Origin of the sequence: Shinella sp. JR1-6 (assembly GCF_004284735.1) — a bacterium.
Lineage (GTDB): Bacteria > Pseudomonadota > Alphaproteobacteria > Rhizobiales > Rhizobiaceae > Shinella.
In genome coordinates this window covers 226068-448769 of the sequence record NZ_SHMI01000005.1, presented here as the reverse complement: position 1 = coordinate 448769, position 222702 = coordinate 226068, and the positions used below count along the sequence as shown (strand labels likewise).

At 64.3% G+C, this 222702-nt stretch carries 220 protein-coding genes, 7 tRNA genes and 1 riboswitch (2 of these 228 running past the window's edge); of the genes, 125 read left to right on the top strand and 102 right to left on the bottom strand.

The annotated features are described in order from the left end of the window. Positions 1-128, bottom strand: partial view of a tonB-system energizer ExbB gene (gene exbB / locus EXZ48_RS12130; protein ID WP_165909346.1) — the 5' portion only. The gene continues 892 nt to the left of window position 1, outside the view; the window shows 128 of its 1020 coding nt (coding positions 1-128); it begins with the start codon at positions 126-128; its stop codon lies beyond the left edge, outside the window. Between the two features lie 367 nt (positions 129-495). Between exbB and EXZ48_RS12125 the strand changes: the two genes are divergently transcribed. From EXZ48_RS12125 to exoR, 6 genes are all read left to right on the top strand, one after another. Beyond that, positions 496-1146, top strand: coding sequence for a protein-L-isoaspartate O-methyltransferase (locus tag EXZ48_RS12125; RefSeq protein WP_088016539.1), 651 nt, complete (start codon positions 496-498; stop codon positions 1144-1146). 258 nt (positions 1147-1404) lie between these two features. Then, complete coding sequence (locus EXZ48_RS12120; protein ID WP_023514824.1) at positions 1405-2802, top strand: TolC family outer membrane protein; 1398 nt, start codon at positions 1405-1407, stop codon at positions 2800-2802. A gap of 212 nt (positions 2803-3014) precedes the next feature. Further along, positions 3015-3779: a PopZ family protein gene (locus EXZ48_RS12115; protein ID WP_130516136.1), complete on the top strand. Its 765-nt coding sequence runs from the start codon at positions 3015-3017 to the stop codon at positions 3777-3779. Between the two features lie 139 nt (positions 3780-3918). Beyond that, positions 3919-6846: a valine--tRNA ligase gene (locus tag EXZ48_RS12110; RefSeq protein ID WP_023515115.1), complete on the top strand. Its 2928-nt coding sequence runs from the start codon at positions 3919-3921 to the stop codon at positions 6844-6846. 358 nt (positions 6847-7204) lie between these two features. Continuing rightward, positions 7205-8458, top strand: coding sequence for an OmpP1/FadL family transporter (locus EXZ48_RS12105; protein WP_023512144.1), 1254 nt, complete (start codon positions 7205-7207; stop codon positions 8456-8458). Positions 8459-8821: 363 nt separating this feature from the next. Further along, complete coding sequence (gene exoR, locus EXZ48_RS12100; RefSeq protein ID WP_037406752.1) at positions 8822-9625, top strand: exopolysaccharide production regulator ExoR; 804 nt, start codon at positions 8822-8824, stop codon at positions 9623-9625. 54 nt (positions 9626-9679) lie between these two features. Here exoR and xth read toward each other — a convergent pair whose 3' ends face one another. Together xth and erpA are read right to left on the bottom strand one after the other, a co-directional pair. Next, complete coding sequence (xth, locus tag EXZ48_RS12095; RefSeq protein WP_130516230.1) at positions 9680-10471, bottom strand: exodeoxyribonuclease III; 792 nt, start codon at positions 10469-10471, stop codon at positions 9680-9682. Between the two features lie 35 nt (positions 10472-10506). Next, positions 10507-10839 carry an iron-sulfur cluster insertion protein ErpA gene (gene erpA, locus EXZ48_RS12090; protein WP_023513989.1) on the bottom strand — a complete coding sequence of 111 codons (333 nt, stop codon included), beginning with the start codon at positions 10837-10839 and terminating at the stop codon, positions 10507-10509. A gap of 218 nt (positions 10840-11057) precedes the next feature. On the opposite strand from erpA, the gene EXZ48_RS12085 reads away from it, so the two are divergent. From EXZ48_RS12085 to EXZ48_RS12015, 15 genes are all read left to right on the top strand, one after another. Further along, positions 11058-12278: a deoxyguanosinetriphosphate triphosphohydrolase gene (locus EXZ48_RS12085; RefSeq protein ID WP_050743858.1), complete on the top strand. Its 1221-nt coding sequence runs from the start codon at positions 11058-11060 to the stop codon at positions 12276-12278. A 66-nt stretch (positions 12279-12344) separates the two neighbouring features. Next, a complete protein-coding gene (argS, locus tag EXZ48_RS12080) occupies positions 12345-14105 on the top strand; it encodes an arginine--tRNA ligase (RefSeq protein WP_130516134.1) in 1761 nt (586 codons plus the stop codon). Positions 14106-14168: 63 nt separating this feature from the next. Next, entirely contained in the window at positions 14169-17471 is a 3303-nt protein-coding gene (locus EXZ48_RS12075; protein ID WP_130516132.1) for an SPOR domain-containing protein, read from the top strand. A 125-nt stretch (positions 17472-17596) separates the two neighbouring features. Then, positions 17597-18616 (top strand): beta-N-acetylhexosaminidase, encoded by a 1020-nt coding sequence (gene nagZ / locus EXZ48_RS12070; RefSeq protein WP_023511860.1) that lies wholly within the window; start codon positions 17597-17599, stop codon positions 18614-18616. Positions 18617-18729: 113 nt separating this feature from the next. Beyond that, positions 18730-19539: a ScpA family protein gene (locus EXZ48_RS12065; protein WP_130516130.1), complete on the top strand. Its 810-nt coding sequence runs from the start codon at positions 18730-18732 to the stop codon at positions 19537-19539. Next, positions 19514-20245: an SMC-Scp complex subunit ScpB gene (gene scpB, locus EXZ48_RS12060; protein ID WP_023511862.1), complete on the top strand. Its 732-nt coding sequence runs from the start codon at positions 19514-19516 to the stop codon at positions 20243-20245. Before EXZ48_RS12065 ends, scpB begins: the two co-directional genes overlap by 26 nt. Positions 20246-20309: 64 nt before the next feature. Continuing rightward, a complete protein-coding gene (locus EXZ48_RS12055) occupies positions 20310-21413 on the top strand; it encodes an ABC transporter ATP-binding protein (protein WP_130516128.1) in 1104 nt (367 codons plus the stop codon). Between the two features lie 42 nt (positions 21414-21455). After that, positions 21456-21653, top strand: coding sequence for a twin-arginine translocase TatA/TatE family subunit (locus tag EXZ48_RS12050; protein WP_023511864.1), 198 nt, complete (start codon positions 21456-21458; stop codon positions 21651-21653). Between the two features lie 91 nt (positions 21654-21744). Beyond that, on the top strand, positions 21745-22356 hold the full coding sequence (gene tatB, locus EXZ48_RS12045) for a Sec-independent protein translocase protein TatB (RefSeq protein ID WP_130516126.1): 612 nt from the start codon (positions 21745-21747) through the stop codon (positions 22354-22356). Further along, positions 22353-23189: a twin-arginine translocase subunit TatC gene (gene tatC / locus EXZ48_RS12040; RefSeq protein WP_023511866.1), complete on the top strand. Its 837-nt coding sequence runs from the start codon at positions 22353-22355 to the stop codon at positions 23187-23189. The genes tatB and tatC overlap by 4 nt, the downstream gene beginning before the upstream one ends. Before the next feature lie 68 nt (positions 23190-23257). Continuing rightward, positions 23258-24541, top strand: a complete 1284-nt coding sequence (gene serS / locus EXZ48_RS12035; protein ID WP_130516124.1) for a serine--tRNA ligase — start codon at positions 23258-23260, stop codon at positions 24539-24541. Positions 24542-24560: 19 nt separating this feature from the next. Continuing rightward, on the top strand, positions 24561-25331 hold the full coding sequence (surE, locus tag EXZ48_RS12030; RefSeq protein ID WP_130516122.1) for a 5'/3'-nucleotidase SurE: 771 nt from the start codon (positions 24561-24563) through the stop codon (positions 25329-25331). After that, entirely contained in the window at positions 25328-25984 is a 657-nt protein-coding gene (locus EXZ48_RS12025) for a protein-L-isoaspartate(D-aspartate) O-methyltransferase (protein WP_023511869.1), read from the top strand. The genes surE and EXZ48_RS12025 overlap by 4 nt, the downstream gene beginning before the upstream one ends. Before the next feature lie 260 nt (positions 25985-26244). Beyond that, on the top strand, positions 26245-26874 hold the full coding sequence (locus tag EXZ48_RS12020; protein ID WP_130516120.1) for a biotin biosynthesis protein BioC: 630 nt from the start codon (positions 26245-26247) through the stop codon (positions 26872-26874). A 151-nt stretch (positions 26875-27025) separates the two neighbouring features. Beyond that, positions 27026-28606 (top strand): peptidoglycan DD-metalloendopeptidase family protein, encoded by a 1581-nt coding sequence (locus EXZ48_RS12015; protein ID WP_130516118.1) that lies wholly within the window; start codon positions 27026-27028, stop codon positions 28604-28606. A 63-nt stretch (positions 28607-28669) separates the two neighbouring features. Here the strand turns inward: EXZ48_RS12015 and ftrA are convergent, their stop codons facing one another. Further along, the gene (gene ftrA, locus EXZ48_RS12010) at positions 28670-29662 is read right to left on the bottom strand and encodes a transcriptional regulator FtrA (protein ID WP_207900397.1); all 993 of its coding nucleotides are present in this window, start codon (positions 29660-29662) and stop codon (positions 28670-28672) included. Positions 29663-29750: 88 nt separating this feature from the next. Between ftrA and EXZ48_RS12005 the strand changes: the two genes are divergently transcribed. From EXZ48_RS12005 to EXZ48_RS11995, 3 genes are read left to right on the top strand one after another with little or no spacing between them, the layout of a single operon-like run. After that, complete coding sequence (locus EXZ48_RS12005) at positions 29751-30182, top strand: rhodanese-like domain-containing protein (protein ID WP_130516113.1); 432 nt, start codon at positions 29751-29753, stop codon at positions 30180-30182. Further along, entirely contained in the window at positions 30179-30652 is a 474-nt protein-coding gene (locus tag EXZ48_RS12000) for a GNAT family N-acetyltransferase (protein ID WP_130516111.1), read from the top strand. The genes EXZ48_RS12005 and EXZ48_RS12000 overlap by 4 nt, the downstream gene beginning before the upstream one ends. Positions 30653-30688: 36 nt before the next feature. Then, complete coding sequence (locus tag EXZ48_RS11995) at positions 30689-30994, top strand: NIPSNAP family protein (protein ID WP_023511875.1); 306 nt, start codon at positions 30689-30691, stop codon at positions 30992-30994. A 39-nt stretch (positions 30995-31033) separates the two neighbouring features. Here the strand turns inward: EXZ48_RS11995 and EXZ48_RS11990 are convergent, their stop codons facing one another. Next, positions 31034-31903, bottom strand: coding sequence for an ATP-binding protein (locus EXZ48_RS11990; protein WP_037406753.1), 870 nt, complete (start codon positions 31901-31903; stop codon positions 31034-31036). Positions 31904-32086: 183 nt separating this feature from the next. Between EXZ48_RS11990 and yajC the strand changes: the two genes are divergently transcribed. The 5 genes from yajC (at position 32087) to EXZ48_RS11965 (ending at position 36861) form a co-directional block, all read left to right on the top strand. Next, positions 32087-32422 carry a preprotein translocase subunit YajC gene (yajC, locus tag EXZ48_RS11985; protein ID WP_023511877.1) on the top strand — a complete coding sequence of 112 codons (336 nt, stop codon included), beginning with the start codon at positions 32087-32089 and terminating at the stop codon, positions 32420-32422. A 90-nt stretch (positions 32423-32512) separates the two neighbouring features. Beyond that, positions 32513-35020, top strand: coding sequence for a protein translocase subunit SecD (gene secD, locus EXZ48_RS11980; RefSeq protein ID WP_130516109.1), 2508 nt, complete (start codon positions 32513-32515; stop codon positions 35018-35020). Then, entirely contained in the window at positions 35013-35399 is a 387-nt protein-coding gene (locus EXZ48_RS11975; protein ID WP_023511879.1) for an Mth938-like domain-containing protein, read from the top strand. Before secD ends, EXZ48_RS11975 begins: the two co-directional genes overlap by 8 nt. Before the next feature lie 8 nt (positions 35400-35407). Further along, positions 35408-36262 (top strand): phytoene/squalene synthase family protein, encoded by an 855-nt coding sequence (locus EXZ48_RS11970; RefSeq protein WP_165909335.1) that lies wholly within the window; start codon positions 35408-35410, stop codon positions 36260-36262. 146 nt (positions 36263-36408) lie between these two features. Next, entirely contained in the window at positions 36409-36861 is a 453-nt protein-coding gene (locus tag EXZ48_RS11965; protein WP_023511881.1) for a hypothetical protein, read from the top strand. A gap of 238 nt (positions 36862-37099) precedes the next feature. Here the strand turns inward: EXZ48_RS11965 and trmFO are convergent, their stop codons facing one another. From trmFO to EXZ48_RS11945, 3 genes are all read right to left on the bottom strand, one after another. After that, entirely contained in the window at positions 37100-38509 is a 1410-nt protein-coding gene (gene trmFO / locus EXZ48_RS11955; protein WP_130516105.1) for a methylenetetrahydrofolate--tRNA-(uracil(54)-C(5))-methyltransferase (FADH(2)-oxidizing) TrmFO, read from the bottom strand. Positions 38510-38652: 143 nt separating this feature from the next. Then, the gene (locus EXZ48_RS11950; RefSeq protein WP_023511883.1) at positions 38653-38796 is read right to left on the bottom strand and encodes a DUF1127 domain-containing protein; all 144 of its coding nucleotides are present in this window, start codon (positions 38794-38796) and stop codon (positions 38653-38655) included. Positions 38797-39141: 345 nt separating this feature from the next. Next, positions 39142-39285 (bottom strand): DUF1127 domain-containing protein, encoded by a 144-nt coding sequence (locus tag EXZ48_RS11945; RefSeq protein WP_024270460.1) that lies wholly within the window; start codon positions 39283-39285, stop codon positions 39142-39144. Between the two features lie 1102 nt (positions 39286-40387). On the opposite strand from EXZ48_RS11945, the gene EXZ48_RS11940 reads away from it, so the two are divergent. From EXZ48_RS11940 to tig, 4 genes are all read left to right on the top strand, one after another. Beyond that, a complete protein-coding gene (locus tag EXZ48_RS11940) occupies positions 40388-41491 on the top strand; it encodes a DUF2157 domain-containing protein (RefSeq protein WP_130516103.1) in 1104 nt (367 codons plus the stop codon). A 3-nt stretch (positions 41492-41494) separates the two neighbouring features. Further along, entirely contained in the window at positions 41495-42085 is a 591-nt protein-coding gene (locus EXZ48_RS11935; RefSeq protein ID WP_130516101.1) for a GDYXXLXY domain-containing protein, read from the top strand. Positions 42086-42211: 126 nt separating this feature from the next. Beyond that, positions 42212-42296 (top strand) — tRNA-Leu (locus EXZ48_RS11930). A 281-nt stretch (positions 42297-42577) separates the two neighbouring features. Beyond that, on the top strand, positions 42578-44053 hold the full coding sequence (tig, locus tag EXZ48_RS11925; RefSeq protein ID WP_130516099.1) for a trigger factor: 1476 nt from the start codon (positions 42578-42580) through the stop codon (positions 44051-44053). Between the two features lie 70 nt (positions 44054-44123). Here tig and EXZ48_RS11920 read toward each other — a convergent pair whose 3' ends face one another. From EXZ48_RS11920 to EXZ48_RS11890, 7 genes are all read right to left on the bottom strand, one after another. After that, on the bottom strand, positions 44124-44804 hold the full coding sequence (locus EXZ48_RS11920; protein WP_165909334.1) for a DUF2268 domain-containing putative Zn-dependent protease: 681 nt from the start codon (positions 44802-44804) through the stop codon (positions 44124-44126). Positions 44805-44874: 70 nt separating this feature from the next. Further along, the gene (locus EXZ48_RS11915) at positions 44875-45720 is read right to left on the bottom strand and encodes an endonuclease/exonuclease/phosphatase family protein (RefSeq protein WP_130516094.1); all 846 of its coding nucleotides are present in this window, start codon (positions 45718-45720) and stop codon (positions 44875-44877) included. 90 nt (positions 45721-45810) lie between these two features. Then, on the bottom strand, positions 45811-47217 hold the full coding sequence (sthA, locus tag EXZ48_RS11910; RefSeq protein ID WP_023511921.1) for a Si-specific NAD(P)(+) transhydrogenase: 1407 nt from the start codon (positions 47215-47217) through the stop codon (positions 45811-45813). A 183-nt stretch (positions 47218-47400) separates the two neighbouring features. Next, the gene (radC, locus tag EXZ48_RS11905) at positions 47401-48231 is read right to left on the bottom strand and encodes a DNA repair protein RadC (protein WP_082342399.1); all 831 of its coding nucleotides are present in this window, start codon (positions 48229-48231) and stop codon (positions 47401-47403) included. A gap of 7 nt (positions 48232-48238) precedes the next feature. Next, entirely contained in the window at positions 48239-49066 is an 828-nt protein-coding gene (gene map, locus EXZ48_RS11900; RefSeq protein ID WP_023511919.1) for a type I methionyl aminopeptidase, read from the bottom strand. Between the two features lie 30 nt (positions 49067-49096). Then, the gene (gene sfsA / locus EXZ48_RS11895) at positions 49097-49816 is read right to left on the bottom strand and encodes a DNA/RNA nuclease SfsA (RefSeq protein ID WP_130516092.1); all 720 of its coding nucleotides are present in this window, start codon (positions 49814-49816) and stop codon (positions 49097-49099) included. A 13-nt stretch (positions 49817-49829) separates the two neighbouring features. Continuing rightward, a complete protein-coding gene (locus tag EXZ48_RS11890) occupies positions 49830-51686 on the bottom strand; it encodes an alpha/beta hydrolase (RefSeq protein WP_023511917.1) in 1857 nt (618 codons plus the stop codon). A 125-nt stretch (positions 51687-51811) separates the two neighbouring features. On the opposite strand from EXZ48_RS11890, the gene EXZ48_RS11885 reads away from it, so the two are divergent. The 4 genes from EXZ48_RS11885 (at position 51812) to recJ (ending at position 57047) form a co-directional block, all read left to right on the top strand. Then, on the top strand, positions 51812-52156 hold the full coding sequence (locus EXZ48_RS11885) for an SHOCT domain-containing protein (protein ID WP_023511916.1): 345 nt from the start codon (positions 51812-51814) through the stop codon (positions 52154-52156). Between the two features lie 174 nt (positions 52157-52330). Beyond that, positions 52331-53551: an LL-diaminopimelate aminotransferase gene (locus EXZ48_RS11880; RefSeq protein ID WP_023511915.1), complete on the top strand. Its 1221-nt coding sequence runs from the start codon at positions 52331-52333 to the stop codon at positions 53549-53551. A 58-nt stretch (positions 53552-53609) separates the two neighbouring features. After that, positions 53610-54932 carry a homoserine dehydrogenase gene (locus EXZ48_RS11875; protein WP_023511914.1) on the top strand — a complete coding sequence of 441 codons (1323 nt, stop codon included), beginning with the start codon at positions 53610-53612 and terminating at the stop codon, positions 54930-54932. A gap of 312 nt (positions 54933-55244) precedes the next feature. Further along, positions 55245-57047 carry a single-stranded-DNA-specific exonuclease RecJ gene (recJ, locus tag EXZ48_RS11870; protein WP_165909345.1) on the top strand — a complete coding sequence of 601 codons (1803 nt, stop codon included), beginning with the start codon at positions 55245-55247 and terminating at the stop codon, positions 57045-57047. 32 nt (positions 57048-57079) lie between these two features. Here the strand turns inward: recJ and EXZ48_RS11865 are convergent. The 6 genes from EXZ48_RS11865 to EXZ48_RS11840 all read right to left on the bottom strand — a co-directional run bounded on the left by EXZ48_RS11865 (position 57080) and on the right by EXZ48_RS11840 (position 59102). Beyond that, positions 57080-57154, bottom strand: a tRNA-Glu gene (locus EXZ48_RS11865). 169 nt (positions 57155-57323) lie between these two features. After that, a tRNA-Arg gene (locus tag EXZ48_RS11860) sits at positions 57324-57400 on the bottom strand. A gap of 24 nt (positions 57401-57424) precedes the next feature. Further along, a complete protein-coding gene (locus tag EXZ48_RS11855) occupies positions 57425-57730 on the bottom strand; it encodes an ETC complex I subunit (protein WP_050743877.1) in 306 nt (101 codons plus the stop codon). 128 nt (positions 57731-57858) lie between these two features. Continuing rightward, positions 57859-57935 (bottom strand) — tRNA-Pro (locus EXZ48_RS11850). Positions 57936-58026: 91 nt separating this feature from the next. Next, positions 58027-58524, bottom strand: a complete 498-nt coding sequence (locus EXZ48_RS11845) for a DUF192 domain-containing protein (RefSeq protein ID WP_130516089.1) — start codon at positions 58522-58524, stop codon at positions 58027-58029. Beyond that, positions 58524-59102, bottom strand: coding sequence for a cold-shock protein (locus tag EXZ48_RS11840; RefSeq protein ID WP_130516087.1), 579 nt, complete (start codon positions 59100-59102; stop codon positions 58524-58526). The genes EXZ48_RS11845 and EXZ48_RS11840 overlap by 1 nt, the downstream gene beginning before the upstream one ends. A 195-nt stretch (positions 59103-59297) precedes the next feature. Between EXZ48_RS11840 and gloA the strand changes: the two genes are divergently transcribed. From gloA to EXZ48_RS11820, 4 genes are all read left to right on the top strand, one after another. Further along, positions 59298-59738, top strand: coding sequence for a lactoylglutathione lyase (gene gloA, locus EXZ48_RS11835; RefSeq protein WP_023516788.1), 441 nt, complete (start codon positions 59298-59300; stop codon positions 59736-59738). A gap of 339 nt (positions 59739-60077) precedes the next feature. Beyond that, positions 60078-61406 (top strand): YcbK family protein, encoded by a 1329-nt coding sequence (locus EXZ48_RS11830; protein ID WP_130516085.1) that lies wholly within the window; start codon positions 60078-60080, stop codon positions 61404-61406. Between the two features lie 138 nt (positions 61407-61544). After that, positions 61545-61619 (top strand) — tRNA-Glu (locus tag EXZ48_RS11825). 505 nt (positions 61620-62124) lie between these two features. Continuing rightward, positions 62125-62199 (top strand) — tRNA-Glu (locus tag EXZ48_RS11820). Positions 62200-62465: 266 nt separating this feature from the next. Here EXZ48_RS11820 and arsH read toward each other — a convergent pair. From arsH to EXZ48_RS11795, 6 genes are all read right to left on the bottom strand, one after another. Next, positions 62466-63194, bottom strand: a complete 729-nt coding sequence (gene arsH, locus EXZ48_RS11815; protein WP_130516082.1) for an arsenical resistance protein ArsH — start codon at positions 63192-63194, stop codon at positions 62466-62468. After that, positions 63169-63591, bottom strand: a complete 423-nt coding sequence (gene arsC / locus EXZ48_RS11810) for an arsenate reductase (glutaredoxin) (RefSeq protein WP_165909344.1) — start codon at positions 63589-63591, stop codon at positions 63169-63171. Before arsC ends, arsH begins: the two co-directional genes overlap by 26 nt. Before the next feature lie 2 nt (positions 63592-63593). After that, entirely contained in the window at positions 63594-64652 is a 1059-nt protein-coding gene (arsB, locus tag EXZ48_RS11805) for an ACR3 family arsenite efflux transporter (RefSeq protein ID WP_130516078.1), read from the bottom strand. Next, complete coding sequence (locus EXZ48_RS34840; protein ID WP_165909333.1) at positions 64639-64812, bottom strand: hypothetical protein; 174 nt, start codon at positions 64810-64812, stop codon at positions 64639-64641. Before EXZ48_RS34840 ends, arsB begins: the two co-directional genes overlap by 14 nt. Before the next feature lie 86 nt (positions 64813-64898). Beyond that, entirely contained in the window at positions 64899-65252 is a 354-nt protein-coding gene (locus EXZ48_RS11800) for a helix-turn-helix transcriptional regulator (RefSeq protein WP_130516076.1), read from the bottom strand. Positions 65253-65385: 133 nt separating this feature from the next. Then, a complete protein-coding gene (locus EXZ48_RS11795) occupies positions 65386-65826 on the bottom strand; it encodes a BA14K family protein (RefSeq protein WP_130516074.1) in 441 nt (146 codons plus the stop codon). A gap of 285 nt (positions 65827-66111) precedes the next feature. On the opposite strand from EXZ48_RS11795, the gene EXZ48_RS11790 reads away from it, so the two are divergent. After that, on the top strand, positions 66112-67086 hold the full coding sequence (locus EXZ48_RS11790) for a GlxA family transcriptional regulator (protein ID WP_130516072.1): 975 nt from the start codon (positions 66112-66114) through the stop codon (positions 67084-67086). 142 nt (positions 67087-67228) lie between these two features. Here the strand turns inward: EXZ48_RS11790 and EXZ48_RS11785 are convergent, their stop codons facing one another. From EXZ48_RS11785 to EXZ48_RS11775, 3 genes are all read right to left on the bottom strand, one after another. Then, the gene (locus EXZ48_RS11785) at positions 67229-67828 is read right to left on the bottom strand and encodes a transglutaminase-like cysteine peptidase (protein WP_130516070.1); all 600 of its coding nucleotides are present in this window, start codon (positions 67826-67828) and stop codon (positions 67229-67231) included. A gap of 483 nt (positions 67829-68311) precedes the next feature. After that, positions 68312-68923, bottom strand: coding sequence for a PilZ domain-containing protein (locus EXZ48_RS11780; protein ID WP_023516765.1), 612 nt, complete (start codon positions 68921-68923; stop codon positions 68312-68314). 145 nt (positions 68924-69068) lie between these two features. Beyond that, a complete protein-coding gene (locus EXZ48_RS11775) occupies positions 69069-69704 on the bottom strand; it encodes a PAS domain-containing protein (RefSeq protein WP_165909332.1) in 636 nt (211 codons plus the stop codon). Between the two features lie 293 nt (positions 69705-69997). Between EXZ48_RS11775 and EXZ48_RS11770 the strand changes: the two genes are divergently transcribed. Both EXZ48_RS11770 and EXZ48_RS11765 read left to right on the top strand, forming a co-directional pair. Continuing rightward, positions 69998-70738, top strand: coding sequence for a rhomboid family intramembrane serine protease (locus EXZ48_RS11770; protein ID WP_023516763.1), 741 nt, complete (start codon positions 69998-70000; stop codon positions 70736-70738). Positions 70739-70924: 186 nt separating this feature from the next. Next, positions 70925-71353, top strand: a complete 429-nt coding sequence (locus tag EXZ48_RS11765; protein WP_023516762.1) for a CBS domain-containing protein — start codon at positions 70925-70927, stop codon at positions 71351-71353. 78 nt (positions 71354-71431) lie between these two features. On the opposite strand, the gene EXZ48_RS11760 is transcribed toward EXZ48_RS11765, so the two are convergent. From EXZ48_RS11760 to folE, 3 genes are all read right to left on the bottom strand, one after another. Then, positions 71432-72394, bottom strand: coding sequence for a patatin-like phospholipase family protein (locus tag EXZ48_RS11760; protein WP_023516451.1), 963 nt, complete (start codon positions 72392-72394; stop codon positions 71432-71434). A 363-nt stretch (positions 72395-72757) separates the two neighbouring features. Next, positions 72758-73210 carry a phosphoribosyl-AMP cyclohydrolase gene (gene hisI / locus EXZ48_RS11755; RefSeq protein WP_050743887.1) on the bottom strand — a complete coding sequence of 151 codons (453 nt, stop codon included), beginning with the start codon at positions 73208-73210 and terminating at the stop codon, positions 72758-72760. 36 nt (positions 73211-73246) lie between these two features. Further along, a complete protein-coding gene (gene folE / locus EXZ48_RS11750; RefSeq protein WP_024270818.1) occupies positions 73247-73858 on the bottom strand; it encodes a GTP cyclohydrolase I FolE in 612 nt (203 codons plus the stop codon). Between the two features lie 393 nt (positions 73859-74251). On the opposite strand from folE, the gene EXZ48_RS11745 reads away from it, so the two are divergent. The 3 genes from EXZ48_RS11745 (at position 74252) to EXZ48_RS11735 (ending at position 75712) form a co-directional block, all read left to right on the top strand. After that, positions 74252-74698: an iron-sulfur cluster assembly scaffold protein gene (locus EXZ48_RS11745; protein WP_023517156.1), complete on the top strand. Its 447-nt coding sequence runs from the start codon at positions 74252-74254 to the stop codon at positions 74696-74698. A gap of 6 nt (positions 74699-74704) precedes the next feature. Further along, on the top strand, positions 74705-75070 hold the full coding sequence (gene yidD / locus EXZ48_RS11740; protein WP_130516066.1) for a membrane protein insertion efficiency factor YidD: 366 nt from the start codon (positions 74705-74707) through the stop codon (positions 75068-75070). Positions 75071-75184: 114 nt separating this feature from the next. Then, positions 75185-75712 (top strand): DUF1697 domain-containing protein, encoded by a 528-nt coding sequence (locus EXZ48_RS11735; RefSeq protein ID WP_130516064.1) that lies wholly within the window; start codon positions 75185-75187, stop codon positions 75710-75712. A gap of 2 nt (positions 75713-75714) precedes the next feature. Here EXZ48_RS11735 and EXZ48_RS11730 read toward each other — a convergent pair whose 3' ends face one another. Beyond that, positions 75715-76296 (bottom strand): isoprenylcysteine carboxylmethyltransferase family protein, encoded by a 582-nt coding sequence (locus tag EXZ48_RS11730; RefSeq protein ID WP_130516062.1) that lies wholly within the window; start codon positions 76294-76296, stop codon positions 75715-75717. A gap of 122 nt (positions 76297-76418) precedes the next feature. Continuing rightward, a complete protein-coding gene (locus tag EXZ48_RS11725; RefSeq protein WP_130516225.1) occupies positions 76419-77183 on the bottom strand; it encodes a pseudouridine synthase in 765 nt (254 codons plus the stop codon). A 262-nt stretch (positions 77184-77445) separates the two neighbouring features. Between EXZ48_RS11725 and prmB the strand changes: the two genes are divergently transcribed. Further along, positions 77446-78363, top strand: coding sequence for a 50S ribosomal protein L3 N(5)-glutamine methyltransferase (gene prmB / locus EXZ48_RS11720; protein WP_130516060.1), 918 nt, complete (start codon positions 77446-77448; stop codon positions 78361-78363). A 7-nt stretch (positions 78364-78370) separates the two neighbouring features. Here prmB and EXZ48_RS11715 read toward each other — a convergent pair whose 3' ends face one another. Next, a complete protein-coding gene (locus tag EXZ48_RS11715; protein WP_130516058.1) occupies positions 78371-78781 on the bottom strand; it encodes a hypothetical protein in 411 nt (136 codons plus the stop codon). Positions 78782-79388: 607 nt separating this feature from the next. On the opposite strand from EXZ48_RS11715, the gene EXZ48_RS11710 reads away from it, so the two are divergent. The 3 genes from EXZ48_RS11710 (at position 79389) to EXZ48_RS11700 (ending at position 83801) form a co-directional block, all read left to right on the top strand. After that, on the top strand, positions 79389-80768 hold the full coding sequence (locus tag EXZ48_RS11710; RefSeq protein WP_130516057.1) for an ATP-binding protein: 1380 nt from the start codon (positions 79389-79391) through the stop codon (positions 80766-80768). Positions 80769-80915: 147 nt separating this feature from the next. Then, positions 80916-82889, top strand: coding sequence for a threonine--tRNA ligase (thrS, locus tag EXZ48_RS11705; protein WP_130516055.1), 1974 nt, complete (start codon positions 80916-80918; stop codon positions 82887-82889). Between the two features lie 75 nt (positions 82890-82964). Continuing rightward, complete coding sequence (locus EXZ48_RS11700; RefSeq protein WP_130516053.1) at positions 82965-83801, top strand: lysophospholipid acyltransferase family protein; 837 nt, start codon at positions 82965-82967, stop codon at positions 83799-83801. Here EXZ48_RS11700 and EXZ48_RS11695 read toward each other — a convergent pair. Beyond that, on the bottom strand, positions 83798-84790 hold the full coding sequence (locus EXZ48_RS11695; protein WP_050743896.1) for a hypothetical protein: 993 nt from the start codon (positions 84788-84790) through the stop codon (positions 83798-83800). The two genes, EXZ48_RS11700 and EXZ48_RS11695, sit on opposite strands and share 4 nt — an antisense overlap. Before the next feature lie 100 nt (positions 84791-84890). Here EXZ48_RS11695 and EXZ48_RS11690 point away from each other — a divergent pair, with 100 nt between their 5' ends. Next, positions 84891-85475, top strand: a complete 585-nt coding sequence (locus EXZ48_RS11690) for a nitroreductase (protein WP_130516051.1) — start codon at positions 84891-84893, stop codon at positions 85473-85475. Between the two features lie 4 nt (positions 85476-85479). Then, the gene (locus tag EXZ48_RS11685; protein WP_130516223.1) at positions 85480-86088 is read left to right on the top strand and encodes a flavin reductase family protein; all 609 of its coding nucleotides are present in this window, start codon (positions 85480-85482) and stop codon (positions 86086-86088) included. Positions 86089-86098: 10 nt separating this feature from the next. Here EXZ48_RS11685 and EXZ48_RS11680 read toward each other — a convergent pair whose 3' ends face one another. Next, a complete protein-coding gene (locus EXZ48_RS11680; protein ID WP_130516049.1) occupies positions 86099-86737 on the bottom strand; it encodes a hypothetical protein in 639 nt (212 codons plus the stop codon). A 128-nt stretch (positions 86738-86865) separates the two neighbouring features. On the opposite strand from EXZ48_RS11680, the gene EXZ48_RS11675 reads away from it, so the two are divergent. Continuing rightward, positions 86866-87993: a DUF2336 domain-containing protein gene (locus EXZ48_RS11675; RefSeq protein ID WP_130516047.1), complete on the top strand. Its 1128-nt coding sequence runs from the start codon at positions 86866-86868 to the stop codon at positions 87991-87993. Between the two features lie 125 nt (positions 87994-88118). Here the strand turns inward: EXZ48_RS11675 and EXZ48_RS11670 are convergent, their stop codons facing one another. Together EXZ48_RS11670 and parE are read right to left on the bottom strand one after the other, a co-directional pair. Further along, positions 88119-88544: a hypothetical protein gene (locus EXZ48_RS11670; protein WP_050743900.1), complete on the bottom strand. Its 426-nt coding sequence runs from the start codon at positions 88542-88544 to the stop codon at positions 88119-88121. Between the two features lie 70 nt (positions 88545-88614). After that, complete coding sequence (gene parE, locus EXZ48_RS11665; RefSeq protein WP_130516045.1) at positions 88615-90672, bottom strand: DNA topoisomerase IV subunit B; 2058 nt, start codon at positions 90670-90672, stop codon at positions 88615-88617. Positions 90673-90960: 288 nt separating this feature from the next. On the opposite strand from parE, the gene EXZ48_RS11660 reads away from it, so the two are divergent. From EXZ48_RS11660 to EXZ48_RS11645, 4 genes are all read left to right on the top strand, one after another. Further along, positions 90961-91845, top strand: coding sequence for an alpha/beta hydrolase (locus EXZ48_RS11660; protein WP_130516043.1), 885 nt, complete (start codon positions 90961-90963; stop codon positions 91843-91845). A 53-nt stretch (positions 91846-91898) separates the two neighbouring features. After that, on the top strand, positions 91899-92669 hold the full coding sequence (tpiA, locus tag EXZ48_RS11655; protein ID WP_023514370.1) for a triose-phosphate isomerase: 771 nt from the start codon (positions 91899-91901) through the stop codon (positions 92667-92669). Between the two features lie 120 nt (positions 92670-92789). Next, positions 92790-93269: a preprotein translocase subunit SecG gene (gene secG / locus EXZ48_RS11650; protein ID WP_023514369.1), complete on the top strand. Its 480-nt coding sequence runs from the start codon at positions 92790-92792 to the stop codon at positions 93267-93269. A gap of 147 nt (positions 93270-93416) precedes the next feature. Next, complete coding sequence (locus EXZ48_RS11645; protein ID WP_037407662.1) at positions 93417-95045, top strand: CTP synthase; 1629 nt, start codon at positions 93417-93419, stop codon at positions 95043-95045. Positions 95046-95154: 109 nt separating this feature from the next. Here EXZ48_RS11645 and EXZ48_RS11640 read toward each other — a convergent pair whose 3' ends face one another. Beyond that, a complete protein-coding gene (locus EXZ48_RS11640; protein WP_130516041.1) occupies positions 95155-96378 on the bottom strand; it encodes an MFS transporter in 1224 nt (407 codons plus the stop codon). A gap of 119 nt (positions 96379-96497) precedes the next feature. On the opposite strand from EXZ48_RS11640, the gene EXZ48_RS11635 reads away from it, so the two are divergent. Continuing rightward, positions 96498-97088, top strand: coding sequence for a TetR/AcrR family transcriptional regulator (locus EXZ48_RS11635; RefSeq protein WP_130516039.1), 591 nt, complete (start codon positions 96498-96500; stop codon positions 97086-97088). Between the two features lie 7 nt (positions 97089-97095). On the opposite strand, the gene EXZ48_RS11630 is transcribed toward EXZ48_RS11635, so the two are convergent. Both EXZ48_RS11630 and EXZ48_RS11625 read right to left on the bottom strand, forming a co-directional pair. Further along, positions 97096-98247, bottom strand: coding sequence for a ceramide glucosyltransferase (locus EXZ48_RS11630; protein ID WP_130516037.1), 1152 nt, complete (start codon positions 98245-98247; stop codon positions 97096-97098). Positions 98248-98526: 279 nt separating this feature from the next. After that, the gene (locus EXZ48_RS11625) at positions 98527-99072 is read right to left on the bottom strand and encodes a cysteine hydrolase family protein (protein ID WP_050743904.1); all 546 of its coding nucleotides are present in this window, start codon (positions 99070-99072) and stop codon (positions 98527-98529) included. A 101-nt stretch (positions 99073-99173) separates the two neighbouring features. Here EXZ48_RS11625 and EXZ48_RS11620 point away from each other — a divergent pair, with 101 nt between their 5' ends. Further along, positions 99174-100133, top strand: coding sequence for a GlxA family transcriptional regulator (locus EXZ48_RS11620; RefSeq protein ID WP_130516035.1), 960 nt, complete (start codon positions 99174-99176; stop codon positions 100131-100133). A 1-nt stretch (position 100134) separates the two neighbouring features. Here EXZ48_RS11620 and EXZ48_RS11615 read toward each other — a convergent pair whose 3' ends face one another. The 3 genes from EXZ48_RS11615 to EXZ48_RS11605 all read right to left on the bottom strand — a co-directional run bounded on the left by EXZ48_RS11615 (position 100135) and on the right by EXZ48_RS11605 (position 103619). Further along, the gene (locus tag EXZ48_RS11615) at positions 100135-101538 is read right to left on the bottom strand and encodes a bifunctional serine/threonine-protein kinase/universal stress protein (RefSeq protein WP_130516033.1); all 1404 of its coding nucleotides are present in this window, start codon (positions 101536-101538) and stop codon (positions 100135-100137) included. Beyond that, on the bottom strand, positions 101538-102278 hold the full coding sequence (locus EXZ48_RS11610; RefSeq protein ID WP_130516031.1) for a metallophosphoesterase: 741 nt from the start codon (positions 102276-102278) through the stop codon (positions 101538-101540). The genes EXZ48_RS11615 and EXZ48_RS11610 overlap by 1 nt, the downstream gene beginning before the upstream one ends. 99 nt (positions 102279-102377) lie before the next feature. Next, a complete protein-coding gene (locus tag EXZ48_RS11605) occupies positions 102378-103619 on the bottom strand; it encodes an FAD-binding oxidoreductase (protein WP_130516221.1) in 1242 nt (413 codons plus the stop codon). A gap of 147 nt (positions 103620-103766) precedes the next feature. Here EXZ48_RS11605 and EXZ48_RS11600 point away from each other — a divergent pair, with 147 nt between their 5' ends. The 3 genes from EXZ48_RS11600 to eno all read left to right on the top strand — a co-directional run bounded on the left by EXZ48_RS11600 (position 103767) and on the right by eno (position 106906). Beyond that, a complete protein-coding gene (locus EXZ48_RS11600) occupies positions 103767-104660 on the top strand; it encodes a VOC family protein (RefSeq protein WP_130516029.1) in 894 nt (297 codons plus the stop codon). 1 nt (position 104661) lies between these two features. Next, positions 104662-105501, top strand: a complete 840-nt coding sequence (gene kdsA, locus EXZ48_RS11595; protein WP_130516027.1) for a 3-deoxy-8-phosphooctulonate synthase — start codon at positions 104662-104664, stop codon at positions 105499-105501. A gap of 130 nt (positions 105502-105631) precedes the next feature. Continuing rightward, complete coding sequence (eno, locus tag EXZ48_RS11590; RefSeq protein ID WP_023517438.1) at positions 105632-106906, top strand: phosphopyruvate hydratase; 1275 nt, start codon at positions 105632-105634, stop codon at positions 106904-106906. A 263-nt stretch (positions 106907-107169) separates the two neighbouring features. On the opposite strand, the gene EXZ48_RS11585 is transcribed toward eno, so the two are convergent. Both EXZ48_RS11585 and EXZ48_RS11580 read right to left on the bottom strand, forming a co-directional pair. After that, positions 107170-108096 carry a pseudouridine-5'-phosphate glycosidase gene (locus tag EXZ48_RS11585; protein ID WP_050743910.1) on the bottom strand — a complete coding sequence of 309 codons (927 nt, stop codon included), beginning with the start codon at positions 108094-108096 and terminating at the stop codon, positions 107170-107172. 34 nt (positions 108097-108130) lie between these two features. Next, positions 108131-109078: a carbohydrate kinase family protein gene (locus EXZ48_RS11580; RefSeq protein ID WP_130516026.1), complete on the bottom strand. Its 948-nt coding sequence runs from the start codon at positions 109076-109078 to the stop codon at positions 108131-108133. A gap of 234 nt (positions 109079-109312) precedes the next feature. Here EXZ48_RS11580 and recA point away from each other — a divergent pair, with 234 nt between their 5' ends. The 3 genes from recA to EXZ48_RS11565 all read left to right on the top strand — a co-directional run bounded on the left by recA (position 109313) and on the right by EXZ48_RS11565 (position 114715). Next, positions 109313-110401 (top strand): recombinase RecA, encoded by a 1089-nt coding sequence (recA, locus tag EXZ48_RS11575; RefSeq protein WP_023516798.1) that lies wholly within the window; start codon positions 109313-109315, stop codon positions 110399-110401. A 314-nt stretch (positions 110402-110715) separates the two neighbouring features. Beyond that, positions 110716-113376, top strand: coding sequence for an alanine--tRNA ligase (alaS, locus tag EXZ48_RS11570; RefSeq protein ID WP_130516024.1), 2661 nt, complete (start codon positions 110716-110718; stop codon positions 113374-113376). Between the two features lie 145 nt (positions 113377-113521). Then, positions 113522-114715: a GGDEF domain-containing protein gene (locus EXZ48_RS11565; RefSeq protein ID WP_050743913.1), complete on the top strand. Its 1194-nt coding sequence runs from the start codon at positions 113522-113524 to the stop codon at positions 114713-114715. A gap of 41 nt (positions 114716-114756) precedes the next feature. On the opposite strand, the gene EXZ48_RS11560 is transcribed toward EXZ48_RS11565, so the two are convergent. Further along, positions 114757-116436, bottom strand: a complete 1680-nt coding sequence (locus EXZ48_RS11560; protein WP_130516020.1) for a SulP family inorganic anion transporter — start codon at positions 116434-116436, stop codon at positions 114757-114759. Positions 116437-116617: 181 nt separating this feature from the next. On the opposite strand from EXZ48_RS11560, the gene EXZ48_RS11555 reads away from it, so the two are divergent. Next, positions 116618-117487 (top strand): GyrI-like domain-containing protein, encoded by an 870-nt coding sequence (locus EXZ48_RS11555; RefSeq protein WP_130516018.1) that lies wholly within the window; start codon positions 116618-116620, stop codon positions 117485-117487. Positions 117488-117640: 153 nt separating this feature from the next. Here EXZ48_RS11555 and EXZ48_RS11550 read toward each other — a convergent pair whose 3' ends face one another. Beyond that, entirely contained in the window at positions 117641-118279 is a 639-nt protein-coding gene (locus EXZ48_RS11550; protein WP_130516016.1) for a glutathione S-transferase family protein, read from the bottom strand. Between the two features lie 111 nt (positions 118280-118390). Next, positions 118391-119605 (bottom strand): NADP-dependent isocitrate dehydrogenase, encoded by a 1215-nt coding sequence (locus tag EXZ48_RS11545; RefSeq protein WP_023514528.1) that lies wholly within the window; start codon positions 119603-119605, stop codon positions 118391-118393. A gap of 214 nt (positions 119606-119819) precedes the next feature. Here EXZ48_RS11545 and EXZ48_RS11540 point away from each other — a divergent pair, with 214 nt between their 5' ends. The 4 genes from EXZ48_RS11540 (at position 119820) to EXZ48_RS11525 (ending at position 123870) form a co-directional block, all read left to right on the top strand. Then, positions 119820-120395 carry a hypothetical protein gene (locus EXZ48_RS11540; RefSeq protein ID WP_023514529.1) on the top strand — a complete coding sequence of 192 codons (576 nt, stop codon included), beginning with the start codon at positions 119820-119822 and terminating at the stop codon, positions 120393-120395. 174 nt (positions 120396-120569) lie between these two features. Continuing rightward, positions 120570-121403, top strand: coding sequence for an RNA methyltransferase (locus EXZ48_RS11535; protein ID WP_037408709.1), 834 nt, complete (start codon positions 120570-120572; stop codon positions 121401-121403). A gap of 73 nt (positions 121404-121476) precedes the next feature. Next, positions 121477-122238: a glutamate racemase gene (murI, locus tag EXZ48_RS11530; protein ID WP_037408711.1), complete on the top strand. Its 762-nt coding sequence runs from the start codon at positions 121477-121479 to the stop codon at positions 122236-122238. A gap of 120 nt (positions 122239-122358) precedes the next feature. Continuing rightward, a complete protein-coding gene (locus tag EXZ48_RS11525; protein WP_050743917.1) occupies positions 122359-123870 on the top strand; it encodes an ATP-binding protein in 1512 nt (503 codons plus the stop codon). Between the two features lie 3 nt (positions 123871-123873). On the opposite strand, the gene EXZ48_RS11520 is transcribed toward EXZ48_RS11525, so the two are convergent. Then, a complete protein-coding gene (locus tag EXZ48_RS11520) occupies positions 123874-124866 on the bottom strand; it encodes a TerC family protein (RefSeq protein ID WP_130516014.1) in 993 nt (330 codons plus the stop codon). Between the two features lie 334 nt (positions 124867-125200). On the opposite strand from EXZ48_RS11520, the gene rpsD reads away from it, so the two are divergent. The 4 genes from rpsD (at position 125201) to EXZ48_RS11500 (ending at position 128542) form a co-directional block, all read left to right on the top strand. Continuing rightward, positions 125201-125818: a 30S ribosomal protein S4 gene (gene rpsD, locus EXZ48_RS11515; protein WP_023516778.1), complete on the top strand. Its 618-nt coding sequence runs from the start codon at positions 125201-125203 to the stop codon at positions 125816-125818. Positions 125819-125891: 73 nt separating this feature from the next. Next, the gene (locus EXZ48_RS11510; RefSeq protein ID WP_023516779.1) at positions 125892-126821 is read left to right on the top strand and encodes a glutaminase; all 930 of its coding nucleotides are present in this window, start codon (positions 125892-125894) and stop codon (positions 126819-126821) included. Positions 126822-126852: 31 nt separating this feature from the next. Then, positions 126853-127734, top strand: coding sequence for a tRNA 2-thiocytidine(32) synthetase TtcA (ttcA, locus tag EXZ48_RS11505; protein WP_023516780.1), 882 nt, complete (start codon positions 126853-126855; stop codon positions 127732-127734). Next, a complete protein-coding gene (locus tag EXZ48_RS11500; RefSeq protein WP_023516781.1) occupies positions 127721-128542 on the top strand; it encodes an inositol monophosphatase in 822 nt (273 codons plus the stop codon). Before ttcA ends, EXZ48_RS11500 begins: the two co-directional genes overlap by 14 nt. Positions 128543-128671: 129 nt before the next feature. Here the strand turns inward: EXZ48_RS11500 and EXZ48_RS11495 are convergent, their stop codons facing one another. The 7 genes from EXZ48_RS11495 to EXZ48_RS11465 all read right to left on the bottom strand — a co-directional run bounded on the left by EXZ48_RS11495 (position 128672) and on the right by EXZ48_RS11465 (position 135197). Then, a complete protein-coding gene (locus EXZ48_RS11495; protein WP_050743919.1) occupies positions 128672-129877 on the bottom strand; it encodes a multidrug effflux MFS transporter in 1206 nt (401 codons plus the stop codon). 129 nt (positions 129878-130006) lie between these two features. Continuing rightward, the gene (gene grxD / locus EXZ48_RS11490; protein WP_023516233.1) at positions 130007-130342 is read right to left on the bottom strand and encodes a Grx4 family monothiol glutaredoxin; all 336 of its coding nucleotides are present in this window, start codon (positions 130340-130342) and stop codon (positions 130007-130009) included. 118 nt (positions 130343-130460) lie between these two features. Further along, a complete protein-coding gene (locus EXZ48_RS11485) occupies positions 130461-130904 on the bottom strand; it encodes a hypothetical protein (protein ID WP_130516012.1) in 444 nt (147 codons plus the stop codon). 9 nt (positions 130905-130913) lie between these two features. After that, entirely contained in the window at positions 130914-131177 is a 264-nt protein-coding gene (locus EXZ48_RS11480) for a hypothetical protein (protein WP_130516010.1), read from the bottom strand. 6 nt (positions 131178-131183) lie between these two features. Further along, positions 131184-131417 (bottom strand): BolA/IbaG family iron-sulfur metabolism protein, encoded by a 234-nt coding sequence (locus EXZ48_RS11475; RefSeq protein WP_023516235.1) that lies wholly within the window; start codon positions 131415-131417, stop codon positions 131184-131186. An 18-nt stretch (positions 131418-131435) separates the two neighbouring features. Continuing rightward, entirely contained in the window at positions 131436-133673 is a 2238-nt protein-coding gene (gene purL, locus EXZ48_RS11470) for a phosphoribosylformylglycinamidine synthase subunit PurL (RefSeq protein WP_050743920.1), read from the bottom strand. Between the two features lie 105 nt (positions 133674-133778). Continuing rightward, entirely contained in the window at positions 133779-135197 is a 1419-nt protein-coding gene (locus EXZ48_RS11465) for a PLP-dependent aminotransferase family protein (RefSeq protein ID WP_130516008.1), read from the bottom strand. A gap of 95 nt (positions 135198-135292) precedes the next feature. Between EXZ48_RS11465 and EXZ48_RS11460 the strand changes: the two genes are divergently transcribed. Beyond that, positions 135293-135508, top strand: a complete 216-nt coding sequence (locus EXZ48_RS11460) for a DUF1127 domain-containing protein (RefSeq protein WP_023516238.1) — start codon at positions 135293-135295, stop codon at positions 135506-135508. Positions 135509-135521: 13 nt separating this feature from the next. Here the strand turns inward: EXZ48_RS11460 and EXZ48_RS11455 are convergent, their stop codons facing one another. The 5 genes from EXZ48_RS11455 to purC form a co-directional block, all read right to left on the bottom strand. Further along, positions 135522-135914: a hypothetical protein gene (locus EXZ48_RS11455; protein WP_023516239.1), complete on the bottom strand. Its 393-nt coding sequence runs from the start codon at positions 135912-135914 to the stop codon at positions 135522-135524. A 175-nt stretch (positions 135915-136089) separates the two neighbouring features. Beyond that, a complete protein-coding gene (purQ, locus tag EXZ48_RS11450) occupies positions 136090-136761 on the bottom strand; it encodes a phosphoribosylformylglycinamidine synthase subunit PurQ (RefSeq protein ID WP_023516240.1) in 672 nt (223 codons plus the stop codon). Continuing rightward, on the bottom strand, positions 136758-137018 hold the full coding sequence (locus tag EXZ48_RS11445) for a hypothetical protein (RefSeq protein WP_245290436.1): 261 nt from the start codon (positions 137016-137018) through the stop codon (positions 136758-136760). The genes purQ and EXZ48_RS11445 overlap by 4 nt, the downstream gene beginning before the upstream one ends. A gap of 15 nt (positions 137019-137033) precedes the next feature. Next, complete coding sequence (purS, locus tag EXZ48_RS11440; protein WP_130516006.1) at positions 137034-137276, bottom strand: phosphoribosylformylglycinamidine synthase subunit PurS; 243 nt, start codon at positions 137274-137276, stop codon at positions 137034-137036. A 28-nt stretch (positions 137277-137304) separates the two neighbouring features. Continuing rightward, positions 137305-138069: a phosphoribosylaminoimidazolesuccinocarboxamide synthase gene (gene purC / locus EXZ48_RS11435; protein ID WP_024271230.1), complete on the bottom strand. Its 765-nt coding sequence runs from the start codon at positions 138067-138069 to the stop codon at positions 137305-137307. 226 nt (positions 138070-138295) lie between these two features. Here purC and EXZ48_RS11430 point away from each other — a divergent pair, with 226 nt between their 5' ends. Beyond that, entirely contained in the window at positions 138296-138616 is a 321-nt protein-coding gene (locus EXZ48_RS11430; RefSeq protein ID WP_023516477.1) for a DUF1476 domain-containing protein, read from the top strand. 67 nt (positions 138617-138683) lie between these two features. Here EXZ48_RS11430 and EXZ48_RS11425 read toward each other — a convergent pair whose 3' ends face one another. Further along, positions 138684-141272: a bifunctional diguanylate cyclase/phosphodiesterase gene (locus EXZ48_RS11425; RefSeq protein WP_130516004.1), complete on the bottom strand. Its 2589-nt coding sequence runs from the start codon at positions 141270-141272 to the stop codon at positions 138684-138686. A gap of 118 nt (positions 141273-141390) precedes the next feature. Further along, positions 141391-141951, bottom strand: coding sequence for an alpha/beta hydrolase (locus EXZ48_RS11420; RefSeq protein ID WP_023516479.1), 561 nt, complete (start codon positions 141949-141951; stop codon positions 141391-141393). Positions 141952-142120: 169 nt separating this feature from the next. Here EXZ48_RS11420 and EXZ48_RS11415 point away from each other — a divergent pair, with 169 nt between their 5' ends. Continuing rightward, on the top strand, positions 142121-142924 hold the full coding sequence (locus EXZ48_RS11415; RefSeq protein WP_130516002.1) for a DUF2189 domain-containing protein: 804 nt from the start codon (positions 142121-142123) through the stop codon (positions 142922-142924). Positions 142925-143022: 98 nt separating this feature from the next. Here EXZ48_RS11415 and EXZ48_RS11410 read toward each other — a convergent pair whose 3' ends face one another. The 7 genes from EXZ48_RS11410 to EXZ48_RS11380 form a co-directional block, all read right to left on the bottom strand. After that, positions 143023-143259: a hypothetical protein gene (locus tag EXZ48_RS11410; RefSeq protein WP_130515999.1), complete on the bottom strand. Its 237-nt coding sequence runs from the start codon at positions 143257-143259 to the stop codon at positions 143023-143025. 99 nt (positions 143260-143358) lie between these two features. Next, on the bottom strand, positions 143359-144666 hold the full coding sequence (gene purB, locus EXZ48_RS11405) for an adenylosuccinate lyase (RefSeq protein ID WP_130515997.1): 1308 nt from the start codon (positions 144664-144666) through the stop codon (positions 143359-143361). Between the two features lie 64 nt (positions 144667-144730). Then, positions 144731-145261 (bottom strand): hypothetical protein, encoded by a 531-nt coding sequence (locus EXZ48_RS11400; RefSeq protein WP_245462011.1) that lies wholly within the window; start codon positions 145259-145261, stop codon positions 144731-144733. A 2-nt stretch (positions 145262-145263) separates the two neighbouring features. Beyond that, entirely contained in the window at positions 145264-145998 is a 735-nt protein-coding gene (locus EXZ48_RS11395) for a DUF2259 domain-containing protein (protein WP_130515995.1), read from the bottom strand. Next, on the bottom strand, positions 145995-146672 hold the full coding sequence (gene rpe, locus EXZ48_RS11390) for a ribulose-phosphate 3-epimerase (protein WP_023516398.1): 678 nt from the start codon (positions 146670-146672) through the stop codon (positions 145995-145997). Before rpe ends, EXZ48_RS11395 begins: the two co-directional genes overlap by 4 nt. Positions 146673-146741: 69 nt before the next feature. Then, positions 146742-147746 carry a P1 family peptidase gene (locus tag EXZ48_RS11385; RefSeq protein ID WP_165909330.1) on the bottom strand — a complete coding sequence of 335 codons (1005 nt, stop codon included), beginning with the start codon at positions 147744-147746 and terminating at the stop codon, positions 146742-146744. Further along, a complete protein-coding gene (locus EXZ48_RS11380; RefSeq protein WP_130515993.1) occupies positions 147743-148819 on the bottom strand; it encodes an ABC transporter substrate-binding protein in 1077 nt (358 codons plus the stop codon). The genes EXZ48_RS11385 and EXZ48_RS11380 overlap by 4 nt, the downstream gene beginning before the upstream one ends. A gap of 187 nt (positions 148820-149006) precedes the next feature. Between EXZ48_RS11380 and EXZ48_RS11375 the strand changes: the two genes are divergently transcribed. From EXZ48_RS11375 to EXZ48_RS11340, 8 genes are all read left to right on the top strand, one after another. Then, the gene (locus EXZ48_RS11375) at positions 149007-149489 is read left to right on the top strand and encodes a flavin reductase family protein (RefSeq protein WP_081870678.1); all 483 of its coding nucleotides are present in this window, start codon (positions 149007-149009) and stop codon (positions 149487-149489) included. 78 nt (positions 149490-149567) lie between these two features. Next, positions 149568-150443: a MoxR family ATPase gene (locus EXZ48_RS11370; protein ID WP_165909342.1), complete on the top strand. Its 876-nt coding sequence runs from the start codon at positions 149568-149570 to the stop codon at positions 150441-150443. A gap of 3 nt (positions 150444-150446) precedes the next feature. After that, complete coding sequence (locus EXZ48_RS11365) at positions 150447-151685, top strand: VWA domain-containing protein (RefSeq protein WP_130515989.1); 1239 nt, start codon at positions 150447-150449, stop codon at positions 151683-151685. Between the two features lie 10 nt (positions 151686-151695). Next, complete coding sequence (locus EXZ48_RS11360) at positions 151696-152022, top strand: XdhC family protein (protein WP_023516916.1); 327 nt, start codon at positions 151696-151698, stop codon at positions 152020-152022. Then, positions 152022-152720 (top strand): XdhC family protein, encoded by a 699-nt coding sequence (locus EXZ48_RS11355; RefSeq protein WP_130515987.1) that lies wholly within the window; start codon positions 152022-152024, stop codon positions 152718-152720. The genes EXZ48_RS11360 and EXZ48_RS11355 overlap by 1 nt, the downstream gene beginning before the upstream one ends. Then, on the top strand, positions 152717-154327 hold the full coding sequence (locus tag EXZ48_RS11350; RefSeq protein ID WP_130515985.1) for an NTP transferase domain-containing protein: 1611 nt from the start codon (positions 152717-152719) through the stop codon (positions 154325-154327). Before EXZ48_RS11355 ends, EXZ48_RS11350 begins: the two co-directional genes overlap by 4 nt. Positions 154328-154330: 3 nt before the next feature. Further along, positions 154331-154648, top strand: coding sequence for a TfoX/Sxy family protein (locus EXZ48_RS11345; RefSeq protein WP_023514215.1), 318 nt, complete (start codon positions 154331-154333; stop codon positions 154646-154648). A 108-nt stretch (positions 154649-154756) separates the two neighbouring features. Further along, complete coding sequence (locus EXZ48_RS11340) at positions 154757-156871, top strand: TonB-dependent receptor domain-containing protein (protein ID WP_130515983.1); 2115 nt, start codon at positions 154757-154759, stop codon at positions 156869-156871. A gap of 30 nt (positions 156872-156901) precedes the next feature. Here the strand turns inward: EXZ48_RS11340 and EXZ48_RS11335 are convergent, their stop codons facing one another. The 5 genes from EXZ48_RS11335 to EXZ48_RS11315 all read right to left on the bottom strand — a co-directional run bounded on the left by EXZ48_RS11335 (position 156902) and on the right by EXZ48_RS11315 (position 161701). Further along, entirely contained in the window at positions 156902-157312 is a 411-nt protein-coding gene (locus EXZ48_RS11335; RefSeq protein ID WP_023514217.1) for an NUDIX domain-containing protein, read from the bottom strand. A gap of 9 nt (positions 157313-157321) precedes the next feature. Next, positions 157322-158809, bottom strand: a complete 1488-nt coding sequence (locus tag EXZ48_RS11330; RefSeq protein WP_130515981.1) for a DEAD/DEAH box helicase — start codon at positions 158807-158809, stop codon at positions 157322-157324. A 192-nt stretch (positions 158810-159001) separates the two neighbouring features. Beyond that, positions 159002-160288 carry a peptidoglycan DD-metalloendopeptidase family protein gene (locus tag EXZ48_RS11325; RefSeq protein ID WP_130515979.1) on the bottom strand — a complete coding sequence of 429 codons (1287 nt, stop codon included), beginning with the start codon at positions 160286-160288 and terminating at the stop codon, positions 159002-159004. Positions 160289-160383: 95 nt separating this feature from the next. Continuing rightward, positions 160384-161211 (bottom strand): ferritin-like domain-containing protein, encoded by an 828-nt coding sequence (locus EXZ48_RS11320; RefSeq protein ID WP_024271049.1) that lies wholly within the window; start codon positions 161209-161211, stop codon positions 160384-160386. Between the two features lie 22 nt (positions 161212-161233). Further along, on the bottom strand, positions 161234-161701 hold the full coding sequence (locus tag EXZ48_RS11315) for a peroxiredoxin (protein ID WP_024271050.1): 468 nt from the start codon (positions 161699-161701) through the stop codon (positions 161234-161236). 149 nt (positions 161702-161850) lie between these two features. Between EXZ48_RS11315 and EXZ48_RS11310 the strand changes: the two genes are divergently transcribed. Beyond that, positions 161851-165237: a DUF3971 domain-containing protein gene (locus tag EXZ48_RS11310; protein WP_130515978.1), complete on the top strand. Its 3387-nt coding sequence runs from the start codon at positions 161851-161853 to the stop codon at positions 165235-165237. Between the two features lie 48 nt (positions 165238-165285). Here EXZ48_RS11310 and tyrS read toward each other — a convergent pair whose 3' ends face one another. After that, positions 165286-166539: a tyrosine--tRNA ligase gene (gene tyrS / locus EXZ48_RS11305; protein WP_023516511.1), complete on the bottom strand. Its 1254-nt coding sequence runs from the start codon at positions 166537-166539 to the stop codon at positions 165286-165288. A 128-nt stretch (positions 166540-166667) separates the two neighbouring features. On the opposite strand from tyrS, the gene EXZ48_RS11300 reads away from it, so the two are divergent. Together EXZ48_RS11300 and EXZ48_RS11295 are read left to right on the top strand one after the other, a co-directional pair. Then, positions 166668-167801 carry an anhydro-N-acetylmuramic acid kinase gene (locus EXZ48_RS11300; protein ID WP_130515976.1) on the top strand — a complete coding sequence of 378 codons (1134 nt, stop codon included), beginning with the start codon at positions 166668-166670 and terminating at the stop codon, positions 167799-167801. 92 nt (positions 167802-167893) lie between these two features. Continuing rightward, the gene (locus EXZ48_RS11295; RefSeq protein ID WP_130515974.1) at positions 167894-169072 is read left to right on the top strand and encodes a diguanylate cyclase; all 1179 of its coding nucleotides are present in this window, start codon (positions 167894-167896) and stop codon (positions 169070-169072) included. A gap of 73 nt (positions 169073-169145) precedes the next feature. Here the strand turns inward: EXZ48_RS11295 and EXZ48_RS11290 are convergent, their stop codons facing one another. After that, positions 169146-169823, bottom strand: coding sequence for an alpha/beta hydrolase (locus EXZ48_RS11290; RefSeq protein ID WP_023516508.1), 678 nt, complete (start codon positions 169821-169823; stop codon positions 169146-169148). Positions 169824-170036: 213 nt separating this feature from the next. Here EXZ48_RS11290 and EXZ48_RS11285 point away from each other — a divergent pair, with 213 nt between their 5' ends. The 10 genes from EXZ48_RS11285 (at position 170037) to EXZ48_RS11245 (ending at position 179844) form a co-directional block, all read left to right on the top strand. After that, complete coding sequence (locus EXZ48_RS11285; RefSeq protein WP_130515972.1) at positions 170037-171194, top strand: cysteine desulfurase family protein; 1158 nt, start codon at positions 170037-170039, stop codon at positions 171192-171194. Positions 171195-171333: 139 nt separating this feature from the next. Beyond that, the gene (sufB, locus tag EXZ48_RS11280; RefSeq protein WP_023513112.1) at positions 171334-172803 is read left to right on the top strand and encodes a Fe-S cluster assembly protein SufB; all 1470 of its coding nucleotides are present in this window, start codon (positions 171334-171336) and stop codon (positions 172801-172803) included. A 115-nt stretch (positions 172804-172918) separates the two neighbouring features. Continuing rightward, positions 172919-173080 carry a hypothetical protein gene (locus EXZ48_RS34835; protein ID WP_023513111.1) on the top strand — a complete coding sequence of 54 codons (162 nt, stop codon included), beginning with the start codon at positions 172919-172921 and terminating at the stop codon, positions 173078-173080. A 48-nt stretch (positions 173081-173128) separates the two neighbouring features. Beyond that, positions 173129-173884 carry a Fe-S cluster assembly ATPase SufC gene (sufC, locus tag EXZ48_RS11275; protein ID WP_023513110.1) on the top strand — a complete coding sequence of 252 codons (756 nt, stop codon included), beginning with the start codon at positions 173129-173131 and terminating at the stop codon, positions 173882-173884. A 23-nt stretch (positions 173885-173907) separates the two neighbouring features. After that, positions 173908-175182 carry a Fe-S cluster assembly protein SufD gene (gene sufD, locus EXZ48_RS11270; protein WP_130515970.1) on the top strand — a complete coding sequence of 425 codons (1275 nt, stop codon included), beginning with the start codon at positions 173908-173910 and terminating at the stop codon, positions 175180-175182. Positions 175183-175306: 124 nt separating this feature from the next. Beyond that, positions 175307-176545, top strand: a complete 1239-nt coding sequence (locus EXZ48_RS11265; protein ID WP_130515968.1) for a cysteine desulfurase — start codon at positions 175307-175309, stop codon at positions 176543-176545. 11 nt (positions 176546-176556) lie between these two features. Next, a complete protein-coding gene (locus EXZ48_RS11260; RefSeq protein WP_023513107.1) occupies positions 176557-176937 on the top strand; it encodes an SUF system Fe-S cluster assembly protein in 381 nt (126 codons plus the stop codon). A gap of 130 nt (positions 176938-177067) precedes the next feature. Next, positions 177068-177460 (top strand): Fe-S cluster assembly scaffold SufA, encoded by a 393-nt coding sequence (gene sufA / locus EXZ48_RS11255; RefSeq protein WP_050743944.1) that lies wholly within the window; start codon positions 177068-177070, stop codon positions 177458-177460. A gap of 127 nt (positions 177461-177587) precedes the next feature. After that, a complete protein-coding gene (locus tag EXZ48_RS11250) occupies positions 177588-179453 on the top strand; it encodes an ATP-binding protein (RefSeq protein WP_130515966.1) in 1866 nt (621 codons plus the stop codon). Next, a complete protein-coding gene (locus tag EXZ48_RS11245; RefSeq protein WP_023513104.1) occupies positions 179437-179844 on the top strand; it encodes a response regulator in 408 nt (135 codons plus the stop codon). Before EXZ48_RS11250 ends, EXZ48_RS11245 begins: the two co-directional genes overlap by 17 nt. A gap of 86 nt (positions 179845-179930) precedes the next feature. On the opposite strand, the gene gcvP is transcribed toward EXZ48_RS11245, so the two are convergent. The 4 genes from gcvP to EXZ48_RS11225 form a co-directional block, all read right to left on the bottom strand. Beyond that, positions 179931-182801, bottom strand: coding sequence for an aminomethyl-transferring glycine dehydrogenase (gene gcvP / locus EXZ48_RS11240; RefSeq protein ID WP_024271052.1), 2871 nt, complete (start codon positions 182799-182801; stop codon positions 179931-179933). Beyond that, on the bottom strand, positions 182801-183163 hold the full coding sequence (gene gcvH, locus EXZ48_RS11235) for a glycine cleavage system protein GcvH (RefSeq protein ID WP_050743947.1): 363 nt from the start codon (positions 183161-183163) through the stop codon (positions 182801-182803). Before gcvH ends, gcvP begins: the two co-directional genes overlap by 1 nt. Positions 183164-183197: 34 nt before the next feature. Next, positions 183198-184337 (bottom strand): glycine cleavage system aminomethyltransferase GcvT, encoded by a 1140-nt coding sequence (gcvT, locus tag EXZ48_RS11230; RefSeq protein WP_130515964.1) that lies wholly within the window; start codon positions 184335-184337, stop codon positions 183198-183200. A gap of 158 nt (positions 184338-184495) precedes the next feature. Beyond that, positions 184496-184597: riboswitch (glycine riboswitch) on the bottom strand. Between the two features lie 153 nt (positions 184598-184750). Next, positions 184751-185038, bottom strand: coding sequence for a hypothetical protein (locus tag EXZ48_RS11225; protein WP_130515962.1), 288 nt, complete (start codon positions 185036-185038; stop codon positions 184751-184753). 211 nt (positions 185039-185249) lie between these two features. Here EXZ48_RS11225 and EXZ48_RS11220 point away from each other — a divergent pair, with 211 nt between their 5' ends. The 6 genes from EXZ48_RS11220 to EXZ48_RS11195 all read left to right on the top strand — a co-directional run bounded on the left by EXZ48_RS11220 (position 185250) and on the right by EXZ48_RS11195 (position 189176). After that, positions 185250-185486 carry an Lrp/AsnC ligand binding domain-containing protein gene (locus tag EXZ48_RS11220; protein ID WP_024271053.1) on the top strand — a complete coding sequence of 79 codons (237 nt, stop codon included), beginning with the start codon at positions 185250-185252 and terminating at the stop codon, positions 185484-185486. A gap of 57 nt (positions 185487-185543) precedes the next feature. Next, positions 185544-186536: an RluA family pseudouridine synthase gene (locus EXZ48_RS11215; protein WP_023515299.1), complete on the top strand. Its 993-nt coding sequence runs from the start codon at positions 185544-185546 to the stop codon at positions 186534-186536. Beyond that, a complete protein-coding gene (locus tag EXZ48_RS11210; RefSeq protein ID WP_023515300.1) occupies positions 186536-187201 on the top strand; it encodes an HAD-IA family hydrolase in 666 nt (221 codons plus the stop codon). The genes EXZ48_RS11215 and EXZ48_RS11210 overlap by 1 nt, the downstream gene beginning before the upstream one ends. Then, positions 187194-187979 carry an ATP12 family chaperone protein gene (locus tag EXZ48_RS11205; protein WP_023515301.1) on the top strand — a complete coding sequence of 262 codons (786 nt, stop codon included), beginning with the start codon at positions 187194-187196 and terminating at the stop codon, positions 187977-187979. Before EXZ48_RS11210 ends, EXZ48_RS11205 begins: the two co-directional genes overlap by 8 nt. A gap of 71 nt (positions 187980-188050) precedes the next feature. Continuing rightward, positions 188051-188701 (top strand): hypothetical protein, encoded by a 651-nt coding sequence (locus EXZ48_RS11200; RefSeq protein ID WP_130515960.1) that lies wholly within the window; start codon positions 188051-188053, stop codon positions 188699-188701. Between the two features lie 91 nt (positions 188702-188792). Then, positions 188793-189176, top strand: a complete 384-nt coding sequence (locus EXZ48_RS11195; RefSeq protein ID WP_023515303.1) for a DoxX family protein — start codon at positions 188793-188795, stop codon at positions 189174-189176. Here EXZ48_RS11195 and EXZ48_RS11190 read toward each other — a convergent pair. The 7 genes from EXZ48_RS11190 to EXZ48_RS35915 form a co-directional block, all read right to left on the bottom strand. Beyond that, on the bottom strand, positions 189173-189487 hold the full coding sequence (locus tag EXZ48_RS11190) for a multidrug efflux SMR transporter (RefSeq protein ID WP_023515304.1): 315 nt from the start codon (positions 189485-189487) through the stop codon (positions 189173-189175). The two genes, EXZ48_RS11195 and EXZ48_RS11190, sit on opposite strands and share 4 nt — an antisense overlap. Positions 189488-189640: 153 nt before the next feature. Continuing rightward, positions 189641-190474, bottom strand: a complete 834-nt coding sequence (gene fghA / locus EXZ48_RS11185) for an S-formylglutathione hydrolase (protein WP_050743954.1) — start codon at positions 190472-190474, stop codon at positions 189641-189643. Positions 190475-190492: 18 nt separating this feature from the next. Next, positions 190493-191137, bottom strand: coding sequence for a DUF1345 domain-containing protein (locus tag EXZ48_RS11180; protein ID WP_130515958.1), 645 nt, complete (start codon positions 191135-191137; stop codon positions 190493-190495). After that, a complete protein-coding gene (locus tag EXZ48_RS11175; protein WP_023515307.1) occupies positions 191134-191595 on the bottom strand; it encodes a YaiI/YqxD family protein in 462 nt (153 codons plus the stop codon). Before EXZ48_RS11175 ends, EXZ48_RS11180 begins: the two co-directional genes overlap by 4 nt. 40 nt (positions 191596-191635) lie before the next feature. Further along, positions 191636-192061: a GNAT family N-acetyltransferase gene (locus EXZ48_RS11170; protein ID WP_245290414.1), complete on the bottom strand. Its 426-nt coding sequence runs from the start codon at positions 192059-192061 to the stop codon at positions 191636-191638. A 35-nt stretch (positions 192062-192096) separates the two neighbouring features. After that, positions 192097-193224: an S-(hydroxymethyl)glutathione dehydrogenase/class III alcohol dehydrogenase gene (locus tag EXZ48_RS11165; RefSeq protein WP_023515309.1), complete on the bottom strand. Its 1128-nt coding sequence runs from the start codon at positions 193222-193224 to the stop codon at positions 192097-192099. 83 nt (positions 193225-193307) lie between these two features. Further along, positions 193308-193712, bottom strand: coding sequence for a helix-turn-helix domain-containing protein (locus tag EXZ48_RS35915; protein ID WP_023515310.1), 405 nt, complete (start codon positions 193710-193712; stop codon positions 193308-193310). A gap of 142 nt (positions 193713-193854) precedes the next feature. On the opposite strand from EXZ48_RS35915, the gene EXZ48_RS11155 reads away from it, so the two are divergent. Together EXZ48_RS11155 and EXZ48_RS11150 are read left to right on the top strand one after the other, a co-directional pair. Continuing rightward, the gene (locus EXZ48_RS11155) at positions 193855-194805 is read left to right on the top strand and encodes a DMT family transporter (RefSeq protein ID WP_023515311.1); all 951 of its coding nucleotides are present in this window, start codon (positions 193855-193857) and stop codon (positions 194803-194805) included. Between the two features lie 89 nt (positions 194806-194894). Continuing rightward, entirely contained in the window at positions 194895-196139 is a 1245-nt protein-coding gene (locus EXZ48_RS11150) for a hypothetical protein (protein ID WP_130515955.1), read from the top strand. Here EXZ48_RS11150 and lipB read toward each other — a convergent pair. Continuing rightward, complete coding sequence (gene lipB, locus EXZ48_RS11145; RefSeq protein WP_050744043.1) at positions 196112-196858, bottom strand: lipoyl(octanoyl) transferase LipB; 747 nt, start codon at positions 196856-196858, stop codon at positions 196112-196114. The two genes, EXZ48_RS11150 and lipB, sit on opposite strands and share 28 nt — an antisense overlap. 193 nt (positions 196859-197051) lie before the next feature. Here lipB and EXZ48_RS11140 point away from each other — a divergent pair. Together EXZ48_RS11140 and EXZ48_RS11135 are read left to right on the top strand one after the other, a co-directional pair. Next, a tRNA-Leu gene (locus EXZ48_RS11140) sits at positions 197052-197136 on the top strand. A 264-nt stretch (positions 197137-197400) separates the two neighbouring features. Then, positions 197401-198024 carry a hypothetical protein gene (locus EXZ48_RS11135; RefSeq protein WP_130515954.1) on the top strand — a complete coding sequence of 208 codons (624 nt, stop codon included), beginning with the start codon at positions 197401-197403 and terminating at the stop codon, positions 198022-198024. Positions 198025-198058: 34 nt separating this feature from the next. Here EXZ48_RS11135 and EXZ48_RS11130 read toward each other — a convergent pair whose 3' ends face one another. Then, a complete protein-coding gene (locus EXZ48_RS11130; protein WP_130515952.1) occupies positions 198059-198553 on the bottom strand; it encodes a peptide deformylase in 495 nt (164 codons plus the stop codon). A gap of 304 nt (positions 198554-198857) precedes the next feature. On the opposite strand from EXZ48_RS11130, the gene mgtE reads away from it, so the two are divergent. Next, entirely contained in the window at positions 198858-200288 is a 1431-nt protein-coding gene (gene mgtE, locus EXZ48_RS11125; protein ID WP_023514263.1) for a magnesium transporter, read from the top strand. Between the two features lie 118 nt (positions 200289-200406). After that, positions 200407-200793 (top strand): MerR family DNA-binding transcriptional regulator, encoded by a 387-nt coding sequence (locus EXZ48_RS11120; protein WP_023514262.1) that lies wholly within the window; start codon positions 200407-200409, stop codon positions 200791-200793. Between the two features lie 7 nt (positions 200794-200800). Here the strand turns inward: EXZ48_RS11120 and EXZ48_RS11115 are convergent, their stop codons facing one another. From EXZ48_RS11115 to EXZ48_RS11105, 3 genes are all read right to left on the bottom strand, one after another. Continuing rightward, positions 200801-201274: an isoprenylcysteine carboxylmethyltransferase family protein gene (locus tag EXZ48_RS11115; RefSeq protein ID WP_023514261.1), complete on the bottom strand. Its 474-nt coding sequence runs from the start codon at positions 201272-201274 to the stop codon at positions 200801-200803. A 4-nt stretch (positions 201275-201278) separates the two neighbouring features. Then, positions 201279-202316 carry a DUF1624 domain-containing protein gene (locus EXZ48_RS11110; RefSeq protein WP_245462007.1) on the bottom strand — a complete coding sequence of 346 codons (1038 nt, stop codon included), beginning with the start codon at positions 202314-202316 and terminating at the stop codon, positions 201279-201281. 76 nt (positions 202317-202392) lie between these two features. Then, the gene (locus EXZ48_RS11105) at positions 202393-203082 is read right to left on the bottom strand and encodes a DUF599 domain-containing protein (protein WP_023514259.1); all 690 of its coding nucleotides are present in this window, start codon (positions 203080-203082) and stop codon (positions 202393-202395) included. 577 nt (positions 203083-203659) lie between these two features. On the opposite strand from EXZ48_RS11105, the gene EXZ48_RS11100 reads away from it, so the two are divergent. The 3 genes from EXZ48_RS11100 (at position 203660) to EXZ48_RS11090 (ending at position 206693) form a co-directional block, all read left to right on the top strand. After that, positions 203660-205060 carry an L-serine ammonia-lyase gene (locus EXZ48_RS11100; protein WP_050743978.1) on the top strand — a complete coding sequence of 467 codons (1401 nt, stop codon included), beginning with the start codon at positions 203660-203662 and terminating at the stop codon, positions 205058-205060. Between the two features lie 76 nt (positions 205061-205136). Continuing rightward, positions 205137-205574, top strand: coding sequence for a DUF1489 family protein (locus EXZ48_RS11095; protein ID WP_130515949.1), 438 nt, complete (start codon positions 205137-205139; stop codon positions 205572-205574). A gap of 84 nt (positions 205575-205658) precedes the next feature. Beyond that, complete coding sequence (locus tag EXZ48_RS11090; RefSeq protein WP_130515947.1) at positions 205659-206693, top strand: alpha/beta fold hydrolase; 1035 nt, start codon at positions 205659-205661, stop codon at positions 206691-206693. Here the strand turns inward: EXZ48_RS11090 and EXZ48_RS11085 are convergent. The 4 genes from EXZ48_RS11085 to EXZ48_RS11070 all read right to left on the bottom strand — a co-directional run bounded on the left by EXZ48_RS11085 (position 206680) and on the right by EXZ48_RS11070 (position 210545). Beyond that, positions 206680-207639 carry an AraC family transcriptional regulator gene (locus EXZ48_RS11085; protein WP_245462006.1) on the bottom strand — a complete coding sequence of 320 codons (960 nt, stop codon included), beginning with the start codon at positions 207637-207639 and terminating at the stop codon, positions 206680-206682. The genes EXZ48_RS11090 and EXZ48_RS11085 overlap by 14 nt on opposite strands. Positions 207640-207756: 117 nt before the next feature. Next, complete coding sequence (locus EXZ48_RS11080) at positions 207757-208029, bottom strand: hypothetical protein (protein ID WP_023512288.1); 273 nt, start codon at positions 208027-208029, stop codon at positions 207757-207759. Between the two features lie 164 nt (positions 208030-208193). Beyond that, positions 208194-209570, bottom strand: a complete 1377-nt coding sequence (locus tag EXZ48_RS11075; RefSeq protein WP_371687651.1) for a D-alanyl-D-alanine carboxypeptidase — start codon at positions 209568-209570, stop codon at positions 208194-208196. Positions 209571-209780: 210 nt separating this feature from the next. Next, positions 209781-210545, bottom strand: coding sequence for a hypothetical protein (locus tag EXZ48_RS11070; RefSeq protein ID WP_130515942.1), 765 nt, complete (start codon positions 210543-210545; stop codon positions 209781-209783). 245 nt (positions 210546-210790) lie between these two features. Here EXZ48_RS11070 and EXZ48_RS11065 point away from each other — a divergent pair, with 245 nt between their 5' ends. The 9 genes from EXZ48_RS11065 to EXZ48_RS11025 all read left to right on the top strand — a co-directional run bounded on the left by EXZ48_RS11065 (position 210791) and on the right by EXZ48_RS11025 (position 219110). Beyond that, positions 210791-211006, top strand: coding sequence for a hypothetical protein (locus EXZ48_RS11065; RefSeq protein WP_023513634.1), 216 nt, complete (start codon positions 210791-210793; stop codon positions 211004-211006). A gap of 199 nt (positions 211007-211205) precedes the next feature. Continuing rightward, complete coding sequence (locus EXZ48_RS11060; protein WP_245462004.1) at positions 211206-212222, top strand: septal ring lytic transglycosylase RlpA family protein; 1017 nt, start codon at positions 211206-211208, stop codon at positions 212220-212222. Positions 212223-212292: 70 nt separating this feature from the next. Next, positions 212293-213456 carry a D-alanyl-D-alanine carboxypeptidase family protein gene (locus tag EXZ48_RS11055; protein WP_130515939.1) on the top strand — a complete coding sequence of 388 codons (1164 nt, stop codon included), beginning with the start codon at positions 212293-212295 and terminating at the stop codon, positions 213454-213456. A 124-nt stretch (positions 213457-213580) separates the two neighbouring features. Then, positions 213581-214264 (top strand): dTMP kinase, encoded by a 684-nt coding sequence (gene tmk, locus EXZ48_RS11050; protein ID WP_130515937.1) that lies wholly within the window; start codon positions 213581-213583, stop codon positions 214262-214264. Then, a complete protein-coding gene (locus tag EXZ48_RS11045; protein ID WP_130515935.1) occupies positions 214261-215292 on the top strand; it encodes a DNA polymerase III subunit delta' in 1032 nt (343 codons plus the stop codon). Before tmk ends, EXZ48_RS11045 begins: the two co-directional genes overlap by 4 nt. A gap of 82 nt (positions 215293-215374) precedes the next feature. Then, positions 215375-215836, top strand: a complete 462-nt coding sequence (locus EXZ48_RS11040; RefSeq protein WP_130515933.1) for a hypothetical protein — start codon at positions 215375-215377, stop codon at positions 215834-215836. A gap of 113 nt (positions 215837-215949) precedes the next feature. Then, on the top strand, positions 215950-217500 hold the full coding sequence (gene metG, locus EXZ48_RS11035; protein WP_023513640.1) for a methionine--tRNA ligase: 1551 nt from the start codon (positions 215950-215952) through the stop codon (positions 217498-217500). Next, positions 217501-218280 (top strand): TatD family hydrolase, encoded by a 780-nt coding sequence (locus EXZ48_RS11030; RefSeq protein ID WP_050743987.1) that lies wholly within the window; start codon positions 217501-217503, stop codon positions 218278-218280. 2 nt (positions 218281-218282) lie between these two features. Further along, positions 218283-219110: an MBL fold metallo-hydrolase gene (locus EXZ48_RS11025; RefSeq protein WP_023513642.1), complete on the top strand. Its 828-nt coding sequence runs from the start codon at positions 218283-218285 to the stop codon at positions 219108-219110. Here EXZ48_RS11025 and EXZ48_RS11020 read toward each other — a convergent pair. Beyond that, positions 219098-220042 (bottom strand): phosphoribosylaminoimidazolesuccinocarboxamide synthase, encoded by a 945-nt coding sequence (locus tag EXZ48_RS11020; RefSeq protein WP_081870686.1) that lies wholly within the window; start codon positions 220040-220042, stop codon positions 219098-219100. The genes EXZ48_RS11025 and EXZ48_RS11020 overlap by 13 nt on opposite strands. 404 nt (positions 220043-220446) lie before the next feature. Between EXZ48_RS11020 and EXZ48_RS11015 the strand changes: the two genes are divergently transcribed. Both EXZ48_RS11015 and EXZ48_RS11010 read left to right on the top strand, forming a co-directional pair. Next, on the top strand, positions 220447-220977 hold the full coding sequence (locus EXZ48_RS11015) for a GNAT family N-acetyltransferase (RefSeq protein ID WP_130515931.1): 531 nt from the start codon (positions 220447-220449) through the stop codon (positions 220975-220977). A 154-nt stretch (positions 220978-221131) separates the two neighbouring features. Beyond that, positions 221132-221548, top strand: a complete 417-nt coding sequence (locus EXZ48_RS11010; RefSeq protein WP_130515929.1) for a DUF4864 domain-containing protein — start codon at positions 221132-221134, stop codon at positions 221546-221548. Between the two features lie 31 nt (positions 221549-221579). Here EXZ48_RS11010 and tgt read toward each other — a convergent pair whose 3' ends face one another. Beyond that, on the bottom strand, positions 221580-222702 hold the 3' portion of the coding sequence (gene tgt, locus EXZ48_RS11005) for a tRNA guanosine(34) transglycosylase Tgt (RefSeq protein ID WP_023515788.1). Its footprint extends 8 nt past the window's final position; the window shows 1123 of its 1131 coding nt (coding positions 9-1131); its start codon lies off the right edge, out of view; it ends in the stop codon at positions 221580-221582.

Below are 222702 nucleotides of genomic sequence, written 5' to 3'. Positions count from 1 at the left end.
CCGCCCGTCGCCGCGCCGCCGGATTGTCCGGCTTCCGGCTGGCTGTCCGTCTGCGCAGAAGTACCCTGCGTCTGGCTCTGGGTTTCCTGGGTCTGGGCCAGGGCGGCCGGCGGGGTGGCGAGCGCCATCAGGATGATCGCGAATAGCAGTCGAGACCGTTTCAGCACGGCGTATTCCTCTTGCATGTCTCAATTTATACGGTGCCCGTCCGATAAACGGGCGCGGTGCGGACGCCAGGCGCCGCAAAAACCTGACTGCTCAATACGACATTATGGAGGGGGCAGGCAATAATATGTTGAGTAATTTATTCATGATAAACTGCGGAAAATCCTCGGTGTGGGCGGGACGGAACCGCAACGGCGCGGTTTTTGCGCGCAGACGATCGCCGCCTATGGACACCCGGCCCGAAACCGCTCTAAGAGAATTGCGACGCATCCGGCATCGCAACCGGGCCTTCGTGCCGCGGTCTGCCGCTTACTCACAGGGCTAGAGATGATTGACTACAAAGCAGCGCGCACGAAGATGGTGGACAACCAGATCCGTACGACGGACGTCACGGCGCATGAGGTGCTCGACGCCTTCCTGACCGTCGCGCGCGAAGAATTCGTGCCCGCGGCCGTCAAGCCGCTCGCCTATATCGACGACGATATCCAGATTGCCCCCGGCCGCTACCTGATGGAGCCGTCGCCGCTCGCCAAGCTGATCCAGCTGGCCGAGATCGCCAGCAGCGATGTCGTGCTGGAGGTCGGTTGCGGCACGGGCTACGCCTCGGCCGTGCTCTCGCTTCTCGGCAGCTCCGTCGTGGCGCTGGAAAGCGACGCGGCGCTGGCTGCGAGTGCGACGGAAACGCTCGCCCGCCTCGGTTATGACAATGTCGCCGTCGTCACCGGCGACCTTGAGACCGGTTACGCGCCGGAAGCGCCCTACGAGGTGATCTTCGTGCATGGCGCGGTCGAGTTCGTTCCGGAGGCGCTTTTCGCCCAGCTGCGCGATGGCGGACGCCTCGTCGTCGTCGAGGGTTACGGCAATGCCTCGCAGGCGCGTCTCTATATCAAGGAAGGCGGCCACGTCTCCGAACGCAACGTCTTCAACACCGCCGTCAAGCCGCTTCCGGGCTTCCGCAAGGCGAAGGAATTCGTCTTCTGAGCCAGCGCGGATATGCGCCGTTTCGACAGGCCCGTTTGTTGCACTTTCGCAACGGGCCTGTCCTATTGTCGTTACCAAATCCTTCCTGAAGGACCTGACGACTGTTCCCGAATGAACGAAGAGGCATTATCGCGGGCGAGGCGGAGCTGTCCGCGACCGGCCACCGATGCCGGATGAAATGCACCAGGCCTTCGTGTCGGTGAGAAGTGTGTAAAGGCGGCTCCCGCGACGGGCTGGCCAGGATCGGAGTTTCGTACTGTGTCCCTTCTTCGTCGAACTGCCCTTGCGCTCGCGCTCGCCACTGCCGTCAACGCCCTGCCGCAGGCAGCGCTTGCCGAAACACTGGCCGGCGCCATGGCCAAGGCCTACGAGAACAACCCCGACCTCAACGCCGCCCGCGCCGCGCTGCGCGCCATTGACGAGAACGTCACGATTGCCAAGGCCGGCATGCGGCCGCAAGTAAGGGGGGTGGCTGAAGTCGAAGGGACCCGCACGAACCTCGATGTCCGGCCGCCTCGCGGTCTCCTCGGGCAGGCCGGCCGCCAGACGGACTACGTCGCTTCCAGTTACGGTATCACGATCAGCCAGCAGGTTTTCGACGGCTTTCAGACGCTCAACCGTGTCCGGGCAGCGGAGGCGAACGTCCTGGCGAACCGCGAGTCGCTGCGCGCCCAGGAAATCTCCATCCTTCTCGCCGCGGTCGAAGCCTATTCGAACATTGCCCGCGACCAGCAGATCGTGTCGATCCGCAAGCAGAACATCGCCTTTCTCAAGGAGCAGGTCGCTGCCGCGAATGCGCGCCTGAACGTGGGCGAGGGCACGCGCACGGACGTCAGCCTGTCCGAGGCCGAGCTTGCCTCCGCCAAGGCGGAGCTTACCGCCGCCGTCTCCTCGCTCAAGCAGAGCGAAGCGGCCTATGTCCAGATCGTCGGCGAGACGCCAAAAGGCATCAAGCAGCCCTCGGCAGCCAAGAAGGCCATGCCGAATTCGCTGGACAATGCTGTGGCGACGGGCATGCGCGAGAACCCGAACATCATCGCGGCGATGCGCGGCGTCGATGCCGCCGGCTTCAATGTGAAGGAGGCCGAAGGCGCCATGTTGCCCGGCGTCTCCCTGCAGGGCAGCGTCTACAAGTCGGTCAATACGGTGGACGGCCCGGGTGACAGTCTTCAAGGCACTGTATCGGCCCGCCTTACCGTTCCGATCTATCAGGGCGGCGCTGAATACGGCCAGATCCGCCAGGCGAAGGAGCGGCTTGGGGAAAGCCAGCTGCAGGTCGATTCCGCGCGCATGGAGGTCCAGCGCACGATCGCCTCGGCGCATGCGCAATATGAGGCTGCCAATGCCTCCATCACGGCCATCCGGGTACAGATCGACGCGGCCAACCAGGCATTGAACGGTGTCGTCGAGGAGCGCAATGTCGGCCAGCGCACGACGCTGGACGTGCTGAATGCCCAGCAGAACGTGCTTGAAGCCCAGGAAGACCTTGCCGCCGTGCAGCGCAATGCCGTCGTCGCGAGCTATTCGCTGCTGGCTGCCACGGGCAGCCTGACGGTGCGCAGCCAGGGGCTGGAGGTCGCCGAATACCGCGCCGAGGTGCACTACGAAGCCGTCAAGGACAAGTGGTTCGGCCTGAGAACGGTCGACGGCAAGTAAGTCCTTTCCTTTACGACGAAACGGGCTCTCCTGCGACTGCGCGGGATGCGGTCGCGCGTCTTGCCCTTGGCAGGGCAAACAAATCTGTGCATCACTTGGAACACATGATTCGCGGCGATTTAGTTCGCCATCGAACTCGCCTAGGGTTTTCGTGATGTCCGGCAGGTCCCGTAGCGGCTGGCCAGGGGACGCCGCAGAGAACGGGGATAGAAATGGCTCAGCCAAATGTCGCGCGTGAACCGTCCATGGATGAAATCCTGGCGTCCATTCGCAAGATCATCGAGAACAACGAAGCCATGCCGGACCTTGCGGCCGATGCCGAGGACGATGGCGGCTTCGACATTACGACCGGGAGCGAGGATCGCGCCTTGCTCGATCATCCTGTTGTGGTCGAGCAGTTCCATGCCGAAGAACGGCATGCCGCCGCTGTTCAGCCGTTGCCGCGTGCCGAGCTGATGCAGGGTGGCCAGCCGGCCCTGTCGCTTGCCGATGTCGCCGCCCGGGTTCGTGCGGCCTCCGAGCGTCATGTCGCCAGCCGTGAGATGCCGGAGCCCGTTTCCGTCGAGCCGGTAGCGGCGCCGGTGCGGGAGGAAAACCCGATCGTGACCGCGCGCATGGCCGCCAATGCCGGGCGTGTCGCGCCGGCCTTCGAAGCCGTCGCAAAGGCCGAACCTGTCGCCGATGTGGTGGCGGCGCCTGCGGTCGATTTGGCCGTCGAGGAGCGCGCTGCCGAGCCGGCTGCTGCCGGCCGGGACGTCGCCGCGATCGTTTCGCCCGATGTCGGCGCGCGCGTGGCCCAGTCCTTTGGCGCGCTGGCGCAGGCGCTCGACGCCGGCCCGCGCCGCTCCTTCGACGAGATCGCCGAGGAGATGCTGCGCCCAATGCTGCAGGAATGGCTGGACGACAACCTGCCGACGCTCGTCGAGCGGCTGGTGCGCGAGGAGATCGAACGGGTGGCGCGCGGCCCGCGCCGCTGACCGACGCCACCAAATCTCCAAAAGATTGGTTTAAGCCGCGCCGGAGCCTCCGGGGCGGCTTTTCTTCTGATATTGTTGACTTCGCCCCGGCCATCCGGTTTAGAAAACGCAACCGACAAACAGCAGGCCACGCACGAAAATGCTTGAAAAAAACTATGATTCCGCAGCGGTCGAGCCGCGCATTGCCAAGGCATGGGAAGATGCGGACGCATTCCGCGCCGGCGAGGGCGCAAAGCCCGGCGCCGAGACCTTCACCATCGTGATCCCGCCGCCGAACGTGACGGGCTCGCTGCATATGGGCCACGCGCTCAACAACACCCTGCAGGACATCATGGTCCGCTTCGAGCGCATGCGCGGCAAGGACGTGCTGTGGCAGCCGGGCATGGACCATGCCGGCATCGCGACGCAGATGGTCGTCGAGCGCAAGCTCGCCGCCGAAAAGCTGCCGGGCCGGCGCGAGATGGGCCGCGAGGCCTTCGTCGAGAAAGTCTGGGAGTGGAAGGCGGAATCGGGCGGCCTGATCTTCAATCAGCTGAAGCGCCTCGGCGCCTCCTGCGACTGGTCGCGTGAGCGCTTCACCATGGACGAGGGCCTGTCCGATGCGGTCCTCGAGGTCTTCGTCTCGCTCTACAAGGAAGGCCTGATCTATCGCGGCAAGCGGCTGGTCAACTGGGACCCGAAATTCGAAACGGCGATTTCCGACCTGGAGGTCGAGAACAAGGAAGTCGACGGCCATATGTGGCACTTCAAGTACCCGCTCGCCGGCGGGGAAACCTACACCTATGTCGAGAAGGACGCCGACGGCAACGTCGTCTTCCAGGAAGAGCGCGACTACATTTCCATCGCGACCACGCGCCCGGAAACGATGCTGGGTGATGGCGCTGTCGCCGTGCATCCCTCCGACGAGCGTTATGCGCCGATCGTCGGCAAACTCTGCGAGATTCCGGTCGGCCCGAAGGCGCATCGCCGCCTCATCCCGATCATCACCGACGAATATCCGGAGCCCGATTTCGGTTCCGGCGCGGTCAAGATCACCGGGGCTCATGATTTCAACGACTACCAGGTCGCCCGTCGCAACAACATTCCGCTCTACCGCCTGATGGACACGCGCGCCGCCCTGCGCGCCGACGGCGAGCCCTATGCGTTCTACGCCGCGCAGGCGCTCGACATCGCAAAGACCGGCCACGTGCCGAACGAGGCCGAGGTCGACGACATCAACCTCGTTCCCGACGAGTATCGCGGCCTCGATCGTTATGAGGCCCGCAAGCGTATCGTCGATGCGATCAATGCCGAGGGGCTGGCGGTCACCGTCAAGGATGCCGAAGGCAACGACGTGCCCTTCGTCGAGAACAAGAAGGTCATGCAGCCGTTCGGCGACCGCTCCGGCGTCGTCATCGAGCCGATGCTGACCGACCAGTGGTTCGCCGACGCCGCGACACTGGCCAAACCCGCCATCGCCTCGGTTCGCGAGGGCCGCACCAATTTCGTGCCGAAGAACTGGGAAAAGACCTATTTCGACTGGATGGAAAACATCGAGCCGTGGTGCATCTCGCGCCAGCTCTGGTGGGGCCACCAGATCCCGGCCTGGTACGGTCCGGATGGGCAGGTCTTCGTCGAGAAGACCGAGGAAGAGGCGCTGCACGCCGCCATCCAGCACTACATCGCCCATGAAGGCCCCTGGAAGGCCTGGGTCGAGGAGAAGCTGGAGAACTTTGCGCCGGGCGATATCCTGACGCGCGACGAGGACGTGCTCGACACCTGGTTCTCGTCCGCCCTCTGGCCGTTCTCGACGCTCGGCTGGCCGGAACAGACGCCGGAACTGGCAAAATACTACCAGACCGACGTGCTCGTCACCGGCTTCGACATCATCTTCTTCTGGGTTGCCCGCATGATGATGATGGGCCTGCACCTGATGAAGGACGAATACGGCAACCCGATCGAGCCGTTCCACACCGTCTATGTCCACGCCCTGGTGCGCGACAAGAACGGGCAGAAGATGTCGAAGTCGAAAGGCAACGTCATCGATCCGCTCGAACTGATCGACGAATACGGCGCGGATGCGCTGCGCTTCACGCTGGCCATCATGGCCGCGCAGGGCCGCGACGTGAAGCTCGATCCGGCCCGCATCGCCGGCTACCGCAACTTCGGCACCAAGCTGTGGAACGCCACGCGCTTTGCCGAGATGAACGGCGTCGCGTCCGATCCGAAATTCGTGCCGGAAGCGGCCTCGCTGACGATCAATCGCTGGATCCTGACGGAACTCGCCCGTACGGCGCGGGACGTCACGGAGGCGATCGAGACCTATCGTTTCAATGACGCGGCGAGCACGCTCTACCGCTTCGTCTGGAACCAGTTCTGTGACTGGTATCTGGAGCTTCTAAAGCCGGTGTTCAGCGGCGAGGATGCGGCTGCCAAGGCGGAATCGCAGGCCTGCGCGGCCTATGTCCTGGAGGAGATCTACAAGCTCCTGCACCCGTTCATGCCTTTCATGACGGAAGAGCTCTGGGCGCATACGGCCGGCGAGGGCAAGACCCGCGACACGCTGGTCTGCCACGCCGAGTGGCCGTCGCCGGCCTATGGCGACGAGGCGGCGGCCGACGAGATCAACTGGCTGATCGACCTCGTTTCCGGCATCCGCTCGGTGCGCGCGGAAATGAACGTGCCGCCGAGTGCGACGGCCCCACTCGTCATGGTCGATGCCAATGCGATGACGAAGAAGCGCCTCGAAACGCACGATTCGGCCATCCGCCGCCTTGCCCGCGTCGAGCAGATCCGCCTGGAGGACACGGCGCCCAAGGGGGCCGCACAGATCGTCGTCGGTGAGGCGACCGCCTGCCTGCCGCTCGGCACGCTGATCGACCTGGCAGCCGAAAAGGCGCGCCTCGAAAAGGCGATCGAGAAGGCGAAGGCGGAAGCCACACGCATTCAGGCCAAGCTGTCGAACGAGAAGTTCGTCGCGAATGCCAAGCCTGACGTGGTGGAAGCCGAGCGCGAACGCTTCGCCGAACTGGAACAACAGCTCGCCAGCCTGGCGGTGGCGCTCGCCCGCGTTAGCGAAGCTGGCTGATTCCCCTCAGATTTATCTGGGAACGATGAAAACCGCGCCGGAATCTCCGGCGCGGTTTTCTATTCGCCGGTTATCCCGCAAAATTCCGACTGTCTCCCAAATGTAACAGGTCATTATCGCTATAGAAAAGATAACTCTTTATTAGCGGAAACGTCCCTACTGTTTGAAAAATCATTTCAGGCCGCTCAACTGCTGAGGGGCTTCATGAAAAGCTTACGTAATTTTTTGAATACCCACTGGAAGTTAGGGGCAAAAACTGGGGTTTGCCAATCTCGTGGTCCTCTTCGATAGTCGGGGTGGAGAGGCGGGACGCAGAGGCAGCTGCGATTTGCGCCGGCGTTGCGCAGGGGAGGATTGCATGAACCGGAAGAACATCAGCCTTGGAGGGATGACGGCGCTTGCCCTGCTGGCGGCGACATCCGCACAGGCGGGCGGCCTGGAGCGTGGCGGGTACAATATCGACCTGCTGTTCGATCCCTCGGACTACATCTTCGAATCGGCGGTGACCTTCGTCAATCCGCAGCGCGACATGAACAACGTCCGCGACAACATTCCCCTCGACGGCGACCTGAACGGCCTGCCGAACAACGGCATTCGCGATACGGAAAGCTACTGGGTGCCGCGCATCGGCTTCAAGGCGGCGATCACCGATTCCATCGACTGCATGGCCGATTATTCCCAGCCCTGGGGCGCGCATATCAATCCCGGCCGCAACTGGGCGGGGGCCAACGACAATGTCGAGACCAAGATCGAGAGCCATAACTACGCGGCGACCTGCTCCTACTCCTTCGACATGGGGCCGGGCCAGTTCCGTGTGATCGGCGGCGGCTTCTACCAGGAGGTCTCCGGCTTCAAGGATCGTCTCGTCTTCGCCATGCCCGAGGGCTCGCCGTTGAACGGCATGGGTCGTCTCAAGCTGGAGGGTGAGGGCTGGGGCTGGCGCGCCGGCATCGCCTACGAGATCGAGGAATATGCGCTGCGCACCAGCCTCGTCTACAACAGCGCGGTGAAGCTCGACGACATCACCGGCACCATGGACCTGCGCCAGGTTCCCGGCGCGGTTCTGCCGGGCTTTGCCGGCGTCAACACGCCGGTCTTCGGCTCCGCCGACATGCCCGATTCACTGGAGTTCAAGTTCCAGACGGGCATCGCGCCGGACTGGCTGGCCTTCGGCTCGATCAAGTGGACCGACTGGAGCCAGCTGCAGAGCCTGCCCTTCTGCCCGATCGCCACACGCGGTGTCGACTGCCGCACGAGCGGCCCGACGGAAGTGACTTCGCTCGATCTGCTCTATCGCGACGGCTGGACCGTTTCGGGCGGCGTCGGCCACAAGTTCAACGACAAGCTCAGCGGCGCCCTGAGCCTGACCTGGGACCGCGGCACGGGCACCGGCATCGGTGCGCATACCGACACCTGGACCGTCGGCACGGGCCTTTCCTACGCGGCAAACGAGAATGTCGAGTTCCGTCTGAGCGGCGCGCTGGGCATCCTGACGAGCGGCTCCTCCGGTCAGGTCGTCAAGGACGGCCGTACCTTCGGCCGCCGCGTCTCCTATGACTTCGACAATGACCTGGTGACGGCGATCTCCACGTCGCTGAAGATCAAGTTCTGATCTGGCGGACCAAAACGATCAGAATCGGGCCCGGTGTCATCACCGGGCCCTTTTTCTTGGTTAACACTTCGTTGCTTCACGGCAGGCTTGATGGGAAGAACACAGCGACGCCTGAAAATATGTGATGGAATCGCAACACTTTTTTTCCCAGAGTTTGCTACACCTTCAGGGAAGCGACGAAATGTCCATTTCCCGCCACAAACGGGGCGCAGCGATACGGACATGTAGACGCGTGGAACCGCGCCCAAGGAAACGATGAGCCAGCCGATGTCATTGCCGCCGGAGTTGCCGGAAAACCGCACGAAAGTCGTGCATTCCCGGTTTGGCGGAAGGAACAAGGTTCGGCGCGGAATTGTAGAAGTGATGCCGAAGTCCGAGTTGATGCCGATGAAAGTAATGGTATTGGGTCTTTGTCTCTCGCTCTCCTTTGGAGCGGCGTCTCAGGCTCTCGCATTCGATCCCCAATCCGGCGTCAGCAAGGAAAGCGGGCCCTTCGATCTCTTCAAGTTCGGTTTCTTCTCCTACAAGGAGGGGCGCAAGAGCGATGCCGTCGAGGCGTACCGCTATGCGGCCGAAAAGGGCCATACCGGCTCGCGCTGGGCGCTCGCCAACATGTATGCCGATGGTGACGGCGTACCGGAAAACGACCTCGAAGCCTTCAAGATGTACAGCGAGATCGCCCAGGCCGGCGTCGAGCCGGGCTCGGAAGACACCGGCTATTTTGCCAATGCGCTGATCGCGCTTGCCAGCTACTATCGTCGTGGCATTCCCGACAGCCCCGTCAAGATCGACATGACGCAGGCCCGCCAGCTCTATTTCCAGGCGGCTTCCGCCTTCGGCATTCCCGAGGCCCAGTTCCAGCTCGGCCGCATGATGCTCTCGGGCGAGGGCGGCAGCGTCAGTGTGCACCAGGCCAAGAAGTGGCTGAACCGCGCGCGCAACAATGGCCATGCCGGCGCCATGGGCCTGTTCGGCAACATCCTTTTCCAGGAAGGCCAGACGGCCCGCGGGCTTGCCTTCATGACCGCCGCGCTCGATCATTGCCCGCCGAAGGACTGCGGCTGGCTGCAGGCCACGCAGGAAGAAGCCTTCTCCGTCGCCAGCGAGGCTGATCGCCGCAAGGGCGTCGCACTGGCGCAAAGCATCCGGTTCAATCCGGAAGAATAGCTTTCAGGAAAATTTGAGGCCGGTTTCCGCCCGCAGGTCTGCGGGCCGGGCGTGTCAGGCCGCGTAATCCAGCACGGCCACCACAGGAACGTGGTCGGACGGCTTTTCCCAGTTGCGCACATGCTTCTCGACCGCGGTCGAGACGAGGCGATCGGAGGCTTCGGCCGACAGCATGAGGTGGTCGATGCGGATGCCGAAATTCTTCGGCCAGCAGCCACCCTGGTAATCCCAGAACGTATAATGCGGCACGGCGTCGGTCGAGGCGCGCACGGCATCCAGCAAACCGAGGTTTTCGAGACGCCGGAAGGCCTGGCGGGTGGGCGGTAGGTAGAGCGCGTCCCGCTGCCAGACCTTGACGTCCCAGCAGTCGTGCGGCTCTGGAATGACATTGTAGTCGCCGGCAAGGATCAGCGGTTCCTCCAGCGCCAGCCGGTCCTCGGCAAAGGCGATCAGCCGGTCCATCCAGGAAAGCTTATAGGGAAACTTGACGGGATCGTCCGCCGGGTTGCCGTTCGGCAGGTAGAGTGAGCAGAAACGGATGACGCCGCCTTCGACGGAGAAGACACCCTCGATGAAGCGGGACTGCTCGTCGCCGTCATCGCCGGGAAGGCCACGGTTCACCTCGTCGGGGCGGATCTTCGAGAGCAGGGCGACGCCGTTGAAGCCCTTCTGGCCATGCGTCTCGACGTGATAGCCGAGCGCTTCGATCTCACCGCGTGGAAATCCCTCGTCGACCGTCTTGATTTCCTGGAGCCCGACAATGTCGGGATTGGATTCCTTCAGCCATGCGACGAGATTGTCGATGCGCGCCCGCACGCCGTTGATGTTCCAGGTGGCAATCTTGATCGGCATGCGGGTTCCCGTCTTGGTTTTCTGAAAGGTCAGATCGAGAAGCTGGTGCCGCAGCCGCAGCTGGCGACGGCATTCGGATTCTTGATCTGGAAGGACTGGCCGAGCAGGTTATCGACGAAATCGATCTCGGACCCGTCCATGTAGACGAGGGAGAGTTGGTCGATCAGCACCTTCGCATTGTCGCGCTCGAGCACCATGTCATCGTCCTGCTGGTCCTCGACGAGGTCGAATTTGTAGGAGAAGCCGGAACAGCCGCCGCCTTCCACGGAGACGCGCAGCGCCTGCTTTTCGGGCGACGCAGTGAGGATCGACGCGATGCGCCGGACGGCGGCGTCGGAAATGGTAACGGACTTGTCGGTCATGTCTGCCTCCTGCCGGGGTCAAGATCCGGAGAGAATCGCTATCCTTCGAAGACGGCGCCTTTGCCGTCCCTGGCATCACCCGCTGCGGGCCGTCTTGTACAGGCTCTTGAAAAGGCTTGTATTTCAAGCTCGGCTTGCAGCCGGACTTGCCGCTGTGCACACTATAGGTATGAAGGCATTGCGGCCGCGTCAATGGGCGGCGTGAATGCAGGTGAAGAATGACGTTCGACAGACATGCGCTGGGTTTTGGCGCGGGGCAACGCGCCATCTATGCCTCCGACCCCTGGGCGACCCGTGGGCGGCTCCATCCCGAAGCCGAGAGCCCCACACGGTCGGACTTCCAGCGCGACCGTGACCGCATCGTGCACACCACCGCCTTCCGGCGTCTCAAGCACAAGACGCAGGTCTTCATTGCCGCTGATGGCGATCATTATCGCACGCGACTGACCCACACGATCGAGGTGGCGCAGATCGCCCGCGCGCTCGCCCGCGCCCTGAAGCTCGACGAGGATCTCGCCGAGGGCGTGGCGCTGGTGCATGATTTCGGCCACACGCCCTTCGGCCATACCGGCGAGGACGCCTTGCACGAGGTGCTTAAACCCTTCGGCGGTTTCGATCACAATGCCCAGTCGCTGCGCATCGTCACCAAGCTCGAGCGGCGCTATGCCGAGTTCGACGGGCTGAACCTGACCTGGGAAAGCCTCGAAGGCCTCGTCAAGCACAATGGTCCGCTGATCGGGCCGACCGGCGAGTGCACCCATGGCGAGGAGGTGCCGCGGCCGATCCTCGACTATTGCGCCATACACGACCTGGAGCTCGGGAGCTTCGCCAGCATGGAGGCGCAGGTCGCCGCAATCGCCGACGACATCGCCTACAACACCCACGACATCGACGACGGCCTGCGCTCGGGCTATCTCACGTTCGAGATGCTCGAGGACGTGCCGTTCCTCGCACGGCTGATGCGCGACGTGCGCGAGCGCTATCCGGATCTCGAGGCTTCGCGCTTCACCCACGAGATCATGCGCCGGCAGATCACCGCCATGGTCGAGGACGTGATCGGCTATGCGCAGCAGGCGATCCATGAGGAGCGGCCCGAGAGTGCAGAGGACGTGCGCAAGGCGCGCCGCTGCCTGGCGACCTTCTCCACCGAGATGGCGGTCACGGACAAGCAGATCAAGAAGCTCCTGTTCTCGCGCATCTACCGGCATCCGGAGGTGATGCGGGTGCGGGCGAACGCCGCTTCCATCCTCACGGACCTCTATCACGCTTACATGGACGACCCGCAGCTGATGCAGGGGCACTACTGGGTGGACCGCATCGCGACCATGCCGGAGACGGCGCGTGCCCGTCATGTCGGCGACTATCTTGCCGGCATGACCGACAACTACGCGGTCAACACCCATCGCCGGCTGTTTGACCATACCCCCGAATTGCGATAGTCAGCCGCCACCTGAACTTCTTCGCAGAAATGGCTCGAAACGGGCCGCTGCGTGCGGATGGATGAGATGAACCTTTTTACAGATTTCGATAGCAGAATCAAAAACGTAATCGAAGGACTTGAGATCGTCCGCGAGAAGCGCGCCGATCTCGACTTCAGTCGTATCGGCGTCGAGCCGCCGCGCGATGCGAGCCACGGCGACGTTGCGACCAATGCTGCGATGGTGCTGGCAAAGCCCCTCGGCCTCAATCCGCGGGTGCTGGCCGACCTTATCGTCGCCGAACTCAAGAAGGACCCGGAAGTCGCCGATGTCAGCGTCGCCGGCCCCGGTTTCATCAATGTGCGCCTCTCCGTACCCTACTGGCAGAAGCTGCTGGCCGCGATCGTCAAGACCGGCACCGACTATGGTCGCGGCTCTCTCGGGGCGGGCCGCAAGGTGAACGTCGAATACGTCTCCGCCAACCCGACGGGACCGATGCATGTCGGTCACTGCCGCGGCGCCGTGGTCGGCGACGCGCTGGCCAATCTGCTCGCTTTTGCCGGCTATGGCGTGACCAAGGAATATTACATCAACGATGCGGGCTCGCAGATCGACGTGCTCGCGCGTTCGGCCTTCCTGCGCTACCGCGAGGCGCTCGGCGAGACGATCGGCGACATCCCGTCGGGCCTCTATCCCGGCGACTATCTGGTTCCGGTCGGCGAAGCGCTGGCCGAGGAATTCGGCACGACGCTGCGCGCCATGCCGGAGCAACAGTGGATGCCCATCGTCAAGGACAAGACGATCGACGCGATGATGGTGATGATCCGCGAAGATCTCGCGGCCCTCAATGTCCGGCACGACGTCTTCTTCTCCGAACGCTCGCTGCATGCCGGCAACGGCGCGCCGATCCGCACGGCGATCAATGACCTGACCTTCAAGGGCCATGTCTACAAGGGCGTGCTCCCGCCGCCGAAGGGGCAATTGCCGGAAGACTGGGAAGATCGCGAGCAGACGCTCTTCCGCTCGACGGAAGTTGGCGACGATATCGATCGCCCGCTGATCAAGTCGGACGGATCCTATACCTATTTCGCCGCCGACGTTGCCTACTTCAAGGACAAGTTCGACCGCGGCTTCGACGAGATGATCTATGTGCTCGGCGCCGACCACGGCGGTTACGTCAAGCGCCTGGAGGCAGTTGCGCGCGCGGTCTCCGAGGGTAAGTCCAAGCTGACCGTGCTGCTCTGCCAGCTGGTCAAGCTGTTCCGCAACGGTGAGCCGGTGAAGATGTCGAAGCGCTCCGGCGACTTCGTAACGCTCCGCGACGTTGTCGACGAGGTCGGTCGCGATCCGGTGCGCTTCATGATGCTCTATCGCAAGAACAGCGAGCCGCTCGACTTCGATTTCGCCAAGGTGACGGAGCAGTCCAAGGACAATCCGGTGTTCTACGTGCAGTATGCCCATGCGCGCTGCATGTCGGTGTTCCGCCAGGCGGCTGAGGCGTTCCCGGATCTCGATGTTCCCGCGCTCGATTTCGCTTCCGCGATCGCGGGCAACATCGCCGATCCGAGCGAGTTGCAGCTTCTGGCGAAGCTCGCAGAATATCCGCGTGTCGTCGAGGGTGCTGCACTCGCGCACGAGCCGCACCGCATCGCGTTTTATCTCTATGATCTTGCCAGTTCATTCCACGCTCACTGGAATAAAGGCAAAGAGCAGCCGGAATTACGGTTTGTTAACGATAAAAATAGAGAATTGAGTATCGCCAGACTTGGGCTGGTGCACGCTGTCGCCTCTGTTCTTAAGTCGGGCCTGTCCATTACAGGCACGGCTGCACCGAACGAAATGCGGTAACGTCACCATTTGCCCACAATAAGCTGGCAAATGCGTATTTGTAGCTTGTGAGTGGGAAGCAGTATGGCAGACAAGAACTTCGCGCGAAGCGGAACCGCTGACACGGATCTCCTGGCGGACGACGATCCGCTGGCTGAGCTTGCCCGTCTCGTCGGCTACGAACCGCGTCCGGTCCAAGACGTCAGCAAGTCTTCCTCCGAGCCCGCCCAGGCGGTCCCGCGGATGGACAATCCCGTGCTCGCCCTCGAGGACGAGCTGATGCGCGCCTTCGAGCAATATGACACGCCGCGCCGCGAGAGCGTCCAGCCGGTCGTTGCCGCGCGCGCTACGCCACGCCATGTCGAGCCCGTCTTCGACAGGCCGGCACCGGTCGTGGAAGAGCGCGAAGCCATCCTCGACGCGGTGCCGACGCGTGACGTGGCACCGCGCGATGCCGTACATCACGAGCCCTCCTTCGAGGAGCAGTTCTTCGGCGCCGAGCCGTCCTTCGACGAGCAGCGCCCGGCGGAGATCCAGCAGCCGGTTGTCGCTGAAAGCGATGCCGGTCATGCGCTTCCGGTTGAAGAGCACGTGGCGGAGCTGCCCCGTGAGGAAGAGATCGTCGCGGATGCGGCGCCCGAGCTTGATTTCGATCCGGCCTTGCTGCTCGCCGACGAGCTTGAAACGGCCGTGCATGACGTTCCTGCCGTCGATGTCGAGCCGGTAATGCATGCCGGCCGCCAGTTCGTCGACCGGCTGGAGCCGCGCTTCGAGCCGCCCGTGCGCAGCGAACCGATTGTCGATACCCCGGTCGTTGCCAGCGCCGACGAGCGCCAGCCCGTCGTCCTTGGTTTCCAGCCCCTCGCGCCGGAGGAGAATCCGATCGACGAGATCGGCCTCGATCTTGAGCGCGAACTGGAGCTGTCGATCGGCGATGGTTTTGCCGATGACCTGCTCTCCGACATCCGCGCCGCCGATGTTGCGCAAGCCGGCCACGAGCCGACCCTCCAGGACTGGATGTCCGACGCGGCGAGCCGCCCCGTTTCCGAGCCGTTCCATGCGGAACCGGCCTATGCCCGAGACGAGCCGCATTTCGTTGCCGAAATGCCGTTCGAGACGCGGGAAGACCGTGCCCGCGCCGTGGCCGAAGCAGAGACGCAGTGGCAGGACGCCGAGCCCGCCCGCGATGCGGAACCCGACTACCGGCTGGAATCGGTCGAGCCCGGCCGCAACCACGATGCGGATTCCCTGTTGGCCGAGGTCGAGCGTTACCCTGTACCGGACAGCCGGCCTTCTCTGGAGGCGGCCACGCTTGCCGCCGCCTCGCTCGCGGCCGTGAGCACGACGCCGCGCAACAGCCTGGCAAACGTTTCCTCGATTTTCGGCCGCGCGACGCCGGTCGCGCAACGCCAGTCGAGTGTGGAGACGGCGCGCACCCCGATGGTCGAAACCGCGCGCGAGCCGGTGTTCGCGCCCGTTCAGAGCCCGGTGGCTGACGCCTATCGTGCGCCGGTTGTCGAAGCGCGCGCCGAGCCGGTTGCAAAGCCGACCCCGGTGGCCGTCGAGCCGGAGCTCGATATCGAGAACCTGGAATTCGATCTCTCCGACATCGACCTCGATCTCTCGGATTTTTCGCTCGACGAGGAGCCGGTGCGGCAGGAGGTCAAGACGCCGGAGGCGCGGCTTGAAACCCGTCCGCAGGCCCGTGTCGAGGCCGTAAGGCCCGTCGAGATGCAGACGCCGGTGCGCCGCGAGCCCGTCGTAGCGGTCCCCGTCTCGACCTATACTGCGCCGCAGCCCGTCATTCCGGAAATGGCCGATGGTGCGCTGCCCTTCGATCCGACGATGATCACCGAGACGGACGAGGGGGTTTCCCCGGTTACCGAACTCGACGTGCCGCAGCTTCCCGTCATCGAGAAGGAAAAGCCGCCGGCCTATCAGCCGGACTATGATTTCGACATCGACGCGGAAATGGCGCAGCTCTTCACCGAGCCGGCTGCCAAGGCGCGCAGCGAAGACCGCACCGCCGGCATTGCCGCCAGTGCGGTTGCCGCGGCCGTCGCCCAGCCGGCGGCGCAGATCAACGACGTCGACGATTTCGAACGCGCCCTGGAAGAGGACTTCCGTCGCTCGCTGAGCCAGCCCGAGCGCATGGCGATCCCCGTCGATCCCGGCCAGGCCAACACGCACTATGCCGGCGATGGCTACGACGACGAACAGTCCCGCCCGCGTCGCGGCCTGCTGATCGCGGCCTCCATCGCGGCCCTCCTCATGGTCGGCGGCGGTGGCGTCTATGCCTGGACGGCCTTTACCGGCGGCACGGCCGGTTCGGGCGAACCGCGCGTGATCCTCGCCGACAAGGAGCCGGTCAAGGTCGTGCCGGAGGAAAAAGGTGGCAAGACCGTGCCGAACCAGGACAAGGCGGTCTATGACCGTGTTGCCGGCGATACGGCCGCGACCCCGCAGCAGGACCAACTCGTCACCTCCACGGAAGAGCCCGTCGATGTCGTGCAGCGCACGCTGACGCCGGAAACCCTGCCGTTCGATGGTCCGGAAGACGGCGTCGAGGCGGTCATTGCCGCGGAAAACGAAAACCGTGTCCTGCCGGGTGTCGATGAACCGGAAACGGCCGCGTCCGAAGGCGGCAACAAGCCGCTCGTCTCGCCGCGCAAGGTCAAGACGATGATCGTCAAGCCGGACGGCACGCTCGTCGCCCGCGAAGAAACGGTCGGCGAGCCCGCGACGGAGGTTGCCGGTCTCGACGCCAAGGCGACCGCGACCACCGGCAGCGCCTCGGGCGAGGCCGCTGCCACGGCTAATGCGACGGTCGACACCAATGCCTCGCTCAGCGCCGAGCAGGCGGCCAGCGAAGGCCAGCCGCGTTCCGTGCTGGCGGAAGTCGCCAATGCCGAAGTCGACGACACGGCGCCGGTGCGCACGGTGAAGACGACGACGATCGGCGCCACGAGCGGTTCGACGGACGGCAATGCGCCGGTTCCGGGCACGCGTCCGATCGATCAGCCGGTCAACGTGGTCGGCACCGTCACCGAAAACGGCAATGTCTCTGGCACCCAGACCGCCGAGGCGACGCCGACGCAGACGCAGCAGACGGCCGAACAGACGCAGGTCGCAGCCGTCGCCCCCGGCAGCTACGTCATCCAGATCGCCTCGCTGCCCTCGGAAGCGGAAGCGCAGAAGAGCTACAACTCGCTCTCCTCGAAGTTCTCCTCCGTCATCGGTGGGCGCGGCGTGGACATCAAGAAGGCGGAAATCCCGAACAAGGGTACCTACTTCCGCGTCCGTATCCCGGCCGGCTCGCGCGAGGAGGCCAATTCGCTCTGCAGCCGCTATAAGAGCGCCGGCGGCAGCTGCCTCGTCACCCGCTGAGGAGACGCTGATTTTCTGGAGAGGCGCGGGCAGGGTCCGCGCCTCTTCGATTCCGACGGGCTGCTGCCGCAGGAGCCGGCAGGGCACTCCTTCGTTTTCTCCATCGAACCTTTAAGATTGCGGACATGAGCGAATCGAAATCCTTCCTTTCGGGCTGCAAGGGCCTGAGTCTGACCGCCGACGAGAAAGCCTTCTTCCGCAGCGAGCGGCCGTGGGGCTTCATCCTGTTCGGCCGCAACATCGGCGAGCCGGCGCAGGTGGCGGACCTGACCGCCGAGATGCGCGACTGCCTTGGCGGCGACGCGGATATCCCCGTGCTGATCGATCAGGAGGGCGGCCGCGTCCAGCGCATCAAGCCGCCACATGTGCAGCAGTATCCGAATGCCGCCGCGCTCGGTGCGATCTACCGCGCCGATGCGGAGAAGGGGCTGCGCGCCGCCTGGCTGATGTCGCGCCTGCATGCTTTCGATCTCCTCCGCCTCGGCATCAATGTCGATTGCCTGCCGGTGCTCGACGTCGCCGTGCCGGGCGTGCACGACGTCATCGGCAACCGTGCCTATGGACAGGAGCCCGAGATCGTCTCCGTGATGGGCAGGGCGGCTGCTGAAGGGCTCAAGGCCGGCGGCCTGCTGCCGATCATGAAACACATGCCGGGCCATGGCCGGACCATGGTCGATTCGCACCACGACCTGCCGGTCGTGCATGCCAGCCGCGCCGAGCTGGAGGCCTGCGATTTCGTGCCCTTCCGCCGCATGAACGACGAGCTGATGGCGATGTCCGCCCATATCGTCTTTACCGCCATCGATGCCGACAATCCGGCGACCACCTCGGCAAAGGTCGTCAGCGAGATCATCCGCGGCCATATGGGTTTCGACGGGCTTCTGATGTCCGACGACGTGTCGATGAACGCGCTGAAGGGCGATATTGCCGCAAGAAGCCGGGGAATCATTGCTGCCGGCCTCGACATGGTGTTGCATTGCCATGGCATCATGGAGGAAATGATCGCGGTGACCGAGAACGTACCGCCACTGACCGGCGACAGCCTGCGGCGGGCGAATGCGGTGCGTGCAGGCTTCCCGACGCCGGACGGGGCGGACGAGGCGGCGCTGCGCGAAGAGTTCAACGCCATGATCGCGGTGGCCTGAGAGCCGCCGCAAGCGGGCTCCCGCAGGCGCGGGCGCGCGGCACGATAAAGAGGGGCGACGTGCAGGGAACGGGGTCGAAGCCACCGAAGAAAGGGCGCGGCGCGCAGGCGCCGATGGCCGACCTGTGGCAGGACGCCGAGGCGCGGGGCCTCACCGAGGAGAGCCTCGTCGTCGATCTCGCCGGCTTCGAAGGCCCGCTCGACCTTCTGCTGCATCTCGCCCGCACGCAGAAGGTGGATCTTACCCGCATCTCCGTGCTGGCACTTGCCGAACAATATCTCGTCTTCATCGAGCGGGCGCGCAAGATCCGCATCGAGCTGGCCGCGGACTATCTCGTCATGGCGGCCTGGCTTGCCTATCTCAAGTCGCGCCTGCTCATTCCCAAGCAGGCGAAGGACGATGGCCCCTCCGGCGAGGAGATGGCGGCAAGCCTCGCCTTCCGCCTGAAGCGGCTTGAGGCGATGCGCGATGCGGCGACGCGGCTCATCAACCGCAACCGCCTCGGCCGCGACGTCTTTGCCCGCGGCATGCCGGAGCATATTCCGACCGAGCGGCGCTCGTCCTTCGAGGCTTCGCTCTACGACCTGCTCAACGCCTATTCGTCGCTGCGTCAGCGCCACGCGGTCACGCAGGTCACCATCGAGAAACGCACCGTCTGGTCGCTCTCCGATGCGCGCGAAATCCTGTCGCTGCTCGTCGGCGGCTTTGAAGACGACTGGGCGGCGCTCGACAGCTTCATCCTGCGCTACCTGCGCAACCCGACGGAGCGGACCACGGCGATCGCCAGCGCGTTTGCAGCGACGCTGGAGCTGGTGCGGGAAGGGCGCCTGGAGCTGCGCCAGGACGGTGCCTTCCAGCCGATCTACCTGCGCCGCGGACCCAAGCCCGAGGGCGACGATGACGGGGGCGACGGACGTGGCTGAGCCGGGGGACGACGCACCGCGCGATGCGGACGCCGGCACGATCGTCGATCCACGTCGACTGCACGAGGCAGCGCGCATTGCCGAGGCGCTGGTCTTCGCCTCCGCCGGACCGGTCTCGCAGGCCTATATCGCCGACAGGCTGCCGCGCGGCGTCGATGTGCTGCATGTCATGCGCGAGCTGAAGGCACTCTATGCAGGCCGCGGCGTCAACCTTGTGCAGCTCGATGACAGCTGGGCCTTCCGCACAGCCCCGGACCTCTCCTTCGTCATCCGGACGGAGGAGACGGAGGTGCGCAAATTGTCGCGCGCCGCGCTCGAGGTTCTGTCGATCATCGCTTACCATCAGCCCGTCACCCGCGCGGAGATCGAGGATATCCGAGGCGTACAGACCTCGAAGGGCACGCTCGACGTGCTGATGGAGGCCGGCTGGGTGCGGTTTCGCGGCCGCCGCCGCTCACCGGGCCGCCCGGTGACGTTCGGCACCACGCGTGATTTCCTCGATCATTTCGGCCTGGAGGACCTGCGCGACCTGCCGGGTCTTGAGGAACTGAAGGGCGCCGGCCTGCTGTCCGGCCGCATTCCGTCCAATTTCCAGGTGCCCATGCCGCTGCGCGAGGACGAGTTTGCGGACGATGAGGATCCGATCACCCAGCTGGATCTTGAAGAACTCGGTCTCTTGACACCGGGCGGAAAAGAAGACGAATAAACGAAGCTTATGACAGGACTGTACCGTCGGCGCCTGTGCCGGCGGCAGGGAAAGACTTCGGCACATGGTTTTGGACCCGTCAGGCTCCAACGGCAACGAGACGAGACGGGCATCGGCGGTCACCTTCGCGGCGCGCCTGTCCTTCGAGGATATCCACCACAGCTACCACAACAAGGAAACGATCCGCGGCATCTCGCTGACGGCGGAGCCCGGCGAGGTCCTGTGCCTGCTCGGTCCGTCCGGTTCCGGCAAGACGACGCTTTTGCGCATTGCCGCAGGCATCGAGGCGCAGACGGCCGGCCGCGTGCTTCTGAACGACCGTGAGGTTGCCGGTCCGACGGTCTTCCTGCCACCCGAGCGGCGCGGCGTGGGGCTGATGTTCCAGGATTTCGCGCTCTTCCCGCATATGTCCGTGCTCGACAATGTGCGCTTCGGCCTGACGGCGCTGCCGCGGGCAGAGGCGGAGGCAGAGGCGCAGGTCGCGCTCGAACGCGTCGGCCTCTCGCACTACGCCCAGAAGTTTCCACATGTTCTTTCGGGCGGCGAGCAGCAACGCGTGGCGCTCGCCCGGGCGCTTGCGCCGCGCCCTTCGGTGCTTCTGATGGACGAGCCGTTTTCCGGGCTTGATTCGCGCCTCAAGGACTCGATCCGCGCCGATACGCTGGCGATCCTGCGCCAGTCGCGCGCCAGCGCCATCGTGGTGACCCATGATGCGGAAGAGGCGATGCGCATGGGCGACCGCATCGCGTTGTTGAAGGATGGCCGGCTCGTGCAGGTGGGCACGGCGGAAGAGCTCTATCTCAATCCTAAAAATATCTTCGCTGCCGCTTTTTTCTCCGAAATCAACGAGTTTCCCGGCCGCGTGCACGGGGGCGTGGTCGAAACGCCGCTCGGTACTGTCGACGGCAAGCGTTTTTCCGACGGCCAGAAGGTCCATGTCGCGGTGCGCCTTTCCGGGCTGCGGGTGATGGAAACGGGCGGTGAAATCCCCGCACGCATATTGTCGCGGCGTTTTCTCGGGGTGGTGGAGCTGCTCGATCTCGCCGTGCCGGGCACAGATCGGCCGATCCGGGCGCGCGTCAGGGCCGATCAGTTGGCTTCCGGATTGCGCGACGTCACGCTTTCGGCTAACCACCGCGACATTCTAGTGTTTGAAAAAGACGGCTGAACGTCTTACATCGGGGTACGAGTTCGAAAGGGAGTCAAGAATATGGGTTCATTCAGCATCTGGCATTGGCTGATCGTTCTGGTGGTGGTGCTGCTGCTGTTCGGCCGCGGCAAGATTCCGGAATTGATGGGCGATGTTGCCAAGGGCATCAAGAACTTCAAGAAGGGCATGTCCGACGAGGAAGCCGCCGCTGCCGACAAGGCCAAGACCGTCGATCACAAGGCTGACGAGGTCAAGTGAGCGGCGTTGAACCTGGATTTGCCAGGTCAATCCGTGCAGCGTGACCTGGCGGCTGCGAGCGGTGGTTCGCAGCCCATGAGGACAGTACCCTATGCTTGATGTCGGCTGGACCGAAATACTCGTCATCGCGATCGTCCTGATCATCGTGGTCGGTCCGAAGGACCTGCCGCAGATGCTGCGCACGTTCGGCCGCATGATGTCGAAGATGCGCGGCATGGCGGGCGATTTCCGCCAGCAGTTCGACGAGGCGCTGCGCGAAGCGGACCTCGAGGACGTCAAGAAGACGATCGGCGAGGCGCAGAAGCTCAATCCGCTGAACACCATCCGCGAGGCGGTCAACCCGCTGCGCCAGATGGGCGACGACATCAAGGCTGATCTTCAGAAGACGACCAGCTCCGTCTCCTCGACGGCCCCTGCCGCAACGCCCGCGGAAGGCGTTGCCGGCAGCACGCCGGCCGAGGTGCCGAAGCCGGTTTCCGCCGAACCCGTCGCTGCCGTTCCGTTGAAAGCCGGACCGGTGAAGAAGACGGCGACAAGGAAACCCGCGGACGCGACGGACAAGGCGGCAAAGCCCCGCAAGGCGGCCGCGAAAGCCGAACCCGTCGCCAAGGCGGCTGAAAAGCCGGCCGCAAAGGCCTCCGCCGAAAAGAAGGCGGCGCCTGCCAAGGCCAAGACTGCAAAGACCAAGAAGGGCGACGCATGAGCGGCGATATGGAAGACAAGCCCCAGCCGCTCATGGAGCACCTGATCGAGCTTCGCCAGCGCCTTCTCTGGGCGGTCGGCGCGTTCTTCGTTGCCTTTCTCGTCTGTTTCTATTTTGCCAAGCAGCTGTTCAATCTGCTCGTCCTGCCCTTCAAATGGGCCGTGACATGGGCGGGGCTTTCGCACCGCAATGTCGAGCTGATCTACACGGCGCCGCAGGAATTCTTCTTCACGCAGATCAAGGTCGCCATGTTCGGCGCGCTGGTCATCGCGTTTCCGGTCATCGCCCAGCAGGTCTACAAGTTCGTCGCGCCCGGCCTCTACAAGAACGAGCGCGCCGCCTTCCTGCCGTTCCTGATCGCCTCGCCGATCCTTTTCCTCATCGGTGCGGCGCTCGTCTACTTCTTCTTCACGCCCATGGTCATGTGGTTCTTCCTGGCCATGGAGCAGGGCGGCGGCGAGGGAGAGGTGTCGATCCAGCTCCTGCCGAAGGTGTCGGAATATCTCAGCCTCATCATGTCGCTGATCTTCGCCTTTGGCCTCGTCTTCCAGCTTCCCGTGGTTTCCTCGCTGCTGGTGCGGGCCGGTTTCATCGATTCCCAGACGCTTGCCGACAAGCGCAAATACGCGATCGTCATCGCCTTCGTGGTCGCCGCCGTGCTGACGCCGCCCGATCCGGTTTCCCAGATCGGCCTTGCACTGCCGGCCATCCTTCTCTACGAGATTTCCATCTATACGGCCCGACTCATCGAACGGCAGCGGGCGAGCGCCTCGAACGCGCAGGATGCGGAGAACGAGGTCGTTGCGACGCCGGAAGAGGCCGACAAGGCCTGATCCCGGCGTCGTTGCACTGTGCTGCCGGGCGCGGGTGGGCCTCAATCCACGGAACGCCTGGAACGACAATGCTTGATATCAAATGGATCCGCGACAACGCCGCCGCTCTCGACGCCGCCCTGGCAAAGCGCGGCGCGAGCCCCCTGGCAAAGGCCCTCATCGATCTCGACGAGAGGCGCCGCAGCGTCATCCAGAAGGCGCAGGACATGCAGTCGCGCCGCAACGCCGCCTCCAAGGAGATCGGCGCGGCCATGGCGGCGAAGAACAGCGAGCTCGCCGAGAAGCTGAAGACCGAAGTCTCGGCCATCAAGGATCAGCTTCCCGCCGCCGAGGAAGAGGAGCGCCAGGTCACTGCCGAGCTCAACGACGCCCTGTCGCGCATCCCGAACATTCCGCTCGACGACGTGCCTGTCGGCACCGACGAGGCCGGCAATGTGGAAAAGCTGAAATGGGGTAGCAAGCCCGGCTGGAACCACAAGGCGCAGGAACACTACGAGATCGGCGAAGCCCTCGGCTACATGGATTTTGAAGCCGCAGCTAAGATCGCCGGCTCGCGCTTCACCGTGCTGAAGGGCCAGCTCGCACGCCTTGAGCGCGCCCTCGGCCAGTTCATGATCGATGTGCACACCGGCGAGCACGGCTATACGGAAGTGCATGCGCCGCTCCTCGTGCGCGACGATGCCATGTTCGGCACCGGCCAGTTGCCGAAGTTCTCCGAAGACCTGTTCCGTACCACGGACGGCCGCTGGCTGATCCCGACCGCGGAGGTCTCGCTCACCAACCTCGTGCGTGAGGAGATCGTCGATCAGGAAAAGCTGCCGCTGCGCTTCACCTCGCTGACGCCGTGCTTCCGTTCGGAAGCGGGCTCGGCCGGCCGCGACACGCGCGGCATGCTGCGCCAGCATCAGTTCATGAAGTGCGAGCTCGTGTCGATCACCGATGCGGAAAGCTCGATCGACGAGCACGAGCGCATGACGGCCTGCGCAGAAGAAATCCTGAAGCGCCTCGGCCTGCACTACCGCGTCATGACGCTCTGCACCGGCGACATGGGTTTTGGCGCCCGCAAGACCTATGACCTGGAAGTCTGGCTGCCCGGCCAGGATACGTTCCGCGAAATCTCGTCCGTTTCGGTCTGCGGTGATTTCCAGGCGCGGCGCATGAATGCGCGCTATCGCGGCAAGGACGACAAGGCGACGAAGTTCGTGCACACGCTGAACGGCTCGGGCACGGCGGTCGGCCGCGCGCTGATCGCCGTCATGGAAAACTACCTCAACGAGGACGGTTCGGTCACCGTGCCGGACGTGCTGCTGCCCTATATGGGCGGCCTGAAGAAGATCGAGAAGGCCGCCTGAGGCGGAAGGCGGAGATGACATGCGTATTCTTCTGACGAACGACGACGGCCTCCATGCCGAGGGCCTTGCTGCCCTCGAGCGGATTGCCCGCGAGCTGACGGATGACGTCTGGATCGTGGCGCCCGAGACGGACCAGAGCGGTCTTGCCCATTCGCTGACGCTTTCCGAGCCGCTGCGCCTGCGCAAGATCGACGAGAAGCGCTACGCGCTGCGCGGCACGCCGACCGACTGCGTCATCATGGGCGTGCGCGAAGTGCTCGACAGGAAGCCGGACCTCGTGCTGTCCGGCGTCAATGTCGGCGCCAACATGGCCGACGACGTCACCTATTCGGGCACGATCGCCGGCGCGATCGAGGGCACGCTGCAGGGCATCAAGTCCATGGCGCTGAGCCAGGCCTACAACCATGCCGGCGGCCGCGTCGTGCCGTGGGAAGTCGCCGAAAGCTTTGCGCCGAAGCTGATCCGCCAGCTGATGGACGTCGAGCTGCCGGACTGGACCTTCTTCAACGTCAATTTCCCGAACTGCGCGCCTGCGGACCTCAAGGGCGTCGAGGTCACCAGCCAGGGCAAGCTCGATTTCGGCCTGACGATCGACGAGCGCATGGACGGCCGCGGCTTCCCCTATTACTGGCTGCGCTTCGGTGAGCGGAAGGGCGATTTCCGCGCCGGAACGGACATCCACGCGGTGAAGAACCACAAGATCTCCGTAACACCGCTGAAGCTCGATCTCACGGACTACACGGTGCTGGATCGCGTGCAGCGCGCGCTCAACGGCGAGGATGCGGATTGAACACGGGACGGGTCATCGAGAAAGAGGGTTTTGCCGCGCTGGCGTTGCGCCTGCGCGGCCAGGGCATCAACAATCTCGACCTGTTGACCGCCGTCGAGCAAACGCCGCGCACGCTTTTCGTGCCGCCGCAGTTTGCCGGCGACGCCTATTCGCGGCGCATCCTGCCGCTCGACTGCGGGTCCTTCATGGAAGGGATCGACCTTTCCGTACGGCTCCTGCACCATCTGAACCTCAAGGCCGGCCAGCGCATCCTCGAGGTCGGCACTGGCTCCGGCTTCACCGCCGCCGTCATGGGGCGTCTGACGGAACGCGTGCTGACCGTCGATCGCTACCGGACGCTCGCCACCAATGCGCAGCAGTCGATCGAGAAGGCCGGCATCCGCAATGTCATCGTGCGACAGGCCGACGGCAGCAACGGCATGCCGGGTGAGGGGACCTTCGACCGCATCCTCGTCACCGCCGCCTTTCCCGCCCTGCCGCGCTTCTTCGCCGAACAGCTGGTGTCGGGCGGCATGCTGATCGCCCCCGTCACGGTCAGCGAAACCGAGTGTCGCATGCTGAAGCTGGTCAAGACCGGCAGCCGCTTCGATCGCGAGGACCTCTTCGAGGTGCCGTATCTGCCGATCGTTCCCCAGATGGCGCAGGCCCTCTGATCCCTTCCCAAAACCCGCTTTCTTTCGCTCGGCAAGCCGGCGCCGGCTGAGTCTTTCCGCATTTTTGGCGGAAAACCAACGCGCGCGGCGCGCGCGCCTGCGCGTTTCGCGCGAATTCCGAGCGTAAATACAGCGCGTTAACCTTTTGTTAACCAGCGCAAGCTTCGCGCAAGCTTCGGGGCGTAGGCCGGTGGCGAAGCAGAAACTTCCACGCAGGACGCCGGTTTTCCAAGGGTGCGGCCGTTCCGATGGAGAGGGAAATGCACGTCACGAACAGGATCGCCAGCAGCTCGACCAGCAACAGCCTCGCGTATCTCGCGACCAAGGCTGCCGGCAAGGTCGCCGAAGAAAGCGCCGAGGCCGGCTCGACCGCGCATCTGGCTGGCGGCAGCTATGATCCTTCCGCCCATGTCGGCCTTTCGGTCGATGCGCTTCTGGTCCTCAGCGTCGCCAGGGAAGAGACGGCTTACAGTCAGCCAGCGCTTACCGAGGCCGAGCGCGAGAACCTGGATACGGCGGCGCTGGAGCAGCGCGAACATGCGGCGTTCGGCCACTTCCTGGCGGAAGGCGACCGCAAGGCCTATTACCGTGCCTATATCGAATATTTCGACAGCATGCCCGTCGAGGACCAGCGCAGCGCCCGCTATGCCGGTACGCGCGAGCCTGCCGTCGCCGCGCTCCGCGCCATCGCCTACAATGAAAGCGCGCTCGACATGACGGCGCCCGACGCCGCTCTTGAGAACGTCGTGCCCACCGATGACAGGGCCACCCGGCGCGCGACCCCCATCTCCGCGATCTTCCAGCCGAGCCAGGCGGATTTCGAGAATGCTGCCCGTGTCGTCACCAGCCGTATCTCCCGCGCCGACACCATGTACGCGACCGGCTTTTGATCCGTTATCGTGGCCCTCTTGCCACGGTGCGGGCGCGCCATGGTTATCAATTCATCAAAAAAACAATGCGGATAGGCCCGCTTTAACCGGGCAGTAACTCTAACGCGCTTTAATCGGTCCACATCAAGTAGCGTACCGATTGGGTAGTCACATGCGTAAGAGTGTATCGCCGAGTTTTGCTAGGACCGCGACCCGCCTCGTGGTTGCCGCCTTGCTGGCCAGCGTCGCGACCGGGTGCAGCTCGGACGTGTCTCGTTTTGGCGGCCTCTTCTCATCCTCCGGCCAGGATAACATGACGACGAGCTCGGTCCCGCGCCGCACGCTCCTCGGCGGCAATCCGGTTCCCCGTGGCAATGTCGGCAACGGCCAGCAGTTCGCGACGGCCGACCAGCTGGGGTCGCGCGAGGAAGCGCTCAATCAGCCGTTCCCCGATCAGGGCGCCGTCTCCTACGATCCGATCAACACCGCGACCACTGGCGGTTCCGGCACGCGGCTGGCGACGACGCCGATGAGCGTCCAGCGCGGCGAGCTTGGCGATCCGACCGCCGGCGCCCGTCAGGCCGCCGAGCGTGAAGTCGCCCTCGGTCAGCAGATTCCGGAGCGCAAGGCGAAGGCGATCGTCGGGGATGCAGACACTCTGACGACGGCAACCGTCAACAAGGGCAAGGCCGGCTGGTCGACGGCGAACGCGCCGGTCGTCATGCTGCGCCAGGGCGAAAGCGTGAAGACGCTCGCCAACCGCTACGGCGTGCCGGAAAAGGAAATCCTCGCGGCCAACAACCTGAAGCGTGCATCCGACGCCGAGCCGGGCCAGAAGATCGTCATCCCGACCTTCAGCACCACGGCAAGCGCCGCCAAGGCCTCGACTGACAGCACGCTCAAGGTCGACAACAAGCTGCCGACGCCGGAGCGCAAGGGCGAGCAGAACGTCGCCATCCTGCCCACCACCTCCAGCCGTGAAAAGCTGAAGTCGGAAAGCGGCCAGACGAATTCGAACGTCGCCGATGCCGGTGAAGGCAAGGGCAAGGGGAGCTACGAAGTGAAGCCGGGCGATTCGCTCGCCAAGATCGCGCGCAGCAACGGCGTCTCCGTCGATGCGCTGAAGAAGGCGAACGGGCTCACCACCGCGTCGATCCGCATCGGCCAGAACCTGGCCATCCCGGCCGGCGGCAGCATGGCTGCGGCCGAGACGACGACCGACAAGACCGTGACCGCATCGGTTCCGGTCAAGAAGGAAAAGGCTGTCGAGACGGCGGAGAAGAAGCCGGAAGCCTACAAGGCGCCGGTGAAGACCGTTTCGGTCACCGAAGTGGCGGCGAAGTCCGACGTGACGGACGAAGCGCCTGAATCCACGGGCATCGGCAAGTATCGCTGGCCGGTGCGCGGCGCGGTCATCGCGGGCTACGGCGCGAATGTCGAAGGCAACCGCAACGACGGCATCGACATCTCGGTTCCCGAGGGCACGCCGATCAAGGCTGCCGAAAACGGTGTGGTCATCTATTCGGGTTCCAGCCTGAAGGAACTCGGCAACGCAGTTCTGGTGCGTCACGACGACGGCACCGTCACGGTCTATGGCCATGCCGGCGAGCTGAACGTCCAGCGCGGCCAGAAGATCCAGCGCGGCCAGACCGTCGCGACCTCGGGCATGAGCGGCAATGCCACCCGCCCGAAGGTGCACTTCGAGGTGCGCAAGAACGCCACCCCGGTCAACCCGATGACCTTCCTCGAATAGGGTCGGGCGAAACGGCACCGCGGAAACATCGAACGGACGGCTCTCCCAAGGGCCGTCCGTTTGCTATTGCGCGGCGCGATTGCCGAAGGCCTCGCGATAGGCGGCGGGCGTCGTCGAAAGGTGCAGGCGAAAATGGTGACGCAGCGTACCCGTTGTGCCGAAGCCGGCGAGCGCTGCGATCTCTTCGACCGAGGTGTTGGTTTCCTCCAGGAGGTCGCGCGCCTTGCCGAGGCGTTGGGCGAGCAGCCAGCGGGCAGGCGTCATACCGGTCGCAGCTTCGAAACGGCGGAGGAACGTGCGTTCGCTCATGCCGGTGCGGCGGGCGAGCGTCGCCACGGAATGATCCGCGCCGAGATTTTCCCTGATGTGGTCGAGCAGCGGGCCAAGCCGGCTTTTCTCGTGGGCGCGCGGCACAGCCTGCCGGATGAATTGGGCCTGGCCGCCGTCGCGATGCGCCGGCACGACCAAGCGCCGCGCCACCAGGTTGGCCGCCTCCGTACCAAAATCCCGACGGATGAGATGGAGGCAGAGATCGAGCCCCGCCGCTGTTCCTGCCGAGGTGAGGACGTCGCCCGCGTCGACGTAGAGCACGTCGGGACTGACGCCGATTTCCGGATGCCGTTCGGTGAGGGCGTCGGTATAGCGCCAATGCGTCGTCGCCGCCTTGCCGTCGAGCAGCCCCGCCGCAGCGAGCACGAAGGCGCCGGAGCAGAAGGAAAGAATGCGCGCACCGCGCGCATGGGCCGCCCGCAGCGCCTCGATCAGCGCCTTCGGTACAGGTGAATCGACCCCACGCCAGCCAGGTACCACGATTGTCCCGGCCTCCGCCAGCAGGTCCAGCCCGCCATCCACCTGGAAGCGCAGCCCGCCGGTGGCGCGCATCTCGCCTTCATCGACGCCCGCGACGGCAAAACGATACCAGTTCTCGCCCATTTCCGGCCGCGGCAGCGCAAAAATCTCGGTCGCGATGCCGAATTCGAAGGTGCAGAGCCGATCGTAGGCAAGCGCGACGACAAGGGGATTGGCGATCGGGCGAAGGAGACGCATGTTTGGCATGATCTTGATCCTATATGGCAATCCCGCCATCTGCAAGGTGCGCCGGAAACCGGCTAGAGATCTCTCATCGTCAGCAAGGAGAGAGACCATGAGCCATGTCACCGACTACGCGGCAGCCCCGTCCACCGTCGCGATCGAGCATTTCCTGAAGCGCCTTTCCGTCGAGACCGATTGTGCCGATGTCGCCGCAGCGCTGAAGTCGGGGGACCAGGATTTCGTGCTGCTGCATGTCGTCGGAACGCCGGAAGCCTATGCGCGGCGACATGTGCCGGGCGCGCTGCACCTGCCGCACCGGGAGATTTCCGTGGAACGCATGGCGGAGTGGCCCGAGGATACGCTGTTCGTCGCCTATTGCGCCGGTCCTCATTGCAACGGCGCGGACCAGGCAGCGCTGAAACTCGCGCGGCTCGGACGGCCGGTGAAGATCATGATCGGCGGCATCACCGGCTGGGCCGACGAGGGGCAGCCCTTCGCCGCCGGCGCCGCGCCGGGAAGCCTCCTTTCGGTCGCTGTCGAATGAGCGCCGTTGATATTGTCGTCCGGCCTTTCCAGCCGCAGGATATCGACGCCGTCTGGCGGTTGATGCGCGATCTTGCTACCTTCGAGGGTTATATCGACGCCTTCGCGGTCACGCCCGAGGATCTGCTGGCGTTTGGCTTCGGCCCTGCGCCAGCCTTCGGTGTGTTCGTCGCCCTCAAAGGAGAAACGATCGCCGGTATCGCCGTGCATTACCGCATCCCCTGGACCTTCGACCTGCGGCCCGTCGTGGTGCTGAAAGAGCTCTACGTCGCGGAGGGGTTTCGCGGCGCGGGCGTCGGACAGGCACTTTTCACGCAACTGCGCGCCCATGCGGCCGGGATCGGCGCTTCCGCCCTGCGCTGGACGGTGCTGCCGGGCAACGAGCCGGCCCGGCGCTTCTATGCTGCCGAGGGCGCAGCGCCGGATGCGGCATGGGAGCATTGGACACTCCCGCTACCAGGCCGAATCTGAGAAAGTCCCCGCAAAACAGAAAGACCGGAGGCCTTCTTGATCACCTGCTATCTCAGATATGTCATCGATCCGCACAAGTTGGCGGAGTTCGAAGAATATGCCCGTGCCTGGATCCCCATCGTCAACCGCATGGGCGGCACGCATCACGGCTATTTCCTGCCGAGCGAAGGGGCGAACAACATCGCGCTGGCGCTCTTCAGCTTTCCGAGCTTTGCCGCCTACGAGGACTACCGCACGCGTATGCTGACCGATCCCGAATGCGTCGCGGCTTTCGAGATGGACAAGCGCAACCGCAGCATCGTGAGCTACGAGCGAAGCTTCCTGCGCCCGGTGTTTTCCTGAGCAAGGAAAAAGCCGGCTCATTGCTGAGCCGGCTTTTCGTCATTTCGCCAGCGGTTTGCCCAGCCTGCCTGCAAGATCCTGGACATACTGCCAGGCGACGCGGCCGGAGCGCGAGCCGCGGGTGGTCGACCATTCCAGCGCCTCGGCATGCAACTGTTCTGACGGGATGTCGAGGTCGAAATGCCGGGCATAGCCGTCGATCATCTCGAGATATTCGGCCTGGCTGCACTTGTAGAAGCCGAGCCAGAGACCGAAACGGTCCGAGAGCGAAACCTTCTCCTCCACCGCCTCCGACGGATTGATCGCCGTCGACTGCTCGTTCTCCATCATGTCGCGCGGCAGGAGGTGCCGGCGGTTGGACGTGGCGTAGAGCAGCACATTGTCCGGACGCCCCTCGACGCCGCCGTCGAGTGCCGCCTTCAGCGACTTGTAGGACGTGTCGTCATGGTCGAAGGACAGGTCGTCACAGAAGATGATGATCGGGCAGGGCGCTTCCTTGAGAATATCCATCAGCGCCGGCAGCGTGGCGATGTCCTCGCGGTGCACTTCGACCAGCTTCAGCTTGCTGCCGGTTTCCTTTGCGGCAAGCGCATGGACGGATTTCACCAGCGATGACTTGCCCATGCCCCGCGCGCCCCAGAGCAGCACGTTGTTGGCTGGCAGGCCGCGGGCGAAACGCACGGTGTTGTCGACGAGGATGTCACGCACATGGTCGACGCCGCGGATGAGATCGATCTCGATGCGGTTCGGCCGCTTGACTGGCTGAAGGTGCTGGCGGGCCGGCGACCAGACGAAAACCTCGGCGGCGTTCCAGTCGTTGACGGCGGGGGCGGGGCCGGCGAGGCGTTCCAGCGCGGCGTTGATGCGGCCGATTTCGGCGAGCAAGAGCTTGACGTGATCTTCCTGCAATTTCTCTCTCCTCATGCGTCCCTGCCGGGTAGCATGCGGCGGCGGGTCGCGAAAAGGGGGAAAGCGCTTGAAAACAGGCCACTTCGCAAGGTCGTGTGTTGCATTCAAGGCCCGCTTGCCTATATTCCGGCAACCGAAACGGCCCTGGAGGCCGCACGAATTCAAGATTTCAAGGAGTAGTTGATGTTCATTACCGAGGCCTTCGCGCAGACGGCGGCACCCGGCGGTGCAGGCGGCGCAGACATTCTGATGTCGGTCCTGCCGTTCCTGCTGATCTTCGTGGTGATGTATTTCCTCATCATCCGTCCGCAGCGCGCTGCCATGAAGCGTCGCGATGAGCTTCTGAAGAACATCCGCCGCGGCGACCAGGTCGTTACCGGCGGCGGCATCGTCGGCAAGGTCACCAAGGTCGTCGACGACAACGAACTCGAAGTCGAGATCGCCGAAGGCATCAAGATCCGCGTCGTACGCAGCGGCGTCAGCGAAGTCCGCGTCAAGGGCGAACCCGTCAAGGAATAACTTGGCCTGCCGCCTGGCCGAGCGAATGTGCCCGGCCGGACGGCCCGACTGGTTTTCAGCCGGCGGCGTGCCGGATTAGTCGAGATCGCGATGCAGCAATCCGCCCGCTGGAAGACCTTTTCCCTCTGGCTCGTCCTTGCGGCGAGCCTTCTTGTTCTTCTGCCGAGCCTTTTGCCGGCACGGATGTCGGCCGGCCTTCCCGGCTGGCTGAGCGAGCGTCGCCTCGCCCCCGGCCTCGATCTTACCGGTGGCTCCCGCCTGGTGCTGGAAGTCTCGCGCAGCGATATCGCCGCCGAACGGCTGCGTGCCGGCGTCGAGACGATCGGCAACGCGCTTCGCGCCGCCCGCATTCCCTATAGCGATCTCAACGGCGCCGACGACACGATCGAGGTGACGGTCTCGGCCGCCGATCGCCGTGACGCGGCCCGCGCGGCGCTCGCCGGTCTCGATCTCGGCACGCTCAGCGAGCCGGAGGCCGGCCAGTTCCGCATCGTGCTTTCGGGCGAAGCGGTGGACAGCGCCGTCAGCGCGGCCTCGCTCGGGGCGGTCGATGCCGTGCGCCGCCGCGTCGAAAGCCTTGGCATTCCCTCGCTGCTCGTCGCCCGCGGCGACCGCGACCGGATCACCGTCTCCATGCCGGGCCTCACGGATCCGCAGCGCGTGAAGGACATGCTGGCGCAGGTCGGCCGTCTCTCCGCCCGGCTGGTGGACGACAGTGTGCCGGTCGACCAGGCGATCGAGAACGGCCCTCCGGCCGGATCCGAAGTGCTCTACTCCACCGGCGAGCCGCCGGTCGGCTATCTCGTGCGCCAGGACGATCTTTTCACCGCCGTCGACGTTGCCTCCGCACAGCCGGCAGCCAATGGCGAACCCTTCATCGAATTCGTGCTGAAGGGCGAGGCCGCCGAACGGCTCGCCGCCTTCACCCGCAACAACAGCGGCCGCACCGTCGCCATCCTGCTCGACGGCCAGGTGATCTCCACCTCGCGCATCCAGGGCGCCATCACGGACGGCGTTGGCCGCCTCTCAGGTGATTTCGACGCCGAGGGCGCGGCGAACCTCGCACGCGTCATCGCCAGCGGCCCGCTGCCTGCGCCGCTCACCATCATCGAGGAACGCTCCATCGAGCCGGTGCTTGGCACGACCTCGGGCGACACGGTCGTTGTCGCGCTTCTCGTCGCCGTCGCGGCCGTCGTCGCCTTCATGACCTTCTTCTATGGCGTGCTTGGCGTCATCGCCTCGCTGGCATTGTCCTTCAACGTCATCCTTACCTTCGCCATGCTGGCGCTGATCGGCGCACCGCTGTCGCTTTCCATGATCGCCGGTATCGTGCTCACGGTCGGCATTGCCGTCGATGCCAGCGTGTTGATCTTCGAGCGTATCCGCGAGGAGGTGAAGGGTGGGCGCGAGCTCTCCCGGTCTGTTCTGGTCGGTTTCCGCCGTGCCCGTGCCACGGTGCTCGATGCCGCCGTCACCATGTTCATCGCCATCGCGGTCCTCTTCCTGCTTTCGGCCGCACCGGTGCGCGCCTTCGCGCTTGCCGTCGGTATCGGCCTTTTCGCGACGCTCATCACCACCTTCACGTTGACGCGCCGCCTTGTCACGGTCTGGCTCAACCGCAGCCACGCGACGCACCTGCCGAAGGGCGTGCGCTCCGGCTTTTTCGACAGCCTCAATCTGCGTTTCATGGCGGTGCGCAATGGCGTCTTCCTGCTGACGGCGGTGCTGTCGCTCGCCATCGCGGGCCTCTTGGTCGCCGGCAAGCTCAAGCTCGGCATCGATTTCACCGGCGGTGCGGCGCTGGAGGTGCAGGCGAAGGCCGGCAATGCGGATCTCGACGACATCACGGCCCGCCTGAACGATGCCGGCGTCGACGTGCTGAACGTCACGAAGCAACGCGATGCGCGGCACGCGCTGGTGCGGATGACATCGGCGGGCGAGGGCGAGAACGCTGAGCAGACCTCCGTGCTGATTGCCCGCGGCGAGCTGGAGGACGATTACGATTTTCGCCGTGTCGAGGTGGTCGGCCCGGCGATCTCAGGCGAATTGATCGATACTGCGACCCTTGGCTTCATCGTCGGTTTGCTCGCGCTCGTCGCCTATATCTGGATCCGCTTCGAATGGCACTTCGCCATCGGTGCGATCATCTCGCTGGCGCATGACGTGTTCTTCACACTCGGTTTCCTCGCGCTCGCCAAGATCGAGTTCAACATCAGCGCCGTCGCGGCACTGTTGACGGTCGCCGGCTATTCGCTGAACGACACGATGGTCGTTTACGACCGTGTTCGCGAGAATCTCCGGCATTTCAAGCAGATGCCGCTGCCGATCCTCATCGACGACGCGATCAACCGCACACTCTCGCGCACCGTGCTCACCTCGGCGACGACGCTGATCGCGCTCGCCGCGCTTGCGCTGTTCGGCGGTGAGGCAATCGGCACCTTCGCGCTGACGCTGCTCTTCGGGGTGGCGATCGGCACCATATCCTCTATCTATATCGCCGGACCGGTCCTTATCCTGTTCCGCCTCCAGCCGGAGCGCTACCGCCCGGGCAAGGGCGGCAAGGGCCCGGCTCCGGAAGCGACGGGAGCCAATGGCTAAAGGCATCGAAATCCGGGAGGCGCATTTCCCCGGCCGTGCGCCGATCGACGCATATGGCAATGGCGGCTTCCGCTTTGCCGACATGTCGCATCGCGGCTCCATCCTCTGCCTGCCGTCGGGTATCCATGGCTGGGACAAGGAGGAGGGCGCGCCGCTGACCCTGGCGGACCTTCAGCGCGTCCTGGACGAGGCGGGCGAGATCGAGGTGCTGCTCGTCGGCACGGGCAAGGAGATCCGTCCGCTCTCGGCCGAGATCAAGGCAGCGCTGACGGAGCGCAAGGTGCGTTCCGATCCGATGAGCACGGGCGCCGCCGTACGCACCTTCAATGTCATGCTGGCCGAAAGCCGGGCCGTCGCCGCAGCGCTGATCGCGGTGTGAATCTTGCCATGACTGATATGCGGCAAGACCCTTATGCGCACTGTCTGGCGATGCTTCGCGACACCGACCGCGACCGTTACCTCGCCTGCCTGCTGGCCCCGGCGGAAAAGCGCGGCGCGCTTGCCGCGCTCTATGCCTTCAATGCCGAGATCGCCCGCGTGCGCGACGTGGTGCGCGACGCGTTGCCCGGCGAAATCCGCCTGCAATGGTGGCGCGACGTGCTCGAGGGTACGGCCGAGGGCGATGCCATGGCCAATCCGCTCGCTGCCGGCCTGATGGCCTGCGTGAAGGAACATCGGCTGCCGGTCGCCGTGCTGACGGACATGACAGAGGCGCGCATCTTCGACGTCTACAACGACCCGATGGAAAGCCGCGCGGCATTCGAAGGCTATGCCGGTGAAACCGCCTCGGCGCTGATCCAGCTTGCAAGCCTTATCCTTGATCCGGCAAGGGCGCCCGAATCGGCGGAGGCTGCCGGCCATGCCGGCGTGGCGCAGACCGTCGCCGGCACCCTGCTGATGCTGCCGATCCACCGGCGGCGCGGCCAGGTCTACCTGCCGGCCGATCTTCTTGCCGCCACTGGCCTGACACCGGAAGCCCTGCTTGCCGGCAACGATACGGCCGCGGCGGCGCGGGCGGTGGATGCCTTTGTCGGTCTCGGCCGGGAGCACCTTGCCAAGGCACGGGCCGCTGGCGGCGTTTCGCCGGCCAACCGCCCGGCCTTTCTGCCCGTCGCGCTCGTTCCGCCTGTGCTGGGTGCTGCGGAGAAGGCCGGCGAAGCGGTGCTTGAGCGCTCCCTCCAGCCCGCCCAATGGCGACGGCAATGGTGGATGTGGCGTGCGCTGCGCCGTGGCCCGTTCTAACTCGGCGGGGTTCCCGTTTCTTCGCGTGTCGCGTAAAATTGCGGTGTCCGGTCGGCGCTGCCTCTTGGGCGCCTGACAAGACGCAAAACTGGCGCAAGCCTTGTCCGCTACAGCGGCAGGACGTTTTTCGCGGAGGAATCGCGCCGATGCTCTGGACCATCACCATCGCCTGCCTGCTTTTGGCCGGCCTCGTCTTCCGTCAGGTGTTTCGCCGGGATGAGGAGCAGGAGATGGCCGGCGAGGATGCGGGGCTTGCGATCCTTGAATTCGGCCGCGCCTTTCCCGACGAGGCGATCCGCGAGGTCATCACCACCGCGGACAGCCGCACGGTGTTCCTGCGCCTGCATGACGGCAAGGCCGGATGCATGCATGCCCATGGTCACCACTATTCCTGCCACAGGATCGAGCCCGGCACCGTGCGCGTCGAAAGCGCCGGCCCGAAGCGCCTCGCCGTGAAATTTGCCAATGCCGCCTTCGAGGGCGGCGTCTTCGAATTCCGCGACGAACGGGAGGCCGCGGAGGTCTCGCTCTGGCTGCTCGGCAGCTTCATGCCGGCCGTGGCCGGGCGCGGGGCCGAGACCGCAGGCCAACAAAACTAAAAAGGCGGGGCCAATCGCCCGTGGCACGACGTTGCGTCCTTTTCCTTCTCCTCAACGGGGAGAAGGTGGCCCGAAGGGTCGGATGAGGGGGGCGTGCGACGGCTTCCGCCTAGCCCCTTCATCCCGCTGCCGCGACCTTCTCCCTGCAGGGAAGAAGGGGCAGAAGGCGTGCTCCCGGCCTCCTGAGTGAGCTATCCTGCATTTTGACGATGCGGCCGAGGGGTAGCCGCCCGGAGAATCAGCGACCGAGCCAGCGGGCACAGTCTTCGAGCGCCCGTGCGGCCGTCGCCTGCTTCTTGGCGAGGGCCTTGTCCTTGCCACGGAACCGCTTCACGCCCTCCGGCTTCGTCACCGTGCCCGGCTCCAGCGGCGGGAACAGGCCGAAGTTGACGTTCATCGGCTGGAAGGAACGTTTGCCCGGCTCGTCGTCCGAGACGATATGGCCGCCGGTGATATGGCCGAGCAGCGCGCCGAAGGCTGTGGTTTCCGGCGGCAGTGAGGGCGTTTCGCCGCGTCGTTCGGCAACCGCGAACCGGCCGGCGAGCAGGCCGATGCTGGCGCTCTCCACATAACCCTCGCAGCCGGTGATCTGGCCGGCAAAGCGCAGGCCCGGACGACCCTTCAGCGTCAGCGAGCGGTCGAGCAGCGTCGGCGAATTGATGTACGTGTTGCGGTGGAGGCCGCCGAGGCGAGCGAATTCCGCATTCTGGAGGCCGGGAATCAGGCGGAAGATCTCGGCCTGGGCGCCGTATTTCAGCTTCGTCTGGAAGCCGACCATGTTGTAGAGCGTGCCGAGCGCATTGTCCTGCCGCAGCTGCACGACGGCATAGGGCTTGACCGTCGGGTTGTGCGCATTGGTGAGGCCCATGGGCTTCATCGGGCCGTGGCGCGGCGTTTCGCGGCCGCGCTCCGCCATCACCTCGATCGGCAGGCAGCCGTCGAAATAGGGCGTGCCCTCCCATTCCTTGAAGCCTGTCGTATCGCCGGCAATCATCGCGTCGATGAAGGCGTTGTACTGCGCTTCGTCCATCGGGCAGTTGATATAGTCCTTGCCCGTGCCGCCGGGGCCGACCTTGTCGTAGCGCGACTGGAACCAGCAGATGTCCATGTCGATGCTGGCCGTATGCACGATCGGCGCGATGGCGTCGAAGAAGGCGAGCGAATCGGCGCCGGTGCGGGCCTGGATCGCTTCGGCGAGCGACGGGGCGGTGAGCGGCCCGGTGGCGATGATCGCCTGGTCCCAAGCCTCCGGTGGCAGGCCGGTGACCTCCTCGCGTATGATGGAAATCAACGGGTGGCCTTCGAGTGCGGCGGTGACGGCGGCGGAAAAGCCGTCGCGATCGACGGCGAGGGCACCGCCGGCCGGCACCTGGCTGCTATCGGCCGCGCGCATGATCAGCGAGCCGGCGAGCCGCATTTCGGCGTGCAGCACGCCAACGGCATTGCTCGTCGCGTCGTCCGAGCGGAAGGAGTTGGAGCAGACGAGTTCGGCAAGGCCGTCCGTCTTGTGGGCATCCGTGCCGCGCACCCCGCGCATTTCATGCAGGATGACGGGTACGCCGCTGGTCGCGATCTGCCAGGCGGCTTCCGAGCCGGCAAGGCCGCCGCCGATGACGTGGATGGGAGCGAGGGGAGAGGTCTGTGTCATGGGCGGTTCGTTACCATGCCCGCGGGCTGCTTTCCATCACGGAGATTCAAAAGCCCGAATCAAAAACGGCACCAGATGGTGCCGTTTGAAGCGTTCCTCGCGCGTCGCCGTTTCCGGCCGCAGCGGTGGAAACCGGCTATGTCTTAGCGGAAGGAACGGGCTGCGATGTCGCGGATGTCGTAACGGGTCAGGCCGATGTCGGACAGCGTGTGGTTCGACAGGTTGCCGAGTTCGTTCATCGTGCGGCGGTAGGAAATCCAGTTCTTTGCAATGCGGATCGGGTTCATCGTCTTCTCCTCGAAGGGTTGGCCGGGAGGTCTGTCTCACCGGTGTGTGAGCTCTATATAGGCGATACCCTTATTAATGTGCAGTGCAAAGAAAATGCAGCTGCTATGCATTTGTGCAATAAGACGACCACCAATCGGGCAGGTGATTTTTCTGCGGGCATAGCACGCAGAAAATGCCGCTATTCCAGGCAGATAGAAAGCTTCATCGTACTGGGTAGCTTCTCTGCGGAATGTCGCATGGGGAAAATTGCGACATTGTGCGGCGCAAAAAGACAGGCAGACAAAAACGCCCCCAGGCGGGAAGCCTGAGGGCGTTCGAAACAGGACCGCTAACGGTCGTTCGGCTTAGTTGGCAGCCTTGCGAGCGATGTACGGAATATCGCTGCGGCCGATGCCGAGGTCGCGGAGTTCCCGGTCCGACATGCGGCCGAGTTCGTTGACGGTCTGACGGTACTTGCGCCAGTTGTTGAAAGAGCGTGCCAGGTTCATGTTCTTACCCCTTTCTTGGGCTTCCTACTGGGCGGCCGCTCGTCCTTGGCGCCGCCCCGATCTGATGAATTGGAATATACGCTGCGCCGCCGAAAAGAACAGCGCTGTTACAGCACGGCACCTATGCGTTTTGAGCATGTCAAGCGGAAATTTCGGCAAAATTCTGGCCAAATTTCGGGCTTTTGGCCACAAGGGTTAAGATCGCTATGCGTCAGGGGTTGGGTGCAGCGCAAAACAAAGCCCGCCGGGGGAGGAGGTCCGGCGGGCTTTGCTGATATCGATTGGCAGCCTGGGAGGAGGAGGGAGGGCCGCCAATCCTGTCGGGGACGTTGGGAGGAGGAGATCGTCGCCCGACCGATGGGAATGATATAGACCGTTCGAGCCTTGCGTTGAAGCGCAGGATGGGAATGGCACCAATGCATGTGGCGCATGCCTGTGAACGTGCAGCAGGATTTTCTGCCCGTATTTTGAGCAGGACGGTCGATCGTGTCGAGGTGTTTGGCCGCTTTGGCGCGGCTTCCCATGCGTCTGGCGCAAACAATAACGCCCGCTGGGGGAGGAGGTCCAGCGGGCGTCACTATGAGTGATTGGCAACTGGGAGGAGGAGTGTTGCCAATCGTATCGAAACGACACTGGGAGGAGGAGTGCGTCGTTCCGAATTCTATGTCGATCCCTGTTTCCAGGGCTCAGGTCGGTCGGCATCATGCCGGGCGTTCGACCAGTCCGCCTTTCCCGTTCCTCTGTCGCCCTACGTTACGCGGCGCCTTGATTTGCGGGCCGGATCGCTTCTGATCCGATGTCTGAACTATAGCCTCGACCGTTGATTTTGTGCAGTGCAATATGAGCATGGATGATATGCGCCAACTGCATGTCCGAAACCACCGGTCCAATCGACCTGTTGAGGCTAGTTTTATCAGGCCTTTCTCTATTTCCCGTTAATCTTGGTGGTGGCGAGCCCGTCTTCAAGGGCAGAAGTGTCGAATAAATGCTCTTTTTTCGGATTTTTGCTCCGATTGCGAATTTCCAGCGGCCCTGTATCGTTCCTGTTGACAGCGCCGGAATCGGCGCGAACCGCAGGCATTTTCGAACGGAGCAGGAACGGATGTACAGGGGCAGGTTGGAGCGCGACCTCAAACACTGGACGGCACAGGGCTTGCTCGATGCCCCGACGGCCGGGCGCCTGCTGCAGGAATACGATTCCCGCCCCAGTTCCTTCAGCCTCGGCCGGGTTTTGATGATCATCGCGGCGCTGCTCGTTTCGGCCGCGGTGCTGCTGCTCGTCGCGGCCAACTGGGAGGCGATCCCGCGGCTCGTCCGGCTCGTCGGCATCGTCGGGCTGATCTGGGGTGCCTATATTGCCGGCGCGGTGCTGACCACCCGCGGCGCGGAGCGGCTGGCTTCCGCCTTCCTCGTCTTCGGCACGCTCGCCTTCGGCGGCGCGATCGCCCTCGTCGGCCAGATGTATCATCTTTCCGGCGATACGTTCCAGGCGATGCTCGTCTGGTTCTCAGGGGCGGTCGTGGCTGCCGCGCTCTTCCGCTCGGGCGCCGTCACGGCCATTGCCGGTGTCCTTGCCTTCGTCGTTTCCGGCGCCGACTGGACGTCGTCCTACAATGTCGACGAGACGGTGCTGCTCTGGCTGATGCCGTTGATGGCGGTCATCGTCATCCTCTTGGTGCGCTATACCGGCGCGGCGCGGGTGCGGCATCTCGCCTATCTGCTGCTCGTCGCCTGGCTTGCCTTCATCTATAGCGAATACGAGACGCCCGAGACCGCCATCGCGATCGCCGGCTTCGGCGCGATCGCCTATCTCCTCGCCGCCGTGCCGCAATCGCCGCTGCATGCGTTTGCCCGCAGCGCCGGTGCTGCACCCGCCTTCTATTCCTATCTGGTGCTGGTGGTCGGCCTTCTCGTGCTGCATGCCGAATTCGACAATATGGCGAACCGCCTGTTCCTCGGCATCATCACGCTCGCGGCCGCCATTGCCGGCATTGCGCTGTCCGGCAAGGAGAACGGCGCGGTGCGCTACCTCGGCTATGCGACCTTTGCCGCCGAGACGCTCTATCTGGCCTCCGAAACGATCGGCTCGATCATCGGCACATCCGGCTTCTTCCTGGTGTCCGGACTCGTGGTGGCGCTGATCGCCTGGGCGGTGATCGCGCTGGAGCGGCGCTTTTCCAAGGCTGAAACGAAGGCGGAGGCCTGACCCATGACCCTTTCCCGTTTTCTCCGCGTGCCGCCGCTCGTCGCCGGTATCCTTGCCGCCGCGCTGCAGACGGCCGTGCTCGGCTACATGGTCGAAAGCCGCGCGTCGATCCTGCGCAGCGGCGCCGATATCAAGCTGAAGACGCTGCCGGTCGATCCGCGTGATCTCCTGCGCGGCGACTATGTCATCCTGTCCTACCCGATCTCGACCATCCCCAAGGCGATCGTCACCGGCGATGTGCCGAAGACGAGCGGCCGTGTACGCCTCGCCGTGCGCTTGAAACCCGGCGCGGACGGCCTGTGGACGGCGAGCGAGGCGGGCTTCGGTGATCTTGCGCCGGAAGAGGGCAGCGTCATCCTGCGCACGCTGCCCTTCGATTACTATTCCGCCGGCGACGGCAGCCTGCCCGACACCCTCTTCGTGAGCTATGGCCTCGAGCGCTATTATGTGCCGGAGGGTGAGGGCAGGGTGCTGGAGGATGCCCGCAACCAGGAGGAGCTGGAGGTGGAGGCCCGCGTTTCCGCGGACGGTACGCCGCAGATCGCCCGGCTGATCCTTCGCGGCGAGCCAATCTATGACGAACCGCTCTATTGATGGGAGCGCCCGGAAGCTCCCGCATTTTTCCTTTGATCCTCCGGAAACGGGTGATATAGAGACGCCGCGCTCGGAAGGCGCCACGGTGCGCAGCTGCGCTGCCCGTGGCAAAGCGGTTTCTGAGACGCGGGTATGGTGAAATTGGTAGACACGCCAGATTTAGGTTCTGGTGCCGCAAGGCGTGGGAGTTCAAGTCTCTCTACCCGCACCAGAGCCACCAAACGCGGAGACAGGAGGTTTCCGCGTGACGTGGAGCACAGCGACACAATTCCTTAAATCGGCGGCGATTTAAGGAATTGTGTCGTAGATTCTAGAGTGCGACAGCGTCCTTTGCGCGCCGTAAATGGCGCGCGGCGCTGTCGAGAGCGCCATTTTGCTTGCCAAAAGGCCACCGAATTCAGTAAAGCCACTGCCGGCAAATGGACCGGCGGGGTGCTCGCCATAACCGGCAGGCCGGTTTGAGCATCGCCAACTCGAAATGAAGGTTTGAACATGCAGGTTATCGAAACGCTCGCTGAAGGGCTGAAGCGCGAAATCAAGGTCGTCATCCCGGCCAAGGACATGGAAGCTCAGATGAACGAGCGTCTTGAAGACGCCAAGGGCCGTGTCCGCATCAACGGCTTCCGTCCGGGCAAGGTGCCCTTCGCGCATCTCAAGAAGATGTACGGCAAGTCCATCATGGCCGAACTCGTCAACGAGATCGTCCGCGACCGTCCGTCGGCCATCCTTTCCGAGCGCGGCGAAAAGTCTGCGACGCAGCCGGAAATCGCGATGACCGAAGACCAGGCTGAAGCGGAGAAGATCCTCGCCGGTCAGGCCGATTTCGAATTCACGCTGTCCTATGAAGTGATCCCGGCCATCGCCCTGAAGGACAATTCCGGCATCGCCGTTACGCGCGAAGTCGTCGAGGTCGACGCGTCCGAGGTTGACGAGCAGATCCTCAAGATCGCCGAAAGCGCCCGCACCTACGAGACCAAGAAGGGCAAGGCCGCCAATGGCGACCGCGTCACGATCGACTATCTCGGCAAGGTCGACGGCGAAGCCTTCGACGGCGGCAAGGACGAGGACGCAGAACTCGTTCTCGGCTCCAACCGCTTCATCCCCGGCTTCGAAGAGCAGCTCGTCGGCCTGAAGGCTGGCGAAGAGAAGGTCATCACGGTCACCTTCCCGGCCGACTACCCGGCCGCAAACCTCGCCGGCAAGGAAGCCACCTTCGACATCAACGTCAAGGATGTCGCCGCTCCCGCCGACATCGAGATCAACGACGACCTCGCCAAGACGCTCGGCCTCGAATCGGCCGACAAGCTGCGCGAAATCGTTCGCGGCCAGATCGAAAGCCAGTACGGCTCGGTCACCCGCCAGAAGGTCAAGCGTCAGATCCTCGACCAGCTCGACGAGATGTACAAGTTCGATACGCCGGAACGTCTGGTCGAAGCCGAATTTGAAAACATCTGGCGCCAGATCAACACGGACCTCCAGCAGTCCGGCAAGACCTTCGCTGACGAAGACACGACGGAAGAGGCTGCCCGCGAAGAATACCGCAAGCTTGCCGAACGCCGCGTCCGCCTCGGCCTCGTTCTCTCGGAAATCGGTGAAAAGGCCGGCGTCCAGGTCAGCGACGAGGAAATGCAGCAGTCGCTCTACCAGCAGCTCCGCCAGTTCCCGGGCCAGGAAAAGCAGATCCTCGAATACTTCCAGAAGACCCCGGGCGCCGCCGCATCGCTGCGCGCGCCGATCTTCGAAGAGAAGGTCGTCGATCACCTGCTCGGCGAGATCAAGGTGACGGACAAGACCGTCTCCAAGGACGAGCTGATGGCAGACGACGAAGAGGGTTCCGAAAAGGAAACCAAGAAGGCTGCGCCGAAGAAGAAGGCTGCTGCGAAGGCCGACGCTGCGGAAGGCGAAGACGCCGCTCCGAAGAAGAAGGCCCCGGCCAAGAAGAAGGCCGCTGAAGGCGACGCCGAATAATTTGGGATAGGGCCACGACGGCCTGATCTGACACTGTTCGTCGCCCGCGGCTCTGGCCGCGGGCGATTTTTTATGCGTTCTCGATGGATGCGAGCAGCGGCCAGCCGGAAAGAACCGCAGAAGCGGGCATATCGATGAAGCCCGACCGCACCTGATCGGGATGTCGCTCATGGCAAAGCCGTGCCAGCCGGTAGCCGAGGGTGTAGCCGGCCCAGCGTGGCACCGCACCGGCCCCGAAGAACCATTCGGCATGGTCATAATAGGGATTTTCGAGTTCCGTGTTCGCCTGGGCGAGGGTGCCGGGAAGCTGCTCATGATCGAGCGCCGCGGTCCAGGGCGGTGGAGCAAGGCCGGTCAGCATCTCGGCAAAGGCATCTGCCAATCCTTCCGACGCGATCGCCTCGCCGAGTGTTTCCCCATAGCCGCAGGCGTTCCAGCGCATGGCGTGGTGCAGCTCATGCGCCAGCATCTGCTGGAAAACCCCGCCAGCGACATGCGCTTCGAAGGCTGGGTTGTCCGGCGCAAGACTGATCGTCACGAGGCCACGCCGGAAGCACGACCCACCCATCGCCATTTCCGGGACCGTGCCCTCGGGAAAGTTCTGTACGAGAATATCCACCGGATGGCGGCAGAGATCGGCGGGCACGCGGGCGGCTATCCGTCTGCCGATGTCGATCGTCTGTAAGCGAAGCGTATCGCGCCAGGCGGAAAGAGAGCCCTCCGCCTCCAGCAAATGAAGTGTCAGGTTCATGCCCGTCTCCCCGCTCATGCCATGCGGTGCAATGTTTGCAGAAGGAAGGGGACGCGGAAAGAGAAAACTGTCAGTGGCGCGGCGCTCGTTCCGCGTGCGTGGAGGACGCGCCCTGGCCGAGCGTCAGAAGCAGTGCCCGGTGATCCGACACTTCCGGTGATTCGACGACGGTAAATCCGGCGACTGGCACCGTCGCATTCACCAGCATGTAGTCGGCGTAGCGGCCGGGTTTCGTGTAGTGCGAGGTCCGCGTGTCCGTGAAGCCACGGGTCGTGACGAGATCGGTCAGACCGAGGCGGGAGAGCGCCCCGAACGTCCTGCTCTCCGGCAGAAGGTTGAGGTCGCCACAGAGGACGAGGCCTTCGTCCGGGCGGTGCAAACGCTGGACAAGGGCGGTCAGGGCGTCGGCCTGCGCGTCACGCTCCGGCGTGTCGCCCTTGCCATCGACGGTCCGCAGGCCGTGGAGCTGCACAACGGTGAGTGCGCGGTCCGCGGCATAGTCGTAGAGGCGCAAGGCGTGGGCATTGCGGGGACGCGGATGCGGGCCGAAAGCGTGCGGGGAGAACGCGCCGTGCACGAAATCGAGCGCCTGGCCGATCACGGAGACATCCTGTCGAACGAAGGTGGCGAGGCCGAATTCCTGCCAGCAGGGATGCATGCCGTCCATCAGCTCGCCGCGCATGGCCGGCGCGAAGAAACCGTCATGGCCGGGCAGGGCGGCGGCGATGTCGCGGTAGAGATTGGCGCGCTGCTGGAGCTCCACCGCGCCGTCGCGATAGGTCAGAAAAGCCGAGCGCGCGGCGATGGCGCGCGGTACCTCCTGCAGGCAATAGACGTCGGCATCGACATCCGCGAGATAGGCAAGGAGCGGCGCATGCAGCATGCCGCCCCAGACGTTCAGCGACAGGATCTTCACGCGCGCTGCTCCTCCCGCGTGTTTTGCGATTCTGGGCGCAACAGGCCGGTCCGCTCGGTGGTCAGACCTGCCTTGTTCGCCGGCGAAGGATCAGCCAGCCTGCGACAGGTCGCCCATGCGGTTCCAGGCGTCGAGGCCGGCGATCTTGTAGGCTTCGGCGAGGGTTGGATAGTTGAAGGTGTTCTCGACGAAATACTCGACGGTGCCTTTCAGGTTGAGCACAGCCTGGCCGATATGGACGAGCTCCGTCGCGCCTTCGCCAACGATGTGAACGCCAAGCAGGCGGCGCGTCTTCAGCGAGAAGATCATCTTCAAGAGACCGGAATTGAGGCCCATGATATGGCCACGCGAGGTCTCGCGGAAACGGGCCATGCCGCATTCATAGGGAATGCCGCGCTCCTTCACCTCTTCCTCGGTGAGGCCGCAGGTGGAGATTTCCGGCACGGCATAGATCCCGTAGGGGAAATATTTCGGCGGCTCCTTGGCGATGGCGCCGACGGCGACACGGGCGGCGATGCGGCCCTGTTCCATGGAGGTCGAGGCAAGCGACGGGAAGCCGACGACGTCGCCGGCGGCGTAGATATGCGGCACGTCGGTCTGGAAAGTTTCCGGGTTCACGCTGAGGCGGCCGCGCGAATCGGCCGTCAGGCCGGCAGCCGGCAGGTTGAGGCTGTCGGTCGCGCCGACGCGTCCGGCGGCATAGAGCACCATGTCGCAGGTGACGCGGCGGCCGTTGTCCAGCGTGATCTCGCACTTGCCGTTGTCGAGCTTTTCCACCTTGTCGGCCTTCTGGCCGAGGATGAGCTTCATGTTGCGGTCGCGCAGATCGTGGATGAACTCTTCGACGATTTCCCTGTCGATGAAATCGAGGATCGTCGGCTTCGGGTCGATGACGGTGACCTGCGTGTCGAGCGCGGAGAAGATCGTGGCATATTCGATGCCGATGACGCCCGCGCCGATGACGGCCATGGAGCGCGGCAATTCCTTGATGTCGAGCAATTCGTCACTGTCGAGAACGCTGACGCCGTCGAAGGGGATGCTCTCGGGACGGTACGGCTTCGTGCCGACGGCCAGCATGATGCTCTTGGCCTGAACGTGGATGGTCTCGCCGTCGTCCTTGGCGATCTCCATCGTATCCGCCGTCACGAACTTCGCCTTGCCGCGGATGTGCTGCACGCGGTTGCGGGCGAACTGGTGCTCCAGAACCTCCACCTCATGATCAAGCGTGATCAGCAGGCGGCGGCGCAGGTCGTCCGCGCTGATCTCCTGCTTGACGCGGTAGGCGCGACCGTAGAAGCCGCGCTCGCGCCAGCCGGAGAGGTTCAGCGCCGTCTCGCGCAGCGTCTTGGAGGGAATCGTGCCGGTGTGCACCGAAACGCCGCCGACACGTTTTCCCTGTTCGATGACAAGGACCTTGCGTCCGAGCTTGGCTGCCTGGATGGCGCCGCGGCGGCCTGCGGGGCCGCTGCCCACGACGACGAGATCATATTCCTGCATGTGAGATGGCCCCAGCCTTTTGCGGGAAGAATCATATTGCGATGCAGCAATTGTCTTCGCCGTGCAAGTTTTCGTCAATCGAATGTGGCAGCAAACCGTTTCAATCGGATGAAGGAACGCTCACCCGATTTCGTTGTTTTGTAACGCGATTCGGCGCTTCCCCGCAGGGTGCGCCCCTTGATTTCAGATCAGCCTCAGACCCTTCAGGCTGGCATGCCCGTCCTTGCCGATGATGATGTGGTCATGCACCGTGATACCAAGCGGCCGGGCGGTCTCCACGATCGTCTTCGTCATATCGATGTCCGCCCGCGACGGCGTCGGGTCGCCGGACGGGTGGTTGTGGACGAGGATGATCGCCGTGGACGACAGTTCCAGCGCGCGGCGCACCACCTCGCGGGGATAGACCGGCGTGTGGTCCACCGTGCCGTGGCCCTGCACCTCGTCGGCGATCAGCGTGTTGCGCTTGTCGAGGAAGAGGATGCGGAACTGCTCGCGCGGCTCGTGCGCCATGGCGGCGTGGCAATATTGGATGACCGAAGACCAGGAGGCGAGCACGGTCTTGTTGCGGATCTCGCTCTTCAGCGTGCGCTGGGCGACGGCGGAGACGAGTTTCAGATCCAGCGCCACCGCCTCGCCGATGCCCTTCACTTCCTGCAGCAGCGCCGGTGTGGCGCCGAAGACGCCGGCAAGCGTGCCGAACCGCTCGAGCAGGGCTTTTGCCACCGGTTTGGTGTCGCGCCGGGGGATGAGGCGAAAGAGGAGGAGTTCGAGGATCTCGTAATCGGCCAGCGCGCCGTCGCCGCTGTCGCGGAAGCGCAGGCGAAGCCGCTCGCGATGGCCGTGGTAGTGCTTGTCTTCGGCGGGGGGAATCGCCTTCGCGGGCGTCGTGCGGGCGGGGCGCTCGAAGAAGTGGCCCCGCTCGTCGAGGGTGTCGAAAAGATCGTCGGCGGTCGTCGGATCGTTGCCCGTCTCTGCGGGGGAGGTCTTGTCCGTTCGGCCGCGCGATCCTGTCATGGCGGCCTTAGGCGGAAAGGCCGGGGCGGTCGAGGCCGCCGGGCGAAAGCGTGAAGATCTCGCAGCCGTCGGCCGTGACGCCCACCGTGTGTTCGTACTGGGCGGAGAGCGAGCGGTCGCGTGTCACCGCCGTCCAGCCGTCGGACAGCACCTTCACATGCGGCCGGCCGAGATTGATCATCGGCTCGATGGTGAAGATCATGCCTTCCCGCATTTCCGGCCCCTCGTTGGCGCGGCCGTAATGCAGGATGTTCGGTGCATCGTGGAAGAGGCGGCCGACGCCGTGGCCGCAGAAATCGCGCACCACCGAGCAGCGCTCGGCCTCCGCATGGGCCTGGATCGCCTCGCCGATGGCGCCGGTGCGCGCCCCGGGCCTGACGGCGGCGATGCCGCGCATCAGGCATTCATGCGTCACTTCAAGCAGGCGCTCGGCGGCGCGCTTGATCTCGCCGACCGGATACATGCGGCTCGAATCGCCATGCCAGCCATCGAGGATGAAGGTGACGTCGATATTGACGACGTCGCCCTCGCGCAGCGGCTTGTCGTTCGGAATGCCGTGACAGACGACGTGGTTGATCGAGGTGCAGCTCGACTTGGTGTAGCCGCGGTAGTTCAGCGTCGCGGGCAGGGCGCCGTGGTCCATGCCGAATTCGAACACGAAGCGGTCGATGGCGTCGGTCGCGACGCCGGGCTTGACCAGCGGATAGAGTGCATCGAGGCAGCGCGCTGTCAGCTGGCAGGCCTTGCGCATGCCGGCAAAGGCTTCTGCATCGTAGAGGCGGATCACGCCCGTGTTCTTCAGCGGCGCGGAGGACGCGTCGATATAGGTCACCATGGTCGAACTTTCGCTAGTCTTTCCGCATGTTCATAAAACAGCCATACCGGGTTCGTCCATGGTGATCGATGCCACAGGCCGGATTTGCTGGGATGTAACGGCGCATTTGACCGCATAGGCCTCGACGCCGCGAGAAATCGCCCGGCGGAACCCGGCCGCATAGGCGGGGTCGAGATCGGCGCAGATGCGGAACCGCGAACAATCCTCCCGCTGGATGAGATAAAGCATGACCGCGCGGCAGCCGGCCTCGGCCATGTCGCCGAGTTCTTCGAGATGTTTTGCACCGCGTTCGGTCACCGTGTCGGGGAATTCGGCAAGGCCGGCGGTGCGACGGAAATGCACGTTTTTCACCTCGACATAGGCAAGCGGCCGGTCCGGCCCGGAGAGCAGGATGTCGATGCGTGAGTTGCGGCCGTATTTCTTCTCCCGTTCAAGAACGGGATAGCTGCCGAGATCGGAAACGAGACCGGCGTGGATCGCTTCCTCCGCCAGCCGGTTCGGCAGGCCTGTATTGATGCCGACGACGGTGTCGTCGGCCTCCACCAGTTCCAGCCGGTGGCGGTGCTTGCGCGTCGGACTGTCGCTCTCCGACATCCAGATGCGCGAACCGGGCGCCGTCAGGCCGCGCATCGAGCCGGTGTTGGGGCAGGAGCCTGTTATCGCCGATCCATCGTCGAGGATGGCGTCGAACAGGAAGCGCTTGTAGCGCTGCACGAGAGTGCCGGAAACGAGCGGCGGATCGAATTTCATGGCGGTTCGGCGATCAGGCGCGCACGCGCACATAGGAGCCGGGGGCTTCCTCGATCGAGTTCATGGTGCCGCCGGTCTTGCGTGCCGGCACCATGCGATCGTCCTCCGCCTTGATCCAGTCGTGCCAGTGCGGCCACCAGGAGCCCGGCGCCTCCTTCGCCTTTTCCACCCAGTCCTCGAACTCGCCCTTTACCGGCCCGCCTGTCCAGTACTGGTATTTCATCTTGTCCGGCGGGTTGACGACGCCGGCGATGTGGCCGGAGCCGGCCATCACATAGGTCACCTTGCCGCCGAAGAACTTGCTGCCGACGAAGACGGATTTCGCCGGCGCGATATGGTCCTCCTTGGTGGCGAGGTTGTAGATCGGGATCTTGACGTCCTTCAGCGACAGCTTTTTGCCGGCGAGCTGCATCTCGCCCTTGCTGAGGGTGTTGTTGAGATAACAATTCCTCAGATAAAACGAATGGTTGGCGGCGGGCATTCGCGTGGAATCTGAATTCCAGTATAGCAGGTCGAAGGGCATCGGATCCTGGCCCTTCAGGTAGTTGTTGACGAAGTACGGCCAGATCAGCTCGGAGGCACGCAGCATGTTGAAGGCGGTCGCCATCTTCGAGCCGTCGAGATAGCCGGTCGCCTTCATACCGCGCTCGATGAGGTCGATCTGCTCCTCGTCGGCGAAGACCTTCAGGTCGCCGGCATGGGTGAAGTCGACCTGCGTGGTGAAGAGCGTCGCCGTGCGGATGCGTTTGTCGCCTTCCTGGCCGTGCAGGGCGAGCGTCGCCGCGAGCAGCGTGCCGCCGACGCAATAGCCGATGGCGTTTACCTCGTCCTCGCCGGTCGCCTGCTTGATCGTGTCGAGCGCGAAGCCGACGCCCTCACGGGCGTAGGATTCCCAGTCCTTGGCCGCATGCCGTTCATCCGGGTTCACCCAGGAGATGACGAAGACCGTGTGACCCTGGTCCACGGCCCACTTGATGAAGGATTTTGCCGGGTTGAGGTCGAGGATGTAGAACTTGTTGATCCAGGGCGGGCAGATGAGAAGCGGGCGCTTCAGCACCCTGTCCGTCGTTGCGTCGTACTGGATGACCTGACAGACGTCGCTCTGCGCTAGCACCTTGCCCGGCGTCAGCGCCATGTTCTGGCCGATCGCGAACTTGCTCGTGTCGGTCTGGCGCAGCTTCAGGTCGCCGCGGCCGGCGGCGATGTCCTCGGCCAGCATCTTCATGCCGCGCACAAGGTTCGCGCCGTTCGAGGCGACCGTCTCGCGGTAGAGTTGCGGATTGGTGGTGACGAAGTTCGTCGGCGAGATCGCGCTGGCGATCTGTCTCACATAGAAGCCCGCCTTGTGGCGCGTGTGCTCGTCGAGGCCTTCGGCATCGGCGACGAGCTTCTCCGCCCAGTCGGAGGTCACGAAATAGGCCTGGCGCAGAAAATCGAAAAACGGGTTCTTCACCCAGTCCTCATCGGCAAAGCGTTTGTCCTTGCCGTGCGGATCGGGTGCCGCATCCTGTTCTTCGCCGGAAAGGCGCCCCAGCGTGCGCGACCAGATGTTGAAATAGCTGCCGAGCAGCAGCGTCTGCGCCTCCAGCGTGCGGCGCGGGTCCGTCAGCCAGTATTCGGAGACTTTGGAGAGGGTTTTCACCATGTCGACCATCGGCTCGGAAACCGTGTCGACCTTCTCGCCGCTTTCGCGCGGTGCGAGCCAGGCGGAGGCGGCCTTGCCGAGCTGTTCGACGGTGCGCGCGAAGTTGACCGTCAGCGCCTCGGGATCCTTGACGATGTAGGGCTCGATCGTCGCGGGGTCGAAGGGCTGGAAACCGGGCTTGTTTCCGGCCGCATCGCGTTCATTCGCCTTGCGTTCATCGGCCATGGTTCCCTCCCGATTTTATTGTTACTTTTGTATTTTTACATTCTCTACGAAACAGATTACAAGGGCCTGACAGCCGCATACGGCATTATCGGGAACCGGTCGTTTCGACAGGAGCATACAGCCACATGGCGTTCGAAATCAGGCGTTTGCGCGCCGCTCTCCTCATGGCTGCCGCCACGGTGGCGCTCGCTTCCTGTGCCTCGAGCGAGACCGGATCGACCGCGACGGTAAATGCCGGCGCGAACCGGGCCGATGTCTACCCCGATATCACGGCGATCGTCAGCGCCGAGACGCAGCAGATGAGCGACGAGGAAGCCGCCAGCTACAGCGCACGCCTGACGGCACTCTCCAGCCGTCGCCGTTCGGGCGCGATTTCGGAAGCCGAATACCGCCGCAAGCTTGCCGAGTTGCAGGCGCTGCGCGACGGTCACGGCAAGGCGACGCTTTCCGAAATCGAGAAGACGAATTAGCGCTTGCGTTTCTTGCCGTTTGGCAGCAAAGCGGATGACGGCCAGTTGGTCGTCGGCCGGGCGGAGTGCCTTCATTTCGAACGCTTTCGTCCGTATCCGATTTCTTGATTCGCACGGAGTTTTACGCCGTCCGGCAAAGCCGCCGGAGGGGCTCCGTGCCTAACGGGGTTAAAGATGGAAGAGTTTCACAAGGTCCGGCGTCTGCCGCCGTATGTTTTCGAACAGGTTAACCGTTTGAAAGCAAGCGCGCGAGCGGGTGGCGCCGATATCATCGACCTTGGCATGGGAAACCCCGACCTGCCGACGCCCAAGGCGATCGTCGACAAGCTCTGCGAAGTGGTTCAGGACCCGCGCACCCATCGCTATTCTTCGTCCAAGGGCATTCCCGGCCTGCGCCGCGCCCAGGCCGCCTATTACGCCCGTCGCTTCGGCGTGAAGCTGAATCCGGAAACGCAGGTCGTCGCGACCCTCGGCTCCAAGGAAGGCTTTGCCAACATGGCGCAGGCGATCACCGCGCCCGGCGACGTCATCCTCTGCCCGAATCCGACCTATCCGATCCATGCCTTCGGCTTCCTGATGGCCGGCGGCGTGATCCGGTCCATGTCGGTCGAGCCGGACGAAAGTTTCTTCCCGCCGCTCGAGCGCGCCGTGCGCCACTCGATCCCCAAGCCGCTCGCTCTCATCATCAACTATCCGTCGAACCCGACGGCGCATGTCGCCACGCTCGATTTCTACAAGGACGTCATCGCATTCGCGAAGAAGCACGACATCATCGTGCTCTCCGACCTTGCCTATTCGGAAATCTACTTCGACGACAACGCGCCGCCGCCGTCCGTTCTGGAAGTGCCCGGCGCGATCGACGTGACGGTGGAGTTCACCTCCATGTCGAAGACCTTCTCCATGCCCGGCTGGCGCATGGGCTTTGCCGTCGGCAACGAGCGGCTGATCGCTGCGCTGACCCGCGTCAAGTCCTACCTAGACTACGGTGCCTTCACGCCGATCCAGGTCGCTGCGACCCATGCGCTGAACGGCGACGGCGCCGACATCGCGGAAGTGCGCAACGTCTACAAGCGCCGCCGCGACGTGATGGTCGATACCTTCGGCAAGGCCGGCTTCGACGTGCCGCCGCCGGCGGCCACCATGTTCGCCTGGGCGAAGATCCCGGAAAAGTTCCGCCACCTCGGCTCGCTGGAATTCTCCAAGCTGCTCGTCGAGAAGGCGGATGTCGCGGTCGCGCCGGGCATCGGCTTCGGCGAGCAGGGCGACGATTACGTCCGCCTCGCGCTGGTCGAGAACGAGCACCGCATCCGCCAGGCGGCGCGCAACATCAAGAAGTTCCTCTCCACGGCGGACGAGACGATGCACAACGTCATCTCGCTGAACGCCCATCGCTGAAAAATCCGCCCTCCGCGCATCTGCGGAGGGCCTTCTTCCAAAACGTTAGGACATGACCATGGCTGATGCCCTGAAGATCGGCATTGCGGGCTTGGGGACCGTTGGTGCCTCGCTCGCGAAGATTCTCGTCGAACGCAGGGACATGCTCACGACAACGTGCGGCCGGCCGATCGAGATCGTCGCCGTGACCGCCCGCTCGAAGGGCCGCGACCGCGGCGTCGATCTTTCGGCAGCCGAATGGTTCGACGATCCGGTCGCGCTCGCCCGCGAGGCCAGGATCGACGTCTTCGTGGAACTGATGGGCGGCTCCGGCGACCCGGCCCGTGCCGCCGTCAAGGCGGCACTTTCGCGCGGCGTGCATGTCGTGACGGCCAACAAGGCGCTGCTCGCCGCCCATGGTGTGGAGCTCGCCGGCATCGCGGAAAAGAACGGTGCCATCCTCAACTACGAGGCGGCTGTCGCCGGCGGCATCCCTGTTATCAAGGCGCTGCGTGAATCCCTGACGGGCAACACGATCTCGCGCGTCTACGGCATCATGAACGGCACCTGCAACTACATCCTGACCAAGATGGAGAAGGAAGGCCTTTCCTTCGAGGCGTGCCTCAAGGAAGCCCAGCGTCTCGGCTATGCCGAAGCCGATCCCGCCTTCGACATCGAGGGCAACGACACGGCGCACAAGCTGTCGATCCTCACGACGCTCGCCTTCGGCACGAAGATTGCGGCCGACGACATCTATCTCGAAGGCATCACCAACATCTCCATCGACGACATCCGTGCCGCCGCCGACCTCGGCTACCGCATCAAGCTGCTCGGCGTCGCACAGAAGACGGATACGGGCGTCGAACAGCGCGTGCACCCGACCATGGTGCCGCTCGACAGCGTCATCGCGCAGGTGGACGGCGTAACGAATGCCGTTGCGATTGAATCGGACATTCTCGGCGAACTGCTGATGGTCGGCCCAGGCGCCGGTGGCAACGCGACGGCCTCGGCCGTGCTCGGCGACATCGCCGACATCGCCAAGAGCCGCCCGGGTGCGCAGACCGTGCCGGCGCTCGGCCGCCCGGCCGCCTCTCTCTCCCCCTACAAGCGTGCGCAGATCCGCAAGCACCACGGCGGCTATTTCATCCGCCTTTCGGTGGAAGACCGCACCGGCGTCTTTGCCAGCATCGCCAAGCACATGGCGGAGAACGGCATCTCGCTGGAATCCATCGTGCAGCGCGCCCAGGCGAGCGCCGAGACCACTGACCCGAAGACGATCATCCTCGTCACCCATGCGACGATGGAGGATTCCGTCCGCAAGGCGGTCGCCTCCATCAAGGGCGAGGGGTACCTTGTCGGCGAACCGCAGGTGATCCGCATCGAGCGGCCGAAGACGACCTGATCTTTTCGTTTCTTCGGCGTGGCGTGGTATCAAGGGATCGATGAACCTCGCCACACCCACCTTCGTCGTCCTCGGCCCTGGGTCGAGGATCTATGCGTCACCCGCGACGGTGGTTCCTCGGGGCAAGCCCGAGGATGAAGGACGAGAGGCGTTCGAGGGAGAGGTCTTCGCGACTTTGTCTGCAGTGTAGAGCATTTCCAGCAAAAGTGCGAAGCGGTTTTGCGTCTGGAAATGCGGCAAAACAAGGAGATAGAGCGTTTTCGTGATTCGGGGAAAAGCGGAAAAGCTCTCGTTGCCGGAGCCGCCATGAGCATGCTGGAAAACGCCGATCCCGTCAGCCGGGCCTTCCTGAATGTCGAACGCTCGGTGACCGGCCAGCGCTGGGTGGCGCGGCTTGACCAGGCGGGCGAGAACCGGGCGTTGGCGATGAGCCAGAGCCACGGCCTGCCGGATCTCATCGCGCGCGTTCTGGCGGGGCGGGGCGTGCCCTTTGAAGGCGCCCTGGAATTCCTCGACCCGACGCTGCGCCGCCTGATGCCCGAACCCTACAGCCTGATGGACTGCGAGGCGGCCACCGAACGGCTGGCGCGCGCCATCGAAAAGCGTCAGCGCGTCGCGATCTTCGGCGACTACGACGTCGACGGCGCGTCATCCTCGGCGCTCCTCTATCGTTTCCTCGCGCATTTCGGCGTGCAGGCGGAAATCTACATTCCCGACCGCATCTTCGAAGGTTACGGCCCCAACCCCAATGCCATCGCCCAGCTTATCGAGCGTGGTGCAGAGCTTATCGTCACGGTCGACTGCGGCTCGACCAGCCACGAGTCGCTGGCTGTCGCGAAGGAGCGCGGCATCGACGTGGTCGTCATCGACCACCACCAGGTGGGCGAGGCGCTGCCGCCGGCCCATGCACTGGTCAATCCGAACCGCGAGGACGATTTGTCGGGGCAGGGGCATCTGTCGGCCGCCGGCGTGGTCTTTCTCGTCCTGGTCGCCCTGCAGCGCGTCCTTCGGGAAAGGGGCGACGGGCGGGCGAAAACCTTCGATCTGCTCGCCATGCTCGATCTCGTGGCGCTCTCCACCGTCTGTGACGTGGTACCCTTGAAGGGGCTCAACCGCGCCTATGTGGTCAAGGGCCTCGTCGCGGCACGTCATCTCGGCAATGCCGGCCTGACGGCGCTCCTGAAGCAGGCGGGCATCGGCGGGCCAGTGACGCCGTACCATCTCGGCTTCCTCGTCGGCCCGCGCATCAATGCCGGCGGGCGTATCGGCGATGCAGCGCTCGGCAGCCGCCTCCTGACGATCGACGAACCGGGCGAGGCAGAGCGAATCGCCAAGCAGCTCGACGACCTCAACCGCGAGCGTCAGGCCATGGAGGCCGCCATGCTGGCCGAGGCGGAGGCCGAGGCACAGGCGGAATACGGCACCGGTGAAGGCGCCTCCGTCATCCTGACGGCCCGCGAGGGCTGGCATCCGGGCGTCGTCGGTCTGCTCGCCTCGCGCCTCAAGGATCGCTTCCGCCGACCCGCCTTCGCCATCGCCTTCGATCCCTCGGGTAAAGGCACCGGCTCCGGCCGCTCGATCAGCGGCTTCGATCTCGGCCGCATGGTGCGCGCCGCCGTCGACGAGGGCCTTCTCGTCAAGGGGGGCGGCCATGCCATGGCGGCGGGGCTGACGGTGGAGCGGTCGAATCTCGGCCGCCTGCGCGGCTTCTTCGAGGAGCGCGCCGAGCGCACCGTGCGCGATCTGGTGGCCGTGGAAACGCTGAAGATCGACGGTGCATTGAGCGCAAGCGGTGCGACGCTGGCGCTTGCCGACCAGCTGGAGCAGGCCGGCCCGTTCGGTTCGGGGCATCCGCAGCCGATCTTCGCGCTGCCTGCGCACCGCGTACGCGACATCAGGCCCGTCGGCGTCAATCACCTGCGTCTCGAACTCGAAGGCCCCGATGGTGGCCGCCTCGGCGCCATGGCCTTCCGCGCGGCGGAAGCCGATCTCGGTCTTTTCCTGATGAAGCAGCGCGGCCAGGCGGTGCATCTTGCCGGCACGCTTTCCGCCGACAGCTGGCAGGGCAGCCGGCGCATGCAGTTTCGTGTTCTCGATGCCGCAAAGGCATTCTGAAACAACGTTATTCCGGAAAATGAAGGAGAGGGTGGCACGCCCTAGGGGAGTCGAACCCCTCTTTTCAGAATGAAAATCTGACGTCCTAACCGATAGACGAAGGGCGCGTGCGGTGGGCGTTATCTAGTCGGGACCGCTGATTTGCGCAAGCCCTAAATGCAGGAATTTTCAGTTTTTTCCGTTTGATGTTTCCGCTTTTCTGCAGGCCGCGAAAACGCCAAAGGCCTCCACCCTGCCGCAAACCGGGAACATTCCTCTTCAATCGTTCGCCGGGAATGGCGACCCCTGCAGGACTCGAACCTGCGACATTCTGCTTAGAAGGCAGATGCTCTATCCAGCTGAGCTAAGGGGCCGGGGCTGGCAGGGCCAGCGAAACCTCAATGGGTCCAGGGCTGCATGCGGTTGAAGCGGAAATTGTCCGGGTAGGCGACGCGCTTGCGGGTCGATTCCTTCGGCTCGATCACGCGGTAGTCGATGCCCTTGCGTTCCGCATAGGCGACCGCCTCTTCGCTGGTTTCGAAGGTGAGCTTGACCTGCTGGTACATGTCGCCGGAGCTGGTATAGCCCATGATCGGGTCGATCGTCCGCGGCTTCTCGGCATCGAATTCCAGAACCCAGAGATTGGTCTTGGCCTTGCCGGATTGCATGGCGGTCTTGGCGGGACGATAGATCTTCGCGGTCATCGAAGCGGCTCCAGAATTCTCGCATAAAGGCGCACCGTTCCGCCGGCGCGCGTTCGAGAATGCATAACCCGGATTCCGTAAAGGGGGAATGACCGAACGCGCATTTGGCATCGAAACGCCCGCCGGACTGGTCGGAGTGGAGAGATTCGAACTCCCGACCCTCTGGTCCCAAACCAGATGCGCTACCAGACTGCGCTACACTCCGTCCGTCCCGGCGATGGGGAGATACACGCATCCGCCCCCCGCCGCAACAGCAAATGGGCGTTTTCAAGCGCTTGTCGCAGGAAATGGTAGGCTTACTTCGCCTTGCGCAGCGAATCCATCAATTCGCTCTCGACGCGGTTGCCCGCGCGGATGCCGAGGCGCTTGGCCGTGCCGCCGTTGAGCTCCAGCACATAGTCGATCGGCCCCTGCGAATCGATGATCGATTCGGAGTGCGGCTCGGCGTTTTCCTTGATGGCGCGCACCTTGCCGTCCTTGGCGATGAACAGCATGTCGAGCGGCAGGTACGTGTTCTTCATCCACATGAAGACCTGCCGCGTCTCACCGAACGCGAAGAGCATGCCGCGGTCCTGCGCCATCTCGCGGCGGTGCATCAGCCCCTGTTCGCGCTGGCGCGGCGTAATGGCGAGCTCCACCGTGAAGGCATGGCTCTTGCCGTCCTTCGTGACGATCGTCAGCGGCTGTGTGTCGAATGTTTCCGCTGCGAAGGCCGAAAGGGAAAAACAGAAGAAAAGCGCCAGGACGGCGCTAGCAAGGCGCGCGAAACCGGCCGCCCGCGCGAAAAGGCCCATCAGTGGGGCCTGTTGCCGGGAACCGGCATGTCCGGGTGGATTTCCGCTGCCATCAGGCCCTTCTCGCCGTCGCCGAAGCGGACCAGCACGACCTGACCGGGACGCAGTTCCGCCAGGCCGAAGCGGCGCAGCGTCTCCATGTGGATGAAGATGTCTTCCGTGCCTTCGCCGCGCGTCAGGAAGCCGAAGCCCTTCGTGCGGTTGAACCACTTGACCAGAACGCGCTCCAGTCCGCTCGACGGCGTGACCTGCACATGGGTCTTCACCGGCGGCATCTGCGAGGGATGCACGGCCGTGGTCTGGTCCATGGAAAGGATGCGGAAGGCCTGGTAGCCGCGGTCGCGTTTCTGGATCAGCGCGACGACGCGCGTGCCCTCCAGAACCGTCTGGTAGCCGTCCCGGCGAAGGCAGGTGACGTGCAGCAGCACATCCTGCATGCCGTTGTCGGGTACGATGAAGCCGAAACCCTTGGCGACGTCGAACCACTTGATGACCCCGGTGATCTCGACGAGATCGACGGCGTCGTTGCCCTGGTCATCACGATCAGTGATTTCCTTTGAAGACACCCTATCCGCCATGACCTGCCAGCCCCTCGTTTACGCGTCACATGAGTTACGGTTAACTGATTCTTGATAACCAGAATAACATTGTCCCGATGCGAATGCGCAAGCCCCTTTGAAAGTTTTGCCGGTCCCATTGGTAGGCTGCAAGGCTTGCCTGAGGCTGACAAAACCCTACTCTTCCGGACGATTCCACATTCAGAGGATATTCCAATGCGTTATCTCCACACGATGGTCCGCGTCAAAGACGTCGACCAGTCCCTGCATTTCTATTCGACGCTGTTCGGCCTCACGGAAGTCCGCCGCTACGAGAACGAAAAGGGCCGATTCACGCTGATCTTCCTCGCCGCGCCCGACGATGTCGAAGCTGCGCGGGCGAATGCCGCCCCTTGCCTTGAGCTCACCTACAACTGGGACACCGAGGATTATGCCGGCGGGCGCAATTTCGGCCATCTCGCCTACGAGGTCGACGACATCTACGCGTTCTGCCAGCGGCTGATGGACAATGGCGTCACCATCAACCGCCCGCCGCGCGACGGCCACATGGCCTTCGTGCGTTCGCCGGACGGCATTTCCATCGAAATCCTGCAGAAGGGCGAGCGTCTGCCGGCGGCCGAACCCTGGGTTTCCATGGGCAACACCGGCGCCTGGTAGGCAAATGCCGGACGCAAGCTCCAGGCAAAGCTTGCATCCTATAGATCCGTGCAACGATCATCGTTCCGCCGTATTTGACCGGAAATCTCTTGCCCATCCGGTCGATCGCCAGCGAGAGGGTGCTTTGGCCGATTTGGGCCGGATAGCCTCCCGTTCTGCGTTTCACGGCTTCACGCGCTTCGGCCTTTACACCACCGGCCGAAACGCTAACATCGCGGCAACCGCAGCCTGGCCCTATGGCTTTTCTCGATTGCGGTTGCGACTGTTTGAAAAAATGGCCCTATCGGCGGCAAGACCGAGGGTGTGAACGTCGAAAGCGGGGGAAAGCCTTTGCAGGACATGCAGGGAAAGTGGCCAGGCCTGAAGGCGCTGCGGTATGGATTGCTGCTGGCCGTGTCGGTCGCCACGCTCTCGGGCTGCGTTTCCGCAGTCTCCACGGATATGCGCGCGGATAACAAGGCTGCGCAGGAAAGCGAAGACACGGTCGCCGAAGGCAGCACGGACGAGACCACCACGCCCGTGGTGAGCGCGGGTGCTGCGAATGCAGATTCTTCCGCCGCCGTCGATATCGCGGCCGCCGCCGCGGCGGACCAGCAGGTCGCGGGCGAAGCAACCGGTGACCGGGCCGGCCTCGTGATGCAGCCGACGACGCTGAATGCCGGCAAAGCCAGCATATACGGCAACGGCAGCCAGGCCGTCGCGACCGGCAATGCCTATGCGACGCAGACCGCCGGCGCCAATGCCTCCGTCAACAGCCTCTATGCCAATACCGGTGCCGCGCAGACGACAGACCAGTCCGGCCGTCTGCCGGTCGAGGACATGCCGCCGGTCGGGGCAACCGGCCAGCAGCCCCTCGCCACGCTCGGCGACGAGCAGGCGGAAATCACGCTGCCGGAAAACGGGCCGATCCCCAAGACCGCGCGAACGGCTCTTGCGGCGGAAGCCGCAACCGGCAATGCGGCCGAACTTGCGCTTGCGGCGCCGGCGGACGATGGCGCAGCGGCCGTGCTGCCCGGCACCACGGATCAGATGAGCGCGACCGGCATCAAGAAGGACGAGCCGAGAAAGACCGTGACGCTCGCCTCGCTCTTCGCGGGCAAGCGCGAGGCCAAGCAGCAGTTCGATGGCGACCGTTTTGCCGAGCAACCGCGCCGCGTGCTCAACCGGGAAAGCGCAAACACCACCCGCAAGGCCTCGCTCGGCACGCTGCCGGGCGTCTCGATGGCGAGCGCCATGTTCTCGACGGATCACTCCGAGGCCGACGAGGTCGAGGATGACGGCCCACAGTTCAAGGAAGTCGCCTCGCTTGCCGGCCTTGCCCGCCTTGCGCCGAACGGCCTGTGGCTGCAGACGGACAAGGTGCGCACCGGCTGTTTCAAGCCGGAGCTGCTGCAGGTGCTGAAGACGATCGAGACCCACTATGACAAGCCGATCATCGTCACCTCGGGCCTGCGCGACCTGAAGGTCAACCGGACGAAGCAGTCGCTGCACACGCGCTGCGAGGCGGCCGACATCCAGATTTCCGGCGTCAGCAAATGGGAGCTGGCGGAGTATCTGCGCACCATGCCGGGCCGCGGCGGCGTCGGCACCTATTGCCATACCGAATCCGTGCATATCGACGTCGGTCCTGAACGCGACTGGAACTGGCGCTGCCGCCGACGCAAGTAGGCGGTGTCTCTAACCCTCTGTGATCGATACCTTTTCGCGTGAAGAGCCGCCCTCGGGGCGGCTCTTCATTTTTTTGTCACAACAGCTTTTTCCGGCTTGCAGAAGGCAGGATGCCCTTCTATAAGACGCCCACCGCACGCGCCCTTCGTCTATCGGTTAGGACGTCAGATTTTCATTCTGAAAAGAGGGGTTCGACTCCCCTAGGGCGTGCCACTCTCTCCTGTATTTATTGTAAAAAACAAGCGATGCCGTGCTTTGGTGTGTCGTTTCCGCACGCCTTGCGGAACGAAGCATGGCTCAGAACGTTCAACTGTCACGGCTGCCATCTTACGCGGTCGGGCGAGAGGCCCCGTCGAGCTTGGCCCAGCGCTCCGGGGTCTCGAACCGCTTGGGTCGAGCCGCCCGCCCGGCCCAGCTTGCCGGACGAGCGGCTGCGTGTTGCCGACGGGGCAACGAAGCCGAGCCAACGGGCGACGCCGGGAGGGTCAACGGCGGTAACCTCAGGTCCTCAGCAGAAGAGATATGGGAAGGCCGATGCAGAATTGCCAGTGGTCAAATCTGGCTGGGCGGCAAGGCGTGGCTCGGGCGTCCGGCAGACGGAGCGCCCTCGAAATGCGCTGGCTCCTATCCTTCACTCCCGCCTGTGAAAAACTTCGCGTCTACGCGATTTTTCGTCTTGCGAATCCATTCGGTCCCGACTAGATAACGCCCACCGCACGCGCCCTTCGTCTATCGGTTAGGACGTCAGATTTTCATTCTGAAAAGAGGGGTTCGACTCCCCTAGGGCGTGCCATTCTCTCCTTCCATTTCGTGTTTGAAATCCTGCAGGATTCACGGCTTGCAGTGCGCCGTGCCGCTTTGCCGTACAACAAGCTTGTCGCCCGGTCGCGGCTGTCCCGCCGCTTGTCAGCCGGGAGAACGTCGACGATCTTGCGCTCACCGAAATAAGCAGGAAAATCAATGGCGTCGACAGTCCGCAACCTTGGCTTCTCGGCCATTGTCGCCTTAGCCGTCGGGGGTGGCGAAACGCGGCGGATGTTGGCCGGCGACATCCATGTGTCAGATCGACGTCAGCCGCACCCGCTGCTCCAGCTTGGCGGCGTCCTCCTTCCGCTCGCTGTAGCGATCGGTCAGGTAGGAAGAGGCGTCACGGGTCAGAAGCGTGAATTTCACCAGCTCCTCGCAGACGTCGACGACGCGGTCGTAGTAGGATGAAGGCTTCATTCGCCCCTCCGCATCGAATTCCTGATAGGCCTTGGCAACCGACGACTGGTTCGGAATGGTGATCATCCGCATCCAGCGGCCAAGGATACGAAGCTGGTTCACGGCATTGAAGGACTGGCTGCCGCCGGAAACCTGCATGACGGCAAGCGTCTTGCCCTGGGTCGGGCGGATCGAGCCGACGGACAGCGGTATCCAGTCGATTTGTGCCTTCATGATCCCGGTCATCGCGCCGTGGCGCTCCGGACTGATCCAGACCTGCCCCTCGGACCATGCCGACAGTTCACGCAGCTCCCGGACCTTCGGGTGAGCGGCCGGTGCCTCGTCCGGCAACGGCAGGCCTCTCGGATCAAACAACCGGACGTCACAACCATGATGCTCCAGCAAGCGCTGCGCTTCAAAGGCGAGGAGCCGGCTGTAGGATATGTCGCGCAGAGAGCCGTAGAGGATCAGGATGCGGGGGCGGTGCGTTGAAAACGGCGGCCGGAGAGCAGCCGGATCGGGCTTGCGCAGATGGTCCGGCGAGGCCGCTGGCAATGGCTCAGACAAGGCGCTGCCCCTTTTCATCGAGAACCTGTTCGCCGTCTTCCTTCGCGAAGGAGCCCCGGTGCGTGTCGGGAAGGATATCGAGAACGGTTTCGGACGGGCGGGCAAGGCGCGTCCCCATGGGTGAAACGACAAAGGGGCGGTTGATCAGGATGGGGTCTCGCAGCATGGCATCGAGCAGCTCGTCGTCCGTGAGCGCCGGATTGTCGAGCCCGAGCTCCGCATAGCGCGGTTCCTTCTCGCGGACAGCAGCTCGGACGGTGAGACCGGCGCCGGCGATCATCCCGGCAAGCTGCGCGCGTGTCGGAGGCGTCTTCAGGTACTCGACCACCCTGGGTTCGATCCCGGCATTGCGGATCATGGCCAAGGTGTTCCGGGAGGTGCCGCATGCGGGATTGTGATAGATGATAACGTCCATGGTCATGCGCTTTCCGTTGATATGTTTCGGGAGACGGCGGGTGAGGCCTCGTACCAGCCCTTCGACCTGTTCACGATCCAGACGACCGACAGCATCACCGGGACTTCGATGAGGACGCCGACGACGGTGGCCAGCGCGGCCCCGGATTGAAATCCGAACAGGCTGATGGCGGCGGCGACCGCCAGTTCGAAGAAATTGCTGGCGCCGATCAGGGCGGACGGCCCGGCGACACAGTGTTGCTCGCCGGATAGGCGATTCAGCACATAGGCAAGGCCGGAATTCAGGTAGACCTGAATGAGGATCGGCACGGCGAGCAGGCCGATGACCGCGGGTTGCGCGATGATCTGCTCCCCCTGGAAGCCGAACAGCAGGACGAGGATCGCCAGCAGCGAGACGAGAGAGACCGGTTGCAGCGTCTCCAGCAGGCCGCTCAACCGCGAAGAGCTGCCATCCGCGGTCAGCCTGTTCCTCACAAGCTGAGCGATGACGACCGGCGTGACGATGTACAGGACGACGGAGATCGCAAGCGTGTCCCAGGGCACGGAGATCGCCGACAGGCCCAACAGCAGGCCGACGATGGGCGCGAAGGCCACGATCATGATCGCGTCGTTGAGGGCGACCTGCGACAGGGTGAACAACGGCTCGCCGCGGGTGAGGTTGCTCCAGACGAAGACCATTGCGGTGCAAGGGGCAGCAGCGAGGATGATCAGGCCGGCGATGTAGGAATCGACCTGGTCCGCAGGCAGATACGGTCGAAACAGCCAGCCGATGAAGAGCCATGCCAGGATCGCCATCGAGAATGGTTTGATCGCCCAGTTGACGAGCAGCGTCACCCCGATGCCACGCCAGAACGTCCCGACCTTTGTCACGGATCGAAAATCGATCCTGATCAGCATCGGAATGATCATCAGCCAGATGAGGACCGCGACGGGAATGTTGACCTTCGCGATTTCGATGGAGGCGATGGCCTGAAACACGTCTGGCGCCCCATGCCCGAGAGCAACACCGACGATGATGCAGAGAAGGACCCAGACGGTCAGATATCGTTCAAAGGTGGACATCTAAGTTTTCCCTTGCAGGAGCAGCTGCCGTGCCATCCATTTTGCCGATTTCACGCGACACCAGCTCAAGCGCCGATTTATCGGTAAAGGTGAAGGGTGAGAACGGCAGTGTGGGGTTGCCCGCGTGCGGAAAGGGCACGCTGGAGATTCTGTCGGCCATGGCTGAATCCGTCGCCTAGATCTCAGACCCAGGTTTTGCGGAAAGGCGCTTGAGCGCCGGATACCTTTCGGAGATCGGGTTCGTGGTCATGTGGGTCGCTCTTGCGGTTTGCAGCACGGCGTAAGTTCCGCGATCAACGGGGCGCAAAGCGCAGCGGAGCCGCCGCAGCAGTCTTTGAGAAGGAAGAGCATCAGTTCGCGAAGGCCATCCAGATTGGCTCTGTATATGATCGAGCGGCTTTGTCGCTCGCTTTTGACGAGGCCCGCTCTCGACAGGGTGGCAAGATGCGCGGACATCGTGTTCTGGGGAACGTCGAGCAATCGAGCGAGCTCGCCCGCCGGTACCCCTGCAGGTTCGTGCCGAACGAGAAGCCTGAAGGTTTCAAGGCGTGTTGCCTGGGCGAGCGCTGCAAGGGTGTTTACGGCTGAAGAGATTTCCATATATCCAGAATAACGGATGTATCGCCTTTGTCAATGCAGGCCGGATTGACCTTCCGCTGCCGGCGCCTGTTCGCGGTCCATGCAAAAAAGGGCAGCCAAACGGCCGCCCCTTGTTTTGCCTGTTGTGCGTTCGTTACGAGTAAGGCGAGACGCACTGCTGGCGCGGGCCGTTGTAGGGCTGGAACGTGTTGTCATAGGCGCGGTATGACCGATAGCGGTTGGCGCACCAGCTCTGGTGCGATCCGCCACCCGCCTGCGGCTGATTGGCGATGGCACCGCCGATTGCAGCACCGAGGCCGAAAGCGGCGAGGGGATACCACCAGCCGTCCGAATGGCGGCGATAGCCCGGGCGATAGTCCCGATAGCCGCGATGGCCGTGCCAGCGCCTGTCTGCGCGCCGCTCATACCGGTCCCGGCGATCGCGGCGCTCGTAGCGATATTGCACCTTCTCCACGGCAGAGGCTTCCGGCACGGGCACCCTTGCGAAGGTCACGGCCTGGGCGGGGATGACGGAGGTTAGCGCGAGCGCGAGGGAAAGTGCCCCTGCGGCAAGACCAGTCTTGAAGTTCAACATGGCAAAAACCTTTCCTGCTTCTTCGGTAGAAGAACGCGGCAAGGGCGGTGTGGTTCCGAAAGCCTGACAAAAGCCATGATTCCGTAAGGAAAAACGTCAAAAAAAACGGGTTGGTCCGCCTTGTCGGCTCGCCAACCCGTTCCGGTAAAATGCGGATCAGGGTGTTCGGGGTACAGGGGTTCTCACCACAATCCGGCTGCATCTCCAGATCTCCTGTGTGAGCGATCATGCCCGAATGCGATTTTGCCGATTGACAGAATGCGCATCTTTTTTGACAATTTCCACATGAGCAAACAAGCGTCGCGGCAGGGGCCGCTCGACATCACGATCGTGCTTCTGCCCGAGTCGTCGATCATGTCGCTCGCCTCGGCGCTCGATCCGATGCGCGCGGCAAATCGTGTTGTGCCGGAGCCGGTCTTCCGCTGGACGATCCTGTCGCCTTTGGGCAAGCCGGTGCTTCTGACCTGCGGTGTGGAAATCCGCGTGGACGGCGCCTTTGCCGATGTCACGAGCGGCGATGCGCTGCTCGTCATCGCCGGTTTCAACCAGGAGCGCCATGCCGACCGGACCTTCGTGTCGCGGCTGAAGAAGGTGGCGCGGCGGTTCGACGTGGTGGCCGGCATCGAATCAGGCTGCTGGCTGCTGGCGCGCTCCGGCCTGCTCGATGGGCGCGATGCGACGGCGCATTGGGAGGAGCTGGAGGATTTTGCGGCGGCCTTTCCGGCGCTCAATGTCCGGGCCGACCGCTTCGTCACAGACGGGCCGCTCTGGACCTCCGGTGGCGCTTCGCCGACCTTCGACATGATGCTGCATCTGGTGCGCGAGCGGTTCGGTTCGGCAGTGGCGCTCGATGTGGCGAGCGTCTTCGTCTATGACGAGGTGCATGCCGCGACGGATGCGCAGCCGCTCGTCTCGCTCGGCCGGCTGGGAGAACATCAGCCGGACCTCGCCGCAGCGATCCGCCTCATGGAACGCACGATCGACAGGCCGCTGACCATTGCCGCGCTCGCAAGGCGTCTCGGTTTTTCCACGCGCAAGCTGGAGACGCTGTTTGCCACGGGCCTCGGCATCGGGCCGGGAAAATATTATTTGCGCCTGCGGCTGACGGCAGCACAGCGGCTGGTGCGCGACACGTCGCTTTCAATCCAGGATGTGGCGCTGCGCAGTGGCTTCGACAGCCTTTCCGCCTTTTCGCGCGCCTTCCGCAATCACTTCGGCGCCAGCCCGCTCAAGCTGCGGGCCGAGCAGCGGGCCAAATAGAGCGCGGCCGGTTCCGGGACAGCAGAACCGGCCGCAGGGCCATGGTCGGGGACGGGGATTGGGGGACTGACCGGGGCCCTTTCTCGCGCCCGGCGGGGTCGCCGGGCAGTCTCGTCATACGGCGCCTTGCGGCGGCCGGAGGTTACTTGACGCTACCGACGGCGTCGGCACGACCGTCCTGAAGCTTGACCCACTTGCCGGCATTGGCCGAGGACTGGCGCTTCAGGTAGCGGTATTCGGTCTGCGACCAGAGCAGGACCTTGTTGCGCATGTTGTCGAGCACGAAGTCGCCGCGGTCGGTGCGCACGGTCGGCACGGCATGGCCTTCGCCGTTCGGCTGCAGCACGACGGTGATGAGGAGGTTCGACGGCGAGATGCCGGCTTCCATCAGGCGCTTGCGCTTGATCAGCACGTAGTCCTCGCAGTCCGCCGCGCCGTTGGGATAGGTCCACTGTTCCTCGACGCCGTAGATTTCCATGTCTGTCAGCGGTGCGAACTCGGTGTTGGCCGAAAAATTGACGTTGAGGATCGTCTTCCAGTTTTCCTGCGTCAGCGTGAGCGGCCCGGCATCCTTGCCGTTCGAGCCGCACTCGTCGCTGTACTGCTTGCAGAATTCATAGTGCCCGATGGGCTGGTTGGTCGCGCCGGCCAGCGGAATGTTCGCGGGCAGCGCCATCGCGGCACCGGCGGCGGCGAGAGAGAAGAGGAATGCAAACGTCCCTGTCTTGATCGTTTTTGTCATTGTGTTCGTCCCCGTTTGATGAGGTCACAATGACAGCTATGTTTTGAGCTTACGCGAAAAGCCGAAGTATAACTTAGTTCAAATCAAGATCGCATAAGCATAAAATAAGAATAGAATTTGAGTTTGTTTTGATCTGTATTTGAGGTGTATTTGATTAAAATTTGAACGAATTTCCACCTGCTCCGGGGGCGCTGCTTGTGGCGTAATTAGCTGGTTTAAAAGGATATTTTTCGATTCCTCCCCGATTTGCCGGAGAGTTGTTTTCCGGCTGAGCGTGCCGGCGGAGGGGATGGGGAGCCAAATGCGGTGCCGAGCGGGTGCGCGGAAAGTCAGGGGAAACACTGCTAGCGTCAGAAAAACGCTTTCGACGGACAAAATTTTTTTGAATTTATTTTTGCGCAGATTGATCTGTTTCGTCCTGAAACAGCAAAGGGCCCCGCGGGGCCCTTGTGGAACAGGTCGGTGTCATGTCGTCCTGAAATGTTACAGGAAAGCGGTCAGGGCTTCCTTCGACTGGACGGAGGAGAACTCGATGGCGACGCCCTCCTGGAAGTGGCGCACGACGCGGCCCTTCATGTTGCCGAGCTGGATGGGGGTGCCCAGGGCCGGGCGCACGTCGATGTCGACGGCGGCGCCGGAGAGCGACAGGTCGATGATGCGGCAGGGGTAGCGCCGGCCGTCGTCGAGCGACAGTTCGGTGCGGGTGTTGCGCGGCGTCAGGCGGTTGTGGCGGCGGTCTTCCGGCAGGCCCAGTTCATGCTTGTTGGCGATCCAGGTCAGCTGTGCGGCGAGTTTTTCGCGCTTGCGGTCCGTGGCGGTAAGGAGAATGGCAAAGCCGTTGTCGTTGAGGGCGGCGACGCTGCCCTCGATGCGGCCGAGATGATCGACATAGGCGATGATGCGCTCGCCCATGCGCGGGCGGGCGGCACAGATGAAGTTGGCGTCGCCGGGCGACATGTCGAGCACCGTGCACTCGTATTCATCGTGATTGGGCAGCATCAGCCGGCCGGGCAGTGTCACCGAGACGCGCTGAAAGCTGCGCTGCTCGGGCTGCGGCTTGCGGGCGGCGGGCGATGCTTGCTGGAATGAGTACATGTGCGCGCGGGCCTGATGATCCTATCTCTTTCCAACTCTTAATCTTTCGGGGTTAACAGAAGGTTCGTTGCGCCGTGGAAAAGTCGTCACACGCGCATCCGTCAACAACTATGAAGCGCCCTCGATTGTAGTTGTGCCGCCAACCTCACGTATCGTCAGTCTGGCGGCCGCCTTCGAAGATGCGAAGATGCAGCACGCGGTTCACCGTCTGGCCAAGCCCCACCGGCCGCATGGCCATGATGGAGGTGGGCATGGGAACGGCGGGCCGGTTGCCCTCGAGGGTGCGCGCGCGGCTCGGGTCGATGACCGAAAGTGCGCCGAGTGTCGCATAGCGGAAGGCGCTCAGCGGCTGGCGCTGGCCGGGCAGGGGGGAGAAGGCGCCGATGATGCGATCGGCCACTTTGCCGTTGCTGGCGAGCGGCAGCAGCACGATCTCGGCCTCGGTGGTCTCCAGCCTGCCATCGACGAGTGCGACCTGCAGGACCGCGGGTGCCGCATGCGCCATCACATTCTCGGTGATCCGCGCGATGCGGGTGCGCTGGTCGGGCGCAAAGAGGGTGTCGAAGCCGGTCGCCTTCAGTTCCCGGCCGAACTGCGCACAGAGGCGCGTGCCCGCCAGGCGAAAACGCGGATCGTGCAGCCGGCTGTGTTCCAGGATGAAGACATCCGGGAGGATCGGCGCGATGTCGGCGGGCTCGATGGCGCTTCGCAGCGGAACGCGGCGATCGCCACGCTGGCGCGTCCAGTAATCGTAAAGGGCCGTGATGGCCTTCGTCTGCATGCTCATTTCCAATCGGTTCTGTTCCGTTCCGGCACGAAAGGCCGGGCATATGGTGGTCATGCCAGGGAAGGAGCGAGTTTCGTGCCAGCGCGCCGTTAAGGTTAACGATTGGTTTCGATTGCGCTTGCGGCCGGCATGGGAGAACATCCGGGCATCCCTCCACGAGGGAATGGTTTACTGCACATCGATTTCAGCCCCGGGGATTGGGGGCGCCGGCCGTCAGCGAAAGCTGCACGGCCTTTCTTTTCTCTGTATAAGCGCGATTCGTATTTTATAAGTTTGGTGGATCGGTCATGAGCAACGACGGCGTTGACGCGCGGGATGGCAGTGCGGATATCCGCAAGCGAGAGCCGGCCTTCAACCTGCCGGGCAGCCTCGTCGCGGTCCTGGCACTCCTGACCGCAATCCATGTGATCCGCACCTATCTTCTCTCGGCCTCTGCGGACGAGTACGTGCTCCTGCATTTCGCCTTCATTCCCGGGCGCTATGCCATTCCCTTCGCCGAGCAGGATCTCGGCTGGCTCTGGGGGCCCGTCACCTATTCGCTGCTGCATGGCAGCTGGGAACACCTGATCTTCAACGCCTTCTGGATGGTCGCCTTCGGGGCGCCGGTGGTGCGCCGCATCGGTGTCACGCGCTTCTTCCTGTTCTGGTGCCTTTCGGCCGTCGCGGCCGTTGCCTTTCATACGGCCCTGCACTGGGGCGCGATGATCCTCGTCGTCGGCGCCTCCGGCGTCGTGTCGGGCCTGATGGGGGCAGCGGCCCGCTTCGTCTTCTCGCCGAGCGGGCGCATCAGCCGGCAGTTCGCCCATCTCAACCGCCGCCTGACGATCGCAGAGGCGCTGTCCAACCGGTCCGTGCTGGTCTTTTCCGGCATCTGGTTCCTGACGAACTTCCTGATCGGATTCGGCCAGATCTTCGGCTCGGATGCCGGCGGGGCCATCGCCTGGGAAGCCCATATCGGCGGCTTCCTGTTCGGCTTCCTGTTCTTCCCGCTGTTCGATGTGGCAACGTCGGAAAGCCGCCGGGATTAACGATAGTCCATTAGCGGTCTTGCAATCGCCTCCTTCGTGGCGCACCATGGTTGTGTTCCGGTTCGCACATGCACACCGGAACGGGGCGACACCGTGCAGGAGGAAGCGGGTGTCGCCGGTACTGGCAGGGCATCCCTGCGCGGGTGTCCCGCCTCTCTGCGTTCATGATGCACACGGGAGGTACGCATGTATGTAAAGACGATACTGGACGAAAAAGGCCGCAACGTCGTCACCGGCGGCCCGCAGCTCACCGTCAGGCAAGCTGCCGTCTATCTGCATGAAAATCACATCGGCGCCATCGTCATCCTCGACCGAAACGACCGCATCGCCGGCATTGCGACCGAACGCGATATCGTTGCCGCCGTGGCCCGCAACGGGGCCGAATGCCTGGACAAACCCATTTCCTCCATCATGTGGGGTAACGTCCATCGTTGCGGCGAGAACCAGACCGTCGATGAACTCATGGAAATGATGAGCACGCTGCGCGCCCGCCATATCCCGGTGGAGAAGGACGGCAGGCTCGTCGGTATCATCTCGATCGGTGACGTGGTGAAATCCCATATCCGGGCGATCCAGCACGAGGCGGATGCCATCAAGGCCTATATCGCCGGCTGATTGCAGGTCTCCCGAACGGTTTCGGGCGGAGCGATGTGTCGCTCCGCCCGCTCCGGTGTTTTTACAAGCTAGCTTCTCTCAGCGCATCAGCACGACTTCCTGCATGCGCTTGATCTCGGTTATGCGGGCCTTTGCCTCCAGGTAACCGCGGTCGATCGCTTCGCCCGCGCGGTGGAACTCCGACAGGCCGATATCCGAAAGTTTGGGGTGCAGCGCGAGATCCGGCGGGTCGCCGGCAAGGCGCGCGCGTGAAATGCGGTCCTGGATAATGTTGAAGGACTGTACCATGACGCTCGTCAGGCCGAGGCGCGCAGCGCTGTCCTCCTGCTTGTGCTCGTCGATCTTCTGTTCGCTGGCGCTGTGCTTGATCACTGCCGAGCGGCCATAAAGATCGTAATTGAGGTTGACGGCAACGACCAGCGGCTCCTCGTGGGCGCGGCAGACCGACACCGGAACCGGATTGACCAGCGCCCCATCGACCAGCGTGCGGTTGTTGCACTTGATCGGCTCGAAGATGCCGGGCAAGGCATAGGAGGCACGGATGGCGGTGATCAGCGCGCCGCTGTTGATCCAGACCTCGTGGCCGCTGTTGACCTCGGTGGCGACGGCGACGAAGGGGCGGTCGAGGCTCTCGATCGAGAGATTCTCCAGATGCTCCTGCATGCGTCTGGTCAGCCGCATGCCGCCGAAGAGGCCGGAACCGCGAATGGTGAAATCGAGAAGGCTGGCGATGCGCCGCATGGTGAGCGAGCGGGCGAAGGCCTCCAGTTCGTCCAGCTTGCCGGCGAGATAACAGCCGCCGACGAGAGCGCCGATCGAGGTGCCGGCGATCATCGAGACCTCGATACCTTCCTCGTCCAGCGCCCGGAGCACGCCGATATGGGCCCAGCCGCGGGCAGCACCGCCGCCCAGCGCCAGCGCGATCTTGGATTTGCGCGGCGTGGCCGGCGCGGGAATATGGGACATGTCGTTCATGGAAGGGCCGCCGGGGTCGGATGCATCCGCCGTTACGAGACTACGATTGAAACTCCAGTTCAACATTCCGGACCTCCATTACCAAGAGGAATTCGCAGCGAGGCAATCCGTTCCGGTGCCTCGGCACCCTCGGCAACACAATAGATGACAGGATAGAAGCACTCTGTGACGCGGGGAACTTTGCCGAAGATAATCTCCCGGCGGGTTGTCCCGTGTGCGTCCGGTCGCAGCTGGAGGAGGGCCTTCGCCCGCAGGATCGGCACCCCGGTGAGGGTGGCCTTGGAAACCGGTCGTGACGCACGAGAGCGATGGGGTTCCATGTCCTGATCCAATGGCGGGGGTAGAGGCCGCCATGGGGGGCATTAGGCGTCGGCACCGGTTGCCAATTGATGAATCCGTGCCGAAACCGGACGGATTTCGCCGGGATGCTTAATTTTTCCCGTAGACCGACGCCGGATCGAATTGTGGCGTGCCGCCGGTGATCGTCAGCAGGGCACCGTCCGGGCCGCTTGAGACGGTGCGGTAGAAGCAGGAGCGGCGGCCTGTGTGGCAGGTCGCGTCATGGCCCGCAACCGAGACCTTCAGCCACACGGCGTCCTGGTCGCAATCCGTCCGCAGCTCCACGACGGTCTGCAGGTTCCCCGAGGTTTCGCCCTTCTTCCACAGGGCCTTGCGCGAACGGCTCCAATAGTGCGCGATGCCCGTCTCGATGGTCAGGGCCAGGGATTCGGCATTCATGTGGGCGACCATCAGCAGTTCGCCGTCCTTCGCATCCGTCACCACGGCCGTCACCAGGCCGTGCTCGTCGAAACGCGGCGTGAAGGCCGGGCCCGTTTCGAGCTCGGCCTTGTCCTTGGAGGGGCTTTGGAAGGTGATCGGCATGGCGGTCGGCTCCGTCGAAAGGGAGCCGGTCCTCGCCTAGCTCCGGATCATCGTCATGAACCGTACCTGCTCGGTCGGTTCGGTCTTGAAGGCACCGGTAAAGGTGGTGGTGAGCGTTGTCGAGCCCTGTTTCTGGATGCCGCGCATCGCCATGCACATATGCTCGGCCTCGATCATCACGGCGACGCCGCGCGGGTTCAGCGTCTCGTCGATCGACCTGGCGATCTGCGCCGTCATCGTCTCCTGCGTCTGCAGGCGACGACCGTAGATCTCGACCACGCGGGCGATCTTGGAGAGGCCCAGCACCCGGCCGTTCGGCAGGTAGGCGACATGCGCCTTGCCAATGATCGGCACCATGTGGTGCTCGCAATGCGAGAAGAACGGGATGTCCTTCACCAGCACCATGTCGTCATAGCCAGCGACCTCTTCGAAGGTGCGGCCGAGCACGTCTTCGGCGGCGAGGTCATAACCGGAGAACAGTTCGCGATAGGCTTTTGCGACACGCTTGGGCGTATCGAGCAGTCCTTCACGCTCCGGATCGTCGCCCGCCCAGCGAAGCAGGACGCGAACGGCATCCTCCGCCTCTTTTTGCGAAGGACGGCCCGACGGATCGTCGACACGCGGAAAATTGGTGACTATGGCGTCCATGGACCCATTGACCTTTCTGCAGGTTACCTGACGTGTTTATCGGACTCGCCACTGGCCATTCGCCTAACCCTGCAGGCTTGGGTTCCGTTGGCGGGCTCCGGGGCTTTCGGGTCTTCGCTTCTCAGTGCGTATGACCGTCCGGCACGGTTTCCCAAACAACAGGTGAACGATCTGCTTTTTGCTTCTTGCAATTCCGGACGGAAAACCGCTTCACGCTTTTCCTGGAATTGCCCGCTTCTTGCAAAACGCTCACCCCAATACGAGTTATCATATAGTATCGAGCGAGGCCTGCGAAAGAGGCTTGAGACGACACGCGGTGCTTTTTTACCGACGAGGCCGGAATAATCTCCTCGGATCATTGAAGATTCCGCAAAAAATGCGGAAAACGGGGCCATGATGGACGATATCTACAACAGCCGTATCCTCGAATTCGCCGGCAACATTCCACGCATCGGCACGCTTGCCGATGCCGATGGCGAGGCGGGCGCCCATTCCAAGTTGTGCGGCTCGCGCGTCAAGGTCTACCTGAAGCTCGAGGGCGACCGCGTCATGGATTTTGCCCATGAGGTAAAGGCCTGTGCGCTCGGCCAGGCCTCCTCCTCGATCATGGCGCGCCACGTCATCGGCGCGACGGCGGCGGAAATCCGGGATGCGCGCGAAAAGATGCTCGCCATGCTGAAGGCCGACGGCGAGGGGCCGGACGGTCGCTTCGAGGACATGCGGTTCCTGAAACCCGTCAAGGACTACAAGGCCCGCCATGCCTCCACCATGCTGACATTCGACGCCGTGGTGGACGCCATCGGCCAGATCGAGGCGAAGCGGCTGGAAAAGGCCGGGTGACAGGCGATGTGCGATGCGCCCGACTGCCGGCATGCCGGCGCGCGGCCCGTCCAGAGGGGCCGCAACTGGCAGGGGCCGTTCCGCCGGACGCCGGGCCGCCTCGTCGGCATGGGCTTCATCCGCCTCTACCAGCTGACGCTTTCCGGCTTCATCGGCAATGCCTGCCGCCACCTGCCGACCTGCTCGGAATACGGCTATGAGGCCGTCGCCCGCCATGGCCTGTGGCGGGGTGGCTTCCTGGCGCTGTTCCGCGTTGCCCGCTGCGGCCCCGGCGGCACCCATGGTTTCGATCCCGTACCGGAGGTGCTGGAGCCGCGTTTGCGCTGGTGGGCGCCGTGGCGGCTGTGGCGCATATCGGCCGGGAGAGGGTGACGCCATGTCGGTTCGGATGGAATACCGCCAGGCCTCGCGCGATTTCGACGCCGTTTTCGTCGATCCCCATGTGATCGACTGCCCGCCACACGCCGTACGGGAGCTCTGGCACGCATGACGGTTTATGTCGCTCTCCTGCATTCCATCGTGCTCGGCCCGGACCAGCGGCTTGTCATGGCCGATCTCAGGGCCATGGCGGAAGGCCTCGGTTTTCGCAACACGCGCACGCTGGTTGCTACCGGCAACCTGATCTTCGAGGGCGACGATGCGCCGCTTTCCGCCATCGGGGACCAGCTGGAAACGGCGTTCCATGCGCGCTTCGGAAAACATGTCGACATCATCCTGCGCAGTGCGGAGGCCTGGCGGCGCGTCGCGGCCGGCAATCCTTTTGCCGACGGCAACGGAGCGGATGTCGGCATCCGCGTCATGCGCAAGCCGCTGGGGCCGGAGATCTTGCCGAAACTCGAAGGCATCGCCACGCCCGGCATCCGCCTCGCCATCGTCGACGGCGATCTCTGGATCGACTTTTCGCAAAAGCCGAGCGAGACGAGGCTCCTGTCGCATCTGACGACGAAGAAGCTCGGCATCGGCACCCTGCGCAATGCCAACACGGTCAACGGCCTTGCGGCCATGCTCGCCTGACCTCACAGCCACCGGGGGACACGCTGCCGGTAGGCGCGATAGGCCGCGCCGAGATCCTGGGCCAGCACATCCTCCTCCACCCGCACCTGGAGCCGGACGGCGAGCACCAGCACGGCCGTCAGCGCGAGCTGGACCGCATCGGGCCGGGTGATGGCGAAGCCCGCAAGGAGCATCACCTGCCCGACGAAGACCGGATTGCGCGACAGGCGAAACGGCCCCGTATCGACGATGGCGCCGGAATGGCCCGCCGCTGAGCCGATGCGCCAGGACGTGCCCATATGGTGCTGGGCATGGACGGCGAAGACGCCGCCGCCGAGCGCCAGCAGCAGGCCGGCGAGGCGGGCCGGCAAGGACGGATCGACAAGCACCGGCGCCGGCGGCAGGCCTGCGGCCAGAAGCGCGGGATAGACAAGAGCGCCGGCAAAACTCAGGCGGAAGAGCAAGGCGGGCAGGCCCTGGCGCCCGCCGAGGCCGAACAGCCAGGCCGGCCGCTCCGCTGCCCGCGCCGAACGCGCCGTCAGGGCGAGGAAGGCGGCGAGATAGACGCCCATGAGGGTCGCGGAAAGAAGGGGCAGGGACGGCATGTCGGATCTCCGGGCTTGGCCTCGACCAGTCTGCAACCTCCAGTGACTGGAGAGTCAAGGCCGGCGCCCCGTGCCCAGTATGCGGCCAACTGGCGGTGCGGGGAAAACAGCCGTCGCCGCGCTCAGCGCCGGACGAGCCGCCTGAGGCCCTTCACCTCCGCCTCCGTCAGCGCACGCACGGCGCCCTTTTCCAGATCGCCGAGCGCCAGGTGGCCGATGGCGACGCGCACGAGGCGCAGGCACGCGATGCCCTGCGCTTCCAGCATGCGGCGGATCTGGCGGTTGCGGCCCTCGTCGAGCACGATTTCCAGCCAGGCGTTCCGTTCGCCCTCCCGGAGCCTGCGCACGGCCTTCGCGCGCAAAAACTCGCCGTCGTGGTGGACGCCGGCGATGAGCGCGTCGAGCATCGGCTGGTCGGCGAGGCGGTCGATCTGGACGTGATAGGTCTTGGCGACATGCGTCTTCGGGTCGAGCAGGGCGTTGGCGAAGTCCGTGTCGTTGGAGAAGAGCAGAAGGCCCTCGCTCGCCTTGTCGAGCCGGCCGACGGGGGAGAGATGCGCGGGATCGAGATGTTTCAGGCAGTCGAACACCGTCGGCCGCCCCTCGGGATCGCTGCGCGTGGTGACGAGGCCGCGCGGCTTGTTGAGCATGAGATAGACCGGCTTTTCCGCAAGGACCGCCGCCCCGTCCACCGTGATGCGCGCGTCGGCAAGGTCGATCCAGGTTTCGGGATCGGTGACGACATGGCCGGCGACGGCGACGCGGCCGGCTGAAATCAGCGCTTCCGCCTCCGTGCGCGAACAGAAGCCGAGCTTGGAAAGCGCGCGGGGCAGGGTGGCGCGCTTGCCGGCGGGCGGGGCGGCGGGTCGCGCGGGCGCGCGCGCCATCGGGGCGGCCGCTGCCTTGCGGGCGGGCGCCGGTTTCTGCCCTTTGCCTCTGTCTTTCGCCATGCTGCGTGCAAAACCCCTGATCGTCGCGGTTGACCGGCCTGCCCATGCCATTCTAAAGCCGGGTTCGTCCAGAGCCTTTCCGCTCGCCCGCGGCTGGCGGAAGGCCCTGTTCGTTTCCTGCGCAAGTCCAAAGACAAGACCGTTGCACGTTTTTGCCGGAATTGCGCCCGCCAACAGGATATCCGAAGCGAGGCCGCCGTTGACCCAGGACGACATCACATCCGAACTCGTCACGCTGCGCGACTACTGGCGCTACGCGATCTCCCGCTTCAACGCGGCCGAGCTCAGCTACGGCCACGGCACGACGACGGCCGGCGACGACGCGGCCTTCCTGCTGCTCGATACGCTCGACCTGCCGATCGACACGCTCGATCCCTTCCTCGACGCCCGCCTGCTGCCGGCCGAGCGGAAGCTGCTCGCGTCCCGCATCGCGGCGCGCGTTGCGACGCGCAAACCCTCGGCCTACCTCACCGGCCGCTCCTATATTCAGGGCGTGCGCTTTTTTGTCGACGAGCGGGTGATCGTGCCGCGCTCGCATATCGGCGAAATCCTGTTTTCCGAATATCTCGGCGAACACGGCTCGTCCTTCCTGCCCGATCCGATGCTGGTGGAAAGCGCCGTCGACATCTGCACGGGCTCGGGCTGCCTTGCGGTGCTCGCGGCAAAGTTCTTTCCGCAGGCAAGCGTCGATGCGGTGGACCTGTCGGCCGATGCACTGGAGGTCGCCAAGCTGAACCTTGCCGAACACGACGTCGAGGACCAGGTGACGCTTCTTGAGGGCGATCTCTTTGCCCCGCTTTCCGGCCGCACCTACGACCTCATCATCACCAATCCGCCCTATGTCGACCACGACGCGCTCGCCGGCTATCCGCCGGAATTCCGCGCCGAGCCCGTCATGGCGCATGACGGCGGGGAAGACGGCCTCGACCTCGTGCGCAAAATCCTCGCCGTGGCGGCCGATCACCTCAATCCCGGCGGCAGCATGATCTGCGAGATCGGCTCGGGCCGCGAGATCCTGGAAGAGGAATTCCCGCATCTCGATTTCGTCTGGCTGGAAACGGAGCAATCGCAGGACGCGGTGTTCTGGATTTCCGCCGAAGCGCTGGGCGTTTCCTGATCGAGCCTCACACGACGGCATTGCGCGGCGGCGGGCAGAGGGGATCCTCCGGCCAGTCGTCGTCCTCCTCCAGGGCGCGGTTTCGCTCTTCGCCGAGCCGGTCCAGCGCCTCCTGCGTATGGCCGGCGGCGAGCATTGCCTGTTCGTAGCGCTCGCAGAGCACTTCCCAGCCGGCAAGCAGGCTCGCCTGCGTGGCGTCGTCGCGCACGCAGGGCGGAAAGGTCTTGAAGAAGGTCGTGGCGATCTCGTCGGCGGGATAGCAGCCGGTGCAGCGCTTGGCCCGCCGGCATTTCGGCAGGCGGCACGTGCGGTGGTGGCCGGCTTCCGTCGCCGCTGCGCGAAGTTCCGGCTGGACGCGCCGGATGTGGCGGCGCTCCAGCGCGCTCATCGTGGTCGCTACGTCCTTCAGCTCGTCCATCGCTCCTGCCTTCTATGATGCGGCCGTTCCGGCCTTGCCTGCGGGCGTGCGAAAACGCCCCGCAGGCGCTCCATCGGGTTTGCTCATGTCCGGAGAACCGCGCGAAAGCGTTGCCTCAGGGATATGGGATGTGTGGCATCGCTTTCGCGCGGCCCAAGGCGTTCTTCGGAGACGGTCCGGTCTCCTTCAGGCGCAAAACGGCTTCGCTGCGCAGTGTGTTGGCGCTTTTCCGAAAACCGCGTTCCGCGCTTTTCGGGGACATGCGCCGCCATCCTGCTTGCATGGCGGACCCAAACCGACCCCGCAAGACCCGGGGAAGGGGGAAGCCTGTCACGACGGAAATTCGCACTCCCGCAGCGTTCTGCGCCTCTTCCGCCCCTGCCGTACGTTTCGGCCGAAAACGAAAGCGCCTCCTCCCGCCCGCATCGACACGTTACGCGATCCGTCCGGCGGCGGAAGGAGGTTTAGGATATTCGAGGTTTTGGGGGTGGGGAAATTATGTGTGAATCTTGATGTTAAGGCTCAGTGTTGTCCCTGTCTGTCGCGGGTTTTCGTTGACAGCCAAACTCTGCAATGCATTCTGTTCGCGACAACCAAGGGGTGAATCGTGGTAGACGTAAGGGATATATCTAAAGAAGAATTTGGCGGAATTCTCGGGCTACAAGAGAGCTATTTTTGCGATCTTAAAAGCAAGCGAATTGCACCCGCAAAATTGTCTCGGTCACTATCAGCATTCGCAAACGCAAGCGGCGGTGAAGTTTACGTTGGCATTGAAGAGCTCGAAGACGTCGATGGAAAAAAGCGCTCTTGGGATGGCTTTTCTGATCAGGAAGAGGCCAATGCCATATTTCAGGTAATTTCAGATTTAGATCCGCTAGGAAGTAATTTTTCTGGGCAATTCCTTCGATATCAAGGCGCGCCCGGTTTGGTTCTTTATTTGGCAATTTCAAAGACACAGAGCGTCGCTCATTCAACTGATGGTGGCGTTTACAGGCGAAGCAATGCGTCTAATGTTCCGCTGAAAGACGAAGCGCTTGAACGCCTAAAATACGATAAAGGTGTTAGATCTTACGAAAATGAGAAGATGTCAGTTGAGACTGACGAGGTTACAAACTCAAAGATTGTTATTGAGTTTCTTATTGACGCGGTTCCAACAGGAGAACCTGTGGACTGGCTCAAGAAACAATTTTTATTGATTGATGGCACTCCAACCGTCGCAAGCGTACTTCTTTTTTCCGACAACCCTCAAGCCTCGCTACCCAAGCGTTCGGCCATCAAGATATTGCGTTATAAAACGAAAGCAGAAGCTGAAAGGGACTATTTATCGTCCGATCCTGAAACTGTTGAGGGGTCACTATATAGTCTAATCTATGATGCAGTTGACCGGGTTAAGGAAATCATCGAAGGGATTGAGAAGATTGGCCCAGAAGGCATGGGAAAGGTGGAGTACCCGCAAGAGGCCTTACACGAAATTCTCACTAATGCTGTTCTTCATCGTGATTATAGTGTAGCTGCAGATGTTCAGGTTCGTATATTTGATAATAGAGTTGAGATAGAAAGTCCGGGAAAATTGCCTGGTCACGTCACAATTGGAAATATCGCAAAAACACAGTTCGCGAGAAATCCGAGAATTGTGAGAATTATTAATAAATTTAAAAATCCTCCAAATAAAGATGTTGGTGAAGGTATTAATACAGCGTTTGAGGCTATGGAGAAGCTGCGCTTGAAAAGGCCTGAATTCCAGGAAACCGACTCTTCTGTTCTTGTAATATTGCGCCATGAGAGCCTAGCATCTCCAGAGCAAATTGTTTTGGAGTATCTAAGGGAAAATAATGAAATAACAAATCAGATCGCAAGGGACTTGACTGGGATTAAGTCGGAGAATACTATGAAGAACGTGTTCTATCGCCTGAGGGATGGCGGCCAGCTGGAGCAAGTTCCCAAGATAAAAGGCAAAAAACATTCTTGGCGAAAGCCCACTGCCTAGCTGCGAAGAAATGGGGTGCCGGATTGCCACCCCTTCCAATCCCCCCCAAATCCCCGTATACCGCCCACCGCAACGCGCCGGCGTATCCGGCCACTTCCCTCGCATACCACCCGCATTCGTTGGCGGGACTGGATAGGAGATTTTTTGATGTCTGCACCCGTTTCCCTCACATTTCCTGATGGCTCCGTCCGCGACTATCCCGCGGGCTCGACCGGGCGTGATGTGGCCGAGGCGATTTCCAAGTCGTTGGCCAAGAAGGCGATTGCCATTGCGCTCGATGGCGAGCTGCGCGATCTCTCCGAGACCGTTGTCAACGGCCGGATCGAGATCGTCACCCGCGAGGACGACCGCGCGCTGGAGCTGATCCGCCACGACGCCGCCCATGTGATGGCGGAGGCCGTGCAGGAGCTTTGGCCGGGCACGCAGGTGACGATCGGGCCGGTCATCGACAACGGCTTCTATTACGATTTCGCCAAGGACGAGCCCTTTACGCCCGACGATCTGCCCAAGATCGAAAAGCGCATGAAGGAGATCATCCAGCGCAACAAGCCCTTCACCCGGGAAGTATGGTCGCGCGACAAGGCGAAGGAGGTTTTTGCTTCCAAGGGCGAAAAATACAAGGTCGAGCTGGTCGATGCGATCCCCGAGGGGCAGGACCTGAAAATCTACTACCAGGGCGACTGGTTCGACCTGTGTCGCGGGCCGCACATGGCCGCGACCGGCCAGATCGGCACGGCCTTCAAGCTGATGAAGGTCGCGGGCGCCTATTGGCGCGGCGACAGCAACAACCCGATGCTGACGCGCATCTACGGCACCGCCTGGCGCACGCAGGAGGAGCTCGACACCTATCTCAACATCCTTGCCGAGGCCGAGAAGCGCGACCATCGCCGGCTCGGCCGCGAAATGGACCTGTTCCATTTCCAGGAGGAAGGGCCGGGCGTCGTGTTCTGGCACGGCAAGGGCTGGCGCATGTTCCAGACGCTCGTCGCTTATATGCGCCGCCGTCTTGCCGGCACCTATGAAGAGGTGAACGCGCCGCAGGTGCTCGACAAGTCGCTCTGGGAAACCTCCGGCCACTGGGGCTGGTATCGCGACAACATGTTCAAGGTGACCGTTGCCGGCGACGAGACCGACGACGAGCGCGTCTTCGCGCTGAAGCCGATGAACTGCCCGGGGCATGTGCAGATCTTCAAGCATGGCTTGAAGTCCTACCGCGAACTGCCTGTGCGGCTTGCAGAATTCGGCAATGTGCATCGCTATGAGCCCTCGGGCGCGCTGCACGGGCTGATGCGCGTGCGCGGCTTCACGCAGGACGATGCGCACGTCTTCTGCACCGACGAGCAGATGGCGGCGGAGTGCCTGCGCATCAACGACCTCATCCTCTCGGTTTACAAGGATTTCGGGTTCGACGAGGTCGTGGTGAAGCTCTCGACCCGGCCGGAAAAGCGCGTCGGCTCCGATGCGCTGTGGGACCGGGCGGAAAGCGTCATGATGGACGTGTTGAAGACCATCGAGGCGCAGTCCGGCGGGCGCATCAAGACCGGCATCCTGCCGGGCGAGGGCGCGTTCTACGGGCCGAAGTTCGAATATACGCTGAAGGACGCCATCGGCCGCGAATGGCAATGCGGCACGACGCAGGTCGACTTCAACCTGCCGGAACGCTTTGGCGCCTTCTATATCGACCAGAACTCCGACAAGACGCAGCCGGTGATGATCCACCGCGCCATCTGCGGCTCGATGGAGCGCTTCCTCGGCATTCTCATCGAGAACTTTGCCGGGCACATGCCGCTGTGGATCGCGCCGATGCAGGTGGTGGTGGCGACCATCACCTCGGAGGCGGACGACTATGGCCGCGAGGTGGCCGAAAAGCTGCGGGATGCCGGCCTGGTCGTCGAGACCGACTTCCGCAACGAGAAGATCAACTACAAGGTCCGCGAGCATTCGGTGACCAAGGTGCCGGTCATCATCGTCTGCGGCAAGCGCGAGGCGGAGGAGCGCTCCGTCAACATCCGCCGCCTCGGTTCGCAGAACCAGACGGCGATGTCGCTCGACGAGGCGATCGCGATGCTGTCACTGGAGGCGACCCCGCCGGACGTCAAGCGCAAGCTCGGCAAGGCGTGAGCCTTCCCGGCGATTGTCGGAAAACTGCAATAATCCCGTGCTATCAGGTGCGGGATTATCTTTTTGGGGACTGCCGTGCGGTTCAAGGAACTGTCCTACGCCAACGAAAACGATCCGCGCCTCAAACGATGGTTCATCCGCTCCATGGAAGGTCTTGCCGGTCGTAACCGCTACGCCCGGCTCTACGACATCTGGCGCAGCTCCATCGTCGGGCAGAGCGCGCGGGTGTTCGGCGACATGCTCGACCTCATCAATGTCGGGCTGCGCGTCGAGGGCTCCTGGCCGCCGCCGGACCTGCCCGAGGGGCCGGTCGTCATCGTCGCCAACCATCCCTTCGGCATCGGCGACGGCATTGCCGTGCTGGCGCTTGCCGAACAGCTCGGCCGGCCGTTCAAGGTGATGATCCACAACGACCTCCTGAAAGTGCCGGAAATGCAGCCCTATGCGCTGCCGGTCTCCTTCGAGGAGACGAAGGAGGCGCTGGCACTCAACATGAAGACGCGTTCGGAGGCGGTGCGGCTCCTGAAGGAGGGCACGACGGTCATCGTGTTCCCGGCGGGGGGTGTTGCGACGGCAAAGAAGGTGTTCGGGCGGGCGGAGGACCTGCCGTGGAAGATGTTTCCGGCCAAGCTGATCCAGTCGGCCAAGGCGAATGTCATCCCCGTCTATTTCGAAGGGCAGAACGGGCGGCTCTTCCACCTCGTCAGCAAGGTGTCGCTGACGCTGCGCCTGTCGCTGCTGATCCGCGAGTTCCGCAAGCTGTCAGGCTCGACGATCGCCGCGCGCATCGGCGGCGTCATTGCCTGGGCGGAGCTGGATGCGGGCGACCGGAAGAACATTACCGCGCGGCTCTATGAGGCCGTGTTCGCGATGGCGCCGCGGCAGAAGCCGTTCTTGCGGCGCGCTGGTTAGTCCACGACGTCTTCCGCCGCCGCCTTCTGCTCGTTGGCGTTCTCGTCGAGCAGCACTTCCACATCCGTGTTGACGCCGGCTTTCACCGCGAAATCGCGCTGGTAGATGCGGTTCTTGTTGCGGGCGACGGCGATGTAGCTGCCTTCGGCAAGGACGAGCGTCGGGAACGCGCCGACGCTTTCGCTGACCGTGTCGCCCGAGGAGGTCAGGATCGACCAGGCCGTATCGGCGATCGCCTCGCCGCCGGGCTCGGAGACGAGTTTCAGCGTAAGCTTTGCGGCGCGGTGCTGGATGGTGGCGCGCGTCAGCTTGCCGGCCTCGACCTGGATGTCGGCGCGGATGACGGCGTTGACCGTGCCGTAGTCGGAAACGACGTGATAGGTGCCGGCATTGAGGCGCACGACGGAATTCGGCTTCACCTCGGCAACGACGAGGTTGCGCTCGCCGTCCTCGCGCACCTCGGCGGCGAAGATCGAGAAGCTGAGCTCTTTCGGGGGAATGCGCACGTCCGAACCGGAAACGGCGTTCAGCATGATGCCGCCGGCATCGAGCACCATGACCTGCTTGTCGACATCGCCCGTATCGGGAACGACCAGCTTCTTGGTGGCTCCGGCGCGGCCGAAGGCGACGTTGACGAAATATTCGCCCGGCACCAGCTGGAAGGCGGCCGAGCCGCCCTCGGAGGTGGCGAGCAGCGGCAGTTTGCCGTCGGCGCCGGGGATCGGCGAGAAGACGCGCCAGGTCAGCCCGTGCTGCATGGGGCTGCCGTCCCGGGTCAGAAGCGCCTCGCAGGTTACGTCCCGAAGGTTCGCCGGCGTCGCCTCGCCCGTCACGATCGGGTTGAACGAGGTGAGCTTGCCGCCCTTCATGGGCGTGGTGACCTGCGAAAAGCTGTCCAGCGCCTCCTGCGCGCGGGCCGGGGCGAGCGACAGGACAAGGCCGGCCACGGCAAGGCTCGCGACAAGGGCGGGAGGGAGGGGCATGCGCATGGGGACGGTTGACTTCCTGACTGTAAGGCTCCACTTGGAGACCCGGCTAATGGCATTTTCAAGGCCGCGTCGCGCGCCAAGGTATTGGAACTCCCTCCCGATGAAAACCGAAATCAAGCTGATCGATTATCTTTCGACCCGCCGGTCTATCCCCGCCTTCCAGATGAGCGAGCCGGGCCCCTCGAAGGGGGAGCTGGAGGCGATGCTGACGCTCGCCTCGCGCGTGCCGGATCACGGAAAGCTCGCCCCCTGGCGCTTCATCGTCTATCGCGGCGCGGAGCGCTGGCGCATAAGCGAGGCGCTTGCCAGGATCGCGATGGAGGACAAGCCGGACCTTTCCGAGGAGATGGTCAAGGTGGAGAACACACGGCTCAGCCGCGCGCCGGTGGTGGTCGCCGTCGTCAGCCGCGCCGCGCCGCATTTCAAGATCCCGGAATGGGAGCAGGTGATGTCGGCCGGCGCCGTCTGCCTCAACCTCGTCATGGCGGCGAATGCCTACGGCTTTGCCTCCAACTGGCTGACCGAGTGGTACGCCTTCGACGAACGCGCCTATCCGATCCTCGGCCTCGGCGAGGGCGAGAAGGTCGCCGGCTTCATCCATATCGGCACGCCCACCGTGCCGCCGACCGAGCGGCCGCGGCCGGAGCTCGACGAGATCGTCACATGGGTCGGCGATGACGCCTGACGCGCTGTTCTACGAGACGGCGGAAAACGCCCACGGCCTGAAGCACGATCCGTTCAAGGCGATCGTCGCGCCGCGCCCGATCGGCTGGATCGGCACCAAGGCGGCGGACGGGCGGCGCAACCTGGCGCCCTATTCGTTCTTCAACGCGGTGAGCGACAGGCCGAAGCTGCTGATGTTCTCCTCGAGCGGCCACAAGGACAGCGTGCGCAACATCGAGGAAACCGGCGTCTTCACCTGCTCGCTGGCCGGCCGGCATCTCGCCGAAGCGATGAATGCCAGCTCTGCGGCCGTGCCGCGAGGCGTCGACGAATTCGCGCTCGCCGGCCTTACGCCCGTCACCGGCCGCCTTGTCGATGCGCCCTATGTCGGCGAGGCCCATGCAGCGCTGGAATGCCGGATGACGCAGTCCTTCCGCCCTGTCGATACCGATGGGCGGGAGACGGACAACTGGGTGGTGTTCGGCCAAGTGGTCGGCATCCATATCAGCCCGGAAATCCTGCGCGACGGCATGATCGACATGGCCGCCGCGCGCCCGCTCGCCCGCATGGGCTATATGGATTATAGCGACGGCGGAGCGGATGTCTTTGCCATGATGCGGCCCAAGGTGGGGTGAGGCCTGAGCCTCAGCGGTTGCGGCCGTAAATCGTCCCGATCGGCGCAACTTGCGCCGTATCGACCGCGAAACCACCGAAGAAGCCCTCGTCTCGTGAGTGTTCGCAGGCCCGTTCCAGTGCTGCTCCCGTCAGATCCGGAAACGAATCAAAGGCAGGAACGCCGGCGACAGCGGCGGTGAGGAGGGTTGCGGCGCGGGCTGCGGCGAAGGGGGCGATCCATTCGTCTGATGCGGTGAAGGCGCGGGCTGCGCCGAGGGTGCGCTTCAGCGCGCGCTGGTCCCAAACCAGGGCGGCAAGCCGTATGGTTTTGCCCGCAACGCCCTCGCACGAGACGGGGGCGGGCAGAATGCCGTCGGTGATCGCCAGGACGGGGGTGGTGCCGTCCCCCCGGCCTTCCTCGGCTTCTGCGACGGACAGGAGGGCGGCGAGGCGCTGGAGGTCGGCGCCGGTTCGCCAGCCGGCGAGGGCGATGGCGGCAGCGCCGCTACCGATGATGTAGCGGAGGGTTGCGAGATCGATCGTCGTATCGACGATGACGATGTTGCCTTTTGTCTGTGAGTCGCCGGCGCGCACCAGTACGCCGCACCCTTTGGGAGGGGGGAAGGGCGTTTCGGTCGCTTCGAAAAGAGCATGGGGCAGCGGTACCATGTCTTTTCATAGGGCTTTGCGCCTGGGAATGGCAATGACGAACCGGTTAACGGGTATGGTGAACCAATCTTAAACACTTTGGCGCTAGCGTGCTTCCAGTAGCGTTTTGCAGGCGTTTGGGGCGTCCATTGATCGTTCATGCTTTTCTCCGTTGGGTCGAGACCGCACGGGCAGCCGACCGGGCCAAGGCGGCCAGCGTGTTGGCGCGGGCTTACGCACGGGCGCGCATTTCGGCGGATGACCGCCACGGCGCGGAGATGGCGATGATCTTCCTGCTTGACGATCCAGCGCCGAAGGTACGGCTGGCCCTCGCGGAAGCGCTTGCCGACTGCGAGGAGGCGCCGCGCGCCGTCATCCTGCCGCTGGCGGAAGACCAGCCGGAAATCGCCGCCCATATCATCCTGCGTTCGTCGGTTCTGACGGATGGCGACCTTGTCGATCTCGCTGCCAAGGGCAGCGCGACGACGCGTATGCTGATCGCCCATCGCGCTTTCGTCTCGCGCGCCGTTTCGGCGGCGCTGGCGGAAATCGGCGATGGGGCCGACGTGCTGGCGCTGCTGGAGAACGAGGGCGCCGTGCTCTCCCGGCGCAGCCTGACGCGCATCGTGGACCGCCTCGGCGACGATGCGGAAATCCGTGCCTTGCTGCTCGACCGCGACGACCTGCCGAGCGATGCGCGCCATGCGCTGGTGGAGAAGATCGGCACGGCGCTGGCCGGTTTCGGGCTCATCCAGGCGGCGGTCGGCACGAGCCGTGTCGAGCGCATCACGCGCGAGGCCTGCGATGTCGCGACGATCGGCATGGCCGGCGAGGTCCCGGCTGCCGAGATGCCAGCACTTGTCGAGCACCTGCGCCTGACCGGCCGGCTGACGCCGGTCTTCCTGATGCACGCGCTCTGCACGGGGCGAGTCGAGTTCTTTGCTGCCGCCATCACCGATCTCTCCGGCCAGGCGGAGCGGCGCGTCCGCTCCATCCTTTCCGACGGCCGCGAGGCGGCAGTGCGTGCCCTCTACGAGACCGCCGGCCTCGGCCGGGACGTCAGCGCACTCTTTGCAGAGGCGACGATGCTCTGGCGGCGCGAGGCGAAGGGCGAGGACGACGGGCCGTCGGTTTCCGAACGCCTGCTCTCCCGAGCCCGCGCGGCGGACGATGCCGCCTGCCAGTCCATGCTGGAACTCGTCGAGCGGCTGGCCATCGCCGAGCAGCGCCAGACGGCGCGCAGCTACGCCCTCATCGCCGCACGCGAAGCGGCTTAGGCCAGGGCGGTATTCGAAAAATCCCCGGCGTATTTCCGCAGTTCCCTGAACTGGGAAGTGTTGTAACTGATTGTTTTTACACAGTTAAAGACGAAAATTTTCCTGACATTTTTGCTGGAATCGCTCTAATCGGCGAAGCGCTTGACCACCCAGGAGTAACCATCCTCGGCATAACGCACCGGGGTGGTGACGGCGGTCTTCAGGGCGGCCTTGTCGGGAATGGCCTGCTTCACGAAGTTCAGGGCGCGGGTGGCAAGGCCCTGCTTGGCCTCGGCGGTCTGGGCGGGCAAGGGAACCTCGGCCGTGGTCGCGGCCGGCATCTCGTCGGGGGACGGTTCGGCGGCATCGGCGGTGATCCGGTCGCCGGAACTTTCGCAAACCGCCACGATGACCGGATAGTTCTTGTCCTGGTGGCGGTTGATAAAGGTTTCGGCCTGCGCATCGCACAGCGCCACGGTCTGCCAGCTCTTGCCGACCGTGTCGATATAGTGGCACTGGGTCGCGCTGTCGTCGCAGCCCATGATCGTCATGACGATGAGCGCAGCTTTCATGGCCGTCCTTTCCGGGTTTGTTCCTGACGGTTAGAGGAACGCATTGCCGCGAAAATATGGCGCCGCAACCTCAGATGTCGAGATTGTCGGCGAAGACGGCCCGTTCCTGGATGAAGCGGAAGCGGGCTTCCGGCTTGGTGCCCATCAGGTCGTCCACGGCGGTGCGGGTGCCCTCGAAATCGACGTCGTCGATCGCCACTTTCAAAAGCGTGCGCTTCGACGGATCCATCGTGGTTTCCTTGAGCTGCGCCGGCAGCATCTCGCCGAGGCCCTTGAAGCGGCCGATCTCCACCTTGCCGCGGCCGTTGAACACGGTGCGCATCAGTTCCTCGCGATGCGGGTCGTCACGGGCATAGAGCGTCTTGCCGCCTTGGCTGAGGCGGTAAAGCGGCGGCACGGCGAGATAGAGATGGCCGCCACGGATGAGGTCGGGCATTTCCTGATAGAAGAAGGTGATGAGCAGCGAGGCGATGTGCGCACCGTCGACGTCGGCGTCGGTCATCACGATGACGCGCTCATAGCGCAGGTCGTCCTCGCGGTATTTCGAACGCGTGCCGCAGCCGAGCGCCTGCACCAGGTCGGAGATCTGCTGGTTGGCGCCGAGTTTTTCACGGCCGGCGCTGGCGACGTTGAGGATCTTGCCGCGGAGCGGGAGGATCGCCTGGTTGGCACGGTTGCGCGCCTGCTTGGCCGAGCCGCCGGCCGAATCGCCTTCGACGATGAAGAGTTCGGCGCCTTCGGCGGAATTCTGCGAGCAGTCGGCCAGCTTTCCCGGCAGGCGCAGCTTGCGCACGGCGGTCTTGCGGCTGACTTCCTTTTCCTTGCGGCGGCGCAGGCGCTCTTCGGCACGCTCGATCACCCAGTCGAGCAGCTTTGCGGCTTCGCCCGGATTGTCGGCGAGATAGTGGTCGAAGGGGTCGCGCAGCGCGTTCTCTACGATGCGCTGGGCTTCAACGCTGGCAAGCTTGTCCTTCGTCTGGCCGACGAATTCCGGCTCGCGGATGAAGACGGAGAGCATGCCGACGGCCGAGATCATCACGTCGTCGGTGGTGATGGCGGCGGCACGCTTGTTCTGCGTCAGCTCGGCATAATTCTTCAGGCCCTTGGTGAGCGCGATGCGCAGGCCCGCCTCGTGCGTGCCGCCGTCGGCCGTCGGAATCGTGTTGCAGTAGGAGTGGATCAGCGAATCGCCGCCGTACCAGGTGACGGCCCATTCCAGCGAGCCGTGGCCGCCCGATTTCTCGCTCTTGCCCGCAAAGATCTCGCGGGTGACGGTGTAGTCCTTGCCGAGCGTCGCCTGGAGATAGTCCTTGAGGCCTCCGGGGAAGTGGAAGACCGCCTTTTCCGGGGTTTCCGAACCCTCGGGCAGCAGCGACGGGTCGCAGCTCCAGCGGATCTCGACGCCGCCGAAGAGATAGGCCTTGGACCGGGCCATGCGGAAGACGCGGGCCGGATCGAAATGGGCGTGCGCGCCAAAAATTTCCGGGTCCGGATGGAAGCGCACCTTGGTGCCGCGGCGGTTGTGCACGTCGCCGAGCTCCTCCAGGCCGCCGACCGGCTTGCCGCGCGAAAAGCGCTGGCGGTAGAGCTTCTTGTTGCGGGCGACCTCGACCTCGAGATGGTCGGAGAGGGCGTTGACGACCGAGACGCCGACGCCGTGCAGGCCACCCGAGGTCTCGTAGGCCTTGCCGTCGAACTTGCCGCCGGCATGCAGGACCGTGAGGATGACCTCCAGCGTCGACTTGCCCGGCATCTGGGGATGGTTCTCGACCGGGATGCCGCGGCCGTTGTCGGTGACGGACAGGTAGCCTTCGGCATCGAGATTGACCTCGATGAAATTGGCGTGGCCGGCGACGGCCTCGTCCATCGAGTTGTCGATGACTTCGGCGAAGAGGTGGTGCAGCGCCTTCTCGTCCGTGCCGCCGATATACATGCCGGGGCGCATGCGGACCGGTTCGAGACCTTCCAGCACGCGGATCGCCGAGGCGTCGTAGCCGCCGGTGCCTTCGCTCGGCGGGGCAGGGCGCGCCTCGCGGGCAGGGGCGGCCGCCACAGCGGGCTTTTCGACCGGCGGCGTGGCGGGCTGGGAGGGCATGTTGGCGAAGAGGTCGTTGCTGTCGTCTTGCATGGGCCGTTCAGATTTTGTTCCGTTTGCCAGTTTCCCCGCCGGTCCGTGACGGACCGGGGTCTGGCGCAAAAAATGTCGTTTAGCGAATCACTTGCGACTCTGCCAGATTCCGTGGGCTTTCGCGATGCCGGGACGGCGTGCCGCCCCGTCCGCCTTCGGCCGCATTCGTGCGATGCCGGATGGTCTGACCGGCCTCAAGGATGCGCCAAGCCGCGCCAACCGCTGGCGGAGGATTGCGTTGCGGGCGGGCGGATGGCAAGTATCGCAGCCTCCAGGGAGCCACAGTTCATGCGTCAGTCCACAGTTCATTGCCTTTCCCGGCTGTTTTGGGCCGCGGCCCTTGCCTGCTCGATGGCCGGCGAGGCGGCGGCGCTGAGCCTGAAGCCCTGGAAAGACGACCTGTTCGGCTACGGCACCGTTGTGGAGACGAGCGACGACGGGGCGCTCACGGTCGTCGACTACCAGGAACTGCGCGACATCAACGGTCGTGACCAGGTGCCGGAGCGCCGGGTGAAGGCGGCCTATGTCTCGACCGCGGTGAAGAAGGGGCAGAAGAATGTGACGATCGACACGCCGGCCGGGCCGATCGACGTCGCGATGACCGGCAAGGGGGAGGGCGCGGCCTTCACGGTCATCTTCATCCACGGCCGCGGCGGCGACCGGCGGCTCGGCAACAACGACTGGAATTTCGGCGGCAATTTCAACCGGCTGAAGAACCTCGCCCTGCAGAATGGCGGGGTCTATTACGCCCCGAGCGTTCCCTCCTTCGACGACAAGGGCGCCGCGCGCATCTCCGGCCTCATCCTGACGGCCAAGGCGCTTTCGCCGGATGCCCCGGTCATCCTCGCCTGCGCCTCGATGGGCAGCTTCATCTGCGCCCGCGTGGCGCGCGATCCGGCGGCGGTGAAAAGCCTTGCCGGCATGGTGCTGATGGGCGGGGCGGCGGACGGCGACTACGGCAAGACGCCGGCCTTCAAGGCGAAGCTGCCGGTGTTCTTCACCCATGGCGACAGCGACAGCGTCTATGCCGCAAACGACCAGATCGCGGTGTTCCGCCGGCTGCGCAAGGCCGGTGTGCCGGCGCGCTTCGTGCTGTTCCAGACCGGTGGCCACGGCACGCCCGTGCGCATGACCGACTGGCGCGAGACGCTCAACTGGTTGTTTGCGCAATAGGCGCCGATTTGCTACGCCGCAAACCACACGAATTTCAAGGACAGGGAGGTCTCATGACACCGGATGTAACCCCGCTCGTTGCCGGGAACTGGAAGATGAACGGCACGCGCGCATCGCTCGACCAGATCAAGGCGATGGCCGAAGGCGTGAAGGGGCCGCTTTCCGACAAGGTCGAGACGCTGATCTGCCCGCCGGCGACGCTGCTCTATGTCGCGACGGCGCTCTGCGACGACAGTCCGCTGATGATCGGCGCGCAGGACTGCCACGAAAAGGCCTCCGGCGCCCATACCGGCGACGTCTCGGCGGAAATGATCGCCGACTGCTTCGGCACCCATGTCATCGTCGGCCATTCCGAGCGCCGCACCGACCACAAGGAAAGCGACGCTTTGGTGCGTGCCAAGGCGGAGATCGCCTATGCGAACGACCTCGTCGCGATCATCTGCATCGGCGAGACCGGCGACGAGCGCAAGGCGGGCAAGACACTCGACGTGCTGAAGACGCAGCTTGCAGCCTCCGTGCCGGATGGCGCAACGGCAGAAAACACCGTGATCGCCTATGAGCCCGTCTGGGCGATCGGCACCGGCCTGACGCCGACGGCCGGTGACGTCGAGGAAGCGCACGCCTTCATGCGCGCGGAGCTGGCCGGCCGTTTTGCCGGCGAGGGCACCAAGATGCGCATCCTCTATGGCGGCTCGGTGAAGCCGGGCAATGCACAGGAACTGATGGGCGTCGCCAATGTCGACGGCGCGCTGATCGGCGGGGCGAGCTTGAAATCCGACGATTTCCTCGCCATCTACCGCGCATATGAAGCGCTGACCGCCTGATCCCTTCCGTCGGCCCGAAAAGGGCAGACGGATCGACACCTAGGGCTTGGAATGGTGCGCGGCTTGGTATATTGAGCCGCAAACCTGACATTTGGGCCATCTGGCCGGGATACCGAAAACATGCAGACCATCTTGCTCGTCATCTATCTCATGGTCGTCGTCGCGCTGATCGGCGTCGTGCTGATTCAGCGGTCTGAAGGCGGCGGCCTCGGCATCGGTGGCGGCTCCGGCTTCATGTCGGCGCGCGGCACGGCCAATGCCCTGACGCGCACCACGGCGATCCTTGCCACGCTGTTCTTCGTCCTGGCGCTCGGCATGGGCATCCTCGCCCGCTACGAGACGCAGCCGACGGACATTCTCGACCGTATCCCCGGCACCACGGGCACGGGCGGCGTTCTCGACGCGCTCGGCGGCGCATCGCAGGGCGAGGGCACCCAGAACAACAACACGACCAACCAGACGCCCGCGACGACCGGCACCGATGCCGTTCCGACCGAAGGCGGCGCAGCAACCGGCACCGGCAACACGTCCACGACGGGCACCGGCACGGGCGCTGCAACGGGCACGGAGCAGAACTCCGGCGTCCCGAGCGGCCAGTAAGCCGCAAGGACTGAAAACAAACCGGCCGGTTGGCGAAATCCAACCGGCCTTCTTCTTGTGTAAAACGCCGATTGCGCCTTCCGAAATCACGCCCAAGGTGATTTTTCGGTGGCGGAATCGATTTTGAAAAGGTATCCGGTGACTCCCATGGCGCGATATGTATTCATCACAGGCGGCGTGGTTTCCTCCCTCGGAAAAGGCATTGCCGCCGCTGCACTCGGAGCTCTCCTGCAGGCCCGCGGTTACCGCGTTCGCCTGCGCAAGCTCGACCCCTATCTCAACGTTGACCCGGGCACGATGAGCCCGACCCAGCACGGCGAGGTGTTCGTCACCGACGACGGCGCGGAAACCGACCTCGACCTCGGCCACTACGAGCGCTTTACCGGTCGCTCGGCCACCAAGACCGACAACATCACCACCGGTCGCATCTACAAGAACATCATCGACAAGGAACGCCGCGGCGATTATCTCGGCGCGACCGTGCAGGTCATTCCGCACGTGACCAACGAGATCAAGAATTTCGTTACCGAAGGCAATGACGACTACGACTTCGTGATCTGCGAGATCGGCGGCACGGTGGGCGACATCGAGGCCATGCCTTTCATGGAGGCGATCCGCCAGCTCGGCAACGACCTGCCGCGCGGCACGGCCGTCTATGTCCACCTGACGCTGATGCCCTATATTCCGGCAGCCGGCGAGCTCAAGACCAAGCCGACGCAGCACTCCGTCAAGGAATTGCAGGCGATGGGCATCCATCCGGATATCCTTCTGGTGCGCGCCGACCGCGAAATTCCGGAAGCCGAGCGCAAGAAGCTCTCGCTGTTCTGCAACGTTCGTGCGACTGCCGTCATCCAGGCGCTCGACGTCGCGTCGATTTACGACGTGCCGCTTGCCTACCACAAGGAAGGCCTGGACGACGAAGTGCTTGCCGCCTTCGGCATCGAGCCGGCGCCCAAGCCGCGGCTCGAAGCCTGGCAGAACGTCTCCGATCGCATCAAGACGCCCGAGGGCGAGGTGACGATCGCCATCGTCGGCAAGTATACCGGCCTCAAGGACGCCTACAAGTCGCTGATCGAGGCGCTGTATCACGGCGGCATCGCCAACCACGTCAAGGTGAAGCTCGAATGGATCGAGTCGGAGGTCTTCGAGAAGGAGGATCCGGCGCCGTATCTCGAGAAGGTGCACGGCATCCTCGTTCCCGGCGGTTTCGGCGAGCGCGGATCGGAAGGCAAGATCAATGCGGCGCGTTTTGCCCGCGAGCGCAAGGTGCCCTATTTCGGCATCTGCTTCGGCATGCAGATGGCGGTCGTGGAAGCGGCACGCAATCTCGCCGGTCTCGAAAAGGCCTCGTCCACGGAATTCGGCAAGACGGCTGAACCCGTCGTCGGCCTGATGACGGAATGGGTGAAGGGCAACGAGCTGGAGAAGCGGTCGGCTTCCGGCGATCTCGGCGGCACGATGCGCCTCGGCGCCTATCGCGCGGCGCTGAAGGGCGGCACGAAGATCGCCGATATCTACGGTTCGACGGAGATTTCCGAGCGCCACCGCCACCGCTACGAGGTGAATGTCGACTACAAGGACCGGCTCGAAGGCTGCGGCCTTGTCTTCTCCGGCATGTCGCCGGATGGCGTGCTGCCGGAGACGGTGGAGTATCCGGACCATCCGTGGTTCATCGGTGTGCAGTACCATCCGGAGCTGAAGAGCCGGCCGCTCGATCCGCACCCGCTCTTCGCGAGCTTCGTGGAGGCGGCCTTGGAGCAGAGCCGCCTCGTCTAGGCAGCATGCAAGCCTCTCCTTCCCGGTCCGCTCAAGTCCGAGGGTGACGACGGGAGAGGCAGGCTTCCAACACTATGAAAAAAGCCCGGCATTTCTGCCGGGCTTTTTGTCATTCGGCCGCCTGGACGAGGGCGTCGATCCCGTCGTCGGGATCCTCGCCGGCGAGGATCCGCTGGCCGATCCCGACGGTGATTGCCGCACTGATGCTGGCGGCGACGGAGACCCAGAAGCCGTTCTGGGCACCGAAATTGTCCACCGCCCAGCCGGCGACGAACGCGCCCAGCGCCATGCCGATGCCGATGCCGGTCGTGACCCAGGTGATGCCCTCCGTCAGCATGGCGGCCGGCACGCGACGCTCGATGAGGCCGAAGGCGGTGATGAAGGTGGGCGAGATGGCGACACCGCTGACGAAGACAGCCAAGGCGAGCAGCGGCACCGTATCGGCGAAGGGCAGCGGCAAGGCTGTGAGCGCCAGCACGGCGACGGCGATCATCAGCTGCTTCTGCAGCGCCATCTTCGGGTTCAGGGCACCGAGCACGAGGCCGACGACGAAGGAGCCGATGGCATAGACGCCGATGACAAGGCTGGCGGCATTCGGCTGGCCGAGTTCCTTGGTGATGGCGACGGCGCTGACCTCGGCGGTCGCGAAGGTCGAGCCGACGAAGACGAGGGCGAGCGTGATGACCTGGACGGCGCGCAGGCGGATCGCCGATTTTTGCGGGGGGCTGCCGGCGACATGGCGTATGGCGGGCTCGGTGGCGCGCTGCAGGACGAAGGCGAGCGTGCCGACGGCGAGAAAGGCGGTGCTGATCAGCATGCCGGCCTCGGGGAAGAGGGCGACGGCAAGGCCGACGGAGAGCGACGCGCCGGCGATGTAGACCAGCTCGTCGGCCGCCGATTCGAAGGCGAAGGCGGTGTTGAGCTCGGGCCTGTCGCGAAAGATCTCGGTCCAGCGGGCGCGCAGCATGGCCGGCATGCTGGGCATGGTGGCGGCCAGGAAGGCGGAGGCAAAGAGCGTCCAGACCGGCCAGCCCTGGTGCGTGGCGGCTATCAGCACGAGAAAGGCGAGGACGGAGACGATGGTCGCGGGCGTCAGCACCGCGGCCTGGCCGAAGCGGTCGACGAGGCGGGAGACCTGCGGCGCGATGAGCGCGTTGGTGAGCGCGAAGGTGGCGGAGACGGCGCCGGCAAGCCAGTATTCGCCATGGGTCTGCGAGAGCATGGCGACGATGCCGATCGGCGCCATGGCGATGGGAAGGCGGGCGAGGAAGCCGGCGGCGGAGAACGTCTTGGTTCCCGGCACGCTGAAAATTTCTTTGTAGGGGTTGGACATGGCCTGCTCCTGGGAATGGGCGGTTCCGATATTTACATACGCGGCGTATGTTGAAGAGATAGTTGCATACGACGCGTATGTCAAATAAAATACGCGGCGTATGTGAATGAGGAGACGCCATGCGCAAGCCGCGTGAGGAAATGATCGCCGAAACAAGGGCAAAGCTGATCGCCGCCGGCCGCCAGGCGTTCGGCACGGTGGGCTACGCCGCTGCGTCGATGGACGACTTCACCGCGGGGGCGGGTCTGACACGCGGCGCACTCTACCACCATTTCGGTGACAAGAAGGGACTTCTGCAGGCGGTGGTCCAGCAGGTCGATGCGGAAATGTCGGTCCGGCTCAACCGGATCTCGGCCGAGGCGCCGAACCGCTGGCAGGGCTTCGTCGAGGAATGCGTCGCCTATATCGAGATGGCGCTGGAGCCGGAAATCCAGCGCATCATGTTCCGCGACGGACCGGCGGTGCTCGGCGACATCTCGCAATGGCCGACCAACAACGGCTGCATCGCCGCCCTCAGCCGCAGCATCGAGCGACTGAAGGCCGACGGGGTGATGGCGGACATAGACACGGAGGCCGCCGCCCGGCTGATCAACGGGGCGAGCAGCCATGCCGCGCTGTGGATCGCCAAGTCGGACGATCCGGAAGAAACCTCGAAGCGTGCGGTCAAGGGGTTCCGGACGCTGCTCGAGGGGCTGCGGATCAAGGGCTGAGGGTCGCTCACGGCCCCGCTGGCGCTTCCTTCAGCTCGCAGGCCGTCGTGCCGATTGTCATCGTGTTGCCGCGCCAGTCGATGGCGCCGCTGATCCAGGCGCGCACCCAGATGGCCGGCATCATGACGTCGCGCACCATCATCGCCGGCACGGACCAGCGCGACAGCCGCCAGCCCTTGGAAAGCGCAAGGGCAGCCTCCGGCAAATAGAGACCGACGAGCACGAGCGACATGGCGGGCAGCAGCGGCGCGCCGCCGACGAGCACCGCGGCAAGCGCGAGAAGCAGCGGCGGGACGGCGCCGAGCAGGATTTCCGGGCTGAAGAAGGCGGGGAAGGTGACCCGGCGCAGGCGCGACCAGCGGCACTGGCGCGACCAGACCTCGTGTCCGCTGCGCCGCCCCAGCGGCTGCTCGAAGGGCGAGGAGACGAGGTGCACCTTGAGGCCAAGCCGGCTGACGAGCTTGGTCGAGGCGGCGTCCTCGGCGATCTCGGCGTTCAGCGCCTGGATGCCGCCATTGGCATCGAGCATCGGCTTGTACCACAGCATGCTCTTGCCCTGCGCAAAGCCGAGGCCGAGCGCCTCGCCGGCATATTGCCAGCGCGCCTGCTGGGTGTTGAGGAACATGCATTCCACCTCGGCCCAGAACCCTTCCGGCCGCGAGCCGAGCGGCGTCGAGCAGACGAGGCCCGAATCGCTGCGCCAGCCGCCCATCAGGTGCTGGATGTAGTCGGGCGGCATCAGGACGTTCGAATCGGCGAGCACCACCCAGTCGTGCCGCGCCGCCTGCCAGCCCTTGACGCAGTTGTTGAGTTTTGGATTGGCGCTGACGCGATCGTCGCCGACGAGGACGCGCGCGGCGACATGCGGATGGGCCGCGGCGGCGGCCTCTATCAGCGGCACGACGGGATCGCTGCCATGGGCGACGCAGAACAGCAGCTCGTAGTCCGGCCAGGTGAGGCGGAAGGCGCGGTCCAGCGTCTCCGTGGAGAAGTTCTCGATCCCACGCACGGGAACGACGATGGAGACGGGCGGTTTTTCGTCGATCCCGGGCGGCAGTGCGCCTGTCGGTTTCAGCCGTTTGCCGGCGATGAGGATGCTGAAGAGGTTGGTGGCGACGAGGGCGCCCGAGGCAAGGGCCAGGGCCTGAGCCGTATCCATTCACGCGTACTCCGCTGGGCGCCGGATCAGGATGCGGCCGCCGGGGTGCATTCACGCGCGAAGAGACACCATCGTCACATGACAGGGGAATGACGGGCGGTGCGATGGCTCCAGCGGCGCCGTGCCCGCCGCTCCACAGACCGCCCCGGCCTGGGCCGGACCGTATGCGGCATTGTCATTCTTCCCTTCTCCCCCGTGGGGAGAAGGGAGATGTGGCAACGGCTTCCTTCCCTGTGCGATAACCTTCTTGCCCGGGACGAGGACGGCGGTTGCCGGGGGTTACGACAGGAAATCGGCGGTCGTGGTGACCTTGCCGTAGCCGAACTCCAGCGCCGACATGATGGTGGCATGCACCTGGGGAGCCGGGACGACCGAATCACCGAAGGCCTTGTCGCGCGTGGCGCAGGCGTCGTGCACGACGGTGAGGTTGTAGCCGAGATCGGCGGCGGCGCGCGCCGTCGCGTCGATGCAGACGTCGCTCATCGCGCCGACGACCACCACATCCTCGATGCCGCCGTCCCGCAGGGTCTGGTGCAGCGCCGTCTCCCGGAAGGAGTTCGGATAGTTCTTGACGATGACCGTGTCGTCCTGCCGCGGCGCGACGGCCGGGATCGGCTGGATGCCGTCCGTGCCCGGGGCGAAGAGCGGCGAGGCGGCGTCCTTCGCGATGTGGTGGACATGGATGATCCGGTCACCCTTGCCGCGCCCCGCCTCGACGACGCGCGCGGCATTGGCGGCGGCGGCATCGATGCCCGTCAGCGCGAAGCTGCCGGAGGAAAGATAGTCCTTCTGGAGGTCGACGATGATGATGGCGCGTTTGCTCATGGCGGTTCCTTTTTGCAGGCGATGGATGAGGTGGACATTCTGCCCCCGGCCTGCCATCTCTCGCCATTGGCGGGACCGACATAATCCGGGGTGAAAGTGACATGGTGCGTGACGCCGAGATCGGACTGGTTCTCTATCCCGGCGTGCAGATGGCCGCCGTGCTCGGCATGACCGACCTCTTCCAGTCGGCGATGGAGCTCGGCCGCAAGAAGGGGCGGGCAGGGCCTGTGCTCACCGTCAGCCATTGGCGGCTGGAAGACGGCAAACCGGTGCGGGTGGACGCGCAGGCAGGGAGCGGCGACGGGTCGCGCCCCTGTGTCCTCGTGCTTCCCCCGGCGCTCGGCGATCCGATCCGGCGCGAGGAGGCGGCGCCCTTTGCCGCCTGGCTGCGCGAATGCCATGCGGGCGGCATCCAGCTCGCCTCGATCTGCGCGGGCGCCTTCCTTCTGGGCGAGACGGGGCTTCTCGCCGGCCGGACGATCACCACCAACTGGGTGATCGCCGAGACGTTCGAACGGCGGTTTCCCGACGTCACCGTCGATACCGACCGGCTGCTTGCCGACGACGGCGACATCGTCACGGCCGGCGGCGTGATGGCCTGGGTCGATCTCGGGCTGAAACTCATCGACCGGTTCCTCGGGCCGACGGTCATGCTCGAGATCGCCCGGCAGTTCGTCATCGATCCGCCGGGCCGCGAGCAGCGCTACTACAGCACCTTCTCGCCGCGCCTGCTGCATGGTGATGCGGCGATCCTGAAGGTGCAGCATTTCCTGCAGGCAAGCGAGGCGCGCGAGATCGGTCTCGACCTGCTCGCCGCGCAGGCCGGGCTGGAGGAGCGCACCTTCCTGCGGCGCTTCCGAAGAGCGACAGGGCTGACGACGACGGACTATTGCCAGCGCCTGAGAGTGGCGAAGGCGCAGGAGCACCTGCAATTCACCACGCGCTCCGTCGACCGCGTGGCGCTCGACGTCGGCTACAACGATCCCGGCGCCTTCCGGAAAGTCTTCGCCCGCATCGTCGGGCTGACGCCGGGCGAGTACCGCAAGCGGTTCCGCTCCTGACCTATCGGGGACGGGCACGGTTGCGCACGACGGTGACGGTGCAGGGGGCGTGGGCGGCGACTTCGCCGGAGACGCTGCCGAGCATGGAGCGCATGGCCGATTCGGCGCGCGCGCCCATCACGATGTGATCGACGTGGTTTTCGCGGGCATAATCGAGGATGGCGTCGGCCGGCGAGACGGCCTCCAGCACGTGGAAGGTGATGCCGCCGCCGGGGACGGCAAGGCCCGTCGACCAGGTGCGCAATGCGACGAGACGCATCACATGCTTGTTGCGGCCCTCCTCGTCGAGGGACGTGTCGATGGCGATTCGGTTGATCTTCAGGACGTTGATGCAGGCGATGCGGGCGTCCGGCGTGTTTTCGATGATGCGCGCGACGGTCCTGTGCATGGCGTCGGCAAGATCAGGCGTGCCGGTGGCAAGGTCGATCGCCACCGCGACGATCGGCGCATTGGCGAGCTGCGCCTCGGCGGTCTGTGGCCTGACGGTCTCTATGGGCACCGGATTGAAGCGGCGGCGCAACACCATCCCGAACGGGTCGCGCGTCATCTTTTCCGCCCGGGCCGTCAGCTTGACGGCGGACAGGTCCTGCAGGTCGAGCGCGAGCTGGGCGGCGCTCGGATAGCGCCAGGCGGGGTTGACCTCCAGGCAACGCAGGATGACCTCCTGCAAGGCCGGCGGGATGGCGGCATTGCGGGCGCGCGGCGGCAGCGGGTCGCGCCAGAGGCGGCGCTTCAGGCCTTTCAGGCGCTGCGGATCGCCGAAGGGACGCTCGCCGGTCGCAAAGAAGTAGAGAAGGACGCCGAGCGCGAAGAGGTCGCTGCGAAAATCGCTGCGTGTGCCGAGTACCTGTTCGGGCGCCATATAGGGCGCGGTGCCGTAGGGCAGGCGGAACTGCTCGTCCATCAGGTCGGGCAGGTGGATGTGGCGGGCAAGGCCGTAGTCGATCAGCACGGCCTCGCCGGTTTCGCGGAACATGACGTTGGAAGGTTTCAGGTCGAGATGCACGACGTGCTGGCGGTGCAGCGAATCGAGTGCGACGGCGATCTTCGCGCCAAGCGCGGCAACCTCCTCCGGCGGCAGCGGCAGGCGCTCCAGCAGCGGATAGAGCGAGGCGCCGGGCAGGCGCTCCATGACGATGTAGGGCAGTGTCGAAAAATCGCCATTGGCGACGAAGCGTGGCACATGCGGGCCGGAGAGGCGCGGCAGGATCATCTGCTCCATCTCGAAGCCGACAATGGCCGCCGGGTCGTCGCCTTCGCCGATGACCGGCACCTTCATGAGGATCGGGAAGTCGATATCGGGCCGCGACACCTGCCAGATGCGCGCCATGCCGCCATTGTGCGCGATGTCCTCGATCAGGAAACCGTCGATGACATCGCCGGGTTTCAGCCGCGCCTTGACCATCAGCGCCCCCGCAAGAGCCGGTCGGCGAGCGAGGCCGGCAACCCGGCCGCCCGGATCTTCTCCGCCGCCCGTTCCACGTCATAGGCGGCGCGCTGGAAGCGAATCTCGGCGCTTTGCGTGTCGTAGAGCGCGTAGGCGGCCGCGGCATCGCCGTCGCGCGGCTGGCCGACGGAACCCATCACCGCGAGCCAGCGGCGTTGCATCAGCAACGGCACGGGCGTGGCGGCGACGGGGCGAAAATGCGTGACCTTGCCACCCGGCGCCGTGGAATAGAGCGCCGGCTTGTGCACATGGCCGCAGAAGCTGACACGCGCGGCACAGGCGGAAAGGTGCTGGCCGGCATCGCTGGCGTCGAGCACATAGTTCCAGTCGGACGGCGCGCTGGCATCGGCATGTACGAAGAGACAGTCGCCCTCGCGCGCCTCGAAGGGCAGGGCGGCGAGGAAGGCGCGGGTCTCGCTACCGAGCTGGCGGCGCGTCCATTCGAGGGCGAGGGTGGCGGTCGGATTCATCGAGACGGCGGGATTGCCGACGGCCTCGTCATGGTTGCCGCGCAGCACGATGGCGCCGCTTGCGGCAAGCATCATCGCCTGTTCCGCGCACCATTCCGGATCCGCGCCGTAGCCGACGATATCGCCGAGCAGCACGAGCCGGTCGGCCCCCGCGCCCTCGACGGCGGCGAGCACGGCTTCGAAGGCTTCGCGGTTGGCGTGGATATCGGAGAGGATGGCAAGCAGCATGGCAGTCCGGTTTCATCGATGTCCGGCGAGCATAACCCGCCTTTCCGTCTCCAGCCATTCAACGGAAGGGGAATATCGGCCGGCCGGACTGGCGCTTCGTCAAGTCCGGCGGCCTGGGAAGGCGAAGAGGTCGGCATCCGCATCGGCATGGCCGGCGATCGCGGACGAGACGATCTCGGCGGCGATCTGGCTGAACGTGATGCCATTGCCGCCAAAGCCCATGACGGCGAAGACATTTTTCAAGCCCGGCACGCGGCCGATCAGCGGCAGGCCGGTGCGGGTGGTGCCAAAGGGGGCCGCCCAGACGTGGTCGGGCTCCGGCAGGGCGAGGCCGAGCAGGCTTTCCGCCTTGCGGTGGATGGTTTTTGCCTTCCGTCGGAGCTTCTTTGTTGAAGCATAGGCCTCGGCGCTGCCCTCGTCCTCGCCGCCGACGATCAGCCGTCCGTCGCGCGTGCGGCGGAGGTAGAGATAGGGATTGGCGCCCTCCCAGACGATGCAGGTCTTCAGCCAGTCCGGCAGTGTGGTGCCCGGCGGCGTGGCGAGCGCCCAGGTGGAGACGATGGCGTGGTTCTCGTCGGCGACGGCCTTCAGAAATTCGTAGCCGGAGCAGAAGACGGCATGGCGGGCAGAGACGATCCACCCCTCGGCCGTCGCCAGAAAGGCTGCGTCCGCCGTGCTGCGCAGATCGGTGATTTCGAGCGGGCTGACGAGTTCGACGCCGCGCGTCATCGCTGCACGCAGGATGCCGGCGGCCAGCTGCGCCGGGTTCGCCGCAGCGGAGACGTTGCTGAGGATGGCGCCGGTGCGCGCAATCGAAAAGCGTTCGGCAAGGGTGGCGGCGTCGAGATAGTCGGCCGCAATGCCGGCGGCGCGGCGCGCCTCGGCCTCCTCCTGCAGGGCCCGGCGGCCATAAGCCTTGCCGGCGAGGAACAGGGTCTGCTTGCGCGCGAAGCCGCAGGAGAGGCCGAGATCGGCGACGATTTCAGACAGGCTTTCGACAGAACGGGCGGAGCGCTGCCAGGCGCGCCGGGCCTTCGGTGCGCCGATCATGTCCGAGAGCCTGGAGAGCGGGAGGTCGATCTCGTGCTGGATCATCGCGGTGCTGGCGAGCGTGCTGCCCTGCACGGGGGGACGCCGGTCGACGACGAGGATGGCGCGCCGGCCATCCGCCAGTGCATAGGCCATCAGCGCCCCGGAAATCCCGGCGCCGACGATGACGACGTCGTAGTTGGCGCGTGACGGCCTTTGCCGCGTGCGCAGCGCAAGGCGCGGCGAACCGGCCCAGAGAGGGCGGGCTTCATGCAGGTCGCGCTGGCGGGTGATGTCGCGGGATCTCGGAATGGGCGGGCTCCTGTGCCGAGGGGCGCATCCGCAATGGCCGGACGGCGGAAAAGTTCCCGCAAGGCGCGGCGGGCCGTGCTGGCGCTTGCATTGCGCGCCGAAAGCGGGCAAAGCACGGGGCGCCTGAAACACGCCGGATTTTTCGCCATGACCGTGAGTTCGAGAACGCCCCGCCCGATCGACCATCTGGTGCTGCCGGTGTCCGACCTCGGGGTGGCCCGCGAGCGCCTGACCGCGCTCGGCTTCACCGTCGCCAGGGACGCCCGCCACCCTTTCGGCACGGAAAACTGTTGCGTCTTCCTTGCCGACGGCGCCTATCTGGAGCCGCTCGGCATCGCTAACCGCGAGGAATGCGAGGAAGCGGCGCGTGGTGGCAACGTCTTCGTCGCGCGCGACCAGGCCTTCCGCTTCCGCCGCGGCCTTGAGGGCTTTTCCGGCATTGCCATGGCGAGCGGCGATGCCTGGGAGGACGACCAGCGCTACACCCAGGCCGGCCTTTCCGGCGGCGAGGTGCTGGAATTTTCCCGCGACATGCTGCTGCCCGACGGGACCAGCACCACCGGCAGCTTCCGCCTTGCCTTCGCCGCCGACCTGCGCAGCCCCGATTTCTTCTTCTTCGCCTCGCAGCGCATCCTGCCGCTGCCGGCCGACCGCAAGGCGCTGGAGGCCCACGAGAACGGCGTCACCGCCCTGTCCGAGGTCGTCCTGTCGGAGCAGAATCCGACGGATTTTCAGTATCTGGTGCAGGAGGCGGCCGACGAGCGCGAGGTCGAGGCCCTGTCGTTCGGCATGTCCGTCGATACGCCGCGCGGGCGCATCACCGTGCTCAACGATGCCGGCCTTGCGGGATTTTACGGGATCGCGCCGGTTGCCGGCACGGATCGCGGCCTGAAAGGGCGCGCGGTCGTCTTCAAGGTTGAAAATACAGCGGAATGCGAGCGTCTCCTGACGGAGCGCGGCATCGCCTTCCAGAAACGGGACAACCGTCTCCTCGTGCCGCCGGCACCGGGGCAGGGCGTCCTCTTTGTCTTCGGAGAATGAGATGAACACCAATTCCACCGTCGTCGTCGGCGAAGGCGCCAAGAAGGTCACCTTCGCCCAGGACAAGCGCTTCTCGCTGATCGCCGGCCCCTGCCAGATGGAGAGCCGCGACCACGCCTACATGATGGCCGAGGCGCTGGTAAAGATGACCGACAAGCTCGGCATCGGCCTCGTCTACAAGTCCTCCTTCGACAAGGCGAACCGCACCTCGCTCTCCGGCAAGCGCGGCATCGGCCTTGAAAAGGCGCTGGAAATCTTCGCCGACCTCAAGAAGGATTTCGGCTTCCCGGTCGTCACCGACATCCACACGGAAGAGCAGTGCGCCATCGTTGCCGAAACGGTCGATATCCTGCAGATCCCGGCCTTCCTGTCGCGCCAGACGGACCTGCTCGTCGCCGCCGCCAAGACCGGCCGTACGATCAACGTCAAGAAGGGCCAGTTCCTGGCGCCCTGGGACATGAAGAACGTGCTGGCGAAGTTCACCGAGAGCGGCAACCCCAACGTCATGCTGTGCGAGCGCGGCGCCTCCTTCGGCTACAACACGCTCGTCTCCGACATGCGCTCGCTGCCGATCATGGCCTCGCTCGGCGCGCCGGTCGTCTTCGACGCCACGCACTCGGTGCAGCAGCCGGGCGGGCAGGGCGGCTCGACGGGCGGCGATCGCCGGTTCGTCGAGACCCTGGCGCGCGCGGCCATCGCCGTCGGTATTGCCGGCCTCTTCGTCGAGACCCATGAGGACCCGGACAACGCCCCCTCCGACGGCCCGAACATGGTGCATCTGAAGGACATGCCGCGCCTTCTGGAAAAGCTCGTCGCCTTCGACGACATCGCCAAGGCCTAACGTTTCAAACGGATGACATGGAGACATGGCATCCGTTTTCCCGACGGCGCCCGACACCATTGTAATTTCTGCATCGTCGATTAAAAGTGGATTTTAATCGATTTATAAACCCCGGAACAGGACGATATCCATGACTGCAATCATCGACATCATCGGCCGCGAGATTCTCGACAGCCGCGGCAATCCCACCGTTGAAGTGGACGTGCATCTCGAAGATGGCAGCTTCGGCCGTGCGGCCGTTCCGTCGGGCGCCTCCACGGGCGCGCATGAAGCCGTCGAGCTGCGCGACGGTGGCAAGCGTTACCTCGGCAAGGGCGTCGAAAACGCCGTCGCCGCCGTCAACGGCGAGATTTTCGAAGCGATCGGCGGCCTCGATGCCGAAGACCAGATCGAGATCGACCAGACGATGATCGAACTGGACGGCACGCCGAACAAGGCGCGCCTCGGCGCCAACGCCATCCTCGGCGTCTCGCTCGCCGTCGCCAAGGCCGCCGCGGAAGCCGCCAACCTGCCGCTCTACCGCTATGTCGGCGGCCCGAACGCTCGCATCCTGCCGGTGCCGATGATGAACATCATCAACGGCGGCGCCCATGCCGACAACCCGATCGACTTCCAGGAATTCATGATCGTTCCGGTCGGTGCCGACAACATCCGCGACGCCGTGCGCATGGGCTCGGAAGTGTTCCACACGCTGAAGAAGCAGCTTGCCGCCGACGGCCACAACACCAATGTCGGTGACGAAGGCGGCTTCGCGCCGGGCCTCGCCTCCGCCCCCGCCGCCCTCGACTTCATCATGAAGTCGATCGAGAAGGCTGGCTACCGCCCGGGCGAGGACATGTTCATCGCGCTCGACTGCGCCTCGACGGAGTTCTTCAAGGACGGCAAGTACGTGCTGGAAGGCGAAGGCCGCACGCTGGAGCCGGGCGCCATGGCCGACTACCTCGCCGAGCTTGCCGGCAAATACCCGATCTTCTCGATCGAGGACGGCATGGCGGAAGACGACTGGGACGGCTGGAAGGCGCTGACCGACAAGATCGGCAAAAAGGTGCAGCTCGTCGGCGACGACCTGTTCGTGACCAACTCGGCGCGCCTTCGCGACGGCATCAAGATGGGCGTCGGCAACTCGATCCTCGTCAAGGTCAACCAGATCGGCTCGCTCTCCGAAACGCTCGACGCCGTCGAGACCGCGCACAAGGCAAGCTACACCGCCGTCATGTCGCACCGCTCGGGCGAGACCGAGGATTCGACGATCGCCGACCTCGCCGTCGCGACCAACTGCGGCCAGATCAAGACCGGCTCGCTTGCCCGCTCCGACCGCACCGCCAAGTACAACCAGCTGATCCGCATCGAGGAGCAGCTCGGCGCCCAGGCGAAATACGCCGGCCGCGGCATCCTGCGGGGCTGATCAGCCACGACGCATCTTTCGGCGGCAGTGCGAGAAGACGCGCTGCCGCCGTTTTCGTTTCTATGAGGGGCGGGGCTGCCCGCCCCTCTCCGACGGCAAGCAATCGCATCTGGAATTCGACATTGCCGCATGCCCTTTTCCATGAGGGAAGAAGGAGAATGCGGCGCCGGTTTCATTCCAGACGCGGGGGCCTTGTCGTTGGGGGAGGTGTCCGGCTGACCGGAAGGAGCAGGGCAGGCCGTGCGGCTGCCCCGCAGGGCGGCTTAGTCCGCCAGCGCCACGGCGATTTCCGCCGCGAGGCGCGCATTGTTCTCGACGAGCGCAATATTGGTCTTGAGGCTGCGGCCGTCCGTCAGGCGGAACAGGCTGTCGAGCAGATAGGGCGTCACGGCCTTGCCGGCGATCTCGTCGCGTTCGGCATTGTCGAGCGCGCGGGCGATGTAGATCTCCATCTCCTCGCGGGCGATCTCGTCGGCCTCCGGCACCGGATTGGCGATCAGCATGCCGCCGTCGACGCCGAGCTGGTCGCGCACCTTCTGGAAATTGGCGATGGCGGCCGGGCTGTTCAGCGTCAGCGGGCTTTTGAGCCCCGAATCGCGTGACCAGAAGGCCGGGAAGGTGGGGCTGTCGTAGGTGACGACGGGCACGCCGCGCGTCTCCAGCACTTCAAGGGTCTTCGGAATGTCGAGGATCGCCTTGGCGCCCGCGCAGACCACGATGACGCCGGTGCGCGACAGTTCGTCGAGGTCGGCGGAGATGTCGAAGGTCTCCTCCGCCTTGCGGTGCACGCCGCCGATGCCGCCGGTCGCAAAGACCTTGATGCCGGCGCGGGCGGCGCCGATCATCGTCGCCGCGACGGTCGTCGCGCCGGTGCGGCGCTCGGCGATCGCGAAGGCGAGGTCGGCGCGCGACAGCTTCATCGCGCCCTCGGTCTGTGCCAGCGTTTCCAGCGTCGCATCGTCGAGGCCGATATGCAGGATGCCGTCGATGACGGCGATCGTCGCCGGCACGGCGCCTTCTTCGCGGATGATGCGCTCGACGCTGCGGGCCATGTTCAGGTTGCCCGGATAGGGCATGCCGTGGGTGATGATCGTCGATTCGAGCGCGACGATCGGCGCGCCGCGGCTCTTGGCGGCGGCGACTTCGTCCGAATACTGCATCGGCAGGAGGGTGGAAACGGGTCTGGTCATGCGAGGTCCTTGCAGGAATTTCGGCAAAAAAGTCTCATGCCATTCCTTCGGCCTCCGGCACAAGGGAAAGTGCGGCCTGAAGCGCCGCCTGCGACATTTCTTCGGCGACGGCGAGCGGCGAGCGCACGGTGATCGCCGCGGCGGCAACCCCGTGGCGCAGCGCCTCGCCGATCTCGTGGCCGCTGATCCAGGCGTCGAGGAAGCCGGAGGCGAGCGAATCGCCCGCGCCGGTGACGTCGCCGAGCGCGGGGGCTTCCGGCGGCGCAACGCATGCGGCGCGCTTTGCATCGAAGGCGATGACGCCGCGGCCGCCGCGCGTCACGACACCGGCGGAAAGGCCGGCTGCGCGCAGCGCCTTCGGCCAGTCGGCCGGATTGTCCGGTGCTGCGCCCGTCAGTGCGCGCGCCTCCGCCTCGTTCATGAACAGGAAGGCGAGGGCGGGAAGGCTAGCGGCGAACCGCGGGACCTTGGCCGGTGAAATGGCGATTCCGGCGATCGGCACACCTGCGGCGCACGCCGCCGTCGTCATGGCCGCCAGCGTTTCGGCCGGCAGGTTGGCATCGGTGAGGATCAGCCCCGCCGCAGCGACCGCATCGCGCATCGCCCGCTGCTGCAGGCGGCGCGGCGAGAAGAGGCGGTAGAGTTCCATGTCCGCCAGGGCGATGACGAGGTTGCCGTCCCGCTCGATGATCGCCGTATAACTCGGCGTCGCCCGGTCGAGGAAGGTGAAGGGCGTGTCCTCGACCCCCGCCGCCTCCGCTGCCGCCGCGACGATGTCGCCGTCCGCATCGCCGCCGCGCGGCGAGACGAGCCGCACCGTCCGGCCGAGCCGGGCGAGGTTGCGCGCCGCATTGAACGCGCCGCCACCCGCTTCCACGAACCAGGCGCCGGGATTGCTCGCCCCCGGCGCCGTCTCGCCGGCAATGCGCCCGCGCCTGTCCACATGGGCGCCGCCCATCACCAGTATCGTCTTTCCCGTCATCGTCTTCCTTCATTCCCGCGGCACGATTCGCCTGCAACCGTGCAGACCCTGCGCGGGTACATCCTTGTTCCGCCACGGCTTTCAACAGCCCTAAACGAAAAGAGAACAAACGCTCGATTCACGAAATCATTCAAATGGATGAATGGATCTTGCAAAAAGAGAACAAAATGTGTACATAGCTTTCATCGACGGCTTCGTTGCCTGTCTTGCTTCAATAACCTAAAGGTGGACGAAATGGCACAGAACACTTTGCGGCTCGTAGAGGATAAAGCAGTGGATAAAAGCAAGGCACTCGAAGCGGCACTCTCCCAGATCGAGCGCTCCTTCGGCAAGGGCTCCATCATGAAGCTCGGTGGCAAGGACAGCGTCATCGAGATCGAGACGGTGTCGACGGGCTCGCTCAGCCTCGACGTCGCACTCGGGATCGGCGGCCTGCCCAAGGGCCGTATCATCGAGATCTACGGCCCGGAAAGCTCGGGCAAGACGACGCTTGCGCTGCAGACCATCGCCGAATCCCAGAAGAAGGGCGGCATCTGCGCCTTCGTCGACGCCGAACACGCGCTCGACCCGGTCTATGCCCGCAAGCTCGGCGTCGACCTTGAAAACCTTCTCATCTCGCAGCCCGACACCGGCGAGCAGGCGCTCGAGATCACCGACACGCTGGTGCGCTCCGGCGCCGTCGACGTGCTGGTCGTCGATTCGGTCGCCGCGCTCACGCCGCGCGCCGAAATCGAGGGCGAGATGGGCGAGAGCCTGCCGGGTCTCCAGGCGCGCCTGATGAGCCAGGCGCTGCGTAAGCTCACCGCCTCGATCTCCAAGTCGAACACGATGGTGATCTTCATCAACCAGATCCGTATGAAGATCGGTGTCGTCTACGGTTCGCCGGAAGTGACGACGGGCGGCAACGCGCTGAAGTTCTATGCCTCCGTCCGCCTCGACATCCGCCGCATCGGCGCCGTCAAGGAGCGCGACGAGGTGATCGGCAACCAGACGCGCGTCAAGGTCGTCAAGAACAAGATGGCACCGCCCTTCAAGCAGGTCGAGTTCGACATCATGTATGGCGAGGGCGTTTCCAAGACCGGCGAGCTCATCGACCTCGGCGTCAAGGCGGGCATCGTGGAAAAGTCCGGCGCCTGGTTCTCCTACAACAGCCAGCGTCTCGGCCAGGGCCGCGAGAACGCCAAGACGTTCCTGCGCGACAATCCGGATCTCGCCCGCGAGATCGAGACGGCGCTGCGCCAGAATGCCGGCCTGATCGCCGACCGCTTCCTGGAGAACGGCGGACCGGATCCGAACGACGCGGACGACGCGGCCGGCATGTAATCGCCGCGCAACGGTTTCGCAAAAACATCGAAGACCGGCCTCTTCTTCGCGAAAGGCCGGTTTTTTGGTGTCTGGACAGGGGCCGAGGCGGGCGATAAAAGCCTTCAGTTCTCGCGCGCGCCAAGGTTTTCGACCTTCCGCCTCCTCTAAGCGGCAGGCGCGGGCGGTTTCGACGGAATTCGCGGATGGGCGACCTTGACGGGTCTTCCGGGCGGGCACTCCGGCCGGCGAGGCGGTTTCGCCATCGTTGCAGTGAATTGGGTGGGTGATGCGCCGGTTTTCCGGCGCAAAAGGGCAGAGATGAAGGACGCGATATGAGCGGCGTGAATGAGATCCGGTCGACTTTCCTCGACTATTTCCGAAAGAACGGCCACGAGATCGTGTCGTCCAGCCCGCTCGTGCCGCGCAACGACCCGACGCTGATGTTCACCAATGCCGGCATGGTGCAGTTCAAGAACGTCTTCACCGGCCTGGAATCACGTCCCTATTCCACCGCGACGACAGCCCAGAAGGTCGTGCGTGCCGGCGGCAAGCACAACGACCTCGACAATGTCGGCTATACCGCGCGGCACCTGACCTTCTTCGAGATGCTCGGCAACTTCTCGTTCGGCGACTATTTCAAGGAGCGCGCCATCGAGCTTGCCTGGACGCTGGTGACGAAGGGGTTCGATCTGCCGAAGAACCGGCTGCTCGTGACCGTCTATTCCGAGGACGAGGAAGCGGCCATCCTCTGGAAGAAGATCGCCGGCCTTTCCGACGACCGGATCATCCGTATCCCGACCTCGGACAACTTCTGGCAGATGGGCGACACCGGTCCCTGCGGCCCCTGTTCGGAAATCTTCATCGACCAGGGCGAGCATGTCTGGGGCGGTCCGCCCGGCTCGCCGGAGGAGGATGGCGACCGGTTCCTCGAATTCTGGAACCTCGTCTTCATGCAGTTCGACCAGACGGCGCCCGGCGAGCGCAGTCTGCTGCCGCGCCCGTCGATCGACACCGGCATGGGCCTCGAGCGCATGGCCTGCATCCTGCAGGGTGTGCAGAGCGTTTTCGAAACTGATCTTTTCCGCACGCTGATCTCGGCTGTCGAGGAGGCCGTCGGCACGAAGGCCGAGGGCGAAGCGGCAGCGAGCTGCCGGGTCATCGCCGATCACCTGCGCTCCTCCGCCTTCCTGATCGCCGACGGCGTCCTGCCGTCGAACGAAGGCCGTGGCTACGTCCTGCGCCGCATCATGCGCCGCGCCATGCGCCACATGCAGCTGCTCGGCGCCCGCGAACCTTTGATGTGGTCGCTGCTCCCTGCGCTCGTCGGCGAGATGGGCCGCGCCTATCCCGAACTCGTGCGGGCCGAGGCGCTGATCTCCGAGACGCTGAAGCTTGAGGAAACCCGTTTCCGCAAGACGCTGGAGCGCGGCCTGTCGCTGCTCTCGGATGCCACCGTGACGCTCAAGACAGGCGACATGCTGGATGGCGAGACCGCGTTCAAGCTGTACGATACCTATGGCTTCCCGCTCGACCTAACCCAGGACGCGCTGCGCGCCCGGGACATCCATGTCGACCTTTCCGGCTTCAACGATGCGATGCAGCGCCAGAAGGCGGAAGCGCGCGCGAACTGGTCCGGCTCCGGCGACAAGGCGACGGAAGCCGTCTGGTTCGAGCTGAAGGAAAAGCACGGCGCGAGCGAATTCCTCGGATATGACACGGAGACGGCCGAGGGCGTCGTCCAGGCGATCGTCCGGGACGGCAAGACGATCGACGGCGCCACTGCCGGCGACAGTGTCCAGATCGTCGTCAACCAGACGCCGTTCTACGGCGAATCGGGCGGCCAGATGGGCGATACGGGCGTGATCGTCAGCGACCATGCGCGCCTTGCGGTGACCGATACGCAGAAGAAGGGCGAGGGCGTCTTCGTCCACAGTGCCGTCGTCGAGAGCGGCAAGCTTGCCGTCGGCGACGCTGTCGCCCTGACGGTGGATCATGCCCGCCGTTCGCGGCTGCGCGCCAACCACTCCGCCACCCACCTGCTGCACGAGGCGCTGCGCGAGGTGCTCGGCACCCACGTCGCCCAGAAGGGCTCGCTGGTCGCGCCCGAGCGCCTGCGCTTCGACGTCTCCCATCCCAAGCCCATGTCGGCGGAGGAGCTGCGCGTCATCGAGGACATGGCGAACGAGATCATCGTGCAGAACGCCCCGGTCACCACCCGCCTGATGACGGTGGACGACGCGATCGCGGAAGGCGCCATGGCGCTCTTCGGCGAAAAATACGGCGACGAGGTGCGTGTGGTTTCCATGGGCACCGGCCTGCACGGCGCCAAGGCGAACCGGCCCTATTCCGTCGAGCTTTGCGGCGGCACGCACGTGTCGGCGACCGGCGAGATCGGCCTCGTGCGCATCCTTTCGGAAAGCGCGGTCGGCTCGGGCGTGCGCCGTCTCGAGGCGCTGACGGGCGAGGCGGCCCGGGCCTACCTTGCCGAACAGGACGAGCGCGTCAAATCGCTCGCCACCACGCTGAAGGCGCAGCCGGGCGAGGTGCTTTCCCGCGTCGAGGCGCTGGTCGAGGAGCGCCGCAAGCTGGAACGCGAACTGACCGAGGCGAAGAAGAAACTGGCGCTGTCGGGCGGCACTGCCGGCGGCGACGACGGCGTGCGCGAGGTCGCGGGCGTGAAATATCTCGGCAAGGTCGTCACAGGCGTCGAGCCGAAGGACCTGAAGAGCCTTGCCGACGACGGCAAGAAGAGCCTCGGCTCCGGCATCGTCACCTTCGTCGGCGTTTCGGCCGACGGCAAGGCGAGCGCCGTTGTCGCCGTCACCGAAGACCTTACCGGCCGGTTCAGCGCTGTCGACCTCGTGCGCCGCGCCTCCGAGGCGCTTGGCGGCAAGGGTGGCGGCGGGCGTGCGGACATGGCGCAGGCCGGTGGCCCGGATGGTGCCAAGGCGGGCGACGCGATCGAGGCGGTCGCCGGCGGGATCGCCGGCTGATCGGCCGGGCCGGAATGCAAATGGATCATGGCGGCGGGCTTCGGCCCGCCGCTTTTGTTTGCGAAGTCTTCAAGGTTTATCCCTAGCATCCTGCGCGTGCGGAGTGGGTGTTTTGATTGAAGACGTCATCAGTATTTCAACCTTGATGATCTGTACGTTCCTGTCGACCACCATCGTCGGGATTTTCATGCTGCAGCTCTGGCTGACGGACCGGCGGCACAGGGCAGCCGGCTACTGGTGCCTGTCCATGTGGGTCGGCTCGCTTTGCACGCTGCTCTTCGCGCTTCGTGCCGTGGGCCCGCCGCTCCTCACCGTCGGCCTCGGCAACCTGCTCGCCGCCTTCGGCTACGCCTTCATGTGGGCCGGTTTTCGCGTCTTCGACCGCCGCCGCGCGCATCTTGCGGTCATCCTTTCCGGTCCGCTCTTCTGGGCTCTTGCCTATCTCTTCGTGCCGCAGGTGACGGCGGACGTGAACAACCGCATCATCGTCACCTCGGTCATCATCGCGGCCTATTCGCTGTGGATCGGCGCCGATATCTGGCGCGGGCGCCGCGCCGAGCCGCTGCCGACCCGCACGCTTGCCGCCGCCTTCTTCGTCAGCCACGGCGTCATCTACGGTCTGCGCATCCCCATGGCGATCATGCTGCCCGCGGCCTTCGGCCATGGCACCGCCTATTCCGCCTGGTTTGCACTCTTCTCGCTGGAACTCTTCGCCCACACGATCCTGGCCGCCGTCGCCATGCTGGTGCTGATCAAGGAGCGCGGCGAGGCGCTCTACCGCCAGGCCTCGCGCACCGATGCGCTGACCGGCATCGCCAATCGCGGCTCCTTCCTGGACGACATGCAGAAGCGGCTTGCCGACCGGCCGCAGGGCACGCTGATGATTTTCGACCTTGATCGGTTCAAGGCGATCAACGACACCTACGGCCATGTCGCGGGCGATCTCGTGCTGAAGCGGTTTTCCGCGCTGGTCGCCGCGCGTCTCGAAACGGGCATGCTGTTCTGCCGCTTCGGCGGCGAGGAGTTCGCGCTCTTTGCGCCCGGGCGCGACATGGCCTGTGCCGAGCCCTTCGCCGAGGGGCTGCGGCACACGGTGGCCGCGTTGCCGATCCCCACGGAAGAGCATGAGATCGCCGTGTCGGTCAGCATCGGCCTTGCCGATGTCGCGACCTTCGGGGCGGATTTCGACCGCCTGCATTCGGCGGCCGACGGCGCGCTCTATGCGGCCAAGGAGGCGGGCCGCAACCAGGTGAAGCGTGCGGCGCCCTCGCTGGGCCTTCCCGGTCTCGCCGAGCGCATGAAGACGCCTGTCACGGCGGATGTTGCCCGCACCGGCTGAGGCCTTTCAGAGATCCTCTTTACGCGCCCGCCCGAATGGCTTCAGCGCGATGGTGGGAAGGTCGCGATCTCCTCCAGCGCGCTTTCCACCGTCGCGGTGAAGGTGACGCGCGGGGCGTGCAGCTCGTGGGCTTCCAGCAGGCGGCGCATGTCGGGCTTCAGCCCGGTGATGAAGACGCGCACGCCGGCCCGCTCTGCCTTGCGCACCAGGCCTTCGATGACGCTGGCGGCGGTCGAATCGAGCAGCGGCACGTCGGCGCAGTCGAGCACGAAGTTGCGCCGCTGGTCGGCGATGCGGTCGAGCACCGAGCCGACGCTGGCGGCTGCGCCGAAGAAGAAGACGCCGCTGATGCGGTAGATCACGGTGTCCGGATCGTTGGCGACGACCGGCCGCTCGGGCAGGCCGCTATCCTCGCCGGCATTCTCGATGGCGCGCACGACGCGCGGCACGGCCTCCTCACGGATGGCGACGGCCTTGCCCATGCGATCGATGAACAGCACCGCGCCGATGAGGAAGCCGACGACGATGCCCTCCGTCAGGTCGCGGAAGACGACGAGCAGGAAGGTGACGACGAGCACTGCCGCATCGCCGCGCGAAGAGCGGAAGAGGGCGGCGATGGCCGGGCGCTCCACCATGTTGAACGCGACGACCGCGAGCACGCCTGCAAGCGCGGCGAGCGGGATGTAGCTGGCGAGCGGCGCGGCCACGAGCATGAAGAGCAGCAGGAAGAGTGCATGCAGCATGCCCGAGACCGGGCTGGTGGCGCCGGAGCGCACGTTGGTTGCGGTGCGGGCGATGGTACCCGTCACGCAGATGCCGCCGAACAGCGCCGAACCGACATTGGCGAATCCCTGGGCGACCAGTTCCATGCTGGAGCGGTGCCTGCGCCCCGTCATGCCATCGGCGACGACGGCCGAGAGCAGCGATTCGATGGCGCCGAGCAGGGCGAAGGCGACGGCATCCGGCAGCACGGCGATGACGAGCTCCGGCGAGAAGGACGGTAGCGCCGGCAAGGGCAGGCCACGCGGAATGCCGTTGAACCGGCTGCCGATCGTATCTGCCGGCAGCGAGAGGAGCGCGGTGGCGAACGAGGCGACGGTGACGGCGATGAGGAGGTTCGGCCAGCTCGGGCGGAAGCGGCGCAGGAGGAGGATGACGGCGACGGTAAGCCCGGCGACGCCGAAGGCGGCCGGGTTGAAGCTCGGCCGGGCGATCCATAGTGCTTCGAGCTTGTCGAGGATCGGCCCCGGCTCGCGCCCGTCGAGCTTCAGGCCGAACAGCTCGCCGATCTGGCTGGCGAAGATGATGACGGCGATGCCGGCCGTGAAGCCGACCGTCACGGGATAGGGGATGAACTTGATGTATTTGCCGAGCCTGAGATAGCCGGCAAGTGCAAGCAGGATGCCGGAAAGCAGGGTGGCAAGCAGCAGGCCCTCGACGCCGTGGCGGGCGACCGTCGCCGAGACCAGCACGATGAAGGCGCCGGCCGGCCCACCCACCTGAAACCGGCTGCCGCCGAGGGCGGAAACCAGGAAACCGCCGACGATGGCGGTGTAGAGACCGCGATCCGGCGTGACGCCCGAGGCGATGGCGATCGCCATGGACAGCGGCAGCGCGACGATCGCCACCGTGAGGCCGGACAGCGCATCGGCCTTGAAACGCGCGGGGCCGTAGCCCTCCGCGAAAACGCTGGCGAGCTTCGGCATCAGGGTATCGGTCATGGGTGCCTCGAAAGGCCGGAGGATGGAGAAAAGGGGCCGGCGCGGACATCTCACGCCGAGTCGCCCGTTTTTGCAATGACACAAGGCAAGGCTATGCGAAATTTGCAGAGCAAGAAGAAGCGCAGGATTTGTGAAATCGCGCCGTGCTTGATTGAATGCGTTCCGGCGAGAGGAAAACGGCATGAGTGAAAACGAGATCTGGACAGCCTATGAAAAGCGCCTGCTCAGGGTTTCCGCCTATATCTACGAGCATCTGGAAGAGGATCTCGACCTCGACCGGCTGTCGGAGATCGCCTGCCTTTCCGCCTATCACTGGCACCGCGTCTACCGCGCCGTACACAACGAGACGCTGGCGGGTACCGTCCGACGGTTGCGTCTGCACCGTGCGGCGGGCGATCTGGTGCGCAGCGACCGCTCCGTCCGGGACATCGCCGCGCGATGGGGGTACCCCAACCTCCAGTCCTTCAACCGTACCTTTGCGGCAGTCTACGGCCTGCCGCCGGCACGCTACCGCAAGGAGGGCTCCCATCGTGCCTATGAACCCGAAAACGACAAGGAGTCTTCCCGCATGTTCGACGTGACCATTCGCACCATGCCCGAGCAGACGCTGCTCGCGGTTCCCCATTCCGGCTCCTATATGGGCATCGGAAAGGCCTTCGAGGCGCTTTACGGCGCGCTCTTTTCCCGCAACATCTTCCGGCCGGACATGCGCATGACCGGCATCTTCCTTGATGATCCCGATCTTGTGCCGGAGGCGAAGCTGCGCTCCTTCGCCTGCGTGACGGCGGGCGCGGAGGTTCCCGCCGAGGCGCCGCTCGTGCGCCGCACGCTCGTAGAAGGCGACTACGCTGTGCTGCGCCACCAGGGGCCTTATGCGAATATGGGCGCTGCCTATCGCTGGCTCTACGCCACATGGCTTCCCGCCTCGGGGCGCTCGATCCGCGACGAGGTGATGTTCGAGACCTATCTCAACAATCCGCGCGAGGTTCCGCCGAACGAGCTCCTGACGGAAATCTGCCTGCCGCTCCAGCGGGCGGCGGCGGTGGCCTGAGGCCGGCAGCACGGCGCGGAGCGTTGCAGCAGGTGATTGTTCCGACCTGTCGCTTTCAGGCTCGGCCCGAGGATCCCCATACACCGGGTGCTGGGCGTTCGGGCCGAACCCGACCACCACGAAAGAAAAGAGAAGCGGCAAAGACAGCCAGCCCTAGCTCTTCTTCATCGCTTCGAGCTGCCGATGCATCTCCTCGTCATCGATCGCCTTGGCCTTCAGATAGGCCGGGCGATCCTTCAGACGGTCCCAGTAGGCCTGATATTCCTGCCGTGTTTCCAGCGAGCCGAACTGCAGGCCCCAGCTGATATGCGAGCCGACATAGACGTCGGCGGCGGTGAAGGCGTCGCCGGCAATATAGGGCGCGCGGGTGACGGCGAAGGAGAGGGCGTCCAGCACCGATTGATAGCTGCCGCAGCCGATGCTGCGTTCGCGTTCCTTCGGCACGCTGAGTCCGAAGGCCTTGAGCGAGACCGCCATTTCAACCGGACCCGCCGCGAAGAACATCCAGCGATAATAGTCCCCGCGCAGGTTTGCCGGCGGGGCAAGGCCGGCTTCGGGAAAGGCGTCGGCCATGTAGGCGCAGATGGCGGCGGCTTCCGTCACCACGGTCTTGCCGTGGCGAATGGCGGGCACCTTGCCCATGGGATTGACCGCAAGGTATTCCGGCGCCTTCATCGAGCCTTCGAAGGTCAGCCATTCGGTGCGGTAGGGCGCGCCGACCTCCTCCAGCATCCAGCGGGCGATGCGCCCGCGCGACATCGGGTTGCTATAGAAAACAAGCTCCTCGGCCATGGTATCCTCCTCCTATGGCGAGGGGAGAATAGGGCGCGGGCCGGGCTGCGCAAGGGCATGCAAAAGAAAAGCCCGGCGCTGGGCCGGGCTTTGCGAAGTCTCGTTTCAGGCTCAGGCCGCCATGGCCTTCTTGAGGTTCTCGTCGATCTTGTCGAGGAAGCCGGTGGTGGAGAGCCACGGCTGGTCGGGGCCGATGAGGAGCGCGAGGTCCTTGGTCATGAAGCCCGATTCGACGGTTTCGACGCAGACGCGTTCCAGCGTTTCGGAGAACTTGGCCAGCTCCGCATTGCCGTCCAGCTTGGCACGGTGGGCAAGGCCACGCGTCCAGGCGAAGATCGAGGCGATCGAGTTGGTCGAGGTTTCCTCGCCCTTCTGGTGCTGGCGGTAGTGGCGCGTCACCGTGCCGTGGGCGGCTTCGGCTTCGACGGTCTTGCCGTCCGGCGTCATCAGAACCGACGTCATCAGGCCGAGCGAACCGAAACCCTGGGCGACGATGTCGGACTGCACGTCGCCGTCATAGTTCTTGCAGGCCCAGACATAGCCGCCGGACCACTTGAGCGCCGAGGCGACCATGTCGTCGATCAGGCGGTGCTCGTACCAGATCTTGGCTTCCTTGAACTTGTCGGCGAATTCGGCGTCGAAGACCTGCTGGAAGATGTCCTTGAAGCGGCCGTCATAGACCTTGAGAATGGTGTTCTTGGTCGAGAGATAGACCGGCACCTTGCGCTGCAGGCCGTAGTTGAACGACGCGCGGGCGAATTCGGTGATCGAATCGTCGAGGTTGTACATGCCCATTGCGACGCCGGCGGACGGGGCGTCGAACACGTCGTATTCGATTTCCTTGCCGTCCTCGCCGACGAACTTCATCGTCAGCTTGCCCTTGCCGGGGAACTTGAAGTCGGTGGCGCGGTACTGGTCGCCGAAGGCGTGGCGGCCGACGATGATCGGCTTGGTCCAGCCCGGAACGAGACGCGGCACGTTCTTGCAGATGATCGGCTCGCGGAAGATGACGCCGCCGAGGATGTTGCGGATCGTGCCGTTCGGCGACTTCCACATCTTCTTCAGCTTGAATTCTTCGACGCGGGCTTCATCCGGCGTGATGGTGGCGCACTTGACGCCGACGCCATGCTTCTTGATGGCGTTCGCCGCGTCGATCGTCACCTGGTCGTCGGTGGCGTCGCGGTTTTCCATGCCGAGGTCGTAATAGTGGAGGTCGATATCCAGGTAAGGATGGATCAGCTTTTCCTTGATGAACTGCCAGATGATGCGCGTCATCTCATCGCCGTCGAGTTCGACGACGGGGTTGGCGACCTTGATCTTTGCCATGGAGAGCCTCGTGTTTTGTCGGGGCCTAGCGCCCCGGATCGTGGACTTGAAAGGAACGCTTGGCCCTATAGCACTCGCGGCCGGGAAGGCAAAGACAACCAATTGCCGAGACGGTTTATTTTCGCCGGGGTTGAGAATAAGTTTCGCCAAAATTCCGTTTCAGGAAGGCTCTCGGGCGGCCGCTCCGGTCCGCCGTCATCCAATGGAGAATATGATGTCGCGTTTCGGTTTCGTGGCGCTCGCCCTTCTGCTTCCCGTTTCCGTCGAGGCTGCCGATTTCAAGGCGCCCGTCGCGGAGGTCATGGCGGCCGCCACGGCCAACTGGCAGGACATGGGCACGGATACCGATACGCCGCCGCCCTATACCGACTACTTCTCCGAGGATTTCCTGAAGCGTCTCTACAGCAAGGATTTCGTCGCGAAATACAAGGAGGCGGCGAAGTTCCCGGCCTATGACGACGGCGGCTCGCCGTTCGACTACGATCCGATCATCGGCGGACAGGACGGCTGCGCGCTGAAGGACGTGGCGACCGCCGAGGGGCAGCCGGCAAACGGCGCTGAAGACGTGACCGTGACCTTCGACAACAGCCATTGTTTCGGCGAGCGGGCCAGCGACTGGCAGCCGGAAAAGCTGGTCTTCAAGGTGATCGAGGAGGACGGAAGGGCGGTCATCGACGATATCGAGCGTCCCAGCTTCGAGGATGGCGCCTCCCTGAAGAAGGAAATGCTGGAGATCGCCGAGGCTGGCGCCAACGGTGGTAGCGGCAGCGCCGCCGAATCCCCGGAATAGGCGGCTGGCGCTTTTCATTTCCGGCGTATTGTGCCAGTGAGGCCCATCTTTCCAAAGCGCGCGCGCCGCGGTCCTTCGGATTCGCTTCCGGCGCCTTGGATTTTTGATTTTCGCATGTCGGTAGCGCAAAACCGCGGCACACTTTTGCGTGACATGCTTTAGGGACATATGGGCATGGCAGGCACGAACAGCGAACGCACGCTGATCGCCGAAGGACCGGCGATCATTCTCGTTCATCCGCAACTCGGCGAGAATATCGGCATGGTGGCGCGCGCCATGGCGAATTTCGGCCTTGCCGAGCTGCGCCTGGTCAACCCGCGCGACGGCTGGCCGAGCGAGAAGGCGATTTCCGCGGCCAGCAAGGCGGATCACGTCATCGAGGCGGCGAAGGTCTATCCATCCCTGGAAGCGGCCGTCGCCGATCTCGAATTCGTCTATGCGACGACGGCACGCGACCGCTATGGCTACAAGGAAGTTCGCTCGCCCGTGGTTGCCGCCGACGACCTGCGCACGCGCTTCCGCGCTGGCGAAAAGACCGGCATCCTCTTCGGCCGCGAGCGCACGGGTCTCACCAACGAGGAGATCGCGCTCGCCGACGAACTGGTGACCTTTCCGGTCAATCCCGCCTTCGCCTCGCTCAACCTCGCCCAGGCCGTGCTCCTCATGAGCTACGAATGGATGAAGAGCGGCCTTGCCTCCGTCGAGGATACGCCCTTCGACGCGCTGCCACAGCGCCCGGCCAAGAAGGAGGAGCTGCAGGGGCTTTTCGATCATGTGGAGGAGACGCTGGACGCGCGCGGCTACTTCCGGCCTGCCGAAAAAAAGCCAAAACTGGTGGAGAACCTGCGCGCCATCCTGACGCGCCCTTCCTTCACCGGCACGGAGATCCAGGTCATGCGCGGCATCATCTCCTGCCTCGATCGTTTCACCCGCGAATCGCCGCGCGGCGCGAGCAATCCGAACCGCACCCGCAATCGTCGGCCGAAGGTGCCCCGTGACGACGAATAGGCCCTTTCCCGAAAAGTCGGCGGCCGGTTCCTTACTCGGCAAGGCTCCGGAACAGACGGCAAAGCCCATCCTGATGTTCGACAGCGGCATCGGTGGCCTGACCGTTCTGCGTGAGGCGCGCGTGCTGATGCCCGAGCGGCATTTCACCTATGTGGCCGACGATGCCGGTTTTCCCTACGGCGGCTGGGAAGAGCCGACGCTGAAGACGCATGTCATCGATCTCTTCGAAGGACTGCTTGCCGAGCACGATCCGGAAATCAGCGTCATCGCCTGCAACACGGCCTTCACGCTGGTGGGAGCGGACCTGCGCGCCGCATTCCCGCACATGCCCTTCGTCGGCACCGTGCCTGCCATCAAACCCGCCGCCGAGCGCACCCGTTCCGGCCTCGTCTCGGTGCTCGCGACGCCCGGCACGGTGAAGCGCGCCTACACGCGCGACCTCATCCAGTCCTTCGCCAGCCAGTGCGACGTGCGCCTCGTCGGCTCGGAAAACCTCGCCCGCATGGCGGAAGCCTATATCCGCGGCGAGACCTTTTCCGACGATGCCGTGCGCGCCGAGATCGCGCCCTGTTTCGTCGACGAGGACGGCCGCAAGACGGATATCGTCGTGCTCGCCTGCACGCACTACCCGTTCATGGCCAATCTCTTCCGCAAGCTCGCCCCCTGGCCGGTCGACTGGCTCGACCCGGCCGAGGCCATCGCCCGCCAGGCGCGCCGTCTCGTGCCGCCACTGGAAACCCTCGCCCCCGGCGAGGACATTGCCGTCTTCACCTCGGGCAAACCGGATTTTTCGACACGCCGGTTGATGCAGGGGTTCGGGCTCCGGGTCGTCTGACGCGGCTTTGCCTGTGGATTCTTTCAAGAAGCCGGGCGTGACGGCTGCGTGTTTCGTGTTAGGGCATGCCTGATATCCGGTGGCGGCCGGCGAATCAGGGATTTTTAGACGAGGAACGGGATGAAGGTCGGCATCGACATGGGGACGGTGCAGGGCGGCGCACCGGCCAGGCTCGATATCGAGGAGCTGCTGGCGACGCGTCTCCTGGTGCAGGGAAATTCGGGCTCGGGAAAGTCGCATCTCCTGCGGCGCCTGCTCGAACAATCCGCGCAATGGGTTCAGCAGGTCATCATCGATCCAGAGGGCGATTTTGTCACGCTGTCCGACCGGTTCGGCCATGTCGTGGTCGATGGCCAGCGCACGGAGGCCGAGCTTGTCGGCATCGCCAACCGTATACGCCAGCATCGGGTCTCCTGCGTGCTTTCGCTGGAAGGGCTGGAGGCCGACGAACAGATGCGTGCGGCTGGCATCTTCCTCAATGCGATGTTCGATGCGGACCGGGATTTCTGGTATCCGGTGCTCGTCGTCGTCGACGAGGCGCAGCTTTTCGCGCCCGCCGTCAGCGGTGAAGTCTCCGAAGAGGCGCGCAAACTCTCGCTCGGCGCGATGACCAATCTGATGTGCCGCGGCCGCAAGCGCGGCCTTGCCGGCGTCATCGCCACGCAGCGCCTCGCAAAACTTGCCAAGAACGTCGCGGCCGAGGCCTCCAACTTTCTGATGGGCCGCACCTTCCTCGATATCGACATGGCGCGTGCCGCCGACCTGCTCGGCCTCGACCGTCGGCAGGCGGAAATGTTCCGCGACCTGCCGCGCGGCTCCTTCGTCGCGCTCGGCCCGGCGCTGTCACGCCGTCCTTTGCCGGTGACGATCGGTACGGTGGAGACCTCCGCACGGTCGACCAGCCCCAAGCTGATGCCGCTGCCGGATGCCCTACCGGATGTCGAGGATTTGATCTTCACGCCCGATCCGGACGAGTTTTCCCGTCCGCTCGTCCGCCGTGCACCGCCTGCGCCGCGCCCGACGACGGACATTCTCGCCGAACTGTCCCGCGCGCGGCCGGAACCGGTGCAGGCGGAAACGAAGGCGCCGGCGCCGGAAATCTCCGCGGAGGAGCGCGAGGGCCTGCTCGACCAGGCGCTTGCCGAAATCCTCGGCAATCCCGAGGCGGCCTTCCGGGCCGATGCTGAACTTTTTCAGGATTTCCTTGTGCGTTGCCGCATCCGCCGCGTGCCGGGCGCGCCGCTTTCGCTGCCGGCCTTCCGCCGCAAGATGGCGGTCGCGCGCTCCGGGGTCGATGCCGAGACCGCGGCGACCGAAATCTGGGGCCGGGCGCTCGATCTTTCCCGCAGCGTCACCGAGGATCTGCAGGGTGTGTTCCTGCTGGTGGCGCAGGCTGCCGTGCGCGGGCTTGCCTGCCCCTCCGATGCGCGGATCGCGCGCGCCTACGGAACCCATTCCGCCCGTCGCGCGCGCCGCCTTCTCGGTTACTTCGAGGAGCAGGGGCTGGTGGTCGTGCACAGCGATCTTGCCGGCCACCGTATCGTCGCTTTCCCGGATCTTGGCTGCGAGACCCAGCCGGGCGACGCGAATGGGCCCGATCTGACGGACACCCATCCCGCCGCCGCGGAGTGAGGTTTACGCGTCTTCGGCGATCGCCTTGTCACCGCCCTTGCGGGTCGCCCAGAGCGAACCGAAGATGCCGGCTGCAAGGATGGTGACCGTCACGCCGAGCGAAACCATCGGCGGGATTTTCGCAAGGCCCAGCATGTCGGCGACGAAGATCTTCGAGCCGATGAAGATGAGCACCGTCGCCAGCGCATACTTCAGATAGGCGAAGCGGTGGATCAGGGCCGAAAGGGCGAAATACAGCGCGCGCAGGCCGAGGATCGCGAAGATGTTCGACGTGTAGACGATGAACGGATCCGTCGTGATGGCGAAGATGGCCGGGATCGAATCGACCGCGAAGACGAGGTCGGCGAATTCGACGAGCACCAGGGCGAGCAGCAGCGGCGTCACGTAGGTGCGCAGGCGCCCGGTCTTCGGATCGGGCTGGCGGACGAGGAAGCGGTCGCCGTGCAGCGCGTCGGTCACCGGCAGGCGGCGGCGCAGCAGTTTCAGGAGCGGGTTTGAAGCGACATCGTAGGCTTCGTCCGACGAGAACAGCATCTTGATGCCGGTGAAGACGAGGAAGGCGGCGAAGATGTAGAGCACCCAGCCGTAGTTCTCGATGACGGCGGCACCCGCGGCGATCATGATGCCGCGCAGGACGATCACGCCGAGGATACCCCAGAGCAGCACGCGGTGCTGATACTGCCGGGGGACGGCGAAATAGCCGAAGATCATCGCGATGACGAAGATGTTGTCCATCGCAAGGCTCTTTTCGACGACGAAACCCGTCAGGTATTCGACGCCGGCCTGCGCGCCGGACTGGAACCAGACGAAGCCGCCGAAGGCGAGGCCAAGACCGATATAGAAGGTGGAAAGAAGGAGGCTCTCCTTGATGCCGATTTCCTTGTTCTCCTTGTGGAGAACGCCGAGATCGAGCGCGAGCAGAGCGAGAACGATTGCGATGAACGACAGCCACATCCAGACGGCAGTGCCCTGGAAGTCAAGCCACAGAAAATCCATGACGGTTTCCCTTGCCGGATATGTTGGTGATACAGCCTCGACATCACGAGGTCCGGCAAGGCACAAGTCAGAGGGGCCCGGGGCTGTTACTGCCGGGGAAGATAGGCAAGGCGAATTCCTCCTGCAAGATGCGTTGACAAATTTTTGAAAACTGCCTAATGACCCCGTCAACGCCGGGCAGAAATGTCCGGTGTTTCATTTGACATGTCCCGTGGATTCTCCGGTCGCGATCGTGAGAAGCCTGTCGGAACCTCGGAAAAGGTTCAGAGGAGGGCGTGTTTCCTTCAGCCGGTCCGGCAACGGGCAGGCGATAACAAGACCAAGAGGAAATGCGATGAGCAAGCGCGCTGCATCCAAGTACAAAATCGACCGCCGCATGGGCGAAAACATCTGGGGCCGTCCGAAGTCCCCGGTCAACCGCCGCGAATACGGCCCGGGCCAGCACGGTCAGCGCCGCAAGTCCAAGCTTTCGGACTTCGGTGTTCAGCTCCGCGCCAAGCAGAAGCTGAAGGGCTACTACGGCGACATCCGCGAGAAGCAGTTCCGTGCGATCTTCGCCGAAGCTGAGCGCCGCAAGGGCGACACCCCGGAAAACCTGATCGGTCTGCTCGAATCGCGCCTCGACGCGATCGTCTACCGCGCCAAGTTCGTTCCGACGGTCTTTGCTGCCCGTCAGTTCGTCAACCACGGCCACGTGAAGGTCAACGGCGTCCGCGTCAACATCGGTTCCTACCGTTGCAAGCCGGGCGACGTCATCGAAGTCAAGGAAAAGTCCAAGCAGCTCGTCACGGTTCTCGAATCCGTTGGCCTGGCTGAACGCGACGTTCCGGACTACATCGAAGCCGACCACAACAAGATGACCGCGACCTTCGTTCGCATCCCGGTTCTCTCCGACGTGCCCTACGCCGTCGTCATGGAACCGCACCTGGTCGTCGAATTCTACTCGCGTTAATCGCTGAAGACACCTTGCGCAAATCGGAAAAGCCGCCAAGAGATTGGCGGCTTTTTCGTTTCGGGGGAACGGGATGACGGACTTGCAGGGTATCGTCGAGGAGATCCACGCGGCGCTGTCGCCACGGCGCGGCGAGGGCAGGGTGGCGGACTACATTCCGCAGCTTGCCCATGTGGATCCGGAAAAATTCGGCATCGCCGTGGTCACCACAGACGGTGCGGTGCACCTTGCCGGCGATGCGGAAGAAGCCTTCTCCATCCAGAGCATTTCCAAGGTCTTCACCCTTACGCTGGCCCTTGGCAAACACGGCGAGGCGATCTGGAAGCGTGTCGGGCGCGAGCCGTCCGGCTCGGCTTTCAATTCTATCGTCCAGCTCGAGCATGAGGGCGGCATCCCGCGCAATCCTTTCATCAATGCCGGGGCGATCGCCATCACCGACCTCGTGCTGGCCGGACATACACCGAAGGAAGCGATCGGCGAGGTCGTGCGGTTCCTGCGTTATCTCGCGGATGAGGACGATATCATCATCGACCAGGACGTCGCGCGCTCGGAGCAGGCGACGGGCTTCCGCAATTTCGCGCTCGCCAATTTCATGCGCTCCTTCGGCAAGCTCGACCATGCGGCCGAACTGGTGCTCGGTGTCTATTTCCATCAGTGCGCGCTGGCAATGAGCTGCCGGCAGCTCGCCAGGGCAGGGCTGTTCCTCGCCAACAGCGGCACCAATCCTTTGACCGGCCACCGGGTCGTCTCGCACCTTCGGGCGCGGCGTATCAACGCACTCATGCTGACCTGTGGCCACTACGACGGCTCGGGCGACTTCGCCTATCGCGTCGGCCTGCCGGGCAAGAGCGGTGTCGGCGGCGGAATCCTGGCCGTCGCGCCCGGAAAGGCGTCGGTCGCCGTCTGGTCGCCGGGGCTCAACGAGAACGGCAATTCGCTTCTCGGCTCGCTGGCGCTCGAAATGCTGGCGGCGCGCACGGGCTGGTCGGTGTTCGGGGCTTGATTGTGCGGCCGGTTCGGGGCATTGCAGGCCCATGACGGCATCTACGACCCTGGCCTTTGCTGACACCGACGACGACGCACCGGAGACCGGCCGCCATCCGCTCTTTGCGGATGCGCCCTCCAGTGTCTCCTTCAACAAGCTGCGCAAGCGCCTGCTCCGGCAGGTGCGGCAGGCGATGGATGATTTTTCCATGCTGAAGGGCCAGAAACGCTGGCTCGTCGGCCTATCCGGCGGCAAGGACAGTTATGGCCTGCTCGCCCTGCTGATGGACCTGCAATGGCGCGGCCTCCTGCCGGTCGAGCTGATCGCCTGCAATCTCGACCAGGGCCAGCCGAATTTTCCGAAGCATATCCTGCCGGACTATCTTGCCTCGATCGGCGTCAAACACCGGATCGAGTACCGCGACACCTATTCCATCGTGAAGGAGAAGGTGCCGTCGGGGGCGACCTATTGTTCGCTCTGCTCGCGCCTCAGGCGCGGCAATCTCTATCGCGTCGCCCGGGAGGAGGGCTGCGATGCGCTGGTGCTCGGTCACCATCGCGAGGATATTCTCGAAACCTTTTTCATGAATTTCTTCCACGGCGGGCGGCTCGCCGCCATGCCGCCGAAGCTTTTGAACGATGAAGGCGACCTCATGGTGCTGCGTCCGCTCGCCTATGCGGCGGAGGACGATCTCGCCAAGTTCGCCGCCGCCATGCAGTTCCCGATCATTCCCTGCGATCTCTGCGGCTCGCAGGACGGGCTCCAGCGCAATGCGATGAAGGCGATGCTGGCGGACATCGAAACGCGCATGCCGGGTCGCAAGGACGCCATGTTGCGTGCGCTCGGCCACACCAATCCGTCCCATCTTCTCGACCCGAAACTTTTCGATTTCTCCTCCCTCGAAACGGTAAGGCCCCATGACGACGATTGATATCAATGCCCTCGCTCTCGTGCTTGCACAGGCGGCCGAGGCGGAAATCCGCCCGCGCTTCCGTGCGCTTGCCAAGGGTGATATCCGCACCAAGGCGGATGCCAATGACCTGGTGACGGAAGCCGACGAGGCGGCCGAGCGCTTCATCAAGCGCGAGGTGACGGCGCAGTTTCCGGGCGTGCTGTTCGTCGGCGAGGAATCGGTCGCGGCCGACCCGGCCCTTCTGCCAAAGCTCAAGGATGCGGATGTCGCGATCGTCGTCGACCCGATCGACGGCACTTTCAATTTCGCCTCGGGCGTGCCGCTCTTCGGCGTCATGGCAGCGATCGTCTCCGGCGGCGAGACGGTCGGCGGCATCATCTATGACCCGATGGGCGACGATTTCGTCATGGCGGAAAAGGGCGGCGGCGCCTGGCAGACCGGCGATCACCGGCCGGCCGTGCGGCTGAAGACGCGCGGCGGTGCGCCGCTGGAAGCGATGACCGGCATGGCCTCGACGAGTTTTCTTGACCGGGAGCGCCGGGCGCGTATCCTGTCGAACCTCGCAAAGGTCGCCTTCGTTTCCAACTATCGTTGCGCCGCGCACGAGTACCGCACCTTTGCCGGCGGCCACCTGCACTACCTCATGTACAACAAGCTGATGCCCTGGGATCACCTTGCCGGCACGCTCATCGCCCAGGAGGCGGGTGCCTATGCCGCCCGCTTCGACGGCTCGGCCTACAAGCCGCACCATGTCGAGGGCGGCCTGCTGGTCGCGCCCGACAAGGACAGCTGGGAGATGTTGCGCCGCGAAGTCTTCGTCGACTGAGGTATATTTCATTCCAGCAAAAAGGCCCGGTTGCGTCCGCAGCCGGGCCTTTTCTTTATCTCCGTCCTTTCTCCCTTGTCATCCTTGGGGCGAGCCCGACGATGGCGGAAGGAAGCAGGGTGTTCCCTGTCAAACCGGCTTGTTATGCGGCTGGAACAGCTTTCCATGCTCGGCGATCAAGACGAAGATCAGGCCGATGATCGACAGCACGAAGAAGCCCATGACCAGCGGCAGGGCCGTGCCGTTGAAGGCCTGGCCGATGATGGCGCCCAAAATCGTGCCGCCGGCGGTGCCCATGAAGCCGAGTACCGAGGAGGCCGTGCCGGCGACATGGCCGAGGGGTTCCATGGCGAGCGAGTTGAAGTTGGAGCCGATCCAGCCGAACTGGAACATCGACAGTGCGAAGAGCACGATGAAGATGGCGAACGGCAGGTGCGGTGTCCAGACGAGCGTCAGGAGCAGCCACAGCGTGTTGACGCCGAGGAAGCCCACCAGCGCACCATGCGACAGGCGCCGCATGCCGAACTTGCCGACGAGCCGCGCATTGACGAAGGACGACAGCGCCATGAAGGCGGCGACGCCGGCAAAGGCGACCGGGAACCAGACGCCGAGCCCGTAGATGCCGACATAGATCTGTTGCGCCGAGTTGATGAAGCCGAACAGGGCGCCGAAGATGAAGGTGCTGGCGAGCGTGTAGCAGAGTGCGACGCGGTTCGTCAGAACGATGCGGAAACCGTCGAGGACCGAACGCACCGTGAAGGGACGCACATCTTCGGGATGCAGGGTTTCCGGCAGGCGGAAATACATCCATGCCCAGATGACGGCCGCCATGACCGCCATGAAGACGAAGATGAGGTGCCATTCGCCGAACAGCATGACGACCTGGCCGGTGCCCGGCGCCAGTACCGGAACGACCATGAACACCATCATGATCAGCGACATGACCTCCGCCATCGCGCGCCCGCCGAAAATGTCGCGGACGATCGAGATGGTGATGACGCGCATGGCGGCCGAACCGATGCCCTGGATGACGCGCAGCGCCAGAAGCGCGGCAAAGCTCGGTACGAGAATCGCGGCGAGCGACGAGACGATGTAGATGGCCAGACCGATGAACATGGGAATGCGCCGGCCGAACCGGTCGGAGATCGGCCCGTAGACCAGCTGCGCGAAGGCGAAGCCGATCAGGTAGGCGGAAATGACATATTGCCGATGGTTCTCATTCTCGACGCCGAGGCTGGCGCCGATCTCCTGCAGACCGGGCAGCATGATGTCGATGGCGAGCGCGTTGAGCGCCATGAGAAGCGCCATGAGCGCAATGAATTCTATCTTGCCCATGCCATTCAGGCGCTGGGAAGCTTCGGGGGAAAGTCCAGACATAATCACATTAATCCATGAAAGAGATAAGGCGCCGCTGGGGTGCGGCGCCTTTGAAAAGCTCGGGGTCTTCGGAAAGACCGTAAAGCGTCAGGCAGCGCCCTTGATCGAAATACCCTGTTCCTGAAGGTGAGACTGCAGCTCGCCCGACTGGAACATCTCGCGCACGATGTCGCAACCGCCGATGAACTCACCCTTCACATAGAGCTGCGGGATGGTCGGCCAGTTGGAATAGTCCTTGATGCCCTGGCGGATGTCGGCGTCGGCAAGCACGTTGATGCCCTTGTAGCCCACGCCCACGTAGTCGAGGATCTGCACGACCTGACCGGAGAACCCACACTGCGGGAATTCCGGTGTGCCCTTCAGGAACAGGACGACGTCGTTCGTCTTCACTTCGTTTTCGATGAAATCGTGGATGCCACTCATAGCCGTATTCCCTAGCAAATCGGCTTCAAGGGCCGATGCGATGAACCATTCGCCCTAGATAACAATCTCGTGTGACAAATGCCAGAAGGCCCTCAGGAAAAAATACCGGGTGTACTCTTCAAGTTGTCGCGATGCGCCGGTGGTAGGCAACGAGCCAATATGCAAGACCACCCGCCATGCCACCGGGGACAACCATGAGGCAGAAGTCGAAAGGCGGAGGTTGGCGGAGAAGAAGGTACAGAGCCACGAACCCGTCCAATCCACCCGCTATGATGAAGAAGGGCCATTGCCGCAAATGGAGGACGCGTGCGAGCACGATAGTCACGATGAACCCGGGAAGCCCAAAACCAAACGTCAATGCGCAGCCAAGGAAGACAAATCTGAAAGCTTTCAGATACCCGTCCGTTGGGGTACCAAATGCTACTAGGACGATTGCCGAGGCGATCAGGACGGCTGCAATATAACCGCCGGTGACGCGGAGAAAACTTGGCTGAGCGTCGGAGTCTGAAACGGTCGCCACCGGCACTTCGCAATCCGTTCTGACTTCGAAATGATCGTTCAATTCTTCCGTTCAGCGGCTGCGCTGGACGCTACGGCTTGCCGCCGTCCTGCGCCGGCTTACCTGCTTACGCGGTCGCCGGGCGGGCTTTTTTTCCGGCTTCAGCACTGCGTCGATGATATCGCCAAGAAGACCGCCGGAGGCGGCCTTCTTGCGCGTTGTCGTCTTGCGTTTCGTGCGCTTGGTGGTGGCCTTGCGCACGCCGGTCTTCTTCAGCACCTCCTTGAGGGCCGCATCGACCACGCCGGAGACGAGTTCATCGAGGAGACCGGCCATGGCGGATTACTCCGGAATGGAGGTCTGGAGGGCGAGGGCGTGCAGGATGCCGCCCATATTGCCCTTCAGCGCATCGTAGACCATCTGGTGCTGCTGCACGCGGGTCTTGCCGCGGAAGGCTTCCGCGACGACTTCGGCGGCGTAGTGATCGCCGTCGCCAGCAAGATCGCGGATGACCACCTTTGCTCCGGGAATGCCGGATTTGATCATGTCTTCGATATCGCCGGGTGACATAGGCATGTGCGCTTCCCCTTACTGTTATTCTGCGGCAGCAGCGGCGTTGCCGTTGCCATCCATGAAGTCAGGGAACCACGATTCATGGGTGTCGCGCAATTGCTCAATCGGCAGCGACAGGAGGCCGTCCACCACGAGTGCATCGCCACCGACCGTGCCGAGACGACGGAACGGTACGCCGGCACCTTCCGCATTGGCGCACAGGAAGCCCGCGAGATCGGCCGGGACGGCGAGCACGTAGCGTGCCTGGTCTTCGCCGAAGAGCAGCGCATGGGCCGGGCCGTTCGCCGCGGAAAGATCGACCGTTGCGCCCTTGCCGGAGGCCATCGCCATCTCTGCAAGCGCGACAGCGAGGCCGCCGGAGGAGATGTCGTGGCAGGCGGTGACCTGGCCGTTGCGGATGGCCGAGCGCACGAAATCGCCGTTGCGGCGCTCGGCGTGGAGATCGACTTCAGGTGCCGGGCCGTCGACGAGGCCGGCTACGTCGCGCAGATAGACGGACTGGCCGAGATGGCTGCCGTCGATACCGATCAGAACGAGCTGGTCGCCGTCCTTCGCGCCACCGATCTTGGCCATGACCGACCAGTCGGGCAGGAGGCCGACGCCGGCGATGGTCGGGGTCGGCAGGATCGCGACGCCGTTCGTCTCGTTGTAGAGCGAGACGTTGCCGGAGACGATCGGGAAGTCCAGCGCCCGGCAGGCTTCACCGATGCCCTGGATGGCCTTGACGAACTGGCCCATGATCTCGGGCTTTTCCGGATTGCCGAAGTTCAGGTTGTCGGTCGAGGCGAGTGGCTCGGCGCCGGTCGCCGTGATGTTGCGCCAGCATTCCGCGACGGCCTGCTTGCCACCCTCGAACGGGTCGGCCTCGACATAGCGCGGCGTGACGTCGGAGGAGAAGGCGAGGGCCTTGCTGGCATGGCCTTCCACGCGCACGACGCCGGCATCGCCGCCGGGGATCTGCAGCGAATTGCCCTGGATCAGCGTATCGTACTGCTCGTAGACCCAGCGGCGGCTCGACTGGTTCGGCGAACCGACGAGCTTCAATACCGCCTCGCCATAGTTGGCGGGTTCGGCGACAAGGTTCGCCGGCAGCGGCGCGGGCTTGCCCGGCTCGCGCCAGGGGCGGTCGTATTCCGGGGCCTGGTCGCCGAGATCCTTGATCGGCAGGTTGGCGACTTCCTCGCCCTGGTGCAGGATGCGGAAGCGCAGGTCGTCCGTCGTGTAGCCGACGATGGCGAAGTCGAGGCCCCACTTGACGAAGATCGCCTTGGCGACCTCCTCCTTGGCGGGTTCGAGAACCATGAGCATGCGCTCCTGGCTTTCCGACAGCATCATCTCGTAGGCGGTCATCTGCTCTTCGCGCACCGGCACGAGATCGAGGTTCAACTCGATGCCGAGGTCGCCCTTGGCGCCCATTTCGACGGCGGAGCAGGTGAGGCCGGCCGCACCCATGTCCTGGATGGCGATGACGGCGCCGGTCTGCATCAGTTCGAGGCAGGCCTCCAGCAGGCACTTTTCGGTGAAGGGGTCACCGACCTGCACGGTCGGGCGCTTCTCTTCGATCGACTCGTCGAACTCGGCCGAAGCCATGGTCGCGCCGCCGACGCCGTCACGGCCGGTTTTCGCGCCGAGATAGACGACCGGCAGGCCGACGCCCTTGGCTTCCGAAAGGAAGATCGCGTTGGACTTGGCAAGACCGGCGGCAAAAGCGTTGACGAGGATGTTGCCGTTGTAGCGCGGGTCGAACTCCACTTCGCCGCCGACGGTCGGCACGCCGAAGGAATTGCCGTAGCCGCCGACACCGGCGACGACGCCGGAAACGAGGTGGCGGGTCTTCGGATGATCCGGCGCGCCGAAGCGCAGCGCGTTCATCGCCGCGACCGGCCGCGCGCCCATGGTGAAGACGTCGCGCAAAATGCCGCCGACGCCCGTCGCCGCGCCCTGGTAGGGCTCGATATAGGACGGGTGGTTGTGGCTCTCCATCTTGAAGACGACGCAGTCGCCGTCGTCGATATCGACCACGCCGGCATTTTCGCCCGGACCCTGGATGACGCGTGGCCCCTTGGTCGGCAGCGTGCGCAGCCAGCGCTTGGAGGACTTGTACGAGCAGTGCTCGTTCCACATGGCCGAGAAGATGCCGAGTTCGGTGAAGGTCGGCTCGCGGCCGATCAGCGAGAGGATGCGGTCGTATTCATCCGGCTTCAGCCCGTGGGCGGCAATCAGCTCCGGGGTGATCGGGCGGGTGTTCGAAATGGTCATCGTCGCTCGTCTTGTCGTGGAGGGCAGGATTGCGGTCTCTTTAACCTATGCTGCCTTGCAGCGCGACAGGAAAATGACCCCGATCACAGCCGAAACGGCGCGTTTTCAGGCCGGACTGTCATAGCCCGTCGGGCCATGGGCGATGAGCCGGCGCAGCCGCTGGAGGCCGGCAACGACATCCGCGCGGCTGTCCGGCGAGGAGAGGCCGATGCGCACCCGGTAGAACGTCCTCTCCGAGCGGCCGGCCTTGAACTCGTCCTCGTCGTCGATGAGGATGTCCTCGGCGAATGCCGCCTGGCGGAACGTGCCCGACAGCCACGGGTCCGGCAGCTTCAGCCAGAGGAAGGGAACGCGCGGATGCGAATTGAAATCGAGCCCCGCGAAGATTTCTCGCGCATGCGCCTCTCGGGCCTCGACCTCCGCGGAAACCTTCGTGCGGATGGCATCCGCCATGCCTGAAAGCACCAGACGGGCGCCGAGTTCGGCAAGCAGGTAGGGCAGGCCGCCGCTGACCATCTTGTGGGCGATGCGCACGCGCTGGGCAAGGTGCGGCGGGCAGGCGATCCAGCCGCCGCGCACCCCGGCCGCAACGCTCTTCGACAGGCCGCCGACGAGGAAGGTCCGGTCGGGAGCAATTTCCGCCAGAAGCGGAATGCCGGCGTCGACCGTGCCGCCATAAAGATTGTCCTCGATGAGGAAGACATTGTGCCGACGGGCGATGGCGGCGATGGCGCGGCGGCGCTCCTCCGGCATGATGCTCAGCGTCGGGTTCTGGCCGGATGTCATGAGGAAGGCGAGTTTCGGGTGCTGCTGCACACAGACCCGCTCGAAATCCTCCGGGATCACGCCATGGGCATCCGATTCGACCAGCACCGTCTGGCGGCCGATGAGGGCGGTGCCGCGGCTCACCTGCGAATAGGTGACGTGCTCGAAGACGATGCGGTCTCCGGGGGCGGTGATGACCGAGACGGCGGCGATGACGGCGGCGTGGGCGCCGAGCGTCGGCACGATGCTTTCGATTGCCGGCTGCCAGTCGTCCCGCTTCAGCCAGCGCCTCCCGGCTTCCAGCCATTGCACCGGAAAATTGCGGGTGTAGCTGGAGATCTCGTTCGGCTGTTCCCGGCAAATGTCCGTGAGCATGTCGGTGACGACGCCCGACTGACCGACATCGGTGGCAGCCGTCGTGTCGAAGCGCAGCTTGCCGGGCGGTGCATTCGCCGCGCGGGTGCCCACCAGCTTCGCGCTGACCGGATCGACGGCGGCCGGGTCGTTGTCCTGCGCCGAGCCCAGCACATAGGTGCCGCGCCCGACCTCGCCACTGACGAGGCCGCGCTCGCGCACCATGGTATAGGCACGGCTGACGGTGCCGATGGTGACGCCGATGTCATAGGCGAGGTTGCGCTGCGGCGGCAGCTTGCTGCCGGAGGCGAGCATGCCGGTGCTGATCGCCTGCTCGATCTGGTCGGCAATGCGCACATAGAGCGGGCCATCGGAGGCCTGCAGGTCGGGAAGCCAATTTGTCATGGTGCCAATTCTTAGATTGCACCGCGCGGAGAGTCAATTATTTCCTGAATGCACCGCTTGCTGTGAAGGCTTGTGAAGCCTCAGGAGAAATGATTATGGCAATTGATACAATCTTCGTCGAGGAGGCGTGCAATCGACCCGCCGGCCTGCGCGCATTGCTGCATCACGCCTGGTGCGCTTGCCATGCCTGGAGCATCACGCGGCGCACGCGCCATGCGCTGGTCGAGATGACGGACGAACAGCTTCGCGACATCGGCGTCAGCCGTGCCGAAGCAACGCGGGAAATCCGCAAGTCGATCTATTGGGATTGAAGGGAGGCTGCGGTCAGCAGCCCTTGCCGCCGCCGGCCCAGCGCTTGACGTCGGTGGCGATGCGGGCGCCGGCAGCCTCGCCCATCAGCGGGCCGAAAGCGTCGAGCTTCGCCGGATTGCCTTCCGCCTGCACGACGAGCAGCGGGCGCGCTTCCGGCGAATTGCGATGGACGACGAGGATGCGCGGGCGGCCGGAAAAGGAGTTCAGCTCCGGCGCAAGGCGATAGGCCTTGAAGGCGGGGTCGCCCGACTTGAACCAGCAGCTGTTGGCGCCGAGCGCGACACGCTCCATGGTCGGCAAGGCCGCGCCGTTGACCTTCGGTGCGGGTGCCTTCGCCTGGCAGGCCACAAGACCTGCGGCGGCGAGAAGCGGCAGGAGGAACTTTGCGGCGAGGAGAGAGCGCATGGAAGGCCTTTCGGGGATGGACACGCGCCCTTGGTAGCAACAGGGCGTTAAGAGAGCCTGACGAAACGGTCGGAAGCACCGGGAACGCGTCATCCGAGCCAATCCCTGGCATCGGCATGAAACCGCTGGCCGGCAGATCGCAATCACTCCCGGCCCAAAGGTTTTTCGAGGCGTCTCAAGCCGCGATGACGTCGAGCACCGAGGCGAAGAGGCCGCGGCCGTCGGAACCGCCATGGGCGGCTTCGATGAGGTTTTCCGGGTGCGGCATCAGGCCGAGCACGTTGCCCTTCGCGTTCATCACGCCGGCAATGTCGTTGATCGAGCCGTTCGGATTGGTGCCTTCCGCATAGCGGAACACGACCTGGCCATTGCCTTCGACGGCGGCCAGCGTCTCGGCGTCGGCGAAATAGTTGCCGTCGTGATGGGCGACCGGGCAGCGGATGACCTGACCCTTGTCGTAGGCGCGGGTGAAGTCGGTCTCGGCATTGACCACCTCCAGCTTCACTTCGCGGCAGACGAATTTCAGCGAGGCATTGCGCATCAGCGCGCCGGGCAGCAGGCCGGATTCGAGCAGGATCTGGAAGCCGTTGCAGACGCCCAGCACCTTCACGCCGGCCTCGGCCTTGGCCTTGATCGCCTGCATGACCGGCATGCGGGCGGCAATCGCGCCGCAACGCAGATAGTCGCCGTAGGAGAAGCCCCCCGGGATGACGATCAGGTCGACATCCGGCAGTTCCGTTTCCGTCTGCCAGACGGTGACCGGCGCCTGGCCGGAGATCTTGGTCAGCGCCGCGATCATGTCGCGGTCACGATTGAGGCCGGGAAGTTGGACGACGGCGGACTTCATGGGTGTGGTTCAAACCTTGCCTGGGCCTCGGCGAGTTCACGCAGTTCGAGGCGGTTTTCGATACGGTCGAGGCGTGTCAATACCTGTGCCATGCTGCCGTGCAGGTTGTTGATGTCCCCTTGCATGACATGCATGTGATTTCGCAGACTTACGATATCCTGCCGCATATCTCTCTGGCCGTCCTTAAGCGTGACAAGGTCGGACTGGATACGCTTCATAAGCTCGTACATCAGTCCCTGAGAGATATCCGTCACCATCGTCTCCTTCAACCGTCAGGCGAGGGAGATAGTATAGTTCTCGATTACCGTGTTGGCCAGCAGCTTGTCGCACATGGCCTTGAGGTCGGCCTCGGCCTTGGCGCGGTCGGCGGTCGCGAGCTCCAGGTCGAAGACCTTGCCCTGGCGGACCTGGCCGACGCCGTCGAAGCCGAGGCTGCCGAGGGCGCCTTCGATCGCCTTGCCCTGCGGGTCCAAAACACCATTCTTGAGCGTAACCGTTACGCGTGCCTTGATCATGTCTGTCTGTCCATCCTTGGGAGGCGTGTTACTTCACCAGAACCGGGCCGGTGCCGCGCACGGGCTCGTTCTCGTTGATGATGCCGAGGCGGCGGGCCACTTCCTGATAGGCTTCGACCAGGCCGCCCATGTCGCGGCGGAAGCGGTCCTTGTCCATCTTTTCCTGGGTGGCGATGTCCCAGAGGCGGCAGCTGTCCGGCGAGATCTCGTCGGCGATGATGATGCGCATCATGTCGCCTTCATAGAGACGGCCGCACTCGATCTTGAAATCGACGAGCTGGATGCCGACGCCGAGGAAGAGGCCGGAGAGGAAGTCGTTGACGCGAATGGCGAGCGCCATGATGTCGTCGAGTTCCTGGGGGCTTGCCCAGCCGAAAGCGGTGATGTGCTCCTCGGAGACCATCGGGTCTTCGAGCGCATCGGCCTTGAAATAGAACTCGATGATCGAGCGCGGCAGCACGGTGCCTTCTTCGATGCCAAGGCGCTTGGACAGCGAGCCGGCGGCGACGTTGCGCACGACCACTTCGAGCGGGATGATCTCGACTTCCTTGATCAGCTGCTCGCGCATGTTGAGCCGGCGGATGAAGTGCGTCGGGATGCCCATCTTGTTGAGCTGGGTGAAGATGTACTCGGAAATCCGGTTGTTCAGCACACCCTTTCCGTCGATGATATCGTGCTTCTTCTTGTTGAAGGCGGTCGCATCATCCTTGAAGAACTGGATCAGCGTGCCCGGCTCGGGACCCTCGTACAGGATCTTGGCCTTGCCCTCGTAGATACGGCGGCGACGGTTCATGGATTTTGTCTCTGTTGTTGGCGCGTTTGGGCCCGCGCAGGTGTCGTTCGTTTGCGCTCCCATAAACGAAATGCCGCACTTTAACAATCGCTGTCGCTGTCGATCCCCCGTTTTCCGGCCTTTGCGGGAAGCCGGCGCGGTCACGAAAGTTCGCATTGCACTTTTGCCGTCGTTTTGATTTATGGGCGGGGAGCCTAACGGGTTAAAGAATCTACGGGAGTCATCGATGACGAACATGCAGGATCGGGAAAAGGCCTTCGAGGCCAAGTTCGCGCTGGACGAGGAGCTGCGCTTCAGGGCCGAAGCGCGCCGCAACAAGCTGGTCGGCCTGTGGGCCGCGGGCCTGCTTGGCAAGACCGACGGCGAGGCGGACGCCTATGCCAAGGAAGTCGTTGCCGCCGATTTCGAGGAAGTCGGCCACGAGGACGTCGTGCGCAAGGTCAAGGCCGATTTCGATGCTGCCGGCATTGCCCGCAGCGAAGACGAAATCCGCGTCCAGATGATCGAACTCCTGGCCGTCGCCATCGCGCAGCTCGAAGTTGGCTGATCGGCGCTCTGCCGCGATACCATGTTTCGAAAAGCCGTCCGGTACTGCCGGGCGGCTTTTTTCGATTCTAGCGGGTGACGGCCCTGCGGACCTCGCTCTGGAGGTCGCGTACGGTGCCGCCCTGGTGGCGCCATTCCTGGCGGCGCACGAAATCGGGAATGGCCGCGGCCGGCATGGGTCTGGCGAGCGCATAGCCCTGCAGGATGTCACAGCCGAGATCGCGCATGATGGCGACATGGGCCGGCGTCTCCACGCCTTCGGCGACGACTTCGATGTTCAGCGAGCGGCCGATCTCGACGATGGTGCCGACGAGCTTGCGCTGGCCGGGGGAGCGGCTGACCGGCTTGACGAGCTGCCGGTCGATCTTCAGCCGGCGCGGCGAGAGCTTCATCAGGCTGATGATCGAGGCGTGGCCGGTGCCGAAATCGTCGATCTCGATGTCGATGCCGAGTTTGCGCATCTCGGCGAGGTTTTCCAGCACGGTGCGGTCGCAATCGTCGAGGAAGATCGATTCCAGGAGTTCGAAGGAAAGGGACTTCGGGCGAATGGCGAGCGTATGCAGCGAGCGTGCGAGTTCCGGGTCGTGCAGGCGCTTGGAGGAGACATTGACCGAGATCTTTTCGATGCCGAGGTCGAGCACCTGCCAGTCGGCATAGTCGCCAAGCGACTTTTCCAGCACGATCCGGTCGATCACCGCCACGCAGTCGAGATCCTCGGCGATCTTCAGGAAGGTGTCGGGTGCGAGGATGCCGCGGGTCGGGTGGTCCCAGCGCGCCAGTGTCTCGACACTGACGACGTCGAGCGTACGGGCGCAGAACTGCGGCTGGTAATAGGGCAGGAAACGCTGCTGCTCGATGCCGGTGAGGATTTCGTCGGCCGTCTGCTTGTTGACGATGATCTGCGCCTGGAAGTCGCTGGTGAAGAACTCGTGCCGGCTGCGTCCGCGGTTCTTGGCGCGATAGAGCGCGAGGTCGGCATTGACGAGAAGCTGTTTGGCGTCGATGCCGGCGCCCGACTGGCTGGCGATGCCGACGCTGGCACCGAAGCGGCAGATGTGGCCGTTGAAGGTGACGGGCTTGCGCATCGCCGCGACGATCGCCTCGGCGAGCATGGCAAGGTTGCGCCCGGCAGAGCCAGCGGACAGGAAGACGAACTCGTCGCCGCCGATGCGGGCGACGAAGTCATCGGGACCTTTCAGTTCATTCAGCACGCCGGCGGCGTGCACGAGCATCTGGTCGCCGGCAAGGTGCCCCAGCGTATCGTTGATTTCCTTGAAGCGGTCGAGATCGATATGCAGCACGGCAAGGCGGCTGCCGGTCTGCTGTGCCTGCCGCGCGGCAGCCTCGATGGTGGTATCGAGATAGCGGCGGTTCGGCAGGCCGGTCAGGTGATCGTGCAGGGCGGTGTATTCGATGCGTGCCCGGGCGGCTTCCAGTTCCGCGTTGCGCGCCTCTGCCAGGTCCTTGGCATGTTGCAGCTCCTCCTGCAGCCGCATGTCGTCCGTGACGTCCCAGTTCACGCCGATGAGGCGCGGCGCGCCGGCGATGTCGACATAGGGGGCCGCACGGCTGCGGATGTGGCGGATTTCGCCGTCGCCGCGGATGATGCGGAACTCGTTGGCGAAATCCTGGCTGCGGGTGAGATTGTCGTTGACCTTTGCCTTTGCTTTCGACTGATCCTGCGGATGAAGCGTCCGTTCCCACGTGCCGGCGTCCGGCTTTTCCGTAACGCCGTACATCTCGATCATGCGGTCGTCCCAGCGGACCTCGCCGGTCTGCAGGTTGACGTCGAAGACGCCAATGCGCGAGACGCCGAGCGCCAGCTCCAGGCGCCGCGACATCTGGGCGAGGCGTTCTTCGGCTTCCTTGCGCTCGGTTATGTCCGTGTCCGTGCCGGCGATGCGGGTCGGCTTGCCGTCAGCCCCGTAGTCGACGACGGCACCGCGGCTCTCGATCCAGACCCAATGGCCGTTCTTGTGGCGCTCGCGATAGGAGAACATGTTGAACGGCGTCTCGCCGGTCTCCTGCTTGTGGATTTCCTCCAGGACATGCGCCCGGTCGTCGGGATGCACGCACTGGAGCCATCCCTCCAGCGAGGCATCGATGGGTTCATCCGGCCGGAGGCCACGGATCGCCCGCCATTGGCGGGAATAGAAGAGGTCGCCGCGGGCGAAATCGTGGTCCCAGACGCCCTGACCAGCGGATTCGAGCGCATGGTTCCAGCGGCTTTCGCGCTCCGCCAGCTCGAGCGCATTGCGCTTGCGCTCGTCGATATCAGTGGTCTGGACGATGAGGGCGGGCGCCAGCGGCTCGCCGGGCAGAACAGGCGCTTCGACGAAGGACGCGAGGACCCAGAATTCGGCGCCATCCGGCCGCTGCAACCGGATCTCCCACGGTGTCTGCTCGGCAAGGCTCGGGCGCATCGCAAAGGTGATGACGGCGCGGTCCCTTGGCGAGACGCAGTCGGGGAAGGGCGGTAGCCGGGAGGGAGAAGAGACGCCGAAGGCTCGCAAGAACGTCCCGTTTGCGTCGAGGATGCGTCCTTCGGAATCGAGCGCGGCAAAGCCGAATCCGGACCGTGCGAAAAGCCGGCGATAAAACGGCTCACGCTCCGTTTCATGCACGGCAATGGAGGTCGAACCGGATGGTTTGGCCATGAAACGCGGCGCCTGCTTGGAACTCAACAGGATCAGCGTGCCGGATTTCTATGAAATTCCTCTTAATGGTGTACCGGAGGCACACACCACGCGGGGGTGTACGCCACTTGGGCGCTTATTAGTCGGGCGCCTTGAGGCGGCTCAAGAACTGGGCGAATACCATCGTGCCTTCCGGCCACGGGCCATGCCCGGACTCCGTGTTGATATGCCCGGCCTCGCCCGCATCGAGCAGCATCGAGCCCCAGGCGGCAGCGATGTCGTCGGCATGCTCGTAGGTGCCGAAGGGATCGTTCCGGCTCGCCACGACGAGCGAGGGGAAGACGAGCGGCTCGCGCGGATAGGGGCCGAAGGTCATCAGGTGTTTCGGCCGGATACCGTCATTGGCGACATCGGGCGGCGCCACGAGAAAGGCGCCGGCGACCTTGTTGCCAAGATGCGGAGCGGCATGGATCGCCGCCGCCACGCCCAGCGAATGGGCGACGAGCACGACGGGCTTGCTGGCGGCCGCGACCTCGTCGATCACGCGCTGCACCCAGTCCTCGCGCACGGGCTTGGACCATTCGGCCTGCTCGACGCGCCGCGCCGAGCCGAGCTTGGACTGCCAGCGGCTCTGCCAGTGCTCGGGTCCGGAATTGGTGTATCCGGGGACGATGAGGATTTCTGCTTCTGAGGCTTTCATGCGCCGGCATGTGCGTTCACGAAGTGCTGAAGTCAAGGGGGAGGGACAAATCATCGCTGCGGGTGTATGATTCCACCCCTTCAATGCCAATCACGGCCCGTCGTGCTGGCGGACGATTGCCCTCCACGCGCGTGCCGAGACGGTCTCGAACCGGCAAGGAGGAATTGTCATGACGACATTTCATGTGATGGCAGGCCACGACGCGATGGTGGCGCACCCGGCGATCCGGCGGATCGGCATGTCCGATGTGATGGATGCGCTTCGCCTCGGCTTCGACGATTTTCGCGCCAAGCCGTCCCACTACGTCTTTCTCAGCCTCATCTATCCGATCGCGGGCGTTGTGCTCGTCACCTGGAGCTCCGGCGCCAACATGCTGCCGATGATCTTTCCGCTGGTGGCCGGTTTCGCACTGCTCGGCCCGTTCTTCGCCATCGGCCTCTATGAGATCAGCCGGCGGCGCGAGCGGGGCATGGACACCTCCTGGCGCCATGCGCTGGAGGTGCGCAACTCGCCGGCCCTGCCATCCATCCTCGCCGTCGGCGCCATGCTGATGTCGCTGTTCATCGCCTGGCTGGTCTTTGCGCAGGTGCTCTATACCAGCCTGTTCGGGCCGGAACCGCCGCAGTCGCTGGCCCTGTTCCTTGCCTCGGTCTTCGGCTCGGAGAACGGGTTGCTGCTGGTGCTCGCCGGCAATGCCATCGGTTTCTGCTTCGCGCTCGTGGTGCTGGCGACGACCGTGATCGCCTTTCCCATGCTGCTCGACCGGGACGTCGGCGCCGTGGCGGCGATCGAGACCTCTCTGCGCGCCACATTGGTGAACCCGGTGCCGATCGCCTGCTGGGGCCTGATCGTTGCCGCGCTGCTGATCGTCGGCTCCATCCCGGTCTTCGTCGGCCTTGCCGTGATCATGCCGATCCTCGGCCATGCCACCTGGCATCTCTATCGCAAGATCGTCGTCGACGAGCGACGCTGACGCGGTTTTTTGCGGGCGGCACGCGCCGGGAGGAGAGTGCAAGGCCGCCCGTCAGAGGGGAGCGATGGCGCCATTGGCGCCATCGCTGTTTCCGGTGGTCATTTGGTCAGCGGATAGCATTTGTCGGTGGAAAACGCGCCGTCCTTGAAGCCGATCTGGCAAATGACGACCGTGTCGTCCTTCTCCAGAAAGACCACATAACTTTCGGCGATCGGCGATACGTTGATGATGTCGTAGCCGGCGGTCAGAAGGTCGATGACGGATTGCGGTGTTTGTGCTTGCGCCGTTCCGGCAAGCAAGGCCGTGGCGAGAAGCGCGGCAGCAGGAAACCTCATGTTCAGCCCCCAGATGGCGTGCGTCATTGCACGCAAGGGAAGTCTAATACAGAGGGACCGGCCGGCGAAGAGGCTTCGCCGGCCGACTTCGGCAAACGGTTACACGGTGCCGAAAACGCGGCGGAAGATCGTGTCGACGTGCTTCGTGTGGTAACCGAGATCGAATTTTTCGTGGATCTGCTCCTCCGAGAGCGCGGCGCGCACCTCGGCATCGGCCAGAAGCTCCTCCAGGAAATCCTTGCCCTGTTCCCAGACCTTCATCGCATTGCGCTGCACGAGGCGATAGGAATCCTCGCGCGAAACGCCGGCTTGCGTAAGGGCAAGCAGAACGCGCTGCGAGTGAACGAGACCACGGAACTTGTTGAGATTCTTCAGCATGTTGTCCGGGTAGATCACCAGCTTCTCGATGACGCCGGCAAGCCGGTTCAGCGCGAAGTCGAGGGTGATCGTCGTATCGGGGCCGATGCCGCGCTCGACGCTGGAGTGGGAAATGTCCCGCTCGTGCCAGAGCGCCACATTCTCCATGGCGGGGGTGACGGCCATGCGCACGAGACGGGCAAGGCCCGTCAGGTTTTCCGTCAGCACCGGGTTGCGCTTGTGCGGCATGGCGGACGAGCCCTTCTGGCCCGGCGAGAAGAACTCTTCCGCCTCCAGCACTTCCGTGCGCTGCATGTGGCGGATCTCGATGGCGACGTTCTCGATGGACGAGGCGATGACGCCGAGCGTGGCGAAGAACATGGCGTGGCGGTCGCGCGGGATGACCTGCGTGGAGACCGGCTCCGGCGTCAGGCCCAGCTTGGCGCAGACATGTTCCTCGACGCGCGGATCGATGTTGGCGAAGGTGCCGACGGCACCGGAGATCGCACCGGTAGCGATTTCCGCGCGGGCGGCAACGAGGCGGGCGCGGTTGCGGTCCATCTCGGCATAGAAGCGCGCGAGTGTCAGGCCCATCGTCGTCGGCTCGGCGTGGATGCCATGGCTGCGGCCGATGCGGATCGTATCCTTGTGTTCGAAGGCGCGCGTCTTCAGCGCCGCAAGAACACGGTCCATGCCGGCGAGAAGGATGTCGGCGGCGCGCACGAGCTGGATGTTGAAGGTCGTGTCGAGCACGTCGGAGGAGGTCATGCCCTGGTGCACGAAGCGGCTGTCCGGGCCGACGAACTCGGCAAGGTGCGTCAGGAAGGCGATGACGTCATGCTTGGTGACGGCCTCGATCTCGTCGATGCGGGCGACGTCGAATTCGGCCTTTCCGCCCTTTTCCCAGATCGTTTCGGCCGCCGATTTCGGGATGACGCCGAGCTCGGCGAGCGCATCGCAGGCATAGGCTTCGATTTCGAACCAGATGCGGAACTTCGTTTCGGGCGACCAGATGGCGACCATGTCCGGTCGGGAATAGCGAGGGATCATCGGCTCTAGGCTTTCCTTGGGAGGGTGGGAATTGCCGCCGCTTTAGCAAAGATGGCCGGCAAGCTCAACGTTTGGATCGGGAGAGCCACAGGCTGGCGCCTGCAACGACCGGCAATCCGACCGGCAGATAGAGGCTGAGGCCCATGACGAGAAACTGGTAGACTGCCCCGGCTATGGTGAAGACGAACTGGTAGAGCCAGATGCGCGTGCCGGGCGGGTGGTGCCATTGCGCGTAGAACAGCCGGTAGTCGAGGGCGAAGAAAAAGGCCGTCACGGCGATGGTGCCGAGGCTGAGCAGTGCGAAATGGGCGGAAAAACGGGTTTCGAACGGCCGGTGGCGGGTGAGGACACGGGCCACCGGCAGGGCGATGGGCCAAGCGGCAAGGCCTCCCGCGAAATAGATCGCGAGGATGCGCAGAAGCTGGAAGTTTTCCGCGCGGCCCTGCAGCGTCAGCGAGACAACGGCACCGGCCGCCATCAGGGCGCCCCAGCCAAGGGCGCCGCCGAGAAGGACCGGCAACGGCGGGAAGATCGGCGCGGACGGTTTCAGCCTCGCAGCGCCCGTGTCATCCCGTGCCGCCGCGGCCAGCTCCACGATCAGGGCCGGAAGGGCACGGCGATCCAGCGGCCGTCAGCGCCCTCGAAACCGAAGCTGCGCACCAGAACGAGCGCGACGTGGACCGGGTCGCCATCGAGCGGATTGAAGGTGAGCGCGCCGGAAACCTGGTAGGAGAGCGGGCAGGCGCGGCTGTCGGGTATCCGCGTATCCTCGTGCACAACCGTGTCGGCCGTCTCGCCATCACGCTTGACGAGCTTCAGGCGAAACCCCTTGCCGCCGTCCGGCGTGATGTCGCGGCATTTGTCGGAGAGCGCCAGCGGGATTTCCTCCAGCGCAAGGGCGAAACTGCCGCCCGGCGTCGGTTCGACCGCATATTGCAGATATTCGATACGGTTGCGGTCGGCGCCGACTTCTCCCATCGGGTTGAAGGCGGCCAGAACGCCGGGATTGGAGAGCACCTTGTGCGTCTCGATCAGGGCCTTGGCCTTGTCGCGGCTTTGCGCGCGCACCGTGGCGATGTCGGCCGCCTCGTCGTCGATGCGCACGCGGATCGGTGTGCCCGAGAGATAGGCGTCCTTCGCCGTGTCGATGAAATAGACGTTGGAATAGGGAAAGCCGGAGCCGTCCTGGACGCCGAATTCCTCGAAGGCGTAGACCTTGCCGTCAGGCGAAAAGCCGAGCGACTGAAAGGTCGAGAAGTCGCCGGCGGTGGCCGCCGTCGCTGCCAGCAGGCAGGCTGCAAGCGCGCCTGCCGCTTTCCGGAAAATCGTCACGCCCGCGCTCCCTCCGCATTGCCGCGCAAAGTGTCGATGGTTTTGCGATAGGCGTCAACATGACCGCCGCTGAAGATGGCCGAGCCCGCGACGAAGACATTGGCGCCGGCAGCGGCCGGCATTGCGATCGTATCGACCGCAATGCCGCCGTCGACCTGGATGTCGATCGGCCGGTCGCCGACCATTTTCCGCACGCGGCGCAGCTTTTCCTGCATGGCGGGAATGAACTTCTGGCCGCCGAATCCGGGGTTGACCGTCATCACGAGGATGAGGTCGATCTTGTCGAGCAGGTAGTCCAGCACGCTTTCCGAGGTGGCCGGATTGATCGAAACGCCCGCACGCTTGCCGAGCGCGCGGATCGCCTGCAGCGAGCGGTCGAGATGGGGACCGGCCTCGGCATGCACGGTGATGCCGTCGCAGCCGGCCTTCGCGAAGGCTTCCAGATAGGGGTCGGCGGGTGCGATCATCAGGTGGCAGTCGAAGAAGGCGTCGGTGTGCGGGCGCAGCGCCTTGATGACGTCGGGGCCGAAGGAGATGTTCGGCACGAAATGGCCGTCCATGATGTCGAGGTGGATCCAGTCCGCCCCGGCCGCAACGACGTCGCGCACTTCCTGGCCGAGTTTCGCATAGTCGGCGGCGAGGATGGAGGGCGCGATCCGGATGGGAAGGGTCATGTCAGGCTCCGTGAGCAAGGAATTTTGGCGTCGCCATACCACTCCCCGCAGGGGCGAACAACGGTTGAATTACCGCAGGGCCCAGCTTGGAAGCGCGTCGCCGGGCATCGGCGTCGCATCGTGCACGCCGCGGGCGATGGCGCGCGCCATGGTGGCGGCAGCGGCGGCGCAGAGCGTGATGAAGTCCTCCGGTGCCGGCCGGCGGCCGCTCCCGCCGGTCGCAAGCGCGAAGACGAGGTCGCCGTCGAGCGGCGTATGGGCCGGCCAGAGGGCGCGGGCAAAACCGTCATGCGCGGCAATCGCCAGCCGCTTCGCCTCGGCCTTGGTAAGGACCGCATCGGTGGCGATGACGGCGATCGTCGTGTTCTCGGTGCCGGTGGGCCGCCGGGACAGCTTCGTGCGTGGCGTGCGGGCTTCGGGCGGGAAGGGGAAGGGCAGGCCGAGGCCGCCGAATTCGTTCGCCTCCTCGAAGGGCGCTGCCCAGAAATGCCGCGTATCGCCGACGGTGGCGGAGCCGAGCGCATTGACCGCCACGAGCGCGCCGATCGTGAAGCCGCCCTCGACCACACTGGAGGCGGTGCCGAGCCCGCCCTTGTAGGTTGCCGTCAGCGCGCCGGTGCCGGCACCCACGCTACCGGTGGCAAAATCCGCTCCCGCCCCGGCAAGCGCCGCATAACCGAGTTCGCGGTAGGGCGGGTAGCGCCCCCAGTCCTTGTCGCCGCCATTCATCAGGTCGAAGAGGATGGCGGCCGGGACGATCGGCACGCGGTGGGGGCCGACGGCAAAGCCGCGCCCCATTTCGCGAAGGCCGGCCTGAACGCCCGATGCCGCATCGAGCCCGAAGGCCGAGCCGCCGGACAGGACCAGCGCGTCGACGGTCTCGACGGTGTTGTGCGGCTCGAGAAGATCCGTCTCGCGCGTGCCCGGCGCGCCGCCCAGCACCTGCACGGCAGCCGTCGCCGGTTCGGTGCAGAGGACGACGGTAACGCCGGAACGAAGGCGATGATCCGTGGCGTTGCCGACCGCGAGCCCGGCGACGTCCGTCAAACGGTTGTTCGGGCCGGGCCGCATCATTCGCTCTCCGGCGCCGCCTCCGCCGGCATGAAGGCGCCGGCGCGCCAGACGAGCAGGCGATAGGGATTTTCGCGCAGTTCATGGTCGGCGCCGAAGGCGACCGTGCCGAGCGCCGTGGGGAAAGGCTCGCCGGAAAGCGCCGTTGCCAGATCGCCCCCCCGGCTCGCTGCCGTCGCAAGGACGGTGACGGCGGCATGGGCCGGCAGCACGTAGCCTTCCGCAAAAATGTTCTTTTCCTTCATCGCCGCCGTGATGGCTTCGCCTTCCGGCAAGGCTTGGTAATCCGGCAGCGCGATCGCCTCGACGCCATCGGTCATCGGCACGAGCGGATCGGCGCCCAGAAGGGCTTCGCCGCCGATAAGTGTCAGCGCCACCTTTTCCGCCTTGGCATCGCGCGCGATCACCGCGATATCCGTCCGGTCGCCGCCGACGAAGACGCGGGTGACCCCCGTCTGGGCGAGGCGACGAACGAGGGTGAGCTGCTGTTCCTGTGCCGGGCGGTAGGTATCGACGAAGGCGGCCTTCATGCCGACCTCCTCCAGCCGCAGCCGGATCGTCTCGACCAGTTCGCGGGCATGGATCGTGCCGTCGTCGATCAGCGCGAACGGCTCGGCCTTCCAATCCCTGACGATGACCTCCACCGCCTTGTCGGCCTCCGCCTTCGGCCCCGGGGCGAGGCGGAAGAGCGGCCATTTCTTCTTCAGCGCATCCTCCATGAGGATGCCCGAGCGCACGGAAAGCGTGATTGCCGGCACCTTCGCCTCGGCAAGGGCGGGCAGGGCGGCTGCAAGCCCTTCCGTGCAAAGAAAGCCGACAGCGGCGACAGCGTCTGCCGCAAGGATCGCCTTGCCGATCGCCGCGCCGTCGCTCTCGTCGCAGGCCTCGGGAATATCCACCACCGTGTCGCCGTTCGCCTGTGCGGCGAAGCGGGCGCCGTCGCGCACCTGCTGGCCGAGAATGGCGAGCGGTCCTTCCGTCGGCGCGACCACGGCAAAGGTGAGGCCTGCCGCTGCCGCGGGAGAGGCGGCGAGCACCGAGGCGCCGAGCAGGCAGGCAAGGAAAGCGGCTCTCATTCTCAATCCATCGATCACGATGACGCTCTTTGTAAGGAACGGGCCGGCAGCGTCAAAGAGAAATATCGATGCAAGGAGCGGCCTTGTCTCTGACGGGACAGGAAAATTCGAGAACGGGGCTTACATTTTTCTTCACTTTCGCCATGTATCACCTGTGGTGAAGGAGAATGCCGTGTTGGACAGATTGATGCTGGACCCGTCGCTCTACCGTGATGCGATGAGCCGCTATGCCGGCCATGTGCAGATCGTGACGACGGCACATGCGGGCGAAAAGCGCGGGGTGACGATCACCGCCGCCTGCTCGGTGTCGGACAGTCCGGCCATGGTGCTCGCCTGCGTCAACGCGTCCAATCCGAAGAACGCGATCTTTTCGAAGAGCGGCAATTTTGCGCTCAACACGCTCTCGGCCGGTCAGGTCGATCTTGCCAACGCTTTTTCCGGCCGGGATCCGTCGCTGACATCCGAGCAGCGCTTCGCCATGGGCAACTGGCAGGACCTGGTGACCGGTGCGCCCGTTCTGAAGGATGCGCTGGCCGCCTTCGATTGCCGGCTCGTCGAGCTCAAGGTCATGGCGACGCATATGGTGCTGATCGGCGAGGTGATGGGCGTCTCCTTCGGGGAGCCCGGACAGGCCCTTCTCTATATGGACCGGGGCTACCACACGCTATAAGTTCGTTCTTCCAGACGGAGGAATGGCGTGGCCTATCAGCGCGGAAACATACCGCAATCCATCGACGAAACCCTGGACATGCTGGCGGCGGGCAACTATCTCGCCGGCCGGTCGCTGGCAACCGTGCTGTTTCTCGCGCTGCGCATGAAGCGCCCGCTCTTCCTGGAGGGCGAGGCCGGCGTCGGCAAGACCGAGATCGCCAAGGTGCTCGCGGCCGCGCTTGATCGCCCGCTGATCCGCCTGCAATGCTACGAGGGCCTCGACATTTCCTCGGCGGTCTACGAGTGGAACTATCCGGCGCAGATGCTGGAGATCCGCCTTGCCGAAGCCGCCGGCACCACGGATCGCGGCCGCATCGAGGCCGATATCTTCTCCGAGCGCTATCTCATCCGCCGGCCTGTCCTGCAGGCGCTGTCCGCGCCGGATGGCCGGGCGCCGGTCTTCCTGATCGACGAGCTGGACCGCACAGACGAGGCCTTCGAGGCCTTCCTGCTCGAAGTGCTGTCCGATTTTCAGGTGACGGTGCCCGAGCTCGGCACCATCCGCGCCGCAGAGCCGCCCATCGTCATCATCACGACGAACCGCACCCGCGAGGTGCACGACGCGCTGAAGCGCCGCTGTCTCTACCACTGGGTCGACTATCCCGCTGCCGTGCAGGAGCTGGAGATCATCCGTCGCAAGGTGCCGGGCTGCAACGCGGCGCTTTCGCGCGAGGTCGTCGCCTATGTGCAGAAGCTGCGCGGGCTCGATCTCTTCAAGAATCCGGGTGTCGCCGAAACGATCGATTGGGCGACGGCGCTGACCGAGCTCGACCGCGTCGCGCTCGACCCGGAAACCGTGTCCGACACGCTCGGGACCCTGCTCAAATACCAGGACGATATCGCCCGCATCGAGGGCGCGGAGGGGCGCAGGCTGCTGGACGGCGTGAAGGCCGATCTGGCGGCGGCGAACTGAGCGATGGTGGCGGCGGACAACAGCCTGCCGGGCAACGCCTTCGATGGGCGGCTTGCCGACAATATCGTGTTCTTCGCCCGTGTTCTGCGCAAGGCGGGCCTGCGCATCGGGCCGGCGGCGGTGACGGATGCCATCGAGGCGGTGCAGGCGATTGGCATCGGCGAGCGCGAGGAGTTCTATACGGCGCTGCACGCGACGCTGGTCAAGCGGCATGAGGACGACGCGGTGTTCGACGAGGCGTTCCGGCTTTTCTGGCGCTCGCGCGATCTCGTCGGCAAGATGATCGCGCTGATGTCGCCGGTGGTGCGGCGCGAGGAAGAGCGCGAAAAACGCAAGGCGGGCGAGACGCGCGTCTCCGATGCGCTGTTCGGTGGCCGGCAGGACGAGCGGCGCCTGCGCGACGAGCCGGATATCGAGATCGACGCCCGGTTCACGGCCTCCGGCAGCGAGGTGCTGCGCAAGACGGATTTCGCGCAGATGTCCGCGGTGGAGCTTGCCGCCGCCAAGCGTGCCATCGCGAACCTCGTGCTGCCTCTCGATGAGGTGCGCACGCGCCGTTTCCGCCGGTCTACCCGGCCGGTGGTGATCGATGCGCGCGCCACGATGCGCCACGCCATGCGCACCGGCGGCGCGCTGATCCTGCCGCGCCACCGGAAGCCGAAGACGGTGCATCCGCCGCTCGTGGTGCTGGCCGACATTTCCGGCTCGATGAGCCAGTACACGCGCATCTTCCTGCATTTCCTGCATGCGCTGAGCGAGCACCGCCACCGCTTGCATGCCTTCCTGTTCGGCACGCGGCTCAGCAATGTCACGCGCCAGATGCGGCACCGCGATCCCGATGTCGCGGTGGAGGCGTGCAGCCAGTCGGTCAGCGACTGGTCCGGCGGCACGCGCATCGGCGAGACGCTGAAGGAATTCAACCGGCTCTGGTCGCGCCGCGTGCTGGGGCAGGGTGCGGTCGTGTTGCTTATCACCGACGGGCTGGAGCGCGAGGGCATCGATCTCCTGGAAAAGGAGATGGACCGGCTGCACCGCTCCTGCCGGCGGCTCGTCTGGCTCAACCCGCTCCTGCGCTTCGAGGGTTTCGAGGCGCGGGCGCGCGGGGTTCGGGCGATGCTGCCGCATGTCGATGAACTGCGGCCGGTGCACAACCTGGAGGCCATGGCGGATCTGGTGGCGGCGCTTTCCGGCGAGGCGCCGCGCGGCACCGGCGATCCGCGGCGTTTCCTGCCGGCGGCATGAGGAGGGGAAAATGGAAACCAACGACGTGCTCGATCCACTGGCCATCGCGGAACGCTGGATGGACGACGGGCGCATGGTGGCCCTCGCCACCGTCATCGAGACCTGGGGTTCGGCGCCGCGCCCGGTCGGCAGCCATCTGGTGATCGACGGCGAGGGCAACTTTCACGGCTCGGTCTCCGGCGGCTGTGTCGAGGGCGCCGTCATCGGCGAGGCGATGGAGGTGATCGCCGATGGCGAGCCGCGGCTCCTGGAATTCGGCGTCGCCGACGAGACCGCCTGGCGCGTCGGCCTGTCCTGCGGCGGGCGCATCCGGGTCTATGTGGAGCGCGTCGGCTGATGGACCCCTATCTCCTGCGCAAGCTGAACACGGAACGTGCCGCCCGTCGCGCCGTCATCCACCTCACCGATCTCGGCGACGGCCGCGACCGGGTGATTCGCGAGGGCGATCCGGTCGCCGGTCCGCTCGGCGAGGCGGTCACGGGTGCTTTCCGTTCCGGCCGGTCCGTTTTGGCGGAGGTCGAGGACCGAAAATTCTTTCTCAATGTCCATCTGCCGCCCGCCCGCATCGTCGCCATCGGCGCGGTCCATATCAGCCAGGCGCTGGCGCAGATGGCCGGTGTCGCCGGTTTCGACATCACCATCATCGACCCGCGCACCGCCTTTGCGACGGAGGCGCGTTTTGCCGGCATCGACCTTGTCGCCGATTGGCCCGAGGATGTTTTGGCGGCCCGTCCGCTGGATGCCTACACTGCCCTCGTCGCCGTCACGCACGATCCGAAGATCGACGATTTTCCGCTCTCGCAGGCGCTGTCCACCGGCTGTTTCTATGTCGGCGCGCTCGGCAGCCGGAAGACCCATGCCAAGCGCGTCGAGCGCCTGACGGCGCTGGGGCATGGCGAGGCGGAGATCGCCCGCATCTCGGCGCCTATCGGCCTCGACATCGGCGCCGCCAGCCCGGCGGAGATCGCCGTCGCCATCCTGGCCGACATCGTGGCACACCTGCGCCGCCGGCCGCTCGTCGAGGCTCGCCCATGATCTTCGGGGAGGTTCCGGTTTCCGAGGCCGTGGGTGCGCGGCTGGCGCATGGCGTGCGCGTCGAGGGCCTGTCGCTGCACAAGGGGCATGGGATGACGCAGGCGGACTGCGACGGGCTGCTGGCCGCCGGCGTCGCGACCGTCATCGCCGTGCGCCTCGAAGCCGGCGACCTCGACGAGGACGCGGCGGCCGCGCTGGTCGCCGGGGCGATCTCGCCGGATCACCTGACTTTCAGCCCGCCCACAACCGGGCGCATCAACCTCCATGCCACGGCCAACGGGCTCTTTGTCGCCGACCGGGCTGCCATCGACCGGTTCAACCGGGTCGATCCGGCCATCACCATCGCCACGCTGCCGGACCATGCCAGCGTGGCGGCCGGCGACATGGTGGCGACGATCAAGATCATTCCGCTGGCGGTGGCCGGCGACCTTGCGCGAAAGGCGGCGGCGGTGATGGCCTCCAGCCGGGCGCTGGAGGTCAAGCCGTTCGCACCCCGCCGCGTCGCCCTGGTCGCGACGGAATTGCCGACGCTGAAGCCCTCCGTGATGGACAAGACGCGCCGGCTGCTCGAACAGCGCCTCCATCCCTCCGGCAGCCGCCTGACCGGCGAGGCGCGGGTGCCGCACAAGGCGGCCGGCGTCGCCGAGGCGATCCGCACGGCTGCGGCAGACAACGACCTCGTGCTGGTCTTCGGCGCTTCTGCCGTCACCGACGGCAATGACGTCATCCCCGCGGCCATTCGGGCTGCCGGCGGCGTGGTCGAGCATGTCGGCATGCCGGTCGATCCCGGCAACCTTCTGGTCCTCGGCCGCTTGGGCGCGGTGCCGGTCATCGGCGCACCCGGCTGCGCGCGCAGCCCCAAGGAAAACGGTTTCGACTGGATCCTCGCCCGCATCCTCGCTGGCGAGACGCCCGGTCCCATGGAGATCACCGGCATGGGCGTCGGCGGCCTGCTCGCCGAAATTCCGAGCCGGCCGCAGCCGCGCGATGTCCGCGCAGCGGAGCGGCCGCTCTGCGTTGCAGCACTGGTGCTCGCCGCCGGCCGCGCCAGCCGCATGAACGGTAGCCACAAGCTGCTCGCCGCCTTCGACGGCAAGGCGCTCGTCCGCCGCTCGACGGAGGCGGCGCTGGCCGCGCGGCCGGCGCGCGTGCTGGTGGTGACGGGGCACCGGGCGGAGGAGGTGGAGGCGGAGCTATCCGGCCTTAAGGTCGATCTCGTGCGCAATCCCGACCACGCGCAGGGCATGTCGACATCGCTTCGCGCGGGTGTCGCCGCCCTCGGCCCGGGCTGCGACGGCGTCGCCGTCATGCTGGCGGACATGCCGCATGTCACCGGTGAGGACGTGCGACGGCTGCTCGACGCCTTTGCCGCGGCCGGCGGCCATGCCGTCGTGCGGGCGGTCTCCGGCGGAAAGCGCGGCAATCCCGTTGTGCTGCCGCGTACCACCTTTGCCGCAATGCTGCAGCTTGAAGGCGATGTCGGCGCGCGCCATATCGTCGAGAGCACCGGGCTCGATGTCATCGATGTGGAGATCGGCGCGGCGGCACATATCGATGTCGACACGCCGGAGGCGGTGCTGGCCGCCGGCGGGGTCCTGAAGGGGTAGGGCATGGATCGGGACGCAATCGAGGAAATGTTCCAGGCGCTGGGACCGGTGACGATCAAGCGCATGTTCGGTGGCAAGGGCATCTACCACCAGGGCCGCATCCTGGCACTGGAGGTCTACGACGAGATCCTGCTCAAGGCCGACGAAATCAGTGCGCCGGATTTCGCGGCGGCCGGCTGCCGCCAATGGTTCTACGACGGCAAGAGCGGCAAGCCGGTGAAGATGCCTTACTGGTCCGTTCCCGACGAGGCCTTCGACGATCCCGACCTCATGGCGCTCTGGGTTCGCCGGGCCTATGAGGCGGCACTGCGCGCGAAATAACGGCAGGCCGGGAAACGCGGCATTAAAACTTGACTTACATTGTCATGTTGTCCATTACCGGTCTGTCCGCGCGTCAAAATTGCGCGGGCAGTGTGCGGTGAGGTCTCCATGAAAAAGGTTCGTTTCCACGCGTCGGCGCTTCTTGCGGGCACGGCCATGGCGCTTGCGCTGCTGGCAGCCGCCAATCCCGCAGCCGCGCAGGACGCGACAGCGACGGACCTCGAGCAGATCAATGTGGAAGGCGACAATGACGGCGACGGCATCGTCGATGTTCCGGCCGGTGTCTCGACCGCCGACCGCGAGAAGATCCAGGATCGTTATGCCGGCGACGTGATGCAGGTCCTGCGCTCGGCACCGGGAACGTTCACGCGCGAACCGGCGGACCAGCCGGGTATCACCGTCAACATCCGCGGCATGCAGGGCATGGGCCGTGTCAACAGCATGATCGACGGCGTGCCGCAGACCTTCAGCAATCTCTCCGGTCACGGCGGTACCTTCGATAGCCTTCTCTATGTCGAACAGAACATGCTGGTCGGCGTCGACGTGACGCGCGGCGCGGTCTCGGGCGCCGAGGGCATGGGTACGCTGGCGGGCGCCGCCAATTTCCGCACGCTCGACGTCGACGACGTGCTGCTGCCCGGCAAGGACTATGGTGTGATGACTTCGGTGCGCGCCGGCACCAACGGCTTCGATTATTCGCGCCTTGTCAGCGGTGCCGTACGCACCGGGATGGGCGAGGGCGAAATCGGTATCGTCGGTGCGCTCAGCGACACGAAGAAGAGCCCTTACGAGAACGGCTCGGGCATCCTCTACCCGAATGCCGGCGACCAGCATCCGAAGTCGGGCCTCTTCAAGGTTAACCTGTCGCCGAATTCCGATCACACGCTGTCGCTCGGCGGCGTCTGGTACGGCAACGAGTTCCTGCCGGGCAGCTCCGGCTACAACTGGATTGTCGAGAACCAGACCTATACGGCGAAATACCGCTACCAGCCCGGCAGCGACCTGATCGACCTCTCGATCAACGCCTATCTCAACATCACCGATCTCGAATTCGACGGCACCAACGGCAATGTCAGCACCTTCGACGGCCGCAAGGGCACCAACACGACGACCGGCTTCGACATCTCCAATCGCATGCGCTTCGACCTTGGCGAGGAAACGGAGCTGAAGCTCACCTATGGCGGCGCCTACAGCCGCGACCGCTACGAGGGCAACGCCAAGCGCGGCGCCAATCCGGACGGAACGCTGGTGAAGGCGGGCGTTTTCAGCGAGGCGACGATCTCCCACGGTATCTTCGACCTGACCGGAGGCTTGCGCTACGATTACTGGTCTCTTGAAGGCATCAGCGGCTACGACGCGCCGGGCACGAACGGCTGCGATGCCGGCGGCGATCCGTGCCCGATGGACACGTTGTCGCGCGATGGCGGCGACCTCAACCCGAAGATTACCCTTTCGGCCCGCCCGCTCGAATGGCTGCAGCCCTACGTGACCTACGCCCACACCGCCCGTCCGCCGACGGCGGCCGAGATGTTCTATCCCGGTGGCCACAGCTTCGACGGCTCTTCCGACCCGGTCAACAACAACCCGAACCTCCTGCCCGAAAAGAGCAGAGGCTGGGAGCTCGGCGTCAACATGACGACGGATGACCTTCTGACACCCGGCGATTCCGCCTGGCTGAAGGTCGGCTATTTCCACAATCGCGTCCGCGACTACATCACCTATGCCATCGATACGGATGGCGCGGCGCGCTGGGTCAATGTGGATGGCACGACCGTGATGAAGGGGCTGGAAGTGGAGGGCGGCTACGATGCCGGCCGCTACTATGCCGGTTTCTCGCTGACGCTTGCCGACACCAACCAGCCGGAAGGCTCCGCCGCCGGCGTCGGCAGCGATACGGGACGGCTGCCGGACGATTTCCTGACGATCGATGCCGGCATGCGCTTCCTGGAGGAAACGCTCACGGTCGGCGGCCGGATGCGCTATGTCGGCAAGAGCAGCCAGGCCTATATCAGTCAGGACAGGGCTTTCGACGTCGACGCCTATACGCTGTTCGACGCGCACGCTTCCTGGCAGATCAGCGAGAATGCAAAAGTCTTCTTCAATGTCGAGAACGTCTTCGACACGACCTATATGAAGGCGAATTCCGGCCTGATGGACAATTATGGCGGCGTCAAGAACGGCCGCGGCCGCACCTTCATCATCGGCGCGACGGCCCGGTTCTGATCCGGGCCGGTCTCCGGCAGGCAAAACCCGTTAGCGGCGGAGCGCGGCCACCGCATCTCTGGCGAAGCGCGACAGCGGCTCGGGCAGGGCGTCGAGAGCGAACCAGCCGAATTCCGGCAGCTTTTCCGGCTCCATGACGCGCGGCTCGCCGGAAAAGTCCTCGGTCACATAGATAAGCGACAGCCAGTGCTGGCGTTCCTCGACGATGATCTGTTCGGAAACACAGAGAAAATCGACGGCGCCGATCGTCAGCCCCGATTCCTCCTCCGCCTCGCGGCGGGCGGAATCGAGCGCGCGTTCCATGTGATCGACCTTGCCGCCGACGATGTTCCACGCGCCGGCTTCCGGCGCACGCAGGCGCCGGTAGAGCAGGAGCTTGCCCTCACGCAAAATGGCCAGGCCGCAACCGAGGCCTGGCACATCGATGCCTGGAATGGACATTCTGGAGGATCAGGCCTTGCCGGCGATCAGCATGAAGGCCGGAACCTCGTCGCCGAAGCCGAGCGGCGTCGGGCCATCATCCTCGTCGCGACGGTAGCGGTTGCGGCGATCGCGGCTGTCGTCATTGGCCGGACGCGGCGCACTATGGTTTGCGGCACGCGGATTGCGAGCGGGATTCTGCGGCCGCCCTTCCGCCTTGCGTTCAGCTTTCACGGCTTCCACCTTCTCTTCAGTCTCGCTGGTCTCGATACGGGGCTCGGCCGAACGGGTTTCCCCCTTGCGGCCACGGGAGCGGTCGCGATCACGACCGCCGCGTTCACGGCCGTTGCGAGGACGTTCCTCGCTTTCGACCTGTTGCGGCAGCTCTTCCAGATTGCCGCTCAGCCACTCGACCTTCTGGTCGATCAGCTTTTCGATGGCGTCGACGAACTTGGTGTCGCGCCTTGAGACCAAAGTGAAGGCGGCGCCCGAGCGGCCGGCACGGCCGGTGCGGCCGATGCGATGGACATAGTCCTCGGCATGGATCGGAACGTCGAAGTTGAAGACGTGGCTCACGTCCGGAATATCGAGGCCGCGCGCGGCGACATCGGAGGCGACGAGCAGCTTGATGTTGCCGTCCTTGAAATTCGAAAGCATGGTCATGCGCGAACGCTGGTCCATATCGCCGTGCAGCGCGCCGACGGAGAAGCCGTGGCGATCGAGCGAACGGAAGAGATCCGCCACATCGACCTTGCGGTTGCAGAAGATGATCGCGTTCTTGAGATCCTGCTGGGCGCGGATGAGATCGCGCAACGTCGCGCGCTTCTCATAATCCTTGCTGTGGGTGGCAACGAGCCGCTGCGTCACGGTCTTGGCCGTGGAAGACGGCGGGGCCACCTCGACACGCTCCGGGTTCTGCAGGAAGCGGTCGGCCAATTTCTGGATTTCCGGCGGCATGGTGGCCGAGAAGAACAGCGTCTGGCGGGTGAAGGGGATCAGCTTGGCGATGCGCTCGATGTCGGGGATGAAGCCCATGTCGAGCATGCGGTCGGCTTCGTCGATGACGAGGATCTCGACGCCGGTCATCAGCAGCTTGCCGCGCTCGCAATGGTCGAGCAGGCGGCCGGGAGTGCAGATCAGCACGTCGGCGCCGCGCTCCAGCTTGCGATCCTGCTCGTCGAAGGAAACACCGCCGATGAGGAGAGCAACGTTCAGCTTGTGGTTCTTGCCGTACTTCTCGAAGTTCTCTGCAACCTGGGCGGCAAGCTCGCGTGTCGGCTCCAGGATGAGCGTGCGCGGCATGCGGGCGCGGGCGCGGCCTTTTTCCAGAAGCGTCAGCATCGGCAGAACGAAGGAGGCGGTCTTGCCGGTGCCCGTCTGGGCAATGCCGAGAATGTCGCGCCGCGCGAGGGCCGGCGGAATGGCGCCAGCCTGGATCGGGGTCGGGATCGTGTACCCGGCATCGGTGACGGCGGACAGGACTTTCGGGCTCAGGCCAAGATCAGCAAAAGTGGTCAAAGGGAAAACAGTTTCCGTTCCGGTTCTTGCGAACGCAATGGGTTCAGCGGCCCTATCGCCGCGAGGATGCAGCGCAGATATGCCGAAAGTGCCGGAAAGTCAAGGAATTCAGCGAATTTGGTAAATCGGTGAGCGATTTGAAGCCCATGGCCGATATTTTTGCCATGCGGAGCCGCTTCGTCTCGCGTAACGTCAATCCATATAAGTCGTCAGCTTCATGCCGGCGGTGAGGAAACGCATCGGGTCGAGCGCCTTGCCGTCGCGGCGCACCTCGTAGTGCAGATGCGGGCCGGTGGAGCGGCCGGTCGAGCCGGAAAGCCCGATGGGCGCGGAGGCTTCAACGTGGTCGCCGACCTTGACAAGTACGCGGGACAGGTGGGCGTAGCGCGTCTTCAGGCCGTTGCCGTGATCGATTTCAACCATGTTGCCATAACCACCGTTGCGCCCGGCGACAACGACCGTGCCCGCGCCGGTTGCGCCGATTTCCGTGCCCGTGCCGGCGCGAAAATCGATGCCGGCATGCAGCGCGAGGCGGCCGAGGAACGGGTCGGTGCGGTTGCCGAAACGGCTTGTGATGCTGCTGGCGGGCGAGGGGTTGCCGAAAGGCAATTTCCGCACGCTACGGCGCGCGGTATCGAGGCGATCCAGCGCCGTGTCGAGATCGTTGATCGAGGCCTCGAACGGATCGGTGACGTCCACCGGCTCGACGAACGGGCCGCCGATCGCCGTTTCCGAATCGCCCCCGGCTGCCTCGTCGGTGACATCCAGGCCGGTGCGGCGCACGATGGTCTGGATGGCATCCGCAGTCTGCGAGGCGCCTGTCGTCAAAGACTGGATGCGGCTGATCTGGTCATGTTCGAGGTCCTTCAGCGAAAGCGTGACCTTCGAGAAGAGCCGGTCGGCACGGTCGGCCACTGATTCGCCGGTCGCCGCATAGGCGAGCTGCGTCGTCTTCTGCGATGCGCCGGTCATGCCCATGATGGCGTTGATGGCGCCTGCCGCATCGGCCCGCCGCCCGTCCACGACCGGCGTCTCGCCGGTGAGGGGGGCGGTGTCGGTTGCCGCCGTGCCGGCATTGTCTGTGCGGTTCAGGAGTGCGTCGAGCTTGCCGTGACGCGTGGAGAGAGCGAGCTGCTGCTGCATCAGCTTCTCGACCTTTTCCTCGACGACCTGCTGATCGAGCAGCTGGCGGCTGGTGACGCGATCGACCTGGGCGCGCAGCGCAGAGATGCGGTCCTCGTAGTCGTGCTGCATGCGGGCCTGGCGCGCCATGGTGGCGCCGATCAGGTCGTCGCGCAGCACGAGATAGGACGTGGCGGCGAGATAGCCGACGGTGAACATGCCGGCAAAGCAGAAGGTGACAGCGGCCATCCAGGGGCGGATGGTCATGTGGCGGATCCGGTCGCCGCTCGCAAGGATCACGACATGCTGCTGCGCGCGTTTTCCGAAGATGCGGTTTTCAGGACGCTCCGCCACCATTTTCTCCCCGACCGATTCTTTAAGGTCTCGTGCGGGGAATTACACATTGTTAGGGTTAACAAAGGCTTTCCCGGAGGTGGCGTGCCCCCGGAATATCAGCTTTGGCTGACGGAAACGAGCGCGCGATAGAAGGAGGGTGTCAGCCCTGCCTCGGCGCGGGCCACATCGTTGAACGGTGGCTTCAGCGGCCCGCGAAAATTCGTCCGCACCAGTTCCTTGAAGGTGGCCGACGGATCCTTCTTCTCGCGGGCGCAGAGAAAGCGGAACCATTTGGCGCCCACCGCGACGTGGCCTTTCTCGTCATTGTAGATGATGTCGAGGATATCGGCGCTGGCATCGTCGCCGGTCTCGCGCATCTTGGCCTGCAGCGTCGGGGTCACATCGAGCCCGCGCGCTTCCAGGATAAGCGGCACGACGGCAAGGCGCGCGGTCAAGTCGTTGCGCGTGTCGTGTGCGGCCTGCCAGAGGCCGTCATGGGCCGGCAGGTCGCCATAGTCGGCGCCGAGATCACGCAGGCGGTCACGGATGAGGCGGAAGTGCTTGGCCTCCTCGAAGGCCACCTGCATCCAGCCGTCGAAGAAGGAATGCGGCACGCGCTCCGTGGTGAAGCGCGCAACGATGTCGAGCGCGAGGTCGATGGCGTTGAGCTCGATATGGGCGAGGGCATGGAGAAGCGCGATGCGGCCCTTCAACGTGTGCAACGAACGCTTTTCCATGTGTTTCGGTGGAATGAGTTCCGGCTTTTCCGGTCGGCCCGGCCGCACCGGCAGGGCCGGGTCAAGCGGCGAGCGCATCGAAAGCGTGCGGGCGAACCAGCGGCGCGCCGTCTCCTGCGCCAGCGCCGTCTTCAGGTCGAGGTCGGCGGCCGCGATGGCCGCCGTGGTGCCGCCCCGAAGGCTTTCAATATGGGGAAGTTCGGTCATTTCAAACTGTTGCCTTGAAAATCTAAAGCTTTTTAGCGGCTTCCAGTACGGCCTCGACATGGCCCTTGACCTTCACCTTGTGCCAGATCTCGGCGATCACGCCTTCGGCGTCAACGAGTATGGTCGTGCGCTCCACGCCCATATAGGTGCGTCCATACATGCTCTTTTCCTTCCAGACCCCATAGGCTTCCAGCGTCTGGAGGCTCTCGTCCGAGGCGAGCGGAACGCCGAGTTCATGCTTCTTGACGAACTTGTCGTGCTTCTTCACGGGATCGGGCGAAAGGCCGACGAGGGCGACGCCGGCCGCCTCGAAATCCGCCCTTGCGGCGGTAAAATCCTTCGCTTCCGTCGTGCAGGCTTCCGTGTCATCCTTCGGGTAGAAGAACAGGACGACGGGCCGGCCGCGCATCGCTGAGAGGGAAATGCTTCCACCGCCATCGCGCGGAAGGGTGAAGTCCGGGGCAACGGCGCCCGGGGCCAGTTCTGCCATGGGATTTCCTTTCTTTGGCCGGCTTTTTGAGTCAGGGAGCCGGCCTCCCGCATATATAGTGGCAGGCAGAATCGTCCAGCGGCGAGCGGACGGCAGGCAGCGATTCCATGGGATAACGCTGCGCAAAGGGCAAAGGAAACCAGCGCGCGATGGCAGAACTCCGCGACGAGAAGGTCGTGTTCCGCAGGAAGGACATCGTTCCGCTGCACGAACTGCCGTCCGCGCAGGCGCACGAGCCCATCGTCCTGCACGCGGTCGAGGCGAGCCGCACCGGTATCGCCTGCCGTATCGTTGCCGCAACGATCGCGCTCGTCCTGTTTCTCGGCGCCGTCATCATCGGCCTGGTGGAGACCGGTCTTTTCGACAACACGCTGAATGCACGCGCCGTCGCCGCGCTCAACCAGGCGCTCGGCGCGCGGTACCGTGTCTCTGTCGACCACACCGTGCTGCGGCTTGCCGGGTTCAGCGGCTTTGCGCTGAAGGCGGAGAATGTCCGCATCGTCGAGATCGAATCCGGCAAGGAACTGGCGACGACCGAATCGATCGGCATCGTGCTCGATCCGCTCGGGCTTGCCTCAGGCCGTATCGCCGTCTCGCGGCTCGACGTGGACGGGGCGATGTTCAATGCCGCGCTTCTGCCCAAGAGCAAGCCGCTCGACCTGGCGGCGCTGCGCATTTCCGACGTGCCGGACTACCTCGAAACGACCTTCGAACGCCTCGACGGCGTCAGCCGCCTCATCGACACGAACGGCATGGAGACCGTCAAGATTTCCGACCTCGGCGCGACCTTCCAGGGGCCGGGCGGCAAGCCGGTGACGCTGGCCATCGCCAGCCTGCAGTTCACCCGCGATGACGACGGCACCATGTCGATCGACGGGCATTTCACGATGGACGGGGCCGAGGGGGAGATCGACCTGACCGCCTCGGGCGGCGCGGGATCGGTGCGCACGCTGGACGGCTCGATCCGCAACGTGGCGCTCGGAAAATTCCTGCTCGGCAACGACGTCAACGGCAATGTGCATGCTGGGGTCGACACGTCGGCGGACGTCTCGGTCCATGCGGTGCGTGAGACCGACAATACGAAGCCGGTGCTCGGCCTCGACGTCGCGCTTGCCGCAGGCTCGGTCTACGGCGATGGCGTTGCCGCGGAGCTGCGCCCGTCCACGCTCAAGGTCGGCTACAATTTCGACAAGGGGTCGATCGAGCTCGCCTCGCAGGATGCCGGCGTCGGCCAGTCGCGGTTTCCGTTCACCGGCGGACTGATCGACCTTGATCGGGTCTCCGACCGGCCGGACAAGGGCTTTGCCATCGACCTCGTCTTCAGCAATGCGGTAAGCCGTCCCGTCGATTCCAGCGAGGCGCCGATCCATTTCGATGCCAAGGTCAACGGCTACTATCTCCCGAAGACGAAGAACCTGCTGTTCGAGGAAATGGCCGTCTCCAGCGAGAAAGGCAATGTTGCCGGCTCGCTCGCCATGCGGTTCGGCGACCGGGAGCCGGAGGTCAGCTTCGTCATGATCGCCAGCGAGCTGGAATCGGCTGCCGTCAAGCAGTTCTGGCCGTTCTGGATGGCCAAGACGGCGCGCAGCTGGGTGATCAAGAACATTTTCGGCGGCACGGTCACCAACGGCCGGATCGAATTCTATCTTGCCGAAGGCCGCGAGCGTCTGCCGGGCGTGCCGATGCATCTCGGCCCCGAGGAGCTGAAGATCGACTTCGACATCGAGGGTGCGCGCATGAATGTCGCCGGCGAAATCCCGCCGCTGCGCGACACGTCGGGAAAATTCCGCCTCCGTGGCCCGCGCACGGAGATCACAATCAACGGCGGTACAGCCTACTTCCCGTCCGGCCGTTCCGTCGCGCTGACCGGCGGCACCTTCGTGCTGCCGGACAATTATACCAAGCCGCTGATGGCGGACATGGACATCGATGTCGCCGGCAACGCCGACGCGATTGCCGAACTTGTGACCTACCGGCCAATCCGCGCCCTGCCGGCGACGGGCTTTGCGCCCGACGATTTCAGCGGCCAGGTGAAGGCGAAGGTGAAGGCGCATTTCGGCGTCATCTCCGCCCACAATCCGCCGCCGCCGCAGTGGACGGCCGCCCTGACGCTCGACAATGTCGACGTGGCCAAGCCGATTGCCGGGCGCGCTGTCACCGGCCTGCGCGGCCTCCTCGCCATCGATCCGCAGAAGGCCGACCTCAAGGCCAAGGGGGATATCGACGGCGTGACGCTCGACATCGAACTGGTCGAGCCCGTCGGCAAGGCGGCGAGCTTCAAGCGCAAGACGGTGCTGTCTGGCACGCTCGACAACAGGGACCGTCGCAAGCTGCTGCCGGGCCTCGACGACGTGGTGGAAGGCCCGGTCGGGGTGCGGCTGGAACAGGATGGTGACGGTCCTATGGCGGCGGAGGCGGATGTTGGTGCGGCCGCGGTCTCCATTCCATGGATCGGCTGGACCAAGGGCGCGGGCATCGGCGGCAAGATCACGTTGACGGCCGACAAGAAGGAGGGTGTCACCCGCGTCTCCGATTTCCGCTTTGCCGGCGACGGTTTCAGCGTGGCGGGCAATCTCACCTTCCGGGGTGCGCGGCTCGATGCGGCAAACTTCTCCACCGTCCGGCTTTCGGCGGACGACCGCTTTCGCGTGAAGGTGGAGCGTGGAAAGTCCGGCTATACGATCGTGGCAGACGGCGAGGCGGCCGATGTGCGCGCCGTGCTGGCGCGTCTCAAGAACCCGACCGGCGGTGGCGGCGAAAAACAGAGCGTTACCATCCGGGCCGATCTCGCGCGGGCTGTCGGCTTCAATGGCGAAACGCTCTCCAATGTCAACTTCCGCTACAGCACGGCAGGCAGCCGCATTTCCGGCGTGGATCTTTCGGCGGTGACGAAGAGCGGTGCGCCGGTCGTGGCGCAGCTTGCCAGCAATGGCGCCTCGGATGCCATTCAGCTCACCAGCGGCGATGCCGGTGCCGTCGCGCGCTTTGCCGATATCTATGGCCACATGCGTGGCGGCCTCCTGAATGTCCGCCTGCGCGAGACGGCAGGCAGCATCTGGCGCGGATCCGTCGATGTCAGAAACTTCGCGCTTGTCGGCGAGGAGCGGCTGCGCTCGCTGGTCTCGACGCCGGCCGGAGAAAGCGGGCGCAGCCTCAACGATGCGGTGCGCCGCGAGATCGACGTCAGCGCCGTGAAATTCTCCCGCGGCTTTGCCCAGGTGCGCACCGGTGGCGGTGCGCTGAGCCTTGAAAACGGTGTGGTGCGCGGCGAAACCGTCGGCGCCACCTTCCAGGGCACGGTGCGTGATGCCAACGGCCGGACGGACATGACCGGCACCTTCATGCCGGCCTATGGCCTCAACCGGCTGTTCGCCGAGCTGCCGCTGATCGGTATCATCCTCGGCAACGGCAACGATCGTGGCCTGATCGGCATCACCTTCAAGCTCTCCGGCCCCTTCGACAAGCCGAAGCTGACGATCAACCCGCTGTCGATCATCGCCCCCGGCGTCTTCCGCAACATTTTCGAATTCCAATGAAAAAGGCCGCCCGGAGGCGGCCTTGATCTCGGTTTCGTTTGCCCGCTCTCAGGCCGGGCGGACGAGGATGTGCTTCTTCTTGCCCAGCGACAGCTTGATGACGCCATCGGCGGAAACGTCCGCGGTGCCGATGACGCGGCGCTCGTCGGAAACGGCTGTGTCGTTGATGCGCACCGCGCCGCCCTGCACGTGGCGGCGGGCTTCGCCGTTCGAGGCGGCAAGGCCGGCCTTGACGACGAGGCTGAGGAGGCCGATGCCGGCTTCGAGCTCACCGGTGGAAACGTCGATGGACGGCAGGTTTTCGGCGATCGCGCCTTCCTCGAACGTCTTGCGGGCGGTCTCGGCGGCCTGTTCGGCCGCCTCGCGGCCGTGCAGCATCGCCGTCACCTCGGTGGCGAGGATCTTCTTCACCTCGTTGATCTCGGCGCCGCCGAGCGCGGAAAGCCGGGCGATTTCGTCCATCGGCAGCGTCGTGTAGAGCTTCAGGAAGCGCGAGACGTCCGCATCCTCTGTGTTGCGCCAGTACTGCCAGAAATCATAGGCCGACAGCATGTCCGGGTTCAGCCAGACGGCACCGGAGAGCGATTTGCCCATCTTGGCGCCCGACGCGGTCGTCAGAAGCGGCGAGGTCATGGCGTAGAGCTGCGGCGTGCCCATGCGGTGGCCGAGGTCGATGCCGTTGATGATGTTGCCCCACTGGTCCGAGCCGCCCATCTGCAGGCGCACGTCGTAGCGCTTGTTGAGCTCGACGAAGTCGTAGGCCTGGAGGATCATGTAGTTGAATTCGAGGAAGGACAGCGACTGCTCGCGCTCGAGCCGCATCTTCACGCTGTCGAAGGACAGCATGCGGTTGACCGAGAAATGGCGGCCGACGTCGCGCAGGAACTCGAGGTAGTTGATGCCGAGTAGCCAGTCGGCATTGTTGATCATCAGCGCATCCTTCGGGCCTTCGCCATAGGCGAGATAGCTCGAAAAGACCTTCTTGATGCTGGCGATGTTGCCGTCGATCGTCTCCGGCGTCATCAGCTGGCGTGCCTCATCCTTGAAGGACGGGTCGCCGACCATGCCGGTGCCGCCGCCCATCAGCGAGATCGGCCGGTGGCCGGTCTTCTGGAACCAGTGCAGCAGCATGATCTGGATGAGGCCGCCGGCATGCAGGCTCGGCGCGGTCGGATCAAAGCCGATATAGGCCGTCACGGTTTCCTTGGCGAGAAGATCGTCGAGGCCGGTTTCATCGGAGATCTGATGGATGAAACCGCGCTCTTTCAGCGTGCGGAGGAAATCGGATTTGAATTCGGACATGGCCTGTCTCTCTTGCCGGAATGCTTTGGGCGGGATGGGGCGGCCGGAGATAATTTTCCGGCGGACCGCCGGGCGTTTAGCACTGTTTCGCCGCATAATCACTTCAAAAGTGATTCTGGAGCGGATGCATGACGGGACTGCAAACGGCGATCGGTCTGATGAGTGGCACGAGCCTCGACGGCATCGATGTCGCGCTGCTGCGCACGGACGGCGAGGCCGTCGTCGAGCGCGGCCCCTGTCTCGCGCGACCCTACGACGCCGCCTTCCGCCGCCGTCTGCAGGGCGCGCTGGAGGCCGCCAAGGCGATCGACGTTCGCAGCCAGCGGCCGGGCGATCTCGCCGAGATCGAACGGGAGCTGACGTTGCGCCACGCCGAGGCCGTGCGCACCTTCCTGGATGGGAACGGCCTGACGGCATCCGACATCGACGTCATCGGCTTCCATGGCCAGACCGTGCTGCACCGGCCGAATGCCGGCCTGACGGTGCAGCTTGGCGACGGCGGGCTGCTCGCCCGTGAAACCGGCATCGATGTGGTCTATGACATGCGGGCGAATGATATGGTGCATGGCGGGCAGGGGGCGCCGCTCATTCCCGCCTATCACGCCGCGCTCGCTGCCGGCCTTTCCGGCGCCACCGGCAAGGCGGTCGTCTTCGTCAATATCGGCGGCATCTCCAACATCACCTTCATCGGCGCCGGCGGGGCGATCGTCGCCTTTGACAGCGGTCCCGGCAACACGCTGATCGACCAGTGGGTCGAGGCCCATGCCGGCATTCCCTACGACCAGGGCGGCATGATCGCCTCGGAGGGCCGCGTCGATCCCGGCCTTGCGGAGCGTTATCTCAACCATGCCTTCTTCACCGATCCGGTGCGCCGCTCGCTCGACCGCAACGATTTCCGCCCGCCCGAGGGGCCGGACGCAAGTCTTGAAGACGGTGCGCGCACGCTCGCCCATGTCACCGCCGCCGCCATCCTGCGCTCCGCCCGCCACCTGCCGGAGAGGCCGAAACTTTATGTCGTGTGTGGCGGCGGCCGGCTCAACCGGGTGATCATGGGGGATCTGGCGGCGCTTGCCGAGACGGAAGCGGCTGAGGTGGTGACGGCCGAGGCGGTCGATCTCGACGGCGACAGCATGGAGGCGGAGGCCTGGGCCTATCTTGCCGTCCGCTCGCTGCGTGGCCTGTCGCTCACCTTCCCAGGCACGACGGGCGTGAAGACGCCTGTTTCCGGCGGCGTACTCCAGAAACACGCAACCGGCGATTAACGCTTTCTTCGCGGGCGCCTTCTAGGATTCGTCCGGATCGCTCCGGGGCGCTTTTGCACGGAGCGGCCTTTTTGTCTTGCGTAAGGTGGCCAATGAGTGGCGCGGGCTTCCTGCTGGCGGTGAACTTTCTCATCGCGCAGTGTTTCTGCATGTTTTTCCTCGCGGTGTCCGCCCGGAGCCGCAATCGCGTCGCAGCCCGCTGGTTTGCCGGCACCTATGCCGTCGCCTCGCTTTCCACCCTTTTCGAATTCCTCGTCGCCTATGCGCCGCCGGCAAGGCTCTGGGCGATCCTTGCCTTTGCCGCCATGCTCGGCGGCATGCTGATGCTGCGCATCGGTGTCGGCCATCTCTACGGCCTCCGTACGAACCGCTGGGTCCTTGCCGCCATCTTCGTCGCCTTCGTCGCGCTCGATTATGTCATCTACGACCTGCCGCGCGGCACGCTCGCCCATGCGTTGCCTTACCAGACCCCCTTCGCGGTGGCGCTCGGGATGAGCGCCTTCGCGGTCTGGCGCGCCCGCCCGGCAAGCTTCGTCGACCGGGCGCTCATCGTGCTTCTTGCGCTGACCAGCGTGCATTTCCTGGCAAAGGCCTATGCCGCCGTGCTCGCCGGGGCAGGTAACACGGCAAAGGACTATCTCGCCAGCCAGTTTGCGCTCGTCTCGCAGAGCATGGGCGCAGTGCTGATCGTTACCGTCGGCCTGATGCTGCTCTGTGTGCTCGTGCTGGAGATCGTCGCGGAGGAGAAGGGCAATGCGGAGGTCGATCCGCTCTCCGGTCTCCTCAACCGCCGTGGTTTCGACAACCGCATCGATGCGCTTCTTGCGGGCGCGGGTCCGCATGGCCTCATCCTGTGCGATATCGATCACTTCAAGTCGGTCAACGACACCCATGGCCACCAGGGCGGCGACAACGCCATCCGCGCCTTCGGCGAGGCACTGCGTGTCGCGGCGCCGGTGGGCGCGCTGGTCGCGCGCATCGGCGGCGAGGAATTCGCGCTCTTCCTGCCGAACACCGGCAAGGAGGCGACGCTGCTTTTCGCGCAGACCCTGCGCGCAACCCGCGCCGTCGCGCCCATTCCCGGCCTGCCGCCGGCTGTGCGCATCACCGCCAGCTTCGGCGTTGCCGAGGTGACGCGCGGCGAGCCGCTGCGGTTTGCTATGCGCCGGGCGGACGATGCGCTCTATGCCGCCAAGAACGCCGGACGTGACTGCGTGCGCCAGGCGGAGCCGCCCGCTGTGGTGCTCGAGGTCGTCAAGCGCGCGAATTGATCAGGCGAACATATGGCAAAGAAAAAGCCCGGCGAGATGTCGCCGGGCTTTTTCCTTTGTCTCTCTCCGCCGGTCAGCGAATACGCTTGGCGGCCGGTTCCGGGGTCAGTTCGCCGGCAAGACGGCGGTCGAGGTAGTCTTCGCACTCGGCCATCAGCGTTTCCGTCTGGCCGTTGAAGAAGTGGTTGGCGCCCGGCACCGTGCGGTGCGTGATCAGGATGCCCTTCTGCGTCTTCAGCTTCTCGACGAGGCCGTTGACGTCCTTCTCCGGTGCCACCTTGTCGGAATCACCGTTGATGATGAGACCCGACGACGGGCAGGGGGCGAGGAACGAGAAGTCGTAGATGTTCGGCTGCGGGGCGATGGACATGAAGCCTTCGATCTCCGGGCGGCGCATCAGCAGCTGCATGCCGATCCAGGCGCCGAAGGAATAGCCGGCGACCCAGCAGCTCTTCGAATCGGGATGCAGGCTCTGCACCCAGTCGAGTGCGGAGGCTGCATCCGACAATTCGCCTGCGCCGTGGTCGAATTCGCCCTGGCTGCGGCCGATGCCACGGAAATTGAAGCGTAGCGTCGTGAAACCGCGCTTCTGGAACATGTAGAACAGCTGGTAGACGATCTGGTTGTTCATCGTGCCGCCGAACTGCGGGTGCGGATGCAGCACGATGGCGATCGGGGCGTTCTTCTGCTTGGACGGCTGGTAACGGCCCTCAAGGCGACCGGCGGGTCCGTTGAAGATGATTTCGGGCATTCTTACTCCGGCAAGTTCGCGTTCTGGAACGGATTCTTGTCAACTGAAGTCTTGACGAAACCAGTCAGCTTTTCTAGAACCTAGTTTAGAACCATTCGAAACTGTATAGGCGCCCACGGGACGCCGTGAGCTTGGTGTCATAAGGCAAGCCCGACGGAAAATTCAAGGAAAATGCACGCCGTATCGAATGTATCGTGCGCGCATGGGTGAGAAATGACGAAGACGGAGCGCACTTATCTGGACTGGAACGCCACGGCACCCCTGCTGCCGGCGGCGCGCGAGGCCGTTCTTGCTGCGCTCGACAGCGTCGGCAATCCGTCGTCCGTGCATGGCGAGGGCCGGGCGCTGCGCATGCTGGTGGAGGCCGCGCGCCGCGACGTCGCCGCGCTGCTCAATGCGGCGCCGGCCCATGTGATCTTCACGAGCGGCGCCACCGAGGCGGCGAACCTCGCCCTGACGCCCGACTATCGCATGGGCCGCACGCCGCTTACCATCGGCCGTCTCTATGTTTCCGAGATCGAGCATCCGGCGATCCGCGAGGGCGGGCGTTTTGCGCGCGATGCCGTGACGACGATCCCCGTCACCCGCGCCGGCCTCGTCGATCTCGAGGCCCTGACAACGCTTCTTGCGGGCCATGACAAGGCGAAGGGCCTGCCGATGGTGGCGGTCATGCTCGCCAACAACGAGACGGGCATCGTGCAGCCCGTGAAGAGCGTCGCCGAGGTCGTGCACCGTCACGGTGGTCTTCTCGTCGTCGACGCGGTGCAGGCCGCCGGCCGCGTGTCCATCGACATTGCGGCACTCGACGCCGATTTCCTCATCGTCTCCTCGCACAAGCTGGGCGGCCCGAAGGGCGCCGGCGCGCTGATCTCGCGCGGCGAGGTTCTGATGCCCGCACCGCTGATCCGCGGCGGTGGCCAGGAAAAGGGCCATCGCTCCGGTACAGAGAACCCGGCGGCGCTTGCCGGCTTTGCCGCAGCCGCCCGCGCGGCGGTGGCGGATCTTGCCGGGCGCAACGCACGGATCGGCGCGCTGCGCGACGCACTGGAGAGCGGCATGCGGGCGGCGACGAACGACGTCGTCATCCATGGTGCGGATGTCGAGCGCATCGCCAACACCTCGTTCTTCAGCCTGCCCGGCCTGAAATCGGAGACCGGGCAGATCGCCTTCGATCTCGAGGGTATCGCGCTTTCGGCCGGCTCGGCCTGCTCCTCGGGCAAGGTCGGGCAGAGCCACGTTCTGACCGCCATGGGATTCGACGCGGCGCTCGGCGGGCTTCGCGTGTCGCTCGGTCCGGCCTCGACAGAGGCGGATGTCGCGCGTTTTCTGGCTGCCTTTTCGCGCGTCATGGCGCGGCGACGGGCGGCCTGACGGGAATCTTGCGGGAACGCAAGTTTTCGCTTGCCAAAAGGTGGGAAAAACCGCCTTTGGCGCTTACATAAGCGGCGGGAGGCCCCGCCAGACGTTGACAAACTGCCGGACCTTGGATCCGGCGAGATTGGAGAACGATATGCCTGCGGTGCAGGAAACGATCGATCAGGTCCGTCAGATTGACGTCGACCAGTACAAATACGGCTTCGAGACGAACATCGAGGTGGAGAAGGCTCCGAAGGGGCTTTCCGAGGACATCATCCGTTTCATCTCGGCCAAGAAGAGCGAGCCCGACTGGATGCTCGAATGGCGCCTCGACGCCTATCGCCGCTGGCTGACGCTCGAAGAGCCCACCTGGGCGCGCGTCGACTATCCGAAGATCGACTTCAACGATCTCTACTACTATGCCGCGCCGAAGAACCAGACCGGCCCGAAGTCCATCGACGAGGTCGATCCCGAGCTTCTGAAGATGTACGAGAAGCTCGGTATTCCCCTGCGCGAGCAGGAAATCCTTGCCGGCGTGCAGACGTCGAAGATCGCCGTCGACGCCGTGTTCGATTCGGTCTCCGTCGTCACCACCTTCAAGGAAGAGCTGAAGAAGGCCGGCGTGATCTTCATGTCGATCTCGGAGGCCATTCGCGAGCATCCCGAGCTTGTGAAGAAGTATCTCGGCACCGTTGTACCGACGACCGACAATTTCTACGCGACGCTGAACTCCGCGGTCTTTACCGACGGCTCTTTCGTCTTCGTACCGAAGGGCGTTCGTTGCCCGATGGAGCTGTCGACCTACTTCCGCATCAACGAGAAGAACACCGGCCAGTTCGAGCGCACGCTGATCATCGCGGAAGAGGGCGCCTACGTCTCCTACCTCGAAGGCTGCACCGCGCCGCAGCGCGACGAGAACCAGCTTCACGCTGCCGTCGTCGAGCTGGTCGCGCTCGACGATGCCGAGATCAAGTATTCCACCGTCCAGAACTGGTATCCGGGCGACAAGGAAGGCAAGGGCGGCATCTACAACTTCGTGACGAAGCGCGGCGATTGCCGGGGCAAGAACTCCAAGATCTCGTGGACGCAGGTCGAGACCGGCTCCGCCATCACCTGGAAGTACCCGTCCTGCATCCTGCGCGGCGATGGTTCGCGCGGCGAGTTCTATTCGATCGCCGTCTCGAACGGCCACCAGCAGATCGACAGCGGCACCAAGATGATCCATCTCGGCAAGAACACGTCGAGCCGCATCGTCTCCAAGGGCATTTCCGCGGGCTTCTCCAACAACACCTATCGCGGCCAGGTCTCGGCCCACCGCAAGGCGGAGAACGCACGCAACTTCACCCAGTGCGACTCGCTGCTGATCGGCGACAAGTGCGGCGCGCATACCGTGCCCTATATCGAGGCGAAGAACGCGACGGCCCATTTCGAGCACGAGGCGACCACCTCGAAGATCTCGGAAGACCAGCTGTTCTACTGCCTCCAGCGCGGCATCCCGACCGAGGCGGCGATCGCGCTGATCGTCAACGGCTTCGTCAAGGAAGTCATCCAGGAACTGCCGATGGAGTTCGCCGTCGAGGCGCAGAAGCTGATCGGCATCTCGCTGGAAGGCTCGGTCGGCTGATCGGGTGAAGGAATGTCCCGGCGGCTTCCGCCGGGGGGACCGGACAGGTCCTTCGATGAAGTTTCCGTGTGATCCGTTATATTAGCGGGATGCGGTTCTCATCGGGAGACACGACATGGATCCGGTCAATCTGACGTATTACGCCGTGGTATGCGGTGGACTGGCAGCGTATGCGCCCAACGTTCGGAACGTGGCGATACGCACGGTTTTGGGGCTCGGCCTTGGCGGGTTGTCCGCCGCGATGCTCCCGTTGGTCCACTTCTTCCTCGGCTTCTGAAACCAAGACGGGAGCGTTTGACCGCTCCGAACGCAGGACCGAGAAACCATGCTTGAAATCAAGAATCTGCACGCCCGCATCGCCGAAGACGGCACCGAGATCATCCGCGGCCTGAATCTCACCGTGAAGGCCGGCGAAGTCGCCGCCATCATGGGCCCGAACGGCTCGGGCAAGTCGACGCTCTCCTACATCCTCTCCGGCCGCGAGGACTACGAAGTCACCGACGGCGACATCCTTTACAACGGCGAGAGCATTCTGGAACTCGACCCGGCCGAGCGCGCCGCCAAGGGCATCTTCCTCGCCTTCCAGTACCCGGTCGAAATCCCCGGCGTTGCCACCATGCAGTTCCTGAAGGTTGCGATGAACGAACAGCGCAAGGCGCGCGGCGAGGCGGAACTGACGACGCCGGACTTCATGCGTCGCGTCAAGGAAGCTGCCGCCGAGCTGAAGATCGCCCCGGAAATGCTGCGCCGTCCGCTCAATGTCGGCTTTTCCGGCGGTGAGAAGAAGCGCGCTGAAATCCTGCAGATGTCGCTGCTCGAGCCGAAGCTGTGCGTCCTCGACGAGACCGACAGCGGCCTCGACATCGACGCGCTGAAGATCGTCGCCGACGGCGTCAACGCGCTTCGCTCGCCCGACCGCGCCGTCATCGTCATCACGCACTACCAGCGCCTGCTCGACTACATCGTGCCCGATACGGTGCACGTTCTCTACAAGGGCCAGGTCATCAAGTCCGGCGACAAGACGCTGGCGCACGAGCTGGAAGCAAACGGTTACGCCGACATTATCGGCGCCGCCGCCTGACGGCTTGGCGAAGGAGTGATCTCATGAACATGCAGACAGGCATGAAGCTCTCCGTCGCCGAGACGGCGCTTTGCGAAGCCTACGACCACGCGCTCGGCGAACTGCCGGGTGATGGTGCCGTGCTCGCTGCCCGCGACGTCCTCATCAGCGACTTCAAGGATGCCGGCCTTCCGACGCGCCGCATCGAGGCCTGGCACTATACGGACCTCAAGGCGCTGCTGCGCGCCGTTCCGGCCTTCGATCCCGCAGCCTCCGCCGCGCGGATCGGGCCGCTGGTCGAGGGGTCGACGGTGCTGTCCGTCGTCAACGGCCTTGCGGAGGCCCGCGGCTCGGTCGAGGGCGTGACGCTGCGCACCTTTGCCGATGCGCTGGCCGACGGCACGGCCGCGGACGGCCTTGCTGCCCGTGACCGCGACGACGCGATCGGCCGCATCAACGGCGCTTTCGTTCGGGACGGTTTCGTGCTCGATTTCCCCGCGGGCACCGAGCTGGCAGCACCTCTCGAAATCCAGACGGTCCAGAATGCGGGCCAGGCCCATACGCGCTTCCCGGTCAGCTTCGGCGCGAACACCAAGGCGACCGTCATCGAGCGCCATGCGGCGGTCGGCGACACCGCGGCCTTCGTCACGACGGTCAGCGACCTGTCGCTTGCCGACGGTGCCGATATTACCTGGGTCATTTTGCAGGGGCAGGGTGCGGCGGACACCCATCTCGGCCAGATCCGCATCACGCTCGGCACGGACGCAAAGCTCCGCCTTTACGTGATCAATGCCGGCGGTAAGCTCGTGCGGCAGGAAATCCATGTCGTGGTGGCGGGCGAAGGCTCCGACCTCATTCTGCGCGGCATCAACCTGCTCGGCGGCGAGACGCACAACGACGTGACCTTCACGGTCGGTCACGATGTGCCGAACACGACCTCGACGGAAGTGATCCGCAACGTGATCTTCGATCGCGCGCGCGGCGTCTTCCAGGGCCAGATCCGCGTTGCGCCGGATGCCCAGAAGACCGACGCCAAGATGTCGTGCAACACGCTGCTGCTTTCGGACGAAGCGGATTTCTCGGCCAAGCCGGAGCTCGAAATCTTCGCCGACGACGTGCAGTGCGGCCACGGTGCGACCGTGATCGACATCGACCACACGCAGCTCTTCTACCTGATGGCCCGTGGCATCCCGGAAAACAAGGCGCGCGCCATGCTGGTCAACGCCTTCGTCGCCGAGATCGTCGAGGAGCTGGAAGACGAGCCGCTGGTCGAAGCGCTGGAAGGCGTCATCGCCGACTGGCTCGACAAGCACGCCTGATCAGGCGCTATCCCGGGCCGGATCGCAGGACGGTCGGCCCGGGGTTGCGCAAACAAGAAAAGGGGCGCTCGCGGTTCGAAGGAACGGGAACGCTCCAGGGCACGCCTGACATAGGACGAACGAGATGGAACACGCCCCTGCACTGGCCTATGACGTCGAGGCGATCCGCAAGGATTTCCCGATCCTGTCGAAGACGGTCTACGGCAAGCCTCTGGTCTATCTCGACAACGGCGCGTCGGCGCAGAAGCCGCAGTCGGTGATCGGCGCGATTGCCCACGCCTATTCCAACGAATATGCCAACGTGCATCGCGGCCTGCACTTCCTGTCGAATGCCGCCACCGATGCCTACGAGGCGGCGCGCGAAAAGGTGCGCCGCTTCCTCAACGCTTCCTCGGTCGACGAGATCATCTTCACCAAATCCTCGACCGAGGCGATCAACACCGTCGCCTACGGCTACGGCATGCCCAAGATCGGCGCGGGCGACGAGATCGTTCTGTCGATCATGGAGCATCATTCCAACATCGTGCCGTGGCATTTCATCCGCGAGCGACAGGGCGCGAAGCTCGTCTGGGCCCCGGTGGACGATGCGGGTGCCTTCCACATCGAAGAGTTCGAAAAGTGCCTGACGGAGCGCACCAAGCTCATCGCCATCACGCATATGTCGAATGCGCTCGGCACCATCGTGCCCGTCAAGGAAATCTGCCGCATCGCCCGTGAACGCGGCATTCCGGTGCTGGTCGATGGTTCGCAGGGCGCGGTGCATATGCCCGTCGACGTGCGCGACATCGATTGCGACTGGTACGTGATGACCGGCCACAAGCTCTATGGCCCCTCCGGCATCGGCGTGCTCTATGGCAAGATGGATCGCCTTAGAGAGATGCGCCCCTTTCAGGGCGGCGGCGAGATGATCGTCGACGTCACCGAGGACATCGTCACCTACAACGACCCGCCGCACCGCTTCGAGGCGGGCACGCCGCCGATCGTGCAGGCGATCGGCCTTGGCCATGCGCTCGACTACATGGAAAAGATCGGCCGCGCGGCGATCGCCGCCCACGAGGCGGACCTGCGCGACTATGCCCATGAGCGGTTGTCCTCGATCAACGCGCTAAGGATTTTCGGTTCGGCACCGGGCAAGGGCTCGATCTTCTCCTTCGAGCTGGAAGGCATCCACGCCCATGACGTCTCGATGGTCATCGACCGGGCAGGGGTGGCGGTGCGCGCCGGCACCCATTGCGCCCAGCCGCTCTTGAAACGCTTCGGCGTCACCTCCACATGCCGGGCATCGTTCGGCCTCTACAACACGCGTGCCGAAGTCGATGTCCTGGCCGACGCGCTCGACCATGCCCGCAAGTTTTTCGCCTGAGGAGTAGGCCCATGTCCCTCGACGCAACGGAAGACAAGATCGACGTCCGCGACGGTATCGTCCATTCGGCGATCCCGGACGACGAACTGGCGCGCCTTTCCGACGACATCATCTCCGCGCTGAAGACGGTCTACGATCCGGAAATCCCGGCCGATATCTTCGAGCTCGGCCTGATCTACAAGATCGACATCGAAGACGACCGCATGGTCAAGATCGACATGACCCTGACGGCACCCGGTTGCCCCGTGGCCGGCGAGATGCCGGGCTGGGTCGAGAATGCGGTCAGCGCGGTCGAAGGCGTATCCGGCGTCGAGGTCAAGATGACCTTCGATCCGCCGTGGACGCCGGACCGTATGTCGGAAGAGGCGCAGGTCGCCGTCGGCTGGTACTGATTTCGGCAACGCAGCCGGATAGGGCAAGGCACTTGTGCTTTCCGTGACTTGATCCGTTAACCCGTCGTCACTAGATTCGGAATCACAGACCGCCGGGCCTTGAACCCGGTCGGCGAAGGAGAAACGGCCCATGGCCTTTGCAGTGATGACACTCACCGATGCGGCGGCAGACCGCGTCAAGGCGATCGTCGACAATGCCGGCAGCGATGCCAAGGGCATTCGCGTCGGCATCAAGAAGGGCGGTTGCGCCGGCATGGAATATGCCATCGACCTCGTCACCGAACCCAATGCCAAGGACGACCTGATCGAGCACAATGGTGCAAAGGTCTGGGTTGCGCCGGAGGCGGTGCTCTACCTTCTCGGCACGCAGATGGATTTCGAGGTGACGACGCTGCGCTCCGGCTTCACCTTCCACAACCCGAACCAGACGTCGGCCTGCGGCTGCGGCGAATCGGTCGAGCTGAAGCCTGCCGACCTTGCGGCCCTTGCCGCTTCCGGCCAGCCGACCGTACGGGCGGGCTGAACTGCCGGCAGGCCGGCGCGGACTGCCAATCCTTGCGGCTTTTCTTCTCCGGCAGTTTTGCCTAGTCTCCCACGCGCGGCGCGCGAATCCGGTGCCGGCGTGATTGCCAGCGGGAGGGGCGCGAGCGATGGACGGCTTTACCGCGACACTGTACCAGAACCTGCCCTTTCCTGTGGTCATCGTCGACGCCGAGGCGCGCCTCGTCTCCCACAACGACGCGGCCGCCCGCACATTCGGCTGGAATCGCGATGACAGGCGGCCTGCGGGCACGGTTGTTCTCGCCGGGGAGGTCGCGGCGGCGCTTCTTGCCGGCCAGGCCGCGGCCGGCCGTGAAAACACCCATGCCCTCGGTTTTCGCCACGACAACGGCAACATCTTCGAAGCGTCAGCCCATGTGATCGCGCTGCCGGATGAGGCAGCCGGCCCGTCCTATGCGCTTCTCCTGCGCAGTCTTTTGAGCGGGGGCAGCCATGGCGAGCAGATCCTGCTTGGCCAGCGCATCGCCGCGGCGCTCGACACCATGACGGAGGGTTTTGCAATCTTCGACCGGGAGGAGCGCCTCGTCCTGTTCAACCGTTCCTACAAGGAGCGTTGCGGCCTTGCCCGCGATGCCGTGCGTGTCGGCGTGACGCTGGAAAGCATCGCGCGCGCCAATATCCGTGTCGGCATGTTTCCCGGCATTCGCGAGGGCACGCCGGAGGCCGAAGCGATGGTGCGCGAGCGTCTCGAAAGCCACCGCAACACCGGCAGCGGCGGCGCCATCTTCGAGTTCGGCAAGGACCGGTGGATTCGCGGTGAGAGCCATGTGTCGGAGACCGGCGACATCGTCGCGCTGCGTGTCGACATATCGGAGCTGAAGCGCACGGAAGCGGCGCTGGAGGCGAAACGCCGCGAGTATCTCTCGCTGCTGCAGATCCTGCCCGACATGATCCTGCGCTTCGACCGGAACCTGACAATCCGTTTTGCGAACGACAAATACGCCCATTTCGTCGGCTCGACGACCGACGAGCTGATCGGGCGGTTCCTGCCGGACGTGTCCTGCGCGCCGGAGCACACGGCGGTGCTGATGGACATCGGCAGCTACACGCGCGCCGAGCCGATGAAGACGCTGGAAGTCTGCATGGAGGGGCGCGGCGGGCAGGAGACATGGCTTCTGTGGACGACCGTCGCGATCTTCGACGAGGACGGCGCCTGCGAGATTGTCTGCGTCGGCCGCGACATCACCGAGGCCAAGCGCCAGCAGCAGCAGGTGGAGGCCCAGACGAACGAGCTGCGCCGCAAGAACGAGGCGCTGGACCAGTTCACCGCCACCGTCTCGCATGACCTGAAGGCGCCGCTGCGCCATCTGTCCATGTTTGCCGAGATGATCTCGGAAGACCTGCATCGCGGCGACATGACCGAATTGCCGCACTATGCCGACCACGTCCGCAAGAGTGCCGCGCGCATGCGCCGGATCATCGACAGCCTGCTGGAATATTCGCAGATCGCCTACCGGATCTCGGCGCCGAAGCCCGTTTCGCTCTCCGACGTGGTGCGTGAGGCGTTGGCGCTCCTGGAAAGCCATGTGCGGGAGGCCGATGGACATGTCGAGACCGCATCGATGCCCGAGGTGATGGGCGATCCCGAGCTCTTGAAGCGGCTGGCGCAAAACCTCATCGGCAATGCGCTGAAATATCGCCGGCCGGGCGAGGCGCCCGTCGTGCGGGTCTATTGCCGCGAGGGGGCTGACGGCACTGAATTCGTCGTCGAGGATGACGGTATCGGCATCGATCCGCAGCATGTCGGGCGGATATTCGAGGTGTTCCAGCGCCTTCACCGCGATGAGACGGTGTATCAGGGCACCGGCGTGGGACTTGCCCTGGCGCGCCGGATCGTCGAGAGCCACAACGGTGTGATAGCGCTTGACACGCAGTATGGTCCGGGGGCACGCTTCGTCGTGACGTTTCCGCAACCCATAAAGTCAAAGGGGAACGATCGTGGGAGGCTCGGCTAGAAAGCTGATCGTCGTGGACGACGACCCGGTGGACGTGCGGTTCGTCATGCGTGCCTTCAGCGATACCGGCAGTGCGCTCGAAATCACCCATGTCGCCGATGCGGAACTGGCGAGCGACCGGCTCGACCGCGAGGCCTTCGATTATATCCTTCTCGACATCAACATGCCCGGCACCAGCGGCATGGAGCTGCTCAAGCGGCTGCGCGGACGCGCCCGCACGGCGGTGACGCCCGTCATCATGCTGTCCTCGTCGTCCAGCGCCACCGACGTCAACCGCGCCTATGAAAACGGTGCCAATGCCTATGCGGTCAAGCCTTCCACGCTGAGCGGCTACCGTGATTTTGCAGAAGGCTTTACCCGCTTCTGGGTGGACGTTGCAGTCTCCCCGTAAGGGCTCGCCCCACCGCCAATCTTTCCCTGCCCGCAACGAAAAGCCCCGGCCGATAGGATCGGCCGGGGCTCAAAGTCTTGCGATGCTTACTCGGCGGCTTCCGCGTAGTCCTCGAGCGGCGGGCAGGAGCAGACGAGGTTGCGGTCGCCATAGACGTTGTCGACGCGGTTGACCGGCGACCAGTACTTGTCGACCCGGAAGGCGCCCGGCGGGTAGCAGGCCTGTTCGCGCGAATAGGGGCGGTCCCATTCGCCGACGAGGTCTTCCACCGTGTGCGGGGCGTTCTTCAGCGGGTTGTTGACCTTGTCCATCGTGCCGTTCTCGATGGCGCGGGCTTCCTCGCGGATCGCCAGCATCGCCTCGCAGAACCGGTCGATCTCGGCCTTGGTCTCCGATTCGGTCGGCTCGATCATCAGCGTGCCGGCCACCGGCCAGCTCATGGTCGGGGCGTGGAAGCCGCAGTCGATCAGCCGCTTGGCGACGTCGTCGACGGTGACGCCGGCGCTTTCGGCAAGCGGGCGCGTGTCGATGATGCACTCGTGCGCCACGCGGCCCCTGGAGGACGTGTAGAGCACGTCATAGGCGCCCTTGAGACGGGCGGCGATGTAGTTGGCGTTGAGGATCGCCACCTTCGTCGCCTGCGTCAGGCCAGCACCACCCATCATCAGGCAGTAGCTCCACGAGATCGGCAGGATCGAGGCCGAGCCGAAGGGCGCTGCCGAGACCGCACCGGTGCCGCCGAGACCCGGAATATCGGGATGACCCGGCAGGTACGGCGCAAGGTGCGCCTTGACGCCGATCGGGCCCATGCCGGGGCCGCCGCCGCCATGCGGGATGCAGAAGGTCTTGTGCAGGTTGAGGTGGCTGACGTCGCCGCCGATATCACCGGGGCGGGCAAGGCCCACCATGGCGTTCATGTTGGCGCCGTCGATATAGACTTGGCCGCCGTGCTTGTGGACGATCTCGCAGATCTCGCGCACGTTCTCCTCAAAGACGCCGTGCGTGGAGGGGTACGTGATCATGCAGCACGAGAGATTTTCCGCGTACTGCTCTGCTTTCGCACGGAAATCGTCCATGTCGATGTCGCCGTTGTCAGACACCTTCACGACGACGACCTTCATGCCGACCATCTGGGCGGAGGCCGGATTGGTGCCGTGCGCGGAGGTCGGGATGAGGCAGACGTCGCGGTGCGTGTTGCCGTTGGCGAGGTGGTAGGCGCGGATGGTCAGCAGGCCGGCATATTCGCCCTGCGCGCCGGAATTCGGCTGCATGGAAACGGCGTCGTAGCCGGTGATGTCGCAGAGTTTCTGCGACAGGTCCTCGATGAGGTAGCGATAACCCTGCGCCTGGTCGGCCGGAACGAAGGGATGGATTTCTGCAAATTCCGGCCAAGTGATCGGCAGCATTTCCGCTGTCGCATTGAGTTTCATCGTGCAGGAACCGAGCGGAATCATCGCGCGGTCGAGCGCGAGGTCGCGGTCGGAGAGGCGGCGGATGTAGCGCACCATCTCGCTTTCCGCGCGGTTCATGTGGAAGATCGGATGCGTCAGGTATTCGCTGGTACGCAGCAGGTCTTCCGGCAGACGGTAGTCCGGCTCGAACTCCGCCACCTCGAAATCGCCGCCGAAGGCGCGCCAGACGGCTTCCAGCGTGACGGGGCGCGAGCGCTCGTCGAGACTGATGCCGATGCGGTCGTCACCGATCTTGCGAAGGTTGACCTCTTCCGCGACAGCGGTCTTCAGGATGATGCCCTGCAACTTGCCGACATGCACGGTGATCGTGTCAAAGAAGACCTCGGGCTCGACCGTGTAACCCAGCTTCTCGAGGCCCTTGGCGAGGCGCACGGTCTTCTGGTGCACGCTCTGCGCGATCGCCTTCAGGCCCTGCGGGCCGTGGAAGACCGCATACATGGAGGCCATGACGGCGAGCAGCACCTGCGCGGTGCAGATGTTCGACGTCGCCTTCTCGCGGCGGATGTGCTGTTCGCGGGTCTGCAGCGACAGGCGGTAGGCGCGGTTGCCGCGCGCGTCGATGGAAACGCCGACGAGGCGACCGGGCATGGAGCGCTTGTAGGCGTCCTTGACCGCCATATAGGCCGCATGCGGCCCGCCGTAACCGACCGGCACGCCGAAACGCTGGGTGCAGCCGATGGCGATATCCGCGTCCATGTCGCCGGGCGATTTCAGGAGGGCGAGGGCCAGCGGATCGGCCGCGACGACGGCGATGGCGCCGGTCTGGTGCAGACGCGAGATGAGGCCCGAGAAGTCACGCACATGACCGTAGGTACCGGGATACTGGAAGATCGCGCCGAACACGTCGACGGGGTCGAGATCGGTGAAGGGGTCGCCGACGATGACGCTCCAGCCAAGTGGCTCGGAACGGGTCTTCAGGAGCGCGATGGTCTGCGGGTGGCAGTTCTCGTCGACAAAGAAGGCCTTTGCCTTCGACTTCGAGACGCGCTCGGCCATGGCCATGGCTTCGGCGGCGGCCGTCGCTTCATCGAGCAGCGAGGCGTTGGCGACATCGAGGCCGGTCAGGTCGCAGACCATGGTCTGATAGTTGAGCAGCGCTTCAAGACGGCCCTGGCTGATTTCCGGCTGGTAGGGCGTATAGGCCGTGTACCAGGCGGGGTTCTCCAGGATGTTGCGCTGGACGACCGGCGGGGTGATCGTGCCGTAGTAGCCCTGGCCGATCAGCGAGACGAGCTTCTTGTTGCGGTTTGCGGTCTCGCGCAGCTTGTCGAGCGCTTCGCGCTCGGTCATCGCCGCGCCCCATTCGAGCGGCTTTTCCTGCCGGATCGATTTCGGCACGGTGTCGTCGATCAGCGCGTCGAGGCTGTCATAACCGATCACCTTCAGCATCGCCTCCATCTCCTTCGGCGAGGGGCCGATATGGCGACGGTTGGCGAAATCGTAGGGCTGGTAATCGGTAAAGGCGAAATCCTTGGGGAGAGACATCAGCCGACAAGCTCCTTGTAGGCGGCTTCGTCGAGCAGCGCGTCCGCATCGGACGGGTTGGCGAGCTTCAGCTTGAAGAACCAGCCGGCGCCCTGCGGGTCGCTGTTGACGAGAGAGGGATCGGCGGTGATCGCTTCGTTGACCTCGACGATCTCGCCGTCAAGCGGACAATAGACGTCGGAGGCGGCCTTGACGCTTTCGACGGTCGCGGCATCGCCACCTTTTTCGAAGGTCGCGCCGACCTCGGGCAGTTCCACGAAGACGAGATCGCCGAGCTGTTCGGCTGCGTGCTGCGTGATGCCGACGGTCGCGACGCCGCCCTCGATCTTCAGCCACTCGTGTTCTTCGGTGAATTTCAGCATGTTCGTTCCTCTCCTGGGAAAATCTGTTCGCTGGTCAGCGTTTGAAGGTGTTCTTGACGAAGGGCATCGCCGCGACGGTGACGGGTAGGAATTTTCCGCGCACGCCGGCATAGAGCTGGGTGCCGGGCGCGATCGCGGACTTGGTGACGTAACCCATGGCCACCGGGCCGTCGGCATTCGGGCCGAAGCCGCCAGACGTGACGGTGCCGACGACATCCTCGCCCTCGGCGTCGGTGGCAAGCACCGCACCGCCGCGCACCGGCGCCCGGCCTTCCGCCCTCAGACCGACACGACGGCGCGAGGCACCGTTCTCAAGCTGGTCGAGGATAACAGCGGCGCCCGGAAAACCGCCGGCGCGCTCGCCACCCGTGCGGCGCACCTTCTGGATCGCCCATTCGAGACCGGCTTCCACCGGCGTCGTCGTCGTGTCGATGTCGTTGCCGTAGAGGCAGAGGCCGGCTTCAAGACGCAGCGAATCGCGCGCGCCAAGGCCGATCGGCAACACGTCCGGATGGTCGAGCAGGCGGCGACAGACCGCTTCGGCGAGGCTGGCGGGGATGGAAATCTCGAAACCGTCCTCACCCGTATAGCCCGAGCGCGAGACGATGCAGTCGGCATCGTGCAGGTCGCAGGCGCGCACGTCCATGAAGCGCATCGAGGAGACGTCCGCCCAGAGTTCGGCAAGCACGGCCTCGGCATGCGGGCCCTGCAGGGCGATGAGGGCGCGGTCGTCATGCAATGTCAGTTCGCAGACATCGCCGATCTTCGCCTGCATATGGGCGAAATCCGCGTCCTTGCAGGCAGCATTGACGACGACGTAGAAATGGTCGCCGCGGTTGGCGATCATCAGGTCGTCCTGGATGCCGCCTTCGTCATTGGTGAAAAGGGCATAGCGCTGGCGGCCTTCGCCGAGGCCGAGCACGTCGACCGGCACCAGCGTCTCCAGCGCGCGAGCGGCGTCGGCATTGTCGCCGGAGCGGGCGCGCACAGTCACCTGGCCCATGTGGGACACGTCGAAGAGGCCGGCGGCCCTGCGGGTGTGCAGATGCTCCTTCATCACGCCGGCAGCGTATTGCACCGGCATCTCATAGCCGGCGAACGGCACCATGCGTCCGCCGAGCGAAACGTTCAGCGCATGAAGCGGGGTTTTCTTGAGTTCAGACGTTTCGTCCAAAAGGCGCCCTCCAGTCTTGTGGCGCCCACGATCTAACGGGCACCGGCTCACAATCCCGGCGCTCTCGCGCCGCTCTCCTGAGCCCCCTCTGTCCCTTCGCCTGAGATTGTTATCCCTTCGGCGAGCGCTCGAAAAACGCTTCTCTCCAGAGTTACGACGGCACCTTGCTGGTCCTTTTGCCTGAGAGTTTCCGGGGCGGTTGCTCCTTCGGCACCGGCCATGCCCGTGGTCGGACGGCCAGCTTCTCCCAGCGAGGTTGCCTCCAGATAACGGCGTTGCCTGCGCTTTGGCAAGAGCGTTGCGTCGCTCCCAAGCGAATTTTTGTCGTAGCGGGAAAGGGCCGGGAGAGGGCTGCAAAGAAAAGGCCCCCGAGGGGGCCAGAGGTCGGAGGACGGCTGTTTCTGTGGGGAGGATCAGGCGGGTTCCGGGAGGGTGGGCAGCTCGTTCTCGTCATAGAGGCGTTGCGCCTCGGCGACCGTTACCTGCGGCGTGCCTCCGGGCGCCGTGATCAGCGCGAGCGCGAGGGCCGGCGGCTGGATGACATTGAGCGCGGCGATCGCGCGGGCGTCACCCCGAACCTTGGCGTCCTGGCTCCAGGCGTGGATGCGTTCCTCGAAAAGCGTGTTCGCGCGCGTCTGCAGCCGCATCCCTTGTGATGCATAAGCGGCCGTTGCCGGCGAAACTGTCACGATCTGTGTCATGGCGTTCTACGGTGTTGGTTACGTTCTCGCAATTTAACAGTTGCGCCTTTCCGAGACATGAACCGCAAGGGTTGCATTTTCATCGAATTTTAACGGTCCGTGCGAATTTCGGCCGGCCTTGCCTTTGCCGGCGGAATTCCGTCATAAGAAGCACTGTAGGCCGCCGGAATCGGGCGGCAACAAGCATGCCGCCGATGGCGCGGGAGGACCGATGAAGCCGATTTTCGTGCAATTGCAATGCGCTCCGGGCAAAACCTACGAAGTTGCCGATGCGCTTTACGCTACGGAACTCATTTCGGAGCTCTACTCGACGAGTGGCGACTACGATCTGCTCCTGAAAATCTATGTCGACAGCGAGGAGGATATCGGCAAGTTCATCAACGATCACGTCGCCTCCATTCCGGGCATCGTGCGCTCGCTGACGACGCTGACCTTCCGCGCATTCTAGACGGTTCCCCTCAGCCGGTTCTTGCGCTAAAGCACGGCGCAACGAAAGAAGGCTGACATGGCAGGCATCGAACACAAGCAGGTGGAGAACGACGAGGCGGGCATGCGGCTCGACCGGTGGTTCAAGATCCACTATCCGGGCCTCGGCTTCGGCCCGCTCCAGAAATTGCTGCGCTCCGGCCAGGTGCGCATCGATGGCGGCCGCGTCAAGAGCGATACCCGCGTACAGCCGGGACAGATGATCCGCATCCCCCCGATGGAGGTCGATGCCAAGGCTGCGAAGGGCGGACCCATAGCCGGTCGCGATCTAAAGCATTCCTCCGATCACGAACTGCTCTCTCGCATGTTGCTGCATGAGGACGACAAGGTCATCGTGCTCAACAAGCCGGCCGGCATCGCCGTGCAGGGTGGTTCCGGCGTCAATCGCCATATCGACCAGATGCTCGAGGCCTGGACCAACCAGAAGGGCGAAAAGCCGCGCCTCGTGCACCGGCTCGACCGCGACACGTCGGGCGTGCTCGTGATAGCCCGCACGCGCGGCGCGGCGCAGAAGCTGACGGCCGCCTTCCGCGAGCGCGATACCAAGAAGACCTACTGGTCGCTGGTGATGGGCGTGCCGAAGAAGCATGAGGACAAGATCTCGACCTGGCTCGTCAAGGAGCAAACGCCGGATGGCGACCGCATGCGCATCGCCAAGCACGGCGAGGACGGCGCCGATCATGCTGTGTCCTTCTACCGGGTCATCGAGCAGGCCGCCCAGAATTTTGCCTGGCTTGAAATGGAGCCCTATACCGGCCGTACGCACCAGCTGCGCGTCCACGCTGCCCATATCGGCCACCCGATCCTCGGCGATCCCAAATATTTCGAGGCCGACGTCAACTGGAATTTCCCCGGCGGCGTACAGAACCGCCTGCACCTCCATGCCCGCCGCATCGACATTCCGCACCCCAATGGCGGGCGCCTGCGCGTCACCGCGCCGCTGCCGCCGCACATGGTGCAGACCTGGAACCTCTTCGGCTTCGACCAGAACGCGGCGGACGAGGAAGACTGATGCGGCTCGTTCTCTTTGATTGCGACGGCACGCTGGTCGACAGCGTCAACCTGATCCATGAGGTCATGGCGCGCACCTTCGTCGATTTCGGCCACGCGCGGCCGGATATTTCCGAGACCAAGGCGATCATCGGCCTGACGCTCGACATCGCCATTGCCCGCATGCAGGGCAAGCCGCATGTCGACGACGAGGCGCTGGCGATGACCGCGCACTACAAGGCGGCCTATTCCGGCGTACGCGCCGAACCCGGTTTCCAGGAGCCGCTCTTTCCCGGCATCGCCGCCATGATGGCGCGCCTCGAACGGCAAGACGACCTGATCCTTGGTGCCGTCACCGGCAAATCCCGCCGCGGCCTCGACCTCATCCGCGCCGCGCACGGCTTCGACAAGACCTTCTTCGTCTCGCGCACGGCGGACGACTGCCCCTCCAAGCCGCACCCGGCCATGGTGACCGAATGCTGCAGCGAGGCGGGCATCGATGCGACCCGCACGGTTGTCATCGGCGACGCGATTTACGATATGCAGATGGCGAAAGCGGCGGGCGCGAAGGCGATCGGCGTTTCCTGGGGCTATGCCAGTGTGCCCGAACTGGTCGAGGCCGGCGCGGACCATATCCTGCGCACGCCCGCCGACCTCCTCGAATGGCTGGAGATTTCCGATGCGTGACATTCTGAGCGACCTTTCCGATGCGATGAGCGATCCCGATCCGGTGCGCCGCGCGCAGATCCAGATGAAGCGCCCTTTGCCGAAGCGCTTCTACAAGGAGGTCTCGACCGACAAGGTGGAGGAGGGCCATCGCATCCTGCTCGACGGCCGCCCGGTGCGTACGCCCGGTAAGAAACTCCTTGCCGTGCCGACACAACCGATCGCTACGCGTCTCGTCGCCGAATGGGATGGGCAGGGCGAGGAGATCGATCCGGCGAAGATGCCGGTGACCCGCCTCGTCAACACGGCCGTCGACGGTGTCGCGGAGAACTTCGACGCGGTCTTCGACGAGATCGTGCGCTTTGCCGGCACGGACATGCTCTGCTATCGCGCGGATTCACCGGCCGGGCTCGTCGAACGGCAGCGCGAGGGCTGGGATCCGATCCTCCGCTGGGCGGCCGATAACCGGGGCGCGCGCTTCATTCTCATCGAAGGCGTGATGCACCAGGAACAGCCAGCGCCGGCGATCGAGGCCTTTTCCGAGGCGCTTTCCAGCTTCCGCGATCCATTGGCGCTTGCCTGCCTGCACACCGTGACGACGCTTACCGGTTCGGCGCTTCTGGCGCTGGCGCTTGCGGAGGGTGTCATCGACGCCGACAGGGCCTGGGCGCTCGCCCATGTCGACGAGGACTGGCAGATCGAACATTGGGGCACGGACGAGGAAGCCTTCCGCCGCCGTGAACTGCGCCGGGCGGAGATGGACGTCGCCGCCGCCGTTCTTGCGGAAATTCCGCGCTGAAAAGACTTTATTAAGAGGTTCGCACCATTTTGGCACGCGGCCGAAATCCGACATCGCATACCGGTATTTTCATGCAGTTCCTCGTTCGCACGCTTCTTTCCGCAAGCCTTCTCCTTTCCATGCCCCTTGCCGCAAGCGCCGATGAGGCTTTTCCGGTCCGCGATATCCGCAAGGTCGTCGTCAGTGGTGACGACAGTGCATCCGCCACGGTGCTGAAGCGCACCGGCGAGCACCTGAAACGGGCCGCAAGGGCTACGCGCCGCGCTGTCGCGATCGACCGCGCGACGATGGATGTGCGGGTTTCCGGCGTCAGGCAGGGCCGCGACGGAGAGAGCACGGCGCGTGTCACGGTCACGCTGAGCGGGCCCGGGGCTGCGGCGAGCCGGACGCTGACGATCAACAGCTTCATGCCGGAACGCAAGGGCCGCGAGGCGGCGCTGGGCGATGCGATCGCCAAGCGCGTGGCGCTGGCCTATCACCTCGCGCCTGTCGCAAACGCCAAGGCGCCCCATGGCAAGCGTTCCGGCAAGGGCCGCAAATATGCCGGCGGCAAGCGGCGCACGGCGGCGACGACCTCCGTCCAGGCCTATTCGGGTGGACAGAAGCGACCGCTCGTCATTCCCACCGAAGCGGCGCTCAGCGTGCGCTCGCGCGCTTTGCCGGAGGGCTCCACGAAGAAGATCGCGCCCTGCGTCGTCACGCAGGCGATCAGCTGCGACTGATCCCAAGGCAAAAGGTCCGTCCGCCAGGCGAAACCACGGACAAAGCATGCTAGCCTCCCTCTCTCGTAAAAAATGGAGAGGGGTGAACCGCATGCTCGACGGACTATCCGCCTACCGGCCGCAAGCGCTGGCGGCGCTGCGCATCATGACGGCGCTGCTCTTCATCGAGCACGGCACGCAGAAATTCTTCAATTTTCCGCCAGCCGAACAGCCTTTCGGCGACCTCATGAACCTGATCGGCGCGGCCGGCGCATTGGAGATCGTCGGCGGGGTTCTCATCCTTCTCGGCCTCTTCACGCGGCCGGTGGCTTTCGTGCTCTGCGGCTTCATGGCGGTCGCCTATTTCATGGCGCATGCGCCGCAGGACTTCTTCCCCGTCAACAATCGCGGCGATGCCGCGATCCTGTTCTGCTTCGTCTTCCTGTATCTGACAGCCGCGGGGCCAGGCGCTTTCGCCCTCGACAACCGCCGTTAGGCCGCAAATTTCAGGCCGAGGATGCCGGTGACGATGAGGGCGATGCAGCCCATGCGAACGGCAGTTACCGGCTCGGCGAAGAGGATGATGCCGAGCATCACGGTGCCGACCGTGCCGATGCCGGTCCAGATCGCATAGGCGGTGCCGATCGGCAGTGTCTTCACGGCAAGCCCGAGCAGCACGATGGAGATGATCATCGAGCCGGCGGTGAGCGCGGTGGGCAGCGGTTTGGTGAAGCCGTCGGTGTATTTGAGGCCAATCGCCCAGCCGATTTCGAAAAGGCCGGCGAGCATGAGATAGATCCAGGGCATTGCCCACTCCATGAAGGGAGCGAGGCCGTCCCCGCAGTCGTGACCGGATGGCTCCGGCGGCAGCCGTCTACCGGTGCGGACTATACGCGGGGGACAGCGAAGGGCAAGGTTGGGGGCGGCATGCCAGCCATGCGCCCCCGCCATGACGCCGGCTCAGCCGAGGCGTTCGGCATGCCACTTCAGATGGTCGTCCATGAAGGTCGAGATGAAGTAATAGGAATGGTCGTAGCGCTCGTGCATGCGCAGCGTCAGCCCGATGTCCGTATCCTTGACCGCATCCTCGAACAGCCAGGGACGCAGGCCGTTTTCCAGAAAACCGTCCGCCTTGCCCTGGTCGATGAGGAATTCCGGGAAGCGGGCACCATCGGCGACAAGGGCGCAGGCATCGTATTCCCGCCATGCCGCCTTGTCGGCGCCGAGATACTTTTCGAAGGCCGGGACCGACCAGTCGGCGGTGGAAGGCTCGACGATCGGCGCGAAGGCCGAGCAGCTCCTGAAGCGGTCCGGGTTCTTGAGCGCGATCGTCATGGCGCCATGGCCACCCATCGAATGGCCGATAATGCCCTGGCGTGTCATGTCCATGCGGAAATGCTGGCTGACGAAGTTCGGCAGTTCCTCCGTCACGTAGCTGTACATCTGGTAGTGCTCTGCCCAGGGCGCTTCGGTGGCGTCGAGATAGAAGCCGGCGCCCTTGCCCATCTGCCAGTTGGTGATCTCGTCCGGCACGTCATTGCCGCGCGGGCTGGTGTCCGGGCACACGACGATGAGGCCGAGTTCGGCGGCCATGCGCCGGTATTCGCCCTTTTCCATGACATTGGCGTGGCTGCAGGTCAGGCCGGACAGATACCAGAGCACCGGACGCGGCTCCCGGATCGCCTGCGGCGGCACGAAGACGGCAAAGGTCATCTCGCATTTGCAGGCCTCCGAATCATGGGCGAACACACCCTGCATGCCGCCGAAGGCCGTGTTCTGGGAAAGCACTTTCATCTGGAAACTCCGTATGGTTCAGGACGCGAGCGACACCGCCGCATTGACTGCGGCGGCGACCAGCACCGTATTGAAGAAGAAGGAAACGACCGCGTGCAGCAGGTTGACCTTGCGCATCGCCGTGGAGGTGATCGCGACATCCGAGGTCTGTGCCGTCATGCCGATGACGAAGGCGAAATAGAGGAAGTCGTAGGCGCCGGGCTCGGCCTTGCCGGGAAAATCGAGGCCGTTCCCTTCGTCAAGATTGCCGGGACGCCAGTAGAGATGGGCATAGTGCATGGCCGCCATGGTGTGGATGGTCAGCCAGCCGAGCGCGACGGAGGCGAAGGCGAGTGCGAATTCCCCGAGGGAGGCGGCCGGTCGGTTGAGCACCACGAAGAGCGAGCCCGTGGAAACGGCGACGGCTGCGACGGTGACGGCGAAGATGACCGCGATCGGCTCGTCGGTGTCCGTCGCATAATGTTCGAGATGGGCGGCGGTCAGGCGCGGCACGCGCCATGCGGTCAGGAGGAGATAGCAGAGGAAGAAGACGACAGCCGCGATGTCGATCGAAAAATCCGGCTTGAACCAGAGTGCGGCGAGAAGGCTGACAGCGGCTGCGCCGGCGCCGACATAGAAGGGCAGGTGCCTGCCGTAGATCCTCGGCCCCGGCGAACGTGTCATGGGGAGGGCCCAGCCTGCGCGCTCTTCGCCCGGCGGCAAAGCCGGTCGAGCATTTCGAGGAAGGCGGACCGGTCGCGCGGGGAGAAGGCGGCGTTATAGCCCTTGCTCTCGCCGGTCTCGCGCAGGTGCGCGCCGAGATCGCGCATCGCGCTGGCCATGCCGATATTCGTCTTGTCGAAGAGCCGGCCGGTGGGGCCGGTGACATGCGCGCCCTTCTCGACGCAGCGCACGGCAAGCGGCACGTCGGCCGTCACGACGATGTCGTCTGCACTAACGTGATCGGCGATCCAGTTGTCCGCGGCGTCGAAGGCGCCGGAGACGATGATGTTGCGCACCATCGGGTCGCGCGAGGGGCGCAGGCCCGAATTGGCGACGAAGGTCACCTCCATGCCATGGCGTTCCGCCACCTTGAGGATTTCGGCCTTTACCGGGCACGCATCCGCGTCAACGTAGATCATGGCGCCGCAATTTCCTGTATTTCGGTGGCTCTGCGCAGGTTCAAGAATGGCCGGCGGGACGCTGCATGTCGATATGGGCAATGCCGTCCTCGACATATTCTCCCGATGTCGGCACGAAACCGAAGGACCGGTAGAAGCGTTCCAGATGGCTTTGCGCGGACAGGGCGATCGGTTGCCCGGGGAAATGCGCCTCGCAGGCCGATATCGCTTCGCGCATCAGGGCCTCGCCGAGGCCCCTGCCGCGATGCTTAGGCGAAACGAGGACGCGGCCGATGCGCGGTGCCCCGTTCTCCGGTTGCCACAGGCGGGCATAGGCGGCCGTCTCGCCGTCGATCAGCAGCCGCAGATGCCGGGCATCTTCGTCCTTGCCGTCGAGTTCGGGATAGACGCAGGCCTGCTCGACGACGAAGACGTCGACACGCAGTTTCAGGAGGGCATAAAGCTCGACGGCGGAGAATGCTGCCATCCTCCGCACGTCGATCAGATAGGGTGCCATGCCCGTCAATAGACGACGACGCCGCGGATGGACGTACCGGCATGCATGAGGTCGAAGCCAGTGTTGATCTCGTCGAGCGGCATGGTGTGGGTGATCATCGGGTCGATCTGGATCTTGCCGTCCATGTACCAGTCGACGATCTTCGGAACGTCGGTACGCCCGCGCGCGCCGCCGAAGGCCGTGCCCATCCACTGGCGGCCGGTGACGAGCTGGAACGGACGCGTCGAGATCTCCTGTCCCGCGCCGGCAACGCCGATGATGACCGACTTGCCCCAGCCGCGATGGGCCGATTCCAGCGCCTGGCGCATCACCTTCGTGTTGCCCGTGCAGTCGAACGTATAGTCCGCCCCGCCGATCAGGTCGCCGTTCCGCTTCGTCAGGTTGACGAGATAGGGCACGATGTCGCCCTCGACCTCCTTCGGATTGACGAAATGCGTCATGCCGAATTTTTCGCCCCATGCCTTGCGGTCGGGATTGATGTCGACGCCGACGATCATGTCCGCGCCGGCAAGGCGCAGGCCCTGCAGCACGTTGAGGCCGATGCCGCCGAGGCCGAAGACGATGGCCGTCGAGCCGATCTCGACCTTGGCCGTGTTGATGACGGCGCCGATGCCGGTGGTCACGCCGCAGCCGATGTAGCAGATCTTGTCGAAGGGCGCGTCCGGATTGACCTTGGCCAGCGCGATCTCCGGCAGGACCGTGTAATTGGCGAAGGTGGAGCAGCCCATATAGTGGTGGATCTTGTCCTTGCCGATGGAGAAGCGCGAGGTGCCATCGGGCATCAGGCCCTGACCCTGGGTCGAACGGATGGCCGTGCACAGGTTCGTCTTGCGCGACAGGCAGGAGTAACATTCGCGGCATTCGGGCGTGTAGAGCGGGATGACATGGTCGCCCTTCTTCACGGAGGTGACGCCCGGGCCGACATCGACGACCACGCCGGCACCCTCATGGCCGAGGATGGCCGGGAAGAGGCCTTCCGGATCGGCGCCCGACAGGGTGAAGTCGTCCGTATGGCAGATGCCCGTCGCCTTCACCTCGACCAGAACCTCGCCGGCACGCGGGCCTTCGAGCTGTACGGTCATGATCTCAAGTGGTTTTCCAGCCTGAACGGCAACGGCGGCGCGTACGTCCATCTTCGTCTCCCTATGCGGATTCTGTGTCGGGCCGACCATTGCAGAGCGGGTTCGGCCTCTCAAGTGCGGTAAATGGAAAAATGTCAGCCTTGATCTTTTTTGATCAATTTTGCGACCTCGGTTTCGAGCGCGGCGATCGCCTTGCCCGTCTGGTCGTGCAGCTGGTGGATTTCCTGCAGCTGGCGCAGCAGCGGATGCAGGTGCTCCTCGCCGGAAGGGTCCGCCGGCGCCTCGCCGATGCCGGCGATCAGCCAGGAGGGCGAGACCGAGAGAACGCCGGCCAGCATGAACAGCGCCTTCGTCTCGGGCTCGGCATGGTCGCGTTCCCAGCCGCTCACCGTGCCCTCCGGCAGACCGAGGCGGGAGGCGAGGTCTTCCAGGCTGAGCCCCAGCGCATCACGCGCCCGCCAGATGCGCCCACCAAGCGTATCGCCGTCGGCGCGGCCCGAAGGGAAGGGGATGGTGTTGCTCTCGCCGGGAAAGGTCATCGCGGCCTCCATTGTCTTTGCCGCCAGTCTACAGGCAAGGCGTGCCGGCAGGCTGCCCCAAATGCGCCGCGCCGATGACGCGATTTCCGGCATTGCCAGCGTGCGGAAAAGGAATATGCAAGGGCGAACGAAGGAGACGCGGATGAACACCACGACCAGCACCAACGACCAGCCCGGCGCCGGCACGATGCAGGGCGTGGCACTGATGGCCGTCGCCATGCTGCTGCTCCCCTGCATGGACGCCATCGCCAAATATATGGCGACCTTCGCGGGCATGTCGCCGGGCCAGGTGACGTTCTACCGCTTCTTCTTCCAGGTGGTCTGCACGATCCCGCTGATCTTCACGGTCGCCGGCGGCGCCATGCTGCGGCCGAAGCGGCCCTGGCTCAACCTGTTGCGCGGCGCGATCCACGGGGCGGCAAGCCTCCTGTTCTTCGCGGCGGTGAAATACATGCCGCTTGCCGACGTCTTCGCGATCTACTTCGTCGAGCCCTTCATCCTGACCGCCATGTCCGCGGCCTTCCTCGGCGACAAGGTCGGCTGGCGGCGCTGGCTCGCCATCGTCGTCGGCTTTGGCGGCGCGCTGATCGTCATCCAGCCGAGCTTCGTGTTGTTCGGCTGGACGGCGCTGCTGCCGGTCGCCTGCGCCTTCCTCTACTCCATCTATCTCTTCATGAACCGGGCGATCGGCGATGCCGATTCGCCCTTGACCATGCAGACCATCGCCGGCTTCGGCGGCACGATCTTCATGGGCGCGGCGTTGTTCCTCGGCAATTCCGCCGGCATCGCCGATTTCGAGCTCTCACTGCCGGGGTCGCTCTTCGCCCTTATCCTGCTCGTCATCCTCGGTGCGCTCTCCGGCTATGCCCATATGCTGGTCGTGCGCGCTTTCCGCATGGCACCGCTCTCGCTGCTCGCCCCGTTCCAGTATTTCGAGATCATCTCGGCCACCGTGCTCGGCTACGCCATTTTCGGCGACTTCCCGACGCCGTCGAAATGGCTCGGCATCGCGATCATCGTCGCCTCCGGCCTCTTCATCATCTGGCGCGAGCACAGGAGCCGCAAGCTCAAGGCCGACATCGCATTCGAGTGATGGTTCTTCGATGCGGGCCGAACCTTAATATTTGTTAGGATATTGCCACTAGCCTGATCCTGCCTGCCATGACGGCCGGGGAGGACGGCATGTCGACATCGGTTTCGGTCATCCTGCTTCTTGCGATCAACCTCGGCCTGATCTGGCTGCTGATCGCGGCGCCAATCGGTCGCCGGACGCTGCAGATCACCCGTACCTTCAAGGCTTCCCCGCCGCGGATCGCCGCGCTCGTCAGTCCGCTCGGCAGAGAGGCGGACTGGCATCCCTCGATCCTCTCCAGCGAGCGGCTGTCGGCCGAACGGGTCCGGCAGACCTTCTCCCATCCCGACCGCCGCGGAAACCCGATCACCCGCATGCTGGCGGTGAACGAGGCAGCGGAGGCGGAAAACATCGCCTGCGAAACACGGGTGATCGAGGACAGTGCGCTTGACGCCGCCTTCTGGCACCATTTTGTGGAGCGGCGCACGCTACGTCCGGTGGCGGGCGGTACGGCCCTGACCGTCGAGCAGACCGACCGCTATCGCGGTGTCGCCTTCCTGCTTTACCGCTACATCCAGCTCCGCCGGGAGATGAAGGCACTCGAACAGTGGCTGGAGACGGGGAGCGGCGAGGTGCGCGGCGTTTTGGAGCGACCGGTGACGCAGGCGGGGCTTGCGGTGCTTTCCACACTGCTGCTCTGGCCGTTCTTCGGGCTGAATGCCCGTGGCCTCCTGCTATCGACCCTCTTGACGGTGGTGATCGTGCTCCACGAGCTTGGCCACATGGCCGCCTACCGCGCCTTCGGGCACCAGCGGGTGCGCATGATCTTCGTACCGCTGCTCGGCGGCATCGCCGTCGGCGGGCGGCCGTACAATTCGCGCTTCGAGGTCGCGGTGTGCGCCCTGATGGGCGCCGGCATGCCGGCCTTTCTCGTGCCGCCGCTCATTGCGCTGCACGATGCGGCGGGTCGCCCCACGGGCGCGATACTGTTGATCTTCCTGCTGATTCTCGGAGCCTTCAATCTCCTGAACCTCCTGCCCATGCACCGTTTCGACGGTGGACAGGTGCTGCGGCAGGTCTTTTCGACCCGGCGCAGCCTTCTGGCAGCGAGTTTCCTGGTGACGCTCGCGATTGTCTGGGTGGGCTGGCGGATCGGGTTGCCGGTCGGCCTGCTGATGGCCGGCCTTGCGGTCTTCACGGCCTTGAGCCTCATCGGCGCAGGCGGAGTGAAGCCCAAGGCGGCGCTCGACCCGATGACTGCGCCGCAGCGCCTGCTCGCCGGATTCGGCCTCTACGCCGCCATCGTCCTGCACGGCTATGCGATCGTCTATGCCTGCGACAGGCTGCTCGGCTGACAGTGCGCATCCGAAACGGTGGGTCCGAACACGTGCTCGAAGGAATCGCGGATGCGCACATCCACATCGCTCATCATGACGGGCAGGCCGAGATCGACGAGGCTGGTCACCCCGTAACCACGGATACCACAGGGCACGATGCCGGAAAAATGGTCGAGATCCGGATCGACATTGAGCGAGAAGCCGTGAAAGCTCACCCAGCGTCGCAGGCGGATGCCGATGGCCGCCACCTTGTCCTCCGCCGGTGAACCGTCCGGCAGCGGCGGACGGTCCGGTCGGCGCACCCACACGCCGACCCGGTCCTCGCGCCGCTCGCCGCGCACGTTCATCGAGGACAGCGTATCGATGACGACCTCTTCAAGTGCCGCCACGAAGGCGCGCACGTCCTGGCGCCGCCGCTTGAGATCCAGCATGACATAGACGACCCGCTGGCCGGGGCCGTGATAGGTGTATTCGCCGCCGCGGCCTGTGGAAAACACCGGAAAGCGATCCGGCGCCACGAGGTCGGCTGCATCCGCGCTGGTACCGGCCGTGTAGAGCGGGGGATGTTCGACCAGCCAGACAAGCTCGTCTGCCTCGCCGTTGGCGATCGCCGTGGCCTCTTTTTCCATGGTTTCGACGGCTTCATCGTAGCCGACAAGGTCCTGTGCAACGCGCCAGCGCACCGGCGGCGAGCCGGGGAGGGCATGAAGAGAGGTGGAAATGTCCTGACGCTGCATGAGGGCCGTCCTTTTCGTTCCGTTGTGCCAGATATAGGCGCGATCCTGCAAGGATTTCAGGGGTTTCAGTGTGTTTGCACAGGCGCTGTTGAAATAGTTCGCTTTTCGTCATTTTTCTTTCGCAACGGCCTTGTGCACCCAAAATCCTTTTGCTACATGACCCCCGTCGCCGCAAGACGACACCTACCACGATGCGGTCGTGGCGGAATTGGTAGACGCGCAGCGTTGAGGTCGCTGTGGGGCAACCCGTGGAAGTTCGAGTCTTCTCGACCGCACCAAAAAAACCCGGCTGAAAAGCCGGGTTTTTTGTTTTCAGGCATTGAGCGTTTCGAGCCACTCCACGTTCAGACCAAACGTTGGGCTGTTTGCGTTCATCTCGTAACCTTGTCTGACGCCGAAGATCGTTTCAGATCCGGACGAGCGCTAGGAGCATTTAACGATAGCCGGTCCCGGCCGCTTGATATCCCCTTGTTGCAGTTGAATGCGAAACAACTTTTGGGTTAGTTCTGCGGTAGACAACTACCCAAAGACAGGGGGATGTGATGCCGCTTAAAACATTGCCGACGCAAACCGGAAATTCGTGTGCCGCACACTGCATCGCGATCACGATCATGGAGCTGACAGGCTCGACGATCACTCAAAAGGACGCGGAGAGCACCATTTGGAACAAGATCCTTTTCAAGGATGACGGAAGCAAGGCTATCAAAGCACTTGTGGCAAAGAAGAATTCGGACCCACGAAGAATCCTGAAATATGTCGAGAAAAACTACGCGACAAACCTGTCCGCCGTCATCAAATTCGACGATACCGAGAAGGCGAACGCGCTGGCCTACCTTCCGGACAATGATGTTAAACGGGGACTGGAGGGGCTCTACAACCTGATAAAAGGACAGAGCCAGACCGAAACGCTTCTTCCTGCCGACGACGTCTACTACAACTGCAGCTATATGATGATGGATGGTGGCGATCCCTCCAGTTCCGGTCTGGACGGGCTTCACAATATCCTTGTCACCAGCAGCGGCGGCCAAGTCTACTACTACAATTCGAACGAAACCAAGCCGGTGTGGACGATGAACAACCACGGCTGGAAGCGCCTGGACAAGGCAAATTCAGGCAAGCACAGCTACGTGTTCACGGGCCTGTGCGTTGCCGTCCGCAAAAAATAGGCGATTCCGCTTCGCGCAGAAGAGCTTGCGCGGTTCAGGCCTTGCTCTTGTTGTACTTCTTGACGATGCGCTCGCGCTTCAGCCGCGAAAGGCGGTCGATCCAGAAGATGCCGTCGAGCTGATCGATCTCGTGCTGCAGGCAGACCGAAAGCAGCCCGTCGGCCTCTTCGGTCTTCCGGGCGCCGGAAAGATCCTGGTAGGTGAGGCGGATACGGGCAGGGCGCTCCACCTCGTCGGTCACGCCCGGCATGGAGACGCTGCCTTCGGCGTGGCGCTGCCCTTCCGGCGAAAACCATTCGATATGCGGGTTCACAAAGACCCTCAGCGACCCCGGCCCGTCGAGCTCGATCACCGTCAACCGCTCGAGGATGCCGACATGGGCGGCGGTAATGCCAATGCCTGGGGCGGCCCGCATCGTGGTGGCGAGATCCTCGGCGAGCGTGGCAAGCTGCGTATCGAAGACTTCGACCGCTCGGCAGGGCTGGCGCAGGCGCGGATCGGGGTAGCTGAGAATGGGAAGGATCGCCATGGGGCCTCCGGGTGCCGGTTGTGCGTCCTTCCTAGCCTGTTTGCGGCAGGGGGAAAATGCCGGGCCCTTCCGGGATATCGCGAATCGCGTGATTATCGTGATGTTGCAACAGCTTGCGAATTTTTTGCATCCGGCCGGCTTTTGCCGCGTTCGGCGATGGACCGGCTGCGCTCTTTGCGTTAGCACGAGATAAGACAACGCGCCTCCCAGAGAGTGCGTTGCGCCCGAACCCTCTACGCAATCCCTGTCGTCCCAGCGCCGCCGACATGCCGGGCGGGACGAGCCCGATACAAGGAGCGGCCCGATGGACAACACCGGCGACGATGACCGTATCCATCAGGGGCAGACAGACCACAGTACCTTCGACGGCGAGGACATCTATGCCGAGGACGGTTCGATCCGCTCGGACTTCCTCATGCATGTCGGCGCGGCGATCGCCGATCGCGACCTCCTGTTCCTGCGCAGGCATGTGGCGCGGCTGCATGAATCGGAAATGGGCGACCTGCTGGAGGCGATCCAGCCGGAGCAGCGCCGCCAGCTCGTCTCCCTGCTCGGCGACGATTTCGACCTTGCGGCGCTGACCGAGGTCGACGAGGCGATCCGTCTCGACATCGTCGAGCACATGCCGAACGAGCAGATCGCTGCCGCGCTCGGCGAGATGGATTCGGACGACGCCGTCTACATCCTTGAGGACCTCGACCAGGAAGACCAGGAAGAGATCCTTTCCAAGCTGCCGTTCACCGAACGGATCCGCCTGCGCCGCTCGCTGGATTATCCCGAGAGCACGGCCGGGCGCCGCATGCAGACAGAGTTCGTCGCCGTGCCGCCGTTCTGGACGGTGGGCCAGACGATCGACTACCTGCGTGAGGACGCGGACCTGCCGGAGAGTTTTTCGCAGATTTTCGTCATCGATCCGACCTTCCGTCTGCTTGGCGCCATCGATCTTGACCGCGTGCTGCGCGCCAAGCGCGGCGAGAAGATCGAAGCGATCATGCGCGAGACGAACCATCCGATCCCGGCCGAGATGGACCAGGAAGAGGCCGCCCAGCTCTTCGAGCAGTACGACCTTCTTTCCGCGGCCGTCGTCGACGAGAACGGCCGCCTCGTCGGCGTCCTGACCATCGACGACGTGGTCGACGTCATCCAGGAAGAGGCCGAGGAGGACCTGATGCGCCTCGGCGGCGTCGGCGACGAGGAACTCTCTGACACGACCATCGAGACGGTGCGCTCGCGCGCGCCCTGGCTGCTCGTCAATCTCCTGACGGCCTTTATCGCCGCCTCGGTCATCTCGCTCTTCGAGGCGACGATCGAGGAGATCGTGGCGCTCGCGGTGCTGATGCCGATCGTCGCCGGCATGGGCGGCAATGCGGGGTCGCAGACGATGACCGTCACCGTGCGGGCGCTCGCCACGCGCAACCTCGACATCCACAATGCCTGGCGTGTCGTGCGGCGCGAGGCGGGTGTCGGCCTGCTGCACGGCCTCGCCTTCGGCCTGATGATCGGCCTCGTGGCGGGTATTTGGTTCCATGATGCCAATATCGGCGGCGTCATCGCGGCGGCCATGCTGATCAACATGAGCGCAGCGGCGCTGGCCGGCATCGCCATTCCGCTCTTCCTCGACAAGGCGGGGGCGGACCCGGCCGTCTCCTCCGCGGTCTTCGTGACCGCGGTCACCGATATCGTCGGCTTCTTCGCATTCCTTGGCCTTGCGACCTGGTGGTTCGCCATCCGCTGAGGTTTTTGCGGGGAACGAACGGGGCGGTTGTCCGTTCGAGAAGAGGGCGGGAAAGAGCAAAAATTGACTTATACGTAAAAGTCAATAAAATGCCCGCCCAGATGAGATCGGAGCAGGCGTGGACAAGTTTTATACCATAACCGAGCTGACGCGCGAATTCGGAGTTTCCACCCGCACACTGCGCTTCTACGAGGACGAGGGGCTGATCAACCCCGAGCGCCGTGGTCGCACGCGCCTCTTCCGCCCGGCCGACCGCCGTCTCATCCAGGAAATCCTGCGTGGCCGGCGTATCGGCTTCACCATCGCCGAGATCCGCGACATCATCCGCGTCTACAAGGATCCGCCGGGCGAGGTGGGGCAGCTGGAACTGCTGATGGCGAAGGTCAGCGAAAAACGCGACGAGCTGCGCCAGAAGCGACGCGACATCGAGGAGACCCTGGCCGAGCTCGACAATGTCGAGGAAGCCTGCCTGACGCGCCTTGCCGAAATCGGCGTCGGCACCTGAGCGGCCGTCAGATCCAGCGCGTCGTCCCGTTGCAATAGCGTTCGAAATCGATGCCGAAGCGCGAGAGCAGGTGCAGCTCCTCGCGCTTTATGGCGACGATGCTCGTCAACACGGCGGCGATCATGGCAGTCACGATGCACCAGGGATTGAGCATCACAAGGCCGATGCCGGCGGTCGCCAGCGTATAGCCGAGATAGATAGGGTTGCGGGTGAAGCGGTAGGGGCCGGATGTCACGAGATGGGTCGAGCAGCGGTTCGGCAGGATCGTCGTGTGGCAGTCGAGCAGCGTGCGCATGGCCCAGACATCCAGCACGATGGCCATGAGGATCAGGATGCCGCCGGCGGTGCGGGCGATCCAGATGTTTGTCTCGGCCGCCGCGAGCGGAAAATAAGCCTGGAGCAGGAAGGCCGCCGCGAGCGCCGCGCCGTAGATCAGCGGGGGCCAGGGAAAGGCGAGTGGCTTCATGCGATAGGCGTTCATGATCCTACTCCTTCAGGTCGGTCTTCGTTTCCGCATCTGCCGTGCATTGCGACGAGATCGCGGCAACGCGCTCGTCCTTCGTGACATCGATCGCACCGCGCACAAGGTCGGTGAACAGGTTCTCCTCCGTCAGCCGGTCCAGCGTGCAGCCGCAGAAACTCTGGCAGAACCCGTCGCCGCGCTCGCTTTCGCAGGCGCGCATGCAGCTCTTCGTATAGCCAACGACCGGATCGGCTGCAGGCGCGGGAACCACGAGGGAAAAGCCGTAGACCAGTGCGATCAGCACGGGCTGATGGATAAGGTAGATGGCGAGACTGTGGCGGCCGGCTTTTTCCAAGAGGCTTTTCCACCAGACTTTCGTCTGACCTCCAAAACCCGCCAGCCACTCGGGAAGCGGGCTTGCGATGAAGAGCTTGCCGAGCACGATGCCGAGCAACACCGGCGCGAGCCAGGGGAGCAGCGGCACATAGTCGTTCGAGCGCGGGACATCGACCGAAAGCCCGACCCACCAGAGGGCCGGATGATCGAAGAGCGGGGCGCGCAGATAAAGCGGCGCCACAATGGCGGCGGCGGCGGCAAGCAGCGTCACGACGATCGGCAGGCGCAGGAAGAGAAGGCCGATGACGCTCGCCGCGGCAATGGCATGCAGGATGCCGAAGAAGATGAACGTTTCCGGGAAGGCGAACCAGGTTGCGATGGTAATCGCGGCTGCCGCCAGTCCGATCTTGCCGAGGCGGATGAGGAACGGCCTTGCGCGAAAACCGTTGATATGACCGAGCACAAGGCTGAAGCCGGTGAGAAACAGGAAGGAGCCGGCGATCACTCGCGCGAAAATCTTCCAGCCGCCGGTCGTTGCCGTGTCCGGTTCGATGTAGCCGAAAAAACCGAGGTCCCAGGTGAAGTGGTAGATCGCCATCGCGATCAGCGCGAGCGCGCGCAGCTGGTCGATCAGCGGGATGCGCGGAAGGCGGCGCGGTGCTGCACCTTCTCCTGCCACATTGCCGTCAATCACCGTCGTCGTCATGGTTCGGGGTCGCCGCATTGCTTTGGTCCATGGGAGAGTGTCACGCCAAGCTTGCGCCGGGCGGATGGCCGAAAGGTGGCCGTCGGAAGGGATGTCAGTCGAGGCGTTCGAGAACGGCGAGGCGCGCCTGCGAATAGAATTGCCGGCGCACAAGCACGACGATGATGCTGACCGTCGTCGCGATGAAGAGGTAAGGGCTGACAAACCAGCCGAGATAGCCGATCGACAGGAAGATGGCGCGCAGCCCCATATTGAAGTGTTTTGCCGCAAGGATGTTCATGCGGATGACCTTGTCGGCAGCAAGGTCGGCGCCGGCCGGGTCCTTGTGGATGTCGCCGCTCATCGGGATCGCGCCGAGCAGGATCGTGCAGTAGTTGAAAAGACGGTAGGACCAGCCGAACTTGAAGAAGGCATAGCCGAAGATGCCGGCAAGGCCGCCGACCTTGAGCTCGAACCCGGCGCGGCTGCCCTGGAAGACCACCGGCAGGTCGCTGAAAATGGCAAAGACCTGCTCCGTGGCGCCGAGCAGCGCGAAACAGCCGCCGAGCGCCAGGATCGAGGTCGAAGCGAAGAAGGCCGTGCCGTTCTGCAGGCCGGCCATGATCTGGGTATCGATCATGCGCAGGTCGCGGTGCATCGCGTTGCGGATCCACACGGCGCGCTGCGAGCTCATCGCCCGCGTGAGGCTGACGCGGTCGAAGAGTTTCGCCCGTTCCGTGATCCAGGAATATCCCGTCCACAGCAGCAGGAAGAGGGCGAGGGCGATGAAATCCGGTGTGCTCATGGCCAAGCGTTGTGCCATGGATTCCGCATTTTGCAAGCGCCGGAAAGGTGGCTGCACGGGGCTGTTCAGATCTTGGGCAAAAAGGCGGCGACCCCCTGTCGCCGTCCCACCCTCCAACCGTCTGATTTTGCGACATGTCATGCGTCTGACGCGGGGCACCTATGAGAACAGCGCCTTGGTTTCGCCATTTTTCGCGATTGCGGTTTCATGAATTCTTCATTAAACAGGGCGTCATGCAGGGTCGGCTCGGCCATTGCAACGACATCTTCCAATCGGGGAAATCATGGAAAGTACCGTTCAGAAATCCTGCTGGGGCGTGACCGCCCGTGCAGTCCTCGGTTTTGGCGCAGTTCTGGTCATCGCCTATCTTTTCGGCGGCATCTGAAAACACCGGCCTGTCACCCTTACATGAACAGCGTGCTTCTCCACGAAGCACGCTGTTTTTGTTTCAAGGCCTGTTGGAAGGGACATGTCGCGCAGGTAAAACCCGATGTCGGGAGATCGCCTTAAGTGCGCCGCATGATGGCGTAGCTTCAGGGATCAGTGCGCCTGCCGAGGCAAGGGAGAAGTTCGGGACATGTTTCTTTCGGTATTCGATGTTTTCAAGATCGGGATTGGGCCGTCGAGCTCCCACACGATGGGACCGATGTCGGCGGCGAACCGCTTTCTCGACCTGATCCTCTCCGCCGACTGGCCGCGGCCATCGGGTGCGCAGGTCGCGACGATCCGCATGAGCCTGCACGGTTCGCTTGCCTATACGGGCGTCGGCCACGGTTCCGACCGCGCCGTCATCCTCGGCCTGATGGGCGAGCGGCCCGATTCGGTCGATCCGGACCGCATGGACGATATCGTCGGCGAAGTGGAGCGCACCGGCCGCATCACGCCGCCGGGCCATCCCGGTTATGCCTTCCGGCCGAAGGACGACCTGATCTTCGACAAGAAGAACCCGCTGCCCGGCCATGCCAATGGCATGACCTTCTCGGCCTATGACCGTGACGACCGGCTGCTGCTGAAACGCATCTACTATTCCGTTGGCGGCGGCTTCGTCGTCACCGACACGGAACTGGAACAGATGCGCACCAGCAAGGCGAAGGCGGGCGACAAGAAGGTGCCGTTCCCCTTCGCCTCGGCAAAGCAGATGCTGGAAATGGCCGAACGCTCCGGCATGACGATCGCGCAGATGAAGCGCGCCAACGAGGAAGCGAGCATGTCGCGCATGGAGCTGGATGCCGGCCTCGACCGCATCTGGGGCGCGATGAAGAGCTGCATCGACCGTGGCCTCAAGAATGAGGGCATCATGCCCGGCGGCCTGAAGGTGCGCCGCCGCGCCCGCTCGATCCACGACAAGCTGCAGGAGGAGTGGCGCTCCAACAAGGCGAACCCGCTGCTCGCCAATGACTGGCTGTCCGTCTATGCCATGGCGGTCAACGAGGAGAATGCGGCCGGCGGCCGTGTTGTCACCTCGCCGACCAACGGCGCGGCCGGCGTCGTGCCCGCGACGATCCGCTACTACCTGCATTTCCATGAGGATGCCGACCAGGACGGCATTCGCGACTATCTGCTGACGGCGGCGGCCGTCGGCGGCATCATCAAGCACAACGCCTCCATCTCGGGCGCCGAAGTCGGCTGTCAGGGCGAGGTGGGGTCTGCCTCCGCCATGGCCGCCGCGGGCCTTGCCGCCGTGATGGGCGGTTCGCCGGCACAGGTGGAGAATGCCGCGGAAATCGCGCTGGAACACCACCTCGGCATGACCTGCGATCCCATTGCCGGCCTCGTCCAGGTGCCCTGCATCGAGCGCAACGCGCTCGGCGCAGTGAAGGCGGTGACGGCCGCCTCGCTTGCCATCAAGGGCGACGGCACGCATTTCGTTCCGCTCGACGCCTGCATCGAGACGATGCGCCAGACGGGTGTCGACATGAACGAGAAATACAAGGAAACCTCCACCGGCGGCCTCGCCGTCAACGTGGTGGAGTGCTGAGGCTTTCGCGGCGAACGCTGTGGAGTGCGACACGGCGGCCCCTTGACCGGGCCGCCGCAAGAGCGTTCAAAGGGGCATGGCCCTGCATCTCATCAAACTCTGTGTCGGCGCGGACTCGATCGAGGACCTGCGCGAATGGGTGTCCGAACGCTCGCTGATCGCGATCGCTGCGGGCATGGAACCGCATTCGGGCCACATCACCCGCATGGTGCCCAAGCGTGATCAGGACCTGCTCGAGGGCGGTTCGCTCTACTGGGTGATCAAGGGCCAGGTGCAGGCGCGCCAGCGGCTGCTCGATATCAAGACCTTCACGGATGCCGACGGCATTTCGCGCTGCGAGCTGGTGCTGGGCCCCGAGGTTATCGAGACCGAACTGCAGCCGCGCCGCGCCTTCCAGGGCTGGCGCTACCTTGCGGATGACGACGCGCCGCGCGACCTGAAGAACATGGGTGACGGTACGGCCGACCTGCCGCTGGATCTGCGCCGCGAACTCGCAGAACTCGGCCTGCTCTGAAATCCCACGTCCTCAATCGCGTTTCAGGTCTCTTTCCTGCGCTGCTTGCCGCATCCCGAGCCTCGTTCAACCAACGAGGTCTCCATGCTGAAAACACTCCTTCTTGCCACCGCGCTTTTCCTTGCCGTCGCGACATCCAGTCGTGCCGACGGGATCGGCGTCCGCGATCTGAGGATCGCCGGATCCTCTGAGTCCCGCGCGCTTTTCGCTGTCGTCTGGTATCCGACGCCCGATACCGGACCGATGGAAACCGTCGCGGAAAATCTGACCTTTCAGGGCATAGCGGCAATCCGTGGTGCCCGGGTGGGTGAGGGGATGCACCCGCTCGTCGTGCTGTCCCACGGCTATGGCGGAAGCTGGCGCAATTTGAGCTGGCTCGCCGGCGAACTCGCCGCGCGGGGCTACATCGTCGCCGCGCCCGACCACCCCGGCACCACGACTTTCGACCGGGATCCAGCAGAGGCGGCAAAGCTCTGGGAACGGCCGCGCGATCTCAGCCGCCTCATCGACGCGTTGCGGGCCGACAATGGCTTGGCCGCTTACATCGACGCGAAACGCATTGCCGTCGTCGGCCATTCGCTCGGCGGCTGGACGGCCGCGGCCCTCGCCGGCGCGCGTTTCGATACGCAGCGGTTTATCGCGGATTGCAAGATGAATGCGAGCCCGCGGGCCTGCAGTCTGACGACGGAACTCGGACTGGATGGCAGAGACGATGGTCGTCGGCGACTTGAGGACGATCTCGGCGACCCGCGCATCGGCGCTTTCGTCTCGCTCGATCTTGGTCTGGCACGCGGCTTTTCTCCCGAAAGCCTCGCCGCGCTTCGCCTGCCCGCGCTGGTGATCGCGGCCGGCATCGATATCGGCGACATGCCGGCCGAACGGGAATCCGGTTATCTGGCAAAAGGGCTTCCGGCAAAGGGCAGTGTCTACACCGTCATCCCGGATGCCATGCATTTTAGCTTCCTGCAGATCTGCAAGCCGGGCGCGGCCGAGAGGATCGAGGCGGAAACGCCTGGAGACGGCATCGTCTGCAAGGACGGCGGCACCCGGGGACGGGCGGCGATCCACCGCGAGGTCGCCGATCGCATCATCACCTTCCTGGGTGTCAGTTTTCGATAGGGGATCGGCGATAGTCGCTCGGGGTTTGGCCGGTAGCCCTCAGGAATTCCCGGTTAAAGTTCGATTTGGTCTGGAAACCGGCCTCAAACATGATGGTGGTGACCGGCAAATCGGTCTCCGTCAGCAGGCGCTTGGCCTCCTCGATGCGGTAACCGTTGACGAGTTGCGAGACGTTGCGGCTTTCCAAACGATTGACGGCGCCTGAAATATGTCGCGCCGGAAGACCTGCGCGTCGCGCGATCCGGTTCAAAGTGAGGTCCGGGTCGCGGAAGAGTTTACGCTCCCGCATCAAGCGGTCGATCGCTGCCAGAATCCGGCCGTCGTCTTCCCGCGGTACACGCAGCGGCTCGGGGGCCGCTTCCTCTCCGGCATCGACCGGCAGGCTCCGTCCGACGGTCACAACGGCGTAGGTAAGGGCGGGCAGGAGAAGAAGGTTGCCCGCAGCCACGATCCGGGCCGCATGATTGCCGCTGTAGAAGCCGAAATCGACGGCGATGAGGAGATCGACGAACGCCGAGACGATGAGTACGCCGCCCGCCATGCCGGCCGCCTTGCGGGCTCGGTTCGCATCGCTCAGCCGCACCGCGGAAAAACCGTCCGGTCCGGCCCCGGCGAGGCGCAGCAGGGCGACCCCGTAGCCGATATAGAGAAGCGCGAGCAGCAGATCGATCGGGGAACGCCAGACCTGCCAGCCGGCGGACGCAAAAAGGACGAGGGCGACGGGCAGCCCGTGCAGCCAGCGGGCCTTGCTGCGCGCCGCCCGACCTGCCGTGAAGCAGAACCAGGCGATGGGCGGCAGCGCTGCGGCAACGACGGGTTGGAGGAACCGTGCAAACGGCGCGTCGAAGGACCACCGGACACCGACTGCCAACGCAACGACGACGCAGGCAGCAACGAAGCCGATGGCGGGCCGAAGCGCGGTTTCATGCAGCAGCACCAGCTTCACGAGAAGAATGGCAAGCAGGAGTGCGATGATGAAGGGGAGTGGGATTGCCGGCATCGTTCCTGCACAGCAAATGTGGGGCCGCTTTGCAAGGCCCTCGTCGGCCGGTTCAAGCGGCGGTCAGCGCAGGCGCAGGCGCACCGGGTGGCGGCGTTCGCTGACGCCGACATGGAGATGGATCCCGGCGGCCGGCTGGCCCGAACGCCAGGCTCTGGCACCATGGGCGAGCAGCATGCCGACGAGATCCTTCGTCCTGTTGCGCGAACGGCCGAGCCCGATATCCGCGATCCGCATCGCTGCCTCGTGCAGCGGGTGGAGCGTGCCTTTCAGCGAGCGGCGTTTTTCCGCGCCGGCTGCGGGGGGGACATCGAACAGGTTCTCGTTCATCGCCATAATCTGCCTCGTACGCATTACCCAATCGAGGATGGCAGAGCCGCTTTCGCGGCATTCCGCCTGCCTTGCTCCGCAGTCCCGGGACGCACTACCTGTCCGGTGACGTTGCGGGGGCAAGGCGGTAGTTGAGGCGCGCGCCGAACCGCTGGCGGCCCCGGTCGTCCTTACTGCTGGCTGGCCCAGCAGGCGAAACCCTTGCGCTTCAGCGCCTTGCAAGCCGCAGCAGCGCCGTTCTGGTTGTCGAAGCCGCCGAAGCGGGCGCGGTAAAGCTGCTGGCTACCGCTGTTGACGGCGACGGTGAAGGGCTTCGCGCTGGAAAGCGCCTTGCCACCCTGGTTCTTCGCCTTCGAAAGCAGGTCCTGCGCCTGGCCCTTGTCGGGCGTTGCGCCGATCTGGATGACCCAGCCCGAGGGCGCGGCATCGGAAGCGACGGCGGCAACCGTGGAGGAGGTGGTGAGTTCGTCGAGCGAACCGCCGGTATCGCCCTGTTCCGTCAGGTCGGCCGGCGGCACGGCTGCATCGCGCTGGATCTTCAGCGTTGCGGCCAGCGCGCGTTTGCCGACGACTTCCGAGGTCGACGTCGCGGCATAGGCCGTCTCGATTCGGGCTTCGTTGTAGCGGTAGGTCGGTACCGGGCCGTTTTCCGGCAGGTCGAGGCCGGCGGACACCGACGCGGTCGATGCGGTGGTGGCCTTGCTGGCGACTTCGGCGGTCAGCGTCGGCGCATCCTTCGTTTCGGCGATCAGGTCGCCGCCGCCGCGGCGCGAGGCCTTCGGCATGTAGGTAGCGATGAGCTTGCGCATCTGCTGGTCGCGGGCAGCGCCGGATCGGCCGCCGATGACCACGCCGACGACGCTGCGTCCGTCTGCAACGGCCGAAGTAACGAGATTATAACCGGACGCGCGGGTATAGCCGGTCTTGATGCCATCGACGCCGCGCACGGTGCCAAGCAGCCGGTTGTGGCCGCGAATGGTCTGCTTGCCGAAGCGGAAGCTGCCCACCGAGAAATAGTCGTAATACTGCGGGAAATGCTGGCGCAGCGCGATGCCGAGGCGGGCCTGGTCGCGGGCGGTGGTTACCTGCGCCGTGTTGGGAAGGCCGTTGGCGTTGCGGTAGACGGTACGCGTCATGCCGAGCGCCCGGGCCTTCTGCGTCATCATGCGGGCGAAGCGCTCTTCGGAGCCGCCGAGGAACTCGGCAAGCGCCGTGGAGGCGTCGTTCGCCGACCGGGTGATGAGGCCGAGCATCGCCTGCTCTACGGTGATCGAATTGCCGACGCCGACGCCGAGTTTTGTCGGCGGCTCGCTTGCAGCGTTCTTCGAGAAGGGGACGCGGGTGTTGAGGCGGATCTTTCCGGCCTCCAGCGCCTCGAAGGTGAGGTACAGCGTCATCATCTTGGTGAGCGATGCGGGATAACGCAACGCATCGGCATCCTCGCTGTAGAGCACCTTGCCCGTCTTGGCGTCGATGACAATGCCGGAATATTTCGGATTGGCTTCGGCCGGGGTAGCGACGGCGACGGTGGCGACCATTCCGATCATCACCAAACCTTTCGCCGCAGTGGCAATTGCCTGGCAGGAGCGGGGGAGGAAATCGAGGAATACGGAACGGGACACTACGTTACTCTTCATTCTCGGATTGCACATGTTGCCCGGGCGTGACCTCCCGGATCGACCATTTCTGGCACAGTAGCGGGATAGCGTTACCAATCGGTTTATGATGAATCATTGGTTTCTGAGATTGGTGCGGTTTTATCGGCCAAGGCCGGTGGAGGGGGATGGGCGGCCGTTGCGGATGAGCGACCGGCCGAGATAGTCCCGAATGCGGACTTCCATGGCCTGCCACTGCGGCAAAAGTCTGCTCGAAAAACGGTAAAGTACGGAAAGATCCTGGCCGATGTGGATATCGCGCTGACAATCGGCGCTGGTCGACTGTGCTTCGTCGGCCGGCATCATGCAGCGCACCGCATAGTCGGAGCCGTCGGGCAGACGGCCCGTGAAAAACACCTCGTCGCCATAACCGGAATTTTCCTTCAGGCGCCGCAGGACGAGGCCGGCGGGACCCGGCTCGAACGTATCGCCGAAGAGGTGGCTGTAGATCGGCCCCATTCGGCCGGACATGTCCTTCGACATGGTGCTCTGCGAAAGATTGAGGAAGACCAGGCCTTCAGGGCGGTTGGCATCGTTGAACCGGCCGCGGTCCGCATTGGAGTAACCCCGCATTTCCGGCCAGGTGAGGTAGAGATCGACGCGTTCGGTGCGACCCGTCTGGCGCTGCTCCTCGAAGCGGATCGTGTTGGCGGGGAGGCGGATCTGGTCCTGACCGATCACGACGTCGACAGGCTCGGCATTCTCGGTGTGACCGGCCAGCGCGATACGCTCGCCGAGAACGCGCCCGGCAACGCTGATCGCCACCGTCAGGCCCGCCAGCACGGCAACGCCGATCGTCAGTCGCGTCAGAAGGCGATGGGAGATGAGGGGGGCGTGTTCGTCATTGCCGGTCGCTGCCGCTGTCATCTCTTCCGCTTTCGATGATCCGGCCGGAATCGGCTACCTGTGCCATCTCGACCCTATGCGGAGCCTCTGCGAACAGGGTTAATTTTTGGTTGAGATCGGGCGCTGGCAACCGATCCGCCCTGTACCGCTTCGGGGCCGAGGGCTGCAAGATTTCCCGACTTGTTGCTGACGCATTCTGCTCCTAGATTCCTGGTCGCACCCGACAGCAATCAATGCCGGCTGGATGCGGAACAGGGGAGGCAGCCATGGACGTGCTTCGAGACCCCACGCATATCGGCATATTCGAGCCGCAGGACCTCGTCGTCCTGCAAGGCGTCTTCACCCGATTGGCGGCGGAAAACACCCCGAGCCTCGACGAAGCCCGCGCAAGGTCACTCGCCCGGTCGATCATCACGCTTTATAGACATGGCGTGCGCGACCCCGAGCAACTCTTCGACGCGCTGCAGGTTCAGGCCTCGTGAACCTGACGATGATGGATGGGCGGCCCATTTAACCAAGCATAAACCATGAATCATGGAAGCTTGCTGCGGGGTTCCCATCCATTCGCAATTTCGCCATCTTATTGGCATGATTAACGGACTGTTATTTACTGAGTGGCATTGACGGCCGACTTGCAGGGGCAAGGCAGTTGGCTGGCGCACCGTCGGGGACAATAGCGGCGTGGGACATAAAAAATCGACGATCAAGACGACCCGGTTCGGCACGAGCTTGCGGTTGTTGACTATTCCGCTGATCTGCGCGGGCCTTGCAGCCTGTGCGACGACCACGCCCGCACCCAAGAAAAAGGTGCGCAGCAAGGAATATTTCTCCGAGTCGGAATATGGCGTGAAGGCGAGCCCGCGCGTCGTTGAGGAAGGGCAGGCCGTGCCGAAGGGCGGCGGCCGCTACCAAGTCGGCAAAGCCTATCAGGTTCGCGGCAAGTGGTATCAGCCGAAGGAAGAGCCGGGCTACAACAAGACCGGTCTTGCCTCCTGGTATGGTTCCGCCTTCCACGGCCGCAAGACGGCGAACGGCGAGGTCTACGACAAGTATCATCTCTCCGCCGCGCATCCGACCTTCCCGCTGCCGAGCTATGCGCGTGTCACGAACATGGAAAACGGCACGTCCGTCGTCGTGCGCGTCAACGATCGCGGTCCGTACCATGCCGGCCGGGTGATTGACGTCTCTTCCAAGACGGCAGACCTCCTCGACATGAAGCGCACCGGCACGGCCAAGGTGCGGGTGCAATATGTCGGCAAGGCCCCGCTCGACGGCAATGACATGCCCTATCTCATGGCCTCGTACGTCACCAAGGGGTCACGTGTTCCGGCGGTCGATCCGGGTGGGCAGATCGCCACGGGCGTCATGGTGGCCTCGGCAGACAACCGAATGCTACCGGGCGACGGCCAGGGCGAGGGCGTGCTGAGGGTTCCGGCCGAAAGCACGATGACGGCGCTCGCCAAGACGACACCGACCTCCGACGCCTTCCAGGTGATGGAACAATTCGTCATGCTGCCGGAGATCGGTCCGATGCCGATCGAGCGGCCGAACTTCGTGCCGCAGCTTTCGGCCGAGCCGAGCTATGCCGCGGCTTATGCGGACGAGCGCGTGCGCGATGCCGCCGGCGCCTTCGATGCCATCCTGACGATCGACGGCAGGCTGACGCCGCTCTCGGCGCTTGCCGACAACGCGGGCTGATCGCCCGCGTTCCCAAAGCCGTTTGCGCATCGCGGGCGGCTGTGGGAGTGTGACGACATCCGGAGTCGCCATGCATCGCCGCCTTTTCGCCGTCCTCATTTTCCTGCTCTCTGTTACGAGCCCAGCGTTTGCCCAGTCGGCTGCGCCGCAGGCCGGTTTCGACGTCAAGGCCAGGCAGGTCTACCTCATCGAGGCGGAGACCGGCACGGTGCTGTTCGCGCGCGCAGAGGATGACGCGGTGCCGGCCGCCTCGCTTGCCAAGCTGATGACCATGGCAAGCGTCTTCAAGGCACTTTCGGCCGGCGAGGCGACCCTCGACACGACCTATCCGGTTACCGAATACGCCTGGCGCACCGGCGGTGCACCGTCGCGCACCTCCACGATGTTCGCGGCGCTGAAATCCGCCCCGCGCGTTGAGGACCTCGTCCGTGGGGTCACCGTGCAATTCGCCAACGACGCCTGCATCATCCTCGCCGAGGGGCTTGCCGGTTCGGAAACGGCCTTTGCCGAACGGATGACGGCAGAGGCGAGGGCGCTCGGGCTTGTAAAATCAAACTTTGCCAACGCCACCGGCCTGCCGAACCCTGGCAACAAAGTGACGATGCGCGAGATGGTGACACTCGCCCGACATCTGCAAACCACCTACCCGCAGCACATGCGCTACTATCTCGAACCGGAGTTCGAGTGGAACAAGATAAAGCAGCGCAACCGCAATCCGCTGTTGGCGCTCAACATCGGCGTGACGGGCTTCGTCACCGGCTTTTCGGAGGAGGGCGGCTATTCTGTCGTCGCCGCCGTGAACCGCGACGGCAAACATCTCGTGCTTGCCATGAGCGGGATGGAGAATGACAAGGCGCGCATCGAGGAATCCCGTCGTATCATCGAATGGGCGCTGTCCTCCTTCGAACGGCGCACGCTCTTCAAGGAAGGCGAGCCCATCGCGGATGCCAGCGTCTATGGCGGCGATACCGCGACCGTGCCGCTCGTCGCCGGCGAGCAGGTGGACGTCTTCCTGCCGAAGGACAATTCGCAGCGGCTCGTCGCGCGCGTCGTCTACACCTGGCCGGTGCGCGCGCCGGTGACGCCGGGGCAGGCGGTCGGCACGCTGAAAATCTGGAACGACAAGCAGCTCTTGCGCGAGGTTCCGGTAAAGACGGCGGGCACCGTCGGCGTCGGCACGTTGCGGGCGCGGGCGCTCGATGCGCTGATCGAACTGTTCTTCTTCTGGATTTGACATCTTCTGGACGTGACAGGCCCCAACGGGGCGAAAAGCGTTTCGCCGGCCGGAAACATGGGGTAGTAGTGTCCCGAGTCATGCCGGCCGTGCCGGATATCGCGCAGAAAGACGGAAACAGGATTTGTCGGCCGCACCGGGTTTGTTTGTCACGTTCGAGGGCGGCGAGGGCGCCGGAAAGTCGACGCAGATCCGGCTTCTGGCCGAAGCCCTGCGCGCACGCGGCCTCACCGTGCTGATGACGCGTGAGCCGGGTGGCTCCAGGGGCGCGGAGGCGGTGCGTCACGTTCTCCTGTCGGGTGCCGCCGAGCCTTATGGCATCCGCATGGAGGCCGTGCTTTTTGCCGCCGCGCGCAGCGACCATGTCGAAGAGGTCATCCGCCCGGCGCTTGCCACCGGCACGGTCGTGTTATGCGATCGTTTCATGGATTCCTCCCGCGTCTATCAGGGCATTACCGGCAATCTCGAACAGCCGTTCGTCGAAGCGCTGGAGCGCGTCGCGATCAACGGGGTCGTGCCCGACTGTACGATCATCTTCGACCTGCCTGCCGCCATCGGCCTCGAGCGTGCCCGCAAGCGCGGCGCCAGCGGGAGCGAGGCGCCCGACCGCTTCGAGAAGGAAGAGCTGGAAACCCACGAAAAGCGCCGCGAGGCCTTTCTCGACATCGCAGAGCGCGAACCGCTGCGCTGCCGCGTGGTGGATGCGACAAAGGCCCAGGACGTGATCGCGGCCGAGGTGCTTGCCCTCGTCGAACCGCTTTTGCCCATCAGCGCCCGCGGCAACCAGGACCCGGAGCACATCTCGTGAGCGAGGATCGGCCCGGCATTCTCGACGGCGCAGTGCATCCCGCCGAGCAGACGAAACTCTTCGGCCACACCGAGGCGGCGACGTTTCTCGCGCGCTCTTACCGCTCCGGCAAAGGGCACCATGCGATCCTGATCGAGGGCCCCGAGGGTATCGGCAAGGCGACGCTCGCCTTCCGTTTCGCCAACCATGTCCTTCACCATCCGGAGCCCGCAGAAGCGCCGGAAACGATCGCCGATCCGTCGCCCGCATCGCCGATCACCCGGCAGCTCGCTGCCGGCGCGTCGCACAATCTCCTGCATCTCAGCCGCCCGGTCGATGAGAAGACCGGCAAGGTGAAGGCCTTCATCACGGTCGACGAGGTGCGCAAGGCCGGCAAATTCCTCGCGCAGACATCGGGCACGGGCAACTGGCGCATCGTCATCATCGACCCCGCCGACGATCTCAACCGCAACGCCGCCAACGCCATCCTGAAAATCCTTGAGGAGCCGCCAAAACGCTCGCTCTTCCTGGTGCTGACCCACGCCCCCGGAAAACTCCTGCCGACCATCCGCTCACGCTGCCTGCCGCTATCGCTTTCGCCGCTGTCGCAGGACGATCTGGCCGCTGCCCTCGACAGTCTCGGTGCATCACCATCCGGCCCACGGGCAGGGGAGGTGCTGTCCGCCGCCCATGGCAGCGTTTCCGAAGCGCTCAAACTCACCAACTATGGCGGCTTCGATATCGTGGAGGCCTTCCGCACCATCGTGGAGGCTCCGGCCGAGCCGCCGCGCCGCGACGTGCACAAGCTCGCCGACGTGCTTTCCGCGAAGGACAGCGACACGGTCTTTTCGTTCTTCTGTCAGCATGTCACCGATTTCGTGACGGACACCGCCCGCAGCGCCGCGCTCTCCGGCGACCTCTCCCGCGCCGACCGCCTTGCCCATCTCTCCTCGCAGCTCGGCGAACGCATCACCGTCGCGGGGGCCTACAATCTCGATCGCAAGCAGACGATCATCACCGTGCTCGACGACATCCGGGCATCGCTCTAGTTTTCGGCTACGAGAATTTCCGCGTCACAGTTCTGGCATAGTCGCTTGCAACCCTACGTAAAATGTGCGCACGGGGACATTCTTGCTGGCTCGATTGATTTCTTTCGCTCTCACGCTGGTCTCTTTTGCCGCTGATACGAAGGCAGCTGAGATCGCCGGTGGCGTACAGTTTCCTGTTCAGGTTGCCATTCTACTGGAAGACGGCGAACCATTTACGGGCGACGTCCACTGCGTCTTTGGGCAAGAATGTAAGATTTTCACAAGGGGGCAGCATGGGCTTTCGCTGTCGCTCATGGTGGGAAAGCGCTCCGATTATTTCCGGGGAGAACTGACATTGCACTGCGAATCGCAGGACTGTTCGTTTTCCAACGGTAGCTCCAGTCTCGAATTTGACTGCGAAAGGGAATTCAAATTCTTTGAAGGGCGTTATTCATCGCGTGAAGCTGTGTTGCGGATACTTCCAAAGCTCGGGAGTATCCTCCTGATCTTGCCGGAAACCGTGTCGGGTTGCCATATGCCGCCTCAAAGGTTCAAGCCGGTCTAGTCAGCCCTCGCACGGCGTCGCTTTCACTCGGGAAGGAAACTTGCTGTTTCCCTTGCCGTCCGCATGGTCTAATACCTTGCGGCATTGCACAACCGAAGACAGAACGCACGCTCATGACCGACACGTCCCGTTTCTACATCACGACCGCCATTTCCTATCCGAACGGCAAGCCGCATATCGGCCATGCCTACGAGCTGATCGCGACGGACGCCATGGCGCGTTACCAGCGGCTCGATGGGCGCGATGTGTTCTTCCTGACTGGCACGGACGAGCACGGCCAGAAGATGCAGCAGACGGCGCGCAAGGAGGGCATTACGCCGCGTGAACTCGCTGACCGGAATTCGAAAGAATTCAAGGATATGGCCGTTCTTCTGAATGCGTCCAACGACGACTTCATCCGCACGACGGAAGAGCGCCACTACGAGGCCTGCGCGGAGATCTGGCGCCGCATGGCCGCCAATGGCGACATCTACAAGGGCGGTTATGCCGGCTGGTATTCCGTGCGCGACGAGGCCTATTACCAGGAAAACGAGACGGAGAAGCGCGACGACGGCGTGCGCTACGGACCGCAGGGCACGCCCGTCGAATGGGTGGAGGAGGAGAGCTACTTCTTCCGCCTGTCCGACTATCAGGAAAAGCTCCTGAAGCACTATGAGGACAATCCGGATTTCATCGGCCCCGCCGAGCGCCGCAACGAGGTGATCTCCTTCGTCAAGTCGGGCCTCAAGGACCTTTCGGTCTCGCGCACCACCTTCGACTGGGGCATTCCGGTTCCGGGCGATCCTGCCCATGTCATGTATGTCTGGGTCGACGCGTTGACCAACTACATCACCGCGACCGGCTACATGACCGATCCCGAGGGCCCGCGCGCCAAATACTGGCCGGCGAACATCCATATCATCGGCAAGGACATCATCCGCTTCCACGCCGTCTACTGGCCTGCGTTCCTGATGTCGGCGGGCCTGCCGCTGCCCGAGCGCGTCTTCGCCCACGGCTTCCTGCTCAACAAGGGCGAGAAGATGTCGAAGTCGCTCGGCAACGTGGTCGATCCGGTCAACCTCGTCAACCATTTCGGCCTCGACCCGATCCGCTACTTTTTCCTGCGCGAAGTCTCCTTCGGCCAGGACGGCAGCTACAGCGAAGAGGGCATCGCGACCCGCATCAACTCGGACCTCGCCAACGGCATCGGCAACCTTGCCAGCCGCTCGCTGTCGATGATCGTCAAGAACTGCGACGGCAAGGTGCCGGAATGCGGTGCGCTCTCGGACGCCGACCGCGCCATGCTCGCCTCGGTCGATGCACTGCATGCGATCACCCGCGAGGAGATGGGCAAGCAGCAGATCCACAAGGCGCTGGCGGCGATCATCGCCGTCGTCTCGGAGGCCGACCGCTATTTTGCCGGCGAAGCGCCGTGGGCACTGAAGAAGACCGATCCGGTTCGCATGGGCACCGTGCTCTATGTGACGGCGGAAGTCGTGCGCCAGATCGCGATCCTCTTGCAGCCCTTCATGCCGAAATCCAGCCGCAAGCTGCTCGATCTCGTCGCCGCGCCCGTCGAAAAGCGCGATTTCGCGGCGCTCGGCGAAGCCGGCCGTCTTGTCAGCGGCACGCCGCTGGACGCGCCGACCCCGGTCTTCCCGCGTTATGTCGCGCCCGAGGCGTAAATGCTGATCGATACGCATTGCCATCTGGATTTCCCCGATTTCGAGGCGGAGCGCGACGACATCGTCGCGCGCGCCCACGCGGCCGGGGTAAAGCAGATGATCACCATCTCGACACGGGTGAAGAAGTTTCCGACGATTTTGGCGATCGCCGAAAAATACCCGTCGGTGTTCTGCTCGGTCGGCACCCACCCGCACAATGCGGACGAGGAGCTGGATGTTCCGGTTTCCGAGCTGGTTGAATTGTCAAAACATCCACGCGTCGTGGCGATCGGCGAGGCGGGCCTCGACTATTTTTACGACAATGCACCGCGCGAGGCGCAGGCTATCGGCCTCCGAAACCACATCGCCGCCGCGCGGGAGACCGGGCTACCGCTGGTCATCCACAGCCGCGCGGCGGATGAGGACATGGCAGCGATTCTGACCGAGGAAACGGGGAAGGGGGCGTTTCCCTTCCTGCTGCACTGCTTCTCGTCCGGGCCGGAGCTTGCCCGCATCGGCGTGGAGCTGGGCGGCTACGTCTCGTTCTCCGGCATCCTCACTTTCCCGAAATCGGAAGAGCTGCGCGAGATCGCCAAAACCGTGCCGCTGGAACGCATGCTGGTCGAGACCGACGCGCCCTACCTTGCGCCAAAACCTTACCGCGGAAAACGCAACGAACCGGCCTATGTGGCGCACACCGCCGCCGTGCTGGCGGAAACCGTCGGCGCCAGCGCAGACGAGATCGCCCGCATCACCACCGAAAACGCCTTCCGCATTTTTTCCAAGATGCCGCGGGTGTAACCTTGGCCTTTACGCGGCGCTTCACCATTCTCGGCTGCGGCTCGTCGCCCGGCGTGCCGCGCATCACCGGTGACTGGGGCGCCTGCGATCCCGCCAACCCGAAGAACCGCCGTACCCGCGCCGCCTTCCTCGTCGAGCAGATCGGCCCGGAGGGCACAACGACCGTGGTCATCGATACGGGGCCGGATTTCCGCGCGCAGATGATCGCCGCGCGCGTCGAAACCATCGATGCGGTGCTCTATACCCACGCCCATGCCGACCATATCCACGGTATCGATGACATCAGGGGGTTTGTGCTGCAAAACCACAGGCAGGTGCCGATCTGGGCCGATCCGGTGACGATGGAGCGCATCCGCGAAGGCTTCGGCTACTGCCTGAAGACCCCGCCGGGCAGCATGTATCCGCCGATCGTGACGGAGAACCTGATCGAGCCGATGGACAGGCCCGTGACGATCGACGGGCGAGGGGGCGCCATTACCTTCCAGCCCCTGCTCCAGGTGCACGGCTCCATCCATTCGCTCGGCTTCCGCATCGGCGATGTCGCCTATTGCAGCGATATCAGCGACTTCCCGGGCGAAACCGTCCCGCGCCTCAAAGACCTCGACATGCTGATCGTCGATGCGCTGCAATACCGCTTCCACTCCAGCCATCTGTCGCTCAGCCAGGCCTTGGAATGGATTGAACGGCTGAAGCCGGCGCGCGCCATCCTGACCCATATGCATGTGCCGCTCGACTACGACACGGTACAAAAGGAAACGCCGGATCATGTCGAACCGGCGTATGATGGTCTCAGCTTCGAGATCGTGCTTGCGGACGATCAGGCGAAGTAGGGCTTCAGGTTCTCGCGGATGCGCTCCAGCACCGTCGCGCCCGAAAGATCGGGCACAAAAGTCTTGCCGGTGATCTGCTCGAAAGCTTGAATATAGACCTTCGAGGTCTGCTCGACGAGCTCGCGCGGGATTTCGGGGATCGGGTCCTTGTAGGGATCGCAGCGCTCGGTGACCCAGGCGCGCACGAAATCCTTGTCGAAGCTTGCCGGACGCCCGCCCGTCGCAAAACTCTGCTCGTAACTGTCGGCGATCCAGTACCGGCTCGAATCCGGCGTGTGGATTTCGTCGGCAAGCACGATGCGGCCGTCCTTGTCCGTGCCGAATTCATACTTGGTGTCGACGAGGATCAGCCCGCGTTCGGCCGCACGGGCCTGACCGCGCGCAAACAGTGCCAGCGCATAGCGCGACACGGTTTCCCATTGTTCTGCCGTCAGCAGGCCCTGGGCGAGGATTTCATCGCCGGACAACGGTTCGTCATGGCCGCCGTCGAACGCCTTGCTGGTCGGCGTGATGATCGGCTCGGGCAGCTTTTCGTTGTCCCTCAGGCCATCCGGCAGCGTGATGCCGTACATCTGGCGCTCGCCCTTGCGGTATTTTGTCAGGATCGAGGTGCTGGTCGTGCCGGCGAGATAACCGCGCACGACGATCTCGACGGGCAGGATATCGAGCCGCGTGCCGATGACGACATTCGGGTCGGGATAGGAAATGACATGGTTCGGGCAGATATCGGCGGTTTCCTCGAACCAGTAGCGCGCCGTCTGCGTCAGCACCTGGCCCTTGAAGGGAATGGCCGTAAGGATCACATCGAAGGCACTGAGCCGGTCCGTCGCGATGATGATACGGCTGCCGTCCGGCAGGTCGTAGTTCTCGCGGACTTTCCCGTTGTAGCGGTTCGGCAGTTCCGGGATATGGGCGTCGGAGAGAATGCGCAACTCACTCATCGGGACAGGCTTTCGCTGTTGGTTTCGTCTGCCGTTTCGCTTAAGGCCACGGGTGGTGAAGGGTCAAGGCGCAAACCGGACTTTTGGAGGGTTCGGCGGTTTTACAGACAGGAGTAAGTTCCATAATCTATCTTATGTGATTTATTCATTTGGCCGGGCACCTTCGCTTTCCAAGTGCAGCACTCCAATCATTTCAACAGCTTCGCTCTTTGAGGCCCTGCTTGTCTCGGTTCTGCCTGCTGCTCTCCTTACAGAGCATCGCCGCTTTGTGGACACGATATCGACGGCCTGGATCAAATCGTCGTAAACTGCTGCGAATCTCGGCCAGCGGCTTTCGACGCGACGCCAACATCCATATTTAGATCACCGTTTCTTCCGGCCCGCCACACGATCCCATGTCCGATATCCCTCTGCTTGAAACCGACCGTCTCGTCTTGCGCGGCTTCCGTCCGGAAGACCTTGATGCCATGACCGCGATGTGGGCCATGCCCGACGTCGTGCGCTATATCGGTGGCGTGCCGTTGTCCCGCGAACAGTCCTGGGGCCGCCTGCTGCGCCATATCGGCATGTGGCGCATCATGGGCTTCGGCTTCTGGGCGATCATCGAAAAGGCGTCGGGCCGGCTTGTCGGCGAAGCCGGGTTCCATGAAATGCGCCGCGAGATGATGCCCAGCATCGAAGACACGCTGGAAGCCGGCTGGGGCCTGCTCCCGGGCTCTCACGGCCGCGGCTATGCCAGCGAGGCGCTGGAGGCAATGCTGCCCTGGGCGGAAGCAAACCATGGCGGCATGCCGGTCACCTGCATCATCGATCCTGCAAACACGGCCTCGATCCGGCTTGCCGGACGGCACGGGTTCCGCGAGTTTTCCCGATCGACCTATCAGGGAACCGAGATCATTCTCTTTCGGAAGGCCTCCGGCATTTAAGCGGACTACAAACAAAGGATCCCAAACAATAATACCATAATATAAATCACTGTTTTTAAAGGGAAATATTTAAAGAACAAACATAGATGATCGCGTAGCGGTTCTTTTCTGGTGTCCGTGCTATTCTGGTTTCATCCGAAAAGGAGTGTGCGCCATGAAAATGCTTGCCGCCGTGTTCCTTTGCGTTTCGCTTTCCCTACCCTCCGCCGCACGGGCGGGGGAGCCCGTCGATACGGTGCAGGGCATCATACAGAGCCAGATAGCCGCCTTCCTGGACGACGATGCGAAGGCCGCCTATTCCTTCGCCTCACCGACCATCCGTGGAAAATTTCCGACCGAAGATGCCTTTTTCGACATGGTGAAGAAGGGCTATGCGCCGGTCTACCGGCCGGGCAATTTCGCCTTTGGCCGCTCGAAGGTCGCCGACGGCGTGGTGGTGCAGGAGGTGCTGATTTCAGGACCTGATGGCAAGGACTGGACGGCGCTCTACCAGGTCGTGAAGCAGCCGGACGGCAGCTACAAGATCAACGGCGTGCACATCGTGCGCACCGCGCCGGGGCCTGAAATCTGAGCAATTCCAGCAGAGGCGTGAAACGCGAGCCTCAGAGAGGGGCGAGATCGCCCCTCGCCCAGGTCTCCTGCGTCTCCGCCATGAAATCGGCAAAACGCCCCTCCTCGATCGCCTTTCGGATGCCGGCCATCAGGTCCTGATAATAGGACAGGTTGTTCCAGGTGAGCAGCATGCCACCGAGGGATTCGTTGGCGCGGATGAGGTGGTGCAGATAGGCGCGCGAATAGTCGCGCGCCGCCGGGCACGTCGATTCCTCGTCAAGCGGGCGCATATCCTCGGCATGACGGGCATTGCGCAGGTTGATGCGGCCGCGGCGGGTGAAGGCAAGGCCGTGCCGGCCGGAACGGGTCGGCATCACGCAGTCGAACATGTCGATGCCACGGGCGACGGATTTCAGCATGTCGTCAGGCGTACCGACACCCATCAGGTAGCGTGGTTTTTCGAAAGGCATATGCGGGATGGTGGTGTCGATCATGTCGAGCATGACCTCCTGTGGCTCGCCGACAGCGAGCCCGCCGATGGCGTAACCCTTGAGGTTCAGCTCGGCGAGCGCCTGCGCGGAGCGGACGCGCAGGTGCGGAATGTCGCCACCCTGCACGATGCCGAACATCGCCTTGCCCGGCTGATCCCCAAAGGCCACCTTGCAGCGCTCGGCCCAGCGCAGGGACATTTCCATCGCGCGTTCGATTTCCTTCGGCGAGGCCGGCAGGGCCACGCATTCATCGAGCTGCATCTGGATATCGCTGTCAAGCAGGCCCTGGATCTCGATCGAGCGCTCCGGCGACATGTGGTGCAAGGCGCCGTCGACATGGCTCTTGAAGGTGACACCCTGTTCGTCGAGCTTGCGCAGGCCGGAGAGCGACATGACCTGGAAACCGCCGGAGTCGGTGAGGATCGGGTGCGGCCAGCGGATGAGCTCGTGCAGACCGCCGAGGCGTGCGACGCGTTCCGGACCGGGACGCAGCATCAAATGATAGGTGTTGCCGAGGATGATGTCGGCGCCAAGCTCGCGCACCTGGTCGAGATACATCGCCTTGACGGTGCCCACCGTGCCGACGGGCATAAAGGCCGGCGTGCGGATGACGCCGCGCGGCATGGAGACCTCGCCGCGGCGCGCCTTGCCGTCGGTCGCGAGAAGCTTGAACTGGAAGGTT

Excerpts from the sequence above, each read along its gene's own strand:
- purQ (WP_023516240.1), bottom strand. The coding sequence starts at position 136,761 with ATGAAGTCCGCCGTCGTCCAACTTCCCGGCCTCAATCGTGACCGCGAC.
- grxD (WP_023516233.1), bottom strand. The coding sequence starts at position 130,342 with ATGAGTGGCATCCACGATTTCATCGAAAACGAAGTGAAGACGAACGAC.
- EXZ48_RS11090 (WP_130515947.1), top strand. The coding sequence starts at position 205,659 with ATGCTGAAAACACTCCTTCTTGCCACCGCGCTTTTCCTTGCCGTCGCG.
- EXZ48_RS11950 (WP_023511883.1), bottom strand. The coding sequence starts at position 38,796 with ATGAACCCGATCCGCATTGCAAAGAACTGGATTTCCTACCGCCGCACG.
- EXZ48_RS12115 (WP_130516136.1), top strand. The coding sequence starts at position 3,015 with ATGGCTCAGCCAAATGTCGCGCGTGAACCGTCCATGGATGAAATCCTG.
- purC (WP_024271230.1), bottom strand. The coding sequence starts at position 138,069 with ATGAACCGTCGCCGCCGTATCTACGAGGGCAAGGCCAAGATCCTGTAC.
- EXZ48_RS11265 (WP_130515968.1), top strand. The coding sequence starts at position 175,307 with ATGGAACACGCCCCTGCACTGGCCTATGACGTCGAGGCGATCCGCAAG.
- EXZ48_RS11630 (WP_130516037.1), bottom strand. The coding sequence starts at position 98,247 with ATGGATACGGCTCAGGCCCTGGCCCTTGCCTCGGGCGCCCTCGTCGCC.
- EXZ48_RS11315 (WP_024271050.1), bottom strand. The coding sequence starts at position 161,701 with ATGGCAGAACTGGCCCCGGGCGCCGTTGCCCCGGACTTCACCCTTCCG.
- EXZ48_RS11190 (WP_023515304.1), bottom strand. The coding sequence starts at position 189,487 with ATGCCCTGGATCTATCTCATGCTCGCCGGCCTTTTCGAAATCGGCTGG.
- tyrS (WP_023516511.1), bottom strand. The coding sequence starts at position 166,539 with ATGTCCGAATTCAAATCCGATTTCCTCCGCACGCTGAAAGAGCGCGGT.
- EXZ48_RS11715 (WP_130516058.1), bottom strand. The coding sequence starts at position 78,781 with ATGGACGAGCTGAAGGACGTAGCGACCACGATGAGCGCGCTGGAGCGC.
- EXZ48_RS11260 (WP_023513107.1), top strand. The coding sequence starts at position 176,557 with ATGTCCCTCGACGCAACGGAAGACAAGATCGACGTCCGCGACGGTATC.
- EXZ48_RS11585 (WP_050743910.1), bottom strand. The coding sequence starts at position 108,096 with ATGACCAGACCCGTTTCCACCCTCCTGCCGATGCAGTATTCGGACGAA.
- EXZ48_RS12055 (WP_130516128.1), top strand. The coding sequence starts at position 20,310 with ATGGTTTTGGACCCGTCAGGCTCCAACGGCAACGAGACGAGACGGGCA.
- EXZ48_RS11385 (WP_165909330.1), bottom strand. The coding sequence starts at position 147,746 with ATGATGCGGCCCGGCCCGAACAACCGTTTGACGGACGTCGCCGGGCTC.
- EXZ48_RS11645 (WP_037407662.1), top strand. The coding sequence starts at position 93,417 with ATGGCGCGATATGTATTCATCACAGGCGGCGTGGTTTCCTCCCTCGGA.
- sufB (WP_023513112.1), top strand. The coding sequence starts at position 171,334 with ATGCCTGCGGTGCAGGAAACGATCGATCAGGTCCGTCAGATTGACGTC.
- tig (WP_130516099.1), top strand. The coding sequence starts at position 42,578 with ATGCAGGTTATCGAAACGCTCGCTGAAGGGCTGAAGCGCGAAATCAAG.
- EXZ48_RS11340 (WP_130515983.1), top strand. The coding sequence starts at position 154,757 with ATGAAAAAGGTTCGTTTCCACGCGTCGGCGCTTCTTGCGGGCACGGCC.
- sufA (WP_050743944.1), top strand. The coding sequence starts at position 177,068 with ATGGCCTTTGCAGTGATGACACTCACCGATGCGGCGGCAGACCGCGTC.
- EXZ48_RS11735 (WP_130516064.1), top strand. The coding sequence starts at position 75,185 with ATGACGGTTTATGTCGCTCTCCTGCATTCCATCGTGCTCGGCCCGGAC.
- EXZ48_RS11365 (WP_130515989.1), top strand. The coding sequence starts at position 150,447 with ATGGTGGCGGCGGACAACAGCCTGCCGGGCAACGCCTTCGATGGGCGG.
- EXZ48_RS11360 (WP_023516916.1), top strand. The coding sequence starts at position 151,696 with ATGGAAACCAACGACGTGCTCGATCCACTGGCCATCGCGGAACGCTGG.
- EXZ48_RS11100 (WP_050743978.1), top strand. The coding sequence starts at position 203,660 with ATGTTTCTTTCGGTATTCGATGTTTTCAAGATCGGGATTGGGCCGTCG.
- murI (WP_037408711.1), top strand. The coding sequence starts at position 121,477 with ATGTTCGACAGCGGCATCGGTGGCCTGACCGTTCTGCGTGAGGCGCGC.
- EXZ48_RS11180 (WP_130515958.1), bottom strand. The coding sequence starts at position 191,137 with ATGACACGTTCGCCGGGGCCGAGGATCTACGGCAGGCACCTGCCCTTC.
- EXZ48_RS11155 (WP_023515311.1), top strand. The coding sequence starts at position 193,855 with ATGAACACCACGACCAGCACCAACGACCAGCCCGGCGCCGGCACGATG.
- EXZ48_RS11495 (WP_050743919.1), bottom strand. The coding sequence starts at position 129,877 with ATGGGCAAGATAGAATTCATTGCGCTCATGGCGCTTCTCATGGCGCTC.
- EXZ48_RS11290 (WP_023516508.1), bottom strand. The coding sequence starts at position 169,823 with ATGCCCGAAATCATCTTCAACGGACCCGCCGGTCGCCTTGAGGGCCGT.
- EXZ48_RS11135 (WP_130515954.1), top strand. The coding sequence starts at position 197,401 with ATGCCGCTTAAAACATTGCCGACGCAAACCGGAAATTCGTGTGCCGCA.
- EXZ48_RS11695 (WP_050743896.1), bottom strand. The coding sequence starts at position 84,790 with ATGCGCATGCCCCTCCCTCCCGCCCTTGTCGCGAGCCTTGCCGTGGCC.
- EXZ48_RS11285 (WP_130515972.1), top strand. The coding sequence starts at position 170,037 with ATGACGAAGACGGAGCGCACTTATCTGGACTGGAACGCCACGGCACCC.
- EXZ48_RS11965 (WP_023511881.1), top strand. The coding sequence starts at position 36,409 with ATGCTCTGGACCATCACCATCGCCTGCCTGCTTTTGGCCGGCCTCGTC.
- EXZ48_RS11410 (WP_130515999.1), bottom strand. The coding sequence starts at position 143,259 with ATGAGGTTTCCTGCTGCCGCGCTTCTCGCCACGGCCTTGCTTGCCGGA.
- folE (WP_024270818.1), bottom strand. The coding sequence starts at position 73,858 with ATGGACGCCATAGTCACCAATTTTCCGCGTGTCGACGATCCGTCGGGC.
- sufD (WP_130515970.1), top strand. The coding sequence starts at position 173,908 with ATGAACATGCAGACAGGCATGAAGCTCTCCGTCGCCGAGACGGCGCTT.
- EXZ48_RS11205 (WP_023515301.1), top strand. The coding sequence starts at position 187,194 with ATGCGTGACATTCTGAGCGACCTTTCCGATGCGATGAGCGATCCCGAT.
- EXZ48_RS12005 (WP_130516113.1), top strand. The coding sequence starts at position 29,751 with ATGAGCCATGTCACCGACTACGCGGCAGCCCCGTCCACCGTCGCGATC.
- EXZ48_RS12015 (WP_130516118.1), top strand. The coding sequence starts at position 27,026 with ATGCGTAAGAGTGTATCGCCGAGTTTTGCTAGGACCGCGACCCGCCTC.
- EXZ48_RS12105 (WP_023512144.1), top strand. The coding sequence starts at position 7,205 with ATGAACCGGAAGAACATCAGCCTTGGAGGGATGACGGCGCTTGCCCTG.
- EXZ48_RS11920 (WP_165909334.1), bottom strand. The coding sequence starts at position 44,804 with ATGAACCTGACACTTCATTTGCTGGAGGCGGAGGGCTCTCTTTCCGCC.
- EXZ48_RS11175 (WP_023515307.1), bottom strand. The coding sequence starts at position 191,595 with ATGATCTACGTTGACGCGGATGCGTGCCCGGTAAAGGCCGAAATCCTC.
- EXZ48_RS11415 (WP_130516002.1), top strand. The coding sequence starts at position 142,121 with ATGACGACATTTCATGTGATGGCAGGCCACGACGCGATGGTGGCGCAC.
- EXZ48_RS11215 (WP_023515299.1), top strand. The coding sequence starts at position 185,544 with ATGGCAGGCATCGAACACAAGCAGGTGGAGAACGACGAGGCGGGCATG.
- recA (WP_023516798.1), top strand. The coding sequence starts at position 109,313 with ATGGCACAGAACACTTTGCGGCTCGTAGAGGATAAAGCAGTGGATAAA.
- EXZ48_RS11320 (WP_024271049.1), bottom strand. The coding sequence starts at position 161,211 with ATGACCGAACTTCCCCATATTGAAAGCCTTCGGGGCGGCACCACGGCG.
- EXZ48_RS12020 (WP_130516120.1), top strand. The coding sequence starts at position 26,245 with ATGCACGTCACGAACAGGATCGCCAGCAGCTCGACCAGCAACAGCCTC.
- EXZ48_RS11300 (WP_130515976.1), top strand. The coding sequence starts at position 166,668 with ATGACGGGACTGCAAACGGCGATCGGTCTGATGAGTGGCACGAGCCTC.
- sufC (WP_023513110.1), top strand. The coding sequence starts at position 173,129 with ATGCTTGAAATCAAGAATCTGCACGCCCGCATCGCCGAAGACGGCACC.
- EXZ48_RS11945 (WP_024270460.1), bottom strand. The coding sequence starts at position 39,285 with ATGAACCTGGCACGCTCTTTCAACAACTGGCGCAAGTACCGTCAGACC.
- EXZ48_RS11295 (WP_130515974.1), top strand. The coding sequence starts at position 167,894 with ATGAGTGGCGCGGGCTTCCTGCTGGCGGTGAACTTTCTCATCGCGCAG.
- EXZ48_RS11425 (WP_130516004.1), bottom strand. The coding sequence starts at position 141,272 with ATGGCCAAACCATCCGGTTCGACCTCCATTGCCGTGCATGAAACGGAG.
- EXZ48_RS11640 (WP_130516041.1), bottom strand. The coding sequence starts at position 96,378 with ATGTCCAACCCCTACAAAGAAATTTTCAGCGTGCCGGGAACCAAGACG.
- recJ (WP_165909345.1), top strand. The coding sequence starts at position 55,245 with ATGCTGGAAAACGCCGATCCCGTCAGCCGGGCCTTCCTGAATGTCGAA.
- EXZ48_RS12065 (WP_130516130.1), top strand. The coding sequence starts at position 18,730 with ATGGCCGACCTGTGGCAGGACGCCGAGGCGCGGGGCCTCACCGAGGAG.
- purL (WP_050743920.1), bottom strand. The coding sequence starts at position 133,673 with ATGACCATTTCGAACACCCGCCCGATCACCCCGGAGCTGATTGCCGCC.
- EXZ48_RS11105 (WP_023514259.1), bottom strand. The coding sequence starts at position 203,082 with ATGAGCACACCGGATTTCATCGCCCTCGCCCTCTTCCTGCTGCTGTGG.
- EXZ48_RS11095 (WP_130515949.1), top strand. The coding sequence starts at position 205,137 with ATGGCCCTGCATCTCATCAAACTCTGTGTCGGCGCGGACTCGATCGAG.
- EXZ48_RS11565 (WP_050743913.1), top strand. The coding sequence starts at position 113,522 with ATGATCTGTACGTTCCTGTCGACCACCATCGTCGGGATTTTCATGCTG.
- EXZ48_RS11010 (WP_130515929.1), top strand. The coding sequence starts at position 221,132 with ATGAAAATGCTTGCCGCCGTGTTCCTTTGCGTTTCGCTTTCCCTACCC.
- EXZ48_RS11455 (WP_023516239.1), bottom strand. The coding sequence starts at position 135,914 with ATGCGCTCTCTCCTCGCCGCAAAGTTCCTCCTGCCGCTTCTCGCCGCC.
- EXZ48_RS11465 (WP_130516008.1), bottom strand. The coding sequence starts at position 135,197 with ATGACAAATTGGCTTCCCGACCTGCAGGCCTCCGATGGCCCGCTCTAT.
- EXZ48_RS11940 (WP_130516103.1), top strand. The coding sequence starts at position 40,388 with ATGTACAGGGGCAGGTTGGAGCGCGACCTCAAACACTGGACGGCACAG.
- arsC (WP_165909344.1), bottom strand. The coding sequence starts at position 63,591 with ATGGACGTTATCATCTATCACAATCCCGCATGCGGCACCTCCCGGAAC.
- EXZ48_RS11800 (WP_130516076.1), bottom strand. The coding sequence starts at position 65,252 with ATGGAAATCTCTTCAGCCGTAAACACCCTTGCAGCGCTCGCCCAGGCA.
- parE (WP_130516045.1), bottom strand. The coding sequence starts at position 90,672 with ATGCAAGACGACAGCAACGACCTCTTCGCCAACATGCCCTCCCAGCCC.
- rpe (WP_023516398.1), bottom strand. The coding sequence starts at position 146,672 with ATGACCCTTCCCATCCGGATCGCGCCCTCCATCCTCGCCGCCGACTAT.
- EXZ48_RS11475 (WP_023516235.1), bottom strand. The coding sequence starts at position 131,417 with ATGCCTATGTCACCCGGCGATATCGAAGACATGATCAAATCCGGCATT.
- EXZ48_RS11065 (WP_023513634.1), top strand. The coding sequence starts at position 210,791 with ATGGACGTGCTTCGAGACCCCACGCATATCGGCATATTCGAGCCGCAG.
- hisI (WP_050743887.1), bottom strand. The coding sequence starts at position 73,210 with ATGCCGATCACCTTCCAAAGCCCCTCCAAGGACAAGGCCGAGCTCGAA.
- EXZ48_RS12085 (WP_050743858.1), top strand. The coding sequence starts at position 11,058 with ATGACGTTCGACAGACATGCGCTGGGTTTTGGCGCGGGGCAACGCGCC.
- EXZ48_RS11830 (WP_130516085.1), top strand. The coding sequence starts at position 60,078 with ATGCAGGGAAAGTGGCCAGGCCTGAAGGCGCTGCGGTATGGATTGCTG.
- EXZ48_RS11855 (WP_050743877.1), bottom strand. The coding sequence starts at position 57,730 with ATGACCGCGAAGATCTATCGTCCCGCCAAGACCGCCATGCAATCCGGC.
- EXZ48_RS11250 (WP_130515966.1), top strand. The coding sequence starts at position 177,588 with ATGGACGGCTTTACCGCGACACTGTACCAGAACCTGCCCTTTCCTGTG.
- EXZ48_RS11875 (WP_023511914.1), top strand. The coding sequence starts at position 53,610 with ATGGCTGATGCCCTGAAGATCGGCATTGCGGGCTTGGGGACCGTTGGT.
- EXZ48_RS11430 (WP_023516477.1), top strand. The coding sequence starts at position 138,296 with ATGACGAACATGCAGGATCGGGAAAAGGCCTTCGAGGCCAAGTTCGCG.
- EXZ48_RS11030 (WP_050743987.1), top strand. The coding sequence starts at position 217,501 with ATGCTGATCGATACGCATTGCCATCTGGATTTCCCCGATTTCGAGGCG.
- EXZ48_RS11935 (WP_130516101.1), top strand. The coding sequence starts at position 41,495 with ATGACCCTTTCCCGTTTTCTCCGCGTGCCGCCGCTCGTCGCCGGTATC.
- mgtE (WP_023514263.1), top strand. The coding sequence starts at position 198,858 with ATGGACAACACCGGCGACGATGACCGTATCCATCAGGGGCAGACAGAC.
- EXZ48_RS11375 (WP_081870678.1), top strand. The coding sequence starts at position 149,007 with ATGCTGGACCCGTCGCTCTACCGTGATGCGATGAGCCGCTATGCCGGC.
- EXZ48_RS11845 (WP_130516089.1), bottom strand. The coding sequence starts at position 58,524 with ATGGGCCTTTTCGCGCGGGCGGCCGGTTTCGCGCGCCTTGCTAGCGCC.
- EXZ48_RS11840 (WP_130516087.1), bottom strand. The coding sequence starts at position 59,102 with ATGGCGGATAGGGTGTCTTCAAAGGAAATCACTGATCGTGATGACCAG.
- eno (WP_023517438.1), top strand. The coding sequence starts at position 105,632 with ATGACTGCAATCATCGACATCATCGGCCGCGAGATTCTCGACAGCCGC.
- EXZ48_RS11745 (WP_023517156.1), top strand. The coding sequence starts at position 74,252 with ATGATGGACGATATCTACAACAGCCGTATCCTCGAATTCGCCGGCAAC.
- EXZ48_RS11480 (WP_130516010.1), bottom strand. The coding sequence starts at position 131,177 with ATGGCCGGTCTCCTCGATGAACTCGTCTCCGGCGTGGTCGATGCGGCC.
- EXZ48_RS11080 (WP_023512288.1), bottom strand. The coding sequence starts at position 208,029 with ATGGCGATGAACGAGAACCTGTTCGATGTCCCCCCCGCAGCCGGCGCG.
- purB (WP_130515997.1), bottom strand. The coding sequence starts at position 144,666 with ATGATCCCTCGCTATTCCCGACCGGACATGGTCGCCATCTGGTCGCCC.
- EXZ48_RS11210 (WP_023515300.1), top strand. The coding sequence starts at position 186,536 with ATGCGGCTCGTTCTCTTTGATTGCGACGGCACGCTGGTCGACAGCGTC.
- thrS (WP_130516055.1), top strand. The coding sequence starts at position 80,916 with ATGTCTGCACCCGTTTCCCTCACATTTCCTGATGGCTCCGTCCGCGAC.
- EXZ48_RS11130 (WP_130515952.1), bottom strand. The coding sequence starts at position 198,553 with ATGGCGATCCTTCCCATTCTCAGCTACCCCGATCCGCGCCTGCGCCAG.
- secD (WP_130516109.1), top strand. The coding sequence starts at position 32,513 with ATGCAGCAATCCGCCCGCTGGAAGACCTTTTCCCTCTGGCTCGTCCTT.
- EXZ48_RS11765 (WP_023516762.1), top strand. The coding sequence starts at position 70,925 with ATGTATGTAAAGACGATACTGGACGAAAAAGGCCGCAACGTCGTCACC.
- EXZ48_RS11370 (WP_165909342.1), top strand. The coding sequence starts at position 149,568 with ATGCTGGCGGCGGGCAACTATCTCGCCGGCCGGTCGCTGGCAACCGTG.
- sfsA (WP_130516092.1), bottom strand. The coding sequence starts at position 49,816 with ATGAAATTCGATCCGCCGCTCGTTTCCGGCACTCTCGTGCAGCGCTAC.
- arsH (WP_130516082.1), bottom strand. The coding sequence starts at position 63,194 with ATGAAAAGGGGCAGCGCCTTGTCTGAGCCATTGCCAGCGGCCTCGCCG.
- EXZ48_RS11200 (WP_130515960.1), top strand. The coding sequence starts at position 188,051 with ATGCAGTTCCTCGTTCGCACGCTTCTTTCCGCAAGCCTTCTCCTTTCC.
- EXZ48_RS11055 (WP_130515939.1), top strand. The coding sequence starts at position 212,293 with ATGCATCGCCGCCTTTTCGCCGTCCTCATTTTCCTGCTCTCTGTTACG.
- gcvH (WP_050743947.1), bottom strand. The coding sequence starts at position 183,163 with ATGCTGAAATTCACCGAAGAACACGAGTGGCTGAAGATCGAGGGCGGC.
- EXZ48_RS11620 (WP_130516035.1), top strand. The coding sequence starts at position 99,174 with ATGGTGCGTGACGCCGAGATCGGACTGGTTCTCTATCCCGGCGTGCAG.
- EXZ48_RS11730 (WP_130516062.1), bottom strand. The coding sequence starts at position 76,296 with ATGCCGTCCCTGCCCCTTCTTTCCGCGACCCTCATGGGCGTCTATCTC.
- ttcA (WP_023516780.1), top strand. The coding sequence starts at position 126,853 with ATGACGGCATCTACGACCCTGGCCTTTGCTGACACCGACGACGACGCA.
- alaS (WP_130516024.1), top strand. The coding sequence starts at position 110,716 with ATGAGCGGCGTGAATGAGATCCGGTCGACTTTCCTCGACTATTTCCGA.
- EXZ48_RS11535 (WP_037408709.1), top strand. The coding sequence starts at position 120,570 with ATGGCAGGCACGAACAGCGAACGCACGCTGATCGCCGAAGGACCGGCG.
- EXZ48_RS11420 (WP_023516479.1), bottom strand. The coding sequence starts at position 141,951 with ATGAAAGCCTCAGAAGCAGAAATCCTCATCGTCCCCGGATACACCAAT.
- secG (WP_023514369.1), top strand. The coding sequence starts at position 92,790 with ATGCAGACCATCTTGCTCGTCATCTATCTCATGGTCGTCGTCGCGCTG.
- EXZ48_RS11545 (WP_023514528.1), bottom strand. The coding sequence starts at position 119,605 with ATGGCAAAGATCAAGGTCGCCAACCCCGTCGTCGAACTCGACGGCGAT.
- scpB (WP_023511862.1), top strand. The coding sequence starts at position 19,514 with ATGACGGGGGCGACGGACGTGGCTGAGCCGGGGGACGACGCACCGCGC.
- EXZ48_RS11150 (WP_130515955.1), top strand. The coding sequence starts at position 194,895 with ATGTCGACATCGGTTTCGGTCATCCTGCTTCTTGCGATCAACCTCGGC.
- EXZ48_RS34840 (WP_165909333.1), bottom strand. The coding sequence starts at position 64,812 with ATGGCCGACAGAATCTCCAGCGTGCCCTTTCCGCACGCGGGCAACCCC.
- serS (WP_130516124.1), top strand. The coding sequence starts at position 23,258 with ATGCTTGATATCAAATGGATCCGCGACAACGCCGCCGCTCTCGACGCC.
- EXZ48_RS11195 (WP_023515303.1), top strand. The coding sequence starts at position 188,793 with ATGCTCGACGGACTATCCGCCTACCGGCCGCAAGCGCTGGCGGCGCTG.
- EXZ48_RS11540 (WP_023514529.1), top strand. The coding sequence starts at position 119,820 with ATGTCGCGTTTCGGTTTCGTGGCGCTCGCCCTTCTGCTTCCCGTTTCC.
- EXZ48_RS12075 (WP_130516132.1), top strand. The coding sequence starts at position 14,169 with ATGGCAGACAAGAACTTCGCGCGAAGCGGAACCGCTGACACGGATCTC.
- EXZ48_RS11310 (WP_130515978.1), top strand. The coding sequence starts at position 161,851 with ATGGCAGAACTCCGCGACGAGAAGGTCGTGTTCCGCAGGAAGGACATC.
- purS (WP_130516006.1), bottom strand. The coding sequence starts at position 137,276 with ATGATCAAGGCACGCGTAACGGTTACGCTCAAGAATGGTGTTTTGGAC.
- metG (WP_023513640.1), top strand. The coding sequence starts at position 215,950 with ATGACCGACACGTCCCGTTTCTACATCACGACCGCCATTTCCTATCCG.
- rpsD (WP_023516778.1), top strand. The coding sequence starts at position 125,201 with ATGAGCAAGCGCGCTGCATCCAAGTACAAAATCGACCGCCGCATGGGC.
- EXZ48_RS11225 (WP_130515962.1), bottom strand. The coding sequence starts at position 185,038 with ATGACACAGATCGTGACAGTTTCGCCGGCAACGGCCGCTTATGCATCA.
- argS (WP_130516134.1), top strand. The coding sequence starts at position 12,345 with ATGAACCTTTTTACAGATTTCGATAGCAGAATCAAAAACGTAATCGAA.
- nagZ (WP_023511860.1), top strand. The coding sequence starts at position 17,597 with ATGAGCGAATCGAAATCCTTCCTTTCGGGCTGCAAGGGCCTGAGTCTG.
- EXZ48_RS11520 (WP_130516014.1), bottom strand. The coding sequence starts at position 124,866 with ATGGATTTTCTGTGGCTTGACTTCCAGGGCACTGCCGTCTGGATGTGG.
- surE (WP_130516122.1), top strand. The coding sequence starts at position 24,561 with ATGCGTATTCTTCTGACGAACGACGACGGCCTCCATGCCGAGGGCCTT.
- EXZ48_RS11885 (WP_023511916.1), top strand. The coding sequence starts at position 51,812 with ATGGCGTTCGAAATCAGGCGTTTGCGCGCCGCTCTCCTCATGGCTGCC.
- EXZ48_RS11975 (WP_023511879.1), top strand. The coding sequence starts at position 35,013 with ATGGCTAAAGGCATCGAAATCCGGGAGGCGCATTTCCCCGGCCGTGCG.
- exoR (WP_037406752.1), top strand. The coding sequence starts at position 8,822 with ATGCCGAAGTCCGAGTTGATGCCGATGAAAGTAATGGTATTGGGTCTT.
- EXZ48_RS11355 (WP_130515987.1), top strand. The coding sequence starts at position 152,022 with ATGGACCCCTATCTCCTGCGCAAGCTGAACACGGAACGTGCCGCCCGT.
- EXZ48_RS11610 (WP_130516031.1), bottom strand. The coding sequence starts at position 102,278 with ATGCTGCTTGCCATCCTCTCCGATATCCACGCCAACCGCGAAGCCTTC.
- erpA (WP_023513989.1), bottom strand. The coding sequence starts at position 10,839 with ATGACCGACAAGTCCGTTACCATTTCCGACGCCGCCGTCCGGCGCATC.
- EXZ48_RS11380 (WP_130515993.1), bottom strand. The coding sequence starts at position 148,819 with ATGAGAGCCGCTTTCCTTGCCTGCCTGCTCGGCGCCTCGGTGCTCGCC.
- EXZ48_RS12110 (WP_023515115.1), top strand. The coding sequence starts at position 3,919 with ATGCTTGAAAAAAACTATGATTCCGCAGCGGTCGAGCCGCGCATTGCC.
- lipB (WP_050744043.1), bottom strand. The coding sequence starts at position 196,858 with ATGCAGCGTCAGGACATTTCCACCTCTCTTCATGCCCTCCCCGGCTCG.
- EXZ48_RS11770 (WP_023516763.1), top strand. The coding sequence starts at position 69,998 with ATGAGCAACGACGGCGTTGACGCGCGGGATGGCAGTGCGGATATCCGC.
- EXZ48_RS12050 (WP_023511864.1), top strand. The coding sequence starts at position 21,456 with ATGGGTTCATTCAGCATCTGGCATTGGCTGATCGTTCTGGTGGTGGTG.
- EXZ48_RS11785 (WP_130516070.1), bottom strand. The coding sequence starts at position 67,828 with ATGACAAAAACGATCAAGACAGGGACGTTTGCATTCCTCTTCTCTCTC.
- EXZ48_RS11350 (WP_130515985.1), top strand. The coding sequence starts at position 152,717 with ATGATCTTCGGGGAGGTTCCGGTTTCCGAGGCCGTGGGTGCGCGGCTG.
- EXZ48_RS11335 (WP_023514217.1), bottom strand. The coding sequence starts at position 157,312 with ATGTCCATTCCAGGCATCGATGTGCCAGGCCTCGGTTGCGGCCTGGCC.
- EXZ48_RS11325 (WP_130515979.1), bottom strand. The coding sequence starts at position 160,288 with ATGGTGGCGGAGCGTCCTGAAAACCGCATCTTCGGAAAACGCGCGCAG.
- EXZ48_RS35915 (WP_023515310.1), bottom strand. The coding sequence starts at position 193,712 with ATGACCTTTCCCGGCGAGAGCAACACCATCCCCTTCCCTTCGGGCCGC.
- EXZ48_RS11780 (WP_023516765.1), bottom strand. The coding sequence starts at position 68,923 with ATGTACTCATTCCAGCAAGCATCGCCCGCCGCCCGCAAGCCGCAGCCC.
- tatC (WP_023511866.1), top strand. The coding sequence starts at position 22,353 with ATGAGCGGCGATATGGAAGACAAGCCCCAGCCGCTCATGGAGCACCTG.
- EXZ48_RS11670 (WP_050743900.1), bottom strand. The coding sequence starts at position 88,544 with ATGAAAGCTGCGCTCATCGTCATGACGATCATGGGCTGCGACGACAGC.
- EXZ48_RS11725 (WP_130516225.1), bottom strand. The coding sequence starts at position 77,183 with ATGGCGCGCGCGCCCGCGCGACCCGCCGCCCCGCCCGCCGGCAAGCGC.
- EXZ48_RS11970 (WP_165909335.1), top strand. The coding sequence starts at position 35,408 with ATGACTGATATGCGGCAAGACCCTTATGCGCACTGTCTGGCGATGCTT.
- EXZ48_RS11600 (WP_130516029.1), top strand. The coding sequence starts at position 103,767 with ATGACCGTGAGTTCGAGAACGCCCCGCCCGATCGACCATCTGGTGCTG.
- gloA (WP_023516788.1), top strand. The coding sequence starts at position 59,298 with ATGCGTTATCTCCACACGATGGTCCGCGTCAAAGACGTCGACCAGTCC.
- EXZ48_RS11165 (WP_023515309.1), bottom strand. The coding sequence starts at position 193,224 with ATGGACGTACGCGCCGCCGTTGCCGTTCAGGCTGGAAAACCACTTGAG.
- EXZ48_RS11070 (WP_130515942.1), bottom strand. The coding sequence starts at position 210,545 with ATGACAGCGGCAGCGACCGGCAATGACGAACACGCCCCCCTCATCTCC.
- EXZ48_RS11760 (WP_023516451.1), bottom strand. The coding sequence starts at position 72,394 with ATGTTGAACTGGAGTTTCAATCGTAGTCTCGTAACGGCGGATGCATCC.
- EXZ48_RS11680 (WP_130516049.1), bottom strand. The coding sequence starts at position 86,737 with ATGGTACCGCTGCCCCATGCTCTTTTCGAAGCGACCGAAACGCCCTTC.
- EXZ48_RS11790 (WP_130516072.1), top strand. The coding sequence starts at position 66,112 with ATGAGCAAACAAGCGTCGCGGCAGGGGCCGCTCGACATCACGATCGTG.
- EXZ48_RS11510 (WP_023516779.1), top strand. The coding sequence starts at position 125,892 with ATGACGGACTTGCAGGGTATCGTCGAGGAGATCCACGCGGCGCTGTCG.
- EXZ48_RS11775 (WP_165909332.1), bottom strand. The coding sequence starts at position 69,704 with ATGCAGACGAAGGCCATCACGGCCCTTTACGATTACTGGACGCGCCAG.
- EXZ48_RS11690 (WP_130516051.1), top strand. The coding sequence starts at position 84,891 with ATGAAAACCGAAATCAAGCTGATCGATTATCTTTCGACCCGCCGGTCT.
- EXZ48_RS11795 (WP_130516074.1), bottom strand. The coding sequence starts at position 65,826 with ATGTTGAACTTCAAGACTGGTCTTGCCGCAGGGGCACTTTCCCTCGCG.
- map (WP_023511919.1), bottom strand. The coding sequence starts at position 49,066 with ATGGTGACCTATATCGACGCGTCCTCCGCGCCGCTGAAGAACACGGGC.
- EXZ48_RS11890 (WP_023511917.1), bottom strand. The coding sequence starts at position 51,686 with ATGGCCGATGAACGCAAGGCGAATGAACGCGATGCGGCCGGAAACAAG.
- EXZ48_RS11635 (WP_130516039.1), top strand. The coding sequence starts at position 96,498 with ATGCGCAAGCCGCGTGAGGAAATGATCGCCGAAACAAGGGCAAAGCTG.
- trmFO (WP_130516105.1), bottom strand. The coding sequence starts at position 38,509 with ATGACACAGACCTCTCCCCTCGCTCCCATCCACGTCATCGGCGGCGGC.
- EXZ48_RS11460 (WP_023516238.1), top strand. The coding sequence starts at position 135,293 with ATGGCAATTGATACAATCTTCGTCGAGGAGGCGTGCAATCGACCCGCC.
- EXZ48_RS11580 (WP_130516026.1), bottom strand. The coding sequence starts at position 109,078 with ATGACGGGAAAGACGATACTGGTGATGGGCGGCGCCCATGTGGACAGG.
- EXZ48_RS11625 (WP_050743904.1), bottom strand. The coding sequence starts at position 99,072 with ATGAGCAAACGCGCCATCATCATCGTCGACCTCCAGAAGGACTATCTT.
- EXZ48_RS11560 (WP_130516020.1), bottom strand. The coding sequence starts at position 116,436 with ATGACCGATACCCTGATGCCGAAGCTCGCCAGCGTTTTCGCGGAGGGC.
- ftrA (WP_207900397.1), bottom strand. The coding sequence starts at position 29,662 with ATGCCAAACATGCGTCTCCTTCGCCCGATCGCCAATCCCCTTGTCGTC.
- tatB (WP_130516126.1), top strand. The coding sequence starts at position 21,745 with ATGCTTGATGTCGGCTGGACCGAAATACTCGTCATCGCGATCGTCCTG.
- tpiA (WP_023514370.1), top strand. The coding sequence starts at position 91,899 with ATGACACCGGATGTAACCCCGCTCGTTGCCGGGAACTGGAAGATGAAC.
- arsB (WP_130516078.1), bottom strand. The coding sequence starts at position 64,652 with ATGTCCACCTTTGAACGATATCTGACCGTCTGGGTCCTTCTCTGCATC.
- fghA (WP_050743954.1), bottom strand. The coding sequence starts at position 190,474 with ATGAAAGTGCTTTCCCAGAACACGGCCTTCGGCGGCATGCAGGGTGTG.
- EXZ48_RS11110 (WP_245462007.1), bottom strand. The coding sequence starts at position 202,316 with ATGCGGCGACCCCGAACCATGACGACGACGGTGATTGACGGCAATGTG.
- EXZ48_RS11660 (WP_130516043.1), top strand. The coding sequence starts at position 90,961 with ATGCGTCAGTCCACAGTTCATTGCCTTTCCCGGCTGTTTTGGGCCGCG.
- EXZ48_RS11555 (WP_130516018.1), top strand. The coding sequence starts at position 116,618 with ATGAGTGAAAACGAGATCTGGACAGCCTATGAAAAGCGCCTGCTCAGG.
- radC (WP_082342399.1), bottom strand. The coding sequence starts at position 48,231 with ATGACAGGATCGCGCGGCCGAACGGACAAGACCTCCCCCGCAGAGACG.
- EXZ48_RS11220 (WP_024271053.1), top strand. The coding sequence starts at position 185,250 with ATGAAGCCGATTTTCGTGCAATTGCAATGCGCTCCGGGCAAAACCTAC.
- EXZ48_RS11615 (WP_130516033.1), bottom strand. The coding sequence starts at position 101,538 with ATGGTCAAGGCGCGGCTGAAACCCGGCGATGTCATCGACGGTTTCCTG.
- EXZ48_RS11345 (WP_023514215.1), top strand. The coding sequence starts at position 154,331 with ATGGATCGGGACGCAATCGAGGAAATGTTCCAGGCGCTGGGACCGGTG.
- yajC (WP_023511877.1), top strand. The coding sequence starts at position 32,087 with ATGTTCATTACCGAGGCCTTCGCGCAGACGGCGGCACCCGGCGGTGCA.
- EXZ48_RS11015 (WP_130515931.1), top strand. The coding sequence starts at position 220,447 with ATGTCCGATATCCCTCTGCTTGAAACCGACCGTCTCGTCTTGCGCGGC.
- EXZ48_RS11500 (WP_023516781.1), top strand. The coding sequence starts at position 127,721 with ATGACGACGATTGATATCAATGCCCTCGCTCTCGTGCTTGCACAGGCG.
- EXZ48_RS11445 (WP_245290436.1), bottom strand. The coding sequence starts at position 137,018 with ATGGTGACGGATATCTCTCAGGGACTGATGTACGAGCTTATGAAGCGT.
- EXZ48_RS11525 (WP_050743917.1), top strand. The coding sequence starts at position 122,359 with ATGAAGGTCGGCATCGACATGGGGACGGTGCAGGGCGGCGCACCGGCC.
- EXZ48_RS11880 (WP_023511915.1), top strand. The coding sequence starts at position 52,331 with ATGGAAGAGTTTCACAAGGTCCGGCGTCTGCCGCCGTATGTTTTCGAA.
- EXZ48_RS12000 (WP_130516111.1), top strand. The coding sequence starts at position 30,179 with ATGAGCGCCGTTGATATTGTCGTCCGGCCTTTCCAGCCGCAGGATATC.
- gcvP (WP_024271052.1), bottom strand. The coding sequence starts at position 182,801 with ATGTCTCTCCCCAAGGATTTCGCCTTTACCGATTACCAGCCCTACGAT.
- EXZ48_RS11075 (WP_371687651.1), bottom strand. The coding sequence starts at position 209,570 with ATGATCGGAATGGTCGCCACCGTCGCCGTCGCTACCCCGGCCGAAGCC.
- EXZ48_RS11115 (WP_023514261.1), bottom strand. The coding sequence starts at position 201,274 with ATGAACGCCTATCGCATGAAGCCACTCGCCTTTCCCTGGCCCCCGCTG.
- EXZ48_RS34835 (WP_023513111.1), top strand. The coding sequence starts at position 172,919 with ATGGATCCGGTCAATCTGACGTATTACGCCGTGGTATGCGGTGGACTG.
- EXZ48_RS11170 (WP_245290414.1), bottom strand. The coding sequence starts at position 192,061 with ATGGCAGCATTCTCCGCCGTCGAGCTTTATGCCCTCCTGAAACTGCGT.
- kdsA (WP_130516027.1), top strand. The coding sequence starts at position 104,662 with ATGAACACCAATTCCACCGTCGTCGTCGGCGAAGGCGCCAAGAAGGTC.
- yidD (WP_130516066.1), top strand. The coding sequence starts at position 74,705 with ATGTGCGATGCGCCCGACTGCCGGCATGCCGGCGCGCGGCCCGTCCAG.
- EXZ48_RS11550 (WP_130516016.1), bottom strand. The coding sequence starts at position 118,279 with ATGGCCGAGGAGCTTGTTTTCTATAGCAACCCGATGTCGCGCGGGCGC.
- sthA (WP_023511921.1), bottom strand. The coding sequence starts at position 47,217 with ATGCAGGAATATGATCTCGTCGTCGTGGGCAGCGGCCCCGCAGGCCGC.